Source organism: Mesorhizobium shonense (assembly GCF_040545255.1).
Classification (GTDB): domain Bacteria; phylum Pseudomonadota; class Alphaproteobacteria; order Rhizobiales; family Rhizobiaceae; genus Mesorhizobium; species Mesorhizobium shonense.
Map to the genome: position 1 here is coordinate 112,607 of NZ_JBEPLM010000005.1, position 228,327 is coordinate 340,933.

At 64.3% G+C, this 228,327-nt stretch carries 203 protein-coding genes and 1 other RNA gene (2 of these 204 only partly in view); 69 read left to right on the forward strand and 135 right to left on the reverse strand.

Annotated features, from left to right (window positions below; all coding sequences use genetic code 11):
• On the reverse strand, positions 1 to 644 hold the 5' end (the start) of the coding sequence (locus ABID26_RS15295) for an FAD-binding oxidoreductase (protein ID WP_354415932.1). It extends 772 nt beyond the left edge of the window; the window shows 644 of its 1,416 coding nt (coding positions 1–644); it begins with the start codon at positions 642 to 644; its stop codon lies beyond the left edge, outside the window.
• 166 nt (positions 645 to 810) lie between these two features.
• On the opposite strand from ABID26_RS15295, the gene ABID26_RS15300 reads away from it, so the two are divergent.
• Both ABID26_RS15300 and ABID26_RS15305 read left to right on the forward strand, forming a co-directional pair.
• The gene (locus ABID26_RS15300) at positions 811 to 1,296 is read left to right on the forward strand and encodes a thioesterase family protein (RefSeq protein WP_292298618.1); all 486 of its coding nucleotides are present in this window, start codon (positions 811 to 813) and stop codon (positions 1,294 to 1,296) included.
• A 145-nt stretch (positions 1,297 to 1,441) separates the two neighbouring features.
• Positions 1,442 to 1,657 (forward strand): hypothetical protein, encoded by a 216-nt coding sequence (locus ABID26_RS15305; protein WP_040970020.1) that lies wholly within the window; start codon positions 1,442 to 1,444, stop codon positions 1,655 to 1,657.
• On the opposite strand, the gene ABID26_RS15310 is transcribed toward ABID26_RS15305, so the two are convergent.
• Entirely contained in the window at positions 1,643 to 2,119 is a 477-nt protein-coding gene (locus ABID26_RS15310; RefSeq protein WP_292298616.1) for an Lrp/AsnC family transcriptional regulator, read from the reverse strand. The genes ABID26_RS15305 and ABID26_RS15310 overlap by 15 nt on opposite strands.
• 88 nt (positions 2,120 to 2,207) lie before the next feature.
• On the opposite strand from ABID26_RS15310, the gene ABID26_RS15315 reads away from it, so the two are divergent.
• The gene (locus tag ABID26_RS15315; RefSeq protein WP_292298614.1) at positions 2,208 to 3,122 is read left to right on the forward strand and encodes an EamA family transporter; all 915 of its coding nucleotides are present in this window, start codon (positions 2,208 to 2,210) and stop codon (positions 3,120 to 3,122) included.
• Between the two features lie 154 nt (positions 3,123 to 3,276).
• On the opposite strand, the gene ABID26_RS15320 is transcribed toward ABID26_RS15315, so the two are convergent.
• A complete protein-coding gene (locus ABID26_RS15320) occupies positions 3,277 to 4,164 on the reverse strand; it encodes a dienelactone hydrolase family protein (RefSeq protein WP_292298612.1) in 888 nt (295 codons plus the stop codon).
• Between the two features lie 237 nt (positions 4,165 to 4,401).
• Here ABID26_RS15320 and ABID26_RS15325 point away from each other — a divergent pair, with 237 nt between their 5' ends.
• Positions 4,402 to 4,839: a hypothetical protein gene (locus ABID26_RS15325; protein ID WP_126099457.1), complete on the forward strand. Its 438-nt coding sequence runs from the start codon at positions 4,402 to 4,404 to the stop codon at positions 4,837 to 4,839.
• Between the two features lie 19 nt (positions 4,840 to 4,858).
• Here ABID26_RS15325 and ABID26_RS15330 read toward each other — a convergent pair whose 3' ends face one another.
• A complete protein-coding gene (locus ABID26_RS15330; protein ID WP_292343424.1) occupies positions 4,859 to 7,177 on the reverse strand; it encodes a glucose/quinate/shikimate family membrane-bound PQQ-dependent dehydrogenase in 2,319 nt (772 codons plus the stop codon).
• A 181-nt stretch (positions 7,178 to 7,358) separates the two neighbouring features.
• Here ABID26_RS15330 and ABID26_RS15335 point away from each other — a divergent pair, with 181 nt between their 5' ends.
• Entirely contained in the window at positions 7,359 to 10,070 is a 2,712-nt protein-coding gene (locus tag ABID26_RS15335; RefSeq protein ID WP_354415933.1) for an ATP-dependent helicase, read from the forward strand.
• A gap of 9 nt (positions 10,071 to 10,079) precedes the next feature.
• Here ABID26_RS15335 and ABID26_RS15340 read toward each other — a convergent pair whose 3' ends face one another.
• The 5 genes from ABID26_RS15340 to ABID26_RS15360 all read right to left on the reverse strand — a co-directional run bounded on the left by ABID26_RS15340 (position 10,080) and on the right by ABID26_RS15360 (position 15,062).
• The gene (locus tag ABID26_RS15340) at positions 10,080 to 11,138 is read right to left on the reverse strand and encodes an ABC transporter permease (protein ID WP_292298606.1); all 1,059 of its coding nucleotides are present in this window, start codon (positions 11,136 to 11,138) and stop codon (positions 10,080 to 10,082) included.
• Positions 11,135 to 11,932 (reverse strand): ATP-binding cassette domain-containing protein, encoded by a 798-nt coding sequence (locus ABID26_RS15345; protein WP_292298604.1) that lies wholly within the window; start codon positions 11,930 to 11,932, stop codon positions 11,135 to 11,137. Before ABID26_RS15345 ends, ABID26_RS15340 begins: the two co-directional genes overlap by 4 nt.
• 80 nt (positions 11,933 to 12,012) lie before the next feature.
• Positions 12,013 to 13,026: a substrate-binding domain-containing protein gene (locus ABID26_RS15350; protein ID WP_292298603.1), complete on the reverse strand. Its 1,014-nt coding sequence runs from the start codon at positions 13,024 to 13,026 to the stop codon at positions 12,013 to 12,015.
• Positions 13,027 to 13,125: 99 nt separating this feature from the next.
• On the reverse strand, positions 13,126 to 14,034 hold the full coding sequence (locus ABID26_RS15355) for a sugar phosphate isomerase/epimerase family protein (protein WP_292298600.1): 909 nt from the start codon (positions 14,032 to 14,034) through the stop codon (positions 13,126 to 13,128).
• Positions 14,031 to 15,062: a Gfo/Idh/MocA family protein gene (locus tag ABID26_RS15360; RefSeq protein WP_292298598.1), complete on the reverse strand. Its 1,032-nt coding sequence runs from the start codon at positions 15,060 to 15,062 to the stop codon at positions 14,031 to 14,033. Before ABID26_RS15360 ends, ABID26_RS15355 begins: the two co-directional genes overlap by 4 nt.
• Before the next feature lie 196 nt (positions 15,063 to 15,258).
• Here ABID26_RS15360 and ABID26_RS15365 point away from each other — a divergent pair, with 196 nt between their 5' ends.
• The 3 genes from ABID26_RS15365 (at position 15,259) to ABID26_RS15375 (ending at position 19,663) form a co-directional block, all read left to right on the forward strand.
• On the forward strand, positions 15,259 to 16,284 hold the full coding sequence (locus ABID26_RS15365) for a LacI family DNA-binding transcriptional regulator (RefSeq protein ID WP_292298596.1): 1,026 nt from the start codon (positions 15,259 to 15,261) through the stop codon (positions 16,282 to 16,284).
• Between the two features lie 319 nt (positions 16,285 to 16,603).
• The gene (locus tag ABID26_RS15370) at positions 16,604 to 18,085 is read left to right on the forward strand and encodes an esterase-like activity of phytase family protein (protein ID WP_292298594.1); all 1,482 of its coding nucleotides are present in this window, start codon (positions 16,604 to 16,606) and stop codon (positions 18,083 to 18,085) included.
• A 105-nt stretch (positions 18,086 to 18,190) separates the two neighbouring features.
• Complete coding sequence (locus tag ABID26_RS15375; protein WP_292298592.1) at positions 18,191 to 19,663, forward strand: MATE family efflux transporter; 1,473 nt, start codon at positions 18,191 to 18,193, stop codon at positions 19,661 to 19,663.
• A 24-nt stretch (positions 19,664 to 19,687) separates the two neighbouring features.
• Here ABID26_RS15375 and ABID26_RS15380 read toward each other — a convergent pair whose 3' ends face one another.
• The gene (locus ABID26_RS15380) at positions 19,688 to 20,896 is read right to left on the reverse strand and encodes an MFS transporter (protein ID WP_126099447.1); all 1,209 of its coding nucleotides are present in this window, start codon (positions 20,894 to 20,896) and stop codon (positions 19,688 to 19,690) included.
• Positions 20,897 to 21,034: 138 nt separating this feature from the next.
• Between ABID26_RS15380 and ABID26_RS15385 the strand changes: the two genes are divergently transcribed.
• A complete protein-coding gene (locus ABID26_RS15385; RefSeq protein WP_126099446.1) occupies positions 21,035 to 21,610 on the forward strand; it encodes a TMEM175 family protein in 576 nt (191 codons plus the stop codon).
• Positions 21,611 to 21,616: 6 nt separating this feature from the next.
• Here ABID26_RS15385 and ABID26_RS15390 read toward each other — a convergent pair whose 3' ends face one another.
• Positions 21,617 to 21,898: a hypothetical protein gene (locus ABID26_RS15390; protein WP_126099445.1), complete on the reverse strand. Its 282-nt coding sequence runs from the start codon at positions 21,896 to 21,898 to the stop codon at positions 21,617 to 21,619.
• Between the two features lie 150 nt (positions 21,899 to 22,048).
• On the opposite strand from ABID26_RS15390, the gene ABID26_RS15395 reads away from it, so the two are divergent.
• Positions 22,049 to 22,915: an SDR family NAD(P)-dependent oxidoreductase gene (locus ABID26_RS15395; protein ID WP_126099444.1), complete on the forward strand. Its 867-nt coding sequence runs from the start codon at positions 22,049 to 22,051 to the stop codon at positions 22,913 to 22,915.
• Between the two features lie 74 nt (positions 22,916 to 22,989).
• Here the strand turns inward: ABID26_RS15395 and ABID26_RS15400 are convergent, their stop codons facing one another.
• The 3 genes from ABID26_RS15400 to ABID26_RS15410 form a co-directional block, all read right to left on the reverse strand.
• The gene (locus ABID26_RS15400) at positions 22,990 to 23,418 is read right to left on the reverse strand and encodes a low affinity iron permease family protein (protein WP_292298587.1); all 429 of its coding nucleotides are present in this window, start codon (positions 23,416 to 23,418) and stop codon (positions 22,990 to 22,992) included.
• A gap of 303 nt (positions 23,419 to 23,721) precedes the next feature.
• Positions 23,722 to 24,363, reverse strand: a complete 642-nt coding sequence (locus ABID26_RS15405; protein ID WP_126099443.1) for a DapH/DapD/GlmU-related protein — start codon at positions 24,361 to 24,363, stop codon at positions 23,722 to 23,724.
• Positions 24,364 to 24,435: 72 nt separating this feature from the next.
• Positions 24,436 to 24,912: a CreA family protein gene (locus ABID26_RS15410; protein ID WP_126099442.1), complete on the reverse strand. Its 477-nt coding sequence runs from the start codon at positions 24,910 to 24,912 to the stop codon at positions 24,436 to 24,438.
• A 242-nt stretch (positions 24,913 to 25,154) separates the two neighbouring features.
• Between ABID26_RS15410 and ABID26_RS15415 the strand changes: the two genes are divergently transcribed.
• The 3 genes from ABID26_RS15415 to ABID26_RS15425 all read left to right on the forward strand — a co-directional run bounded on the left by ABID26_RS15415 (position 25,155) and on the right by ABID26_RS15425 (position 28,628).
• A complete protein-coding gene (locus ABID26_RS15415) occupies positions 25,155 to 25,739 on the forward strand; it encodes an SCO family protein (protein ID WP_126099441.1) in 585 nt (194 codons plus the stop codon).
• Positions 25,740 to 25,815: 76 nt separating this feature from the next.
• A complete protein-coding gene (locus ABID26_RS15420; RefSeq protein ID WP_126099440.1) occupies positions 25,816 to 26,688 on the forward strand; it encodes a 50S ribosomal protein L11 methyltransferase in 873 nt (290 codons plus the stop codon).
• A gap of 95 nt (positions 26,689 to 26,783) precedes the next feature.
• The gene (locus tag ABID26_RS15425) at positions 26,784 to 28,628 is read left to right on the forward strand and encodes an aminopeptidase P family protein (protein WP_292298582.1); all 1,845 of its coding nucleotides are present in this window, start codon (positions 26,784 to 26,786) and stop codon (positions 28,626 to 28,628) included.
• 215 nt (positions 28,629 to 28,843) lie between these two features.
• Here the strand turns inward: ABID26_RS15425 and ABID26_RS15430 are convergent, their stop codons facing one another.
• The 23 genes from ABID26_RS15430 to mraZ all read right to left on the reverse strand — a co-directional run bounded on the left by ABID26_RS15430 (position 28,844) and on the right by mraZ (position 56,154).
• Complete coding sequence (locus ABID26_RS15430; protein WP_126099438.1) at positions 28,844 to 29,140, reverse strand: AzlD family protein; 297 nt, start codon at positions 29,138 to 29,140, stop codon at positions 28,844 to 28,846.
• Positions 29,137 to 29,865 carry an AzlC family ABC transporter permease gene (locus tag ABID26_RS15435; protein WP_126099437.1) on the reverse strand — a complete coding sequence of 243 codons (729 nt, stop codon included), beginning with the start codon at positions 29,863 to 29,865 and terminating at the stop codon, positions 29,137 to 29,139. Before ABID26_RS15435 ends, ABID26_RS15430 begins: the two co-directional genes overlap by 4 nt.
• A gap of 205 nt (positions 29,866 to 30,070) precedes the next feature.
• Positions 30,071 to 30,757, reverse strand: coding sequence for a DUF2461 domain-containing protein (locus ABID26_RS15440; RefSeq protein WP_292299634.1), 687 nt, complete (start codon positions 30,755 to 30,757; stop codon positions 30,071 to 30,073).
• Positions 30,757 to 32,964 carry an NAD-dependent DNA ligase LigA gene (gene ligA / locus ABID26_RS15445; protein ID WP_292299633.1) on the reverse strand — a complete coding sequence of 736 codons (2,208 nt, stop codon included), beginning with the start codon at positions 32,962 to 32,964 and terminating at the stop codon, positions 30,757 to 30,759. The genes ABID26_RS15440 and ligA overlap by 1 nt, the downstream gene beginning before the upstream one ends.
• 242 nt (positions 32,965 to 33,206) lie before the next feature.
• Entirely contained in the window at positions 33,207 to 34,880 is a 1,674-nt protein-coding gene (recN, locus tag ABID26_RS15450) for a DNA repair protein RecN (RefSeq protein WP_354415934.1), read from the reverse strand.
• 8 nt (positions 34,881 to 34,888) lie between these two features.
• Positions 34,889 to 35,758 carry an outer membrane protein assembly factor BamD gene (locus ABID26_RS15455; RefSeq protein ID WP_126099433.1) on the reverse strand — a complete coding sequence of 290 codons (870 nt, stop codon included), beginning with the start codon at positions 35,756 to 35,758 and terminating at the stop codon, positions 34,889 to 34,891.
• A 200-nt stretch (positions 35,759 to 35,958) separates the two neighbouring features.
• On the reverse strand, positions 35,959 to 36,906 hold the full coding sequence (gene lpxC / locus ABID26_RS15460; protein WP_292299631.1) for a UDP-3-O-acyl-N-acetylglucosamine deacetylase: 948 nt from the start codon (positions 36,904 to 36,906) through the stop codon (positions 35,959 to 35,961).
• A gap of 354 nt (positions 36,907 to 37,260) precedes the next feature.
• Positions 37,261 to 38,916: a cell division protein FtsZ gene (ftsZ, locus tag ABID26_RS15465; RefSeq protein WP_292339872.1), complete on the reverse strand. Its 1,656-nt coding sequence runs from the start codon at positions 38,914 to 38,916 to the stop codon at positions 37,261 to 37,263.
• A 68-nt stretch (positions 38,917 to 38,984) separates the two neighbouring features.
• Positions 38,985 to 40,292: a cell division protein FtsA gene (gene ftsA / locus ABID26_RS15470; RefSeq protein WP_126099430.1), complete on the reverse strand. Its 1,308-nt coding sequence runs from the start codon at positions 40,290 to 40,292 to the stop codon at positions 38,985 to 38,987.
• Complete coding sequence (locus ABID26_RS15475) at positions 40,289 to 41,230, reverse strand: cell division protein FtsQ/DivIB (RefSeq protein WP_292299629.1); 942 nt, start codon at positions 41,228 to 41,230, stop codon at positions 40,289 to 40,291. Before ABID26_RS15475 ends, ftsA begins: the two co-directional genes overlap by 4 nt.
• Positions 41,218 to 42,144 carry a D-alanine--D-alanine ligase gene (locus ABID26_RS15480; RefSeq protein ID WP_292299628.1) on the reverse strand — a complete coding sequence of 309 codons (927 nt, stop codon included), beginning with the start codon at positions 42,142 to 42,144 and terminating at the stop codon, positions 41,218 to 41,220. The genes ABID26_RS15475 and ABID26_RS15480 overlap by 13 nt, the downstream gene beginning before the upstream one ends.
• Before the next feature lie 310 nt (positions 42,145 to 42,454).
• Entirely contained in the window at positions 42,455 to 43,420 is a 966-nt protein-coding gene (gene murB / locus ABID26_RS15485; protein ID WP_292299627.1) for a UDP-N-acetylmuramate dehydrogenase, read from the reverse strand.
• Positions 43,417 to 44,823 carry a UDP-N-acetylmuramate--L-alanine ligase gene (murC, locus tag ABID26_RS15490; protein WP_292299626.1) on the reverse strand — a complete coding sequence of 469 codons (1,407 nt, stop codon included), beginning with the start codon at positions 44,821 to 44,823 and terminating at the stop codon, positions 43,417 to 43,419. Before murC ends, murB begins: the two co-directional genes overlap by 4 nt.
• Complete coding sequence (murG, locus tag ABID26_RS15495) at positions 44,820 to 45,944, reverse strand: undecaprenyldiphospho-muramoylpentapeptide beta-N-acetylglucosaminyltransferase (RefSeq protein ID WP_292299625.1); 1,125 nt, start codon at positions 45,942 to 45,944, stop codon at positions 44,820 to 44,822. The genes murC and murG overlap by 4 nt, the downstream gene beginning before the upstream one ends.
• Positions 45,945 to 45,950: 6 nt before the next feature.
• Positions 45,951 to 47,102 carry a putative lipid II flippase FtsW gene (ftsW, locus tag ABID26_RS15500; protein ID WP_126099425.1) on the reverse strand — a complete coding sequence of 384 codons (1,152 nt, stop codon included), beginning with the start codon at positions 47,100 to 47,102 and terminating at the stop codon, positions 45,951 to 45,953.
• Positions 47,102 to 48,502 carry a UDP-N-acetylmuramoyl-L-alanine--D-glutamate ligase gene (murD, locus tag ABID26_RS15505; RefSeq protein ID WP_292299624.1) on the reverse strand — a complete coding sequence of 467 codons (1,401 nt, stop codon included), beginning with the start codon at positions 48,500 to 48,502 and terminating at the stop codon, positions 47,102 to 47,104. The genes ftsW and murD overlap by 1 nt, the downstream gene beginning before the upstream one ends.
• An 8-nt stretch (positions 48,503 to 48,510) precedes the next feature.
• On the reverse strand, positions 48,511 to 49,593 hold the full coding sequence (gene mraY / locus ABID26_RS15510; protein WP_066990736.1) for a phospho-N-acetylmuramoyl-pentapeptide-transferase: 1,083 nt from the start codon (positions 49,591 to 49,593) through the stop codon (positions 48,511 to 48,513).
• A gap of 26 nt (positions 49,594 to 49,619) precedes the next feature.
• Positions 49,620 to 51,053, reverse strand: a complete 1,434-nt coding sequence (locus ABID26_RS15515) for a UDP-N-acetylmuramoylalanyl-D-glutamyl-2,6-diaminopimelate--D-alanyl-D-alanine ligase (RefSeq protein ID WP_292299623.1) — start codon at positions 51,051 to 51,053, stop codon at positions 49,620 to 49,622.
• Positions 51,050 to 52,504: a UDP-N-acetylmuramoyl-L-alanyl-D-glutamate--2,6-diaminopimelate ligase gene (locus tag ABID26_RS15520; protein ID WP_292299622.1), complete on the reverse strand. Its 1,455-nt coding sequence runs from the start codon at positions 52,502 to 52,504 to the stop codon at positions 51,050 to 51,052. Before ABID26_RS15520 ends, ABID26_RS15515 begins: the two co-directional genes overlap by 4 nt.
• A 54-nt stretch (positions 52,505 to 52,558) precedes the next feature.
• The gene (locus ABID26_RS15525; RefSeq protein ID WP_292299621.1) at positions 52,559 to 54,286 is read right to left on the reverse strand and encodes a peptidoglycan D,D-transpeptidase FtsI family protein; all 1,728 of its coding nucleotides are present in this window, start codon (positions 54,284 to 54,286) and stop codon (positions 52,559 to 52,561) included.
• Positions 54,283 to 54,678, reverse strand: a complete 396-nt coding sequence (ftsL, locus tag ABID26_RS15530; RefSeq protein WP_292299620.1) for a cell division protein FtsL — start codon at positions 54,676 to 54,678, stop codon at positions 54,283 to 54,285. Before ftsL ends, ABID26_RS15525 begins: the two co-directional genes overlap by 4 nt.
• 4 nt (positions 54,679 to 54,682) lie before the next feature.
• Positions 54,683 to 55,699 (reverse strand): 16S rRNA (cytosine(1402)-N(4))-methyltransferase RsmH, encoded by a 1,017-nt coding sequence (gene rsmH, locus ABID26_RS15535; protein WP_292371226.1) that lies wholly within the window; start codon positions 55,697 to 55,699, stop codon positions 54,683 to 54,685.
• On the reverse strand, positions 55,696 to 56,154 hold the full coding sequence (gene mraZ / locus ABID26_RS15540; protein WP_126099417.1) for a division/cell wall cluster transcriptional repressor MraZ: 459 nt from the start codon (positions 56,152 to 56,154) through the stop codon (positions 55,696 to 55,698). Before mraZ ends, rsmH begins: the two co-directional genes overlap by 4 nt.
• A gap of 393 nt (positions 56,155 to 56,547) precedes the next feature.
• Between mraZ and ABID26_RS15545 the strand changes: the two genes are divergently transcribed.
• Positions 56,548 to 57,663 carry a cystathionine gamma-lyase gene (locus tag ABID26_RS15545; RefSeq protein WP_292299617.1) on the forward strand — a complete coding sequence of 372 codons (1,116 nt, stop codon included), beginning with the start codon at positions 56,548 to 56,550 and terminating at the stop codon, positions 57,661 to 57,663.
• 163 nt (positions 57,664 to 57,826) lie between these two features.
• On the opposite strand, the gene ABID26_RS15550 is transcribed toward ABID26_RS15545, so the two are convergent.
• From ABID26_RS15550 to ABID26_RS15585, 8 genes are all read right to left on the reverse strand, one after another.
• A complete protein-coding gene (locus ABID26_RS15550) occupies positions 57,827 to 58,030 on the reverse strand; it encodes a type II toxin-antitoxin system RelE/ParE family toxin (protein ID WP_348628108.1) in 204 nt (67 codons plus the stop codon).
• Between the two features lie 96 nt (positions 58,031 to 58,126).
• The gene (locus tag ABID26_RS15555) at positions 58,127 to 58,402 is read right to left on the reverse strand and encodes a type II toxin-antitoxin system ParD family antitoxin (protein ID WP_126099253.1); all 276 of its coding nucleotides are present in this window, start codon (positions 58,400 to 58,402) and stop codon (positions 58,127 to 58,129) included.
• Between the two features lie 169 nt (positions 58,403 to 58,571).
• Positions 58,572 to 58,971: RNase P RNA component class A (rnpB, locus tag ABID26_RS15560), an RNA gene on the reverse strand.
• A 58-nt stretch (positions 58,972 to 59,029) separates the two neighbouring features.
• Positions 59,030 to 59,740 (reverse strand): lytic transglycosylase domain-containing protein, encoded by a 711-nt coding sequence (locus tag ABID26_RS15565; RefSeq protein ID WP_292299616.1) that lies wholly within the window; start codon positions 59,738 to 59,740, stop codon positions 59,030 to 59,032.
• A gap of 185 nt (positions 59,741 to 59,925) precedes the next feature.
• Positions 59,926 to 60,693: an N-acetylmuramoyl-L-alanine amidase gene (locus ABID26_RS15570; protein WP_292299615.1), complete on the reverse strand. Its 768-nt coding sequence runs from the start codon at positions 60,691 to 60,693 to the stop codon at positions 59,926 to 59,928.
• Complete coding sequence (locus ABID26_RS15575; RefSeq protein WP_292299614.1) at positions 60,690 to 61,409, reverse strand: J domain-containing protein; 720 nt, start codon at positions 61,407 to 61,409, stop codon at positions 60,690 to 60,692. The genes ABID26_RS15570 and ABID26_RS15575 overlap by 4 nt, the downstream gene beginning before the upstream one ends.
• Before the next feature lie 132 nt (positions 61,410 to 61,541).
• On the reverse strand, positions 61,542 to 61,742 hold the full coding sequence (locus ABID26_RS15580; protein WP_126099249.1) for a hypothetical protein: 201 nt from the start codon (positions 61,740 to 61,742) through the stop codon (positions 61,542 to 61,544).
• A 160-nt stretch (positions 61,743 to 61,902) separates the two neighbouring features.
• On the reverse strand, positions 61,903 to 62,418 hold the full coding sequence (locus tag ABID26_RS15585; RefSeq protein ID WP_292299613.1) for a winged helix DNA-binding protein: 516 nt from the start codon (positions 62,416 to 62,418) through the stop codon (positions 61,903 to 61,905).
• Between the two features lie 99 nt (positions 62,419 to 62,517).
• Here ABID26_RS15585 and ABID26_RS15590 point away from each other — a divergent pair, with 99 nt between their 5' ends.
• The 5 genes from ABID26_RS15590 (at position 62,518) to ABID26_RS15610 (ending at position 68,994) form a co-directional block, all read left to right on the forward strand.
• A complete protein-coding gene (locus ABID26_RS15590) occupies positions 62,518 to 66,249 on the forward strand; it encodes a hydantoinase B/oxoprolinase family protein (protein WP_292343396.1) in 3,732 nt (1,243 codons plus the stop codon).
• Between the two features lie 33 nt (positions 66,250 to 66,282).
• Positions 66,283 to 67,581, forward strand: a complete 1,299-nt coding sequence (locus ABID26_RS15595) for a BtaA family protein (RefSeq protein ID WP_292299610.1) — start codon at positions 66,283 to 66,285, stop codon at positions 67,579 to 67,581.
• Positions 67,578 to 68,255, forward strand: coding sequence for an SAM-dependent methyltransferase (locus tag ABID26_RS15600; protein ID WP_292299609.1), 678 nt, complete (start codon positions 67,578 to 67,580; stop codon positions 68,253 to 68,255). The genes ABID26_RS15595 and ABID26_RS15600 overlap by 4 nt, the downstream gene beginning before the upstream one ends.
• 125 nt (positions 68,256 to 68,380) lie before the next feature.
• A complete protein-coding gene (locus tag ABID26_RS15605; protein ID WP_292299608.1) occupies positions 68,381 to 68,677 on the forward strand; it encodes a type II toxin-antitoxin system RelE/ParE family toxin in 297 nt (98 codons plus the stop codon).
• 8 nt (positions 68,678 to 68,685) lie between these two features.
• Positions 68,686 to 68,994 (forward strand): HigA family addiction module antitoxin, encoded by a 309-nt coding sequence (locus ABID26_RS15610; protein WP_292299607.1) that lies wholly within the window; start codon positions 68,686 to 68,688, stop codon positions 68,992 to 68,994.
• 30 nt (positions 68,995 to 69,024) lie between these two features.
• Here the strand turns inward: ABID26_RS15610 and ABID26_RS15615 are convergent, their stop codons facing one another.
• Positions 69,025 to 70,401, reverse strand: coding sequence for a serine hydrolase domain-containing protein (locus ABID26_RS15615; protein WP_292299606.1), 1,377 nt, complete (start codon positions 70,399 to 70,401; stop codon positions 69,025 to 69,027).
• A 282-nt stretch (positions 70,402 to 70,683) separates the two neighbouring features.
• Between ABID26_RS15615 and ABID26_RS15620 the strand changes: the two genes are divergently transcribed.
• The gene (locus tag ABID26_RS15620) at positions 70,684 to 71,475 is read left to right on the forward strand and encodes a glycoside hydrolase family 25 protein (RefSeq protein ID WP_292299605.1); all 792 of its coding nucleotides are present in this window, start codon (positions 70,684 to 70,686) and stop codon (positions 71,473 to 71,475) included.
• Between the two features lie 182 nt (positions 71,476 to 71,657).
• Positions 71,658 to 72,836 (forward strand): lytic murein transglycosylase, encoded by a 1,179-nt coding sequence (locus ABID26_RS15625; RefSeq protein ID WP_292299604.1) that lies wholly within the window; start codon positions 71,658 to 71,660, stop codon positions 72,834 to 72,836.
• 42 nt (positions 72,837 to 72,878) lie between these two features.
• Here the strand turns inward: ABID26_RS15625 and ABID26_RS15630 are convergent, their stop codons facing one another.
• Positions 72,879 to 73,817 (reverse strand): LysR family transcriptional regulator, encoded by a 939-nt coding sequence (locus tag ABID26_RS15630; protein ID WP_354415935.1) that lies wholly within the window; start codon positions 73,815 to 73,817, stop codon positions 72,879 to 72,881.
• Positions 73,818 to 73,902: 85 nt separating this feature from the next.
• Between ABID26_RS15630 and ABID26_RS15635 the strand changes: the two genes are divergently transcribed.
• Positions 73,903 to 74,634: an SDR family oxidoreductase gene (locus ABID26_RS15635; protein ID WP_292299603.1), complete on the forward strand. Its 732-nt coding sequence runs from the start codon at positions 73,903 to 73,905 to the stop codon at positions 74,632 to 74,634.
• On the opposite strand, the gene ABID26_RS15640 is transcribed toward ABID26_RS15635, so the two are convergent.
• On the reverse strand, positions 74,631 to 75,851 hold the full coding sequence (locus ABID26_RS15640) for an alanine racemase (RefSeq protein ID WP_126099239.1): 1,221 nt from the start codon (positions 75,849 to 75,851) through the stop codon (positions 74,631 to 74,633). The genes ABID26_RS15635 and ABID26_RS15640 overlap by 4 nt on opposite strands.
• 211 nt (positions 75,852 to 76,062) lie before the next feature.
• On the opposite strand from ABID26_RS15640, the gene ABID26_RS15645 reads away from it, so the two are divergent.
• Positions 76,063 to 76,983, forward strand: coding sequence for a DMT family transporter (locus ABID26_RS15645; protein WP_292299602.1), 921 nt, complete (start codon positions 76,063 to 76,065; stop codon positions 76,981 to 76,983).
• A gap of 438 nt (positions 76,984 to 77,421) precedes the next feature.
• On the opposite strand, the gene metF is transcribed toward ABID26_RS15645, so the two are convergent.
• A complete protein-coding gene (gene metF / locus ABID26_RS15650) occupies positions 77,422 to 78,339 on the reverse strand; it encodes a methylenetetrahydrofolate reductase [NAD(P)H] (protein ID WP_292299601.1) in 918 nt (305 codons plus the stop codon).
• Positions 78,339 to 79,361, reverse strand: a complete 1,023-nt coding sequence (locus ABID26_RS15655) for an ArsR/SmtB family transcription factor (RefSeq protein WP_126099236.1) — start codon at positions 79,359 to 79,361, stop codon at positions 78,339 to 78,341. Before ABID26_RS15655 ends, metF begins: the two co-directional genes overlap by 1 nt.
• 149 nt (positions 79,362 to 79,510) lie before the next feature.
• Between ABID26_RS15655 and tsaA the strand changes: the two genes are divergently transcribed.
• From tsaA to ABID26_RS15670, 3 genes are all read left to right on the forward strand, one after another.
• Positions 79,511 to 80,017, forward strand: a complete 507-nt coding sequence (tsaA, locus tag ABID26_RS15660; RefSeq protein ID WP_354415999.1) for a tRNA (N6-threonylcarbamoyladenosine(37)-N6)-methyltransferase TrmO — start codon at positions 79,511 to 79,513, stop codon at positions 80,015 to 80,017.
• On the forward strand, positions 80,014 to 80,328 hold the full coding sequence (locus tag ABID26_RS15665; RefSeq protein WP_126099235.1) for a DUF2293 domain-containing protein: 315 nt from the start codon (positions 80,014 to 80,016) through the stop codon (positions 80,326 to 80,328). Before tsaA ends, ABID26_RS15665 begins: the two co-directional genes overlap by 4 nt.
• Before the next feature lie 126 nt (positions 80,329 to 80,454).
• Entirely contained in the window at positions 80,455 to 81,408 is a 954-nt protein-coding gene (locus tag ABID26_RS15670; RefSeq protein ID WP_292343383.1) for an aminotransferase class IV, read from the forward strand.
• Between the two features lie 223 nt (positions 81,409 to 81,631).
• Here the strand turns inward: ABID26_RS15670 and ABID26_RS15675 are convergent, their stop codons facing one another.
• Positions 81,632 to 82,249 carry an MOSC domain-containing protein gene (locus tag ABID26_RS15675; RefSeq protein ID WP_292299599.1) on the reverse strand — a complete coding sequence of 206 codons (618 nt, stop codon included), beginning with the start codon at positions 82,247 to 82,249 and terminating at the stop codon, positions 81,632 to 81,634.
• Positions 82,224 to 82,913 (reverse strand): TetR/AcrR family transcriptional regulator, encoded by a 690-nt coding sequence (locus ABID26_RS15680; protein WP_292299598.1) that lies wholly within the window; start codon positions 82,911 to 82,913, stop codon positions 82,224 to 82,226. Before ABID26_RS15680 ends, ABID26_RS15675 begins: the two co-directional genes overlap by 26 nt.
• A gap of 102 nt (positions 82,914 to 83,015) precedes the next feature.
• Between ABID26_RS15680 and ABID26_RS15685 the strand changes: the two genes are divergently transcribed.
• The 3 genes from ABID26_RS15685 to ABID26_RS15695 all read left to right on the forward strand — a co-directional run bounded on the left by ABID26_RS15685 (position 83,016) and on the right by ABID26_RS15695 (position 84,542).
• Positions 83,016 to 83,435: a tautomerase family protein gene (locus ABID26_RS15685; protein ID WP_292299597.1), complete on the forward strand. Its 420-nt coding sequence runs from the start codon at positions 83,016 to 83,018 to the stop codon at positions 83,433 to 83,435.
• A gap of 29 nt (positions 83,436 to 83,464) precedes the next feature.
• Positions 83,465 to 83,863 carry a glyoxalase/bleomycin resistance/extradiol dioxygenase family protein gene (locus ABID26_RS15690; RefSeq protein WP_292299637.1) on the forward strand — a complete coding sequence of 133 codons (399 nt, stop codon included), beginning with the start codon at positions 83,465 to 83,467 and terminating at the stop codon, positions 83,861 to 83,863.
• 112 nt (positions 83,864 to 83,975) lie between these two features.
• Positions 83,976 to 84,542, forward strand: a complete 567-nt coding sequence (locus ABID26_RS15695) for a methyltransferase family protein (protein WP_354415936.1) — start codon at positions 83,976 to 83,978, stop codon at positions 84,540 to 84,542.
• 6 nt (positions 84,543 to 84,548) lie between these two features.
• Here ABID26_RS15695 and ABID26_RS15700 read toward each other — a convergent pair whose 3' ends face one another.
• From ABID26_RS15700 to ABID26_RS15725, 6 genes are all read right to left on the reverse strand, one after another.
• Positions 84,549 to 85,670 carry a beta-ketoacyl-ACP synthase III gene (locus ABID26_RS15700; protein ID WP_126099229.1) on the reverse strand — a complete coding sequence of 374 codons (1,122 nt, stop codon included), beginning with the start codon at positions 85,668 to 85,670 and terminating at the stop codon, positions 84,549 to 84,551.
• Positions 85,671 to 85,800: 130 nt separating this feature from the next.
• Entirely contained in the window at positions 85,801 to 86,568 is a 768-nt protein-coding gene (tam, locus tag ABID26_RS15705; protein WP_292299595.1) for a trans-aconitate 2-methyltransferase, read from the reverse strand.
• 36 nt (positions 86,569 to 86,604) lie between these two features.
• On the reverse strand, positions 86,605 to 88,254 hold the full coding sequence (gene ettA, locus ABID26_RS15710; protein WP_126099227.1) for an energy-dependent translational throttle protein EttA: 1,650 nt from the start codon (positions 88,252 to 88,254) through the stop codon (positions 86,605 to 86,607).
• 150 nt (positions 88,255 to 88,404) lie between these two features.
• Complete coding sequence (locus tag ABID26_RS15715) at positions 88,405 to 89,415, reverse strand: ribonuclease T2 family protein (RefSeq protein ID WP_126099226.1); 1,011 nt, start codon at positions 89,413 to 89,415, stop codon at positions 88,405 to 88,407.
• A 122-nt stretch (positions 89,416 to 89,537) separates the two neighbouring features.
• Entirely contained in the window at positions 89,538 to 89,987 is a 450-nt protein-coding gene (locus tag ABID26_RS15720) for a MarR family winged helix-turn-helix transcriptional regulator (protein ID WP_126099225.1), read from the reverse strand.
• A complete protein-coding gene (locus tag ABID26_RS15725) occupies positions 89,984 to 90,697 on the reverse strand; it encodes an alpha/beta fold hydrolase (protein ID WP_189521104.1) in 714 nt (237 codons plus the stop codon). Before ABID26_RS15725 ends, ABID26_RS15720 begins: the two co-directional genes overlap by 4 nt.
• 194 nt (positions 90,698 to 90,891) lie before the next feature.
• On the opposite strand from ABID26_RS15725, the gene ABID26_RS15730 reads away from it, so the two are divergent.
• The 3 genes from ABID26_RS15730 (at position 90,892) to ABID26_RS15740 (ending at position 94,788) form a co-directional block, all read left to right on the forward strand.
• Positions 90,892 to 91,824: an alpha/beta fold hydrolase gene (locus tag ABID26_RS15730; RefSeq protein ID WP_126099223.1), complete on the forward strand. Its 933-nt coding sequence runs from the start codon at positions 90,892 to 90,894 to the stop codon at positions 91,822 to 91,824.
• A gap of 142 nt (positions 91,825 to 91,966) precedes the next feature.
• Positions 91,967 to 93,142: a CaiB/BaiF CoA transferase family protein gene (locus tag ABID26_RS15735; RefSeq protein ID WP_126099222.1), complete on the forward strand. Its 1,176-nt coding sequence runs from the start codon at positions 91,967 to 91,969 to the stop codon at positions 93,140 to 93,142.
• A complete protein-coding gene (locus ABID26_RS15740; protein WP_354415937.1) occupies positions 93,139 to 94,788 on the forward strand; it encodes a thiamine pyrophosphate-binding protein in 1,650 nt (549 codons plus the stop codon). The genes ABID26_RS15735 and ABID26_RS15740 overlap by 4 nt, the downstream gene beginning before the upstream one ends.
• A gap of 48 nt (positions 94,789 to 94,836) precedes the next feature.
• Here the strand turns inward: ABID26_RS15740 and ABID26_RS15745 are convergent, their stop codons facing one another.
• From ABID26_RS15745 to ABID26_RS15765, 5 genes are all read right to left on the reverse strand, one after another.
• Positions 94,837 to 95,283 carry a CHRD domain-containing protein gene (locus ABID26_RS15745; protein ID WP_126099220.1) on the reverse strand — a complete coding sequence of 149 codons (447 nt, stop codon included), beginning with the start codon at positions 95,281 to 95,283 and terminating at the stop codon, positions 94,837 to 94,839.
• 165 nt (positions 95,284 to 95,448) lie between these two features.
• Complete coding sequence (locus ABID26_RS15750) at positions 95,449 to 96,420, reverse strand: ABC transporter substrate-binding protein (protein ID WP_126099219.1); 972 nt, start codon at positions 96,418 to 96,420, stop codon at positions 95,449 to 95,451.
• Positions 96,421 to 96,459: 39 nt separating this feature from the next.
• A complete protein-coding gene (locus ABID26_RS15755) occupies positions 96,460 to 97,614 on the reverse strand; it encodes an ABC transporter permease (RefSeq protein ID WP_126099218.1) in 1,155 nt (384 codons plus the stop codon).
• Positions 97,611 to 98,489: an ABC transporter permease gene (locus tag ABID26_RS15760; RefSeq protein WP_126099217.1), complete on the reverse strand. Its 879-nt coding sequence runs from the start codon at positions 98,487 to 98,489 to the stop codon at positions 97,611 to 97,613. Before ABID26_RS15760 ends, ABID26_RS15755 begins: the two co-directional genes overlap by 4 nt.
• A 396-nt stretch (positions 98,490 to 98,885) precedes the next feature.
• Positions 98,886 to 99,677 carry an ABC transporter ATP-binding protein gene (locus tag ABID26_RS15765; RefSeq protein WP_126099216.1) on the reverse strand — a complete coding sequence of 264 codons (792 nt, stop codon included), beginning with the start codon at positions 99,675 to 99,677 and terminating at the stop codon, positions 98,886 to 98,888.
• Positions 99,678 to 99,771: 94 nt separating this feature from the next.
• On the opposite strand from ABID26_RS15765, the gene ABID26_RS15770 reads away from it, so the two are divergent.
• Positions 99,772 to 100,197 (forward strand): cupin domain-containing protein, encoded by a 426-nt coding sequence (locus ABID26_RS15770; protein ID WP_354416000.1) that lies wholly within the window; start codon positions 99,772 to 99,774, stop codon positions 100,195 to 100,197.
• A 23-nt stretch (positions 100,198 to 100,220) separates the two neighbouring features.
• Here ABID26_RS15770 and ABID26_RS15775 read toward each other — a convergent pair whose 3' ends face one another.
• The 4 genes from ABID26_RS15775 to aptA all read right to left on the reverse strand — a co-directional run bounded on the left by ABID26_RS15775 (position 100,221) and on the right by aptA (position 104,766).
• Positions 100,221 to 100,598 carry a hypothetical protein gene (locus ABID26_RS15775; RefSeq protein ID WP_126099214.1) on the reverse strand — a complete coding sequence of 126 codons (378 nt, stop codon included), beginning with the start codon at positions 100,596 to 100,598 and terminating at the stop codon, positions 100,221 to 100,223.
• Between the two features lie 2 nt (positions 100,599 to 100,600).
• A complete protein-coding gene (hydA, locus tag ABID26_RS15780) occupies positions 100,601 to 102,052 on the reverse strand; it encodes a dihydropyrimidinase (protein ID WP_126099213.1) in 1,452 nt (483 codons plus the stop codon).
• A gap of 68 nt (positions 102,053 to 102,120) precedes the next feature.
• On the reverse strand, positions 102,121 to 103,371 hold the full coding sequence (locus ABID26_RS15785; RefSeq protein WP_292299636.1) for a Zn-dependent hydrolase: 1,251 nt from the start codon (positions 103,369 to 103,371) through the stop codon (positions 102,121 to 102,123).
• A 66-nt stretch (positions 103,372 to 103,437) separates the two neighbouring features.
• Positions 103,438 to 104,766, reverse strand: coding sequence for an omega-aminotransferase AptA (gene aptA / locus ABID26_RS15790; RefSeq protein WP_292299594.1), 1,329 nt, complete (start codon positions 104,764 to 104,766; stop codon positions 103,438 to 103,440).
• Between the two features lie 254 nt (positions 104,767 to 105,020).
• On the opposite strand from aptA, the gene ABID26_RS15795 reads away from it, so the two are divergent.
• Complete coding sequence (locus ABID26_RS15795; RefSeq protein ID WP_292299635.1) at positions 105,021 to 105,650, forward strand: TetR family transcriptional regulator C-terminal domain-containing protein; 630 nt, start codon at positions 105,021 to 105,023, stop codon at positions 105,648 to 105,650.
• Between the two features lie 298 nt (positions 105,651 to 105,948).
• On the opposite strand, the gene ABID26_RS15800 is transcribed toward ABID26_RS15795, so the two are convergent.
• The gene (locus tag ABID26_RS15800) at positions 105,949 to 106,821 is read right to left on the reverse strand and encodes a helix-turn-helix transcriptional regulator (RefSeq protein ID WP_292299593.1); all 873 of its coding nucleotides are present in this window, start codon (positions 106,819 to 106,821) and stop codon (positions 105,949 to 105,951) included.
• Between the two features lie 103 nt (positions 106,822 to 106,924).
• Between ABID26_RS15800 and ABID26_RS15805 the strand changes: the two genes are divergently transcribed.
• Positions 106,925 to 107,770, forward strand: a complete 846-nt coding sequence (locus ABID26_RS15805; protein ID WP_292299592.1) for an SDR family NAD(P)-dependent oxidoreductase — start codon at positions 106,925 to 106,927, stop codon at positions 107,768 to 107,770.
• Positions 107,767 to 108,489 (forward strand): SDR family oxidoreductase, encoded by a 723-nt coding sequence (locus tag ABID26_RS15810; RefSeq protein WP_292299591.1) that lies wholly within the window; start codon positions 107,767 to 107,769, stop codon positions 108,487 to 108,489. Before ABID26_RS15805 ends, ABID26_RS15810 begins: the two co-directional genes overlap by 4 nt.
• A 12-nt stretch (positions 108,490 to 108,501) precedes the next feature.
• Here the strand turns inward: ABID26_RS15810 and ABID26_RS15815 are convergent, their stop codons facing one another.
• The 6 genes from ABID26_RS15815 to ABID26_RS15840 form a co-directional block, all read right to left on the reverse strand.
• Positions 108,502 to 108,996 (reverse strand): DUF3592 domain-containing protein, encoded by a 495-nt coding sequence (locus ABID26_RS15815; RefSeq protein WP_354415938.1) that lies wholly within the window; start codon positions 108,994 to 108,996, stop codon positions 108,502 to 108,504.
• A 99-nt stretch (positions 108,997 to 109,095) separates the two neighbouring features.
• Complete coding sequence (locus ABID26_RS15820) at positions 109,096 to 109,473, reverse strand: DoxX family protein (RefSeq protein ID WP_292299589.1); 378 nt, start codon at positions 109,471 to 109,473, stop codon at positions 109,096 to 109,098.
• Positions 109,474 to 109,536: 63 nt separating this feature from the next.
• The gene (locus ABID26_RS15825; protein ID WP_126099207.1) at positions 109,537 to 109,995 is read right to left on the reverse strand and encodes a carboxymuconolactone decarboxylase family protein; all 459 of its coding nucleotides are present in this window, start codon (positions 109,993 to 109,995) and stop codon (positions 109,537 to 109,539) included.
• 41 nt (positions 109,996 to 110,036) lie between these two features.
• Entirely contained in the window at positions 110,037 to 110,555 is a 519-nt protein-coding gene (locus ABID26_RS15830; RefSeq protein ID WP_292299587.1) for an RrF2 family transcriptional regulator, read from the reverse strand.
• A 383-nt stretch (positions 110,556 to 110,938) separates the two neighbouring features.
• Positions 110,939 to 112,252: an NAD-dependent dihydropyrimidine dehydrogenase subunit PreA gene (gene preA / locus ABID26_RS15835; protein ID WP_292299586.1), complete on the reverse strand. Its 1,314-nt coding sequence runs from the start codon at positions 112,250 to 112,252 to the stop codon at positions 110,939 to 110,941.
• A gap of 2 nt (positions 112,253 to 112,254) precedes the next feature.
• Complete coding sequence (locus ABID26_RS15840) at positions 112,255 to 113,619, reverse strand: NAD(P)-dependent oxidoreductase (protein ID WP_354415939.1); 1,365 nt, start codon at positions 113,617 to 113,619, stop codon at positions 112,255 to 112,257.
• A 338-nt stretch (positions 113,620 to 113,957) separates the two neighbouring features.
• Here ABID26_RS15840 and ABID26_RS15845 point away from each other — a divergent pair, with 338 nt between their 5' ends.
• Entirely contained in the window at positions 113,958 to 114,731 is a 774-nt protein-coding gene (locus tag ABID26_RS15845) for a VOC family protein (protein WP_292299584.1), read from the forward strand.
• A 37-nt stretch (positions 114,732 to 114,768) separates the two neighbouring features.
• On the opposite strand, the gene ABID26_RS15850 is transcribed toward ABID26_RS15845, so the two are convergent.
• Complete coding sequence (locus tag ABID26_RS15850; protein ID WP_292299583.1) at positions 114,769 to 115,257, reverse strand: hypothetical protein; 489 nt, start codon at positions 115,255 to 115,257, stop codon at positions 114,769 to 114,771.
• A gap of 202 nt (positions 115,258 to 115,459) precedes the next feature.
• Between ABID26_RS15850 and ABID26_RS15855 the strand changes: the two genes are divergently transcribed.
• Complete coding sequence (locus tag ABID26_RS15855) at positions 115,460 to 115,858, forward strand: DoxX family protein (RefSeq protein ID WP_126099201.1); 399 nt, start codon at positions 115,460 to 115,462, stop codon at positions 115,856 to 115,858.
• A gap of 81 nt (positions 115,859 to 115,939) precedes the next feature.
• Here ABID26_RS15855 and ABID26_RS15860 read toward each other — a convergent pair whose 3' ends face one another.
• Both ABID26_RS15860 and ABID26_RS15865 read right to left on the reverse strand, forming a co-directional pair.
• Positions 115,940 to 118,381 (reverse strand): GcvT family protein, encoded by a 2,442-nt coding sequence (locus ABID26_RS15860; protein WP_292299582.1) that lies wholly within the window; start codon positions 118,379 to 118,381, stop codon positions 115,940 to 115,942.
• A gap of 68 nt (positions 118,382 to 118,449) precedes the next feature.
• Positions 118,450 to 119,988 (reverse strand): trimethylamine methyltransferase family protein, encoded by a 1,539-nt coding sequence (locus tag ABID26_RS15865; protein WP_292299581.1) that lies wholly within the window; start codon positions 119,986 to 119,988, stop codon positions 118,450 to 118,452.
• A gap of 307 nt (positions 119,989 to 120,295) precedes the next feature.
• Here ABID26_RS15865 and ABID26_RS15870 point away from each other — a divergent pair, with 307 nt between their 5' ends.
• Positions 120,296 to 120,886 carry a transglycosylase SLT domain-containing protein gene (locus ABID26_RS15870; RefSeq protein ID WP_126099198.1) on the forward strand — a complete coding sequence of 197 codons (591 nt, stop codon included), beginning with the start codon at positions 120,296 to 120,298 and terminating at the stop codon, positions 120,884 to 120,886.
• A 34-nt stretch (positions 120,887 to 120,920) separates the two neighbouring features.
• On the opposite strand, the gene ABID26_RS15875 is transcribed toward ABID26_RS15870, so the two are convergent.
• From ABID26_RS15875 to ABID26_RS15900, 6 genes are all read right to left on the reverse strand, one after another.
• Positions 120,921 to 123,119 (reverse strand): dipeptide ABC transporter ATP-binding protein, encoded by a 2,199-nt coding sequence (locus ABID26_RS15875; protein WP_292299580.1) that lies wholly within the window; start codon positions 123,117 to 123,119, stop codon positions 120,921 to 120,923.
• A gap of 44 nt (positions 123,120 to 123,163) precedes the next feature.
• The gene (locus ABID26_RS15880; protein WP_126099196.1) at positions 123,164 to 124,321 is read right to left on the reverse strand and encodes an ABC transporter permease; all 1,158 of its coding nucleotides are present in this window, start codon (positions 124,319 to 124,321) and stop codon (positions 123,164 to 123,166) included.
• Positions 124,322 to 124,333: 12 nt separating this feature from the next.
• Positions 124,334 to 125,368, reverse strand: coding sequence for an ABC transporter permease (locus ABID26_RS15885; protein ID WP_126099195.1), 1,035 nt, complete (start codon positions 125,366 to 125,368; stop codon positions 124,334 to 124,336).
• 221 nt (positions 125,369 to 125,589) lie between these two features.
• Complete coding sequence (locus ABID26_RS15890; protein WP_292299579.1) at positions 125,590 to 127,242, reverse strand: ABC transporter substrate-binding protein; 1,653 nt, start codon at positions 127,240 to 127,242, stop codon at positions 125,590 to 125,592.
• Between the two features lie 276 nt (positions 127,243 to 127,518).
• A complete protein-coding gene (locus tag ABID26_RS15895; RefSeq protein WP_292343362.1) occupies positions 127,519 to 133,572 on the reverse strand; it encodes a translocation/assembly module TamB domain-containing protein in 6,054 nt (2,017 codons plus the stop codon).
• Positions 133,573 to 133,574: 2 nt separating this feature from the next.
• Positions 133,575 to 135,503 carry an autotransporter assembly complex protein TamA gene (locus ABID26_RS15900; RefSeq protein WP_292343359.1) on the reverse strand — a complete coding sequence of 643 codons (1,929 nt, stop codon included), beginning with the start codon at positions 135,501 to 135,503 and terminating at the stop codon, positions 133,575 to 133,577.
• A gap of 278 nt (positions 135,504 to 135,781) precedes the next feature.
• Between ABID26_RS15900 and ABID26_RS15905 the strand changes: the two genes are divergently transcribed.
• The 10 genes from ABID26_RS15905 (at position 135,782) to ABID26_RS15950 (ending at position 151,858) form a co-directional block, all read left to right on the forward strand.
• Positions 135,782 to 141,277, forward strand: a complete 5,496-nt coding sequence (locus ABID26_RS15905) for an alpha-2-macroglobulin family protein (protein WP_292343357.1) — start codon at positions 135,782 to 135,784, stop codon at positions 141,275 to 141,277.
• Positions 141,278 to 141,490: 213 nt separating this feature from the next.
• Positions 141,491 to 143,581 carry a penicillin-binding protein 1C gene (gene pbpC, locus ABID26_RS15910; protein WP_354415940.1) on the forward strand — a complete coding sequence of 697 codons (2,091 nt, stop codon included), beginning with the start codon at positions 141,491 to 141,493 and terminating at the stop codon, positions 143,579 to 143,581.
• A 205-nt stretch (positions 143,582 to 143,786) separates the two neighbouring features.
• Entirely contained in the window at positions 143,787 to 144,539 is a 753-nt protein-coding gene (locus ABID26_RS15915; protein ID WP_292371232.1) for a M15 family metallopeptidase, read from the forward strand.
• A gap of 201 nt (positions 144,540 to 144,740) precedes the next feature.
• A complete protein-coding gene (locus tag ABID26_RS15920) occupies positions 144,741 to 145,769 on the forward strand; it encodes a sulfate ABC transporter substrate-binding protein (protein ID WP_126099189.1) in 1,029 nt (342 codons plus the stop codon).
• 109 nt (positions 145,770 to 145,878) lie between these two features.
• On the forward strand, positions 145,879 to 146,730 hold the full coding sequence (gene cysT / locus ABID26_RS15925; RefSeq protein WP_292303742.1) for a sulfate ABC transporter permease subunit CysT: 852 nt from the start codon (positions 145,879 to 145,881) through the stop codon (positions 146,728 to 146,730).
• Positions 146,723 to 147,607: a sulfate ABC transporter permease subunit CysW gene (gene cysW / locus ABID26_RS15930; protein WP_292303744.1), complete on the forward strand. Its 885-nt coding sequence runs from the start codon at positions 146,723 to 146,725 to the stop codon at positions 147,605 to 147,607. The genes cysT and cysW overlap by 8 nt, the downstream gene beginning before the upstream one ends.
• 52 nt (positions 147,608 to 147,659) lie before the next feature.
• Entirely contained in the window at positions 147,660 to 148,703 is a 1,044-nt protein-coding gene (locus tag ABID26_RS15935; protein WP_126099186.1) for a sulfate/molybdate ABC transporter ATP-binding protein, read from the forward strand.
• A 202-nt stretch (positions 148,704 to 148,905) separates the two neighbouring features.
• Complete coding sequence (locus ABID26_RS15940) at positions 148,906 to 149,892, forward strand: sulfate ABC transporter substrate-binding protein (RefSeq protein WP_292303749.1); 987 nt, start codon at positions 148,906 to 148,908, stop codon at positions 149,890 to 149,892.
• Positions 149,893 to 150,141: 249 nt separating this feature from the next.
• Positions 150,142 to 150,591 carry an RrF2 family transcriptional regulator gene (locus ABID26_RS15945; RefSeq protein WP_292303751.1) on the forward strand — a complete coding sequence of 150 codons (450 nt, stop codon included), beginning with the start codon at positions 150,142 to 150,144 and terminating at the stop codon, positions 150,589 to 150,591.
• 94 nt (positions 150,592 to 150,685) lie between these two features.
• Positions 150,686 to 151,858 (forward strand): hypothetical protein, encoded by a 1,173-nt coding sequence (locus ABID26_RS15950; RefSeq protein ID WP_354415941.1) that lies wholly within the window; start codon positions 150,686 to 150,688, stop codon positions 151,856 to 151,858.
• An 85-nt stretch (positions 151,859 to 151,943) separates the two neighbouring features.
• Here the strand turns inward: ABID26_RS15950 and ABID26_RS15955 are convergent, their stop codons facing one another.
• From ABID26_RS15955 to ABID26_RS16000, 10 genes are all read right to left on the reverse strand, one after another.
• Positions 151,944 to 152,447 (reverse strand): gluconokinase, encoded by a 504-nt coding sequence (locus ABID26_RS15955; protein WP_292303755.1) that lies wholly within the window; start codon positions 152,445 to 152,447, stop codon positions 151,944 to 151,946.
• Positions 152,448 to 152,461: 14 nt separating this feature from the next.
• Complete coding sequence (locus ABID26_RS15960) at positions 152,462 to 153,448, reverse strand: ABC transporter permease (RefSeq protein WP_320225368.1); 987 nt, start codon at positions 153,446 to 153,448, stop codon at positions 152,462 to 152,464.
• Positions 153,445 to 154,425, reverse strand: a complete 981-nt coding sequence (locus ABID26_RS15965) for an ABC transporter permease (protein WP_292303757.1) — start codon at positions 154,423 to 154,425, stop codon at positions 153,445 to 153,447. The genes ABID26_RS15960 and ABID26_RS15965 overlap by 4 nt, the downstream gene beginning before the upstream one ends.
• Entirely contained in the window at positions 154,422 to 155,969 is a 1,548-nt protein-coding gene (locus tag ABID26_RS15970; protein WP_354415942.1) for a sugar ABC transporter ATP-binding protein, read from the reverse strand. The genes ABID26_RS15965 and ABID26_RS15970 overlap by 4 nt, the downstream gene beginning before the upstream one ends.
• Positions 155,970 to 156,047: 78 nt before the next feature.
• Complete coding sequence (locus ABID26_RS15975) at positions 156,048 to 157,172, reverse strand: sugar ABC transporter substrate-binding protein (protein ID WP_292345753.1); 1,125 nt, start codon at positions 157,170 to 157,172, stop codon at positions 156,048 to 156,050.
• Between the two features lie 293 nt (positions 157,173 to 157,465).
• Positions 157,466 to 158,494: an HTH-type transcriptional regulator GntR gene (gntR, locus tag ABID26_RS15980; protein WP_435528577.1), complete on the reverse strand. Its 1,029-nt coding sequence runs from the start codon at positions 158,492 to 158,494 to the stop codon at positions 157,466 to 157,468.
• Positions 158,495 to 158,685: 191 nt separating this feature from the next.
• Complete coding sequence (locus tag ABID26_RS15985; RefSeq protein WP_127425601.1) at positions 158,686 to 159,468, reverse strand: ATP-binding cassette domain-containing protein; 783 nt, start codon at positions 159,466 to 159,468, stop codon at positions 158,686 to 158,688.
• Entirely contained in the window at positions 159,461 to 161,710 is a 2,250-nt protein-coding gene (locus ABID26_RS15990) for an ABC transporter permease (protein ID WP_354415943.1), read from the reverse strand. The genes ABID26_RS15985 and ABID26_RS15990 overlap by 8 nt, the downstream gene beginning before the upstream one ends.
• Before the next feature lie 80 nt (positions 161,711 to 161,790).
• On the reverse strand, positions 161,791 to 162,873 hold the full coding sequence (locus tag ABID26_RS15995; protein ID WP_292345757.1) for a substrate-binding domain-containing protein: 1,083 nt from the start codon (positions 162,871 to 162,873) through the stop codon (positions 161,791 to 161,793).
• Between the two features lie 242 nt (positions 162,874 to 163,115).
• Positions 163,116 to 164,285: an MFS transporter gene (locus ABID26_RS16000; protein WP_354416001.1), complete on the reverse strand. Its 1,170-nt coding sequence runs from the start codon at positions 164,283 to 164,285 to the stop codon at positions 163,116 to 163,118.
• 218 nt (positions 164,286 to 164,503) lie between these two features.
• Between ABID26_RS16000 and ABID26_RS16005 the strand changes: the two genes are divergently transcribed.
• The gene (locus ABID26_RS16005; RefSeq protein ID WP_126099173.1) at positions 164,504 to 164,791 is read left to right on the forward strand and encodes a DUF3175 domain-containing protein; all 288 of its coding nucleotides are present in this window, start codon (positions 164,504 to 164,506) and stop codon (positions 164,789 to 164,791) included.
• 205 nt (positions 164,792 to 164,996) lie between these two features.
• Here ABID26_RS16005 and ABID26_RS16010 read toward each other — a convergent pair whose 3' ends face one another.
• Together ABID26_RS16010 and ABID26_RS16015 are read right to left on the reverse strand one after the other, a co-directional pair.
• Positions 164,997 to 165,773 (reverse strand): FadR/GntR family transcriptional regulator, encoded by a 777-nt coding sequence (locus ABID26_RS16010; protein ID WP_126099172.1) that lies wholly within the window; start codon positions 165,771 to 165,773, stop codon positions 164,997 to 164,999.
• 100 nt (positions 165,774 to 165,873) lie between these two features.
• Positions 165,874 to 166,770: an NAD-dependent epimerase/dehydratase family protein gene (locus tag ABID26_RS16015; protein ID WP_292339944.1), complete on the reverse strand. Its 897-nt coding sequence runs from the start codon at positions 166,768 to 166,770 to the stop codon at positions 165,874 to 165,876.
• A gap of 158 nt (positions 166,771 to 166,928) precedes the next feature.
• Here ABID26_RS16015 and ABID26_RS16020 point away from each other — a divergent pair, with 158 nt between their 5' ends.
• On the forward strand, positions 166,929 to 167,867 hold the full coding sequence (locus ABID26_RS16020; RefSeq protein WP_354415944.1) for an NAD(P)-dependent oxidoreductase: 939 nt from the start codon (positions 166,929 to 166,931) through the stop codon (positions 167,865 to 167,867).
• 24 nt (positions 167,868 to 167,891) lie between these two features.
• On the opposite strand, the gene ABID26_RS16025 is transcribed toward ABID26_RS16020, so the two are convergent.
• Both ABID26_RS16025 and ABID26_RS16030 read right to left on the reverse strand, forming a co-directional pair.
• The gene (locus ABID26_RS16025) at positions 167,892 to 168,656 is read right to left on the reverse strand and encodes a FadR/GntR family transcriptional regulator (protein WP_126099170.1); all 765 of its coding nucleotides are present in this window, start codon (positions 168,654 to 168,656) and stop codon (positions 167,892 to 167,894) included.
• Positions 168,657 to 168,824: 168 nt separating this feature from the next.
• A complete protein-coding gene (locus ABID26_RS16030; RefSeq protein WP_126099169.1) occupies positions 168,825 to 169,814 on the reverse strand; it encodes a sugar-binding protein in 990 nt (329 codons plus the stop codon).
• A 455-nt stretch (positions 169,815 to 170,269) separates the two neighbouring features.
• On the opposite strand from ABID26_RS16030, the gene ABID26_RS16035 reads away from it, so the two are divergent.
• The 11 genes from ABID26_RS16035 to ABID26_RS16085 all read left to right on the forward strand — a co-directional run bounded on the left by ABID26_RS16035 (position 170,270) and on the right by ABID26_RS16085 (position 180,771).
• Entirely contained in the window at positions 170,270 to 171,013 is a 744-nt protein-coding gene (locus ABID26_RS16035) for an ATP-binding cassette domain-containing protein (protein ID WP_126099168.1), read from the forward strand.
• A gap of 49 nt (positions 171,014 to 171,062) precedes the next feature.
• On the forward strand, positions 171,063 to 172,061 hold the full coding sequence (locus tag ABID26_RS16040) for an ABC transporter permease (protein ID WP_126099167.1): 999 nt from the start codon (positions 171,063 to 171,065) through the stop codon (positions 172,059 to 172,061).
• 309 nt (positions 172,062 to 172,370) lie between these two features.
• Positions 172,371 to 173,198, forward strand: coding sequence for a helix-turn-helix domain-containing protein (locus tag ABID26_RS16045; protein ID WP_354415945.1), 828 nt, complete (start codon positions 172,371 to 172,373; stop codon positions 173,196 to 173,198).
• Between the two features lie 258 nt (positions 173,199 to 173,456).
• Positions 173,457 to 173,900 carry an SRPBCC family protein gene (locus tag ABID26_RS16050; RefSeq protein ID WP_292371235.1) on the forward strand — a complete coding sequence of 148 codons (444 nt, stop codon included), beginning with the start codon at positions 173,457 to 173,459 and terminating at the stop codon, positions 173,898 to 173,900.
• 11 nt (positions 173,901 to 173,911) lie between these two features.
• Positions 173,912 to 174,706, forward strand: a complete 795-nt coding sequence (locus ABID26_RS16055) for an FAD binding domain-containing protein (protein WP_354415946.1) — start codon at positions 173,912 to 173,914, stop codon at positions 174,704 to 174,706.
• Between the two features lie 59 nt (positions 174,707 to 174,765).
• On the forward strand, positions 174,766 to 175,248 hold the full coding sequence (locus ABID26_RS16060; protein ID WP_354415947.1) for a (2Fe-2S)-binding protein: 483 nt from the start codon (positions 174,766 to 174,768) through the stop codon (positions 175,246 to 175,248).
• Positions 175,249 to 175,257: 9 nt separating this feature from the next.
• Positions 175,258 to 176,625, forward strand: coding sequence for a xanthine dehydrogenase family protein molybdopterin-binding subunit (locus ABID26_RS16065; RefSeq protein ID WP_354415948.1), 1,368 nt, complete (start codon positions 175,258 to 175,260; stop codon positions 176,623 to 176,625).
• Position 176,626: 1 nt separating this feature from the next.
• Entirely contained in the window at positions 176,627 to 177,631 is a 1,005-nt protein-coding gene (locus tag ABID26_RS16070; protein WP_126099161.1) for a xanthine dehydrogenase family protein molybdopterin-binding subunit, read from the forward strand.
• Positions 177,632 to 177,639: 8 nt separating this feature from the next.
• Positions 177,640 to 178,521 (forward strand): AAA family ATPase, encoded by an 882-nt coding sequence (locus tag ABID26_RS16075; protein ID WP_354415949.1) that lies wholly within the window; start codon positions 177,640 to 177,642, stop codon positions 178,519 to 178,521.
• 226 nt (positions 178,522 to 178,747) lie between these two features.
• Entirely contained in the window at positions 178,748 to 179,884 is a 1,137-nt protein-coding gene (locus tag ABID26_RS16080) for a vWA domain-containing protein (protein WP_354415950.1), read from the forward strand.
• Positions 179,884 to 180,771 (forward strand): amidohydrolase family protein, encoded by an 888-nt coding sequence (locus tag ABID26_RS16085; protein WP_354415951.1) that lies wholly within the window; start codon positions 179,884 to 179,886, stop codon positions 180,769 to 180,771. The genes ABID26_RS16080 and ABID26_RS16085 overlap by 1 nt, the downstream gene beginning before the upstream one ends.
• Positions 180,772 to 180,939: 168 nt before the next feature.
• On the opposite strand, the gene ABID26_RS16090 is transcribed toward ABID26_RS16085, so the two are convergent.
• The 7 genes from ABID26_RS16090 to ABID26_RS16120 all read right to left on the reverse strand — a co-directional run bounded on the left by ABID26_RS16090 (position 180,940) and on the right by ABID26_RS16120 (position 190,305).
• The gene (locus tag ABID26_RS16090; protein ID WP_354415952.1) at positions 180,940 to 181,347 is read right to left on the reverse strand and encodes a carboxymuconolactone decarboxylase family protein; all 408 of its coding nucleotides are present in this window, start codon (positions 181,345 to 181,347) and stop codon (positions 180,940 to 180,942) included.
• A 385-nt stretch (positions 181,348 to 181,732) separates the two neighbouring features.
• Positions 181,733 to 183,229, reverse strand: coding sequence for a sugar ABC transporter ATP-binding protein (locus ABID26_RS16095; protein WP_354415953.1), 1,497 nt, complete (start codon positions 183,227 to 183,229; stop codon positions 181,733 to 181,735).
• Positions 183,229 to 184,284, reverse strand: coding sequence for an SMP-30/gluconolactonase/LRE family protein (locus ABID26_RS16100; protein ID WP_354415954.1), 1,056 nt, complete (start codon positions 184,282 to 184,284; stop codon positions 183,229 to 183,231). Before ABID26_RS16100 ends, ABID26_RS16095 begins: the two co-directional genes overlap by 1 nt.
• A complete protein-coding gene (locus ABID26_RS16105) occupies positions 184,281 to 186,404 on the reverse strand; it encodes an ABC transporter permease (protein ID WP_354415955.1) in 2,124 nt (707 codons plus the stop codon). Before ABID26_RS16105 ends, ABID26_RS16100 begins: the two co-directional genes overlap by 4 nt.
• A gap of 76 nt (positions 186,405 to 186,480) precedes the next feature.
• The gene (locus tag ABID26_RS16110; protein ID WP_126099153.1) at positions 186,481 to 187,506 is read right to left on the reverse strand and encodes a sugar ABC transporter substrate-binding protein; all 1,026 of its coding nucleotides are present in this window, start codon (positions 187,504 to 187,506) and stop codon (positions 186,481 to 186,483) included.
• Positions 187,507 to 187,593: 87 nt separating this feature from the next.
• Positions 187,594 to 188,580 carry an ABC transporter permease gene (locus ABID26_RS16115; protein ID WP_292298563.1) on the reverse strand — a complete coding sequence of 329 codons (987 nt, stop codon included), beginning with the start codon at positions 188,578 to 188,580 and terminating at the stop codon, positions 187,594 to 187,596.
• 279 nt (positions 188,581 to 188,859) lie between these two features.
• The gene (locus ABID26_RS16120) at positions 188,860 to 190,305 is read right to left on the reverse strand and encodes a DHA2 family efflux MFS transporter permease subunit (protein WP_292298721.1); all 1,446 of its coding nucleotides are present in this window, start codon (positions 190,303 to 190,305) and stop codon (positions 188,860 to 188,862) included.
• 112 nt (positions 190,306 to 190,417) lie between these two features.
• On the opposite strand from ABID26_RS16120, the gene ABID26_RS16125 reads away from it, so the two are divergent.
• Positions 190,418 to 191,419, forward strand: a complete 1,002-nt coding sequence (locus ABID26_RS16125; protein WP_292298565.1) for an ornithine cyclodeaminase family protein — start codon at positions 190,418 to 190,420, stop codon at positions 191,417 to 191,419.
• Positions 191,416 to 192,921 carry an HAL/PAL/TAL family ammonia-lyase gene (locus ABID26_RS16130; RefSeq protein WP_292298567.1) on the forward strand — a complete coding sequence of 502 codons (1,506 nt, stop codon included), beginning with the start codon at positions 191,416 to 191,418 and terminating at the stop codon, positions 192,919 to 192,921. Before ABID26_RS16125 ends, ABID26_RS16130 begins: the two co-directional genes overlap by 4 nt.
• Positions 192,922 to 193,101: 180 nt before the next feature.
• Here ABID26_RS16130 and ABID26_RS16135 read toward each other — a convergent pair whose 3' ends face one another.
• From ABID26_RS16135 to ABID26_RS16200, 14 genes are all read right to left on the reverse strand, one after another.
• Positions 193,102 to 193,905, reverse strand: a complete 804-nt coding sequence (locus tag ABID26_RS16135) for a 3-methyl-2-oxobutanoate hydroxymethyltransferase (RefSeq protein ID WP_292298568.1) — start codon at positions 193,903 to 193,905, stop codon at positions 193,102 to 193,104.
• A gap of 38 nt (positions 193,906 to 193,943) precedes the next feature.
• Positions 193,944 to 194,258, reverse strand: coding sequence for a MocE family 2Fe-2S type ferredoxin (locus ABID26_RS16140; protein ID WP_126099148.1), 315 nt, complete (start codon positions 194,256 to 194,258; stop codon positions 193,944 to 193,946).
• Positions 194,259 to 194,286: 28 nt separating this feature from the next.
• Positions 194,287 to 195,372, reverse strand: a complete 1,086-nt coding sequence (locus ABID26_RS16145) for a fatty acid desaturase family protein (RefSeq protein WP_292298723.1) — start codon at positions 195,370 to 195,372, stop codon at positions 194,287 to 194,289.
• An 85-nt stretch (positions 195,373 to 195,457) separates the two neighbouring features.
• Complete coding sequence (locus ABID26_RS16150; RefSeq protein ID WP_292298571.1) at positions 195,458 to 196,639, reverse strand: aldose 1-epimerase family protein; 1,182 nt, start codon at positions 196,637 to 196,639, stop codon at positions 195,458 to 195,460.
• A 4-nt stretch (positions 196,640 to 196,643) separates the two neighbouring features.
• A complete protein-coding gene (locus ABID26_RS16155; RefSeq protein ID WP_292298573.1) occupies positions 196,644 to 197,420 on the reverse strand; it encodes an ATP-binding cassette domain-containing protein in 777 nt (258 codons plus the stop codon).
• Positions 197,421 to 197,422: 2 nt separating this feature from the next.
• Positions 197,423 to 198,373 (reverse strand): ABC transporter permease, encoded by a 951-nt coding sequence (locus ABID26_RS16160; RefSeq protein ID WP_292298725.1) that lies wholly within the window; start codon positions 198,371 to 198,373, stop codon positions 197,423 to 197,425.
• Between the two features lie 128 nt (positions 198,374 to 198,501).
• On the reverse strand, positions 198,502 to 199,446 hold the full coding sequence (locus tag ABID26_RS16165) for a sugar ABC transporter substrate-binding protein (RefSeq protein WP_126099144.1): 945 nt from the start codon (positions 199,444 to 199,446) through the stop codon (positions 198,502 to 198,504).
• 68 nt (positions 199,447 to 199,514) lie between these two features.
• A complete protein-coding gene (locus ABID26_RS16170) occupies positions 199,515 to 200,429 on the reverse strand; it encodes a sugar phosphate isomerase/epimerase family protein (RefSeq protein ID WP_292298576.1) in 915 nt (304 codons plus the stop codon).
• 58 nt (positions 200,430 to 200,487) lie between these two features.
• Positions 200,488 to 201,576 carry a Gfo/Idh/MocA family protein gene (locus ABID26_RS16175; protein ID WP_354415956.1) on the reverse strand — a complete coding sequence of 363 codons (1,089 nt, stop codon included), beginning with the start codon at positions 201,574 to 201,576 and terminating at the stop codon, positions 200,488 to 200,490.
• 35 nt (positions 201,577 to 201,611) lie between these two features.
• A complete protein-coding gene (locus ABID26_RS16180; RefSeq protein WP_354415957.1) occupies positions 201,612 to 202,682 on the reverse strand; it encodes an ABC transporter ATP-binding protein in 1,071 nt (356 codons plus the stop codon).
• Positions 202,683 to 202,879: 197 nt separating this feature from the next.
• Entirely contained in the window at positions 202,880 to 203,968 is a 1,089-nt protein-coding gene (locus tag ABID26_RS16185) for an ABC transporter ATP-binding protein (protein ID WP_354415958.1), read from the reverse strand.
• Positions 203,965 to 204,921, reverse strand: coding sequence for a carbohydrate ABC transporter permease (locus tag ABID26_RS16190; protein WP_354415959.1), 957 nt, complete (start codon positions 204,919 to 204,921; stop codon positions 203,965 to 203,967). Before ABID26_RS16190 ends, ABID26_RS16185 begins: the two co-directional genes overlap by 4 nt.
• The gene (locus ABID26_RS16195) at positions 204,918 to 205,778 is read right to left on the reverse strand and encodes a carbohydrate ABC transporter permease (protein WP_354415960.1); all 861 of its coding nucleotides are present in this window, start codon (positions 205,776 to 205,778) and stop codon (positions 204,918 to 204,920) included. Before ABID26_RS16195 ends, ABID26_RS16190 begins: the two co-directional genes overlap by 4 nt.
• Before the next feature lie 79 nt (positions 205,779 to 205,857).
• Positions 205,858 to 207,471 (reverse strand): extracellular solute-binding protein, encoded by a 1,614-nt coding sequence (locus ABID26_RS16200; RefSeq protein WP_354415961.1) that lies wholly within the window; start codon positions 207,469 to 207,471, stop codon positions 205,858 to 205,860.
• A gap of 354 nt (positions 207,472 to 207,825) precedes the next feature.
• On the opposite strand from ABID26_RS16200, the gene ABID26_RS16205 reads away from it, so the two are divergent.
• Positions 207,826 to 208,854, forward strand: coding sequence for a LacI family DNA-binding transcriptional regulator (locus tag ABID26_RS16205; RefSeq protein WP_354415962.1), 1,029 nt, complete (start codon positions 207,826 to 207,828; stop codon positions 208,852 to 208,854).
• 33 nt (positions 208,855 to 208,887) lie between these two features.
• Here the strand turns inward: ABID26_RS16205 and ABID26_RS16210 are convergent, their stop codons facing one another.
• The 7 genes from ABID26_RS16210 to ABID26_RS16240 are packed head-to-tail and all read right to left on the reverse strand — an operon-like array spanning position 208,888 to position 215,467.
• A complete protein-coding gene (locus tag ABID26_RS16210; RefSeq protein WP_292338332.1) occupies positions 208,888 to 209,952 on the reverse strand; it encodes an ABC transporter ATP-binding protein in 1,065 nt (354 codons plus the stop codon).
• A complete protein-coding gene (locus ABID26_RS16215) occupies positions 209,952 to 210,740 on the reverse strand; it encodes an ABC transporter permease (RefSeq protein ID WP_354415963.1) in 789 nt (262 codons plus the stop codon). Before ABID26_RS16215 ends, ABID26_RS16210 begins: the two co-directional genes overlap by 1 nt.
• A complete protein-coding gene (locus ABID26_RS16220) occupies positions 210,740 to 211,609 on the reverse strand; it encodes an ABC transporter permease (protein WP_354415964.1) in 870 nt (289 codons plus the stop codon). The genes ABID26_RS16215 and ABID26_RS16220 overlap by 1 nt, the downstream gene beginning before the upstream one ends.
• A gap of 28 nt (positions 211,610 to 211,637) precedes the next feature.
• Positions 211,638 to 212,696: an ABC transporter substrate-binding protein gene (locus tag ABID26_RS16225; protein ID WP_292304605.1), complete on the reverse strand. Its 1,059-nt coding sequence runs from the start codon at positions 212,694 to 212,696 to the stop codon at positions 211,638 to 211,640.
• Between the two features lie 40 nt (positions 212,697 to 212,736).
• Complete coding sequence (locus ABID26_RS16230; protein WP_292344667.1) at positions 212,737 to 213,711, reverse strand: PfkB family carbohydrate kinase; 975 nt, start codon at positions 213,709 to 213,711, stop codon at positions 212,737 to 212,739.
• Positions 213,708 to 214,739, reverse strand: coding sequence for an ADP-ribosylglycohydrolase family protein (locus tag ABID26_RS16235; protein WP_292344668.1), 1,032 nt, complete (start codon positions 214,737 to 214,739; stop codon positions 213,708 to 213,710). Before ABID26_RS16235 ends, ABID26_RS16230 begins: the two co-directional genes overlap by 4 nt.
• A gap of 2 nt (positions 214,740 to 214,741) precedes the next feature.
• The gene (locus ABID26_RS16240; RefSeq protein ID WP_126099128.1) at positions 214,742 to 215,467 is read right to left on the reverse strand and encodes a GntR family transcriptional regulator; all 726 of its coding nucleotides are present in this window, start codon (positions 215,465 to 215,467) and stop codon (positions 214,742 to 214,744) included.
• Between the two features lie 455 nt (positions 215,468 to 215,922).
• Between ABID26_RS16240 and ABID26_RS16245 the strand changes: the two genes are divergently transcribed.
• The 3 genes from ABID26_RS16245 to pcaF are packed head-to-tail and all read left to right on the forward strand — an operon-like array spanning position 215,923 to position 218,786.
• Complete coding sequence (locus ABID26_RS16245; protein WP_292298376.1) at positions 215,923 to 216,780, forward strand: CoA transferase subunit A; 858 nt, start codon at positions 215,923 to 215,925, stop codon at positions 216,778 to 216,780.
• Positions 216,777 to 217,580 carry a CoA-transferase subunit beta gene (locus ABID26_RS16250; RefSeq protein WP_292298374.1) on the forward strand — a complete coding sequence of 268 codons (804 nt, stop codon included), beginning with the start codon at positions 216,777 to 216,779 and terminating at the stop codon, positions 217,578 to 217,580. Before ABID26_RS16245 ends, ABID26_RS16250 begins: the two co-directional genes overlap by 4 nt.
• Positions 217,581 to 218,786 (forward strand): 3-oxoadipyl-CoA thiolase, encoded by a 1,206-nt coding sequence (gene pcaF, locus ABID26_RS16255; RefSeq protein ID WP_354415965.1) that lies wholly within the window; start codon positions 217,581 to 217,583, stop codon positions 218,784 to 218,786.
• Between the two features lie 13 nt (positions 218,787 to 218,799).
• On the opposite strand, the gene pobA is transcribed toward pcaF, so the two are convergent.
• The 6 genes from pobA to pcaD are packed head-to-tail and all read right to left on the reverse strand — an operon-like array spanning position 218,800 to position 223,602.
• Positions 218,800 to 219,972 carry a 4-hydroxybenzoate 3-monooxygenase gene (gene pobA / locus ABID26_RS16260; RefSeq protein ID WP_354415966.1) on the reverse strand — a complete coding sequence of 391 codons (1,173 nt, stop codon included), beginning with the start codon at positions 219,970 to 219,972 and terminating at the stop codon, positions 218,800 to 218,802.
• Positions 219,972 to 221,024, reverse strand: coding sequence for a 3-carboxy-cis,cis-muconate cycloisomerase (locus ABID26_RS16265; RefSeq protein ID WP_292298369.1), 1,053 nt, complete (start codon positions 221,022 to 221,024; stop codon positions 219,972 to 219,974). Before ABID26_RS16265 ends, pobA begins: the two co-directional genes overlap by 1 nt.
• A gap of 11 nt (positions 221,025 to 221,035) precedes the next feature.
• The gene (pcaG, locus tag ABID26_RS16270) at positions 221,036 to 221,650 is read right to left on the reverse strand and encodes a protocatechuate 3,4-dioxygenase subunit alpha (RefSeq protein WP_292298368.1); all 615 of its coding nucleotides are present in this window, start codon (positions 221,648 to 221,650) and stop codon (positions 221,036 to 221,038) included.
• Positions 221,650 to 222,402 carry a protocatechuate 3,4-dioxygenase subunit beta gene (pcaH, locus tag ABID26_RS16275; RefSeq protein ID WP_292298366.1) on the reverse strand — a complete coding sequence of 251 codons (753 nt, stop codon included), beginning with the start codon at positions 222,400 to 222,402 and terminating at the stop codon, positions 221,650 to 221,652. Before pcaH ends, pcaG begins: the two co-directional genes overlap by 1 nt.
• Positions 222,399 to 222,797, reverse strand: a complete 399-nt coding sequence (pcaC, locus tag ABID26_RS16280) for a 4-carboxymuconolactone decarboxylase (protein ID WP_292298364.1) — start codon at positions 222,795 to 222,797, stop codon at positions 222,399 to 222,401. Before pcaC ends, pcaH begins: the two co-directional genes overlap by 4 nt.
• A complete protein-coding gene (gene pcaD, locus ABID26_RS16285) occupies positions 222,790 to 223,602 on the reverse strand; it encodes a 3-oxoadipate enol-lactonase (protein ID WP_292298361.1) in 813 nt (270 codons plus the stop codon). Before pcaD ends, pcaC begins: the two co-directional genes overlap by 8 nt.
• Positions 223,603 to 223,721: 119 nt before the next feature.
• Between pcaD and ABID26_RS16290 the strand changes: the two genes are divergently transcribed.
• Positions 223,722 to 225,383: a sulfatase-like hydrolase/transferase gene (locus tag ABID26_RS16290; protein ID WP_292298359.1), complete on the forward strand. Its 1,662-nt coding sequence runs from the start codon at positions 223,722 to 223,724 to the stop codon at positions 225,381 to 225,383.
• Positions 225,384 to 225,391: 8 nt separating this feature from the next.
• On the opposite strand, the gene ABID26_RS16295 is transcribed toward ABID26_RS16290, so the two are convergent.
• From ABID26_RS16295 to ABID26_RS16310, 4 genes are all read right to left on the reverse strand, one after another.
• Complete coding sequence (locus ABID26_RS16295) at positions 225,392 to 226,246, reverse strand: sugar phosphate isomerase/epimerase family protein (protein ID WP_292298358.1); 855 nt, start codon at positions 226,244 to 226,246, stop codon at positions 225,392 to 225,394.
• 4 nt (positions 226,247 to 226,250) lie between these two features.
• Positions 226,251 to 227,027 carry an ATP-binding cassette domain-containing protein gene (locus ABID26_RS16300; RefSeq protein ID WP_126099116.1) on the reverse strand — a complete coding sequence of 259 codons (777 nt, stop codon included), beginning with the start codon at positions 227,025 to 227,027 and terminating at the stop codon, positions 226,251 to 226,253.
• A complete protein-coding gene (locus ABID26_RS16305; RefSeq protein ID WP_292298356.1) occupies positions 227,024 to 228,016 on the reverse strand; it encodes an ABC transporter permease in 993 nt (330 codons plus the stop codon). The genes ABID26_RS16300 and ABID26_RS16305 overlap by 4 nt, the downstream gene beginning before the upstream one ends.
• A gap of 209 nt (positions 228,017 to 228,225) precedes the next feature.
• Positions 228,226 to 228,327 carry the 3' portion of a sugar ABC transporter substrate-binding protein gene (locus tag ABID26_RS16310; protein ID WP_245460291.1) on the reverse strand. The gene runs 888 nt beyond the window's last position, so 102 of the gene's 990 nt are visible here — the last part of the coding sequence; its start codon lies beyond the right edge, outside the window; it ends in the stop codon at positions 228,226 to 228,228.

Genomic DNA, 228,327 nt, shown 5'->3' on the forward strand with positions numbered 1-228,327 from the left:
ATGCCGAGCGTGCCTTCCGAGCCGACCAAGAGCCGCGTCAGGTCGTAGCCGGCCGAGCTTTTCTTCGCCCGCTTGCCGGTCGTCACCGCCTCGCCGTCCGCCATCACCGCCGTCAGCGACAGCACGTTCTCGCGCATGGTGCCGTAGCGCACGGCGTTGGTGCCGGAGGCGCGCGTTGCCGCCATGCCGCCGAGCGAGGCGTTGGCGCCGGGATCGATCGGGAAGAACAGGCCGGTGTCGCGCAGGTGCCGATTGAGGTCCTCGCGCGTCACGCCGGGCTCGACCGTGCAATCGAGATCCTGCGGGTTGACCGAAAGGATGCGGTTCATCCGCGAGGTGTCGATCGAGATGCCGCCGCCCGGCGCATTGGTGTGGCCCTCGAGCGAGGAGCCGACGCCGAAGGCGATGACCGGCACGCGATGCGCCGCGCAGGCGCGCACGATCTCCTGAACCTCCGGAGTGGTTTCGGCGAAGACGACCCCGTCCGGCGCCTGTGTCGGGATATAGGTCGTGGTGTGCGCGTGCTGGCCGCGGATCGCCTCGCCGGTCTGAAAACGCTCGCCGAAGCGCTGCTTCAGGATGCCGAGCACCGTGGCGATGCCTTCCTCGTTGCGTTCGACGGGATTGAGGTCGCTCAAAGCCATGAATTCCTCCGCGAATGGACCAGCGGCCGCTCTTGCTATGGAGCTATGGATGATGCCTAAAGCAATTCCAGGAAAAATGCGAAGCGGTTTTCCGTCCGGAATTGCACCAGAACAACGAGAACCTCACCAGCCACGCCCCTGTCCAGCGACGATCGAGGAAAACCAGATGACGATGCCCGCGCCTATCATTTCCAAGCCGATGGCGATCGAGAAGGACTGGATCGACTATAACGGCCATCTCAACATGGCCTATTACAACGTGCTGTTCGACCGCTGCTCGGACGAGGCCTTCGAATTGATGGGCATGGGGCCGAACTACGCCCAGGAACGCCGCCTCACCATCTACACGGCCGAAGTCCACGTCTGCTATGTGCAGGAGCTCCATCTCGACCACAAGGTGAAGGTCTCGTTCCAGCTGATCGACCACGACGAGAAGCGGCTGAGGGCCTATCAGGAAATCCGCCATGTCGACGGCTGGCTGGCCGCGACGTCCGAGCAGCTTGCGCTGCATGTCGATATGGCCGGGCCGAAGGTCGCACCCTTCCCGGCCGATGTGATGGCGCGGGTTGAAGCCATGCGCGCGGCCCATGCGGCGCTGCCGATGCCGGAGCGCGCCGGCCGCTCGATCGGCATCAAACGCAAGAGCGCTTGAAACCCGACGCGCCCGCGTTAACCTTACCAAGGTTTTAACGTGAACAAGCCATTCGAGCCCGTTGAACGACTCAGTGGCGCGTTCGAAAACCGCCGCACCGGGTTTACGCGCGGGCGGCAGGCGGAATGCGGCGCGAGGACAGTGCATGAAAACCGACATCAAGATCGAAGTGGAGCGGTTGGCGGCCGATCCGCGCATCACCGATTATGATTTCTGGCGATCGCTGAAGAACGTCGACAACGAGATCTTCCACATCGCCAACAACAACGAGCCTATCCCCTTCGATATGATCCGCTGGCGCGCGATCCTGAGGCAGGCGCGCATGAAGCGCGGTCACACCGAGCCCTCAGCGCTGCCTTAAACTGCCAAGCAGCGAGCGCGGCTCGACCGGCGAAGACTGGATGATGGCGGTGTTGGTCATCGCATAGGGAATGATCTTGTCGATCACCCGCTCCAGTTCGGCCACCGAGCCGACATGCGCCAGCGCGATGAAGCAATCCTCACCGGTCACCCGGTCGCATTGCGCGATTTCCGGCAGGTCGCGGATGATCCCGGCCACGACGGCGAGTTGCCCGGGCACCGGCCTGATCCGCAGCCATGCCGACAGCTTCAGGCCGAGCGCCGCCGGATCGATCCTCACCGTGTAGGCCTCGATCACGCCGTTCTCCTGCAGCTTGCGGATGCGTTCGGCCACGCTCGGCGGCGAGAGCCCGACCGCGCGCGCCAGCTCCGCCGTGCTGGTGCGGGCATCCTTTTCCAGAAGCCGCAGGATCTTCAGGTCCGCAACATCCAGATCGGCATTTTCATTTCGAAGGCGTTTCAAGAGAATCCTCTTTCTTCAGAAAGTGACCGGCCGTCAAAGCCATTAATCGCCCATATAAATCGCTAAGTTTGCCTGCGATAATGATCCCATGAATTCTGAAGTGCAAGTTCGCACGACAAACCGAGCCGCTGGCGGCACCGACGCTGCGCGCCCTGCCTTCGCCGGACTGGCCAATGCGCTGCCGCCGCATGTCTGGTTCTGCGTCAGCGCGATTTTCCACTATCTTGGGCCGGCTTTCGCAGTGCTGCTGTTCGCTCAGATCGGCGTGCTCGGCATGGCCTGGCTGCGCATCGCCACTGCGGCGCTGATCTTCGCGCCGCTCACCCGGCCATGGACCGTCTTCGCCCGGGCCGACCGTTCGGCACGGCTCCTGCTGTTGGCCTTCGGCGCCTGCCTGGCGGTGATGAACTGCGCGTTCTATCTGGCTCTCGACCGCTTGCCGATTTCGCTGGTCGCCGCGATCGAATTCGTCGGCACCATCGGCGTGGCGCTGGTCGGCCTTAGAAGCCGGCGCAATTTCGCGGCGCTGGCCATCGCCGTCGCCGGCACCTTGCTGCTGATCGATATCAAATGGTCCAGCGATCCGATCGGCCTGTTCTGGGCGTTTTTGAACGGCGCCTTGTTTGTCGGCTACATCGTGCTGGGCCACCGCATCGCCCAGACCGGCATAGGCATTGCCGGCCTCGGCACCGCCATGGCGATTGCTTTCCTCGTCGTGCTGCCGATCGGCTTCGACCAAGCGCTGCCGGCCTTCTCGGCGCCACAGCTTTTGATCGCCGCCATCGGCGTCGGCGTTTGCTCCTCGGTCATCCCCTATATCTGCGACCAGCTCGCCATGGCGCGGCTGCCGCGCGCCAGCTTCGCGCTGATGCTCTCGCTCCTGCCGCTCACCGCGACGCTGATCGGCATCATCGTGCTCAGGCAGGTTCCCAGCCTCACCGACTGCCTCGGCATCGCACTGGTTGTGGCAGGCGTTGCCATGCACAAGCCGGCGCAGGAGTGATCCGGCGCCGTCGAGGTGTGTTGAGATTCAGGTCAGGCCGAGCCGAGAATGGTGGTTTCCGAGAACCGGAGCGGAGCGTACTTCAAGTACGTGAGCACCGGAAGCGCAGGAAGCCGCCATTCGCAGGCCGGGCTCACCTGAATATCAACACACCTCAGGCCAGCTTCTCTTTCAGAAACGCGACTGTCCGCCCCCAGGCGAGATCGGCCGCCTTCTTGTTATAGCGGGCGGCCGAGGTGTCGTTGTTGAAGGCGTGGTTGACGCCGTCATAGACATAGACCGTGTATTCGACATGCGCGGCGTCGAGCGCCTTCTTGTAGGCATCGATGCCGGCGTCGATGCGTTCGTCCAGCCCAGCATAGTGCAGAAGCAATGCGGCCTTGATCTTCGGCACGTCCTCGGCTTTCGGCTGCATGCCGTAATAGGCCACGCCGGCGCTGAGGTCCGGCGCATTGACGGCGAGCGTGTTCACAGTGCCGCCGCCCCAGCAGAAGCCGACCGCGCCGACCTTGCCGTTGCCGTCTTGGTAAGCCTTGAGGTACGCGACTGTAGCTACACCGTCGGCCGCGACCTGTTTGGCGTCGAGCTTGGTGAACATGTCGCGCGCCTTGTCCTCGTCGGCGGGCGTGCCGCCGAGAGGCGACAGGAAATCAGGCGCCAGCGCGACAAAACCTTCCAGCGCCACGCGCCGCGCGACATCGCGGATATGCGGGTTGAGCCCCCTGTTCTCATGGATGACGATGACCGCTCCCGCCTTGCCGGATTGACCTGCCGGGTTGACCAGATAGGCCTTCATTTCGCCGTTGCTGCCGGGATACGTGACGTCCCCGCCTTTCACGCGCGGGTCGTCCTCGGCAACGACCGCCGCCTTGGCCGAATTCGCTGCCAGCATCGGCACGATCGCCGCGGCCGCCGCGCCCGATCCGGCGAGGCTGGTCAGTTGCTCCATGAAGCGCCGTCGGTCGAGGGTCAGATGCGTGTACTCGTCATAGGCATCGATCATCGCCTGGGTGATGATGGGTTTGCTGGCACGTTTGGTCATGGCTCTCCTCGACGTCCACACAGGGTTGACGCGCAAGATAGGGTTGAGGCTTGCACGGTCCAGTCACGGACGGATGACGATTTGGTGCGCCCGAACGCATGCGTCGCAGCACGATGAGCACCTTGGGGGCGAGCCATCACATTTTGGTCATTTCCGAAAGCCTTGATGGAGCTGTCACATAAGCAAGGAAGGCTGCCGATGCTGCTCGCCAATCCATGCGACAAAAAGGGGAATGCCATGAACGTCCAGGACATCTTGAACACCGTCTCGCAAAAGGCAGGACTCGACCAGCCAACCACCGAGAAGGTCGTCGGCACCATTTTCTCCGTGCTTGAACACGAAGCGGAAGGCACCAGCATTTCTTCGTTCTTCGATAAGATCCCCGGCGCCGATGCGCTGGCACAGAAATATGATGTGATGGCCGCCGGCGCCGCGCCCGGTTCAGGCGGCGGCTTGCTGTCGTCGCTGCAGGGCGCGCTTGGCGGCGTGCTCGGCGAAAAGGCCGGCGCGCTGATCAACGGCGTCGCGGTGCTTAAGGAGTCCGGCCTCGACATGGCGCAGATCCGTCAGGCCGGCGAGACCCTGATCAAGCAGGCCGAGGCAGCCGCCGGCCCGGATCTCACCAACCAGGTGCTCGGCCAGGTGCCCAGCCTGAGGGGCCATCTGGGCCTCTGAACGGACGGGCGCAGCTTCACTACTTCGGCAGCGTGTAGGCCATCACATAGTCGCCCGGCTTGGTGCCGACCGAGCCGTGGCCGCCGGCAACGATGACCACGAACTGGCGGCCGTCGCCGACCGTGTAGGTCATCGGTGTCGACTGCCCGCCCGCCGGCAGCCTTGCCCGCCAGAGCTGTCGGCCGGTGGTGAGATCGTAGGCGCGTAGATAGTCGTCGACCGCCGCGCCCAGGAAGGCGACGCCGCCCGCCGTGATCATCGGCCCGCCGATGCCGGGAACGCCGACCTTGAACGGCAGGGGCAGCGGCGTCATGTCGTAGACCGTGCCGTTGCGATGCTTGTAGGCGATCTGACCGGTCCTGAGATCGACGCCGGCGACATAGCCCCAGGGCGGCGCCTGGCAAGGAATGCCGAGCGGCGACAGGAACGGTTTCAGCACCACCGCGTAAGGCGCGCCCTCGTTGCGGTTGAGCCCCTGCTCGCTGCCTTTGGTGTTGTCGCCCGGCGGCGGCACGTCCGCGCGCGGAATGAGCTTCGAAATGAAGGCGAGATAGGTCGGCATGCCGAACATCACCTGCCGCACCGGGTCGACCGCGACGCCGCCCCAGTTGAAGACGCCGAAATTGCCAGGATAGATCAACGAGCCCTGCAGCGAGGGCGGCGTGTAGCGTCCCTCGTAGCGCAGTTTCCTAAGCTCGATCCGGCACAGCAGCTGATCGAACATGGTGATGCCCCACATGTCGGCGCCGGTCAGCGGCTTGGGATTGAACGACAGGTCCGAGGCCGGCTGTGTCGGCGAAGCGTGGTCACCTTCGATCGCACCGCCCGGCGCCGGCATCTCCTTCACCGGAATGATCGGCTCGCCGCTGCGCCGGTCGAGCACATAGAGGTCGCCCTGCTTGGTCGGCCCGATCAGCGCCGGCACGATCGCGCCGCTGGCCGAGGTGATGTCGACCAGCGTCGGCTGGGCCGGCACATCCATGTCCCACAAGTCGTGATGCACCAGCTGGCGAACCCAGCGCAACTGCCCGGTGTTGAGGTCGAGCGCCGTGATCGAGGACGAGAATTTCTCGACGTTGGCGCTGCGGCCCATGCCGAGCTGGTCGGGCGTCTGGTTGCCGAGTGGCAGGTAGAGCAGGCCAAGCTTCTCGTCGGCGCTCGCTGTCGACCACATGTTGGGCGAGTTGTTGGTGTAGTTTTGCCCCGCCGGCAGCGGCGTCGTCTGGTCCGGATTGCCTGAATCCCAGTTCCACAGCAAAGCGCCGGTGCCCGCGTCGTAGGCGCGGATGACGCCCGACGGCTCCTCGGTCGAATAATTGTCGTTGACCGCCCCGCCGACGATGATCTTGCCGGCGACGATCAGCGGCGCCGAGGTCGAGTAATAATAGCCGGACTTCGGATAGGGCATGTTGGCAAGCAGATTGAGCGTCCCGCCTTCGGCAAAGGACGGACACACTTGGCCGTTGGCGGCATCGAGCGCAATCAGCCGCGCATCCGACGTCGGCAGATAGATGCGCGCGGCGCAAGGCTGTCCGGTCGCGACCTTGGCGTCGGCGTAGTAGGATACGCCGCGGCAGGTCTGGTGCTGGCGATTGCTGTCGACCTTGATCTTCGGGTCGTAGCGCCATTTCTCCTTGCCGGTTGCGGCATCGACGGCGATGGCGAAATTGTGCGGCGTGCAGATGAAGAGCGAATCGCCGATCTTTAGCGGCGTCACCTGGTAGGTTGTCTCCTCGATGTCGTCGGGACCTTTCACATCGCCGGTGCGGTAGGTCCAGGCCGGCTGCAGCCTGGCGACATTGTCGGGCGTGATCTGGTCGAGCGGCGAATAGCGCTGGCCGAACGGCGTGCGGCCGTAGAAGTACCATTCGCCGGCCGACATATCGGCGCCGAGATTGGCAGTCGGCGTCACCTTGTCGGTGTCGAGCGTGCCGCCGATGTCTTCCGGGTCGACGGTCATCGAATAACCGGCCACCGCGAGCGAGGCCAGCACCGCCAGGATCAACGGGGCGCGTCCGTCCGGGCCCTTGAGCGCTCGTCTGACCCATGGCGTCAGCAGCCAAAGTGCGACAAGCACAATGATGCCGCCGCGCGGGCCGAGCTGCCACCAGTCGAAGCCGATCTCCCACACCGCCCAGCATAGCGTGCCGAGCACAAACGCCGCGTAGAGCCAGAGCCCCGTCGACCTGCGGCGGAAGATAAGAAAGGCGGTGACCAGGAAAGCGAGACCCGCGATCGCATAGTACCAGCTGCCGCCCAGCGAAACCAACCAGATGCCGCCGCCGCCAAGCGCCAGGCCGATGAGGAGGAGGACGAGGGAGGTGATGGTGACAGCCAAGACGATACTCCTTCGACTGTTGCGCGGTTGCGGCGCCTCTCAGGCAACGGCATGCCGTCCCTGCCCTGTCGGCAGCTTTCCCTCACCGGCAGCGCCTGTCAAGCGAACCGGAGCAGCGCAAAAATGGAACAAAACGTAGACACTTCTGGCCTTTCGCCGCCGAATCACTACATTCGGGGCGATGTCCGGCTTTTCGGAAGACATGCCCTTCTTTGACGAACCGAATGCGCGGCCCGCTGCCCCGTCCGGCATTGCCGCGCGCGCCATGGCGGCCCGCAGCGCGCAGAACCGCGCGGCCGACTACCTCAACGGCCTCAATCCCGAGCAGCGGCTCGCTGTCGAAACAACTGAGGGTCCGGTCCTGGTGCTGGCCGGCGCCGGCACCGGCAAGACGCGGGTCTTGACCACGCGCATCGCCCACATCCTTGCCACCGGCAGGGCCTACCCTTCGCAGATCCTCGCCGTCACCTTCACCAACAAGGCCGCGCGCGAGATGAAGCAGCGCATCGGCATCCTGATTGGCGACGAGAATGTCGAGGGCATGCCCTGGCTCGGCACCTTCCACTCCATCGGCGTCAAGCTCTTGCGCCGCCACGCCGAGCTTGCCGGGCTGAAATCCGATTTCACCATCCTCGACACCGACGACGTGGTGCGGCTGATCAAGCAGCTGATCCAGGCCGAGAACCTGGACGACAAGCGCTGGCCGGCCAAGCAGTTCGCGCAGATGATCGACAACTGGAAGAACAAGGGCCTCGGCCCCGATGAGATTCCGGAAGGCGATGCGCGCAGCTTCGGCAACGGCAAGGGCCGCCAACTCTACAAGGCCTATCAGGAACGGCTGCAGACGCTGAATACCTGCGACTTCGGCGACCTGCTCTATCACCCGATCCGCATCTTCCGCGCCTATCCGGACGTGCTGAAGGACTATCACCGCAAGTTCAAATACATCCTGGTCGATGAGTATCAGGACACCAACACCGCGCAGTACATGTGGCTGCGACTGTTGGCGCAGCGGCCGCAATCCTCCCCCCTTGAGGGGGAGGTGCCCGCGAAGCGGGCGGAGGGGGTTGCCGCAGAAGGCACCGCCCAGTCATCAAACGCCAGGGCGTCGAGCACTGCCGCGAGGACCTCACCCGACCGGGCTTCGCCCGGCCACCCTCCCCTCAAGGGGGAGGGAAACCGGCGCCCGTCCCCCGTAAATATCTGCTGCGTCGGCGACGACGACCAGTCGATCTATGGCTGGCGCGGCGCCGAGGTCGACAACATCCTGCGCTTCGACAAGGATTTTCCGGGCGCCACCATCATCCGGCTGGAGCGCAACTACCGCTCGACGGCGCATATCCTTGGCGCGGCCTCGCATCTCATCGCCCACAATGAGGGCCGCTTTGGCAAGACGCTGTTTACCGACCGCGACGACCCCGAGGACGACAAGGTGCATGTCCATGCCGCCTGGGACTCGGAGGAAGAAGCGCGCGCCGTTGGCGAGGCGATCGAGGCCTATCAGCGCCCCGACAGACAAGGAAATCGGCACAATCTGAACGACATGGCGATTCTCGTCCGCGCGTCCTTCCAGATGCGCGCCTTCGAAGACCGCTTCATCACGCTCGGCCTCAACTACCGCGTCATCGGCGGTCCGCGCTTCTACGAGCGGCTGGAAATCCGCGACGCGCTCGCCTTCTTCCGCGTCGTCGCCAACGGCGGCGACGACCTCGCCTTCGAGCGCATCGTCAACGTGCCGAAGCGCGGCCTCGGCGAAGCCACCATCCGCCAGATCCACGATACGGCGCGCGCCATGCGTATCCCGATGCTGGAGGCAGCCGCGACGCTTGCCGAAAGCGACGAGCTGAAGCCGAAGCCGCGCGCGGCGCTGCGCGAGGTCGCGGCCAATTTCGAACGCTGGCAGAAGGCGCTGGAAACCACGCCGCACACCGAGCTTGCCGAGACCATCCTCGAGGAGAGCGGCTACACCGACATGTGGAAGAACGACCGTTCGGCGGAAGCGCCAGGGCGGCTGGAGAATCTCAAGGAGCTGATCCGCTCCATGGAGGAGTATGAATCGCTGCGTTCCTTCCTCGAGCATGTCGCGCTGGTCATGGAGGCCGAGCAAGGCGAGTCGCTCGATGCCGTCTCGATCATGACGCTGCATTCGGCCAAGGGCCTCGAATTCGAGACCGTCTTCCTCCCCGGCTGGGAAGAAGGCCTCTTCCCGCACCAGCGCGCGCTCGACGAAGGCGGCCGCTCCGGACTGGAGGAAGAGCGCCGCCTCGCCTATGTCGGCCTGACGAGGGCGAAAAAGAACCTGCACATCTGGTTCGTCTCTAATCGCCTCATCCATGGGCTGTGGCAATCGACGATCCCGTCGCGCTTCCTCGACGAATTGCCGGAGACCCATGTCGACGTCGCCGACGGCGGCAATTCCTATGGCGGCTACGGCAATCCCTATGGCGGCGGCTCATTCGCCTCAGGCCGTGGCGGCGGCCGGCAAAATCCCTATGGCGCCTCGCGCTTCGACAATATCGGCGCCAAGGATCAGGGCAGCTTCTCCAACATCTATGCGACGCCCGGCTGGCAGCGTGCGCAAGCGAACCGCACCGAGGCGACCGACCGCAACTGGGGCACTCGCTCCGGCCACCAGGTCGAGCGCATCGGCTATGGCGAGACCGACTCTGGCTACGGCGCCGGCCGCACCAGCGTGAAGGGCCGCACCATCGAGGGCGAGCTGGTCGCCAAATCCGTCGCCGACACCCCGTCCGCCTTCAAGCTCGGCGACCGCGTCTTCCACCAGAAATTCGGCAACGGCAACATCGCGGCAATCGACGGCAACAAGCTGACCATCGACTTCGACAAGGCCGGCCAGAAACGCGTGCTGGACGGATTCGTCACCGGCGTTTGAGCAGTCCCCTCAACGATACCGCGCCTGGTTCCATTTGTGGCCGAGCAGCGACAGGATGATGATCAGCCCGTTGAAGAACTGCACGTAGAAGCCGCTCAGGCCCGCCGCCACCACGCCGGTCTGGATGAACGACACGGTGACCGCGCCGATCGCGCCGCCGACCACCGTTCCGATGCCGCCCCAGGTCGGCGTGCCGCCGACGAACACCGAGGCCAGCACCGGCAGCAGATAGCCGTCGCCGGCTGTCGGCCACCAGGTGAAATTGATCATCACCGAGAAGGTGCCGGCGATCGCGGCGCCGATGCCGACGAAGACGAATACCTTGACCCGCACGCGCTTGACGTCGATGCCCATCTGCCTGGCGCTGTCCGGATTGTCGCCGACCACCTTCACCTGCGCGCCGAAGCGATGGCGATTGTAGAGCAGCGCGGAAAAGACGACGAAGGCGATGGCCCAGAAGATCTGCACCGGGATGCCCCAGAGCTGGCTGGAGAAGATCGCGTAGGCTGAGCTGTCGGCAAGGCTGGTCAGCGCCGTCGACTTGCCTTCATTGATGATCTGGATCAGGCCGCGCAGCAGGAAATTCATGCCGAGCGTGGCGATCAGCGACGACAGCCCGCCATAGACCACCAGCGATCCGACCAGGAAGCCGAGCAGCGTGCCGGTGACGAGCGCCGCCGCGATGCCGAGGAACGGATCGTAGCCGGCCTGCACCACCAGCGCGAAGACCCATGAGGCGAAACCCATCGTCGCCGGGAACGACAGGTCGATCTCGTCGCAGGTGACGACGAAGACCAGCGGCACGACCACGAACAGCGCCACGGGGAGCGTTGTGAGCACGGAGCTATAGAGATACCAAGTGGTGAAGACGGTGGGGTTGGCGATCATGAAGATCGCCATCATGACGATGAACACCGCGAGCGAGCCGAGCGCCGCGCGATTGTCGAGGACGAAGCCGCGCAGCCAGTGATCGGAGGGATGGCTCCACTCCTTGCTTGATTCCTTGGCTGTCGGGCCGCTTGCCCTTCCCAGAGGCGTTTGCAGATCGGGTTCCATGGCCTTGCTCATTGCGCTGTCTGCTCCGCTCCGTCTGCCTCGTGCAGCCCCGGCAAGCCGTCGGGATGCGCGATGTCTTCCATGAAGTCGATGAGGTCGTCGGCCGACTTGACCTCGCTGCGGTCGGCCGTCAGCGCCACCTTGCCGCGGTCGAGCACCACGAAGCGGTCGGCGATGTCGAAGACGTGGTGGATGTTGTGGCCAATGAAAAGGATTGAGCGGCCGCTTGCCCGCACCTGGCGCACGAAGTGGAAGACCTTGGCGGTCTCGGTCAAGGACAGCGCCGTCGTCGGCTCGTCGAGAATGATCAGCTCAGCCTGCTTGTAGATGGCACGCGCGATCGCCACGCCCTGGCGCTCCCCGCCCGAGAGCTGGCCGACGATTGACTGCGGCGTGAAGACTTTCGAGGTGAAGCCGATCTCGCGCATCAGCCGGCTCGCCTCCTTGATCTCCTTGCCGACCTTCAGCCAGCCGAGGAAGCCGGTGAGCTCGCGACCCATGAAGATGTTGCGCACGATCGTCTGCTGCACGGCCAAGGCCCGGTCCTGGAACACCGTCTCGATGCCGGCGTCGCGCGAGCGCGCCGCGCTCCATCCGGTGACCGGCTCGCCGCGCACCAAAATCTCGCCGCTGGTCGGCTTGACCACGCCGGACAGGATCTTGATCAACGTCGACTTGCCGGCGCCGTTGTCGCCGATCAGGCCGACCACTTCGCCCCGGTCGACGCTGAGGTTGACGCCGCCCAGCGCATAGACCTGGCCGTAGGATTTCTTGATGTCGCGCAATTCGATGATGCGTTCGGCCATGGCAATCCTCGCTTGGTTGTGCCGGCGCGTCACCGGCGGTCATGCCGGCCGGGACAGATTCCGGCCGGCAGCTCGGGAGGTCAGCGCAATGCCTGCTTGGCCAGCTCGGAGACGACCTGATAATTGTCCGGCGTGACGAAGCCGGCGCCGGTGTCGACATTCATCGGCGCCAGGCCGAGCACCACCTGCTGGCAGAGGCTCAAGATCGGCAGATAGCCTTGCAGGAACGGCTGCTGGTCGGCGGTGAGTTGCACCCAGCCGCCCTTGAAGCCTTCGACGATCTGCGGGCTGGTGTCGAAGCCGAAGTTGAAGATGTCGCCGGGCTTGCGTCCCGCCGCCTGCATGTAGGTGGCGACATTGCCGAGCATCTGTCCGCCGGGATAGCCGACCGCCTTGACGTCGGGATGGTTGAGCAGTGCGGCCGTGATCACCGGAATGGCGAGGTTGGGATCGGACGCCCATTCGCCGCTCGGCGGCGAGGAAAGCTGGATCACCTCGACGCCCGCTTCCTTCAACGCCGCGACTGTGCCGCGCTCGCGGGCGCCGCGGTTCTCGTTCTCGAACGGGCCGATCATGATCGCCTTGTCGCCGGCCTTGAGCTTGCCGAGCTTGAACGCCTCGGCGCCGAGCGCGCGGCCCTGCTGCTCCTGCTGCGCGCCGACATAACCGCCGCCGAACGCCGCCACTACCTTCGTCACCGGCACGTTCTGGTACATCATCTTGATGCCGTCCTTATGCGCCTGCTCGGCCAGCGGCATGATCGCGGCATCGCCCGGATGGCCCATCATGGCGATGCCGTTCGGCTTGACCGCCACTGCCTCGCGCAGTTGCTGCACCATCTTCTCCGCGTCCCACTGGGAGAATATGTAGTCGACCTTCGGTCCGAGATCGGCGGCCGCCTGCTTGGCGCCATTATAGACGATGGTGCCGAAAGCGTCGCCCTCGGCGCCGCCGACGAAGAAGCGGATATGGACGTCCTTGCACCATTGCGCGTCGAGCGCCTGGGCCGGCAAGGTCGAGATCGAGGCGCAGAGTGCCGCGGTAGCCGCCACGACGCTCGAGCGCAGAACAGTCCTTCTGGTCATGATGCTCATGCACGTTCCTCCCTTTTGTCCCTCGCACCGGAGGGTTTTCAACGATCGCTTCGGCGTGACGCTGCAGTCCTCGGCCGGCTCCTCCCGCCGGCCAGGTCCTCACACCGGGTTTGGCAGATAGGTGGCGCCTCCCCTGCATTGCTTCAGATACTCCAGCGCCCGCATCTGGCCGGTGATCTCGAGGTCGCCGCGATAGACTGGGTCGTGCCAGCCTTCGATGTCGATGGCGCCCCTGTAGCCGGCCAGTCGCAATTCGCCGATCACGCGCGTCCAGTCGCTGTCGCCGAAGCCCGGCGTGCGCATCTGCACGAATGGCAGGCGGCCGAATACGCCATGCTCGCGGATCACGTCCCAGCGCACCGTTGCGTCCTTGCCATGGACATGGAAGATGCGCGGCGCCCATTTGCGGATCTGCGGCATCGGGTCGATCAGGTAGACGAGCTGGTGGCAAGGCTCCCATTCCAGCCCGAGATTGTCGTTTGGCAACTCGTTGAACATCAGCTCCCAAGCATCCGGGTTATGCGCGATGTTCCAGTCGCCGCTCGCCCAGTTGCCGTCCATCGCGCAGTTCTCGAAGGCGATGCGCACCCCCTTGTCGGCGGCGCGTTTCGCCAGCGCTCCCCATACCTCGCGGAAGCGCGGCAGGCTGTCGGTCAGCGGCTTGCCGCGCAGGCGGCCGGTGAAGCCGCTGACCGTGGACGCGCCGAACAGATGCGCATGGTCGATGACGGTCTCCCAGGCCTTGAGCACGCCGCGATCGGTATCGCCGCTTTCCAGCGGATTGCCGAACACGCCGATCGAGGACACGGTGACGTCGGCATCGCCGATCGCTTCGCGGATCTCGCCGGCAAGCCGCGGCAGATCTTTGCCGCCCAGCGTCTGCCAGAAGAAGGGCTGGATGCTCTCGAAGCCGAGCGGCAGGATCTGCCTGATGTAGGCCGCCGGGTCGTCGAGGTTCGCCCGCACCATGGTGCCGATCCGGATGTCGAGAAGCGGGTTTGGCATCATTGTGCTTCCTTGGCGATTGCCACGCGCCGTCCGGTCTCCGCGCTTTCGATGGCGCCGAAGACCATGGCCAGGCTTTTGATGTTGTCGGTGCCGCGCGTCTCCGGCTCGGTGCCGGTCTCGATCGCGTGCATGAAATCCTTGATGATGCCGAAATGGCCATCGACCCGATCGGCGGGATCGAGCGGCGGCACCTCGATCGGCTGGGTCTTGTCGATGATACCGTCGCGGCCGGACGCAACCACCTCCGCCTTCAGCCCGTCATGGCCATCCCACAAAAGGCTGCCGCGCTGGGCGACGATGCGCCAGCTGCCTTCCCAGCTGGTGCGGAAGCCGTCGGCGCACCAGGATCCGGAATAGGTAAAGACCTTGCCGCTGCCAAGATCGAAGACGGCGCTGGCCGAGGATCCCTGCCGGTACCAGGAATTGGCCGGCTCCCACTCCTGGCAGTAGACGCTGGCCGGTTCGCCGCCGGCCATATAGCGGGCCGCATCGAAAGTGTGGATCGCCATGTCGAGCAACAAGACATGGGCCATCTCCTCGCGAAAACCGCCGAAATGCGGCGCGACGAAGAAGTCGGCATGGATGCTGGTCGGCGCCCCGATGGCGCCTGAGTCCAGGAACCGCCTGATCCGCCTGACATTGGCGACATAGCGGCGGTTCTGGACGACGGCGTGGACGCGTCCCGCGCGGCGCGCCGCATCGACAATGGTACGCGCGTTTTCAGGACTGTCGGCCAGCGGCTTTTCGGTCAGCAGATGGCAATTGTGGGCAAAGGCCGAAAGCGCGACCGCGCGCCGGGCGGCGGGAACCACGACATCGAACACGGCATCGGGCCTGGTTTGGTCGAGGACAGCATCGAGGCTGGTGCCGATGATAGCGTCGGAGAGCCCGTATTCGACCGCCCTCGCTTGCGCCCGCTCGGCGTCTAGATCGACAAGGCCGACAATGGCAAGCCCGTCGATCCGCCTTGCGGCGTCGAGCCAGTGCTTGCTCATGGCTCCGCACCCGACCAGGACGACATTCATCATCCAGCGCTCCTCCCGTCCGGTCCCTCCTGACCGGTCGTCACGGCATCCACGGTATGACCGTAAACGTTTTTCCGTAAACGTTTACGACAACACACCCGATGGCGTAGAATGTCAATCGCCCGCACGCGAAAAATCGTCATCGGCTGCTTGGCCTCAGCGGCAGCCGGTGCTAGCGAAGAAAGGGGGAGAACCGGCCTTGGCGTCCAGCATCCACGATCTCGCGCGTCACCTGAACATCTCGATCGGCACCGTGTCGCGCGCCTTGAACGGCCGTGCCGATGTCAATGCCGAGACGCGCCAGCGCGTGCTCGAAGCGGCGAGGAAGCTGAACTATTCGCCCAACCAGTCCGGCCGCAGCCTCAGACAGGGCGCCACCCGTTCGATCGCCTTCATGATGCAGCCGCATCCGGGCGACCAGCAATATGGCGAGCCCTTCTTCATTCCGTTCCTCACTGGCCTGCAGTCGCGGCTCGCCGAAAGCGGTCTCGACCTGATCGTGGTGATGGGCGCGCCCGGCGACTACCAGCAGGAGCGCCTGCGCCGCGTCGTCGAGACGCGCCGGGCCGACGCGGTCGTGCTGGCCTGGACGCGGCGCGATGACGAGCGCATCGACTACCTGACCGAGCGAGGCTTCCCCTTCGCCACGCTCGGCCGCAGCCGCTCGGGCGGCAAGTCCTACCCTTCCCTCGATCTCGATTTCGAGAAGGCCGGCGCCGACGCGGTCGACCGATTGGTCGCGCGCGGCCATCGCCGCATCGCCGCCATCCGCCCTTCCCTCGACCTGAATTTCGGTCACCTGTTCATGACCGGCTACCGCAAGGCGTTGCGTCGGCATGGCATCGAGGTCGATCCCGGTCTCGTCGCTGAGGACTTCATCAACGAAGCCGGCGGCTATCACGTGACGCCGCGCGTGATGCTCTCCAAGGACCGGCCCACGGCCATCATTTTCAACAATGACGCCATGGCGCTCGGCGGCTGCAAGGCGCTGGCCGAGATGGGCATCAGGCCCGGCCACGACATCGCGGTGATCGTCATCGTCGACACTCCGCTCTGCCGCTATTTCTCGCCGGCGCTGACCGGCTTCCGCCCAGCGCTGGAGCCGATGGGACAGCGGCTGGCCGAGATGCTGCTGGCCTCGCTGCCGGCCCATGCCGGTCCGGAGGGACCGCGCACCATCCGCGAAGTCTGGCCGCTGGAGCTGATCGCAAGGGAAAGCGATTGAGCACCCTCCTTCTCCCCTTGTGGGAGAAGGTGGCCTCGCGAAGCGAGGTCGGATGAGGGGCGCTGGACGGATCGCTGCGTCAAATGACTAAGCACTTATAATTCTTTGATTTTCTTACGCCTCATTTCTTCCAGCACCCCTCATCCGTCTCGGCGCTGACGCGCCGATCCACCTTCTCCCACAAGGGGAGAAGGGGAAGTGCGCCGCTCCTGTCACGCAACCATCACGTTCACGTCCTAGACCGTTCAACGGCCGCCGCATCGTCGATGCCGCGCCTTTTCAGCCATGGCCGTTCTGCTCGTCAAGAAGGGGATATTTCATGAAGCGTCTCAACCGAACCGTCGCGCTCGGCGCGGCGCTTGCTCTGTTCACCACCTTGACGCCGGCGCTCGCCGACGGCGTTGCCTATGTCAACAAGGGCCTTGTCGGCGTCGGCCGCATTCCGGCCAGCCAGAAGGACAAGTTCGGCGAGACCTTTGGCTCCGGCTCCGGCATGGCGATCGACACCAAGGGCTGGGCGCGTGACGGCGCCGGCTACAAGGGCTCGCTCTGGCTGCTGCCGGATCGCGGCTACAACGTCGCCGGCACCACCGACTACCGCCCGCGCCTCAACACCATCTCGATCGAGCTTGCCCCGACCGTTCCGGGCGCGGCGGCTGCCGCCGGACAGGAACAGTCGGGTGTCAAGGCGACGCTCGCCGACACCGTGCTCTTGACCGACGACAAGGGCGCCGACGCCACCGGCCTCGACCCGCTCAACGGCGTGCGGCCGGCCGCCGGCGACATGCCGATCCTGCCGCAGGCCGACAACGGCAAGCTGGCCCTCGACGACGAGGCCATCGTGCGCCTGCCCGACGGCACCATGTTCATCTCCGACGAATATGGTCCCAACATCTACCGCTTCTCGGCCGACGGTCGCCTGATGTCGGCCACCCAGCCGCCGGTGGCCCTGGTGCCGATGCGGCACGGCAAGCCGAACTTCGCTTCCGACAATCCCGGCCCGGGTGCGGCCGAGCCCGATCCGAAGGATCCCGAGACCGGCCGCCAGAACAACCAGGGCCTCGAGGGCATGTCGATGACGCCGGACGGCAAGTTCCTGATTGCCGTGCTGCAGTCGGCGCCGCGCCAGGATGGCGGCGATTCCGGCTCGACGCGCCAGAACACCCGCGCGCTCGTCTATGACGCCTCCGACCTCGCTCACCTGAAGCTCGCGCACGAATATGTCGTGCCGCTTCCCGTGTTCAAGGACGCCAAGGGCAAGACCAAGGTGGCCGCGCAGAGCGAGATCGTGGCGCTGTCCGACAAGAGCTTCCTGATGCTGGCGCGCGACAGCGGCAACGGCCAGGGCCTGAAGGGCGATGAGTCGCTCTACCGCAAGATCGAGATCGTCGATCTCTCGGCCGCGACCGATATCGCCAACGGCCCGTTCGACGCCGCCGACAAGCCGGTCGCGCCGAAGGGCGTGCTCGACCCGTCGGTGACGCCGGCCAAGCTCACTGCGTTCATCGACATCAACGACAAGGGCGAGCTCGGCCGCTTCGGCCTGCACAATGGCGCGCCGAACGACAGGAACAACCTCTCGGAGAAGTGGGAAGCGATGTCGCTGGCGAGCGTGCTCGATCCAAAACTGCCCGACGACTATTTCCTGTTCGTGGCCAACGACAACGATTTTCTCACCCAGGACGGCTTCCAGGTCGGCGCGCCCTACAAGGCCGAGGACGGAGCCGATGTCGACACCACCTTCCTCGTCTATCAGGTCACCTTGCCCGGCCTCCCTGGAACCACTGTCGCCGGCCAGTAGGCGGTGACGGGCGGCTGCCTGTCACCCAGTCCGATCCTGAAAGGATGCATCACCATCAGGCCTGCGATAGCATCGCGGGCCTGATTCCATTTTCGGGTGCCCACCATGGAAGACGACAAGCCCGTTCGCCGGCGGACACCCGACCTGACCAGCGGCCCGATTCCGCGCACGCTGCTTTTGTTCGCCTTGCCGGTGCTCGGCTCCAACGTGCTGCAGTCGCTCAACGGCTCGATCAACGCCGTCTGGGTAGGCCGCTTCCTTGGCGAGGCGGCGCTGACGGCGACCTCCAACGCCAATCTGGTGCTGTTCCTGATCCTGGGCACGGTGTTCGGTATCGGCATGGCGGCGACCATCCTGGTCGCGCAGTCCGTCGGCGCCCGCGACCTGCCCGAGGCGCGGCGCATCGTCGGCACCAGCGCCACTTTCTTCTTCCTGGTTTCCGTGGCGTTCGCGGTCTGCGGCTGGATCTGGGTCGACGCCGTCCTCACCGGGCTCGGCACGCCGGCGGACGCCTTGCCGCTGGCGCGCGCCTATCTGCGCATCATCTTCGTCGCCGTGCCGATGATGAACCTGTTATCCTTCGTCATGACGGTGCTGCGCGGCGCCGGCGACTCGCGCACGCCATTCTTTTTCATGGCGTTGGCGGTCGTGCTCGATGTCGTGTTGAACCCGCTCTTGATCCGCGGCATCGGCCCCTTCCCCGCGCTCGGCATCGCAGGTTCGGCCACCTCGACGCTTATAGGCCAGACGGTGAGCGTGATCGCCATCCTGATCGTGCTCTATGCGCGCAGGCATCCGCTGCGGCTGGCGGGCGGCGATCTCGCTCTGCTCAAACCGGACCCGACGCTTTTGCGCATCGTCGTTTTCAAGGGCATTCCGATGGGCCTGCAGATGATCGTCATCTCGGCCGCGGCGCTGACCGTTATGGGGATCGTCAACGCCTATGGCTCGCAGGTCGCCGCCGCCTACGGCATCGCGGCGCAACTCTGGACCTACATCCAGATGCCGGCTCTGGCCATCGGCGCCGCCGTCTCCTCGATGGCGGCGCAGAATGTCGGCGCCGGGCGCTGGGACCGCATCGGCAAGGTCGCCGCTTCGGGCGTCGGCTTCAACCTCGTGCTCACCGGCGTGCTGGTGGCGCTGCTTTTCCTCTTCGACCGCCCGGTGCTCAGCCTCTTCCTCAGCACCGACAGCGCCGCGATCGACATCGCCGCCCACATCAACAAGGTGGCATCCTGGTCCTTTATCCTGTTCGGCGTCACCATTGTGCTGTTCGCCACGGTACGCGCCACCGGCGCGGTGATGCCGCCGCTGGTCATCCTGATCATCTCGGTGCTGATCGTGCGCACCGGCTTTGCCTATTCCATGCGAAGCGTCATCGGTCAGGAAGCGCTGTGGTGGAGCTTTCCGGCGGGCTCGATCGCTTCGCTGGTGCTGGCCGCCGCCTACTACCGCTTCGGCCGCTGGCGCACCATGCATATGATCGAGGACCGGCCGGCCGCCGGCGAGCCGCCGGACACCGGCCTCGGCGTGCCGCGCCAGCGCGCGCAACTCCTGTCGGAGACGCCGACCGCCTGAAGGCGAGCTGTGCGCCGCTCGAGATCACCGCGCGTAGCGCGCGCCGAACCCCAGCGCCACCAGCGAGAAGATCGTGATCATGCCGGCGAAGGCGAGGCTTGCGACGGTCGCGCTCGCCCAGCTCGACAAGACGCCGATGCCGATGACCGGCAGCGCATTGCCGCAGAAGCAGCAGACGAAGAAGGCCGAGACCACTTCGGCGCGACGCTTCGCCGGCGCGATCTGGTTCACCACCTGCAGGCCGCCGCGATAGCCGAGCGCCGCCGCCGCGCCGCAGAGCGCGGTGGCAATGATCATGATCGCCATCGAAGCAAGGACCTGCGCCGCGACAACAACCGCCACTGTCGGGATCATCAGGACAAGCGCCGCCAGCATGACCGTGCGGCTGGCCAGACGCGCCGTTGCCAGGATCGTCGCGGCGGTCACCACCGACAGTTCGAAGAACAGCCCGCCGGCTTCGGCGTGATTGGTGACATGAAGCTGCTGCGCCAGAACGCTCGGCGCCAGCGCCGCATAGAAGCCGACGAGAGCCATTGCGCCGAATCCGGTGACCGCGGGCGCCACGAACCGCGCGCGGATGCTGTCGGGAACCGAAAGCCGCGGCCGCATCGGAACGTCGGAGAGCCGTCCCGGCTCGGACACCGTCTCGCGTGTACGCCAGATGAGCAACGTGACCAGCGCCAACAGGGCGAGATAGACGACGAATGTCAGCCTGAGCGGCAATGGCGCGTACTCGGCCAGCAACCCCGATATCAGGGCGCCAAGACCCAGGCCGAGAAAATTGGTGCTGGTGGCAACGATGGCGGCGCGCGACTTGTCCTCGCCTTCGATCAGTTCGGCAAGCCAGGCGGTGCCGGTTCCCGCGCCGATGCCGATGCCAAGTCCGCTCAAGATGCGGGCGATATCGAGCCAAGCCAGGTTTTCGGCGAACAGGAAAGACAACGCGCTGACCACGGCGACGGCCATCGCCGCCATTGCCGCCGGACGGCGGCCGATGACATCCGACAATCGGCCGAAGAACAGCAACGCCGCCAGATTGCCGACCACATAGACCGCGTAGACCAGCGTCAGCGTCACCTGCGAGAAGCCGAAGGCTTGCTTGTAGATCACGTAGAGCGGCGTCAAAGCCGTGCTGCCGGCAAAGAGCGCCGCAATCATGGCGGCAACCGCTGCCATGGCGACGCCGCCGCTGAGTTCATTGTCGCGCGTCATGGTCCGAGCGTAGCTGGTCATGGAGACCTCCGCTGGTTGTAAGCCCAACGGCTATGTAGTGGCGCTGTTCCGCTCTCCGAACGCGCTCCTGACAGTTCTGGCAGTATGGTCTTGCGCGAAATCCTACCGTAACGTCCGTCGACCGACGAGGGAGGAACCATGGGCAAGGGACGGGTCGAGGCATTCACCGATGGCGTCGTCGCCATCATCATCACCATCATGGTGCTGGAGCTGAAAGTGCCGCACGGCGAGGACTTTTCAGCGCTGGCGCCCTTGTGGCCGATCTTCTTCAGCTACGTGCTGTCCTTCATCAACGTCGGTATCTACTGGAACAACCTGCACAACATGTTCCACACCGTTCAGCGGGTCGATGGCCGCGTGCTATGGGCGAACTTGCACTTGCTGTTCTGGCTGTCGCTGATGCCGGTGACGACGGCCTTCATGGGCGAGAATCATTTCGCGCCGGTGCCCGTCGCCGTTTATGGCGTCGACCTCGCGCTCTGCGCGTTCGCCTACTACATTCTCGTCGTCGGGTTGCGCCATCTGCATGGCGCGGACACGACCTTTGCCAAGGCAGTGGGCCAAGACCGCAAAGGCAAGATCTCGCTGGCGATCTACATCGCGGGCGTGCTGCTCACCTCCGTCAACCAGTGGATCGGCGTCGCGCTCTATGTGGCTGTGGCGATGATATGGTTCGTGCCGGACAGGCGCTTCGAACGGCTCATCGAAAAGTAGCGGCGCTTACTTCCGCATCGCCTTCAGTTTCTCGGCCGCCGAGGCGGCAAGGTCGGCATAGCGTTCCTCGAGCCGCTCCGCGGCTTTGATGACAGGAAAGTCATGGCCGAACTTCTCCAGCGCCAGGCGCAGCTTTTCGGCGAAATCCGCCTGTTGTTCCAGCGCCGAAAACAGCGTCTTGACCTGCGTCTCGCTGATATCGGGGTCGGCGAGCATCTTCGGCACGTCTCGCCCCATCTGCTCGCCGGTGGCGGTCTGCTCTTTCAGGATTCCGATCCAGTCGGTCAATGCGAGCTCCTTTTTCCTTACAGCATGCGCGGGGGACGCTGTCGCGGTCAACCCGTTGCCGCTCTGCGGTCAATCTGTTGCGGCGATCGAGGCTTGTCTCGGCTCCGGCCGGCGTTAAGTTCGGCTCGACTCAGAACAAGGACATCGATCATGACCAGCGACGCCGAAATCCAGACCGCCCTGCCCGCCTTCGCCTCCGGCAATGTCGCCGTCATCACCGGCGGCGCCAGCGGCATCGGCCTTGCCGCCGCAAAACGGTTCGCGGCCATGGGCATGAAGACGGTGCTTGCCGATATTGGCGGCGTGCGCCTCGACCAGGCGCGGCAGGCGGTCGCCGCCATTGCCGGCGACGATGCCGTTCTCCCGGTCCCCACCGACGTTTCGAAGCCCGACGAAGTCGACCGGCTGGCGGAACTTGCCTACGGGGCATTCGGCGCGGTCTCGGTGCTGATGAACAATGCCGGCGTCGGCAACAACCCGGGCAAGCCCTGGGAAAACCGCGTAGCTTGGAGGCGGTTGCTCGACACCAATTTCTGGGGCGTCGTCCATGGCGTCGAGGCCTTCGCGCCGCGCATGCTGGCCGCGGGCAGGCCCGGCCTGATCATCAATACCGGCTCCAAGCAAGGTATCACCACGCCGCCCGGCAATCTCGCCTACAACGTCTCCAAGGCCGGCGTGAAGACATTCACCGAGGGGCTGGCGCATGCGCTGCGCAACGAGCCAGGAGCAAAGGTCTCGGCCCATCTGCTCATTCCTGGCTTCACCTATACCGGCCTGACCGAGGGCGCGACGGCAAAGCCGGCCGGCGCCTGGACGGGCGAGCAGGTGATCGATTTCATGCTGGCATCGCTCGAGCAGGATGACTTCTACATCCTGTGCCCGGACAACGAGGTCGCGCGGCCCACGGACGAAAAGCGCATGGCCTGGGCGATCGGCGACATCATCGAGAACCGCCCTGCCCTGTCACGCTGGCATCCGGACCACAAGGACGCGTTCGCGGCTTTCATGGACGGCTGAGCAATTCCAGGAGAAGTGCGTAACGGTTTTCCGTCCGGAATTGCGTAAAGACAATAGTTAGACCAGTTTGGTGTTCAGGCGGCATGCTTCTTTGATCCGTGCTTTTGCGCCGCGGCCTTCTTGACGGCCGCCTCGGCAACCTCCCGGTCATGCCGCCTTGCGGCCTTTTCGCATTTTTCGCGGATCTCCTCGACCTCGGATTCGGTTAAGTGCTCGATGCCGATGAAGGTGTTGTGCGCCCGGCTCGCCCGGATCAATTCGTCGAGCTTGGTCTGGAGGGCCGCGCTGTCACGATTTTGCGTGTTCTGGATGAGGAACACCATCAGGAAGGTGACGATGGTGGTGCCGGTGTTGATGACGAGTTGCCAAGTATCCGAAAAGCCGAAGACCGGTCCGCTCAGAGCCCAGGCGAGGATGACCAGGCAGCACAGGGCAAATGTCGGCGGCATGCCGGCGAGATGCGCTACGGCGTTGGCGATCCTGGTGAAAAACTTCTCGATCATCGAAAATCCCTGAATGGTCAAAGCGCTCTGGATTCGGCCAACGGCCGACTTCAGATCCTGGTCAAGAACAAGTGGCGGCCGCTCCCGGTTCCCTGGCGACAATATTTTCGCGATTGCATCCCTCTACAATTGAACACACGCCAGAAGGGCAGCTTCCGGAAAAACCACCTTATGGGTTTGTTGAGATAGTTGCCGGTGCAGGTGAAGACGCCTGCTCGCTTCACGGCGGTTTACCTCCAGCCCCTTCCGCCGCGCCACCCCCGCATGGCGGAAGGGGCACTGATTCCCAAAAATCGTGAAGAATCAGGGTGCTTTGTTTTCCCAGCGATCGAGGAAGGCCCCGATCGGCATGGACTGCATGTCCGGGACCGCCCTGGCGAGTTTCTCCGGCGTCCAGTCCCACCAGGCAAGGCTTTCGATGCGCGCCGCCGTGGCGGCGGCGAACCTCTGGCGCAGCGGTTTCGCCGGAACGCCGGCGACGATTGCGTAAGGCGGTACGTCATGCGTCACCACCGCATTGGCGCCGATGACAGCGCCGTTGCCGATCGTAACCCCTGGCATGACGACGGCGCCGTGGCCGATCCAGACATCGTGCCCGATGCTGACCTGCTTTGCCTGCCGCCGTTCGCGAAATGCCGCGTCGACGCCAAGCCAGCGGAAATACTCGTTCGGCCGGTAGCTGACCTTGTGCTGGGTCAACCGCTCGATCGGATGCTCGAGCGCATTGATGCGGCTGTTGGCGGCGATCGAGCAGAACTTGCCGATCGTTGTGTAGATCGCTTCCGAATGCCGCTCGAAATAGGAGAAGTCGCCGACCGTCACGTCGCGCAGGATCACCCGCTCGCCGATCGAGGCATAGCGGCCGAGCTTGCACCCCTTCAGCTCCGCGGTCGGATGGATGCGCGGCTCCGGATCCTTGAGGACGAGGTGTTCAGGGCGGTCCATGGCGCGGCTTTACGCCGGGCGCGACCGCCCCGCAAGGGCGTGACCAATCCAGGTCGCAACTGTCTCCAATGCCTACTGCGGCTTGCCCTTCGTCCACACGATGTTCTGGCCATAGAGCGGCACGGTGGTGACCGACATCTTCGCCGAGCCGTTCTGCACCTGGCGCGAATGCGAGAGGTAGATCAGCGTCTCGTTCTTCTTGTCGTAGATGCGGTTCACCACCTGCTTCTTCCAGATCAGGCTGAGGCCCTGCTTGAACACCTCTTCGCCGCCCTCGCTCATGTCGATGTCGCCGATTGTGATCGGGCCGGTCTGGCGGCAGGAGATCGAGGAATCGGACGGATCCTCGAACCAATTGCCCTTGTGCAGCCGATCGATGATGCTGCGATCGAAATAGGCGACATGGCAGGTGACGCCGTCGACTTTCGGATCCTTGATCGCATCGACCATGATGTCGTTGCCGACCCAGTCGACGCCGACCTTGCCGACCTCGTCGGCGGCCGCAGCGCCGGCGCTGAGCGCAAGACATGCGGCGAACAAGCCGATCATTTTTCGCAAGGAGGCCTCCTCAAGTTCGTTTTGGCCGATGTCAGGTGGGATAAGACCATGGCATTTGCAAGCCGCTCGACGACGGTGCGGCCACCAGGCTCGGCCTCGCTGACGGCCGGCGGATCATAATGGTTGCGGCAACGCGACATCTTTGCGCACGCGCCGCCGAACCGTTAAGACTGTCGCCAAAACGTGGTTCGTGCCCAACCCGGCGCGCCCCGACGATCGACGGATAGTTTCTGATGATGCGCTCAATTCTGGTCGGCATTCTCGTCCTGATGGCGGCGGGCATAGGCTGGCTCACCTTCGACTGGTACCGCGGCCATTATGGCGGCGAGCCCTACGGCGCCCCGTTCACGCTGATCGACCAGAAAAAAGCGCCGATCACCGAGGCTGCGTTCCGAGGCCACCCGAGCGTCGTCTTCTTCGGCTTCACCCATTGCCCGGAAGTGTGTCCGACCACGCTGTTCGAAATGGCCGGCTGGCTGAAGACGATGGGCGACAGCGGCAAGAACCTCAACGCCTACTTCGTCACGGTGGACCCTGAGCGCGACACGCCGGAGATCATCAATTCCTATGTCAGCAATTTTTCCGATCGCATCACCGGCATCACCGGCGATCCGGACAAGGTTCATGCCATGGCCAAGGCCTTCGGCATCTACTGGAAGAAGGTCGACACCGGCGATGGCGACTACACCATGGACCACACGGCCTCGGTGCTGCTGCTCAACGCCAGGGGCGAGTTCGCCGGCACGATCGCCTACGGCGAAAGCGCCGACACCGCCATTGCCAAGCTGAAGCGGCTGGCGGCTGGCGGCCAGGCATGATCGGAACCGAAGGTCGGCGTGGCACGAAGTGGAACCGGTTCTCGCAAATGATCATGCTTAGACAAGAGTCGCCTTGATGGGGCAGACCAGGCTCCATTTCACCGCCGGCAAGGCCGAGGCCGATCGCATCTTTGCGGCGCTCGATGCCGCCTTCGAGGACGAAGGCCTGCCGCTTGCCGTGCTGGAAGTCGACGAGGCCAACGACATCCACGAAGTCTCGCTCTATGCCGATGGCGATGTCGAAGCGATCGAGGCGCGGATCAACGACATCCTCGCGGGCCTAGCTTTGCCCAAGCCGGTTGAACGCGAAGCGCTTCCCGACATCGACTGGGTGGCGCGCTCGCTCGACGGGCTGAAGCCGGTCCGCGCCGGGCGTTTCTTCGTCCACGGCGCGCATGATCGCGGCAGGCGCCACAGCAGCGATCTCGCCATCGAGATCGAGGCTGGCCTCGCCTTCGGCACCGGCCATCACGGCACCACCGCAGGCTGCCTCGAAATGCTGGAACAGGTTGTACTGCGCGAGCGACCCCGCAATGCGCTCGATCTGGGCACCGGCAGCGCCGTGCTGGCGATAGCGCTGGCGAAGCTCGCGCATATCCCTGTGCTGGCGACCGACATCGACCCGATAGCGGTCAGGGTTGCCGCCGCCAATGCCCGCCTCAACCACGTGAAGGCGCTGGTCGAGACGGTTACGGCGCCGGGCTTCCACCACCCGATCTTCGCCAGGCGCGCGCCCTTCGACCTGATCGTCGCCAACATCCTGGCGCGGCCGCTGATGCGGCTGGCGCCGGAGATGGCAAAGCACATCAAGCTCGGCGGCTCGCTGGTGCTCTCCGGCATCCTCGACCGGCAGCGCGATGCGGTGATCTCGGCCTATGTCGGCCAGAGCTTCCGCCACGTCCGCACCTCGCATCGCGAGGGCTGGGTGACGATCCACCTCAAACGGTGAGCTTGGACCAATCCGCGCCGTCCCAGAGCATTCGAAAATCGATTCCGGTTTCCCGACCTATGCGCTACGGTCGCGCCGAAACAGAGGGAGCCCAAATGTTCCAGACCTTTGATTCCGCCGGCGATCCGGCCGTCGGCAAGCCGCGCGTGGCGATGCTGCGCCAATGGCTGGCGGAGAATGGCCTCGACGGTTTCATTGTTCCCCGCGCGGACGAGCATCAGGGCGAGTATGTCGCCGACCGCTCGGCGCGGCTGAAATGGCTGACCGGTTTTTCCGGCTCGGCCGGCGTCGCCATCATTCTGCGCGACCGCGCCTTCATCTTCGTCGACGGCCGCTACACGCTGCAGGTGCGGGGCGAAGTCGATCTCACGATCTTCACGATCGAGAGCCTCATCGACAATCCCCCGCCGTCCTGGATCAAGGACAATCTCGGCAAGGGCTCAAGGCTCGGCTTCGATCCCTGGCTGCACACGGTCGGCGAGATCAAGGCGCTGAAGGCATCGGCCGAGCAGTCCGGCGCGACGCTCGTGCCGCTCGACAAGAACCCGATCGACATCATCTGGAAGGACCAGCCGGAGCCGCCGCGCGCGCCGGTGGAGCTCCACCCGATCGCCTTTGCCGGCGAGCTCGCCAAGGACAAGCTGGCGCGGCTGGCGGGCGCGATCGAAAAGGACGGCGCGACCCATGCGGTGCTCACCGATCCCTCCTCGATCGCCTGGGCGTTCAACATTCGTGGCGGCGATGTGGCGCACACACCGCTGGCATTGGGCTTTGCCATCCTTGCCGCCGACGGCAAGCACCAACTCTTCATGGACCCGCGCAAATTCTCGCGCCAGGTCGCGGCCTATCTCACCCAACTTGCCGACCTGCACGATCCAGGCGAGTTCGAAGCAGCCATCGCTGGGCTTGCCGACGGTGGCGCAAAAATCGCGCTCGATCCGGTGCTGGCGGCGGAAAAGCTGAAGATGCTGGTCGAAGGCAATGGCGGTAAGGTCGTTTCGGCCGCCGACCCCGCGCGCATCCCGCGCGCCACCAAGAACCAGGCCGAGGTGAACGGCAGCCGCGCCGCGCATCGTCGCGACGGCGCAGCGGTCGCCAAGCTGCTCTGCTGGCTCGACCGGCAGAAGCCGGGCGCGCTCGACGAGATCGACGTCGTGACCAGGCTCGAAGAGGTGCGCCGGCAGACGGGCGAGGAAACGCAGATGCCGCTGCGCGACGTCTCCTTCGACACCATTTCCGGCGCCGGCCCGAACGGCGCCATCATGCATTACCGCGTTTCACGCGCCACCAGCCGCAAGCTTCAAAGCGGCGAGCTGTTCCTGCTCGATTCCGGCGGGCAATACCAGGATGGCACCACCGACATCACCCGCACCGTGCCGATCGGCCAGCCGAGCGAGGAGATGCGCGAGCGCTTCACGCTGGTGCTGAAGGGCATGATCGGCATTTCGACGCTGCGCTTTCCCGCCGGAACCCGCGGCTCTGAAATCGACGCCGTCGCCCGCATGGCGCTATGGAAGCATGGCTGCGATTTCGCCCATGGCACCGGCCATGGCGTCGGCTCCTACCTCGCCGTCCACGAAGGGCCGCAGCGCATCGCCCGCACCGGCACCGAAAAACTGCTCGCCGGCATGATGCTTTCCAACGAGCCGGGCTACTACAAGGAAGGCGCCTACGGCATCCGCATCGAGAACCTCGTTCTGGTGACGCCGGCGGAGCAGATCGACGGCGGCGACATCGCCATGCACGGTTTCGAGACGCTGACGCTGGCGCCGATCGACAAGCGCCTCATCCGCACCGATCTTCTGACGCGCGACGAACTCCATTGGCTCGACCAGTATCACGCGCGGGTGCTGGCCGAGATCGGTCCGATGGTGGACGGCGAAACGCTGGCCTGGCTGGAAAAAGCCACCGCGCCGCTGCCGCACGACGCCAAGATCTGATCCTTCGACAAGTCGGCGCCGCCCCTCATTGCCCTGCCGGGCATTTCTCCCCGTATAGTGACGGGGAGAAAGACGCTCTCGCTGACGGTTTCGCAAACTACCAGCGTCGCGGAATGGACGCCGGCGTTGCGGCCTGCCACCTTCTCCCCGTCACTATACGGGGAGAAGGTGCCGGCAGGCGGATGAGGGGCGGCGCCAGCGATTCAGGATAAAGGCTATCCGACAAACTGACGTGCGAGAATCAGCACCGCAGCGCCGGCCAAAAACATCGCCATCAGGCCGCCGCGCAGCGACACGATCGCCGTGACGACCAGGGCCGCCCATTCGGCCGGTCCGGCGCCCAGTGCTGCCGGCGCGACCAGTGTCGTCAGCACGGCGGCCGGCACGGCGTTCAAGCCCGCCTCGACGCGCGGATGGATGTTTTCGAAGCGCGAGATGACGAGGTGGCCCCCGACGCGCGTGAGATAGGTGGCGACGGCGCCGGCAAGAATGATCCAGAAGGTCGTGCTCATGGCCGCTTGCCCACGCCGCTGTGATGGGGCGGCAGGATCACCGCCAGAAGCACGCCGGCAATGGCGCCGATGGAGACGTGCCACGGCGAGCCGACCGTCTTATAGGCGATGATCGAGGCAGCCGCGCTTGCCACGACGACGGGTAGCCAGAGCGGCCGTTTGCGGAAACCAAGCACAAGGCCGAGGAAATAGATCGGCAGCAGGAAATCTATACCCAGCGCATGGGTGTCAGGGATCAGCTTGCCGAACACCGCGCCGAGCGCGCTTTCAGCCACCCAGAACACGTAGACCGGCAGGCCGAGCCCGAGATACCAGACGAACCCGACCGGTTGGCCTGAGGCAGCCTTCGCCTCGGCCACGGCATATTGCGGATCGGTCAGGATGAAGTAGCCGAGCGCCTGCTGCAGCACCGGCCAATGCGCGATGCGCCGGCCGATGCCGGCGGAATAGAGCACATGGCGGAAATTCACCGCGAAGATCGAGAGCACGACCAGCCACGGCGCGACATGCTGGCCGAACAGCTCGATGCCCACCATCTGGCTGGCGCCGCCATAGATCATGGCGCTCATCAGAAAGGCTTCGAGAACGGAAAAGCCATTGTCGACGGCTAAAGCGCCGAACAGCACCGCGAACGGCGCCGAGGCGACGACCACCGGCATCGACAGCCGCACACCGCCCCAGAAATCGCTCTGCGCACGGCCTTCGGAGATTGCTTCCGCTGACATCCAACTGCTCCCATATGCATGTCGCCCAGAAGTGCGCAGCGGTTCTGGGACAACGACATGCATCAAAACAAGAACCTAAAGCGCGTCGCCTGAATCCGTTTCGGGAGACGCGCTTTAGGCCGCCTGATGTAGGGAGCGTCGCCTTGCTTGTCACACCAATTCGCTTGAGCCGACGATCAGCGGAACTGATCGCCGGCAGTGCAAGCTATCTGGCCGTACCCTGGATCGCCCTGCCCCAATCGAGCAGCGGCCTGGCGCGCGAGGTGAAATCGACGAGATCGTCGACCAGCGCCGGCGAGTAGATCGTCGCCGGATCGATGTCATGCCGGACCACGAAATGCCGGTTGCGCACAGCCTGGGCGAGATCTTCTTCGGTGACGTCTTCGAAGCCGCGCGGCGCACGCTTCAGCCGGTCTTCCGAATCGAGCGCGAGACCGCCCTTCTTCAGCGCCGCCACCATGCCACGAAATGCCGCTGGCTTCGCAGCGATCGCCTTGCGCATCGCCTGCAGCAACTCCGGCCCCGGCTGCCACCAGGCGACGCCGGCAAAGCAGCGCTCCAGTCCGATATGCACGTAGAAAACGCCCTGCTCCATCTTGGTGCCGTCCGGCGACAGGATGGCCGACAGATGCCGGTTGTAGGGACGCTTGTCCTTTGAAAAGCGCACGTCGCGATTGATGCGGAACAGCGACCTTTTGCGATCACCGCGCAAGCCGAGCTTTGCCGCTTCGAAGCGTTCGCTCAGCGTCTCGACGAGATCGCAAAACGGCTCGTGAAGCTCGCTTGCGTAGAGGTCGCGGTTTTCCTGGAACCATTCGCGGCTCTGGTGGAAGTCGAGCGCCTTCAGGAACGGGATGGCCTTCTGCCCAAAACCGTTGAACGCGCCAGCCATCAGCCGCCCCTGCCGATGCGCTGCAGCCAGGTGTCCTCGTCGATCACCTCGATGCCGAGGTCGGTCGCTGTTTTAAGCTTGGAACCGGCTCCCGGGCCCGCCACGACCAGATCGGTCTTGGCAGAAACCGATCCAGCGACCTTGGCGCCGAGGCGCTCGGCCATCGCCTTGGCCTCGGATCGCGTCATCTTTTCCAGCGTGCCGGTGAACACCACCGTCTTGCCGGAGACGTCGCTGTCGGCCGATATCTCGACGACGTAAGGCTTGGGATGGACTTGCGCGAGCAGCGCATCGAGCACGTCGTCGTTGCGCTCGTTGCCGAAGAAATCGCGCAACGCGCCGATCACCGTGTCGCCGATGCCGTTGATCGATGGGAACACGGTGTGCGGGTCATCCGCTTTTGCCGTCTCCTTGCCGACGCGGATCAGCTCCTCGATGGTCGAGAACTGGCGGGCAAGCACCGCGGCCGTCGTCTCGCCGATATGGCGGATGCCGAGCGCGAAGATGAAGCGGTCCAGCTCCGGCTCGCGGCGCGCATCGATGGCCGCAAACAACTTGTCGAGCCCTTCGTAGTTGCGCTCCTCGACACTGCGCACATTCTTGCGCGTTTTGCCCGATGCTTCCTCGCGCAGCCTCGCCTGCTCCTCGCGCCGCTCGGCCAGCGCCTTGGTGACGGCGGGCCGGCGATCCTTGAGCGTAAAGATGTCGGCGGCTGTCTTGACCAATCCGGCATTGAAGAACAGGTCGATGTTTTCGGCGCCCAGGCCCTCGATATCGAGCGCGCCGCGCGACACGAAGTGGCGCAGCCCTTCCACCGCCTGCGCCGGGCAGATCAGTTCGCCGGTGCAACGGCGGCGCGAATCCTCCTTGCCGGTCTTCTCGTTGATCTCGCGCGTTGCCGGCGAGCCGCAAACCGGGCAGGTGTGCGGGAACTCGTAAGGCACTGCGTCTGCCGGCCGCTTACCGATGACGACGCTGACGATCTGCGGAATGACGTCCCCTGCCCGCTGGATGACCACCGTGTCGCCGATGCGGACATCGATGCCGTCGCGGATCGGTTGGCCGTTGCTGTCGAAGCCTTTGATGTAGTCCTCGTTGTGCAGCGTCACGTTCTCGACCACCACGCCGCCGACCGTCACCGGCGCCAGCCGTGCCACCGGCGCCAGCGTGCCGGTGCGGCCGACCTGGATGTCGATCCTCTCGACCGTCGTCATCGCCTGCTCGGCCGGGAATTTATGCGCGACAGCCCAGCGCGGTTCGCCGGTGACAAACCCCCAGCGGCGCTGCAATTCGAGCTGATCGACCTTGTAGACGACGCCGTCGATGTCATAGCCAAGCGAGGAGCGCTGCTCTTCGATCCGGTGATACTGCGCGATGAGTTCCGCGATCGACTTCGCCCGCACCATCAGCGGGCTGACCTTAAAACCCCATTCCGCGAATTTCTGCACCGAACCATACTGTGTCGGCGCGGGATCCGCCGTCGTATAACCCCAAGCATAGGCGAAGAATTTAAGGTTGCGGCTGGCGGTGACCGCAGGATCCTTCTGGCGCAGCGAGCCGGCCGCCGTGTTGCGCGGATTGACATAGTCCTGGCCGCCGATAGCCGCTGAGCGCTGCTTCAGCGCCTCGAATTCGGCATAGGTCATATAGACCTCGCCGCGGATCTCGATGACCTCGGGCCAGTCAGCGCCTTTCAGCTTCTTCGGTATATCGGCGATCGTCTTGAGATTGGCGGTGATGTCTTCGCCGACGGCGCCGTCGCCGCGCGTCGCACCCTGCACGAACACGCCGTTCACATAGCGCAGCGACGCCGACAGGCCGTCGATCTTGGGCTCGGCGGTGAAGGCGATGTCGAGATCCTTGTCGCGATCGAAGAAGCGCCGGCCGCGCTCGATGAAATCGGCGACGTCCTGGTCGGTATAGGCCTTGGCGAGGCTGAGCATCGGCACCGCGTGGCGCACCTTGGCAAAGCCTTCCGCAGGCGCCGCGCCGACCCGTCGTGATGGCGAATCCTCGCGCACGAGATCTGGAAAGCGCTCTTCAATGGCAAGGTTGCGCCGTGCCAGCGCATCATACTCGGCATCCGAGATCGTCGGCGCGTCCTCGGTGTGATAGCGCCGGTCGTGCTCGGCGATCTCAGCCGCCAGCCGCTTCAATTCCTCCGCGGCCTCGCTTTCGCTCAGCGATTCGATTGATTTTTCCGACATGAAGCGCGGTCCTCGAATTATGGCGGGCCACTATAAATCAGGATTCGCTGGCAGGGAGTCGGCTCGCATAAAAATCATTCCTGAACAGCAGGATGCAGCCATCTGCTGACTCATCCTCCAGGCGGGGGAGATCAGGCTCTAATGCATGTCGCCCAGAAGTGTGCCGAGGTTCTGGGACAACGACATGCATCAAAACAAAAGCTTAAAGCGCGTCGCCTGAATCCGTTTCAGCGCGACGCGCTTTAAGCGGCGGCCGTATTCTCGCGCAGCAGCCGCTCGGCTGCGGCGCGCGCTTCATCGGTGATGGTGGCGCCGGCCAGCATGCGCGCGATCTCTTCCTGGCGCGCGGCGCGATCCATCTCGGCAATGCCGGTGGCGACACGGTCCTTGCCGCCGGACTTTGAGATCAGGAAATGCGTGGCGGCACGCGCCGCCACTTGCGGCGCGTGGGTGACCGAAAGCACCTGCACCCGCTTCGACAGTCTCGCCAACCGCTGCCCGATGGCGTCGGCCACCGCGCCGCCGACGCCGGTGTCGATTTCGTCGAAGACCAGGGTCGGCGCCGAGCCGCGATCGGCCAGCGCCACCTTCAGCGCCAGGAGGAAACGCGACAGCTCGCCGCCGGAGGCGACCTTCATCATCGGCCCGGGCCGTGTGCCCGGATTGGTGCGCACCCAGAATTCGACCTGGTCGATGCCCTCTTCCACGCGGCCTTCGGCATCGCTCACGATATCGACGATGAACTCGGCCCGCTCGAGCTTGAGCGCCGGCAATTCGGCCATGACCGCCTTGGTCAGCCCGGCCGCCGCGGCGTGGCGGAGCGAAGAGAGCTGCGCCGCCGAAATGTCGTAAGCCTCGCGCGCCGCGGCGGCCTGCTTCTCCAGCCCGTGCAGCCGCTCCTCGCCGGCATCGAGGTCGGCGAGGTCGGCCGCCATCGTGTCGCGCAGCTGCGCCAGGTCGTCGACCGCGACATTGTGCTTGCGCGAGGCCGCGCGCAGTGAGAAGAGCCGTTCCTCCGCCTTTTCCAGGCGCTGCGGATCGTACTCGGTGGCGCGAAGCGCCAATTCCACGCCGGACTGCGCCGCGTCGAGTGAGATCATCGCCTCGTCCAGCGATTTCACCACGTCGTCGAGCAGGCCCGGAACTTCCCCTGATTTGCGCTGCAGCCGCCGCAGCAGGCTGGCGAGCTGCGGCAGCGGCGAGGACGGCCCCGACAGCACGTCCTGCGCATCGTGGATCTCGGAGGCGATCTTTTCGACGCGCATCATCTGGGCGCGCAGCTCGGCAAGCTCGGTCTCCTCGCCCGGCTGCGGATCGAGCTTCGCCAGCTCGGCGACGGAGGCGCGCAGATAATCGGCCTCGCGCGCCGCTGCCTCGACCTTGGCGCGGTGCCTGGAGAGTTCCTGCTCGCAGCTTCGCCAGTAGCGCCAGGCCTCGCCCGTGCCGCGTACGGCGCCGAGATGGCCGCCGAAACTGTCCAGCAACTCGCGGTGCGCGCCGGGATCGACGAGCGCGCGCTCGTCATGCTGACCGTGAATCTCCACCAGCGCGCGGCCGACGTCGCGCATCAGGGTCACGCTGGACGGCTGGTCGTTGACGAAGACGCGGGTGCGGCCGTCGGCCGTTTGCACCCGGCGCAGGATGATGTCGCCGTCGTCCTCGATGTCGTTGTCGGCAAGCAGCGCGCGCGCCGGATGGTTGCGCGACACGTCGAACACGGCGATGACCTGGCCCTGCGCCGCGCCATGGCGAACGAGCGAGGCGTCGCCGCGCGCGCCGAGCGCCAGCGACAACGCGTCGAGCAGGATGGATTTGCCGGCGCCGGTCTCGCCGGTCAGCACCGAAAGTCCAGGCAGGAAGTCGATGTCCAGCTTCTCGATCAGGACGATATCGCGGATCGACAGTCTGGACAGCATCAGGAGTGTCAGGCGCCGGTGATCAGCTTCCCGGCCTTGGAAATCCACGATCCGGCATTTTCACGCGGCTGAAGCCCGTTGCTCTGCAGGAGCTTGTAGGAATCCTTGTACCACTGGCTGTCCGGATAGTTGGTGCCGAGCACCGCCGCGGCCGTCTGCGCTTCCGAGGTCAGACCCATCGCATAGTAGCTCTCGGTCAGGCGCGCCAGCGCCTCCTCGACATGGCGGGTGTTGGAATAGTTCTCGACCACCGTGCGGAAGCGCTTGACGGCGGCGATGTACTCGCGGCGTTCGAGATAATAACGACCGATCTGCATCTCCTTGCCGGCGAGCTGGTCGGTGGCGAAGCGGATCTTGTCCTTGGCGTCGTCGACATATTCGGATGTCGGCCAGCGCGTCACCAGGTCCTGCATGGTCTGCACCGTCTGGCGCGCTTCCTTCTGGTCCTGGGTGACGTCCTTGATCTGCCGGTAGTAGCTCAAGCCGATGATGTACTGGGCATAGGGGGCATCGTCGGTCGACGGATAGAGCGTCAGGTAGCGCTTGGCGGAACCGATCGCCTCGTCGTAATTGCCGGCGCGATAGTCGGCGAAGGCGCCCATCACCATCGATTTGCGGGCGAATTCCGAATAGGGGTGCTGGCGGTCGACGGCATCGAACTTCTTGCTCGCCTCATCGAGGCGGCCGGCATTCATGTTGGCCAGGCCCTGGTTGTAAAGCACGTCAGCCGGCTCGGTCTGGTCGACATAGGTCGCCAGGTTGACATCCTTCTCGGACGACATACAGGCCGACAGCACGAGCGCGGGAGCAACCACCGACAGCGCCAGCAGGGCGGCCCGACGCGGCGCTACCGATTGACCAACTCGCGAAAAAAACATGTTTGGATCCCGCCCTTTCGGCGTCGTTTCGGTCCGGGCCGCAGCCATAAACCATTATCCCCTTGCCCGGCAACGCTATGTCCGGCCAATCGCACATTTTTGTGGCGGTTTGGCGCCGCCCTCACCTCTGCAAAATTTCAGGGACTCCTGATGCACTTGTGCAACACAAGCTTCGCTACAAGCCAGAAAATCGTTAAGAATCAGATCACCCAGGGCGCGTAGACCGGCCCGCTGACGGCGATCATTTCGGCAACCCGACCGCGCTCGCGGCGCCGCGTCTCCACGATCTCGAACGCCGTGCGATCGGACAGCAGCCGGCGGAGCGCCGCCGCATTCATCCGGTGACCGCCGCGATAGGAACGGAAGCAGCCGATGAAGCGCGCGCCGGCCAGCGCCAGATCGCCCATGGCGTCGAGCGTCTTGTGGCGCGCGAATTCGTTGGGATAGCGCAGCCCGCCGACATTGATGACGCGGTTGTCGTCGCCGATGACCAGCGAGTTCTCCAGCGACGAACCAAGCGCGTAGCCGGCGGCCCACAGCCGCTCGACATCCTTCATGAAGCCGAAGGTGCGGGCCCGCGCGATATCGCGGCGGAAGATGTCGGGGTTGATGTCGGACGCAAAGAGCTGGCGGCCGATGGCCGGGCTCTCGAAATCGATCTCGACCTCGAACCGCGTGCCGTCATAGGGGCGGAACTCCGCCCAGGAGGCGCCGGCTTCGATGCGGACCGGCTTGACCACGCGAATATAGCGGCGCTTGACCGCAAGCGTCTCGATGCCGGCCTGGTCGAAGGCCTCGACGAAGGCAACCGCGCTGCCGTCGAGAATGGGAACTTCCGAGCCGTCGATCTCGATGATGAGATTGTCGATACCAAGTCCGAACACCGTCGCCATCAGATGCTCGACGGTTCCGATGTGCTCGCCGGCCGGGTCGCCTAGCATGGTGCAAAGATCGGTGGCGCCGACCTCGGAGACCAGCGCGCGGAACTCGCGGTCCTCGCCGCCATTCGAAAGGTGGAACACGATGCCGGTGTCGGCGTCGGCCGGCAGGAAATGAACGGTGACGGGCCCGCCGCTGTGCACGCCCGTGCCGGTCAGCGTCGCGCGCGCCTTAACTGTCGTCTGATAGTCGTGCAAGACAAACCCCATAAGCCCTAGCTGCCTGCGTCCGCCTTGTCAGCCTCTTGAGCATTTTCAGCCAGATAGGTCACTGGCGTCCGCGAAAATGCGGCAAATGAACAAGGCAGCGGCTCTGAAATGATCGGCAGGCAGGGCCAACTCCCCGAATCCCGGCAAACCGACTTTAGTCCAAGCGGAAGATAATGGCCCGTCCGGGAGACTCCAAATCACGGTTTCTTTCCCTGTGTAACCGCGGCCTCGATCAAGAAAACGCTTATAACGTACTGTTTTAGAATGGTTTTTAACAAAAACAGGCAGGCGATCTCTCGCCTGCCTGTTAACAACCGTTATATATCGTTAACGATCAGTGCTCCGCCGCATCGATCAGTTGGCCTGGCGGCGCAGGAATGCCGGAATCTCCAGCTGATCGTCTTCCTGGACCGTGCGGCTCTGCGGCGTGAGGCGGCCCTGGTCGTCGAGCTGGCCGCGGCGCGGCGCGTAGAGCTGCGGGTCCTGGCTGGCGAGGCGGCGCATTTCCGGTGCCGCCTGGCGCAGTTTCGGTTCGCGCGGCTGCGCCGGCTGGAGCCGGGCCGGCTCTTCCTCGCGACGGGTCAATCCGTTCGTCAGCCGCTTGATCAGCCCCATCGGACCGCTGTTCTCATGGTCCGCGGGACGGCTCTTGGCTTCCACTTCTGCCCTCACGACCGGCGGAAAGTCCTCCACGCGCGGCATGCGCTGCGGCGCGGCGGCCATCGGCTGCGGCATCTCGCGCTGCGGCGCGGGCTGCGCAACCTGATGCTGCACCGCCGGCTGGGGCTGCGGCTGCGCCGGCGGAGCCTGGAAGATCTTGCTCTGCGGGCGGAAGTCGTCGACCGGTGCCGGGCGCGGCTGCGCCATCGCGGCGGCGTTGGCCTCGGCAAGCTGGATCGCTTCGGCGACCGGATCGACGGCGCGGGGTTCGTAAGCCTGCTGCTGAACCGGTGCGGGACGGCTTTCCTGAGCAGGCGGCACGGGACGGGCGACCGGCTTCTGCGGCGCGCGGATCGAGATCGGCGCCGCGGCGATTTCGGCAGCCGACTTGTCGATGCCGGTGGCGACCACCGAAACGCGGATAACGCCTTCCAGCTCCTCGTCGAAGGTGGCGCCGAGGATGATGTTGGCATCCTGGTCGACCTCCTCGCGGATGCGGGTCGCGGCCTCGTCGACCTCGAACAGGGTCAGGTCGCGGCCGCCGGTGATCGAGATCAGCAGACCCTTGGCGCCCTTCATCGAGGTCTCGTCGAGCAACGGGTTGGCGATGGCGGCTTCCGCCGCGGCCATTGCGCGGCCCTCGCCCGAAGCTTCGCCGGTGCCCATCATCGCCTTGCCCATTTCGCGCATCACCGAGCGGACGTCGGCGAAGTCGAGATTGATCAGGCCTTCCTTGACCATCAGGTCGGTGATGCAGGCGACGCCCGAATAGAGCACCTGGTCGGCCATGGCGAAGGCGTCGGCGAAGGTGGTCTTGTCATTGGCCAGCCGGAACAGGTTCTGGTTGGGGATGACGATCAGGGTGTCGACGCATTTCTGCAGTTCCTCGATGCCCATGTCGGCCGTCTTCATGCGGCGCTGGCCTTCGAAATGGAACGGCTTGGTGACGACGCCGACGGTGAGGATGCCCTTCTCGCGCGCCGCGCGGGCAACAACCGGAGCAGCGCCGGTGCCGGTGCCGCCGCCCATGCCGGCGGTGACGAAGCACATATGCGTGTTGGAGAGATGATCGATGATCTCGTCGATGCATTCTTCCGCCGCCGCGCGGCCGACTTCCGGCTGCGAGCCGGCGCCAAGACCCTCGGTGACATGCGCGCCGAGCTGGATCAGCCGCTCGGACTTCGACATGGTCAGCGCCTGCGCGTCGGTGTTGGCCACCACGAACTCGACGCCGCGCAGGCCGGCTGTGATCATGTTGTTGACCGCGTTGCCGCCGCCGCCGCCGACGCCGAAAACGGTGATGCGTGGCTTCAGCTCGGTGATGTCCGGCTTTTGCAGATTAATGGTCATTGTCTCCGTCCTTTTGCCTTTCCCGCCGCCTCGCCGCTGCGGCCGCCTATGGGGCTGTCCCCGTCAAATTAAAAACTGTCTCTCAACCACTGACTCATGCGATGCAGTTTTCCGCCCGTTCCGGTCATCCTGAAACCGGAAATTCCTTTCGCCGAATGGCTCTCGAAGCTCGCCATCTGCGGATAGATCAGAAGTCCGACCGGGGTCGAAAACGCCGGCCCCTTGGCCGCTTCCGGCAGGCCCGCCACGCCGAGCGGCCGGCCGATGCGCACATTGCGCCCGAGGATGCGGCGCGCCGCCTCCGGCAGGCCGGCCAACTGGCTGGCGCCGCCGGTGAGAACGACGCGCTTGCCGACGGCGTTGCCGTAGCCGGACTTGTTCAGCCGGTCGCGCAAGAGCTCCAGCGTCTCGTCGATGCGCGCGCGGATGATGCGCGTCATCACCGAGCGCGGTATCTGCAACGGCAACTCGCCTTCCTCGCCGATCGGCTGGATGGAGACCAGGTCGCGGTCGTCGGCGCTGCCGGGCAGCGCCGAGCCATGCATCACCTTCAGGCGTTCGGCGGCATCGAGCGAGGTCGACAGACCCTTGGCCATGTCGAGCGTCACATGGTTGCCGCCGATGGCGATGGCGTCGCCATGCACGAACTTGCCTTCCGAGAACACGGAGATCGTCGTGGTACCGCCGCCCATGTCGATGCAGGCGGCACCCATTTCGAGCTCGTCGTCGACCAGCGCCGCAAGGCCGCTGGCATAAGGCGTCGCCACCATGCGCTCAACCGACAGGTGCGAGCGATTGATGCAGAGCTCCAGATTGCGCATCGGCGCGGCATCGCCGGTCAGCACGTGCATGTCGACGCCGAGCGCGTCGCCGACCATGCCGCGCGGATCGCGCATGCCGCGTTCGGCATCGAGCGAGAAGCCGACGGGAAGCGAATGAACCACCTCCCGCTCGGCCCGCAGCGCCTGCTTGGCGCCGGCGGCAAGCACGCGCTTGATGTCGGCTTCCTCGACCTGATGCCCGCCGAGATTGATGGTTGCCGAGAAGGCTTCGCTCTTCAGCCGGCCGGCCGTCATGTTGACGATGAGGGAATCGACGGTAAGCCCGGCCATGCGCTCGGCCGCGTCGACAGCCAGGCGAATGGCATGCTCGGCGCGGTCGAGATCGATCACCACGCCCGACTTCACGCCCTGCGATTTCTGATGGCCGATGCCGATCACCTGGATGCGATGCGAGCGCCCGCGCAGAAGTTTGCCGTCGTCGCGCGGCTTCAGCTTCGCCACCACGCAGCAAACCTTGCTCGAGCCGACATCGAGCACCGTAAGCGTGCCCGACCGGCGCGAAGAAGCATCGCCGCTGCCGCCAAGCCAGCTCATATCTTCGTCTCCGGCTTGCGCTTCGTCAGGTTCTTCGGCTTTTCGCTGAGCGCGGCCTCGCGCTGCGTCGCGGCCTCCGGCGACAGCTCCACCACCAGCCGATCGGTGAGCCGCATGTCGACGGCGGCGATGTCGCGCGTCAGAAGCCCGTTGTCTTGGTCGAGCTTGACGAGTTCGGCGATCGCCTGATCCTCATCGTCTTCCGGCAGCTTCACCGTGATGCCGTTCTCGAGCTTGATATCCCAGCGCCGCTCGCCGACGCGGATATAGCCTTTGACCCGCGCCGCGAGCTCGGGATAACGCTTGATCTTCTCCAGGAACTCCGGCGCCTCGGCCGGCGCGCCCGTGCCGATGATCAGCGGCAGCAGCGCTTCCTTGCCGCCCGAGAACGGCGCGATCACCTTGCCCGACCGCTCGATCACCGAAAGCGAATTGCCCTGCTGCCAAAGCGCGAAGGGCTCGCGCTCCTCGACGCGCACCTCCAGCGTATGCGGGTAGATCTTGCGCACCGCCGCAACCTCGACCCAGGGCAACGTCGCGATGCGCTCGCGCGCGGCCTCGGCGTCGAAACCGATCAGCGAAGTCCAGCCGTCGAGGCCGAGCCGGTCCAGTATGTCGATCTCGGACGTCTGGCGGTTGCCGACGACCTTGATCTGGTCGACGGCAAAACCGGTTCGGGCCGTCACGCCCTGCACGATGCTGTCGCTATAACCGCCGAGATAGGCGCCATAGGCACCGGATGAAGCCAACAACGCAGCCGAAAGGATCGCGGCGGAAAAGCGCGGCGCCTCGCACTCGCCGCCGCAGAGACGGGCAAGCACACGCACCGGCCGGCGAAGCTGGCGCGGCAAAACGAAATGGTCGAACGACAGCGGCACACCGAACAGCGCGGGTCCAGCCCCGCCGGCCTTGCCCTGTCCCCACCTCAACGCAGACACGAAGCGTCCTCCACCATCCAACTCAACAGATCGCCGAACGAGTGTCCCGCTTGCGCGGCGATTTCAGGCACCAGAGACGTCGGCGTCATGCCCGGCTGGGTGTTGATCTCGAGCCAGACAACCTCGCCGTTTTCGGAGTGACGATCGTCGTAACGGAAGTCCGACCGGGAGACGCCCCGGCAACCGATAGCAAGATGAGCCTTGAGGGCCAGTGTCTGTATTTTTTGGTAAATATTCGGTGAAATTTTTGCAGGGGTTTCGTGTTTTGATCCGCCAGGCACGTACTTTGAATCGTAGTCGTAGAAGGAATGCCCGGTCGGAATGATCTCGCAGACGCCGAGCGCCACGTCGCCCATCACCGCGCAGGTCAGTTCGCGCCCATGGATGTAACGCTCGACCATGACGATCTCGCCATACTGCCACTCGGACGAGCCGATGACCTGCGGCGGATGCGACTGCCCCTCATGCACGATGACGACGCCGAAGCTCGAGCCCTCGTTGACCGGCTTCACCACGTAGGGCGGCTTCATCGGATGCTTGTTCTGGACCGCGAAGCGGTTGACCACCTTCGATTCCGCGACCGGAATGCCGGACGCCCTGGCGACCTTCTTGGCCTGCTCCTTGTTCATAGCCAGAGCCGAAGCGAGCACACCCGAATGGGTGTAGGGAATTCCGAGATATTCGAGAATTCCCTGGATGGTGCCGTCCTCGCCGAACGGGCCGTGCAGCGCATTGAAGGCGACATCGGGCTTGAGCTCGGCAAGCACAGACCCGACATCGCGCGAAACATCGACCCGGGTGACCTGATAGCCTTCATTCTCGAGCGCATCCGCACATGCCTTCCCCGAGGACAGAGACACGGGCCGTTCCGAGGAAAATCCCCCCAGGAGAACAGCCACATGCTTTTTCTTCATCCCGTCATCCCCTCTCACGCCGGGCCCGCAACCGATATTTCCGCACGCAACATTCCCGCATAGTGAGTCCGAGTCTTCCGGCAGGTTGCCCCCCAGACGGAAAACGCGGGTAACGCGTCAAACGACTCAAATCAGGAAACGCTTTAGGGCAGAGAATCAGAGAGTTGATTCCCTGGCAAGTGCCTATGATTCCGAGAGATTCACTTTCCGCGAAAACAGGTCAGAAAAGTGTGTTGTTGAGTCTTTGCAGCAACGCTTGACGGCTTCGCCGACCATGCAAGTTCAAGCACTACTTGAACACCGCAGCGGGCTAAAGAAGCTGCCCCAGAAACTCCTGCACCTCATGACCCGGCCGGAAGTTGCCCAGCCGCCTGATCTCCCAGTGCAGCCGGATGCCCGAATTCTCGAGCACCCGCGCCCGCACCGTCTCGCCGAGATATTCGAGGTCGTAGCCGGTCGCGGTGCCGGTGTTGATCATGAAGTTGCAATGCATCGGCGACATCTGCGCGCCGCCGATCATCAGCCCGCGGCAGCCGGCCTTGTCGATCTCCTTCCAGGCCGAGGTGCCTTCGGGATTCTTGAAGGTCGAGCCGCCGGTCTTCTCGCGGATCGGCTGCACCGTCTCGCGATGGTTCTGCACGGCGTCCATCGCCGCCTTGATCGCCGCCTTGTCTTCCGGAACGCCTTCGAAGGTGGCCGAGGTGAAGATCAGTCCGCCCGGCGCCGACGAATGACGATAGGCATAGCCCATATCGGCATTGCTGAGCGTATGGACATTGCCCGTACGGTCGAGCGCCCGCACCTCGACCACGCGCTCGCGCGTCTCGACGCCATTGGCGCCCGCATTCATCCGCAGCGCCCCGCCGACGGCGCCCGGAATCCCATGGTAGAAATGGAGCCCGCCGATGCCGGCCTCATACGCGACCGCTGCGACACGCTTGTCCGGCGTCGCCGCGCCCGCCTTGATCGTGGTCGGCCCGGTGGCTTCGGCTTCGCCAAAGCCCTTGGCCGAAAGCCTCACCACGAAACCGGAAATGCCGCCGTCGCGTACCAGAAGGTTCGAGCCGACGCCGACCACGGTGAGCGGGATTTCCTCCGGCACGCCGCGCAGGAAGGCCGCGAGGTCCTCCTCGTCGGCCGGCTGGAACAGCGCCTCAGCCAGGCCGCCGGCGCGGAACCAGGTGATCTTGTCCATCTCGGCATTGGGGGTGATGCGGCCGCGCAGGCCGGCTAGCTTGTCACCGAGTTTGTCGATCAGGGCTTGGCCGCGCATCATGAGGGTGTTCCCCCAAGTTCCTTGGGTAGGGCGTAGGCCCACTGCGTGATGTTGCCGGCGCCAAGGAAGATGACGAAGTCACCGGGCTTGGCAAGGTCGCGGATGGCCGGAGCGACCGCCGCCGGACCTTCGATATAGCGCGCGTCGCGGTGACCGCCGGCGCGGATGCGCGACACCAGCGCGTCCGATGAAACGCCTTCGATCGGCTCCTCGCCGGCCGGATAGACCGGCGCCACCATCACCGTGTCGGCATCATTGAAGCAGACGGAGAACTCTTCGAACAGATCGTGCAGCCGGGTGAAGCGGTGCGGCTGGGCTATAGCGATGACGCGGCCCTTGGTTGCCCCCCGCGCGGCCTTTAGCACCGCTGCGATCTCAACCGGATGGTGGCCATAGTCGTCGAACACTTCGACCCCATTCCAGGAGCCGGTGTGGGTGAAGCGCCGCTTGACGCCGGCGAAGGACGAAAGGCCCTTCTTGATCGCTTCGTCCGACAGGCCGAGCTCATGCGCGACCGCGATCGCCGCCGTCGCGTTGGAGACATTGTGCCGTCCCGGCATCGGCAGCCGCAGGTCCTTAATCGTCGTCGAGCCACGTCCCTTGCGGTCGCGGATCACCACGTCGAACTCCGATACTGCCCCGTCCATGCGATGATTGGCGAAGCGCACGTCGGCCTGCGCGTTTTCGCCATAGGTGATGACGCGCCGGTCCTCGATGCGGCCGACGAGCGCCTGCACCTCGGGATGGTCGGTGCACATCACGCCGAAGCCGTAGAACGGCACGTTCTCGACGAACTGACGGAAGGCTTCGCGCACCTTGTCGAAGCTGCCATAGTGGTCAAGATGCTCGGGATCGATATTGGTGACGACCGCGATATCGGCCGGCAGCTTGAGGAAGGTGCCGTCGCTCTCGTCCGCTTCGACCACCATCCACTCGCCGTCGCCCATGCGGGCATTGGTGCCATAGGCGTTGATGATGCCGCCATTGATGACGGTCGGGTCCAGCCCGCCGGCTTCGAGCAAAGTCGCCACCATCGAAGTGGTCGTCGTCTTGCCATGCGTGCCGCCGATGGCGACCGCCTGGCGGAAGCGCATCAGCTCGGCGAGCATTTCGGCGCGCCGCACGATCGGCAGTAGTTTCTCCCGCGCGGCCTTGAGTTCGGGGTTGGATTTCTTGATCGCCGTCGACACCACCACGACTTCGGCGTCGCCGATATTCTCGGCCTTGTGGCCGACGAAGCACTCGATGCCATTATCGCGCAGCCGCTGCACATTGGCGCCGTCCGCCTGGTCCGAACCCTGCACTTTGTAGCCGAGATTGTGCAGCACTTCGGCAATGCCGCTCATGCCGATGCCGCCGATGCCGATGAAATGCACGAGGCCGATCGTCTGCGGCATCTTCATGCGCGCGTCCTCCTGTAGTCCGAAACCGTTTTGCCGGACGCAATAGCCTCTGTCAGATCGGCGAGCAACCGTGCCGCGTTGGGTTTTCCGGCCGAGCGGGCGGCCGTGGCCATCGCCGTCAACCTGTCGGGGTTGCCCAACAGCCCGTCAAGGAGCGCAGCGATGCCCTCGGGCGAAAGCGTGGATTGTGGGTGCACCTCAGCCCCGCCGGCGGCGGCAAGTGCCGCGGCGTTGGCCGCTTGGTCATGGTCGAGCGCATGCGGATAAGGCACCAGCAGCGCGGGGCGGCCGATGACGGCAATCTCCGATACGGTCGAGGCGCCGGAGCGCGACATCACCAGATGCGCCGACGCCATGCGCGCCGCCATGTCGGTGAAGAAGGGCGAGACCTGCGCGTCGACGCCAAGATTGGCGTAGGCGGCCTTGACCCGCGCCACGTCTTCCGCGCGCGCCTGCTGCGTGATCGCCAGTCGTTTGCGTTGCGCTTCGGGCAGAAGCGCGATCGCCGCCGGCACGGCGTCGGAGAAGAACTGCGCGCCCTGGCTGCCGCCGAACACCAGGAGGCGGAACGGCTCACCGTCTGTGGGTGCTGTGTAAGAGATTTTCGCCGCTTCCAGCACCTGCGGCCTGACCGGATTGCCGGTCGTCACGGTCTTGGCACCGGCAGCGCTTTCACTCTCCGCCAGGAAGCCGCCGGCAATGGCATCGACGCGGCTGGCGAGCGCCTTGTTGGCGCGGCCCATCACGGCGTTCTGCTCATGGATCAGCGTCGGCACCTTGCGTCGGGTTGCCGCGTAGAGCGGCGGCAGCGTCGGGTAGCCGCCGAAGCCGACGACGGCATCGGGCTTGATTCTGGCTATTACCCGACCGGCCTGCCGCACGCCTTGCCAGATCGTCCAGAAGGCCGAAAGCATAGCGATCGGATTCTTCGAGCCAAGCGTGGCCGAAGGGATCGAGTGAATGTCGGCAGCGGGAAAGTGGCCGGAGTAGCGCTCGGCGCGGCGGTCGGTGGCAAGATGCACCTCCCAGCCGCGCTCGATCAGCTCATGTGCGAGCGCCTCTGCCGGGAACAGATGTCCACCCGTTCCGCCGGCCGCAAGCAGGATGACACCTCTCGACATCCCGCCTCATTCCGCCGGAAGGGTGCGCTGCGAGAAGGCATAGCCTATCTGCTTGCGCTTTTCGGGGTGCCTGCGCGTCAACGCCAGCATCATGCCCATCGAGATGGCGATAGCGATCTGCGAGGAGCCGCCATAGGAGATGAAGGGCAGCGTCATGCCCTTGGCAGGCATCAGTTGCAGGTTCACGCACATGTTGATGGCAGACTGCAAGCCGAAAATGGTGACGAGCCCGCCGACGGAATAACGCGTGAAATCGTCGTGCTCCTTCAGCGCGATGCTCAATCCGCGCAGCACGATGAAGGCGAAGATCGACATGATGAAGAAGCACATGATCAGCCCGAACTCCTCGCCTGCGACAGAGAACACAAAGTCGGCGTGGCTGTCCGGGATGACCCGCTTCACCGTCCCCTCGCCCGGGCCGACGCCGAACCAGCCACCGTTGATCAGGGCCTCGCGGCCCATGTCGACCTGGAAGGTGTCGCCTTCGCCGGTGAGGAACTTGTCGATGCGGGCGGCGACGTGCGGAAACACCGTATAGGCCGCGAACACGCCGCCAATGCCGGCAGCCCCCAGCGCGACGATCCAGAACCAGGGCAGGCCGGCCATGAAGAACATCACGCCCCAGGTGCCCAGCACGAGCATCGTCTGGCCGAGGTCGGGCTGCGCCACAAGCAGCGAGATCACCAGAGCGAGCAGCAGCATGGCGAAGAGATTGCCGGGAATATCGGGCTGTCGCTTATGCTCGGCAAAAAGCCAGGCGCAGATGATGACGAAGGCCGGCTTGAGGAATTCGGACGGCTGGATGGAGAGGCCGGCGAGCGACACCCAGCGCCGCGCGCCCTTCACTTCGACGCCGACGTAGAGCACCACCACCATCAGCACCAGCATGATGCAGAGCATCACCAGCGACATCCGCCTTATTTGCCGGGCCTCCAGGAAAGAAACCGCCAGCATCACGATAAGCGCCGGGATGGTGAAGATGATTTGCCGCGTGGCGAAATGGAAGCTGCTGAGGCCGATCCTCTCGGCGACCGCTGGGCTTGCCGCGAAGGACAGAATGATGCCCAACCCCATCAGCGACAGGAATGCCGCGAGGAACCAGCGATCGATCGTCCACCACCAGGTTGCGACTGGACTTTTGTCGAGACGGCTTTGCATCAACGTGGCCCTCCGATGGGTTTCACTCCATCAATAGCAGTCGCAGCTTGCCTGAAGGCTTCGCCGCGAACCTCGAAATTCTTGAACTGGTCGAAACTGGCGCAGGCCGGCGAAAGCAACACCACCGCCTCGCCGCCGGTGTCGCTCGCGGCGTCATAGGCGGCATGCTCGACCGCGGCTGCCAGCGTTCCGGAAATCTCGTAAGGCACGGCCTCGCCGAGCGTGGCGGAGAAAGCGGGCGCCGCCTCGCCGATCAGATAGGCCTTGGCGATGCGAGGGAAGAAGCCGCGCAGCGGCTCGATGCCGCCTTCCTTGGGCAGGCCGCCGGCGATCCAGTAGATGCGGTTGAAGCTCGACAGCGCGGGTGCCGCCGCGTCGGCGTTGGTCGCCTTGGAATCGTTGACGAACAGCACATGGTCCTTGCGGCCGACCTGCTCCATGCGGTGCGCCAGCCCCGGGAAGCTTTCAAGCCCGGCCTGGATCTCGCCAAGCTCGAGGCCGATCCTGAGGCAGGCCGCGACAGCGGCAAGCGCGTTCTGCGCATTGTGCTGGCCGCGCAGCGAGCCGATGCCTTCGAGAAAGGCGATACGGCTGTAGCGGCCGTTCACCGCTTCCATCAGGTTGGTGCCGTCGGCGAAATAGCCGTCGGTCAGCGGCAGGCGCTTGGAGATGCGTATCACTTGCTTGCCGGCACGCTCCAGCCGGTCGGCGATCTGGGCGCACCAGGAATCGTCGACGCCGATGATCGCGGTGTCGCTGCCGGCGACCAGCCTTTCCTTGATCGAGGCGTAATGCGCCATCGTGCCGTGCCGGTCGAGATGATCGGGCGTCAGGTTGAGCAGGATGCCGGCGGTCGGGTTGATCGAGGGCGCAAGATCGATCTGGTAGGAGGAGCATTCCACCACATAGTGCCGCTTGGGCTCGGGCGGATCGAGCGTCATGACGGCGCGACCGATATTGCCGCCCATTTGGGTATCGCGTCCGGCCGATTTCAGTATGTGCGCCGTGAGCGCCGTCGTCGTCGATTTGCCGTTGGTGCCAGTGATTGCGATGAAGGGTGCCGTCGGCGCGCGCTGAATGCGCTCGCGGCAGAACAGCTCAACGTCGCCGATCACCTCGACGCCGGCTCCGCGTGCCAGCTCCACCGCCCAATGCGGCTTCGGGTGCGTGAGCGGCACGCCGGGCGACAGGACGAAGGCCGCGAAGCGCGGCCAGTCGGCGGCGCGCAGGTCGCCGGTCGCGATCCCGGCGGCGGCCGCCTTGGCGACGCTGTCCGGATTGTCGTCCCAGGCGAGGATCTCGGCGCCGCCCGCGATCAGCGCGTGCGCGGTCGCGATCCCCGAACCGCCGAGCCCGAAGAGCGAAACGCGTTTGCCAGCGAAGGAAGCGGCGGGAACCAAGCGGTGTCCTATCTAAGCTTGAGGGTGGAGAGGCCGACCAGCGCCAGGATGACGGCGATGATCCAGAAGCGGATCACCACCTGGCTCTCGGTCCAGCCGAGCTTTTCGAAATGGTGATGGATCGGCGCCATCAGGAACACGCGCTTGCCGGTCATCTTGAAGTAGCCGACCTGGATGATGACCGACAGTATCTCGACCACGAACAGGCCGCCGACGATGACCAGCACGATCTCGTGCTTGGTGGCGACGGCGATGGTGCCGATCAGGCCGCCCATCGCCAGCGAGCCGGTGTCGCCCATGAAGATCGCGGCCGGCGGCGCGTTGAACCACAGGAAGCCGAGGCCGGCGCCGATGACCGCGCCGAGCACGACCGCGAGCTCACCGGTGCCGGGCACGAAATGGATCTGCAGATATTCGGCGAAGACCGCGTTGCCGGATAGATAGGCGATGACGCCGAAGGACGCGGCCGCGATCATGATCGGCACGATCGCCAGCCCGTCGAGACCGTCGGTCAGGTTCACCGCATTGCCGGCGCCGACGATGACGAAGCAGGAGAACGGCACGAAGAACCAGCCGAGATTGATGAGGAATTCCTTGGCGAAGGGAAAGGTCAGCGAAGACGAGAACGGCGCCTGGCCGTTGTGCATGATCACCCAGGCGGCGATGCCGGCGACGACGAATTCGATCGCCAGCCGCGCCTTGCCGGAAAAGCCCAGGTGCGACTGCTTGGTGACCTTGAGATAGTCGTCGTAGAAGCCGATCGACCCGAAGCCGACGGTGACCAGGAGCACCACCCAGACATAGATGCTGGAAAGGTTCGCCCATAAAAGCGAGGAGCCGATGATCCCGGACAGGATCATCAGCCCGCCCATGGTCGGCGTGCCCGCCTTCTTGAAATGCGTCTGCGGTCCGTCGGCGCGGATCGGCTGGCCCTTGCCTTGGCGAAGCCGCAGCGAGTTGATGATGGTCGGTCCGAAGATGAAGACGATCAGCGCCGACGTGATCAGCGCGCCGCCCGTGCGGAAGGTGATGTAGCGGAAGACATTGAAGGCCGAGATCTTGTCCGCGAAATCAACGAGTAAAGTGAGCATGCGTTTCCGTCCCCCGGAGCTCGACCTCAGGTCGGTTCGATGGTTGTGGCTTCCGCCGGAAATTTGCCGAGCAATGCCTCGACCAGCTTTGAAAATCCAATGCCTTTCGACGACTTGACCATGACCACGTCGCCGGGCCTGATTGCCGACATTACGACCGGCTTCAGCTCTTCCGCGCCTGACCGGTATTCGGTTTCGACATCGGATGGCAGAACATCGGCCAGCGCCCGCATCTCCGGACCGCCGAGAAAGACGTTGCGCGTCCCGGTGCCGACGATGAGATCGGCAAGCGCCGCATGGAGTTTCGCCGAATGGCTGCCGAGCTCCAGCATGTCGCCGAGCACGGCGATGCGCCTGCCCCCACCCGAGACGGGCGTGGCGTTGAGCAGCGCCATGGCCGCCGCCATCGAAGCCGGATTGGCGTTGTAACTTTCGTCGATCAGCGTGATCGGGCCGTTCGGATGATGCAATATGTGGCGCCTGCCGCGGCCGCGCTCGGCCGAAAGGTCACCAAGCGCCGCCGCCACCTTGTCGAGGTCGGCGCCGACCAGTTGCGCGGCGCCCAGCACGGCCAGCACGTTCTGCACGATGTGTCGACCGGGCGCCCCGACACGGGCCGTCACGTCCTTTTTGCCGATCTTGACAGCGATGTCGGAATGGTCGGCATAGAGCTCGCAGCCGGCAAGGCGGAAGGCCGAGCGGGCGTTTTCGCCGAAGCCGAAGACATGCTCGACACCAGCCTCTTTCGCCATTTTCCCGAGCAGCTTCCAGCGCGAATCGTCGCGGTTGAGCAGCGCGGCGCCGCCGGGCTCGATCGCCTCGAAAATCTCGGCCTTGGCCATGGCGATCTCGTCGAGGCTCTTGAAGAAGCCGAGATGGGCGGCGGCAATCAGCGTGACGATCGCGACATGCGGCCTCACCATCTTGACCAGCGGCCTGATCTCGCCCGGATGGTTCATGCCGATCTCGAAGACCGCGTAGTCGCAGTCTTGCGGCATGCGCGCGAGCGTCAGCGGCACACCCCAATGATTGTTGAACGACTGCGCGGAAGCGTGCACCTTGCCGACCGCCGATAGCACATGGCGCAGCGCTTCCTTGGTCGTCGTCTTGCCCGCGGAGCCGGTCACCGCGATGATCTTCGCCCGTGAGCGGACACGCGCGGCGACGCCGAGCTTTTCCAATGCCGCAAGCACGTCCTGCACGACGATCATCGGCGCCGTCAGCCGGCCGAGCGACGGCAGCTTGCCCTCGGCGACGACCAGCACGGCGGCGCCTGCTTTCACCGCCGCGGTCGCGAAATCGTGGCCGTCCATCGTCTCGCCCTTGATGGCGAAGAAGGCATTGCCGGGCTCGAGGCTGCGGCTGTCGATGGAAATGCCGGTGATGCCTTCCGGCAGCGAGCCGATCGGCCTGCCGCCCATGGCCTCGACAAGCGCCTCCGATGTCCAGAGCAGGTTCATGCGGCGCGCTCCTGGAGCGCCTCGCGCACTTCCTCATGGTCGGAGAAGTGGAAGGTTTCGGTGCCGATGGTCTGGCCTTCCTCATGCCCCTTGCCGGCAACGATCAGCGTGTCGCCGGCATGAAGCATGGCGACCGCCTCATGGATCGCCTTGCGGCGGTCGCCGATCTCGATGGCGCCGGGCGCCGCGGCAAGGATGGCCGCGCGGATGGTTTCCGGAATTTCCGTGCGCGGATTGTCGTCGGTGACGATGACGACATCGGCGAGCCGGGTGGCGATCTCGCCCATGATCGGCCGCTTGCCGCGATCGCGGTCACCGCCGCAGCCGAACACCACAACGACGCGGCCCGTGGTGAACGGACGAACCGAAGAGAGCACGTTCTCCAGCGCGTCGGGCTTGTGCGCATAGTCGACATAGACCGGAGCGCCGGCCGCCGTCGTGCCGACGAGGTCGAGCCGGCCCGGCGCGCCTTTCAATTTTTCCAATGCCGCCAAGGCTTTGCCGGCCGATGTTCCAGTCGAGATGGCGAGGCCGGCCGAAACCAGCGCATTGGCGATCTGGAAATCGCCGGCGAGCGGCAGGTCGATCTCGTAAAGCACGCCGTCGGCCTCGACCTCGGCACGCTGGCGCCGCCGCTCATGCTCGACGCGCTTCAGCGTGAGGAATTCGCCGTGGCGGCCGACCGTCAGCACGTCGAGACCCGTTGCCCTCGCGGCATGGACCGTCGGCTCGGACCAGGGATCGTCGGCGAAAATCACAGCCGGCGCGCCCTTCGGCAGCAGCGTGTCGAACAGGCGCAGCTTGGCGCGGTGATAGTCCTCGACCGTCGGGTGGTAGTCCATATGGTCGCGGCCGAGATTGGTGAAGCCGGCGGCCGCCAGCCTGACACCGTCGAGGCGGCGCTGGTCGAGGCCGTGGCTGGAGGCCTCCATCGAGGCGTGGGTGACGCCGGCATCGGCCAGCTCTTTCAGCAGCTTGTGCAACGCCACCGGATCCGGCGTTGTCAGCGAGCCATACTCATTGCGGCCGGGCGCCACGACACCCGTCGTGCCGATCGAAGCGGCGGCAAGGCCCGCCTGCTCCCAGATCTGGCGTGTGAAGGCGGCGACCGACGTCTTGCCGCTGGTACCGGTGACGGCGACCATTGTTTCAGGCTGCTTGCCGAAGAAGCGCGCCGCGCTCAGCGCCAATGCCAGACGCGGATCATCGACGGCAAGAACCGGGATCGACAGTCCGGAAATGGCATTCCCCTTGGCGGCAACGATCACAGCGGCGCCTTTTGCCGCAGCGTCGGCTGCGTAGGCCGAGCCGTCGGCCTTGCTGCCGGCCAGCGCAAAGAAGACGACGCCCGCCCTTACCTGGCGGGAATCGGATGAGAGACCGGTAACCTCCAGATCGGGGGAAACTGTTCCCTCGATAGGCAGGACACCGGCTAGATCTTTCAGATGCATTGAGTCCCGTTCACCGCAACAAAATAGCGCGCAGTTGCCGGCGCGCCCCAAGAATCACTGATAGGAAACCAGCGTTGCACCATTTTCATGGCTGAAATCTGGCTTCACGCCAAGCATGGCCGCCGAACGCCTGATGATATTGCCAGCTATAACCCCCGCATTAGCGGCCGCGACGTCTGTCATGCCAGGCTTTTCCGGATGCGGGGCGTCGGCAATCGTGAACACGAGATATTGCGGATCGTCCATCGGGAAGGCGGCCACAAAGGTATTGAAATTCAAGTCTTTCGAGTATCGGCCATTGATGACCTTCTCGGCTGTTCCGGTCTTGCCACCAACGCGATAACCGGGAACTCTAGCGTTTCTGGCAGAGCCCTTCTCGGCGTTGAGCGTATAAAGGTAGCGCATGCCTTCGACCGTCTTTTCGCTGACCACTTTCTTAGCCACCGTCATTGCCTGCTCCACGGTACGTGGCAGGAAGGTCGGTTCGATCAGATAGCCGCCATTCATCAGGGCCGCGCAGCCGACAGCAGCTTGCAGCGGCGTCGTCGACACACCATGGCCGAAGGCGATGGTAAACGAATTGACCTGTTTCCAGACCTTCGGTTCAGTCGGGCGGGCGACTTCCGGCAGTTCGGTCTGCATCTTGTCCAAAATTCCAAGGCGATGCAGGAATTCCCGGTGCCCCTCGATGCCGACCAGCTCGGCCTCCCTGGCCGACCCGATGTTGGACGAATAGAGGAACACCTCCGGCAACGACAGCACACGGTTCTTGCCGTGGAAATCGTGAATGGCCTGATGGCCGACCCGGATTGGATGCGAAGCGTCGAAGCGGCTCGCCATCGTCGCTTTGCCGGAATCGAGCGCCATGGCCGAGGTGAAGCTCTTGAAGGTCGAACCCATCTCATAGAGGCCCGCGGACATACGGTTCAGCCGGTCCTTTTCCTGTGCATTGTAAGGATTGTTCGGATCGAAATCCGGCACCGAGGCCATGGCCACCACCTCGCCCGTTTTGACGTTGAGCACAACGGCGCCAGCGCCAATGGCGCGATAACGCTCCAGGGCGGCGGCGACCTCGTCGCGCACGACATGCTGGACGCGAAGGTCGATCGACAGCTTCACCGGCTTCAGGTCCCTGGCCACCGCCAGCCCCGACTCCTGCAGGTCGGTCAGCCCCTGGTCGTCGATGTATTTCTCCATGCCGGAGATGCCTTGGTTGTCGATGTTGGTCAACCCGACAATGTAGGAGGACGTCTCGCCGCTCGGATAAAAGCGGCGCTTTTCGGTGCGGAAGCCGAGGCCGGGGATGCCCAGTGCCAGGATGTCGGCCTGCTGCTTCGGCGTCAGCTGACGCTGCAGCCAGACAAAGCCGGCGCCGCTCTTGAGCTTGCGATAGGTCTGCTCGTAATCGATCTCGGGAAGCACGGTCGACAATCTCTCGATCGCCTCGTCGGCGTCGACGATACGGCGCGGCTCGGCAAACAGCGATGCCGTCTTGATGTCGGTCGCCAGCACCTCGCCGTTGCGATCGACGATATCTGGCCGCGAGGCGGTGACGCGGCTTTGCGGACCGCCCGACATGTCGGGGTTCTGCAGGCCAAGATAGACGAGCCGGCCGGCAATCGTCGAATAGATGGTGAAGAACACCGCCATCGTCATGATGATGCGGGTCTTGGCCTTGCCGCCGGTCGCCTTGCGGGCGGCGTCGACGACGATCGAGCCGTCCGGGGCCACCTTCTTGCGACGCCTCAGCAGCTCACCGATCCTTGGAAGCCTGCCGATCATTGCACGGTGCTCCCGGTGACCACCGGATCCTTGTCGCCCGAGGGCTCTTTGCCGGAATTGTCGGCCATCCCGCCAAGCCGCTGCGACGACAGGTCCTCGATGTTGACCGGTTTCATCGGCACGTCGTCGAGACCGCCGATCTGGCGGGCGTTGAGCGGCTCGAGCCCGAGCTGCGACTTGTAGATTTCGGCAAGCTTCTGCAGCCGCGCCGGCTGGGTGAGCAGGCTCCAGTCGGCCTTCAGAAGGTCGATCGTGTCTTCCTCGTAGCGGATCTGCGCCTGCAGCTTCTGCACCGCCGCCAGCTGGTCCTCGGCTTCGCGCTTGGTCTTGTAGGTCAACGCCGCCGCCGAGACCATGACGGCGATCAGGACTATGTCGCTGGTACGAAACACGTGCTTACCTCTCCCCCGGCCGCTCGACGGCGGGAAGCTTTGGAAGGCCGAAAATCGAAAAGTCGCCACTGCGCGCCGGCACGTCGGTGCGGATTGCCGCGCGCAGCCTGGCCGAGCGCGCCCGCGGGTTGGCCGCGATCTCGCCCTCGCCCGGCGTCACCCCGCCGCCGGACTTGCGGAAGGTCGCCAGCCGCGCCGGCGCATCCGGCATGTGGCGGGAGCCGCTGGCCGCATCTGCGCGATCGGCGATGAAGCGCTTGACGATGCGATCCTCCAGCGAATGGAAGGTCACGACCGCCAACCGGCCGCCGGGCTTGAGCACCCGCTCGGCGGCGAACAGCGCACTCGCCAGCTCGCCGAGCTCGTCATTGACGAAGATCCGCAGCGCCTGGAAGACACGCGTGGCCGGATGGATCTTGTCCTTCGGCGCGCGGCCAATATGGGTGGCGATGGCGTCGGCCAGATCGAGCGTCCGCTCGAAGGGCCGTTTCTCGCGCCGCGCCTCGATCATGCGGGCGATGCGGCCGGCATGCCGCTCTTCGCCGAGGAAGCCGAAAATGCGGGCAAGGTCGCCCGCCTTGAAGGTGTTGACGACGTCGGCGGCGCTCAGGCCCGCCTGCGCCATGCGCATGTCGAGCGGCCCGTCGGCGCGAAAGGAAAAGCCGCGCTCGGCCTGGTCGAGCTGCATGGAAGAGACGCCGATGTCGAGCACGACGCCGTCGGCGCTCTCGACCTGTTCGTCCAGCGTCGAGAACGGCGCCTGTACGAGCTTCAGCCTGCCGCCAGCCTGCTGCTCCAGAGCCCGGCCCGCGGCGATCGCATCCGGATCGCGGTCGATGGCCACGACCGATGCGCCTCGCTCGAGGATGGCGCCGGTGTAGCCGCCGGCGCCGAACGTCCCGTCGACGATTGTCTCGCCGGCCCTTGGCGCAAGCGCCTCCAGCACCTCGGCAAGGAGGACCGGAATGTGACGGACCAGTCCGCCAACGGCGTGAGGATCATCGCCGTGGCCAGCCATCATTCCGGCCGCTCCCCAGGCTTCGTCCCCTGCCGAAGCTGCAAGAGCCTGGCCCGCGCCTGTGCCCCATAGGCGGCAAGCCGGCCCGGTTCCCAAATTTGAAAGAAATTGCCGCGTCCGACAAAGGCCACCTCCGTGGAAATGCCCGTATGCTCGCGGATGAAATCGGTCATCGTGATGCGACCGTCCTGGTCGAGTTTCAGGAACGTCCCGTCGCCATGACAGAAGAACGACATGTCGTCCGCTGTCTGCAGGAAGGGATCCTCGAGCGCGATCCGCTGCTCGTAACGGTCGAGCAGATCGAGCCCGCCGACGTCCATCGCCGGAAGGTCCAGGCAACGTAGCGCATAGAGCTCGCCATAGCCACGTTTCTGCACGACCGCGCGGAAATGCGCTGGAACGGACACCCGCCCCTTCGCATCGATCCTGTTCACCGCGTTTGACAGAAATCGGTCCACTACGCGTTACAGCCGCTGTCGCCGCCGCACCCCTTCTCATGTTTTTCTCCGCGCCGCCGCGCATCGCCTCGCGACAAATCGCTTCATTCACCAAGGCAAAAACCGGCAAACGCGCAGCCGCCGCGACTGCCCGATTGGCGTACGCTTCACCCTGACGCGGAACGAAGGCTTGATGATGCGAATGGGATATCATGGGGTACTATGGGCGTCAACGGGAGCAGGCATCACAAACGCGCGCGCCACAACCAGAAAGAGCAGGCTGACGCCACGTCCCGTCTTTATCGTCTATTAAGCCTAACGAAGCGTTTAGAACGGTCTGGCCCAAAAAGAGGCGGCTTGCTGCGAACGGCCGGCGCGCCTAGCGTCGAACCTGTTCAGCGAAGGAATGAGCCCATGCCTGAAACCGCGAAGTCACGCGCCGCGACACTTGCCCATCTGCGCAGCGGCGATTTCGCCAAGGGCGACCCGATCCCCTTGCCGCTGACCATGGCCTCGATCTTTCATTCCCCGGGCGACGCGACGGGCTACGATCAATACGGCCGGTTCAGCAATCCGACATGGCACGCCGTCGAGCATATGCTTGGCCATCTGGAAGATGCCCAGTGCGTCGCCTTTCCGTCGGGAATGGCGGCGATTTCGGCGGCATTTTTTTCGCTCCTCAAATCGGGCGACCGCATTCTCTTGCCTTCGGACGGCTATCACACGACACGCGCCCTGGCGGAGCGCTTCCTGAAACCGCTCGGCGTCGCCTATGACGTCAGGGCGACATCGAGCATGCTCGATGGCGGTTTCGCCGGCTATCGAATGATCTTCGTGGAAACTCCGTCGAACCCGCGGCTGGATATCTGCGACATCGCCGCCGTCGCCAAGGCGGCTCACGAGCAAGGTGCGGTCCTTGTCGTCGATAACACGACGATGACGCCCTTTGGCCAGCGGCCGCTCGACCTCGGCGCCGACATCGTCGTGTCGGCCGACACCAAGGCGATCAACGGGCACTCGGACGTGCTGTTCGGCCATGTCGCCAGCCGCAATCCGGACATTGTCGCCAGGGTCAGAGACTGGCGCGAAACGGCCGGCGGCATTCCCGGACCGTTCGAGGCCTGGCTCGTGCATCGCGGCCTCGAAACGCTTGAGGTGCGCTTCGACCGCATGTGCACTTCGGCGGAAACGATCGCCCGCCGGCTCAAGGCGCATCGCGCCGTGAGCGGCTTGCGCTTTCCAGGCCTTGAGAGCGACCCCTCGCACAATCTGGCGCGGTCTCAGATGGATCGCTTCGGCTTCCTCATCTCCTTCGAACTGGCGTCGGAAGAGAAGGCCGAGGATTTCATCAACAATTGCCCGCTGATTGAATCGGCCACGTCATTCGGCGGCGTGCACAGCTCGGCCGAGCGGCGCTCGAAGCGTGGCGACGCCGTGCCCCCGGGCTTCGTGCGGCTAGCCATCGGCTGCGAGCCGGTCGAGGAGCTCTGGCAGGCGATCGAGGCGTCGTTGGATAAGATCGGCAGCTAGCGCAATTCCAGGAAAATGCTTTGGCGGTTTTCGTCCGGAATTGCGTTGAAGCATGTCTGCCGAAAGTGGAACCGGTTTCGGGACAAAGACATGCGTAAAATCAAAAACCTAAAGCGCACGGAGCGAATGTGAAGGATCGCGACGCGCTTTAGACAAACGCCGATCACGGCGCAAAGTCGTCCGCCTCGATCTTCCGCCGGCCGTGCAGCACACGGACGACTTCGATCGCGTCCCCGCCGACCCGATAGAAGGTGAGGTATTCGCCGACGATCAGATGACGGATTCCGGGTGCGATGTCGTCGCGCGGAGGGCCCGAATACGGATAGGTCGCGAGCTGTTGACACCGGGGCTCGATTCGATCGAGCAATCTATCCGCTGCAGCTTCGTTATCACGCGCGATGTGGAGCCAAAATCGCTATCAAATCGCCTTCAGCGTGCGCCGTACGAATGATCGGCAGCACCTTCATGCCGCGTCGTCGGATCTCAATCGCTTACGGGCTTCGGCCTTTATTTCATCCATCGACGAGAACCGTCCAGGCCCGCTGTCGATCCCCTCTTGCACCAGCTTGCGTAGTTCCTCGACTGTGTAGCCGAGTAGGTCGCGCCGGTCCTTCCATTGCCTGAGCGCGTCCCGGATCACCTCGCTCGCCGAAGCGTATTCGCCGGCGGCGACGACATCGTCGACCGCCCGCGCCAGCTCGGGCGAAAGCGTTATGCTGCGTTTGTCGACCTGGCCCATGATGTGCTCCGACGGCTTTCTTTGCGACAAGGTACGATTTAATCGTACCGGTTTCAAGGAAACGCATCGATAGAGCGGTGGAACCGGGCACAGCTCCACGCGCTTGAATCAACAGGCACGCCCATGGCTGCAACCTGTTGATATCAAGCGTTTTGTCGGTATCGGGAAAAATGCCAGCTGGCCTGTAAGCCGGGTTCTGTATGGCCCCGCGCCTTGCGGCGCGGGAACGTGGCGGCCATTCATCTTGGGCGCATGTCGCCATGCGCCTCACGCAACCTACCCGGACGGTGGGCCGGAAACAGCCCTCGAAGGTTTCCCTTCGCACCGCCCCTATTCGGTCTTGCTCCCGGTGGGGTTTGCCGTGCCGCTCCTGTTGCCAGTCGCGCGGTGGGCTCTTACCCCACCCTTTCACCCTTGCCGCGGCTGATGCCGCGGCGGTTTGCTTTCTGTGGCACTTTCCCTGGGGTTACCCCCGCCGGCCGTTAGCCGGCACCGTGTCTCCATGGAGCCCGGACTTTCCTCACCCGCAGCCTTTCGGCTCTTGCAGGCGCGGCCGCCCAGCCAGCTGGCAAGCGCGTATAAAGGGATTCCCGCCTGAAAACGCAAACGAAAAAGGCGAACTTGCCTCTAGGCGGGTGAGCCGAGCGCCGCCATCTGCACCTTCACCTTGCTGCAATAGGCGGCCGAAACCGGATTCATCCGCCTTGCGCCATGACCGGCATTGTATTTGAGGATCGTGCCGCAAGTGGTGCCGCCGCCGAGGCCTTGCGCCATGGCGAGGTACTTCATGCCGTATTTGATGTTGGTGTCGGGATCGAACAGTCCCTTGACCGAACCCGTATAGCCCATCATCCGCGCCGTCGCCGGCTTGATCTGCATCAGGCCGATCTCGCCGGCGCCCCCGACCATGTTCGGCCGGTAGTTGCTTTCGATCTTGATAACGGCCTTGGCGAGCGACACCGGCACGCCATAGCTTGCAGCATAGCGAGCGATGATCGCCGAATATTGGCCGCCGCCGGTGGCCGAAGACGACAATGCAGGCTTTTCGGGGTGAATGGACGCTGTCGTCGTCAGATCGACAGTCTGCCTGCCGCGCTTCCTACCGCGTTTGACCGTTGATTTTGCCGACTTCAATGCGGCGGTCTTCTGCACTTTCGCCGCAGCGGTTTTCTTGGTTTTTGCGGGTTTGAGGGCCGGAGCCGCCTTCGGCGTCACGGGGGTCGCTGCGAACCCATTGTCTGCCGCCCGCATGCTCAACGGCGCGCTGTTAGCCGGGCTGAAGGCAAAAGTCATCACTCCGGCAGCAACGGCTGCCGCTACAACGGTCAATCTTTGCATGTAGTCCTGTTCTGTTTGAACCGAGCGAAGAACTTCGCGCGGGTGGGCCAACTCAATATCGGAACATCTTGGGAGGCTAGACGTCCGACAACTTGCGGGAGATGCCTTTGAAGAGCGATTTGGCGCCAATGAAGGCGAGGCAATTCACTTTGTATGACAAATTGTAATTTAGGTAGCTTGGCAGATTATTCTGGCGAGGCGGCCTTTACGGAAGCCAGCAGCCTTTGCAGTGTGCGGATCGTCGAGCTGTCCGCCACGCCGTCGACGAGCCGCCGCCGGAAATGCCGCTGAAACGCCGCCACCACGATTTCTGTTTGGCGATCGAAGACGCCCGATATCTCGACGCCATAACCGTAGAGTGCCAGCATCGACTGCAGCGCCTCGACGTCGGCGCCGGTGTCGCACGCCTTCAACGTCGCGCCCTGCCTGATCGGGGCCGCGGGAACGAGATGGCCGACGCCGGCCGCGAAGAGCGCCTTCCAGGGAAATCTCTCGCCCGGATCGACTTTGCGCCCCGGCGCCACGTCGGAATGCGCAAGCACCCTTTGCGGTGGAATGGAATGCCGGCCGGCGATCCCCGCGCACAATCCGATCACCGCATCGATCTGCCGCTTCGGGAAGGCCTTGTAGCCGAGCGAATGCCCGGGATTGACGATCTCGATCCCGACCGAGCAGGAGTTAATGTCCGTGCGCCCGAACCACGAGCTCTTGCCGGCATGCCAGGCGCGGTCGCCCTCACGCACCATCTGCACGATCCAGCCGTTCTCATGGACAAGATAATGCGCGGACACCTCGCTTGCCGGATCGCACAGCCACGCCTCGGCGCCGGCGCCCGTCGCCATGCCGGTATAGTGCAACACGATCATGTCAGGCCCGAGCATCTCGCGTCGCGGGCCAAAATTCGGCGACACCCTGACCTCGGCACCCGGCTGGTCGGGCAAAAAACCGCTCATGCGTGCCTGAGACCCCGTTCGATCATCTCATAGGCAGCATTGATCGCAGCGACCCTTGTCGTAGCGATCTTGATGAACTCCTGCGGCAGGCCACGCGCGATCAGCCTGTCGGGGTGATTGTCGGAGATCAGCTTGCGGTAGCGCTTCCTGACCTCCTCGAACGGCTTTCCGCGCTCGATGCCCAGAACAACATAGGGATCGGCGGCGCCCAGATTGACGTGACGCGACAGGATCGCCTGGTAATGCGCCTCGTCGATCCGGAAAATCTCGGCAATGCGATGCAGGAATTGCCCTTCCCGCTCGTGGATCAGGCCGTCGGCCTTGGCGATGTGGAACAGCCCATCGAGTATGTCTTCCAGCATCATGCAATTCGCATGGCCGGAACCGCAAAGCTGCGCCATGCGCAGGGCATAGATCTCGAAACCGGCAACATCGCGCTTGGCGAGGTCGTAGAGGCGCGCCACGTTGCGCGTTTCACTCGGCGGCACCTCGAAGATTTCCTGGAAGGCGCGCACTTCGTCCTGAGTGACGATGCCGTCGGCCTTGGCCATCTTGGCAGAGAGCGCGATCATCGCCACTGAGAAGGCAACGCGCCGGCGCAAATCCGGGTCGCCGGAAAAGACGGTACGCACGGCCTCGACGACGTCGGCGACGCCCGAGGACGCCGACGACGAAACACGAGCGATGAAGTCGCCGAGGCGGTCCCAAATCGACATGCCGGCTTCTTAGTGCGAACCGGGCACCGCTATCAAGCCGGGACGATGCCGCAGGTCCAATGGTCGCTGACCGCAGCCCCGACAAAAAGAAGGCCGGCAGAAGCCGGCCTTCCCGAATCGTCAGATCGACTTCTACTGCGCAGGCGCAGCAGGAGGTGTTGCCGGAGCCGGTTCGGCAGGCTTCGAAGCGTCAGGCGTAGCTGGCTTCATCGGCTGCTCGTTGGCCGGCGGGTTGGTGCTTTGAGTGGTCGTGTTGTCCGTGCCGCTGTTGCTGCAAGCCGCGACCCCCAGCAGGGCAAGCGCCGAAACAGACGCCAGAATGAGCTTCTTCATGATATCACTCCTTCAACAAACGTTCACGTTTCGGTGAACAGTCGCAGGAGAAATGCATCAGGCGGCTCGGGAGTTTCGTAACGTTGCGTTTCTGCGTGTAACATCGCGATAACTGCTAACGCCCCGGTATTACAGGCAATTTGGCGAGATGGTGCGCCCGCTACAGGCTGACGGCGCCGCGGGCAGCCTGGTCGTACTGGCCAGAGACCGCGCGCATCAGCGCCGCAAGCCTGCTGAGCGCCTCTTCATCCAGTCCGAGGGTCTTGATGCTCGAAATCAGCAACCCTTCGCGCAACTCCCGGTAGCGTTCGCACGCGCGCGCGCCGGCCTCGGTGACCCACACGGTCTTTTCCTTGCCGCGCCTGCCGGTTCGGACAAGGCCCATTCCGGCGAGTTTCTTGATCGAATAGGTCGCAAGATGGGTGTCCTCGATGTTGAACATGGTGCAGAGATCGGCCTGCGTCTTCTCGCGCCCTCGATGGTTGGTGGCATGCAGCAGAAGGACGTCGAGATGGGTAAGGCTGGGGTAGCCGGCGGCCGCCATGCACCTCACCGTCCAGCGCTGAAAGGCGTTGCCGGTGACCGTCAGGGCGAATTCCAGTTCCGACATCGACGGCATGGCCCCAACCGACAGATGCGATGCCGAAACGATCGGTCCCCATTCTTCGCGCTGCATGCGATGCCTTTCCGATGATTTATCGATAATATATTGACGTATTGGCATCGATAAGGCAATGAAAAACCTAGATCCGCACCGACCGCAAAGGGAAGCAACGTGACCTCGAGATGGGATTTCTGGATCGACCGGGGCGGCACCTTCACCGACATCATCGGCCGCGATCCGCAGGGCCAGTTGCACCCGCGCAAGCTCTTGTCCGAGAACCCTGAAGCCTATGCCGATGCCGCCATCCAGGGCATACGCGACCTGCTTGGGCTAAAAACCGGCGCGGCCATTCCCGCCGAGCGGATCGGCGACATCAAGATGGGCACCACAGTCGCCACCAATGCGCTGCTCGAGCGCAAGGGCGACCGGGTGCTCCTGCTCATCACCAAGGGTTTTCGCGACGCGCTGCGCATCGCATATCAGGCGCGGCCGGATATCTTCGCCAAGGAAATCATCCTGCCGGAGCAGCTCTACGAGCGGGTGATCGAGATCGACGAACGCGTGCGCGCCGACGGTCGCGTCGAGCGTCTGCTCGACATCGCCGCCTGCCGCCCCGCGATCGAGCAGGCCAAGGCGGACGGCATCGACGCGGTCGCCGTCGTCTTCATGCATGCCTGGAAATATCCGGACCACGAAAAGGCGGTGGCCAAGGTCTGCCGCAAGATCGGCTTCAGCCAGATCTCGGTCAGCCACGAGGTCTCGCCGCTGATCAAGCTGGTCGGCCGCGGCGACACCACCGTGGTCGACGCCTATCTGTCGCCGATCCTGTCGCGCTACGTGCAAAGGGTGGCGGGAGAGTTGGGTGCCGGCCCCCGCCTGATGTTCATGATGTCGTCGGGCGGGCTGACAGCCGCCGACATGTTCCAGGGCAAGGACGCGCTGCTGTCGGGCCCGGCCGGCGGTGTCGTCGGCATGGTCGAGACGGCGAAGCTCGCTGGATTCGACAAGGTCATCGGTTTCGACATGGGTGGCACCTCGACCGACGTCGCCCACTATGACGGCGAGTACGAGCGCGCCTTCGACACCGAAGTCGCCGGCGTGCGCATTCGAGCGCCGATGATGCGCATCCACACGGTCGCGGCCGGCGGCGGCTCGATCCTGCATTACGAGGCCGGCCGCTTCCGCGTCGGCCCGGACTCGGCCGGCGCCAATCCTGGCCCAGCCGCTTACCGGCGCGGCGGCCCGCTTGCCGTCACCGACGCCAATGTCATGCTCGGCAAGCTGCAGCCCGATGTCTTCCCGGCGATCTTCGGTCCCGGCCAGGACCAGCCGCTCGATGTCGCCACCGTGCGCGAAAAATTCGCGGCCTTGGCCGCCGAGATCGGCGATGGACGCTCACCGGAAGCGGTAGCCGAGGGTTTCGTCACCATCGCCGTCGAGAATATGGCCAACGCCATCAAGAAGATTTCGGTGCAGCGCGGCTACGACGTCACCGAATATCTCTTGAACTGTTTCGGCGGCGCCGGCGGCCAGCATGCCTGCCTCGTCGCCGATGCGCTCGGCATGGAAGCGGTGCTCATCCACCCCTTCTCGGGCCTGCTCTCGGCTTACGGTATCGGGCTGTCGACGGTTTTCGCCTCGCGCCAGCAGGCATTGCTCGAACCTCTCGCCGAAGAATCGCGCTCGTCGATCGAGGACCTGATTTCGGCATTGCGCCAAGGCGTGGTCGCCGAGCTTGCCGCGCAAGGCATTGCGGAAGCCGCCATCGCGTCCAGGCCGGTCCTGCAAATTCGCTATGACGGCACCGACACGGCGCTGCCGGTCAATTTCGATGATGGCTCGATCTTCCGCGCCAGAAGCGATTTCGAGGCCGCCCACAAGGCGCAGTTCGGCTTCGTCTATGAAAACAAGCCGATGATCGTGGAGGCAGTCGGCGTCGAAGGCAGCGATGTCGGGACCGGAGCGCGCGACGAAAATGAATCAAGTCTCGAAGACAAGGCGGCAAGCCCTTGGCAGACGCGGCAATTCTTCGCCGATGGCGGCTGGCGCGATGCCGGCATCTTCCGGCGGGAGGATCTGAAGCCCGGCTACAAGGTGGCCGGCCCGGCCCTCATTATCGAGCCGAACCAGACCATCGTCGTCGAGCCCGGCTGGCAGGCCGAGATCACCGCCAGAAATCACGTGCTCCTGCGCCGCATCGAAAAGAAGCGCCGGCAGGCGGCGCTTGGCACCGAGGCCGATCCGGTGATGCTGGAGGTCTTCAACAACCTCTTCATGTCGATCGCCGAGCAGATGGGCGTGACGCTGCAGAACACGGCCTATTCGGTCAACATCAAGGAACGGCTGGACTTTTCCTGCGCGGTGTTCGACCGCCACGGCGCTCTGGTCGCCAACGCGCCGCACATGCCGGTGCATCTCGGCTCCATGGACCGCTCGGTCGAAACCGTCATCCGCCTGAATTCGGGCGATATCCATCCGGGCGACGTCTTCGCGCTCAACGCGCCTTACAATGGCGGCACGCATCTCCCCGACATCACCGTCGTGACGCCGGTTTTTTCCCTCCCCCTTGAGGGGAGGGTGGCCGCGAAGCGGCCGGGTGGGGTCGCCTCAGAAGGCACAGCCAAAGCGTCGAGCACTGCCGCAACGACCCCCTCCGCCGCCTTCGGCGGCACCTCCCCCTCGAGGGGGGAGGAGATATTGTTCTACGTCGCCTCGCGCGGCCACCATGCCGATGTCGGCGGCACGGCGCCCGGCTCGATGACGCCTTTAGCCACCACGGTCGACGAGGAAGGCGTGCTGTTCGACAATTTCCGCATCGTCGATCGCGGCCGCTTTCGCGAGAAGGAGCTCGAGACCCTCCTTACTGACCATCCCTATCCTGCCCGCAATCCCGTCCAGAACATCGCCGACCTCAAGGCGCAGATCGCCGCCAACGAAAAGGGCGTGGCGGAACTCCGCAAGATGGTCGCGCATTTCGGCCTCGATGTCGTCGAGGCCTATATGGGCCATGTCCAGGACAATGCCGCCGAGAGCGTGCGCCGCGTGCTGGAGCGCTTGCCGGACAGTTCGGACTACGAATATCCCACCGACACCGGTCAGGTGATCAAGGTCAGGATCAGCGTCGACCGGGAAAAGCGCGAGGCGACGGTCGATTTCACCGGCACCTCGCGGGTCATGAAGAACAATTTCAATGCGCCGGAGCCGGTGGCGCGAGCCGCCGTGCTCTATGCCTTCCGCGTCATGGTCGAGGATATGATCCCGATGAACGCCGGCTGCCTCCGACCGATCAACATCATTATCCCCGACGGCTGCATGCTCAAGCCTGCCTATCCCGCCGCCGTCGTCGCCGGCAATGTCGAGACCTCGCAGCACGTCACCAACGCGCTGTTCGGCGCCATGGGCGCGCTGGCCAACGCGCAAGGCACCATGAACAACCTGACCTTTGGCAACCGGCAGTATCAGTATTACGAGACGATCTGCTCCGGCTCGCCGGCCGGCCGGATGAATTCGGGCCGCGGCTTTGCCGGCACCTCCGGCGTCCACACGCACATGACCAATTCGCGGCTTACCGATCCGGAGGTGCTGGAATTGCGCTTCCCCGTCGTGCTGGAGGATTTCCGCATCCGCGAAGGTTCCGGCGGCAAGGGCAAGTGGAACGCCGGCGACGGCACCAAGCGCACCATCCGCTTCCTGGAAGCGATGGAATGCGCCATCCTCTCCTCGCACCGCAACCGCCCGCCCCAGGGTCTGAACGGCGGCGGCGATGGCGAGGCCGGCTCGACCAAGGTCAGGCGCAACGACGGCTCGATCGATGTGCTGAAGGCCTGCGACCAGACCACGCTCGACGCCGGCGAGGCCGTCATCGTCATCACGCCGACACCCGGCGGGTTCGGCAAGGCGTAAATAACAGCGTCAACAGCCTGTCACCTGCCTGTCATGACGCTGCGCTACCCGCTTGCGCCAACGCAACCGGGGAATCACCTTGCCATGTCGGATGTTTCGGGAGAACTCGTTTATCGCCGAGGCAAGGAAGTCGGAAAGGCGGTCTACCAAAACCGGGCATTGTCGAAGGATGGCATTTCCGAACGTCTCTTCGCCTTCCTGTTTTCCGGCCTTGTCTATCCGCAGATCTGGGAGGACCCGGATGTCGACATGGAGGCCATGCAGCTTGGCGCCGGCCATCGCATCGTCACAATCGCGTCAGGCGGCTGCAACATCCTGGCTTACCTCACCCGCTCGCCGGCCCGGATCGACGCCGTCGACCTCAATGCCGCGCACATCGCGCTGAACCGCATGAAGCTGGAAGCGGTTCGTCATCTGCCGTCGCAGGGCGACCTGTTCCGCTTCTTCGGCGCCGCCGACACCAGCCACAATTCGGAAGCCTACGACCGCTTCATCGCGCCGCATCTCGATCCGGTCAGCCGCCACTATTGGGAGCGCCGGAACTGGCGCGGCCGCCGCCGCATCTCGGTCTTCGACCGCAACTTCTACCAGACCGGCCTGCTCGGCCTCTTCATCGCCATGGGCCATCGCGTCGGCAAGCTGTTCGGCGTCGATCCGGCCGGCATCATGAAGGCGAATAACATTGGCGAGCAGCGCCGCTTCTTCAATGAGGAGCTGGCGCCGGTCTTCGACAAGAAGCTCCTGCGCTGGGCGACGTCGCGCAAGGCGTCGCTGTTCGGCCTCGGCATCCCGCCGGCGCAATACGACTCTCTGATCACCTCCGGCGACGGCTCGATGGCGAGCGTCTTGAAGGCGCGGCTGGAAAAGCTCGCCTGCGATTTTCCGCTGAAGAACAATTATTTCGCCTGGCAGGCCTTTGCCCGCCGCTACCCGGAGCCAGGCGAAGCTGCGCTCCCCGCCTATCTGGAAAAGCGCAATTACGAGACGATCCGCGCCAACATCGATCGCGTCGCCATCCATCATGCCAACCTGATCAAATTCCTCGCCGCCAAGGATGCGGGCTCGGTCGACCGCTTCGTCCTGCTCGACGCGCAGGACTGGATGACCGACGACCTGCTCAACGATTTGTGGACCGAGATCACCCGCACGGCCTCGGTTGGCGCCCGCGTGATCTTCCGCACCGCGGCCGAGCCCAGCCTGCTGCCGGGCCGCGTCTCCAACTCCCTGCTCGACCAATGGCACTATGAGACCGAGGCCTCGCGCGAATTCTCCGCCAGGGACCGTTCGGCCATCTATGGCGGCTTCCACCTCTATGTGAAGCGCGCCGCATGAGCGCGACCGAGTTGCCGGCCAGCCATGCCGAGCTGATGGACGGCGTCTATCGCTGGCAGCGCCACATCTACGATCTCACCCGCAAATACTACCTGCTCGGCCGCGACCGGCTGATCGCAGGGCTCGACGTGCCGCAAGGCGGCACCGTGCTCGAGCTCGGCTGCGGCACCGGGCGCAACATCGTGCTTGCTGCCCGCCGCTATCCGAACGCCCGCTTTTTCGGCCTCGATATCTCGGCCGAGATGCTGGAAACGGCGAACGCCGCTATGGCCCGCGAAGGTCTCGCCGCTCGGGTCACCCTGGCTCGCGGCGACGCCACTGACTTCGATGCTAAGGCGCTTTTCGGCACCGCGCGCTTCGACCGCGTCTTCGTTTCCTATTCGCTGTCGATGATCCCTGGGTGGGAAAAGACCGTCTCGGCGGCGCTCGCCGCGCTTGCTCTAGGCGGCTCGCTGCATGTCGTCGATTTCGGCCAGCAGGAAGGCCTGCCGCGCTGGTTCCGGGCGTTGCTGCGCGGCTGGCTGCGGAAATTCCATGTCGAGCCGCGCGCCTCGCTGCGCGACGTCCTTGAATCGGAATCCGAGCGGACCGGCGCAACCTTCCATTTCAGAACGCTTTATCGCGGCTATGCCTGGCTGGCGGTGATAAGATCGCCGTCCAATCCGATATTCTGAGTTTTGCGATCGGGAGGCCTATGGTTCCAACCCGCCATGGGCTGGCGCAATGATGACTCCGTTACGCTGCGCATTGTCATATGCCCCAAGGAGTGGTACATTACCTCTATCCTGGAAAGCATGCGATGGTCGTCGGATTTAGAGATGGATGGCTGCGGGCCTTCTTTGTAGACGACACCCACTCTCGCAATGTCCCGCCCGATCTCGAAAGCCGTTTGTTCCGCAAGCTCCAGATGATTGACGATGCGACGATTGATCAGGACTTGCGTGTGCCGCCCAGCAATCATCTCGAGAAGTTGCGCGGCAATCTCGAAGGTTTCCATTCAATCCGTGTCAACAAGAAATGGCGGCTGGTCTTCCGCTGGGACAGCGGCCGAGGCGAGGCGTCAGAAATCTATCTGGACGACCACAGCTATAAGTGAGGTGAGACATGTTGATGACCGCACGCAAGCCCGCAACGGTTGGCGAAATCCTCACGGAAGAATTCATGCAGCCGCTCGGCCTGACACAGGCGGCGTTGGCCGAGGCAATGGGAGTTCAGCGCAAACACGTGAACGAATTGTGCAATGACCGCCGCAACGTGACCGCAGCGACCGCGCTCATTCTGGCGCGAGTGTTTGGTAACAGCCCGGATTTCTGGCTGAACGTCCAACGCCGCAGCGATCTTTGGCAAGTCATGAACTCGCCTGACGAGCGGGCGCGCGTCAATCGCGCCAAACCTTTGCCGACCGCAGCATAGAGAGGAGTTGCGGCGATTGGCCATCAGAGTTCAGTGTAGTGCCTTCACCAGCGCCGCCACCATGATCTGTGGCCGGTAGCCGAGCTTGGCGGGCGTCAGCCCGAGACGCACCACCACCAGTTGCTCCGACGGAATGATGGCCACCGTCTGGCCGTCATGGCCTTCCATCCAATAGATATCCTTGGGCAGGCCGGCAGCGGCGCCAGCGCCGGGGCTTTCCTCGTCGCCCGGCCCCTCGATCCATACTTGGCCCTTGCCGTAGACCTTCGAGGCCGGTGCCGGCTCCCGCATCCAGTCGACGAAGCCGGCGGGCAGGATCTGCGCGCCGTTCCAGACGCCGCCCTGCAGCAGGAACTGGCCGAAGCGGGCCCAGTCGTGCGCCGTGGCATAGAGATAGGACGAGCCGACGAACGTGCCCTGCTCGTCCGTTTCGAGCACCGCGCTGTGCATGCCGAGCGGGCCGAACAGCGTGGCCCGCGGCCATGCCAGCGCCTTTGCCTTCTCACCGACCGCGTCCTGCCACAGCCGCGACAGCATGACGGCCGTGCCGCTCGAATAGGAAAACACCTTGCCCACCTCGCCGGTGAGCGGCTTGGCCTCGCCAAAGCCCGCCATGTCCGGCTCGAGATAGAGCATGCGGGTCACGTCGGCGACATCGCCGTAATCCTCGTTGAACTCCAGCCCGCTCGACATCGCCATCATGTCGGCGAGGCTGATGGCGGCCCGCCCGTCGGCCTTCCACGGCGCGAACAGGTCCTTGCCGTCGAGCGCTATCTTGCCGTCCTTCACCAGCGTGCCGACGATCGCGGCATTCACCGTCTTGGTCATCGACCAGCCGAGCAGCGGTGTCTTGGCCGAAAAACCATCGCCATAGCGCTCCGCGACGATACGGCCGTTCTTCACCACGACGAGCGCGCGCATGCCGGTCCCGGCCATGGCGGCATCGTCGATGATCTTCGACACTTGCGGGTTTTGCGAGGCATCCACCCGTTCACCTTCGGGCCAGAGCGCGTCCTGCGCCGCCAGAGTCTCGACATGCACGGATGTCTGCCTCGCCCGTCCGGTGTCACCGTTGGGAACCGAGGCGCAGCCGAGCCCGTCGCGCGCGACCGCGACGCTTTTGCCCAGCACGCCGAACAGGCCCGCCGAAACAAGCCCCCTCTCCTTGTCGACAGATACCTTCATCAGGCGGAGCAGCGGATGACCCGGCGCCTGCACGTCGACGGCGAGCACCTCGTTCGGGTCCCGGCCGGCGATGAACACGTTCGAGCAGACGATCTTGGCCGAATAGCCGGAGCCGACGCGGATCAACTCGGGCGGCGCAAAGTAGAGCCAGGCGAAGAGCCCGACCACCGCCAGCATGACGAGGCCCAGCAGCCATTTGATGAACTTCACGACAGCCCGCATCTTTTTCCCGCCCTTTGGATTTCCCGGCTCGATTTATGTCATCGATTTGCCGCCTTTGCTTCCGCAAAATCATGTCGGATGTCGAGCGCCGTCAACGGATTATCAACCATGTTCGGCGATCACGGAGGGATGTGATCCGAAAGTGCCAAGCTGCTTTGGGACAACGACATGCATGAAGAGCGGGCGGCCCAGTGGGGCGGCCGTCCGGAGGGGGCCCGCGTAAGCGACCACCATCGGTGAAGGACCCATCAGCGGCCGGCTGATCCCGGCTCGGGGGATATCATGCGCCGTCTTGCGGCCATCCTGATGCTTACGCTGTTGGGCGCCTGCTCGACCGTCGAGGATCTTTCGCCGCTGGCGCCGTCATCGCAGACTGTCGCGGTGCGCGCGCCGCGTTTCGAGGATTCCAAGCCGCATGAATGGGACAGCGGCACGCCGTGGAATTATGCCATCCATGGCACCGATGTCTCCAAATACCAAACCTCGGTCGACTGGCCGACGGCCAAGGCCAGCGGCATATCCTTCGCCTTCATCAAGGCAACGGAAGGCGGCGACCGGTTCGATGACTATTTCAACGAACACTGGGCCCGCACCAAAACCGCCGGAATCCCGCGCGCGGCTTATCATTTCTTCTATTTCTGCACGCCGGCCGCCACCCAGGCGCGCTGGTTCATCGCCAATGTGCCAAGAGACCCGTCGGCAATGCCGCCGGTGCTCGACATGGAATGGAACCCGAAGTCGCCGACCTGCAGGCTGCGCCCCGATCCCGCGACGGTGCGCGCAGAGATGACCACCTTCCTCGAAATCGTCGAGCGCCATTACGGCAAGAAGCCGATCATCTATACTTCGCTCGACTTCTTCGACGACAATCAACTGGCGACCTTCCGCGGCTATCCCTACTGGCTGCGCTCGGTCGCGGGCCATCCGCGTCAGAAATACGGCAGCCACCCCTTCGCGTTCTGGCAATACACCGGCACCGGCATCGTGCCCGGTATGACCGGCAAGTCCGACATCAATGTTTTCAACGGCTCGGAAGCCGCCTGGAACAAGTGGCTGCGGCAGAACACCCGTTGACATCGGCCCCCGTGCCTGCTTTTCGACACGGCGGGCGGCGATGGTTGCAACCGCTGGTGATGCGGAGCGGCGCACCCTACCCGGGTGCCGAACGGCGCTCTTGAACTTTGAAATCTACGCATGATCCTGTCCACACCCGGCCGGGTTTCACGGATCAATGCGGCGGTCTCGAAAGGGAAGCGATGCGATTGCGCGTTGAAATTTTGGCGGCGCTGGTCCTCGGTGCTTTCGCCTGGCCGGCGGCGGCACAGGAATGCGGCGGCGATTTCGAAGCCTGGAAACAGGGCGTCGCGGCCGAAGCCAAGGCGGCCGGCGTCGGCGCCGTCGGGCTGGACGCGCTGGAAGCCGCCACCATCGACGAGAAGGTGCTGGCACGCGACCGCGCTCAAGGAGTGTTCACACAGACCTTCACCCAATTCTCGAACCGCATGATCTCGGCATATCGCCTCAAACAAGGCGCGGCCAACCTCCAGAAATATGCCGATGTCTTCGCGCGCGCCGACAAGGAATTCGGCGTGCAGCCGGCGGTCATCACCGCATTCTGGGGACTGGAAACCGATTTCGGCGCCGTGCAGGGCGATTTCCATACGCTGGACGCGCTGGTCACGCTCTCGCATGACTGCCGCCGCCCTCAGCTCTTTCGGCCGCAGCTTGTGCCGCTGCTGACCTTGATCGACCGCGGCGTGCTGCCTGCCGACGTCAAGGGCGCCTGGGCCGGCGAGATCGGCCAGACCCAGATCCTGCCGACCGACTACCTCGCCCGCGGTGTCGACGGCGACGGTGACGGTACGGTCGATCTCAGGAACAGCGTGCCGGACGTGATCATGACCACGGCCGACAAGATCCTGTCACGCGGCTGGAAGCGCGACCAGCCCTGGGTCGAGGAAGTGCGCGCTCCCGACGATATGCCTTGGGACCAGACCGGCCGCACCAACAAGTTGCCGATCTCGCAATGGGCTCAGTGGGGCGTGACCAATCCGAACGGCACGCCGCTCGTCGACAATGGCCTGAAGGCCGGGCTCGCATTGCCCATGGGTCGCAAGGGTCCTGCCTTCCTGACCTACGACAATTTCGACGTTTACCTGGAGTGGAACCAGTCGTTCACCTATGCGCTGACCGCCGCGGTGCTCGCCACGCGGTTTGCCGGCGCCCCGCAATTCGACCCGCGCTCGCCGGAGCAAGGTCTTAGCGGCGACCAGATGAAGGCGCTGCAGACCAAGCTCGAAGCCAAAGGCTATGACGTCGGCACGGTGGACGGCATCCTTGGAACCAACACGCGTGAAGCGATCCGCAAGGAACAGATGCGGCTTGGCCTTCCCGTGGATGGCTGGCCGACGCCGGAGCTGTTGGCGAAATTGTGATTCCTGTAATGGACGGAGGTTGGTCCTTCCAGCTCCGTGCCTCTACTCTCGATTCGTCCGAATGAAATCGATGAATACACGCAGTGCCGGCGGCACATGCCGTCGACTTGGATGATATAGATAAAAGCCTGGAAAACTGGGCGACCAGTTTTCGAGAAACCGAACCAGCTTGCCGGTCTCGATCGATGGCTGGACTTGATAATCAAGCATGTAAGCCACGCCTGCTCCGTCCAGCGCCGCATTGAGCATCAGCTCTGTATCGTTGACGATGAGACTTCCCTCGACTGCGATTTCCAGCGACCGCTTACCGCGCGAGAACTCCCATCGGTAGATGTTGCCTCCGCCGGGCCATTGAAAGTTGATGCAGCGGTGCTGGTGTAGATCCTGCGGGAAGCGCGGAATCGCGCGACCCTTGAGGTAGGCCGGAGCAGCCACAGCGGCCATTTGCAAATCATCGCTCAGCTTGACAGCAACCATGTCCCTCTCCAGCCGTTCGCCAAGACGGATTCCGGCATCGAAACGCCCCTCGACAATATCTGTCAGCAGGTCGTCGACGATGATCGTCAGTACGATATCGGGATAGGCGCGCTGGAAGTCGCCGAGGATCGGCGCGATGAACCGCATTGCGGCAATGCGCGGAACATTGATACGCAGCGAACCGGTCGGGCTGTCACGCGCGGCCTGAACGTCCGCGACAGCGCCTTCCAGTTCACCGAACACCACCGCAAGGCGGGCGAACAGCGTCTCGCCGGCCGCGGTCGGCGCGACGCTGCGTGTCGTCCGGTTCAGCAGGCGGACGCCGAGGCGAGCTTCCAATTGCCGTATCGTCTGGCTGAGAGCCGGGGGTGAAATCCTGAGCCTGGCAGAAGCGCGGATGAAACTGCCCTCCTCCACGATCGCCGCAAAGGCCCTGAGTTCGGTGAATTCAGACCCTCTCATTATGTATCTCAGGATTAACAAGCCAGTCAGATAATAGGCCATTATCTGACCAATTGCATACCGCTATTTCTCAATTACCAGCCCGTCGCGCAACCGACGCGGCAAGGAGTAATTGAAGGAACTGAACATGCCTCATGCGCTTCAGGGCAAAACCGCAATCGTCACAGGCGGTTCGCGCGGCATTGGTCGCGCCATCGCGGAAGGACTCGCAGCCAACGGCGCCGCTGTCGTCGTCAACTATGTCAGCAACAGCAAAGCCGCGGACGAGGTGGTGGCCGCCATCACGAGCAAGGGCGGAAAGGCGATCGCCATTCAGGCGGACATATCCAGCGTGCCGGACGTTCGGCGCCTGTTCGACGAGACCGAGAGCCAGTTGGGCGCAATCGACATCGTCGTCGCCAATGTCGGCGTCGCCGTCATCAAACCGTTGGTCGAGGCCAGCGAAGCCGATTTCGACCTTGTCTTCGGCACCAACGCCAAAGGCACTTTCTTCACGCTCCAGGAAGCGGCACGCCGGGTACGTGACGGCGGCCGCATCATTGCAGTCTCCACTGGCGGGACAAAGATGTACTTCACGCACACCGCCCTCTATCTCGGCAGCAAGGGCGCCGTCGAACAGTTCGTGCGCGTGCTGTCGCGCGAACTCGGGCCACGCGGCGTCACCGTCAACGCCCTGTCGCCCGGCTTCACCGACACGGATCTGCTGCCCGAGCGTGACCGTGCCGTTGCTGCCGGCATGTCGCCCTTCGGCAGGATCGGCGCGCCGCGCGACGTCGCCGACGTCGCCGTCTTCCTGGCCAGCAATGAGGCCCGCTGGCTGACCGGCGAGAACATCCAGGCCGGCGGCGGGGTCGCCTAGTCTGCCATCGTCTCCAGGCTCGCGAACCCTTCCGGCGCGTCACCCTCGTCGAACGGCGTCGCCAATTCGACGAATGTATCGGGAAAAAAGCCGTTGAAGCGCGTCCTCAGCGACAGCGAGTAGGCTCCGATATGGCCGATCTCGATCCAGTCGCCGGTGTCGACCGTTTCCGGCAGCCAGAACGGCCTGGACAGGATGTCGACGGAATCGCAGGTCGCGCCGCAGACCTTGAACGGCACGATGTTTTTCTCGGCGCCGTTGCGTGTGCGGATCGCGGGATCGGGAATGAAGCGCGCCGGCAGCGTGATCTTGCCGGTCCATGAATCCGAGAGCGACGCCCAGATACCGTCATTGATGTAGAGCCGCTTGCCCTTGCGCAAGAGCACGCGCACGATCAGCGACAGACAGCGCGCCACGATCACGCGGCCGGGTTCCGCCACCAGCGGCATCTGGTCGAACTGATACTCCTTCAGATCGCCCGCCAACCGCGACATGAGCTGGCCGAGTGACGGCATCTCGATGTGCCTGCGATTGGGGTCGTGGCCGTACTCGGCCGGAAACCCGCCGCCGACATCCAGCCCGGCAATGTCGAAGGTCAGCCGGTTGCGCACCCAGTCGGCCGAGGCCAACGCCCGCTCATAGGTGTCGGGATCCTCGATCTGGCTGCCGACATGGAAGCACAGCCCGACCTTGTAGCCGGTCCGGTTCAGTCGCTCGGCGAGCTCCACCGCATTGGCCGGACCGGCGCCGAATTTCTTAGACAGTTCATAGGCCGCGTGGCCTTTGGTCTGGATGCGTACGAACACCGTCACCGCGCCCGGGTCGATATCGAGCGCGCGCACCACGCGCGTCAGCTTGGTGATCTCGTCCTCATGATCGAGCGAAATCACCCGGATGCCGTATTTCTCCAGCGCCAGCTTGATGTCCGACTGCGCCTTGACCGGGTGCATGTAAAGCATTTCGGCATCCGGCGAGACGGCGCGCACGGCGGCGAACTCACCGGGCGAGGCGACGTCGAAGGCGCTGACGCCGGCCTCCACCAGCGTCTTCAGCACGATCTGCTCGCCATTGGTCTTGACCGCATAGGCGGTCTTGCCCGGGAACATGCCCATGAACTGCAAGGCATCGGCCTTCAGCACCTGCGGACGGAAGCAGTAGACCGGATCGTCCGGGCGAAGCGCCAGTGCCGCCTCGCGGGCATTTTCGAATCGCTGCATGGACGAATCCTTGATCTGGGCGCGCACAATTAATCCTAGCTAGCCGCCAAAGAAAACAGTTCTGTGTCTCGCCTTCCCAAGCGGTCCGTTGCACTCTTTTTTGCGAACGCTAAACCACCGGTCAGGTTTCGGGTGGCCCTTGCCGCCAGACCGGATATCGGTTGGAGCTGTTCGGCGGCTGAGATTGCGACCGGCCTGGGAGGGTGACGACATGACGATGACGGCTGGCGCCGCGGTGACGCGCGGACCGATGACGCTCAAGGACTGGGCGCAACTGCTGCTGCTCGGCGCGATCTGGGGCGGCTCGTTCTTCTTTGCCCGCGTTGCGGTGTCGGAGATCCATCCGCTGGCGCTGGTGCTGTTTCGTGTCGCTATCGCGGCGGCCGCGCTTCAGCTTTATCTGGCGATGCGGGGCCCATCCTTCCGCCTCGCCTTTCCACGTGCTGGCCTCTTCTTCCTGCTGGCGCTCACCAACAACGTCGTTCCCTTCTCGCTGATCTTCGCCGGCCAGACCGAGCTCGGCGCCGGCGTCGCCTCGGTGCTCAACGCCACGACGCCGTTCTGGACGCTGGTCCTCGCCAATGCGCTCACCACGGACGAGAAGCTGTCGTGGAATAAGCTCGCCGGTATCGCGCTCGGCGTCGCCGGAACGGCTGTCATGATCGGTCCGGGCCTGCTCGCGGGGCTTGGCGGCCCGGTCTGGGCGAAGTTCGCGCTGATCGGCGCGTCACTCTCCTACGCGGTCGCCCTGATGATCGCGCGCCGCTTCAAGGGCGTGCCGTCGCCGGCCATCGCCACCGGGCAACTGACCGCATCGACCATCATCATGATCCCCGTCGTGCTCATTGCCCATGGCCCGGCCGGGCTGTTTTCGGCCTCGCCGCCGGTCTGGGCCGCGGTACTGGGACTGGCGCTGCTGTCCACGGCCTTTGCCTACATCCTCTATTTCAACCTCGTCGCCTCGGCCGGCGCAACCAATGCCTCGCTGGTCACCTTGATCGTGCCGGTCAGCGCCGTGCTGCTCGGTTTCCTGTTCCTCGGCGAACGGTTGGCGGTCTTTGAAATCGGCGGCATGGCGCTGATCGGACTCGGGCTGGTCACCATCGACGGGCGCCTGTTCGGCCGATGGTAGCGGTGTCATGCCACAGCGCCGCCACAATTTATTCACAACTCTTGGATCGATTTTTGCCGAAGAGTTTCAACGGCTAACGGCAAATCGGAAGCCGCAAATTCCACAATCACGTCGCAATGCAGCATATTTTCCGCTTGCCTGTGACCCAAATGACTCTAGATTCCGGCCATAGCTCTGAAGAGGAGGCTATGGCATGGGACTGACGAGGCCAATCAACGCTTTGATGATTTGTGCCGCATTCGCATTCATCGGTGCCCTTATCATAGGCGTTCTTCCCTGACCCGCCAAAGCCGGGAAGATCAGTACCGAGAGTAGTCCAAACAGTTCGAAAAGGCCGGGTTCCACCCGGCCTTTTCCATTTCAGTCTTTGTCATTTCAGTCTTTGTTTTGATGCATGTCGTATTCCCAAAACAGCTGCACACTTTTGGGCGACGTGCATCAGGCCGCGGCCGATCCCGCCGCCTCCGATTCATGCGAGCGGATGCCGATCATGTGGCAGACGGCAAACACCAGGTCGGCGCGGTTCATCGTATAGAAGTGGAAATCGCCGACGCCGCGCTCGACCAGATCGTGAACCTGCTCGGCCGCGACCGCCGACGCGACCAGCGCATGCGTCTGCGGATCGTTCTCCAGCCCTTCGAAGCGCTCGGCCAGCCATGCCGGCACCAGCGCGCCGCAACGCGAGGAGAAATTGGCGACCTGGGTGAAATTGTGCACAGGCAGGATGCCAGGCACGATGGGGATATAGATGCCGGCGCGGCGCGCCCGCTCGACATAGCGCTCGTAGAGATCATTGTCGAAGAAGAACTGGGTGATCGCCCGCGTCGCGCCATTGTCGACCTTGCGCTTCAGCATGTCGATGTCGGTGGCGAAATCCGGGCTTTCCGGATGCTTTTCCGGATAGGCCGAGACAGAGATGTCGAAATCGCCGGCGCTCTTCAGCGCGCCGACCAGTTCGGCGCCGTTGGCATAGCCTTCGGGATGCGGACGGTAGGCAGTTCCGACACCAGCGGCCGGGTCTCCGCGCAAGGCGACGAAACGGGTGACTCCCATCTCCGCAAATTCACTTATGACGGCGTCGACCTGATGGCGGGCCGCGTCGACGCAGGTCATGTGCGCCGCCGGCGTCAGCGTCGTCTCGTTCAAGATGCGTCTGACCGTGCGAGCGGTGCGCTCGCGCGTCGAGCCGCCGGCGCCGTAGGTCACCGACACGAATCTCGGCTTGAGCGGCTCCAGCCGGGTGACGGTATCCCACAGCCTTACCTCCATTTCGTCCGTCTTCGGCGGGAAGAACTCGAACGAAACCCGGACCTTGTCGCCAATGTCGGGGCGGCGGGAAAAGCGGAACTGGTTCATCAGGCTGTTTCCCCCATTGGATATGCTTTGGCTGGAAGCGTGTCGTTGGATGGGTCGGCGATCAGCAGCCGGCGGTCGCGGCCGAGCCAGAGCTTGACGGTGAGCCTTGCCTCATTGCCGCCGCGCGGCTCGAATTCCTGGCTGTCCTCGAGGTCGAGCTCGGCCTCCGCGAACCAGTCGGCGATCTGCCGGTCGGAGAAGCCAAGCCGCATATGGGCGTGCTGGTCGCGCAGGAACTCCAGATTATGGGGCGCGAAGTCGACGATGACCAGTCTGCCCGCTGGACGCAACAACCTCGCCGCCTCGCCGATAGCGCGCGCCGGATCGTCGAGATAGTGCAGCACCTGGTGGATGGTGACGAGATCGAAGGCGTTGCGCTCGACCGGCGGCGAAAAAATGTCGCCCTGGCGCACCTGCGCATTGGCGACGCCCGCCCTGTCGAGATTGGCGCGCGCCACCGTCAACATCTCGCGCGACATGTCGATGCCGACGCCGCGCCGGTAGAGCGGTGCAAAAATCTCCAGCAGCCTGCCGGTGCCGGTGCCGAGGTCGAGCATCGACTGGAACGGCCGCTTGCCGACGAGCTTGAGCAGTGCCGCTTCCACCGCGCGGTCCGGCACATGCAGCGAGCGGATGCGGTCCCAGCTTGCGGCGTTCTCGGAAAAATATTCAGCAGCCCGGTCCTGCCGCTTGCGCTTGACCGCCGCCAGCCGCTCCAGATCGCGCACCACCTGCGGATCGGCCTCACGCACGCCAGAGACCAGGCGCTGCACGAAATCGCGCGAGGCGTCCGTGTCCGACAGCCTGAAGAAGGCCCAGGACCCTTCCTGGTAGCGGCCGATCAGCCCGGCATCGAGCAGGAGCTTCAGATGCCGCGACACGCGCGGCTGCGACTGGCCGAGGATTTCGGTAAGGTCGGAGACCGTGAGATCGCCGCGCGACAGCAGCACGAGGATGCGCAGGCGGCTGGATTCGGCCGCCGCCTTCAATGTATCTACCATCGTGTCGAGCGTGACATGCATGAGCGGGTTCTCACTGAAAGATATAAAGATATGTTTATGTCGATTTTGAAACCATGGCAAGCGCTATGTCGCTTCCGGACAAGAAAATGGCGCAGCCGCAATCGGCATGCGCTTCGCCGCTCTTCCGCGGACTGACAGGGACCAAGCCGATGTTCGAGATGCGCGAGGGTGAGAAGCTTCTGGAGACCGACCCGGCTGATCTGCCGCCGGACGGCCATGTCGTCTTCATCGGCCATATCGTCTCGCCCTGGACCAGTCGCGAGGATTGTCCCAAGAACATGCGCACCGCCCGCGACACCGGACGGACGGCAACCATCCTGATCGACGAGAACTACCGCCCGGGGCTGCAAAATCTTGACCGCGCCAGCCACCTCGTCGTCCTGTCCTGGCTCGATCATGCGCCGCGGAATCTGATCGTGCAGAAACCGCGTCATGCGGCTGAACCGAAAGGCGTTTTCTCGCTGCGCTCCCCTGCCCGGCCGAACCCTGTAGGGCTGCATGTCGCGAAGCTTGTCACACTCGATATCGAGGCTGGCCGGATCGAGATCGACGCCATCGACGTGCTCGACGGCACGCCGGTCATCGACATCAAGCCCTATTACGCCTCGACCGATGCGTTCCCTGAAGCGGTCATTGCGGGGCGCGACGAGGAATGAGCGCGCCGACCGGCCGCCGCCGCGCCATTGCCAAGGCGCTGACCGCGCTCCTGCCGCTCGCCCCGTATGCCGACATGGAAAAGATCCGCGCCGACGCCGGTTCAGTGCATATGAAGACCTTGCCGCCGACGATCGCGGTCTGGCTGGCAACCATCGCCCATGTCCGCCACGCCCATACCGACTACGAGAGATTGCTCGCCGAAGGCTACGACCGGGACTCGGCGCGCTTCTTCGTCATCGGAAAGACCAATGAGGTGCTCACCCGCTGGCGGGCGACTCGCCTGTTGGAGGAGGACGACGAGGACGAGTGAGGCCGATGGGGAACCGCCTGGACCGCGCAACCGCCTCACAGGCCAAGCAACGCCGGCGGCCTGGCTCTACTTCATTTGGGACCGGACGCTAGCCTGCCCTTGCCGCAACGACGAGGGAGAGACGAGATGAGCCTAGCCGCCAAACCCGCCGGGCCGCTCCCCTTGCTTTCGGACCGTCACGTCGACCCGCACGCTTATCCGGACGGGGTGGCTTACCTGGATGGACAATATCTGCCGATGTCGCAGGCCAAGGTCTCATTACTCGACTGGGGCTTTCTGCATTCCGACGCCACCTACGACACGGTCCATGTCTGGGATGGCCACTTTTTCCGTCTCGACCTGCATCTCGAGCGTTTCTTCGGCGGGTTGGAAAAGCTCCGCATGACGATCCCGTTCGACCGCGACGGCGTCGCCGAAATCCTTCACAACTGCGTTGCGCTGTCCGGCCATCGAGCAGCCTATGTCGAGATGCTGTGCACGCGCGGCGCCTCGCCGACCTTCAGCCGCGATCCACGTCAGGCGATCAACCGGTTTATGGCTTTCGCCGTCCCGTTCGGCTCGGTTGCCAATGCCGAGCAGTTGCGAAGCGGCCTCCATGTCGCGATCAGCGACAAGGTCCGCATCCCGCCTGCCTCGATCGATCCCTCGATCAAGAACTACCATTGGCTGGACCTGGTGCGTGGGCTCTACGACGCCTATGACCGCGGCGCCGACACCGCGCTGATCCTCGACTTCAACGGCAACGTCGCCGAAGGTCCAGGCTTCAACGTGTTCTGCGTCAAGGCGGGCAAACTGTCGACGCCCGCCGTCGGCGTTCTGCCTGGCATCACGCGCCGCACCGTGTTTGACCTATGCGCCGAGGCGGGGCTCTCTGCGGTGGCGGCGGATGTCAGCGTGGCCGCGCTCAAGACAGCCGACGAAGTCTTCATCACCTCGACTGCCGGCGGCATCATGCCCGTCACGACGATCGACGGCGCGCCGGTGGCCGACGGCAAGGTCGGCGTGATCACCGAGCGTCTGATGGCGCTTTATTGGAAAAGGCACGACGATCCGGCCTGGTCGAGCCCGGTGCGCTACTAAAGCATGTCTCCCGAAAGTGGGAACCGGTTTCGGGACAAAGACATGCGTAAAAGTACCTAAAGCGCAGGGAGCGAATCTGAAAGATCGCGACGCGCTTTTAGAGCAATTCCAGGAAAAGTGTGAAACGGTTGGGCTCGGCGACTTCGCCGAAGCCTTCCGTCCGGAATTGCGCCAAAACAAAGAAATAGAGCGGTTTGCCGTTTCCGCGAAACGGTGAACCGCTCTAAGCGCGATAGATCCACTGCTCCGGCACCCGCACGGAGATCTCCTCGCCTGCCCTGATGATGCCTGGCTTCTCGACCCAGGCGATGAGGCCTCGCAGGCGCTTGGCTGCCTTCGGAAACAGCAATGCTCCATCCTCATGATCGGCCATGCCGGCATGCTCGGCCACCGAGCGACCGGAGAAGCGGCAGGGCCCGTTCTGCGCATCGACCTTGATGGTCACGCCGCCCTTGAAGAACAGCAGCGATCCCGCCGGCAGCATGGAAAGATGCGGCACACCTTCGATCAGCAGGTTAGCCCCGATCCACTCCGGCTTGATCTCCGCGATGCCCATCCGCTCGGCGACGATGGCCAGTTCGTCGGCAGCGACCAGTGACACTTGCCTTTCGTTGCGCATCTCGGTACCGCGAGGATACCAAGGCTCGCGCCCGCCGGAACGCCGTGTCGCGCCGGCATGGAAATCGCCCTCGATGCCATCGAAGCCGAGCCGCAGTTCCTCCACCCGCCTTGTCTCGAAGTGATCGGAAGGCGCCATGTAAAGCGCCGCGGCCATCGCCGCGAGCTTGCGGCCCGGCACGGTCTCGATGGGCGTTTCAATCGTGGAGAACAGGTCCTGCATCGGTTTCGTCAATTGAGTCGGCCGCTTTTCGCACTTCGGCTGCCCAGGCGGCAAGAGCGATCTCGGCCAAAGCCCTGAGGTCTTGCGCCGAAGCGCCATCGCGCGCCTGGATCGACATTCCGTGCATGACGCCGGTCAGGTATTTGGCCAATCGCTCGACGGACAGATCCGCCGGCAATTCGCCGGCCTCTTGGCCCTTGACCAGCCGCGCCGCGATCGCCGCTTCGGTCGCCTTGCGATATGTCTTGAGCTCGTCCGCGATGCCTTGCGCCTGCGGCGAGGCCGCCAGCGCACCGCTGATGAAAAGGCAGCCGCCAGGCTTGCCCGGCCGGGTGTAGGCCTCAGCCGCGCCCATCAGCAGCAAACGGATCGCCTCCTTGACCTGCACCGGCGCGCCGAGCGCGTCGAGCGCAAACCCGATCTCCCTTTCGTGGTAGCGCGCCAGCGCCCGACGGAACAGCGTCTCCTTGTCGGTGAAGGCGTTGTAGATCTGCGGCGGCGTCAGGCCCATGGCCTCGCGCAGCATGGCAAGCGAGGTCGCTTCATAACCATGCTCCCAGAACAGATGCATCGCGGCGTCGAGCGCAACCTCCGGGTCGAATGCGCGCGGCCTGCCGCCGCGTGACTTCTCGAAATTTTCCATAGTGATCGATACGAAACCCATTGACTTGTCGATTTTGGATAACGTAACAATCAATACGTAACCTGGCAAGCGCAAGGCATCAGAGCTGTCAGGGCCATCCACAGCAGATAAGGGAGAACCACTATGCCGATCACCGTGACCGCACCCGAAGGCGTGCTGACAACAGCTGGGGAGCGCGAAATCATTCCCCGCCTGAGCGCCGCGCTCGTCGAGGCCTCCGGAGCCACCGGGAACTCGTTTTTCACTGCAATCGTCGGCGGAACGGTCCATGTCCTGCCGGGCCATCGCATCTATGCGGGCGGCGCCAACCGGCCCGTCGTCATGGTGGAACTGAAACTGCCGAACATCGGCCTTGCCTCCATCGAGGCGCGAGAGGCATTCATTACGGCCGCCGCAAGGATCGTCACCAACCTTTGCGTGCCGGGCCACAGGCCCGAAAACACCTGGATCAACATCCTCAATGCGCCCGACGGCGGCTGGGGCATCGGCGGCCGGCAATATTCAGGCGAGGCGCTGGTCGCGGCGGCGATGGCCACCGCATGACGACCACGGTTCAGAAGCAAGGGCACGGGATGCGGTTTTCTCCCTCGCTGTTTTTCACGACCAACTGCGAGGAGGCTCTCGCCTTCTACGAACGGTGTGGCCTCGGCCGGGGAACGGTCCTGCTGCGTTGGGGCGAAAACAATATGCCCGTGCGAACCGAGGCCATGCGAGGGAAAGTGTTGCATGCCCGATTCGAGGGGCCTGGCATTCTTTTTCACGCATCTGACAATGACGACGCCGAGCCCATGAAAGGCTCGGCGCTGATGTTGGAGTTCGACGAAATCATCACGATGCGGGCGCTGTTCGGCAACATGGCCGAGGGCGGCCGGATCACCGTGCCTCTGGCGCGTCGGTATTGGGGGACAAGCTTCGGGATGCTCGTCGATGCTTTTGGCGTACAGTGGATGTTTAGCTGTTCGAGCGAATAGGAGCGGTGTCTGCTCGCCGCTCGCCTTGCGATCACAACGTTCTTACTGGCCGCCACTATCTTTCGCCCCGCGGCGTCGCTTTGATGGCGGCGCCAAGACGAAAGGGTTGATCATGCATCCAGGACCCGCAATCGCTGCCTTGTGGCTGGCTTGGATCGTATCCTGGGCTTTGGCCGCCTTCTGGGCCGACCCCGCGCAAAAGCGCGCAGGCTTCAGGGCTGAGGCCCAGTATCGGGCACTGTGGCTCGCTGGCACCATCCTGCTGTTCGTGCCGGCGCACGGCTATGTCGGCCGGCTTCGGCTCTGGATGCCGACGCTGGCGGAGGCCTGGATCTGCGTTGCCCTTATCGCCGTCGGCATCGCCTTCGCCTGGTGGGCGCGCCTGCATCTCGGCAAGCTGTGGTCCGGCACCATTACCGCCAAGGCCGATCACCGGGTGGTCGACACCGGCCCCTATCGGCTAGTCCGCCACCCGATCTACACCGGCCTGCTTTTATCGATCCTCGCCACCATGGCGGCGAAAGGCACGGTCTGGGGCATCGCCGGCGCCGCCCTCCTGCTTATAGGCATCGTCGTCAAGGCCAAGCTGGAAGAAAGCTTCCTGCGCGGCGAGTTGGGCCCCGCCTATGACGACTACGCCAGGCGCGTGCCGATGCTGGTGCCCTTCGCGCCAGCCTGACCCGCTTTACAACATCCTGAGCAGCGCGCCGCCGATCGAATAACCGGCGCCGAAGGCGCAGAGCAGGCCGAAATCGCCGGCCTTCATGTCGGCATGGTTTTCCGACAGCGCGACGATCGCGCCGGCGCCCGCCGTGTTGCCGAGCCGTTCCAGCACCATCGGCGCGCGGTCGTGGTCGACGTCGTGACCGAAGGCGAGTTTCAGGATCATCGCGTTCATGCGCGCATTGGCCTGATGCAGCCAGAAGCGGCGGATGCCTTGCGGCGTCAGCCCGTGCTCGGCCAGGAACTCGACGATGAATTTGTGGCCGGCGACGGTGACTTCCTTGAACACCTTGTTGCCGACCTGCTTGATCAGATTGCCCTCGAGCTTGATCTGGTAGGGATCGTCCTGGGCGGTGCGGGTGTGGTAGCCGAGATTGGTGCGGATGTTGTTCGACAATTGCGTCCAGGTGCGTGTGTCGAGCACCTCGAAGCGTCCCGGCCGCTTTTCGCCCTGGTTGAGCCCTTCGACGACCATCGCGACCGAGGCGTCGCCGAAGATGAAATGCGTCTGCCGGTCGCGGAAGTTGAGATGGCCGGTGATGATTTCGGGCGTCGACACCAGGATGCGCTTATGCGCCCCGGCCCTGACCAGATTGACCGCGATGTGCAGCGCGGCCGCGGCGGAAGAGCAGCCCAGCCCCATGTCGAAGCCGGCGCCCTTGGTGCCCAGCGCCTCCTGCATCTCGATGGCGATCGCCGGATAGGGCCGCTGGTGATGCGAGGCCGAGCATATCACCAGGTCGATATCCGACGCTTCCACGCCGGCATGGGCAATCGCCTTTCTGGCTGAGGCAATGCCGAACTCCGCCTGGAGCGACAGCGCGTCGTCCGGCCGTGCCGGAATCCGTGGCGCCATGCGGGTCGGGTCGAGAATGCCTTCGCGCTCGATCACATGGCGGGTCTGCACGCCCGACGCATGCACGATGAAGTCGCTGTCCGATTTCTGCAGCGGCGTCTCGCCGGTGACGGCGCGGCGCGCATTTTCGGTATCGACCCAGCTGTTGAAGCTTTCAACCAGCTCTTCATTGGTGATGACGGGCTCGGGGATTTCGGCGCCGATGCCGCTGATGATGACGCGATGCATGTCCAATCCGTCCGAGGCGCAACCTTCTGGTGCCGAAGCGGGCCGGGCCACCCTTGTCGCATTTGGCCGGTTTATGCCAGCTTAAATCTCTGTTTGCGCGCGGCTATCGCGATGAGTTGACCGGAAGCGGTCAGGCGCGCTTGGCGATGATGAAGATGCGCGGGAAGCGCAGCAGCACCTTGCCGTTCGCCGTCTTGGGATAGGCCTTTGCGATCTTCGCGGTATAGCTTTCGAGAAACAGCTTTTTCTCATCCGCGTCGAGCGGATCGAGGAACGGCTTCAGCCCCGTCGCCTTGACCCATTCGACGACCGCTTCGGCATCGGCCAGCGGATGGTTGTAGATCGTGTGCCAGATATCCACCCAGTCCGCGAGCGGCGACAGGAGATCGTAGTAGAACGAAACCGGCGGCAGCGGCGCGCGCGCCGCGCCCTTGAGCTTGGCGGAGAACGGCATCTCGGCCGCGGTGTCGCGCATCAGCTGATGCGAAGGCTCGGCGAGATTGTCGGGCATCTGAATGGCCAAGGCGCCGCCGGGCGCGAGCAATCCCATCAGCCGCTGGAACACCGCCGGATGCTCCGGCAGCCACTGGAAGACGGCGTTGGCGAAGATCACGTCGACCGGGTTCTCCGGCTGCCATTTGGCAGCATCGGCGAGCGCGAAGGTGACATTGGGCAGCCGTACCCTCGCCTTCTCGATCATGTCGGGCGAGGTGTCGAAGCCGCTGACCTCGGCATCCGGCCAGCGCTCGACCAGAAGCTGCGTCGAGTTGCCCGGACCGCAGCCGATGTCGACGACGCGGCGCGGGAAGTCGACCGGCACCTGTGTCGCCAAGTCCCGCGCGGGCCGCGTACGCTCGTCCTCGAATTTCAGATATTGGGCGGCGGACCAGTCAGCCATTTCAGAACCTCTTTGTTCGCCGCCGCTTGGTTGATCCTACCTTGTCAGCCGCTTGTGCGTCATGCGGTGCGGAGTGGCCGCTTCCGCGCCCAGGCGGCGCAGCTTGTCCTTCTCGTATTCCTCGAAATTGCCCTCGAACCATTCGACATGCGCGTCGCCCTCGAAGGCGAGCATGTGGGTCGCCATGCGGTCGAGGAACATGCGGTCGTGGCTGATGATGACCGCGCAGCCGGCATAGGCTTCCAGCGCATCTTCAAGCGCGCCCAGCGTTTCGGTGTCGAGGTCGTTGGTCGGTTCGTCGAGCAGCAGCACATTGCCGCCGCCCTTCAGCATCTTTGCCAGATGCACGCGATTGCGCTGGCCGCCTGAAAGGTTGCCGACCTTCTGCTGCTGGTCGCCGCCGCGGAAGTTGAAGGACGAGCAATAGGCGCGGCTGTTGACCTCGTGCTTGCCGAGCTTGATGACCTCGGCGCCGCCGGAGATCTCTTCCCACACGGTCTTGTTCGGGTCGAGCGCGTCGCGGCTCTGGTCGACATAGCCGAGCCTCACCGTCTCGCCCTTGCGGATCGAGCCGGCATCAGGTGTTTCCTGGCCGGTGATCATCTTGAACAGCGTCGTCTTGCCGGCGCCGTTCGGGCCAATGACGCCGACGATGCCGCCTGGCGGCAGCTTGAAGGAAAGGTCTTCGATCAGCAGTTCGTCGGCGAAGCCCTTGTTGAGGCCTTCGATCTCGATGACGACGTTGCCGAGGCGCTCGCTCGACGGGATGACGATCTGTGTATCGGTCGGCTTGCGGCTCTGCGACTGCTCGACCAGTTCCTCATAGGCCTTGATACGGGCCTTGGACTTGGTCTGGCGCGCCTTCGGCGAAGACTGGATCCACTCGCGCTCGCGCCAGATCGCCTTCTGACGGGCGTCGTCCTCGCGGCCTTCCTGGATCAGGCGCTTGGCCTTGGCGTCGAGATACCTGGTGTAGTTGCCCTCGTAGGGGATGCCGCGGCCGCGGTCGAGCTCGAGGATCCAGCCGGTGACGTTATCGAGGAAGTAGCGGTCGTGGGTAATGATCAGCACCGAGCCCGGATAGTCGCGCAGATGCTTTTCCAGCCATTGCGTGGTCTCGGCATCGAGATGGTTGGTCGGCTCGTCGAGCAGCAAAAGGTCGGGCTGCTCGAGCAGCAGCCGGCAGAGCGCCACGCGGCGACGCTCGCCGCCCGACAGGTTGGTCACCTCGGAATCGGCCGGCGGGCACTGCAGCGCGTCCATCGCCATCTCGACCTGCTGCTCGAGGTCCCACAGGTTGAGGCGATCCATCTCGTCCTGCAGCTTGGCGGACTCGTCGGCCGTCTCGTCGGAATAGTTCATCATCAGCTCGTTGTAGCGATCGATGATGGCCGTCTTCCTGGCGACGCCGTCCATGACGTTTTCGCGTACGGTCTTGTTGGGGTCGAGCTGCGGCTCCTGCGCGAGGTAGCCCACGGTCGCGCCCTCGGCCAGCCACGCCTCGCCCTGATACTCCTTGTCGAGCCCGGCCATGATGCGCAGGATGGTCGACTTACCCGAGCCGTTGGGGCCGAGGATGCCGATCTTGGCGTCCGGATAGAAGGACAGGTGGATGTTGTCGAGCACCTTCTTGGTGCCATAGGCCTTCGACAGGCCGGACATGTGATAGATGAATTGGCGAGCCACGCGCGCTTTCCCTGAAACTGAACTGTCGAGTTGGATGGGGGTTGCGCGCTATGTAGGCGATGAAGCGCCGAACGGCAATCGCTTTCGGCATGCCGCGATCTTTCGGCAAGCCGCAGGACTGCCGGTCCGGCGGCTTAACCCGCGCAGCCCCTACTGGAAGCCGATCGCGTCGACCGTGCCCTTCGGGCAACCGGCCTTGCCCGTCGGCGTCGAGGCCATGAGCAGGTCGGCGAGCTTGCTGTCAGGACCGATCGGACCGGAGAGGCCGAGCGTCAGCTCGCCGATCAGCCGCCGGCCGCTCGACGGATCGACAAGGCAGGAGACGCGTACCCGGTCGCCGGCGCCAGCGCCGAAGGCCTGGTCGAAGGCGCTGCGGACCTGGTCCGACGTCAGCTGCTTGCCGATGTTCTTGGTGAAGAGATCGCGCACCGGCGAGGCGTTCACCGCGCGCATCAGATTGAGCGCGTCGGAGAAATACTCCTGCTGGCTCTTGCCGTAGCAGGTGCCGTGCTTGATCCACTCGTGGCGTTCGAGCTTGGAGGCAGTACCCGGCATCACCTCGTCGAGCTCGGCGCGCGTATTGGCATCGAGGTCGACCGCTGGCAGATCCCCCCAATGCGCGGGATTGTCGTTGGTCTTGTCGCCAGCCGACACTTGGCAATAGAAATTACCGTTCGGCTGCGGCCACAGCCCGTGCAAGGTGAAGTGCGAAGCGTCGAACTCGTTGGGATTCTGCGCCTTGCATTCGGGCTTGTTGGCCTTGGTCTCGCAGAAGGCGGGCTGCCAGCTCAATGCGAAGACATATTCAGGCTTGCCGGAAGCCGGCTGCGACGGTCTGGCCTGGTCGGCGGGCGCCTGGGTGGCCGGCGCGCTGCCGCCGGTGACATGACCGCAGTTGATCTTCACCCAGCGTCGTTCCGGATCGGCGCCCGGGACCTGGATGAGGTAGTGGGTGGGCGCGTCCTTGTTGCCGGCCAGAAGCTGATAGCTTTGTCCTGCCTCGATGGAGATGTTGCCCGGGTTCTTGCCACTCTTGATGGCTTGCGTCGCCGGACAGGCGCTGTCGGCCACGAATGTGCCGCTCATCTTCACATCGGCATTCGCCGTGCTGGCGCCAACCAGGGCCAGAACAACCGAACCCCATAGTGCCCAAACCCGCATTCCCGCTCTCCCGGCGATCATTGAACCGTATTGGATTCGTCACACTAGAACAGGCGACGTGTCAGAATTGCGATCTTTTTCGCCAGGCGAAAATAATCCCCAGATGAAGGCTTTTGGCCTGGTCAGCTCTCGGCCTGCTCCACCCGCAGCGCCAGCACCCGCAGCAGCGCCAGCGCACCCTTGAGCTCTCGAGGGTCGAGGCCCTCGGAGACAGAGTTCGCCCATGCGTGTTGACGTCTGGCGATGTGGCGGATTGCCGTCCAGCCGGCTTCGGTCACCGACAAAAGCTTGGCGCGGCGATGCGCCGGATTGTCGGCATAGGCGGCAAGCCCGTCCTCGGCCAGTATGTCGGCCAGGCGCTGCACGCTCTGGCGGGCAAGCCCCATGTCGCGTCCGATCTCCGCGACGGATTTCGGCTCTCTAAGAACGGCTCCCAGCACCTGCCAGCGCGCCGCGGTCAGCCCCGCCGGAGCGGCCAGCCGATCTGCCGCTTCGAGGAAGCGGCCATTCAGCCTGAACACAGCAAGAACGAGATCGGTAAGCGTGTCTGCGGCCTCGGTCCCGGTCGTCATTCGTGGGCCTCGATGGTCGCGATGAATGTGTTGACGGCTTCCGCCACCACCTCGGGCTTGTCAAGCATGACCCAATGGCCGGTGCCCGCCACGACTTGATGCGGAATGCCGGCTCGCAGGTGATAAAGCGCGGATGGATTGTTGCTGGGCTCGGTCGCCAGCACCAGCAGCGGCCCATGATAGGCATCGAGCGCCGGTTCCGGATTCCACTCGGCGAGCGCCTTGCCGACACCCGCCACCGCCGCCGGATCGACGACCGACGCGTCGGCAAGCACCCGCTCGCGGACGGCAGGATTGGAGCCGGCGATGGACGTGTAATACGCCTTCAACACATCGGATGCATTGGGGCCGGCCAGATCACGGATGAACCCTTCGCGCACGTCCTTCGGCAAGGCACGCGGATCGGTCGCCGGATCAACCAGCAGGATGCCGGCGACACGGTTCGCATGGCTGGCGGCGTAGGCGAGCGCCGTCCCCGCCGCGCCGCTATGGGCAACAATGAGAAACCTTTTCAGGCTGAACGCATCGGCGATCGCTTCGACGTCGGCCGCACGCCCGTCATAGCCATAGTCGCCATCCGCGGCTGGCGCCGAGATGCCGTGACCGCGAAAGTCGAAGGCAACCGCCCGCCGGTCATCGGCCGTGGCTTGCATCACCTGCTGCCACGCCGATGCACGGCTGCAATCGCCGTGCAGGAACAGGATCGGCAAGCCGTTGCCGGTTCCGATACTGTAAATCGCAAGCCGACCCTGCGGGCCGTCGATGGTCGACGTCTTCATAACTTTCTCCCTGGCTTCCAAGTTGACAGCATACTGTCATATAACTCATTGACAGCATGCTGTCAATGCTGCGCTCTCTTGACGTCGCCGAAACCCTCGCCCATCAGTCGCGGAGGGAGCGAGACATGCCATTCGACAGAAAGACTAGGCTGGCCTCACCAACCGGGGCCGACCTTAACCTTTATGTGAAAGACGCTGAGACGGCTCCGCGCGCCGTGATCCAGATCAATCACGGCCTCGCCGAACACGCGGCGCGCTATGCCCGATTTGCCGATTTCCTCGCCCCGCGCGGCTTTCATGTCTATGCCCATGACCATCGCGGCCACGGCGCGACAAAGGCGCCCGACGCGCCGCTCGGCAGGTTCGCTCACGCCGACGGCGTCGCCAAGGTGATCGCCGATGTCGGCGCGGTCCACGACCTGATCGCCGCCGAGCATCCGGGGTTGCCGGTCATCGTCTTCGGCCACTCGCTCGGCGCTTCGATCGCGTTGAATTTCGTGCTCCGCCGTTCCGGTCGCGTCCGTGCCGCCGCCATTTGGAACGGCAATTTCTCGCAAGGTCTGCTCGGCCAGCTCGCGCTGGGCATCCTAGGCTGGGAACGCATGCGGTTGGGCTCCGACGTGCCGTCGCGCCTGTTGCCGAAGCTGACCTTCCAGGCCTGGGGCAAGGCGGTGCCCAACCACCGGACCCTGTTCGACTGGCTGTCGCGCGATCCGATCGAGGTCGACAAATACATCGCCGACCCGCTCTGTGGCTGGGACGCCTCGATCTCGATGTGGCGCGATGTCGTCAGCATGGCGCTTCATGCCGGCAAGGATTCCAGCTTTGCCGGCGTACGCCGCGACCTCCACGTCAACCTGGCCGGCGGCGAGAAGGACCCGGCGTCGGACTATGGCAAGGCGGTCAGCCACCTCGGCCGGCGCATGGATAGAATGGGCTTTTCGAATCTGGTTTCAAAGGTTTACGCCGAGACTCGCCACGAAAGCTTGAACGAGATCAATCGCGACGCCGTCATGAACGATTTCGCCGCCTGGGCCGACAGCGTGCTCAAATCCTGATCCGGCGTGGCCCACTGCAAGAGCCGTGACAGGGACGGCTGCTATTGATAGTGCATGTCGCCCAAAAGTGCGCAGCGGTTTTGGGATAGCGACATGCACGACGCAGGATTCGAGGCTGCGCTTCATTGAACCACGGTGATCCATGACAGAGCCTCCGCTGAAAGGCATCCGCGTTATCGAGCTCGCCCGCATCCTGGCGGGGCCTTGGGCCGGGCAGCTGCTCGCCGATCTCGGCGCCGATGTCATCAAGGTCGAAAGCCCGGATGGCGGCGACGATACCCGCAAATGGGGTCCGCCCTTCGTCATGAGCCATGACGGCGAGAACCTTTCGGCCGCCTATTATCACTCCTGCAATCGCGGCAAGCGCTCGATCGCCATCGATTTCTCCAAGCCCGAGGGCGCCGACACGCTGCGGCGCCTCGTCGCCACTGCCGACGTGCTGATCGAGAACTTCAAGCTCGGCGGCCTGAAGAAATATGGCCTCGACTACGAAAGCCTGAAGAAGATCAATCCGCGCCTCGTCTATTGCTCGATCACCGGCTTCGGCCAGGACGGCCCTTACGCACCGCGCGCGGGCTACGATTTTATCATCCAGGCGATGGCCGGCATGATGTCGATCACCGGCGAGGCAGGTCGGGAGCCGCAGAAGGCGGGCGTCGCGATCTCCGACCTTTTCACCGGTCTCTATTCGGTGATCGCCATCCAGGCGGCGCTGCGCCATGCCGAAAAGACCGGCGAAGGCCAGCACATCGACATGGCTCTGTTCGACAGCCAGGTCTCGGCGCTCGGCAACCAGAACCTCAATTATCTGGTCTCCGGCAAGTCGCCGGTGCAGATGGGCAACGCCCATATGAACATTGCGCCTTACGAGGTGCTGCCGGTGAGGGACGGCCACATCATCCTTGCCGTCGGCAATGACGGCCAGTTCGGCAAGTTCTGCGCTGTGGTCGGTCTCACCGACTTGCCCGCCAATCCTGACTTCGCCACCAACCCCGCCCGAGTGGCCAATCGCGCCAAGCTGCGCGAGCTGATTGTCGAGACGCTGAGCACGTGGGATCGCGATCCGCTTTTGGCTAAGCTCGAGGCAGCAAGCGTGCCGGCGAGCCCGATCAACACGATCGGCCAGATGTTCGCCGACCCGCAGACGATCGCGCGCGGCATGCGACTCGACCTCGACGACGGCCATGGCAATCTTCTGCCTTCGGTGCGGGCGCCGATGGTGATGTCCGGCACGCCGCTCGTTTATGAGCGCCCCTCGCCGCGCCTCGGCGAGCACACGCAGGAAATCCTTGCCGAACTGGAGAGATCAGCAAAATGAAGACCGGCGGACAACTGATCGTCGAGGCGCTCGAAGCGAACGGCACCGACCGCATCTTCTGCGTTCCGGGCGAATCCTATCTGGCGGTGCTCGATGCGCTGCATGATTCATCGATCCGCACCATCGTCTGCCGCCAGGAAGGCGGCGCGGCGATGATGGCCGACTGCCAGGGCCGCCTGACCGGCAAGCCCGGCATCTGCTTCGTCACCCGCGGTCCAGGCGCCACCAACGCCTCGGCCGGCATCCACATCGCCATGCAGGATTCGGTGCCACTCATCCTGTTCATCGGCCAGGTCGCAAGCCATGCCAAGGAGCGCGAGGCCTTCCAGGAGGTCGACTACAAGCGTTTCTTCGGCGACATCGCCAAATGGGTGGTCGAGATCGACGACGCCTCGCGCATTCCGGAATTCGTCACCCGCGCCTTCGCGGTGGCGACCTCGGGCCGGCCGGGCCCCGTGGTCATCTCGCTGCCCGAGGACATGCTGACCGGCCAGGTCGAGGCGCCGGAAGCGCTTCCGCACACGCCGGTCGAGACGCGTCCCGGCGAGGCCGAGCTCGACGCGCTCGAAATGCTGCTTGCCGGCGCAAAGCGACCGTTCGTCATTCTCGGCGGCACGCGCTGGGATGACCAAGCGGTGGCGCAGATGCGCACGATCGCCGAGGCATGGTCGCTGCCGGTGGGCTGCTCATTCCGTCGCCAGATGCTGTTCGACCATCTTCACCCGAACTATGCCGGCGACGTCGGCATCGGCATCAATCCGAAGCTGGCGGCGCAGATCAAGGCGGCCGACGTCGTGCTGCTGATCGGCGGGCGCATGGGCGAGATGCCTTCCTCCGACTACACGCTGCTGAAGAGCCCCTATCCCGACCAGGCGCTGGTGCATGTCCATGCCGATGCCGGCGAGCTCGGCCGCGTCTACCGCCCGACGCTGGCGATCAACGCCTCGCCGTCGGCTTTCGTCACGGCGTTCGCCAAGCGCAGGCCGGCCGCCACGCCTTCATGGGCGCAGGAGACGGAAAAGGCACATGCCGCCTATCTCGAATGGTCGACGCCGCCGCAGACCGGCCCAGGCGCGGTCCAGATGGGGCCGATCATGGAGTATCTGAACAAGACGCTCCCTGAGGACGCCATCCTGACCAACGGCGCCGGCAACTATGCCACCTGGGTGCATCGCTTCTACCGCACCCGCCGCTTCGGTACGCAGGCAGCACCCACTTCCGGCTCGATGGGCTACGGCACGCCTGCGGCCGTTGCCGCCAAGTCACTGTACCCTGATCGCACCGTGGTTGCCTTCGCCGGCGACGGCTGCTTCCTGATGAACGGCCAGGAATTCGCGACCGCTGTCCAATATGACCTGCCGATCATCGTAGTGGTCGTCAACAACGGCATCTACGGCACCATCCGCATGCATCAGGAACGGGAATATCCAAACCGCGTCGTCGCAACCGATCTGAAGAACCCGGACTTCGCCGCCCTTGCCCGCGCTTATGGCGGCCATGGCGAGACGGTCGAAAAGACCGAAGACTTCGCGCCTGCGTTCGAACGTGCGCGCGCCAGCGGTAAGCCGGCAATCGTCGAGATCAGGCTCGATCCCGAAGCGATCACGCCGACCCGCACGCTGACCCAGATCCGCGACAAGTCGTGACTCGAACGAGGCGGTTTTGCCGCCTCGTTCCTGCCTGCGGAAAGTCCGCTACATCGATGCGCCAGCCTTTTCGATCTGCCCGCGTATCTCGCCGTCCGGATTAGCCTTCGTGTGGACATTGACGTAATACTTGCCGGCCTCAAGATCGGCCGCTTGCGCGTCGGTCAGCGTCGCCGATCCCTTGATCGGGCTCTTTAGCTTCTTGAACGGGATTACCGGATCCGCGCTTTGACCCATTGCGGCCGGGCCGTGAATGTGAGCGGCCGCCGCCGGCCCGCTGAGGCCGGAATATTTGACGTTCCAGCTGAGCTTCTTGCTGGTGGTGTTGAAGGTGAATGTAGCAGTTCCCTTGCCCTTGGTGGTGACGGGCGGGGTTTGCTGGCCACCATCGAGCGTCGCCTTGAACTTCATCGTCTCGGCCATGGCCGGCGATGCGAGCAGGAAAGCGGTCGAGACGGCTAGCGCCGAAAGCAGCGGCAAGGCTTGGATGCGCATTGAAGGACCTCCGTTTGGCTAATGCGTCCGCCACCGCTCCCCGGCGCGCGGACTCTACTGCAACGGTTGGCAGGCGCTTTGTATCCGGACACACGCATATTTTACCAGCGCCAACAAAAAGGGGCGGTCGCCCGCCCCTTTCGATGCCGCCATCAAGGCCCGATCTTACTTGATCGCCTTGTCGGTGATCGCCGTCGTGTAGGCGCCCGAGGGCTCCTTGGCGATGATCTTCTGGTCGAGCAGCGCCTTGGCGGTGCGCTCATAGGTCGCCGGATCGAGCTTGCCGTCGGCATTGTCGATCAGCTTGGCGACTTCGCCCATCATGCGCTTCTGGTGGTTCTCGTCCTGGCCGCCATTGTCCATGACGATGCCGGCCGCCTCGTCCGAATTGTCGACGGCGTATTTCCAGCCCTTCATCGAGGCGCGCACGAAGCGCACCATCTTGTCCTCGAAGGCCGGATCCTTGAGCTTGTCTTCCAGCGCATAGAGCCCGTCCTCGAGCAGGTCGTTGCCCATGGCCGAGTAGTTGAAGACGGTGAGTTGCTCCGGCTTGTAGCCGGCGTCGATCAGCTGCCAGTACTCGTTGTAGGTCATGACCGAGATGCAGTCAGCTTGCTTCTGGATCAGCGGCTGCACGTCGAAGCTCTGCTTCAGCACCGTGACTCCGTCCGGACCGCCCTCGGTCTTGAGGCCGAGCTTGTTCATCCAGGCATAGAACGGATATTCGTTGCCGAAGAACCAGACGCCCAGCGTATGGCCCTTGAAGTCCGCTTCGGTCTTGATCGGGCCGTCCTTCGGGCAGACCAGCTCCATGCCGGCCTTCTTGAAAGGCTGGGCGATGTTGACCAGCGGCACGCCCTTCTCGCGCGCGGCGAGCGCGCCGCCCATCCAGTCGACGATCACGTCGGCGCCGCCGCCGGCGATCACCTGCTCCGGCGCGATGTCCGGACCGCCCGGCTTGATGTCGACGTCGAGGCCCTCGGCGTCATAGAAACCCTTGGCCTTGGCGACATAGTAGCCGGCGAACTGGGCCTGCGTGACCCATTTCAGCTGCAGCGTCACCTTGTCGGCGGCCATCGCCTGGAAAGCGGCCAGCGACATCGCCCCGGCCAAAGCAGAAATTACCAGTCTTTTCATGTTTTTACCCTCTGAAGTTATCACCCAAACCCACCGCCCCTATCCACCACGGACAGAGGGATGCCAAAACGTGACGGCTCTCTCGACGAGAGCGACCACGCCATAAAAGACCGAACCCGCCAGTGCTGCAACTGCGATTTCGGCCCAAACCATGTCGATGTTCATCCGCCCGACTTCGGTCGAAATGCGGAATCCCATGCCCACCACCGGCGTGCCGAAGAACTCCGCGACGATGGCGCCGATCAGCGCCAGCGTCGAATTGATCTTCAGCGCATTGAAGATGAACGGCATTGCCGCCGGCAGCCTGAGTTTCAAGAGCGTCGGCCAGTAGCCCGACGCATAGGTGCGCATCAAATCGCGCTCCATATGGCCGGAGGCGGCGAGCCCGGCCACCGTGTTCACCAGCATCGGGAAGAAGGTCATGATGATGACGACCGCCGCCTTGGACGGCCAGTCGAAGCCGAACCACATGACCATGATCGGGGCGACGCCGATGATCGGCAGCGCCGACACCATGTTGCCGATCGGCAGCAGCCCACGCCTGAGGAACGGCACGCGATCGGCGAGGATGGCGACGACGAAGCCGGCGAGATTGCCGACGATGTAGCCGATCAGCACCGCCTTGAAGATCGTCTGCCGCACATCCGATCCCAGGATCGGCAACGAGTTGGCGATGCGCGCGCCGATGGCGCTCGGCGGCGGCAAAAGGATGAACGGGATTCCGGCGCCGCGCGTCACCGCTTCCCAGATGATCAGTATCCAGGCGCCGAAGATCGCCGGGATGATCAGGCGCAGGGCAGTCTTCGCCCCATTGGCTGCGGGCCTTAGCGAAGACAAGAGGGCGACGCAGCGCCAGGCCAGCAGCCAGGCGGCGGCGAGAGCCAGGAAATAGGGCGCCAGCGCCGTGCCCTCGAAGCCGGCGATGCCCTTGATCAGCAGCCAGGCCGCGATATGCGCGCCGATGAACAGCACGGCCGCCTCGACGACAGGCGCGAGCCTGACCGCCGAGACCAATGCCGCGATCAGCAGCAATCCGAGGATCAGCCCCTTCGTGCCCATATACGGGTAGATGGTCGTCGCCGTGGGTTGCGCGAGCGCAGCCGCTTCCGGCTTCGACATCGCACCGAGCGCCAATGCGACGAGGCAAAAGAGGATCGCCAGCACAGCTTGCCAGGACGGTTTCAGCCAGGTCATGCCGGCCTCCCGCCCATGGCGCGGTCGACGAGCCGGCCGGCGATGCCGACCACCATGACCAGCAGCGCCGCGACCACGGAGCCTGCGACCAGCGCCGACCAGATATCGATGGTCTGGCTGTAATAGGCGCCGGACAAAAGCTTGGCGCCGATGCCGGCGACCGCGCCCGTCGGCAGTTCGCCGACGATCGCGCCGACGAGGCTCGCCGCCACCGCAACCTTCATCGAGGTGAACAGGAACGGCACCGAGGCCGGTACCCTGAGCTTCCAGAAGGTCTGCGAGCGGCTGGCATTATAGGTGTGCATCAGGTCGAGATGCATGATCTCGGGCGAGCGCAGCCCCTTCACCATGCCCACTGCAACCGGGAAGAACGACAGATAGGTCGAGATCAGCGCCTTCGGGATCAGCCCGGTGATGCCGACCGCGGCCAGCACCACGATGATCATCGGCGCCACCGCCAGGATCGGAATGGTCTGCGAGGCGATGATCCACGGCATCAAGCTGCGGTCGAGCGTCGTCACATGCACGATGCCGACCGCAATCACGATGCCGAGTGCGGTGCCGAAGGCAAAGCCGAGCAGCGTCGAGGACAGCGTCACCCAGGCATTGTAGACCAGGCTGCGGTTCGAGGTGACGCTGCGCAGAAAAGTGTTCTCGAAGAAGTTCACCGCCACCTGATGCGGCGCCGGCAGCGTCGGCTTCGGCTGCGACAAAGTCTTGCCGATGAATTCGACTGTGCCGGGTGTTTCGTTGGCCCTCTGGTCGAGGTCGCGCTGGAACGGCGCGTTGAGGATGACGGCGAAGACATACCAGAGGACGACCACGCCAGCGAGGATCGTGGTTACCGGGATGATCCTGGAACGGAAGGAGTCCATCAGCGGCTCCCTCCTCCTCTCCCCACCGGGGAGAGGGTGGCCGGAGCGAAGCGAAGGCCGGGTGCCTTCGCTTTCTGTGCCGCGGCGTTCGTTCTTTTCGTCATCCTAGGGCGAAGCAAGGAGCGAAGCGACGCGGCGCAGACCCTAGGATCCATGCCGTTACCTGGACGTTCCACAGCGGTGCCGAACATGATTCCCAGCGCTGCGCCTCGGGCGCATTTTCTCCGCCGTTTTGACCCTTCCGCCGAGGTCACGGCATGGATCCTAGGGTCTGCGCTCCGCTTCGCGTCGCTCCGCCCTAGGATGACGAAATCGCGATTGGCCGCCCCCTCACCCGGCCGCTGCGCGGCCACCCTCTCCCCGACGGGGAGAGGAGGGCGCGTATCCGCCACCCCCTCAATCCTCATAGCTGTGCCCCGCCCTCAACCCATCGCGCACGCGGGCGGCGATCGCCAGGAATTCCGGCGTCTCGCGGATGTCGAGCGGCCGGCGCCTCGGCAGCGTCGATTCGATGACGTCGGTGACGCGGCCGGGCCGCGGCGACATCACCACGATGCGTGTCGAGAGATAGACCGCCTCGGGGATCGAATGGGTTACGAAGCAGATCGTCTTGTTGGTCCGGCCCCAGAGAGAAAGAAGCTGTTCGTTCAAATGGTCGCGCACGATCTCGTCGAGCGCGCCGAACGGCTCGTCCATCAGAAGCAGGTCGGCGTCGAAGGCGAGCGCGCGCGCGATCGAGGCGCGCTGCTGCATGCCGCCGGAAAGCTGCCAGGGATACTTCTTCTCGAAGCCGGAGAGGTTGACGAGCTCCATGGTGCGCTTGATGCGCTCAGCCTGCTCGGCCTGGCTGAGGCCGATGATCTCCAGCGGCAGCGCCACGTTGCGTTCGATCGTGCGCCAGGGAAAAAGCGCCGCCGCCTGGAAGACGTAGCCGTAGGCGCGTTTCTCGCGCGCCTGCTCCGGCGAAATTCCGTTGACGGAGATCGCTCCCGAGGTCGGCTTCTCCAGGTCCGCGATGACGCGCAGCAAGGTCGTCTTGCCGCAGCCGGAGGGGCCGATGAAGGAGACGAACTCGCCCTTGCCGATGGTGAGATCGACATTGGACAGCGCCTGCACCGGACCGTCACTGGTCTGAAAGGTGAGGCCAAGCTTGCTTGCCGAAACGACGGCTGGCGACTGTCCGCTCATTGGCAGAAACCTGCCTTTCGCAGCCGCTGCCGTGCAGGATGAAATCCCGTTGCTTTTGCGTTGATGTTGCTTTCCACTCGTCCAGTCCCACTCGATCGACGCCCGGAGCCTTGCCGATGCGCCTAAACCCGCTTGTCATCTTATTCGCCCTGAAAGCACTTATGAAGGCAAGCAGGGGCTGAGCTATTTCGCCGGCATTGCCGCCGAAACGGTCGGTTCCTCCGGCATCTGCATGCATCTCCTGACCATGCCGCCCGGCGCCCGCGCCAAGGCGCACATGCATGAGAACCACGAGACGGCGATCTACGTGCTCTCCGGCGAAGTGCACACCTGGTATGGCGGCCGGCTCGAGCACCACATCGTCGTCAAGGCCGGCGACCTCTTCTACATTCCGGCCGGCGTGCCGCACCTGCCCGCCAATCTGAGCGGCGCGCCATCTTCGGCCGTCATTGCCCGCACCGATCCCAACGAGCAGGAAAGCGTCGTCCTGCTGCCGGAATTGGATGCGCTGGTTGCCTGAAGCTGAAGGATGGGCTCTCGCCGTTATTTGCACCGGGAGACTTCGCCCATCACATTGCCGCCTTCGTCGGTCACCACCAGCTTCTTCGCATTCTTTTTGCTGCGCTTGATGGTGAACTTGATCGGCGCCTGCCCCTCTTCGCCTTCCGCCTCGCATTGTGCTTGCACCACAAGTGATCCGTCGGCCTGAGTCTGCTTGTCGCTGAAGGTGCAGGCGCTGGCGGCCGTGATCAGTTCCTTGTCGGTCAAAAGCAGCATCCGATCGGCGGCGACTTCCTGGCCGTTTCTGTTGATGCAGCCATACTTGTCGCCATAGGGCTTGCTGAGATCAATGCCCGCGGCGAATGCCTGGCCGGCAGCCAGCAGCGCGGCGGCCGTGACTACGAGATAAATGGCGCGCACGCTTAAACTCCCGTCGCCGGAATGCCGGACCGCTCCACCTTGCGCGGTGCGGAAATCTCCTTCCAGGTCGACAGCGCCCGGTTGACCGCTGCGTTCGGCTCGCGGGCGACGAACTCGCCATGGCCGATCTTGGCCTTGACGTCCGCCTCCTCGATCGACAGCTCGCCGCGCGAGAAGACGAAGCGCGGCAGGCCGGTCACCTCGAAACCTTCGAAGACGTTGTAGTCGATCACGGACTGCTGCTTCTTGGCCGTGATCGTCTTCTTGCGCTTCGGATCCCAGACCACGATGTCGGCATCAGCACCTTCGACGATCGCGCCCTTCTTCGGATACATGTTGAGGATCTTGGCGATGTTGGTCGAGGTCACCGCGACGAACTCGTTCATCGTCAGCCGACCAGTGTTGACGCCAGTGGTCCACAGGATGGGCAAGCGGTCCTCGAGGCCGCCGGTGCCGTTCGGGATCTTGGTGAAGTCGCCGATGCCGTTGCGCTTCTGCTTGGTGGTGAAGGAGCAATGGTCGGTCGCCACCACCTGCAGCGAGCCGGCCTGCAGGCCAGCCCACAGCGAATCCTGGTGCCACTTGCTGCGGAAAGGCGGGCTCATCACACGGCGCGCCGCATGGTCCCAGTCCTTGTTGAAATATTCGGTTTCGTCGAGCGTCAGGTGCTGGATCAGCGGCTCGCCGAACACCCGCATGCCCTTCTGGCGGGCGCGGCGGATGGCCTCGTGGCTCTGCTCGCAGGAGACATGCACGACATAGAGCGGCACGCCGGCCATGTCGGCGATCATGATGGCGCGGTTTGTCGCCTCGCCCTCCACTTCCGGCGGACGCGAATAGGCATGACCTTCGGGGCCGTTGTTGCCGGCGGCAAGCAGCTTCTGCGAAAGCGCCGCGACCACGTCGCCGTTCTCGGCGTGCACCAGCGGTAGCGCGCCGAGGTCGGCGCAGCGCTGGAACGACGCATACATCTCGTCGTCGTCGACCATCAGCGCGCCCTTATAGGCCATGAAGTGCTTGAACGAGGTGATGCCCCTGTCGACGACGGTCGCCATCTCGTCGAACACCTGCTTGCCCCACCAGGTGATAGCCATGTGGAAGGAATAGTCGCAAGCCGCCTTCGAGGTCTTGTTGTCCCACATCTGCAGCGCTTCGAGCAGCGACTGCTGCGGCGCCGGCAGGCAGAAATCGACCACCATGGTCGTGCCGCCGGAGAGCGCGGCGCGCGTGCCGGACTCGAAATCGTCGGCCGAATAGGTGCCCATGAAAGGCATTTCGAGATGGGTGTGCGGATCGATGCCGCCCGGCATGACATAGCAGCCGGTGGCGTCGAACTCGTGATCGCCATGCAGACCCGAGCCGATGGCGATGATCTTGCCGTGGCTGAACACCACGTCCGCCTTCCAGGTGCGGTCGGCCGTGACGATGGTGCCGTTCTTGATGACTTTGGTCATTCTCTTGTTCCCCTGATCTTTCGCGCTTCTTTGCGAGCGGTGTTTTGGGAGGTGATTGGTCTAGCCGATCATTCGACGATTCCCGCCGTTTCGACCACCGCGTGGAACAGCACGTCGGCGCCCGCCGCCGCCCATTCCTTGGAGATGTCCTCGGCCTCGTTGTGGCTTAGCCCGCCGACGCAGGGGCACATGACCATCGTCGCCGGCGCCACCTTGGCCGCCCAGCAGGCGTCGTGACCGGCGCCGGAAATGAGATTCATGTGGCTGTAGCCCAGCTTCTCCGCCGCCGTGCGCACGCGGCCGACCAGCGTCGGATCGAACGTCACCGGATCGAAATGGCCGACCGCCTCGACCGAGCATTTCACCCCGAGCGGCTCGCAGATCTTCGGCGCTTCCTTCTCGATGCGGGCGCGCATGCCGTCGAGCTTCGCCTGGTCCGGCGAGCGGATGTCGACGGTGAAGATCACCGTGCCCGGCAGCACGTTGCGCGAATTCGGCGAGAACTTCACCTGGCCGACACCGCCGACGGCGCCGGGCTGGTTCTCCATGGCGACCGTCTGCACCATCTCCAGGATGCGCGCCATGGCGAGCCCCGCATTGACGCGCATGTTCATGGGCGTCGAGCCGGTATGCGCTTCCCTGCCGGTCAGCGTGAATTCCAGCCACCACAGCCCCTGGCAGTGGGTCACCACGCCGATCTGCTTGTTCTCGGTCTCCAGGATCGGCCCCTGCTCGATATGGTATTCGAAATAGGCGTGCATCTTGCGCGCGCCGACCTTCTCGTCGCCCACCCAGCCGATCCGCTTCAACTCGTCGCCGAAGGTCAGGCCGTCGAGATCCTTGCGAGCATAGGCGTAGTCTTGGCTGTGCACGCCGGCGAACACGCCGGAGGCAAGCATGGCCGGCGCGAAGCGCGCGCCCTCTTCGTTCGTCCAGTTGGTGACGACGATCGGATGCTTGGTCTTGATGCCGAGATCGTTGAGCGAGCGCACGACTTCCAGGCCAGAGAGCACACCGAGCACGCCGTCATATTTGCCGCCGGTCGGCTGGGTATCGAGGTGGGAGCCGACATAGACCGGCAGCGCGTCCGGATCGGTGCCGGCCCGCGTCATGAACATGGTGCCCATCTGGTCCACGCCCATGGCGAGCCCGGCCTGGTCGCACCAGGACTTGAACAGCTCGCGGCCCTGCTTGTCGGAATCGGTCAGCGTCTGGCGATTGTTGCCGCCGGCAATGCCGGGACCAATCTTCGCCATCTCCATGATGGAGTCCCACAAACGGTCTGAATTCACTCGCAGATTCTCGCCGGGGGCGGCCATTGAAAGTCCTCTCATTCACGTCTCCGGCCGGGCGGCAGTTCCCGACGCCGCCCGGCCGGAAGCAGTTTAGTCTATCGAGCGCAGAACGTCCCTGACATGGTCGATCAGTTCGTTGATCTGGCCCTTGGTGATGATCAGCGGAGGCGACAGCGCGATGATGTCACCGGTGGTGCGGATCAGCGCGCCGCGCTCGAACGCCTTGACGAAGGCCGAGAAGGCCCGCTTGGTCGGGCTTCCGGCGATCGGCGCCAGCTCGATCGCGCCGATCAGGCCGATGTTGCGGATGTCGATGACATGCGGCTCGCCCTTCAGCGAGTGCAGCGCGTCTTCCCAGTAGGACGAGAGCTCCTCGCCGCGGGTCAGCAGGCCCTCTTCCTTGTAGGTGTCTAAAGTGCCCAGCGCCGCGGCACAGGCGATCGGGTTACCCGAATAGGTGTAGCCGTGAAAGAACTCGATCATGTGCTCGGGGCCGGTCATGAAGGCGTCGTGGATCTCCTTCTTGACGAACACCGCGCCCATCGGGATGACGCCGTTGGAGACACCCTTTGCCGTGGTCATGATATCGGGCGTGACGCCGAAATAATCCGCCGCGAACGGCGCGCCAAGACGGCCGAAACCAGTGATCACTTCATCAAAAATCAACAATATGCCGTGCTTGGTGCAGATTTCCCGAAGTTTCTGCAGATAACCCTTCGGCGGCAGGATGACGCCGGTCGAGCCCGCGACCGGCTCGACGATGACGGCCGCGATGGTCGAAGCGTCATGCAAGGTGACGAGGCGCTCGAGATCGTTCGCCAGCTCGGCGCCATGCTCCGGCACGCCCTTCGAGAAGGCGTTCTGCTCCGGCAGATGCGTGTGCGGCAGATGATCGACGCCGCCGAGCAGCGTGCCGAACATCTTGCGGTTGCTGACGATGCCGCCGACGGAGATGCCGCCGAAATTGACGCCGTGATAGCCGCGCTCGCGGCCAATGAGGCGAGTGCGCGAGCCCTCGCCCCTGACGCGGTGGTACGCGATCGCCATCTTCAGCGCGGTTTCGACCGATTCCGAACCGGAATTGGTGAAAAAGACGTGGTCCATGCCCTTCGGCGCGATATCGACCAGGCGGTTCGCCAGCTCGAACACGATCGGGTGGCCCATCTGGAAGGCCGGCGCATAGTCGAGTTCGGCGGCCTGCTGCTGAATGGCCTCAGTGATCTTCGGCCGGCAGTGGCCGGCGTTGACGCACCAGAGGCCGGCGGTGCCGTCGAGCACCTTGCGGCCGTCGCTCGTCGTGTAGTGCATGTCCTTGGCGGACACGAACATGCGCGGCGCCTGCTTGAACTGCCGGTTTGCCGTGAACGGCATCCAGAATGCGCTGAGATCGTTCGGCGTGACTTTCAGCCGGTTGGACATGACCAAGAATTCCCCTTGTAGCCTGTTTCGGTGCGCTAACGCTTGGTCTTCCCAAGGCTTGGTCTTCGTTGCGTTTTCGTGCTACGCAAAATTTTGACCGGTTGGACAAACGTTAGCACCGCCCTGTCGGCGGTCAAGGGACTACTAACGGAAATGCGGCATCAAAAGCGCGCTCCACGGCCCGAAGAAAAACTGGTCCAGAGAATTGGTCCAGAGAGGCCGAACGGCGACGACTGGCAAGGATGACGGACACGATGGAAGGCTCAGCTCCCCGCCGCACCCGCATCCAGCAGGAAAAGCGCGAACTCATCCTCGAGGCCGCGCTCGAAGTCTTCTCCACCAACGGCTTTCGTGGCTCGACCATCGACCAAATCGCCGAAGCCGCCGGCATGTCGAAGCCGAACCTTCTCTATTATTTCCGCCGCAAGGAAGACATTCACGAGACGTTGATGCAGCGGCTGCTCGACACCTGGCTGGCGCCGCTCCGCGAGCTGGACGACATCGGCGATCCGATGACCGAGCTCAGGAGCTACATCCGCCGCAAGCTCGAAATGGCGCGCGATTTTCCGCGCGAAAGCCGGCTCTTCGCCAACGAGATTCTGCAAGGCGCGCCGCGCATCATGCCGATGCTGGAGGGCGAGCTGAAGACGCTGGTCGACGAGAAGGCCGCCGTCATCAAGGGCTGGATGCGCGCCGGCAAGATCGCCCGCACCGATCCGTGGCACCTCATCTTCTCGATCTGGGCAACAACCCAGCACTACGCCGATTTCGACGTCCAGGTGCGCGCCGTGCTCGGTCCCGACCGCGGCGGCGACGGCCGCTTCGAGGACGCTGCAAGGTTCCTCGAGCAGTTGTTCCTCGATGGCTTGAAGCCGAAGGGCTAGCGTCTCGTCATACCAGCTCAGCGGGCCGGAACAACTTGCGAGCCGTTTGGTTGTTGCTGCCCTTGGAGATTGGCCGAAGCCACTCAGCTTCGTCATCCACGGGCGGAGCAAGGAGCGTAGCGACGCAGCGCAGACCCGAGGATCCATTCCGTGACCTCGGAGCGCCGCTACCGTCCAGAATTCTGCACCGCTGCACCCCACGGCAAAGGTAACGGAATGGATCCTCGGGTCTCCGCGTCCGCTTCGCTCCCGCTCCGCCCGTGGATGACGAAGCCGATGGGCCTGCGACCAACCAACCTCAAGCGCTGCGCCGCTCGGCCGGAAGCCCCTCAAGCAATTTCTGCAATTTCGCAACCGAGTTCTGCTCAGGCAACGGCGTGTAGACGATCAGCCGCATGTCCGAGCCGTCGTCGATCGACAGGCTCATATGCTCGAAGGCCATCGCGCCGGCGGTGGGGTGGCGGACATGCTTCACCCCGGTCAGCCGTCGCGCCACGTCTCGCCGCGGCCACCAGTCGCGGAACTCCGGGCTGGAGCGCATCATCAGCGCGATAAGCCGTTCGAAATCCGGATCGCCGACATATTTGGCGCTCTCGGCGCGAAACGAAGCGAGCACCACTCTGGCAAGCTCTTCCCAGTCGACCAGCAGCCGGCGGTGGTGCGGGCTGGTGAACACCAGATGCACGATGTTGCGGGCATCGCCCTCCAGCAGGCCGTAGTCGCCGAACACGGCAACCGCCGCATCGTTCCAGGCCAGCACGTCCCAGCGCCGGCCAACCACATAGGCCGGCTGCAGGACGAGGCTTTGCAACATATGCAGCAGCGTCCCATCGACCCCTTCGGGCACCGCCACCCGACGCTCGGGCTGCTGGCGGCCGGCGAGAATGAACAGATGCCGCTTCTCGACGGCATCGAGGCGCAGCGCCTCTGAGAGCGCCGTCAGCACTTCCACCGACGGCCGCACGTCCCTGCCCTGCTCCAGCCAGGTGTACCAGGTGGTGCCGACGCCGGCGATCATCGCCACTTCCTCGCGCCTCAGTCCGGGCGTGCGCCGCCTGGCGCCGGTCGCGATGCCAATGTCGGCGGGCGACAGCCTCTCACGGCGTGAACGCAGGAAAGCGCCAAGCTCGCGGCGGCGGCTGTCCTCGGGGGAATGGGTCACGGCATCCATGAAGCTATTATAACAGTACTGATACCAGGATAAAGTTTGAACTGTTTGGGATGCGCGCCGCGCCCCATCTTCTCGTTCAGAGCAGCATAAGGAGGCTCTGAACATGGAACTGAAGAACAAAACCGTTCTCGTCACCGGCTCCACCGACGGCGTCGGCCGTGTGGTCGCCGAAAGGCTCGGCGCCGCCGGCGCCCGCGTGCTGGTGCATGGCCGCGACGAAGGCCGCGGCAAGGCGACAGTCGCCGCCATCGAAGCCAAGGGCGGCAGGGCCGAATTTCTCGTCGCCGATCTCGCGTCGCTCGCCGAGGCGCGCCGCCTCGCCGAAGCCGTGCGCGCCAGCACCGACCGGCTCGACATTTTGATCAACAATGCCGGCGTCGGCACCGGCGGCCAGGGTGCGAAACGGCAGGTGAGCGCCGACGGCTATGAGCTGCGCTTCGCCGTCAACTATCTCGCCGGCTTCCTGCTGACGTCGGAGTTGCTGCCCCTGCTCAAGAAAAGCGCGCCGGCGCGCATCGTCAATGTCGCGTCGGCCGGCCAGCAGGCGATCGACTTCGACGATGTCATGTTGACCCACGGCTACAGCGGCGTGCGCGCCTATTGCCAGAGCAAGCTGGCGCAGATCCTGTTCACCATCGATCTGGCCGAACAGCTCAAAGGCAGCGGCGTCACCGTCAATGCCCTTCACCCGGCGAGCTACATGGACACCACCATGGTCCGGCAGGCCGGCGTCACGCCGTGGAGTTCCGTCGAGACCGGCGCCGGCGCCATCCTCAACCTCGCGTCGTCATCGGCGCTCGAAGGACGCAGCGGCCTCTATTTCGACGGCCAGCGGGAATCGCGCGCCGACGCGCAAGCCTATGACGAAAGAGCCCGCCGCCTGTTGCGAACGTTGAGCCTCGAACTGACCGGGCAACCCTCCTCGACATCCAGGGAACAGCATTCATGAGCGAGAACATCGCACACACCGTGATCATCGGCGGCTCGTCCGGCATCGGCCTCGCCACGGCCAAACGGCTGGTCAGCCCCACGATGAAAGTGACGATCACCGGCCGCAATGAGGAGAAGCTCAAAAGCGCCTGGGCCAGCCTTGGCGGCACCGTTGGCAAGGCCGCTTTCGATGCGACCAAGCCGGACGAGGTCCGGAATTTCTTCGATAACCTCGGTCCGTTCGATCATCTCGTTCTCGCCGCCAGCGGCGGCAAGGGGCTTGGGCCGTTCGCGACGCTAGACCTTGCCGACATCGGCAGCGGCGTCGACGAGAAGATCCGACCGCAGCTGGCCTGTCTGCAGGCGGCCCTGCCGACCTTGAACAAGGCCGGATCGGTCACCTTCATTTCGGCCGTCTCGGCGCAGCTCGCCGCACCCGGCGTCGCCGGCATCGGCGCCATCAACGGCATGCTTTTGACCGTGGCGCCGATCCTGGCGGTCGAGCTGAAGCCGCTGCGTGTCAATGTCGTGGCGCCCGGCGTCATCGACACGCCCTGGTGGGACTTTTTGCCTGACGAGCAGCGGCAGGCGGTCTTTGCCGAATATGCCGGCAAGACCCCCGTCGGCCGCATCGGCCGCGCCGAGGACGTCGCCGCGGCAATAGCCTTCCTGGTCTCCAACAGCTTCATGACCGGCCAGGTGCTGACCTGCGACGGCGGCCTGCGCTTTGCCGCGTGAGCGGCGAATTGATCAACTTGAAATGAGGCCGGGCAAGAAGGCGAGCGCCATCAGCCCGCCGACGACGGCATACCAGACTATAAGGTGGACCACCTTCATCAGTGGGCGGCCCACTTCGCGTGCCCGCTTTGGGTGAAGGGGATCATACATCACCCCGACCGGTGCGCCGACGTTCCTGGTCGTTTTATTGACGGGCAGATGCGACTCAAAGCGCCAAACCTTGCCCAGCCGGTCTGCAAATTCGATGATAGGCGTATCTGGTCCGTCGCTCGACTTGTCGATGCGGACCACCTTGCCGGTGGCAAGGACGCCGCGTCGCCTGAGCACGATGTCGCCATAGGTCTGGATGGCGACAAGCGCCAGGAAGAAGACGCCGCACAGGAAGCACCATATCTGAATGTCGCTTGGATGCCCGCCAAGGGCTTCGGCGACGGCCCGAAACGGAAACAACGTCTGATGGAAGGCTTCCGAAACGCGTGCCCAGAATGCAGTCCAGCTCTGCTCCATGAACGCTCCGAGTGGCGAACCTGCATTTGCTAATACAGGATGATCGCGGCGGAGCGATTAACGCAGCGGCATCAATTGCACCGAATCCACCGACCGCGATCAAACAGAATGCGCAATTAGCGCCAGGAACCCGCCAGCCAAGGCAACATTGCCGACGAAGCCGTTGACGCGAGAGGCGCGATCCGGACCCTGATGATCCCAGAAATTGTGGAACATCGGTGTCGCGGCAATCAGGAACAGGACAAGGCTTGCCGCCGCCAGCGCGGTCCAAAGGCCGGCGATCACCAGCGCGCCGGCGGCAACCTGAAGCACGATTCCCAGCCACAATGCATGGCCCGCCCGCGGCACGCCGCGCGCCGCCATCATCGGGATGAGCAGGTTCCTGTTCTGAATGTTGCGCAGTCCGGCAAAGGCGAAGGCGCCGCCAAGCAGCAGGCGTGCGACAAACAGAATCTCGTTCTGAAAAGTCTCGAACATGTCATTGATCTCGCAAATGAAAGCGCGCGAGCACGCGATGGACCCGCGCGCCGGTCTAAACCCTCAGGCGGCCTTCGCGGCCGGCATCGGATGGATGGCGTGGAAGGACACACAGAGCCGGTTCCAGGTGTTGATCATGCCGACCGCCACCGTCAGCTTGACCAGTTCCTCCTCCGAGAAATGCTCCAGCGTGCTCGCGTAGAGATCGTCCGGAACGCCGTTGCCGGAAATGTTCGTCACCTTCTCGGTCCAGGCGAGCGCGGCGCGCTCGCGCTCGGAAAACAGCGGCGATTCCTTCCAGGCCGCGACCAGATAGAGCCGGGTCTCGGTCTCGCCGTCGCGCCGGGCCTCGCGGCTGTGCATCTCGACGCAATAGGAGCAGCCATTGATCTGCGACGCCCTGAGCTTGACGAGGTGCATCAGGCTTGCCTCGAGCCCGCACTCCTCCACGGCCTTGTTGAGCGCCATCACCGCCTTCATGATCTCCGGTGCCTTGGCGAAGAACTGCAGCCTCTGTTTCATCGTCTTTCCTTCCAGGTTTTTGGGTAGGTTTAGAGGTGGGTCTAGATCTGCTTGGATGAAGCGGATTTCTGCGGCCGCTGGTAACGCTCGACGAAGGCGCAGCTTGCGGCAAACGCGCGGGGATCACCCTCTGCCGCGTACTCCGCCACGATGTCGGACAGCTTCACTTCGGCGAGTGCGGCCCGATAGGCGCGCTCGGCCTTGAGCATCGCAGCATTGATGCCGCAGGGTTTGACATAGGCCGAGGCGTCGATCTTGACCGGGCCACGCTGGCGGATTTCGCTGCAACGAAAAGCAGGCTCCCGTCCCTCGACGGCCAAAACGATGTCCAGCAGCGTGATGCGCTCGGCCGCTCGCGCCAGCCGATAGCCGCCGGCCGGACCCGGCACCGATTCCAGGATTCGCGCCGTCGTGAGCTGGTTGAGATGTTTCAGCAGATAGCTTGGCGACAGCCCGAAGCACTCCGCGAGCGCCGCACCCGGCATGGTGCTGTTGCCGTCGACGCTGGCCAGCGTCGACGCGCAGTGGATGGCCGCCTCAACGCCCTCGCCCAGCTTCATGGCTTGCATCTCCAATTCATGGATAATCTTTATCATGGATATTTTTTATCTGCAATAGCCGTTGCTCAGCTTCAATCCGAAGATCGGCGCCGCCCCCCTCAGCTGCCTGCCCGTCCTCCGCAGCAGCTGCGGAGGGTGGACCGGCATCCTCTCCCCGTATAGTGACGGGGGAGAGGAGCGCTCTCATCGTCGGTTTCGCCAATCACCAGCGTTGCAGGAAGCGCGCCGAGGCTGCGGCCAGCCCTTTCTTCCCGTCACTATACGGGGAGAAATGCCCGGCAGGGCAATGAGGGGCGACGCCAACCTCAGTTGGATTGGTTCAATACGAAGTCGCCCCGCACGAATACGGGGCGACTGATTCAGAAAACTTACGTGAAAGGGCCCTACTCCGCGGCCACCTTGGCCATCGGGTTGTTCGGGTGCGTCGTCCAGTTGGCGTAGATCGGCGACACCGGCTTGCCCGTGCGCTGGTCCATCGCACCGGCCGCCAGCGGCTCCATGGTGATGCAGCCTTCCACCGGGCAGACGTTGACGCAGAGGTTGCAGCCGACGCATTCGGCCTCGATCACCTCGAAATGCCTCAAGCCATCGACCATTGCGGTGATCGCCTGGTGCGAGGTGTCCTCGCAGGCGATGTGGCAGCGGCCGCATTTGATGCAGGCATCCTGGTCGATATGCGCCTTGGCGACATAGTTGAGGTTGAGATACTGCCAGTCGGTGACGTTGGGCGTGGCGCGGCCGACGATGTCGGAGAGCGAGGCATGGCCTTTCTCGTCCATCCAGTTCTCCAGGCCCGCGATCATCTCCTGCACGATCTTGAAGCCGTAGGTCATGGCCGCCGTGCAGACCTGCACGTTGCCGGCGCCGAGGGCCATGAATTCGGCGGCATCGCGCCAGGTGGTAATGCCGCCAATGCCGGAGATCGGCAGGCCATGCGTTTCCGGATCGCGCGCGATCTCGGCCACCATGTTCATGGCGATCGGTTTCACCGCCGGGCCGCAATAGCCGCCATGCGAGCCCTTGCCGTCGATGGTCGGCTGCGGCGCGAAACTGTCGAGATCGACGCCGGTGATCGAATTGATGGTGTTGATCAGCGACACCGCGTCGGTGCCGCCGGCTTTCGCCGCCCTCGCCGGCTTGCGGATGTCGGTGATGTTGGGCGTCAGCTTGGTGATGACCGGCATGCGCGTGTACTGCTTGCACCAGCGCACCACCATCTCGATATATTCCGGCACCTGGCCGACGGCCGAGCCCATGCCGCGCTCGCTCATGCCGTGCGGGCAGCCGAAATTGAGCTCGATGCCGTCGGCGCCGGTCTCCTCGACCAACGGCAGGATCGCCTTCCAACTCTCCTCCTCGCAAGGCACCATGATCGAGGCGACCAGCGCCCGATCCGGCCAATTCATCTTGACCTGCTTCATCTCGCGCAAATTGGTCTGCAGGTCGCGGTCGGTGATCAGCTCGATGTTGTTCAGGCCGAGCAGCCGGCGGTCGGCGCCCCAGATCGCGCCGTAGCGGGGACCGTTGACGTTGACGACAGGCGGCCCCTCTTCGCCGAGTGTCTTCCAGACCACGCCGCCCCAGCCGGCCTTGAAGGCGCGCTCGACATTATAGGCCTTGTCGGTCGGTGGCGCGGAAGCCAGCCAGAACGGATTGGGCGACTTGATGCCGACGAAAGTGTTGCGGATGTCTGCCATGCTCATGCCCTCCCGTTAGAGGTCAGTGCCCGGTGGATGCTCTCGGCGGCGTCGCGCCCTTGAGCCACGGCCGAGACCGTCAGGTCGTCGCCGCCGAAGATGCAGTCGCCGCCCGCCCAGACCTTCGCCAGCGAGGTGCGGCCTTCAGCATCGACCTTGATGCGGCCGCCTTCGAGTTCGATCTGTTCGCCACTGCCGTTGAGATGAGCCGGCACGAAGCTCTGGCCGATCGCCTTGAACACCTGGTCGGCGGCGAGCGTAAGCCGTTCATCGGTGCCGGCGAGCTTGTCGCCATTCATTGCGGTGTATTCGAGCTCGATGGCCGACACCTTGCCGTTCTCGGCAATGACGCGCTTCGGCTGCAGCCAATGGCGGATGGTGACGCCGTTGGCCGCGGCGAGATCCTGCTCGAAGCCGGAGGCGTTCATGTGCTCCTGGCCTCGGCGGTAGCAGACCGTCACCTCTTCAGCGCCGAGCAGCTTCGACTGCACGGCGGCGTCGATCGCCGTCATGCCGCCGCCGATGACGACGACGCGCCGGCCGACCGGCAGGCCGGAAAGGTCGCTTGCCTGCCTGAGCTCGGCGATGAACTCGACGGCGTTGGCGACACCGTCCGCATCCTCGCCGTCGGCGCGGAGCGCATTGACGCCGCCAAGGCCGAGACCGAGGAAGACTGCATCGTAGTTGCGGATCAGGTCGGATAGCTGGAAGTCTCGGCCGAGCGCCTTGCCGTTCTGGATGTCGATGCCGCCGATCGATGTCACATAGTCGACCTCTGCCTGGGCGAAATCGTCGACGCTCTTATAGGCGGCGATGCCGTATTCGTTGAGGCCGCCGGCCTTCGGGCGGGCCTCGAGAATGGTGACGTCGTGGCCATGGCGAGCCAGACGATGCGCGGCCGCGAGACCTGACGGCCCGGCGCCGACCACGGCGACCGTCTTTCCGGTCGCTTCGGCGCGCTGATAAAACTGTTTGTTTTCGTCCATCGCGACATCGGTCGCGTAGCGCTGCAGCCGGCCTATCTGCACCGGCTTGCCCTCCGCCACTTCGCGCACGCAGACCTCTTCGCAGAGCGTCTCGGTCGGGCAGACGCGGGCGCACATGCCGCCGAGTATGTTCTGGTCGAAAATGGTCTTGGCCGAGCCCAGCGGATTGCCGGTCGCGATCTGCCGGATGAACATCGGGATGTCGATCGAGGTCGGGCATGCATTCATGCACGGAGCGTCGTAGCAGAAATAGCAGCGGTCGGCCTCGACCAGCGCCTCGTGATGATCGAGCGGTGGGTGCAGGTCGGAAAAATTGTCGGCATATTGCTCGGCCGACAGCCGGCCGCCGGCAATGCCTTCGATGAAATGACCAGTCGCCATTCCAATTCCCCTTGTTTTGCTTTGTTTTGGGGAAGGCTAGCACGTTTTATTTTTTTATCAATTGGTCAATTTTCGGCCAAGCCACTGTAATGGCTGGATAAAACATGATAATTGCAGTCATGTTATATTGGTAAGATCCGGCGTGAGCGATATCCGGCGCATGGATCGACAACCCCTCGTCGACGGCAAGGAAGTCGAAAACGACAAAGCGCGCAGGAATGCGGACGAAAGTGCCTTGCCGCCGTCGATTTGCGGCCCATGTCGGATTTCTGTCGCCAAGATCGTCCTAGGATGGATCGAACCGCGATCGCTGCCCTGAACCGGTGAGGAGACCGACCATGCCGAATTCCCAACCTTTCTTCTGGTACGAACTGATGACCACCGACCTCGATGCCGCCGAGGCTTTTTACACCGCCGTCGTCGGTTGGAGGGCCGAGCCCTTCGACAAGGCGCCGGGCATGCCCCGCTACATCGTGATGAATTCCAGCGTGCGCGGCGTCGGCGGGCTGATGACGATACCGGAAGATGCCGCCAAGATGGGCATGCCGCCGGCTTGGCTCGGCTATATCTACACCAAGGAGGTCGACGCCTCGACGAAGGCGCTTGAGCAGGCAGGCGGCTCCGTCCACCGCGCGCCGGACGACATCCCTGGCGTCGGCCGCTTCGCCGTCGTCGCCGACCCGCAGGGCGCGACCTTCATGTTCCTGCAGCCCAACCAGCCCGAGCAGCCGCCGGTGCCGGCCACCACGCCCGGCCATGTCGGCTGGCACGAGCTCTACACCTCGGACTGGAAGGCCGCCTTCGACTTCTATTCGAGCCAGTTCGGCTGGGAGAGCGCCGGCGAGTTCGACATGGGCGAGATGGGCATTTACAAGACCTTCGGCGCCGGCCCTGAATCCGGCGGCGGCATGATGAACAAGCCGCCCCAGATTCCGGTGCCGGTCTGGCTGTTCTATTTCAACGTCGATGCCATCGACGCCGCTGCCAAACGCGTCACCGACAATGGCGGCAAGATCCTGATGGGCCCGATGGAAGTGCCGAGCGCGCAATGGGTGGTCCAATGCCAGGATCCGCAAGGCGCGCATTTCGCGCTGCTGGCCCCGGTTAGATAGTCGGTTTTGAAGTATTGCCTCATCGACTGGCGCCGGATCACTCCGGCGCCAGCACCGCGACCTTGAGGGTCTCTTTCTTCGCGCCGCTGAGCTGAATGGTAGCCGGCCCGGCGGACAGCTTGAAACGCACGCTCTTGCGAATTCCAGGGCAGGTTTTCACGCCGCTGAAGCCCGTCGACTTTACGGCATGGCCGTCCTGCACGACATCGATCCAGGCTTCATCAGACAGGCTGAACTGGAGCTCGCCTTCAGGTGGTACGGTCACGTTTGCCGTCGCGCCGAACGTGCCGGCTGCCGGTGCGCGTTCCGGCGGGATTTCAAAGCTGATCGTGTCGACAGCCACGAGTGCGAAATCCATCGCTTGCCCGACTGTCAGGTCAGCGCCGGATTGCGCGGCGGGCGCCGCCGGAAACAGCGCCTGCTCGCGTGTGACCGGCCATTTGAAGGCATCACAGCCGGCGCCGGCGGCCATGGCGGAGCAGGTGCCTGCAAGGATTGCGAAGAGGCTGATGACGAAAGTTTTCATGATGCGCGGACCTATTCGGCTTGGAGCGTCGACGCTTTGATACAACCATGGCGATATTTATGCAACCATGGAGAGAAAATTCGCAGGTCATCCAGGGAACCGTTTCCAATCACCAATTGTTGATAGCAGGCCTCAGGAAGTGAATGGTCCACCGCCGGGCGATAATCTATGGCCGATCCGGGCGGGTAAAATGGAGTTTTATATGAAGCTTTTCGAAAGCCTTGCCCAATACCGGCCGCAGGCGCTGGGCGTGCTCCGCATCATGACGGCGCTGCAGTTCATCGAGCACGGCACGCAGAAACTGTTCAACTTTCCGGTTGGCGAGCATGCCGGCCCCTTGAGCGGACTGCCTCTCACGGCCGCGCTCCTGGAATTCATCGGCGGCATCCTGCTGGCGCTGGGGCTCTTGACCCGCCCGGTGGCGTTCCTGCTCTGCGGCGAAATGGCGATCGCTTACTTCATGGCGCACGCGCCGCGCGACTTCTTCCCCGTCAACAATGGCGGCGACTCGGCAATCTCCTTCTGCTTCATCTTCCTCTATCTGATCTTTGCCGGGCCCGGCGCTTTCGCGCTGGACAATCGCGACAGCGCAAACGCCTGACAGCTGGGATGCGGGCCTGGAGGCTTTTTGTTTGACGCAATTCCGGACAGAATACCGTTTCACACTTTTCCTGGAATTGCTCTAGGCGCGCATCCGCTCGAAATTGGCGTCGAACAGCGGCGCCGCCTGAATGCGCGCCGCATGACGCTTGCCGAGGATTTCGATCTCGAAGCCGTCCGGCCTGTCGGCGATCTCCTTCGGCACATAACCCATCGCCACCGATTTCTTCGAATGATGCGCGTAGCCGCCCGAGGTGACCCAGCCGCGCACAACGCCATCATGCCAGATCGCCTCGTCGCCGATGACATCGGCATCATCGGCCTCGACTATGAAGGCGCGCAGCCTGAGCTTGCCGCCCTGCTTGCGCTCGGCGACCGCTGCTTCCTTGCCGATGAAATCGGCCTCCTTGCCATAGGCGACGAAACGGTCGAGCCCCGCCTCCAGCGGCCCATAGATCGGCCGGTATTCGCGTGCCCATGAGCCGTAATTCTTTTCGAGCCTGAGCGCATTGAGCGCGCGCGAGCCGAACAGGCCTATGCCAAATTCCTGGCCAGCGGTCAGCAGCGCCTGGAACGCGGCGCGCTGATATTCCGGCGCCACCCAGATCTCGTAACCGAGGTCGCCGGTGTAGCTGACGCGGCCGACGAGACAAGGCGCCATGCCGATATCCATCCTGGCCACCGCCATGAAGGGGAAGGCTGTGTTGGAGGTATCGGCGCGGGTGACTTTAGCCAGCACCTCTCTCGCCTTCGGCCCCGCGATGGCGAGACCCGCAAGCTTCTGCCCCAGCGCTTCGATGCGGACCGAGCCGTCCTTGGGCTCATGCGCTTCGAACCAGCGCATGTGGTACTGCTCGGCGACGCCTGAGCCGGCGATGAACCATTCGCTATCCCTGGCACCGGGGGCGCCGACATTGGCAAGCGTGAAATCGCCGATCAGCTTACCGTCTTCCTTCAGCATCGGCGCCAGCGTCATGCGGCCGGGCTTGGGCAGCCTGCAGGCCAGCATACGGTCGAGCCAGGCCGCGGCGCCCTCGCCCATGACCCTGTATTTGGCGAAGCTCGAAATCTCCGACAGGCCGACGCCGCCACGAACGGCAGCGACCTCCTTGGCGACATGGTCGAAGTCGCTCGAACGCCGCCACGAGAACTCGTCCTTGACGCCTTCCGGCGCGTACCACAGCGGCACTTCCAGCCCGTAAGCCACGCCCCATTGCGCGCCTCTGGCCGACAAGATGTCGTAGACCGGTGTCGTCTTGAGCGGACGTCCGGCGGGCAGTTCCTCATTCGGGAAGCGGATCGAGAAACGGCGCGAATAATTCTCGCGCACCTTGGCGTTGGTATAGGCCATCGTCGCCCAGTCGCCGTAGCGCGCCACGTCCATCGCCCAGATGTCGGCGCCGGGGTCGCCCTCGATCATCCAGTTGGAGAGCGCGAGACCAACGCCGCCGCCTTGCGAAAAGCCCGCCATGACGCCGCAGGCGACCCAGAAGCCCGGCAGTCCGCGCACCGGACCGACCAGCGGGTTGCCGTCCGGCGCGAAGGTGAAGGGACCGTTGATGATCTGCTTGATGCCGGTCTTCTGGAAGGCCGGGAAATGGCGGAAGCCGACCTCCAGCGACGGCGCGATGCGGTCGATGTCCGGCTCCAGCAGCTCATGGCCGAAGTTCCACGGAGTCTGGAACTCGGACCAGACCTTGTTGGCCTTCTCATAGGTGCCCATCAGCATGCCGCCGCGCTCCTGGCGGAGGTAGAGCTCGCCGTCGAAATCGACGGCGTGGATGATCTCGGTGCCGGTCTTCTTGTTCCAGTCGGCAACCTCCGGCATGTCCTCGGTGATAAGGTACATGTGCTCCATCGCGAGCACCGGCAACTCCAGCCCGACCATGCGGCCGACCTCGCGCGCCCACAAGCCGCCGGCATTGACCACATGTTCGGCCACCACCTCGCCCTTGTTGGTGATGACGCGCCACAGCCCGTCGGGTCGACGCACGATGTCCTCGACCTTGGTGAAGCGCTCGACCTCGGCGCCCAGTTTCCGCGCGGCCTTGGCGTAAGCATGCGTCACGCCCGACGGGTCGAGGTGGCCATCCTCCTTGTTGCGCACCGCGCCGACGAATTGCTTTGGGTCGAGCAGCGGCATCAGTTCAGCCGCCTCCTTCGCCGAGATCACCTCAAGATCGATGCCGAGATAGCGGCCCTTGGAGACGACACCGCGCAGCCAGTCGAGCCGCGCCTCGGTCGCCGCCAAAAGCACGCCGCCGGTGAGATGGACACCCGTCGCCTGGCCGGAAAGCTCCTCGATCTCCTTATAGAGCGAGATCGTGTATTTCTGCAGCTTGGCGACATTGGGGTCGCCGTTGATGGTGTGCATGCCGCCCGCCGCATGCCAGGTCGAGCCGGAGGTCAGCTCATCGCGCTCCAGAAGCACGACGTCGGTCCAGCCGTGGCGGGCGAGATGGAACAGCACCGAGCATCCGACGACACCGCCGCCGATGACCACGACCTTTGCATGAGACTTCATGGGCTTTTTCTCGTTATTTCAGTGAGTTGGGAAAGTGAACTGAATCGGAAAGGGAGGAGCCAAGGAACTCACGGCTCGCCCTGCCCGATCGCTTCCTTGCGCCGCGCGATATAGGCTTCGAGCGCCTCTCGCACGGCGGGATCCATGGCCGGCTGAACGTATTCTTCCAGAGCCTTCTTCCAGAGCCGCGTCGCACGTGCCGTGGTGTCAAGCGCGCCGGCTTCCTGCCAGGCCTCGTAATTCTGCCAGTTGGAGAGCATCGGCTGGTAGAAGGCGGTGGCGTAGCGCTCCAGCGTGTGCGGTTCGCCGAAGAAATGGCCGCCGGTCGGCACGGCGCCCAGCGCCTCCACCGCCAATTCGCCTTCATCGACCACGATCGGCCGCAGGAATTCCATCATGTGCTGCATCATCTCGACGTCGATGATGAGCTTCTCGAACGACGCCGTCAGCCCACCCTCCTGCCAGCCGGCGGCATGATAGACGAGGTTGCCGTGGCCGAGCACCGCGCCCCACAACGCCATCAATGTCTCATAGGCGCCTTGCGCGTCGGCGGCATTGGAGGCAGAGCCCGGCGTCGTGCGGTAGGGCAGATTGTAGCGCCGCGCCAGTTGGCCGGAGGCAATGTTGGCCTTTGTGTTTTCAGGCGTGCCGAAGGCCGGCGCGCCCGACTTCATGTCGACATTGGAGGTGAAGGCGCCATACATCACCGGCGCGCCAAGGCGCACGAGCTGCGTCAACACGATTCCGAACAGCGCCTCGGCATTCTGTTGCGCCAGCGCGCCGGCCAGCGTCACCGGACTCATCGCCCCCATCAGCGTGAACGGCGTCACCGCCACCGACTGGCCGAACTCGGCCATGGTCATCAGCCCCTCGGCCATCATCTCGTCGAAGCGGCGCGGCGAGTTGACGGAAATAATGGTGGTGACGCCGGGATCCTCGGCCATCTGCTCCAGCGTCAGTCCGCGCGAGATCGCCATCATCTCGATGCCGTCCAGCGCCCTGCCCCGGCCGATCGCCGAGACATGGAAGCATTTGTCGGTCAGCGTCAGATTGGCGAAATAGGTGTCGAGATGGCGCGAGTTCGCCGGCAGCTCGATCGGCGCGCAGACCTGGTTGCCGAGCATGTGGATACAGTTGAAATGCTGCGCCAGCCGCACGAGGTCCGAGTAGTCGGCGAGATTGCCGGCGCGGCGGCCGCGTTCCATGTCGTGCACATTGGGCGGTCCGGCGACCAGCGTGAAGTTGATGGTGTTGCCGCCGAGATGAATGGCGCGGGCTGGATTGCGTGAGGTCAGCGTGTAGGAAGAGCGCGTCGTCTTCAGCGCCTCCTCGACCATGCCGCGGTCGACGCGCACATTCATCGATGAGTGATCGACCTTGGCGCCGGCGCGTTCGAACAGGGCGAGCGCCCTCTTGCTCATCACCTCGATGCCGAAATTTTCTAGGATATGCATCGAGGCCTGGTGAATGGCCTCGATCTGGTCGGCCGAAAGCACCGCCATCGGCGGGTAGGGATTGACCACGCGCCGCGGCGGCAATTGGGGAATGGCGGCAGGCCCCCGGTTGCTGGTCCGCTCGGCGCCGCGTTTTCGTCTTGGTTCGGTCATGCGCGCATCAGAGCGTCAACGTGCCGCCATAGCTGTCAGGAATTCGTCATTTGCCGGCGCGATTTTAGCCACGGCGGCATTCTTTCAAGTCGATGAGAAGAAACACGACGCATTTGGTCGAAATATTGATACGGCCAGGATGGGCGCGCCTAATGCATGTCGCCCAGAAGTGTGCATCGGTTCTGGGGCAACGACATGCATCAAAACAAAGACTTGAAGCGCGTCGCCGTCTCAACGCGACGCGCTTTAGCCGGCGTTAAGGAAGCTCGAAAGACTCCTTTTATGATTTCCGCCTATTCGTTGCCCAATGCGTAGGTCGAGTTTTAGTAAAATTGTCGCTGTCTCTGTGCTGCTGGCGCTTTCGGCCTGCGCGACGGCGCCCAGCCATATCAACAATGTCTGCGCCGTCTTCGACCAGAACGACGGCTGGTTCGACAACTGGCAGTCGGCCGCCGAGCGCACCGAGCAGAAATACGGCATTCCCGTTCCGGTGCTGATGGCGACGGTGCGCAAGGAATCCGGTTTCAAGAGCAATGCCCGACCGCCGCGCACCAAGCTGCTCGGTTTCATTCCGTGGAAGCATGTCTCCAGCGCTGCCGGCTACTCGCAGGCGCTCGACGGCACCTGGTCGCAATATCAGATGGAGACCGGCAACTGGGCGGCGCGCCGCAGCCGTTTTGCCGACGCCGTCGATTTCGTCGGCTGGTATCATTCCAAGACCGTCGACACCTTCGGCGTCGCCCGCAACGACACCTACAACCTCTATCTTGCCTATTATCTCGGCTGGACCGCCTACGGCCGCGGCAATCGCGGCGACGCCGGCGTGCAGAACTACGCGCGCGCCACCGACCAGATGGCCCGCGACTATGCCGCGCAGCTGCGGCAGTGCGGCAGCTAATGGCGGCGCGGAAGCGACGTTAGCGCCGCCTTTCTTAGTTCGGCTTCGGCTTCTTGCCGCGCGGACGCTTGGGCGGAATACCGGTAAAGCCCGGCCCTTCGCTGTGCGGCGCGTCGTCCGGCACGCCCTCATGCGCGGCGTGCTCCTTGTCGAACTTGATGACCGGTTCCATCTTCGCCAGCACGTCGTCGGCCAGCCAGCACAGGCTCATGTGGCCGTCGCCAAGATTCTTGTGCGGCGGCACCTTGGTCTCGCACAGATTGTCCGGCACCAGCTTTTTATAGCCGCAGCGCGTCTGGAAGGGGCAACCGGTCGGCGGGTTCATCGCCGACGGGATGTCGCCCTCGAGCACGACATGCTTCTTGACCACGCTGGTGTCGGCGATCGGGATCGCCGACAGAAGCGCCTCCGTATAGGGATGGTAGGGCGGCGAGAAAATCTGGTCCGTCGTGCCCTGCTCGACGATATAGCCGAGATACATGACGACGACGCGGTCGGCGATGTAGCGCACCACGGACAGGTCGTGGCTGATGAACAGCATCGTCGTCTTGTTCTTGCGCTGAATGTCCATCAAGAGCTCGGTCACCGCCGCCTGCACCGAGACGTCGAGCGCCGAGACCGGTTCGTCGGCCACAACCACCTTGGCATCGCCGGCAAAGGCGCGCGCCACGCCGATGCGCTGCTTCTGGCCGCCGGAGAGCTGGCGCGGCTTGCGGCTTTCGAAGGCCCGCGGCAGCTTCACCAGATCGAGCAGTTCCAGCATGCGCTTGCGCCGCTCGGCGACCGTCTTGCCGACATTGAACTTCTCCAGCGTGCGGATGATCTGCGAGCCGACCGTGTGGCTGGGGTTCAGCGTGTCGAATGGATTCTGGAACACCATCTGGATCGAAGACACGGTTTCGACATTGCGGCTCTCGATGCCGGTCGACTGGATCTCCTTGTTGCCCAGCGTCACCGTGCCGGAGCTTGCGGTCTCGAGCCCCAGAAGCACCTTGGCGAGCGTCGACTTCCCGCAGCCCGATTCGCCGACGATCGCGACCGTTTCCGATTCACGCGCGGTGAACGAGATCGTCTCGTTGGCCTTGACGACACGGCCCTCGCTGGAGCCGAACACCTCGCTGCCGCCGACCTTGTAGTACTTCTTGAGATCGTCGATCTTGAGCACCGGTGCGCCGGGCTCGACCTTTTCGTTGACCTTCTTGGCGCCGGGCGGCAGCGCTTCCCAGTCGATCTCGTTGAAGCGCACGCAGCGCGAGAAATGGCCCTCGTGCCCCTCGACCGGGATCATCGGAATTTCGGCGGCGTTGCAGACGCCCTCGACGAAATGGTGGCAGCGCGGTCCGAAATTGCACCCCCTCGGCCGTTCATGCGGCAACGGCAATTGCCCCGGAATGGAGATCAGCGGCCGCGAATTCTTGTCGGCGCCGGGCAGCGGGATCGAGCGGAACAGCCCTTGCGTATAGGGATGGCGCATCCGGTCGAAGACGTCCTCGATCTTGCCGGTCTCGACCGCCTCGCCGGAATACATCACCGTGATACGGTCGCAGGTCTCGAGGATGAGGCCGAGATTGTGCGACACGAAGATCATCGAGGTGCCGAACTTCTCGCCGAGCCCCTTGACCAGTTCGACGATGCCGGCCTCGACGGTGACGTCGAGCGCCGTCGTCGGCTCGTCGAGCAGGAGCAGCGCAGGCTTCGACAGCAGCGCCATGGCAATGACGATGCGCTGCTGCTGGCCGCCTGAAAGCTGGTGCGGATAGGAGCGCATCATTCGCTCCGGATCGGGCAGCTTCACCGCGCGCACCATATCGAGCGCCCGTTTGTAAGCCTCGTCCTTCGAGACCTTGTCGTGGATCAGCGGCACTTCCATCAATTGCTGGCCGATCTTCATCGCCGGATTGAGGCTCGCCATCGGCTCCTGGTAGATCATGGCGATCTTGTTGCCGCGGATGGCGCGAAGCTCCTCCTCGGACAACTCGCCCATGTCCTTGCCCTGGAACTTGATCCGCCCGCCGACGATCTTTCCGATGTTGGAGAGGTCGCGCATGATGCCGAGCGACACGGTGGACTTGCCGCAGCCGGATTCACCGACGATGCCCATCGCCTCTCCGGGCATGACCGTGCAGGAAAAGTCCATCACCGCCGGGATCTCGCCCTTGCGGGTGAAGAAGGAGATCGAGAGGTTCTCGATCTCGATGATTGGTTGAGCTGGATCTCGAACTGCCTCGTTCATGGGTCGCTCCAATCCTTATTATAGTAGGGTCTGGGACCCCGCCATCAATCCTTCATTGACTGTTCGCGCAGCGAATCCGCCAAAAGATTCAGTCCCAGCACGAACGACATCAGCGCGATCGTCGGCGGCAGCGCCGGATGGATGAAGGAGCGCAGCAGGCGGCTGGCATCCTTGATCGCGGTGCCCCAGTCGGGACTTTCGGGCGCCAGGCCGAGGCCGAAATAGCCGAGCGTGCCGAGCAGGATGGTCGTGTAGCCGATGCGCAGGCAGGCATCGACGATCAGCGGTCCACGCGCATTGGGCAGGATTTCCCACAGCATGATGTACCAGGGCGATTCACCGCGCGTCTGCGCCGCCGCCACATAGTCGCGCGTCTTGATGTCCATGGTCAGCCCGCGCACGATGCGGAACACGCCCGGGCTGGAAGCGAACACCACAGCCACGAAGATGTTGAGCTGGTTGGGATCGATGTGCACGATGTGCAGCGGGTCCCTATCGAACACTAGGCCGATATAGATCCAGCCGCCGACGACGAGCGTCACGCCGAGCAGGATGTAGAGGCGGTCCGGCCGGTTCTTGAAGCGGGTCCAGAACAGCACGCTGAAGAAGATGATCGGGAACAGGAAGAACAGCCCGGCCATCGCATAAGGGATCGGCGTATCCATGATGCCTGGCGTTACCAGGAGGTAGAACAACAGGATCACGGGGAAGGCCAGCACCAGATTGGCGAGGAACGAAAGCAAAGTGTCGATCTTGCCGCCGTAGTAGCCTGCCGGCAGGCCAAGCGTGATGCCGACCATCAGGGCAAAGCCGGTCGCGGCCGGCGCGATGATCAGTACGATCTGGCTGCCGTAGACCATGCGCGAGAACACGTCGCGCGCAAGCTTGTCGCCGCCGAAGTAATAGATGAGCTTCGAGGTCGGTTCGATCGCGCCGGGCAGTGAGTCCTTCATGATCGAAACCTGCGCCAGCGGATCGAAAGGCGAGATGGTCGAGGCGAAGATTGCCGTGAACAGCCAGAACAGGCAGATGCCGACACCGGCAATGCCGACGCCGCTGTCGAAAAGCTGTCCGTAGAGGCCGAGCCGCTTCTTGTAGGCGAAGCTCACGCCCATCACCAGGATGAGTGCGACCCATACCGGCCAGAAGCGCCAGACTACGCCAACCACAACGTCGAAGGCGTTGATATATTCGATCTGCATCCGCCTTGCCCCCTACTGAACTCTGATACGCGGATTGAGAAACGCGTAGCCGACATCGGAGATGAGCTGTGTGATCAGCACGATGAACACCGAGACCAGCGAGCAGCCAAGCAGAAGGTCGATGTCGTTGTTGCCCGCGGCCTCGACCAGCGTATAACCGAAGCCCTGGTAGCGGAACATCACCTCGACGATGACGACGCCGGTAAGCAGCCACGGGAACTGCAGCATGATGACGGTGAACGGCGCGATCAGCGCGTTGCGAAGCGCATGCTTGACCACAACGCTACCGAAGGAGAGGCCCTTCAGCCGGGCGGTGCGGATATATTGCTGCGTCATCACCTCGACCATCGAGGCGCGCGTCATGCGCGCAATGTAGCCGGTGCCGTAAATCGCCAGCGTCATCACCGGAAGCGTGAAATTGTAGAAGGTAAGGCCCTGGCTTGCCGAGGCCGCCGAGCCGTTCAGCCAGCCGAGCCACGAGGCGAAGATGACGGTGAAGATGACGCCCGACACATACTCGGGCGTCGCCGTCGAGGCGATAGAGGCGACCGAGAGCGTGCGATCGGTGCGCGAGCCCTCGCGCATGCCGGCGAGTATCCCGACAAGCAGCGAGATCGGCACCATCACCGCCAGCACCCAGAACATCAGCAGCCCCGTAGCGCCGAGCGCCGGAAACAGCTTGGCCGCGACCGTCGTCTTGAACTTAGTCGAACAGCCGAAATCACCCTGCAGGACACCTGAGAATTTCGGCTCGACCGGGTCGTTGCAGAAAGAGAAGCGCTGCGCCGGCTTGCCCGTCGCCGGATCGGTCGCCGGCTGCTTGGGCAGCAGGCCCAGCCACTGCCCGTAGCGAACGAAGAAGTTCTGCCGGTAGCCATGGTTGACCAGCCAGTCCTCCAGCTGCTCGGCCGACGTATGCATTTCAGTCTGGCTGATCGCCAGCTTCTTCAGGTTCGGGTTGAGATTGATCAGAAAGAAGACGACCAACGTCAGGCACAGCATCGTCAATGCCATCGTGCCAAGACGCCTGAGGATGAAAGAAAGCATGGCGGCCCCTGCCGGTCTGGTTGGGGTTGGAGCCTGTCTTGAAACCAATCCGGCCGCCAGCGACCAGGTTGCCTGTCAAACGGACCCTCGAATGCGATCAACCCTGTTTTTCGTTGTATGCCGTTGCCGAAAAAGCCCACGCCCTTTGCGGCGTCGGCTTCCGGTTCCAGCATTGTGCGGGGATTGAGGGGAAGGGGCAAGGCCCTTCCCCGACGGTTTGATCACGCCTGGTCGAGCCAGACCTTGCCGTAATCGCGTTCGAAGGTCGGATGCATCTTGTAGTTCTGCACCGCCTTGACGGAGTGGCTGTAGAGCTTGCGCCAGTAAGGCTGGATGATGATGCCGGAATCCTGCAGGATCTGCTCGATGTCCTTCATCATGTCCTTGCGCTTGGCGGCGTCGGCGACGGCGAGCGCGGCATTGAGCTTGGCGTCCCAATCGGGATTCGACCAAGCCGTCTCGTTCCAGGCTTCGCCGGTGCGATAGCCGATCGCCAGCACCTGTACACCCAGCGGCCGCATGTTCCAGTTGGTCATCGACAGCGGATACTTGGTCCAGTCGTTCCAGAAGGTCGAGCCCGGCAGCACCGTGCGCTTCACCTTGATGCCGGCGTCGCGCATCTGCGCGGCGATCGCGTCGCCGGTGTTCTTGTGCCAGTCCTCGTCGACCGTGATCAGCTCATGCTCGAAGTCGGCCTGGCCAGCTTCCGCCAGCAGCGCCTTTGCCTTGGCCGGGTCGCGAGCGACCTTCGCCAGTTCGTAGTATTCCGGGTGGATCTGGCAGACGTGGTGATTTTCGGCGACCGTGCCGGCATTACCGTAGCCGAGCTGGAGAACGACGTTGTTGTCGACCGCAAGCTGCAGCGCGTTGCGGACCTTCTGGTTGTCGTAGGGCTTGTTGTTGACGTTGGTGCGGCACACGATCGTCGAGGCCGTCACCACTTCCGACTTCACCAAGTCCATGCCGTCGAGAATCGACACATAGTCGGCCGAGGTCTCGAAATTGGTGTGCACTTCACCCGCCTCGAAGGCGCTGACCGTGGCACCCGGATCGGTGCCGTAGTCGATGAATTCGATGCCGTCGAGGAAGACTTCGCCATCCCACCACTTGTTGTCGGCGCGGCGCTTGTAGACCACTTTCTGGCCGACATCGTAGGAGACGAGCTCGAACGGACCGGTGCCGATCGGGCAGGCTTTGAAGTCTCCGCCCTTCTCGTCGAAGCTCTTGTGGACGATCAGGCCCGGATAGTCGCACATGTTCGGGATCAGCGCGATGTCTGGCTTGCCGAGTTTCAGCTTGATAGTCATGTCGTCGACCTTGGTCACGGCGCTCTCGTCGAGCTTGTCGTCCTTGACCAGGGTGCCGAGGCGGCCGGGCATCGAATTGCCCTCGGCCTTCTTGTCGCCCCAGCGCTTCAGGTTGAAGATGACGTCATCAGCGGTGAAAGCATCGCCGTTCGACCAGGTCACGCCCTTGCGCACATGCAGCGTGTATTCGGTGGCGTCGTCGTTCACATCCCAGCTTTCCAGCAGATAGGGGCGGAAGGTGTATTCGGTGGTGTACTTGACCAGCGGCTCGAGCGCCTGGCGCTCGGCATTGGCGATTTCCGACCAGTCGGCCTTGCGCGGGTCCTTCGGATCCTTGATCCACTGCGCGACCTTCAGCGTGCCGCCCTTCTTGCCCTGGACATCTTCCGCCCGCGCCGGCGTCGGATCGGCGAGACCGATCAGCCCATAGGCCATCGCCGTGGACGCGCCGAAGACGCTGGCAAGGGCCAGGAATTCGCGGCGGTCAACGTTTCCTGCCTTGGCTTCTTCGGCCATGGCCAGGATGTGATCCGGAACGCGATCGCCATTACTCTTATAGATTGCCATGACTTATCTCCCATTGTTGGCTTTCTGCCTTTTAACATTCCGCATCCAGACCGTGATGTCAAAAGACGGTGTGGAGTGGGAACATGTTGGGGAAATGTGCAACTTTGGAATGAGACCGGTTGGCGTGATAGCGACAGTCTTGACGCAAATTTGTTAGTGCACGCACATTTCTCGAAAAATCGACGGGGCGATTAAATCAAGACATTTTAGGCGGATAAGCGCCTCATGCGCTCGGCGGAAGCCCTCTTGGGCCGGCCGCAGGCGAGCGTCATGTCGTCAATATTCGCGCTCGTAAAAGACGCCGCCCTTGGCTTCGCCGGCATCGTTGGCCTCGCCGCGCAGCTTCACGCCGCGCCCGACGTTGAGGTCGATTGTCGCCTTGCCGGAGCCCGGCTTGTCGCCCTTCTGGATCGTCACATAGGTGCGGTCGTTGAGGTACTTGCCGGCCGAAACGGCGGTGCCGCCCTTTTCGTCGGTCGTCACGTCGAGATCGTCGACGCCGATGGCGCTGCGCAGATTGTCGAGCAGCGAGGTCGAGCCGCCGACACCCGCCAATTGCGCGGCCGCATCGGCGAGCTGAGCGATTTGCAATGGCGACAGATTCGACATCGAACGGCCGAAGATCAGTTGCGCCAGCACCTCGTCCTCGGGCAGCGCCGGCACGGAAGAGAAGGTGAACTTCGGATTGGTCGCCTCGCCGGAAACGACAATCGTGACAGTGGCGCTGCTGGTCGTCGTGGTCGCCGTCATGTTGAGGTAAGGCACCAGCGAACCCTGGAACCCGACCGTGCCCTCGGTAAAGGTCAGCCGCTTGGCAAGGATCGTCAGCCGGCCGCGTTGCAGGGTGAAGGTGCCGACCGCCTGCGGCGACGACGCCGGTCCGGTCAGCTTGAGCGAGCCGCCCAGTTCGGCATCAAGGCCCCTGCCCTGGATGAAGATCTGGTTCGGTGCGTTGACCGTCACGTCGAGGACAAGACCGCCGCCGCCGTTGCTGTTGCCGCTGGATGTCGGCGGGTTCAGCGCCCTGTCCTGCGCGCGCACCGCGCGCGGCGCATTCTTGTGCTTGACGTCGAGCGCCGACAGCGAGCCCGGCAGCTTTTCCGGCACGGTGATGACCGTCTTCGCCAGATTGATGGTGCCCGCGATAACCGGCGCCGAGACGAGCGGTCCTTTGATGGTCAGATCGCCGCCGAGATTGGCGGTCACCACCCTGCCGTCCGTGTAGCGGCCGTCGGTGAGTTTGATCGACAGGTCGGTCGGAAAGCCTTGCGCCGGGGTGATGCCGACCGTGCCGCTGGCCGAAAGGCTGCCGCGCGTCGACAATGTGCCGGTCAAGCGGTTGATCCTGGCAACGCCGCTGCCGATAGACACGTCGGCCGCGATGTCGTTGACCGCAAGCCCGGAACGCGCGTCGATAAGGCGTGCGCCGGATGTCGTGACTTTGCCGCTGATCACCGGCGACGATGCGGGACCGCGCACCTGCACGTCGACATTGGCGGTGCCGTTAAGCGCCAGGCCTTGAGCAGCTAGCTTGGCGGCAAGGAAGGAAAAAGGCACCTTGCCGTTGAAGTCGAGCGCCAATATCGGCCCACCTGCTGTCGTCACCGTGCCGCCGCCCTTCAGGCCAAGCCCGGCGCCGTCGCTGATATTGGCGTCGAAAGCGAGCTTGTTGCCGGCAAATGTGCCCGACGACGACACGTTCATGCCGCCGAGCCCGGCGCCGCGCGTCTGCGAGGTCTGCACGGCGGAAGCATCGACCTTAAAGGTGACCGCCGGAGCGGCCGGCGCGCCGGACACCTTGACGGTGCCCGAGATCGAGCCGGCCGCGTCGAGACCCGGCGAAAAACTGTTGGCGAGCGAGACCGGCACCCTGGCCAGGTTGGCGTTGATGTCGAGCGTCTGTGCGACCTTGCCCGTCACCGTGGCGGTGCCGCCGCCGAGATTGAGCACCAGCCGGTCGAGCGTGGTCGCGCCGTTGGCGATGGTCACGGTCGAGGGCTGCGCGATCGCAGCCTTGATCCCCTGGACCGTCGCCTGACCCGAAGCCAGCTCGACGGTCGTCGTGCCGTTCGCCACTTTCACCCGGCCGGCCGCCCTGGCCGGAATGTTCTTGACGGTGGCGCCGCCGGAAAAGCCGGTCCAGTCGCCGTCACGCTTCAGGTCGACATCGATGCCGGTGACGGTGGTGCCGCCCGAGATCACGCTGCCGGCGCGCACCTTGCCGGAGATGACAGGGGCCGCAAGGTAGTTGGCGATCTGTGCATCGATGGCGACGTTTTTGGCCGATAGATCTCCGCGCCTGATCGCCGCCGTGCTTGCCTTGACGACGACGTTTGGCCCGTCGGCCGCTTTCGAGAAAGCGATCGTGCCGCGCACATCGCCCTCCGCCTTTTCCAGCGCAAGCGCCGCCAGCGGTCCGATGTCGGGCAGGTCGAGCGACACGGTTCCCTCCGGCACGAAGGCCTCGTCGAGAGCAAGATCGCCGGAAATCTTATTCGACCCCAACGACAGCAAAAGCCCGTTGATCGCGCTCTTGCCGTTGGTGGTGGCAAGCACGGCATTGCCCTGCAGCGGCTGCCCGGCGACATTGCCGGTCAATTGCACATTGGCGGCCGGATTGGCGGCATCCGCCTTGCCTGTCGCGGTGAGCTTCAGCCCGGTGATCTCGCGCGCCGCCACCGAAAGCCGGTCGCTGTTCACCGTCAGCGACAGATCGGGCCCCATGATCGGACCTTGCGCGTTCAGGGCAAAAGCGATGGCGCCCCTGGCGTCCTTCGACAGCAGCGAAACGTCGCTCAAGGCACCCTTTATGTCGGCGGCAAGCTTGCTGTCGGCAAGGCTCGCCTGCCCGTCGGCGCTCAGCGCGCCCGAGTTGAGCTTCAAGCCGTCGACATGGACGTTGCCATTGGCATCACGCTTCAGCGCGGCGCTCAACTGCGCGCTCTCGCCCAGCATGCCGCGCACCGCCGCCGGCAAGGCGGAAGAAGCAACATTGGCTTTCATATTGAGGTCGATGGCGCCGTCGCGCAGCGATATCAGGCCGGCGATCTGGCTGTTGAGCGCATCGCTCTTGAGCGCGCCGCTGTCGACGGCAACGGCATCGGTCGTCAAACGGCCGTTGACCTCGGCCGTGACCTTCCCGGCAACCAGCGGCGCGATCATCGGATTGTCGAGACCGACCCTATTCACCGACACCGTGCCGGAAACCGGACCTGCCCGCCCCTTGAGATCGAACGCATCCGAATGCAGCGCCAACGCAAGGCCGTCCACATTCACCTGGCTGGCGGCAACGGAAGGCAGGATCGCGGAAACATCCAGTCGGGCTTGGGTGCTTTCGCCCTCCATCTTTGCCGACAAGGACTGGACCGCGATCTTGACCGGGCTCTCGGCGCTGCCGATCGTCAGCGGCAGGCTGGGTCCGGATGATGTGAGGTCGAGGGAAAAATCGCTGGCGCCGTTCGGATTTAATGTGCCGGCGGCGTTGCCGGAAATCTTGTCGCCCGAAAGCGTTGCGTGGTCCAGGGCTACGCCGCCCGCCAGGCTGTAGCTGCCTGTTGCGTCTAGATCGAGCGGCCCAAGCCCGGCCTGGCGGGTTTGGCTGGTCTCAGCACCGGCGAGTTGCGCGCTGAACTGGACCTCAGGGTTGGTCGACGCACCCGTGACATGCGCCGTGCCGTTCAATGTTCCGGCAGCATCGAGGCCAGGCACGAAGTCGTTGGCAAGTGCCGCCGGCAGGCTGGCAAGGTTGGCGGTCAGGTCGAGTGTCTGGCCGGCGCTGCCGGAAATCGTCGCCGAGCCGCCGCCGAGATTGAGCGCGAGCTTTTCGATGCTGGTGACGCCATTGGCGATCGCAAGGCTCGACGGCTCGGCGATCGCCGCTTTGATGCCGCGCACGGTCGCCTCGCCCGATGCGATCTCGACACTTGTCCTGCCGTCGGCGATCTTCACGCGCCCGGTTGCCTTGGCCGGAATACCGGACACCGTCGCGCCGCCGGCAAAATTGGTCCAGTCGCCGTCGCGCTTCAAATCGATGCCGATGCCGCTGACCACGGTAGCGCCGGAGGTCACGCTGTCGGCCTTGATCGTGCCCGAGATTGCCGGGCCCTTGAGATAGTTGGCGATCAGCGCGTTGACGGTGATCGTCTTTGCCGCCAGCTCGCCGCGCGCGATCGAGGTGCTTGCCGCATTGATGGTGACGGTCGGGACCGCGCCGTCCTTGGCGAAGGCGATGATGCCGTTGATGTCGCCGGTCGCCGACTGGCCGCCGAGCGCGGCAAGTGGCGCGATGTCCGGCACTGCCAGCGTCAGCGTGCCGAGCGGCAGGAGCTGATCGTCGAGCGCGAGATCGCCCGAAACCTTGTTGTCGCCGAGCGCAAGGCTGAGCCCCCTGATCGAGCGCTTGCCGGCGGCGGTCACCAACGAGGCCCTGATATCGAGCGGCTGCTCTTCGGCGCTGCCCGTCAGCGAAACATCGGCCGAAGGATTGGCGACGTCGGCCTTGCCCTTCGCCGAGAGCTTGATGTCCTTCACCGTGCGGCCGGCCGCCGTCAGGCTGGCGCTGTCGGCCGAAACCGAGAAGTCCGGCGCCCAGCGCGGACCGCTCGCGCTCAGCGCGAAATTGATCCCGCCGGCAAGCGGCGTGCCGGCCAGAGAAGACAGCGCCGAGACGTCGCCCAGCGTTCCCTTGACGTTGGCCTGGATGTCCGAGCCCTGCGCGCTGGCCGTGCCGCTTGCGCTCAGCGAGCCGGAGGTGAGTTCCAGCTCGTTGGCCGCGAACGCGCCTTCCGGGTCGCGGGTCGCGGTGGCCGAGAATTTCACCCGTTCGCCGAGCAGCGAGCTGATCTGCGGCGGCAGCGCCTTCGACACGGCGTCAGCATTCATCTTCAGCGTCATCGACAGATCGGCGAGCGAGACGCCGGCCGTCAGCGCGGCATTGAGCGCATCGCTGCGCAGCGTACCCTTGTCGATGGCCACGTTATCGCGGCTGATCGTGCCGGAAAGATCGGCCGCGAGCTTGCCCGTGACGAGCGGCGCCAGCGTCGCCACGTCGGTCTTCAGGCCGGTGGCGGCGAGCTTGACGCTGACCGGGCCGCTGCGGTTTTCGACATCGAAGCCGTCTGAATGGATTTCTCCCGTCACAGTGTTGAGCTGCGTGCCGCCGACGGCGACCGAGGCCAGCGAGGTACCGATATCGACCATCGGCGCGTTGCCGTCGCCAAAGGCGCGCGCCGTCGCCTTCTCGATCGCGACCAGGATCGGCACCGCGCTGGTGCCGACATCGATCGTGACGGGCTTTTCCTTGGCGGAGAGCTCGACGGCAAGGTCGCTGGCGCCTTTCGGGTCGACATTGCCCGTGGCCGTGCCATGCACGGCGTCGCTTTCTATGGTGGCGCGCTCGATATCGACCCCGCCTGCCGTCGTCGCCGTCCCGGCGACGTCGAAGTTCGTCTTACCGGCAAAGAGCGATTTGAACTTTTCCGGCAGGAAGCGCTCGAATTCGCCGTCGCCCTTGGCCTCGATATAGTGGCCCTTGTCGCTGAGCTGGTGGCGCCCGATGAGCTGGGTGACGATCTGACGGTCGACGACGAAGGTGCCGATGCCGCTCCAATTGGCGAGCGGCCCAGTGCCGGTGACGACGATGTCTACAGGCGGCGCATCCGGCAGCTTGAGCAAATTGGCGATGATGCCGCCCGCCGGCTCCGATGCCTTGAGATCGAGGTCGAGCTTGTTGTCGGCCGGCGCGAAATGGACCTTGGCGTCGACATTGCCCTCTCTGCCGTCGTGACGGGCGACGTTGAGCACCGTCTCGATCGCCAGCGGCGATGGATCGGCCTTGAGCGAACCCTTGGCGGCAAGCTCGGCAATGCCGCTGCCGGCAAGCTGCTGCCCGAGCGCGATCTCCGGCAACTCGATCTTTCTGACATCGATCGAGACCGGCAGGCTGGTCGATCCGCCTTGCGACGGCTGTTGGCTGGCTTGCGGCAATCGCGCCAGCTCGATGCGCTCGGCGGCGATGCGGTCGGCGTTGAAATTGCGCGACAAGAGCGCCGTCGGCGACCAGTCGAGCGCCACCTTGCGTGCCACCAGCCAGGGCCCGGCGCGGTCCTCCAGCACGACGTGATCCAGCCGCAAGGCGCCGGACCAGATGCCTTCGATGCCGCTGACGGTGATCTTGCGGTCCTCGGTCGAAGCCATCTTCGAAATCAGACCAGCGAGATTTTGCCGGCCGCCTTCGGTGCCGGTGAGCACGACGAGCGCGCCGATCGCCACCACCAGCAGCAGGAGCAGCGCGTAAAGGCAGATGCGAAGGATGCGCCAGAAGATCCTCATCGTCAGAACGCCTGACCGATGCCGGCATAGATGCCGAAATGCGGATCGCTCGGATCGCGGTTGAGCGGCACGGCGGCATCGATGCGCAGCGGCCCGAAAGGCGTAAGATAGCGCAAACCGACGCCGGCGCCGACCTTGACGTCCGAGAAATCGGGGAAGGATTTCGTCGAGACCGTGCCCGCATCGACAAAGGGCACGACGCCGATCGTGTCTGTGATGGCGATGCGCATCTCGACCGAGGTCTCGAAAAAGGACAGGCCGCCGATCGGCTGGCCGTCGATGTCCTTCGGGCCGATGCCCTGATAGGCGTAGCCGCGCACCGAGCCGCCGCCGCCCGAATAGAAACGCCGGTCTGCGGGCACGTTCTGCAGGCCGGTGCCGACGATCGAACCGAGCACGGCGCGCTCGGCAAGCACGAATTTGCTCGCCGTGTCCAGCGACTGATAGGCGGAGCCTTCTCCCTTCAGCTTGAGGAAGGTCGCGCCGTTCAGGATGTCGTAGCTCGGCTCGGCATAGGCGAGCGCCCGGAAACCCCTGGTCGGATTGAGCTTGTCGTCGCGGCTGTCATAGACATATTGCAGCGGAACGCTGGCGATCAGATAGGTGTGCTTGCCGAACGTGTCGGTGATCCTCGAATAGTCGAGCGCGAATTCGGCCGAAACCCTCTGCTGCTTGTCGAGATCGTACGACACACCGACGTTGCCCTTGACCGAGAAATGGTCATAGGCATCGGGGTGCTCGAACACCGTCTTGATGCCGGTGAAGAACTTCGATGTCGGCCCGAGCACGCCAGGCTTCTCGAACATGATGCCGGCATTGTAGTTGAGGGCGGAAATGCTGTTGCTGCCGATGCCGCTGATGGAACCGTCGATGCGCAGCTTCTCCGCCTGGCCGAACAGGTTGCGGTGGCCCCAATAGCCTTCGAGCCCTAGCCCTTCCGTATTCGAAAACGTGCCGCCGATGCCGAAAAAGCGCGGCTTGCGCTCGCTCACCTGTACGTCGATCGGGATGTTGCCCTGGGCGTCGAGGCTGTCGCCTTCCTTGATGGTCACGCTGTTGAAGACTTCGAGCCCGAGCAGCCGATCGCGGGCATCGTCAATCTCTTGCGGCGAATATCGTTGGCCGCGCTTCAGCCCGGTCATGTATTCGGTGAAGTCGCGATCGACCTTCTCGGTGCCCTCCACGGTGGTGCCGCCATAGGCGGCGACCGGGCCGGCCGCCACCGTCAGCGTGACGTCGAGCGTCGAGGTGGCGTGGTCGGCGACGATCTCGCGGTCCGTCACCTTGGCGAGCGGCCTGCCCTCTTCCTTCAGCGCGCGTACGATCGCCGCTTCGGCCTTGAGAACGGCGCCGGACCCGGCATCGCCGCCGGCGATCAGGCCGAAATCGGCGCTCGCCAGCCCGGCCGCGTCGCCTTTCAGCCTGATGTCTCCCAGCGTGAATTTCGGCCCGGCGGCAATGCTGACGACCACCGGGATGGGCTGCGGCCCCTTGAATTCGGCGTCCGGCGGCAGTTCGTCGATAGACTTCCCCTGGATGGTGATGGTCACCACGCCTTCGTAGCGGGCGTCGGCATAAAGGGCGGCAACGAGCTGTTCCCGGTCGCTGCGCGCCTTGGCCATCAGGCCGAGCGACCCCGAAACCGGATGCTCCTCGTCGTTCTTGAGCGCCGAGGCATTCTCCAGCCTCTCGACCAGATCCTTGTCGGCGTCCGGCGCGTCGATGGTTACGGAATAGCGCAGCGGATCGACGATGTCGGCATCCTCGTCCTTGGACGAACCCCAAAGCTTGATGCCGAAAATCTCGAAGGCAGCCGCCGGACGCGCTTCGCCGGCAAGCATGATAGAGCAGACAAGCGCGAAAAGCAGGGCGCGCGGAAGCCCGCGCCCTGGCGCGATCCCTCCTGACATCTGCGTTTCATACGCCGGCATTAACACAACCTAGTCGACAAAACTAAAATTGGAATGAAGTTCTGAAACGCTCGTAAAGGGGCCACAATCCAATTGTCTGAAATAGACCGGGCTTGGAATTCACACCTTTTGCACCTTCGCAAGAATGTGTGATCCATCTCATAGAGGTTCTGTCGAAATACCGGCCTTTGGCCGGCAAGGAAACCGTTGGCGGGTTGAAAAACCTGTCGCGTTCCGGCGTTGACAAGCCCGCTCGATGCTTGATCATGCCCGGACGCTGGCAATGTCTGGAGGGTGATATGGCAATGCGCGCGGCTCGTGGTCTCTCTTTCCTTCTCCTTATCTTTTTCGTCCCTGTCTTCCTCGCCTTGAGCGGCGCGGCACTTGCGGCCGAAGCCCGGCGAATCGTGACGACGGACAATTCCGACTATTTCGGTTTCGACCTCAGGTCGGATCAGAATGTCAGCCTCGACCAGTGCAAGACCACATGCCTCGGCGACCCCGCCTGCCGCGCCTTCACCTACAACACCAAGGCCAAATGGTGCTTTCTCAAATCCGACTATAACCAGCTGAAACCCTTCAGCGGCGCCATAGCCGGCAAAGTCGCCAATGTCGATGGCGACCCCGATATCGGCGCTCCGCCGGCGCTTGCCTTTTTCCCCAACTGGATGGCCGATCAAGCCCAGCAGTTCCGCAACAAGCTGACCGACCCGGCCTATGACAAGCCGACCGAAGGGCTGGCCGCGCTTCAGGCCGCAGCCGAGCAGGCCGCGCTCACCGGCGACCATCGCCTCGCCATGCAGAAATACCAGGCGGCGCTGTCCGTCCTGCCGGACGACGGCGCGCTCTGGCTGGCGCTGGCGCGCGAGACGCTTGGCGTGCAGCCGGCTTCCAACACCACCGAACCCTCGACCTTGCCGGCAAATGTCACCTCGGCCGCCTTCAACGCCTACAAGCTGGTGCGCACCGCAAAGACCCGCGCCGAGGCGCTGGCGCTGCTTGCCGCCGGCCTCGACAAGCGCGACCTCTTCCGGCCGGCCATTCAGGCCTATGAGGCGAGCCTTGCGCTGGTGAGCTCGCCCGCTGTCCAGGCCGACTATGCCGACCTCAAGGCGCGCAAGGGTTTCCGCGTTATCGAGCACACTGTCGATGCCGATTCCTCTTCGCCGCGCATCTGCGCCCAGTTCTCCGATGAATTGGTCAAGACCGGTGTCGACTATTCGCAGTTCGTCACCGTCGACAACGCCGCACCCAAGGCCGTCGAGGCCAAGGACAAGCAGATCTGCGTCGAGGGGCTGGAACACGGCCAGCACTACGACGTGACGTTCCGCGCCGGCCTGCCGGCGGCAATAGGCGAGACGATCGCCGCCCCGGTCGTGCTTTCGATCTATGTCCAGGACCGCGCCTCGTCCGCCCGCTTCACCGGCGACAGCTTCGTGCTGCCGGCCGGCGCCCGCCGCGGCATTCCGGTCGTCACCGTCAACATGAACGCCGCCAAGATGAAGCTCTTCCGCATCGGCGATCGTTCGCTGGCGCAGCTTCTGTCCGGCTATCAGTTCCTGCACCAGCTTGACGGCTATGACATTTCCACCATTTCCGACCAGATGGGCGAGCCCGTCTGGGAAGGCACGCTCGACATCGCCAACGACCTCAACAAGGAGGTCACCACCTCCTTCCCGGTCGACGAGGCGATCCCGCAGCGCAAGCCCGGCGTCTATGTGCTGACGGCGCAGCCGATCGACGACAAGGGCGACGACTACGGTTCGCGCGCCACCCAGTGGTTCGTCGTTTCCGACATCGGCTTGTCCACCTATACGGGCCAGGATGGGCTCAATGTCTTTGCCCGCTCGCTCGGCTCCGCCAAGCCGATCGCCGGCGCCGAACTGACGCTGCTTGCCAGGAACAATGAGATCCTCGGCAGGGCGACATCCGACGCCGAAGGCCACGCCGTCTTCAACCCGGGCCTGACGCGCGGCGAAGGCGGCATGGTGCCGGCCGTGCTGATGGCCAAGCAGGGCGACAATGACTTCGTCTTCCTCGACATGGGCCGTGCCGGCTTCGATCTGTCGGACCGCGGCGTTGCCGGGCGCGCCGCGCCCGGCGCGCTCGACGTCTATGCCTGGACCGAGCGCGGCATCTACCGCGCCGGCGAGGATGTCCATGTCGCAGCCCTTGCCCGCGACGGCTCCGCCAAGGCGGTCGAGAACCTGCCGCTCACCTTCATCTTCACCCGTCCCGACGGCGTCGAGAGCCGCCGCATCGTCAGCGACGGCGTGTCCGCCGGCGGCCATGCCGTCGACCTGCCGCTCGAATCCAACGCCATGCGCGGCACCTGGACGGTGTCGATGTATACCGACCCGAAACAGTCGCCGGTGGCGAGCCAGATGTTCCTGGTCGAGGACTTCGTGCCCGATCGCATCGAGTTCGACCTGACTTCCGACAAGAAGGAGATCGCCCAGGGCGAGACCGCCAATGTCAGCGTCGACGGGCGCTTCCTTTACGGCGCGCCGGCCGCCGGCCTCGCGCTCGAAGGCGAGATGACGCTGTCGACCACCAGCAGCTGGGACCGGTTCAAGGACTTCACCTTCGGCCTCGCCGACGAGCAGTCGGCCGAGCCTTCGGTGACGCCTCTGGCCAACCTTCCCGTCGTCGGCAATGACGGCAAGGCCACCTTCCCGGTTTCGATCGACCAGTTGCCTTCGACCACCAAGCTGGTCAACGCCAAGGTCACTGTGCGCATGCGGGAGGCCGGCGGCCGCGCCGTCGAGCGCTCGCTCGACATCGCGGCGCATCCGGAAAAAGAGATGATCGGCATCCGCCCGGATTTCGAAGGCGATGAGGTGCCTCAGGGCGGAACGGCGAAGTTCAGCATCATCGCCGTCGACCCGAACGGCAAGCGCGAGGATCTGAAAGGCGCCCAGTGGTCGCTGGTCAAGGTCGAGCGCAATTACCAATGGTACCATTCCAACAATTCCTGGAACTATGAAGCGGTGAACCTCACCAAGGCCGTCGCCAACGGCCAGATTGACCTCAACGCCGACGGCGAGGCGACCGTATCGCTGCCGGTCGACTGGGGCCGCTACCGGCTGGAAGTCGAGACGGCCGATCCGGACGGCCCGGCGACCAGCTACGAGTTCGATGCCGGCTGGTATGTCGCCTCGACCACCACCGAAACCCCGGACGGCCTGGAAATTGCCCTCGACAAGGACACTTATGCCGCCGGCGAAGTCGCCAAGCTGAAGGTCTCGCCGCATTTTGCCGGCGAACTGCTGGTCACCATCGGCGCCGAGAAGCTGCTGAAAACCGTCACCGCCTCGGTGCCGGCAGGCGGCAGCACCGTGGACATCCCGGTCGGCGACGATTGGGGCGCCGGCGCCTATGTCACGGCGACTTTGTTCCGGCCGGGCGATGCTGAGCAATCGCGCATGCCGGCCCGCGCCATCGGCGTCAAATGGCTGACCGTCGATCCGGGCTCGAAGAAGCTCGCAGTCGCGCTGACGCCGCCCGAAAAGACCGCACCGCGCCAGCAACTGTCGATCCCGGTCGCCGTCAACGGCGCACAACCCGGCAGCAATGCCTATGTGATAGTCGCGGCGGTCGATGTCGGCATCCTCAACCTCACCAACTACACGGCGCCCGATCCGGAGGACTGGTTCTTCGGCCAGCGCATGCTGGGCCTGGATATCCGCGACCTCTACGGACGCCTGATCGACGGCTCGCTCGGCACCACCGGCAAATTGCGGACCGGCGGCGACGGCGCCAACATGCAGTCGCAAGGCAGCCCGCCGACCGAAAAGCTGGTTGCCTTCTTCTCCGGCCCGGTCGAACTCGACGCCAATGGGAATGCGCGGGTCGACTTCGACATCCCGCAGTTCAACGGCACCGTGCGCATCATGGCTGTCGCCTGGACCAAGGAAGCCGTCGGCCATGCCCAAACCGACGTCATCGTGCGCGATCCGGTGGTGATCACCGCCGGCCTACCACGTTTCCTGGCGCCTGGCGATGCCGCCACCATGCGCCTCGACATCGCCGACACCGACGGACCTGCCGGCGATTACAAGCTCTCGGTCACCACGACCGGCGATCTTTCGACCGGCGACAAGCCCCTGCCCGAGAAGCTGACGCTGACCCAGGGCAAGCGGCAGTCGCTCTCCTTCCCGCTGGTTGCGCGGACGGCGGGCGATGCGTCGATCACTGTCAAGCTCGCGCATGACAGCGGCGCCGAGGTCGAGCAGACGCTCTACCTGCCGGTTCGCCCGGCCCAGCTTCCGGTCACCAACCGCATGGTGGTCGACCTGAAGCCGAATGGCGGCGCGCTTCGCGTCGACAAGGAACTGCTCGCCGCAAGCGTGCTCGACGGCGCTTCGGTGAGCGTCGGCGTCTCGCAGGCGTCCGCCTTCGACGTGCCCTCGTTGCTGATGAGCCTCGACCACTACCCCTATGGCTGCGCCGAGCAGACCACCAGCCGCGCCATGCCGCTGCTCTATGTCAACGATATGGCCACCAGCATCGGCATGGGGAGCGATCCCGAGCTGCATGGCCGCATCCAGGACGCCATCTACAAGGTGCTGAGCTACCAGTCATCGAGCGGCAGCTTCGGCCTCTGGGGTCCGGGCTCCGGCGATCTGTGGCTCGACGCCTATGTCACCGAGTTCCTGACCCGGGCGCGCGAGCAGAAATACGACGTGCCGGCGCAGGCGATGAACCAGGCGCTGAACAACCTGCAGAACTCGCTCGGCTACGACCAGGACGTCCAGGATCGCGGCAGCGAGATCGCCTATGCGCTCTATGTTCTGGCCCGCAACAAGAAGGCCTCGATCGGCGATCTGCGCTACTATGTGGACACGCAGCTCGAAGCCTTCTCCAGCCCGATGGCCGTCGCGCAACTGGCGGCGAGCCTTGCACTTTATGGGGACACGCAGCGTTCGGAAGCCACCTTCCAGACGGCGCTGCGGTTGGCCCAGGCGAGCACCGAGTACGACTACTATCGCTCGGACTACGGCTCGCCGCTTCGCGATGGCGCGGCGATCCTGGCGATGGCCGCGGAATCCAAGCCGGTGCCGAGCATCGTGCCGCAACTGATCAGGCTGGTGGCGCGGGAACGCGCCGACGCCCGCTGGACGAGCACCCAGGACGAATCCTGGATGCTGCTGGCGGCGCGGGCGCTGAAGGAAGGCAATGATTCCATCACGCTTTCCGTCAACGGCGCGCCGCATTCGGGCGGCTACTCCGACCAGGTCGCCGGCAATGAGCTCGAGGGCAGCCCGCTCACCATCGCCAACACCGGCAAGACGCCGCTGCAGGCGGTGGTCACCGCGGTGGCCGCGCCTGTCGAGCCGCTGCCGGCCGGCGGCGACGGCTTCACCATCGATCGCACCTACTACAGGCTCGACGGCACCGAGGCCAATATCACCGAGGCCAGGCAGAACGAACGCTATGTGGTCGTGCTCAAGATCTATGAGCAGAACAACTGGCCGTCGCGTCTCCTGGTCACCGACCTGCTGCCGGCCGGTTTCGAGATCGACAATCCGAGCCTGGTTTCAAGCGCGCAATTGTCGAACTTCTCCTGGCTGGCGCAGACCGACGCCGCGCATCTGGAGTTTCGCGACGACCGTTTCGTCGCCGCCTTCAACCCCAATGAAGGCGACGGCGACCGCAACATCACGCTGGCCTATGTCGTGCGCGCGGTGACGCCGGGCACCTATGCCCATCCGGCGGCGACGGTGGAGGACATGTACCGGCCGCAATATTCGGCCCGCACGTTCACCGGCATGATGGAGGTCAAGGCGGAATAAAGTGCTGCTGACGGACATGAACGGAACGATGGCGCTGCCCCTCATCCGCCTGCCGGCACCTTCTCCCCGTATAGAGACGAGGAGAAGGGGCCCGTCGCGATCGCCGGCCCGTTTTCTGCAGCGTTGGAAATTGGCGAAAGCCTCTGCGCAGGCTCCTTTCTCCCCGTCTCTATACGGGGAGAAATGCCCGGCAGGGCAATGAGGGGCGGCGCCATGCTCTCCAGGAAATTTCTGCGTCGCGCTGCCATAACCGCAGCCTCCTGTGCCGCGGTCTTCGCCCTCTCCATCGCCGCTCTCAGGGAGCTCGATCGCGCCTTTCCGCCGCCTTTACCGGCAACGCTGACGGTCTCGACCGAGGTGCAGGACCGCGACGGCCAGCTCTTGCGCACCTTTGCGACACCGGACGGCTACTGGCGGCTGGAAACCCGGCTCGACCAGGTCGACAGAGAGTTCGTCGACATGCTCGTCGCCTATGAGGACAAGCGCTTCTGGGATCACGGTGGTGTCGACGTGCTGGCGCTTTGCCGCGCCGCGGGCCAGTTCGCCACCAGCGGCCATATCGTGTCGGGCGGCTCGACCTTGTCGATGCAGCTTGCCCGGCTGATCGAGCCGCGCGACAGCCGCAGCCTCGGCTCCAAGCTCAAGCAGATCCTGCGCGCCGTCCAGATCGAGCGGCGGCTGTCCAAGCAGGAAATCCTCGAACGCTACCTGACGCTGGCGCCCTATGGCGGCAATCTCGAAGGCGTGCGCGCCGCCTCGCTCGCTTATTTCGGCAAGGAGCCGAAGCGGCTGACCGTCTCCGAATCCGCCCTTCTCGTCGCCCTGCCGCAACTGCCCGAAAAACGCCGGCCCGACCGCAACCTCGACATCGCGCATGCCGCGCGCGACCGCGTGCTCAACCGCATGGTCTCGGCCGGCCTGCTCGGCGAAAGAGAGGCTGCCCGCGCAGCCCTCGATGACGTCTCCGGCCTGCGCCGCAAGCTGCCGGCGCTGGCCGCGCATGCCTCCTACGCCATGCTGCCCAAGGCCGAGCCGGGCAAGCCGCTGCGGCTGACGATCCGCCGAAGCGTCCAGCAGGGGCTGGAGCAGGTGGCCAGGGAAGCCGCCAGGAAGCTCGGCCCGAAACTTTCCGTCGCCATGGTGATGGCGGATGCGCGCACAGGCGACATTCTTGGCGAAGTCGGCTCGGCCGACTTCTTCGACGCCAGCCGCTCCGGCTGGATCGACATGACCAAGGTCGTGCGCTCGCCCGGATCGACGCTGAAGCCCTTCATCTACGGGCTCGCCTTCGAGCAGGGCCTGGTGGCGCAGGAAACCATCATCGAGGACAGCCCAGCCGATTTCGGCGGCTACCGGCCGAAGAATTTCGACATGGGCTATCAGGGCGACGTCAGCATCCGGCAGGCGCTGCAGCTGTCGCTCAACGTGCCGGCGATCCGGGTGCTCGACGCCGTCGGCCCCACACGGCTCACCGCGCGCTTCCGCCAGGCTGGCGTCAACCCAACGCTGCCGCTTAACGAGGCGCCGGGCCTGGCGATCGGCCTTGGCGGCGTTGGCGTAACTTTGCGCGATCTGGTGCAGCTCTATACAGGGCTCGCCAATGGCGGCAAGATGCACACGCTGCATGACGGCACCGAGCCGGCCAATGCCGAGCGCACCACCGCCACCATCCTCGACGAACACGCCGCCTGGCAAATCAACGACATCCTGTCCGGCGTGAAGCCGCCGGAAGGAGCCATGCAGCGAGGCATCGCCTACAAGACCGGCACCTCCTATGGCTATCGCGATGCCTGGTCGGTCGGTTTCGACGGCCGCTATGTGCTGGGTGTCTGGGTCGGTCGCGCCGACGCCGGTCCGATCCCGGGCCTCTCGGGCTATGTTTCGGCCGCGCCCATCCTGTTCGAAGGCTTCGTCCGCTCGGGTCTGGCCAGCGTGCCGCTGCCCAGCCGGCCGCCGGGCGTCTTCAATCCAAAACGCGAGGATCTGCCGGTAACGCTCGCCCGCTTCGGCGCCGGCTCGGACGGGCTGGTGCAGGCGACGCCGACGGAGCCGGCGCCCACGATCGTCTTCCCGCCGGATGGCGCCCGCGTCGATCTTGGCACCAATTCTGCCGACGCCACGCCGCTGGTGCTGAAGCTGCAGGGCGGCCGCGCGCCGTTCCGCTGGCTGGCCAACGGCAAGCCCCTCGCCGGCATCGACCGTCGCCGCACCGCGACCTGGCAGCCGGACGGCACCGGCTATTCGACGCTGACCGTCATCGACGCCGCCGGACGCGCGGCCAGCGTGAAGGTTTTCGTTGAATAGAATGCCGCAAGCGATTCACGGGATTGCGTTTCTTGGGGGTCGAAAGATTCCTTGCCTGACGTTTGGCGCGAGGCACCCCCCTCTGGCCTGCCGGCCATCTCCCCCTCAAGGGGGGAGATTATTCGCTTCGCTGCCTTCGCCAGTCTCCAACGTTAGAAAGATGGAGGCGGCGCCGAAGCTGCCAATCTCCCCCCTTGAGGGGGAGATGCCCGGCAGGGCAGAGGGGGGTGCCTCGCACCAACCTTCGCTGAGAGCGACTGCGATCCTCGCAGCTCTCCTGACCGCAATCGCCTCCCCCGCCCGCGCCGATCCCCTCCCCGCCGGCTTCGTCAGGCTAACCGATGTCGACCCCACCATCCGCCAGGACATCCGCTATGCCGGCGCCAAAAACTTCCTGCACCGCAAGGTGAGTGGCTACGAAGCACCTGTCTGCATCCTGACCGAAGAGGCGGCGAAGGCGCTTTCCAGCGTCCAGAAAGCGATCGCCGCCAAGGGGCTGACGCTGGTCGTCTTCGACTGCTATCGCCCGGCGCGCGCCGTCGCAGATATGGGGAAATGGACCCGACAAGGCGGTCCGCCCGATCCGCGATGGTATCCGAAGGTCGAGCGCGGCGATCTCATCGCCAAGGGCTATGTCGGTGAGCTCTCCAGCCATTCGCGCGGCTCGACGGTCGATCTTGCGGTCGCAGAGGCGGACAAGAAAAGCGCGGCGCACCCGGCCTGCGGAGCGCCCGATGCCGGCACGCTCGATTTCGGCACCGGCTTCGACTGTTTCGACCCCTCTAGTGAAACAGCCCACCACCCTCTCCCCGCCGAAGCGGCGGCGAGCCGCAAGATGCTGCTGGCGGCCATGCGCGCCGCCGGCTTCCGCAACTATGCGCGCGAATGGTGGCATTTCACGCTTGCCGACGAGCCTTTCGCAAAACAGCGCTTCGATTTTCCGGTGACCGCAAACTGAGCCGCAGGACTTGCCTGAAGGCGGCCCGCTTCTAATTAGGCCGGCTGATGAGGAGCCCCAGCGACGCAAGTTGAGGAAGTTATTTCCCCGATCGGCCATTGCTCGGCGAAAAATTGCTGCAAGGAGGTGAAAAAGGCAACATTCAATGCATCTAATTTCTATAAACTCGCTAGAGTTCGGCCGTCATCAACGGAGGCGGAAATGACCAATCCTCATTTCAGGAAACTGCTCGGCGCGCTGGTCGCCACATCTGTCCAGTTCGGCACGCTCGGTTTCGCGTTTGCCGATACGACCATTCTGAATGTGTCCTACGACCCGACACGTGAGCTCTACAAGGCCTATGACGAGGCCTTCGCCGCGCACTGGAAGGCCGAGACCGGCGAAACCGTCACCATCCAGCAATCGCATGGCGGATCGGGCGCGCAAGCCCGCGCAGTGATCGACGGCCTCGACGCCGATGTCGTGACGCTCGCGCTCGAAGGCGACATCAACGCCATTGCCTCGAAGACGAAGAAGATCAATCCGGACTGGCGCACGAAATTCGAAAACAATTCGGCGCCCTACACCTCGACCATCATCTTCCTGGTGCGCAAGGGCAACCCCAAGGGCATCCACGACTGGAACGATCTCGTGAAGGACGGCGTCCAGGTGATCACGCCGAACCCGAAGACCTCCGGAGGCGCGCGCTGGAATTATCTCGCCGCCTGGGCCTATGCCAACGCCAATGACGGCAATGACGAAGCCAAGACCAAGGAATTCGTCGGCAAGCTCTATGCCAATGTCCCTGTGCTCGACACCGGCGCGCGCGGCTCGACGGTGACCTTCGCGCAGAAGGGCCTCGGCGACGTGCTGATCGCCTGGGAGAACGAGGCGTATCTCGCGCTCGACGAATTCGGCGCCGACAATTTCGACATCGTCTACCCGCCGACCTCGATCCTGGCCGAGCCGCCGGTCGCCGTCGTCGACGCCAATGTCGACGCCAAGGGCACGCGCAAGATAGCCGAGGCCTATCTGAGCTGGCTCTATTCCAAGGAGGCCCAGACCATCATCGCCAAGAACCACTATCGTCCGGCCAAGCCCGACCTGGTGCCTGCAGAGGACCTCGCCAAGCTGCCGGCAATCAAACTGGTCACCATCGACGATCCGCAATTCGGCGGCTGGAAGAAGGCGCAGCCTTATCATTTCGGCGATGGCGGTATATTCGACCAGATTTACAAGCCCGCCCAATGAGGCATGGTGGCCACCGGCCGGATGAAACCTGATTGGGTCTATTGTACGACTGCCCAAGGCGATGCAGCGGGCGGACTGGTCTGAATAAGAAGGGACGATCCAGAACAGCATGAACACAGCACCCGCCAAGGCGGGGGGGCGATTCAGACAGCCGAGCGTCATTCCGGGCTTCGGATTGACGCTCGGCTTCTCGCTTGCCTACCTCACGCTCATCATCCTCATCCCGCTGTCGGGACTGATCTGGCGTTCGGCCGCGCTCGGCTGGACCGATTTTTGGGCGATCGCCGTCGACCGGCGCACCCTCAACGCGCTGAAGGTCAGCTTCGGCACCGCCTTCCTGGCCGCTGCCGTCAACGTCGTGTTCGGCACCATCGTCGCCTGGGTGCTGGTCCGCTATCGCTTCCCCGGGCGCCGCATCGCCGATGCGATGGTCGACCTGCCCTTCGCCTTGCCCACCGCGGTCGCCGGCATCGCGCTCACCACGCTCTACGCGCCGAACGGCTGGATCGGCCACCTGTTGGCACCGCTCGGCATCAAGGTCGCCTACACGCCGCTTGGCATTGTCGTGGCGCTCGTCTTCATCGGCCTGCCTTTCGTCGTGCGCACTGTCCAACCGATCATGGAAGAGATCGACAAGGAGGTCGAGGAGGCAGCCGCCACATTGGGTGCCAGTCGCCTCCAGACCATCACCCGCGTGCTCTTCCCGGGACTGGCGCCGGCCATCATCACCGGCTTCTCGCTCGCTTTCGCGCGCGGCGTCGGCGAATACGGCTCCGTCATCTTCATCGCCGGCAACCTGCCGTTCAAATCGGAGATCGCACCGCTGCTGATCGTGATCAGGCTCGAGGAATACAATTACGAGGCGGCGACCGCGATCGCCGCGATCATGCTGGCGCTGTCCTTCGTGATGCTCCTGGTCGTCAACCTCGTCCAGACATGGAGCCGCAAGCGCTATGGCTGATCCCGAGGTCAAATCTTTCGAGCCGCATCGCGTGAGCCAATCGGCGGCGGTGACAGAAAGCCGGCCCGTGAGGGCGGTGCTTTTGGCGATCGCTTTCGCCTTCCTCGCCGTCTTCCTGCTTCTGCCGCTGATCGTCGTTTTCCACGAGGCGCTTGCCAAGGGCATCGGCGCCTACACGGAAGCCCTTTCCAGCCCCGACACCCGCTCGGCGATCCGCCTGACGCTGCTGGTGGCGGCGATCTCGGTGCCGCTCAACGTGATTTTCGGCATCTCGGCCGCCTGGGCGATCGCCAAGTTCGAATTCAAGGGCAAGGCGTTCCTGACCACGCTTATCGACCTGCCCTTCTCGGTGTCGCCCGTCATTTCCGGCCTGGTCTATGTGCTGCTCTTCGGCGCGCAAGGGCTGCTCGGCGAATGGCTGAAGGCGCATGGCATCGTCATTCTCTTCGCCGTGCCCGGCATCGTGCTGGCGACCATCTTCGTCACCTTCCCATTCGTCGCCCGCGAATTGATCCCGCTGATGCAGGAACAGGGCAACGGCGACGAGGAAGCCGCCCTTTCGCTCGGCGCCAATGGCTGGCAGACTTTCTGGTATGTGACGCTGCCCAACGTCAAATGGGGACTGCTCTACGGCGTACTTTTATGCAACGCGCGCGCCATGGGCGAGTTCGGCGCGGTGTCGGTGGTGTCGGGTCATATTCGCGGCCTCACCAACACCATGCCGCTGCACGTCGAAATCCTCTACAATGAGTATAACGCCGTCGGCGCCTTCGCGGTCGCTTCGCTGCTTGCCGGCCTGGCGCTGGTGACGCTGGTCTTGAAAACACTTCTCGAGATGCGCTACGGCGCCGAGATCGCCGCGGCGCGCGGACATTAGATGCATGCCGCCCAAAACTGCATTGCATGCGTCAACTGACTGAGGGATCTGTATGGAAGTTCGCGTTGTCAACGTGCGCAAGGAGTTCGAGCGGTTTCCGGCGCTCCATGACGTCTCGCTCGACATCAGGTCGGGCGAGCTCATTGCGCTGCTCGGGCCGTCCGGCTCCGGTAAGACGACGCTGCTCAGGTTGATCGCCGGGCTCGAGCGGCCAACCAAGGGCGCTGTCTTCTTCGGCGAGGAGGACGCCTCGCAGAAGTCGATCCAGGAACGCAATGTCGGCTTCGTCTTCCAGCACTACGCGCTGTTCCGCCATATGACGGTTGCCGACAATATCGGCTTCGGCCTTAAGGTCCGGCACGGCGCCGCGCGCCCCTCGGCGAAGGAGATCCGCCGCCGCGCCTCCGAGCTCCTCGACCTCGTCCAGCTGTCGGGGCTGGAAAAGCGCTATCCGGCACAACTCTCCGGCGGCCAGCGCCAGCGCGTGGCGCTTGCCCGCGCCATGGCGATCGAACCCAAGGTGCTGCTGCTCGACGAGCCGTTCGGCGCCCTCGACGCTCAGGTGCGTCGCGAGCTGCGGCGCTGGCTGCGCGAGATCCATGACGCCACCGGCCACACCACCGTCTTCGTCACCCATGACCAGGAAGAGGCTTTGGAGCTTGCCGACCGCGTCGTCGTCATGAGCCAGGGCCGCATCGAGCAGGTCGGCTCAGCCGACGAGATCTACGACATCCCAAACTCGCCGTTCGTCTATAGCTTCGTCGGCGAATCGAGCTCGCTGCCGGTCAAGGTCGAGGGCGGTGAACTGTGGATCGCCGACCGGCCGATCGGGCTATCGGCACCGCAGGGAGCGCCTTCGGGCGAAGCGTTGCTCTATTTCCGTCCGCACGATGTCGAGCTGCTCGACGGCTGCAGCGGCTGCATCGCCGGCACCGTCGCCGCCAGCCGGCGCGTCGCCGGCACCAGGCGGGTCGAGCTCGAGGTGGGCGGCGAGCGCCAGCGCGTCGAGATCGAGCTGCCGGTCGACCATCCGGCGGCACAGAAGAGCCGGGTGGCCTTCAGGCCGCGGCGCTGGAAACTTTTTCCGGTGTCCTGACGCTTCATTACGCCTAGCGTTGCCGGAGTCCGCCGCGGTCCCGCGATGAATCGGCTTGGAAGAAAATCCTATTAGGCGGCTGTTTGGGCGACGCTTTTTCCCGGCGTCCCCACTCCTCCCGCTGCGTGTGCCTCGTCGGGCCAGGCCTTCCCCATTAAGGTCGTGCTATAGTCTCAATCCATTCTCAAGGGAGCCAATTGTCGTGAAGCGCTTATTGCTTGGCATCGCCACTTTCGCCGGCCTCGTCCTCGCCTCCTCCCAAGCCTGGTCGGCCGACAGGCTGTTGAATGCCTCCTATGACGTCGGCCGGGAATTGTTCGCCGAGGTCAACAAGGCCTTCATCGCCGGGCACCCCGGCGTGACTGTCGATCAGTCCCACGCCGGAACCTCGGCGCAGGCACGCGCCATTGCCGAAGGCCTGGCCGCCGACGTCGTCACCTTCAACCAGGTCACCGATGTCGACTTCCTGGTCAAGAAGGGGTTGGTCTCAGCCGATTGGCAGAAGGATTTCCCGGACAACGCCTCGCCCTTCTATTCGCTGCCGTCCTTCCTGGTGCGCGCCGGCAATCCCAAGCACATCAAGGACTGGAGCGATCTGGTGCGCGACGATGTGCAGGTGATCTTCCCCAACCCGAAAACCTCGGGCAATGCGCGCTATACCTACCTGGCGGCCAGCGCCTATGCCAAGGAAGCCTTCAAGGGCGACGATGCCAAGGTGAAGGAGTTCATCGCCAAGCTGTTCGCCAACGTGCCGATCTTCGACACCGGCGGCCGCGCCGCCACCACCACTTTCGTGCAGCGCGAGATCGGCGACGTGCTGATCACCTTCGAGTCGGAAACGCGCGGTATCCGCAAGGAATATGGTGACGACAAGTTCGAGCAGGTCACGCCTTCGGTCAGCCTGTTGGCCGAGTTCCCGGTGGCGATCGTCGACAAGGTTGCCGACGAGCACGGCAGCCGCGATCTCGCCAAGACCTATCTCGACTTCCTCTATTCAGCGGAAGGACAGGACATTGCCGCCCGCAACGGCCTGCGGGCCCGCGACGCCGCAGTCGCCGCCAAATACAAGGCCGATTTTCCCGACGTCCGCCTGTTGACGGTGGACGAGGTCTTCGGCGGCTGGGACAAGGTGCAGAAAGAGCATTTCGCAGCCGGCGGCCTGCTCGACCAGGCCTACGGCAGCCGGTAGGCTGCCTTATCGGAAAAGTGCAGGAAGGCCGGCTTTTGCCGGCTTTCTTCATATCTGGCGCCGGCATCGGCTTGACGCCGAAATGATGGCAGCCAATGTGAAAAACGTTACGAAGAATCAACGCGTTTGTGCCTAACCTGTATTGGCGAATTGTTGGGCCAAACGGCGTTCTGCGGCCAAACTGTCATGATTTGCACACAAACAACCGCCAGATGCAGGGCGATTGGGGTTTGATGAACTGAATCGGGCATGCTGACCAAAAAAGGCAAATACGGCCTCAAGGCCCTCGTGCATCTTTCCGGCCTGCCGGCCGGCCAGCTTGCATTCGTCAACGACATAGCGGTCGCCAACAACATCCCGAAGAAGTTCCTGGATGCCATCCTGGGCGAATTGCGAAATGCCGGTTTCGTGCAGAGCCGCAAGGGCAAGGAAGGCGGCTACCGCCTTGCCAGGCCCGCTTCCGAGATCAAGATCGGCCATGTCGTGCGCGTGCTCGACGGACCGCTGGCGCCAATCCCTTGCGCCAGTCGCACGCAATATCAGCGCTGCGAGGATTGCGACGAGGCGACGTGCCAGGTTCGCCACATGATGCTGGAGGTGCGCCAGGCGATCGCCGAGGTTCTCGACAATCGCAGCCTCGCCGCGATGCGCGACGCCGCCAACGACGATTTCCCGGCCGAACTGACCTCGCAGATCTGATCGCCAACCCGCAGCGCCATGCCGTAGTTGTCTATCCGCGACAAACGCAGTAAAGCGGCTGGCGGATGGGAACGAGGTCTGGGGTATCCGACGCATGAGGCTGCCTTGGCTTGGCAAGTCCCGCAGGGCCAAACGGCAACCGTCATCCGCCAACATCTATCATACCGAGATCATCGCCGACGTGCTGGTGCCGGAGCGCGGCGAAACCGTCCGCTTCTTCAGCCGCAAGCTTGTCCGCCCCGGCAAATTGCGCCGCATCTCCAACAAGGATCTGCGCGAGGGCCTGCTGTCCTTGTTCTATCTCGGCGTGGCGGCGCTGCTGCCCGTCGCCTGGTGGGCGCCAATTTGCGATCGGGTCTCGACGCTTCGGCGCAAGCGCCATTTCCGCAAGGAATTCGCGCGCTATGACGTCGCGATCAAAGCGGTGCTTGGCGATGACGTCAACACGCAAAGCCTTTTCAGGAGCCATCTCGCCGCCGCGCATCGCCGCCGCGTGATGCTTGCCGCCCATCTCGTTCCCCGCCGCTGGTCGCCGGCAATCCGGCTCGAAGGCGTCGACGGCGTGCGCGAGGCGTTGCGACGCGGCCGCGGCGCCATTGTCTGGTGCGATCAGTTCGTCGCCCAGACCATCATGGGCAAGCGCGCCCTCTTCGAGGCCGGCATCGAAGCGCATCAGGTGAGCGTCAACTTCCATGGCTTCTCGGAAAGCAAATTCGGCCTGCACGTGATCAACAGGCCGCTGGTCGAGGTCGAGAACCGCTTCCTGAAGAGCCGCATCGTCTTCGAGCGCGCCGACGCCTACCAGGTCACCGCGCGCATCCAGAAGACGCTGAAGGAGAACGGCGTGGTGCTGATGACCAACACCATCCACGCGGGCTCCACCTTCACCGAAATCGCCATGGGCGAGCACGGCTGGACCCACCTCGCCTCGGCGCCGGCAAATTTCGCGGCGCGCGCAGGCGCTGCGCTGTTTGCCATGTCGACCCTGGAGACCGTGCCCTTCCGCGAATACTGGGCGATCGTCAGCCCTGAACTGAAGCCCGTCGCTGCCCAGCCGGCGTCCCCGCCGGCAAAGGACGTGGCGGCAAAGAACCTCGTCCTGCAGGCGGGCTACATCCTGCTCAAGCGCGACCGTCTGCTGGAAGCTGTCAAATTATGTCCGGAGCAGATGATGGTCTGGTCCGGTGCCAATCGGCTCACCGGGCAACAGGATCAACCCACGATCGGTAGCGACACCGCCGAGAGCAATTCCAGGAAAAGTGTGTAACGGTTTTCCGTCCGGAATTGCGTAGAAACAAATAGTTAGAGCAGTTCGGCGTTTCCGAGCCGTTTCCGTGAAACGATGAACTGCTCTAGCCGAGTAATTCGTTGACGATCGCGGCGACGGTCCACGTTGCATCCACTGTCACGGCCAGCTCGTCTGGGTCCGGCTCTTCCAGGGTCGCGAACTGGCTGTCGACCAGGCTCGCCGGCATGAAATGGCCTTTGCGGCCCGCGACCCGCCGCCAGGCGGTCTCGCGATCGATCTTGAGGTAGAGGAAGACGATGTCGGGGCAAAAGCCGCGCAGACGGTCGCGGTAGCTGCGCTTCAGCGCCGAGCAGGCCGCCACCGCCTTCTGTCCGTCGGCGATGGAGGCGGCGATGCGCTCGCCGATGGCGTCGAGCCAGCCTTCGCGCAAAGCATCCGTCAGCGGCTCTCCGCGCGCCATGCGCGCCACGTTTTCCGGCGGATGCAGGCGGTCGCCTTCGATGAAGATCGCGCCCAGCTCTTTGGCCAGCGCCTCGCCGACGACCGTCTTGCCGCAGCCGGCCACTCCCATCGCGACGATGGCCGGCGCTGACCGGATGTCGTTCATTCTTTCATCCACGATCAGCGACTTGCCGGCGCGCGGCCGTAAAGCAGAAGCATAGCGACGATCACGACGCCGTAGATGATCTGCCGCCCCGCCTCCGGCATCTGCATGACCGAGAGGATCGATTGCAGCAGCGTGATCAGGATCACGCCGGCGACGGTTCCGAGGTAGGAGCCGCGTCCGCCGAGGATCGAGGTGCCGCCCAGCACCACCGCGGCGATCGACGGCAGGAGATAGGCGTCGCCCATCGACTGTGCGGCCTTCGATGCGTAGCCCGCAAGCAGGACACCGCCAAAGGCCGAGAGCCCGCCGGACACGGCAAAGGCGATCATCACCACACGGCGCGTGTCGATGCCGGACAGATAGGCGGCGCGCTCGCGATTGCCGATGCCGTAGACGGCGCGGCCGAAGCTGGTGCGTGTCAGCACGAAGACCATAGCAGCCCCTATCAGCGCCCAGATGATCACGGCGTTCGGCACTCCAGGAATGGTAAAACCGGTAGCGAGGTAGCGCATCGCCGCCGTCGCCGAATCCTGCGGCGAGAACCCGCCCGTATAAACCACCATCAAACCTTGCGCGACGGCATTGGTGGCCAAAGTGATGATCATCGAGGGAATGCGCAGGTAAGCGACGCCGATGCCATTGACGATGCCGATCGCTACCCCGCAGAGGATGCCGAACGGGATGGCAAGCGCGACGCCGACCGGACCATAGGCCGCGGCCGCGCAGGCCATCATGGCGCCGGTCGCCACGGCCCACGGCACGGACAGGTCGATCTGGCCGAGCAGGATCACCAGCATCATGCCGGTGGCGATCACGCCGAGGAACGAGGCGACCTTCAGCTGCTGCAGGAGATATTCCGGCGACAGGAAGCTGCGCGAATAGAGGCTGCCGACCAGAAGCAGGAGCACGATGCAGGCAAAGGCGGTGACCACCGCCGGATCGGCGCGGCGGATGAATTTCGGCATGCGGCCGGCGATGCCGCCAAGCGTCGTTTCGCTCACAGGAACCACTCCAGCCGGTTGCGCACCCTGAACAGCGCGAAAGCGCCGAGGCTGACCGCGATCAACAGGATAACGCCCTGGAACAGCGGCTGCCAGAGCGGATCGAAATCGAAGACGAACAGGAGATCGCCGATGGTGCGGAAGGCGAGCGCGCCGAAGATCGCGCCGATGGCGCTGCCCTTGCCGCCGAACAGCGACACGCCGCCAAGCACGACGGCCGCGATGGAAAACAGCGTGTAGGCATTGCCGCTCGCATAAGCCGCCTCCCCCGTATAGGTAAAGAATGTGAGGAACAGGCCGCCGATCGCCGCAAGCAGCCCGGCAAGCGTATATGCAAGGAACTTGCCCCTGCGGATCGGCACGCCCGACATATAGGCCGCCGTCTCCGACGAGCCTGCGGCATAGGCCGCACGGCCGAGCTCCGAGCGGCTGAACGGCACCCAGACAACGAGCACGACGACGAACAGCGCCACGAAGCTCGCTGGCACGACGCCGAAGAAGCGCCCGGTCAGGAAATCGGCGAGGTCTTCGTTGACCGATCCGCCGGGCACCGGCCGCAAAAGCAGCGCGAGCCCGAAATAAACAGCGCCCGTAGCGATGGTCGCCACGATCGGCTGCAGGCGGCCATAGATCACGATGGCGCCATTGACCGCCCCGCTGATGAGCCCGGTGCCGAGCACGGCCACCACGCCGAATGCGGTTTCGAGGCCGGTGCCGATCACCAGCCAGGAAGCCATGCAGTTGGTGAGCGTGAAGATCATGCCGACCGACAGGTCGATGCCGGCGGTGATCACAACGAGCGTCTGCGCCATGGCGACGAACGCCAGCAGCACGCCCTTGTTGGCGGCGGTCTGCACGACATTGGCGGTGAAGCCTGCCGGATGGTTCGCGCTGTAGATAGCGAACATGACGATGAAGATGGCGAAGGCCAGCAGCGTCCCGCGCTGTTCGGCCAGCCAGTAGCGCCAGTCCTTCATGCGCCCTCTCCTTGCCTTGGAGCGGAACCTTCGCCGTGGATGTTGAGCGCGCTGGCGATCAGCGCATGCTCGGTGATCTCGGCGCCGACGAGCTCGCGCTTGATGGCGCCGTCATAGAGCACAAGCACGCGATCGCAGCAGCCGATCAGTTCGTCATAATCGGTCGAGTAGAACAGGATCGCGGCGCCTGCATCCGCAAGCTTGCGCATCAGTTGGTAGAGCTCCTGCTTGGTGCCGACATCGATGCCGCGCGTCGGATCGTTGAGCAGGATGATGCGCGGCTGCCGCATCAGCCATTTGGCGATCACCACCTTCTGCTGGTTGCCGCCGGAAAGCGCGCCGACCGGAATGTCGAGGCCCGCAGTCTTGATGGCCAGCAGCCCGACCATGTCGTCGATCAGCCGCTGCTCGGCGCCGCGGTCGATGACGCCGGCCTTCGACAGCCTGTCGAGCGCCGCGAAGGACAGATTCTCGCGCACCGTCATCGGCAGCATCAGCCCTTCCGTCTTGCGGTCTTCCGGAATCAGCGCCATGCCCACGCGGTCTTCGCTCGCGGCTGTGGGGCTTGCGATCGAAACCGGCTTGCCGTCGACCAGGATCTGCCCGGAAAGGCCGCGCAGCACGCCGAAAAACGCAAGCAGCAGCTCGCGCTGGCCCTGGCCGTCGAGACCGCCGAGCCCGACAACCTCGCCGGCTCCGATCGACATCGAGATATTATCCAGCCGGCCGCTCCATGAGAGGTTGCGCGCCTCCAGAACCGGAACTGCGCCGGACTGGTGACGGACCGGCTTTGGCGGGAAGATGTGGCTGTATTCGCGGCCGATCATCAGTTCGACGACTTCGTTGTCGCTCTTCGAACCCGCCGCATAGCTGGCGACATTGCGGCCGTTGCGGAATACCGTGCACTGGTCGGCCAGCTCGGCGATCTCGTTCATGCGATGTGAGATGTAGAGCAACGCCAGCCCTTCCCCGCGCAGCCGCTTCAGCACGCCGAATATCTTGGCGACATCTGCCGCCGTCAGCGCCGAGGTTGCTTCGTCGAGGATCAGGATGCGCGGCTTCCTGGCCAGCGCCTTGGCGATCTCGACCATCTGCCGGCGCGACAGCGGCAGATCCTTGACCAGTGCCAGTGGATGGATGTCGGAGGCGCCGGCGCGGGCAAGAGCCTCTTCCGCGATGCGCCGCTGCGCCTTGCGGTCGATCATGCCGAAGCGCTTGGGCGGGTCGGAAATGACGATGTTGTCGGCGACGCTGAGCTCCGGGATGAGCGACAGTTCCTGGAAGATGCAGACGATGCCGGCCTGGTTCGCGGCGGCCGGTGAGGCGAAGGTCACCTCGCGCCCATCCAGCGTCATGCGGCCTTCGTCCGGCGCGACGACACCGGCCATGACCTTGATCAGGGTTGATTTGCCGGCGCCATTTTCGCCGAGGATGGCGTGGATGCTACCGGCCGTGACCGTGAGGTCGGCCTTTTCCAAGGCCCGTACGCCGCCATAGCGCTTGGATATGCCTTCCATATGGAAAAGCGAAGCCGCGCCGTCCATCAGCCCTCCCAAGGCCAGTTCGCGATTGGCATCAAGCGGCCGGCGCCACGGCTTTCCCGCGGCGCCGGTTGGATCAGGCTACTTGTTTTCCTTGGACTGGCCCATGATTTCCTGCGCGGTGAAATTGATGCCGCAGGTCGGGAAGGAATTGCCTACGAAGAAATTGTCGGACTGGTCGGGGAAGAAATCCTGGCCCGCCTTGAAGTTCGGATCCTCGACGATGGCCAGCGGCAACTTGACCGACTGCGGCACGACATTGCCTTCGAGCGCGGCGATCGCCGTTTTGATGGCGACCGCGACCTGGGCCGGTCCGGTGCCTGCCGAAGAGCATTTCAGCCCGTCGCCGGCATGCGCGGCGCAGAATTTGCGGAAGCCGTTTTCCGTCTCGCCGCCGAACGGCACGAACGGATGCTTGGCGTCGATCATCGCCTGCACGATGCCGGTGTCGCCGCCCTGTCCCGTGATGCCGTCGAACGGCCCGCTGGTGGCGATCGCATCGGCCGTTGCCTTCTGCGCCACGCCGTCATCCCACTTGCCGACGACCTCGGTGACATCCCACTTCTTGCCGGACCCATCGAGCACCTCATGGATGCCGTTGTGGCGGTCGGTGTCGACGGAGGTACCGGCCACGCCGCGCACCTCGAGCACCTTGCCGCCATTCGGCACATGCGAGACCAGCCATTTGCCCCACAACTCGCCGAGGCCCTTCTGATCGACATTGACGTTGATGGCGTCCTTGGTGTCGAGGATGTTATCGAAGGCGACGAGAATGACGCCGGCTTCCTTGGCGCGCTTGATCACCGGCCCGAACGCGGTCGGGTTCTGGGCATTGACGACGATCGCGTCAAAGCCGGAATCGATGAAGTTATTGATCGCCGAAATCTGTGCCGGCACATCCTCGCCGGTCGATACCACCTTGAATTCCTTCAGCTTCTTAGCCACGTCCGGCTGCGCGGCATAGGCCTTGGCGGTCTGGATCATCTGGATGCGCCAGGTGTTGGCGATATAGCCATTGGCGAGCGCGATGCGGTACGGCCCATCCTTCTTCGGATATTTGAAGAACTGTGTGTCGGCCGCCCAGGGCGCGAAACAGTCCGGCTCGGCGGCCGGCCCCTTGACGATTTCCGGATCGGCGATCGCCGAAGAACTCAGCATGACGAATGCAGTGGCGGCAATGACGCCGCCAACGAGTGACTTGATCATCGGTATTCCTCCCAGTTGCAGTTCTGCTTGTCGATGGATCCGCGCTGTCGGCCGGCTTCCTCACGCCAGTCCAATACGCTTCCGAGGTGACTTGCGCCGTCCCTCTTTCCTCCCCCTCCCGCCCCTCCAGGCGGCTTACAAAACTATCATATTATACATAATAAACAAGCATGAGCTGTCGCTTATGTATAATAAACAGCCTTGTTGCCCCCAATCGCATACTTGGCGGGAAATATGGTAGCGCTACCATCTTATAGTGTAAACCGGCATTCGCACAGTCGCCGCTGCGTGTTTCAACGTGCGGTGCTCTCGCGGCGTATGAGCTCGAAACCGAGGTCGACAACCCGCTGCTGCGGCCTCTGGCCTGTGATCGCGGCAAGCGCCATCGCCACCGCCCGGCGGCCGATTTCGTAGCGATGCGTGCGGACGCTGGTGACCGACGGAAACGCCGCCTGCATCATGTCGAGATCGTTGAAGCCGACGATGCCGATTGTCTTCGGCACCGTGATCGCGGCACGGCGGCATTCGAACAGAACGCCAAGCGCGATATCGTCATTGTTGCAGAAGACGCCGTCGAGCGACGGCATCTTGGCCAGCGCATCGCGCAAAAGCTCGCGGCCGAGGCTCACGCTGGACAAGAGCGGCGTGGTTGTGACCAAGCGCGGATCGAACAAGCCGGCCGCCTCCATCGCCGCGCGATAGCCGGCAAGGCGCCGCTGCGAACGCGGATCCATGCGCGCACCGATGAAGGCGATCCGCCGGTAGCCCATTTCGATCAGGTGCCCGGTGGCCGTCCGGCCGCCGTCGAAATGCGAGAAACCGATCAGCATGTCGACCGGATCGGGTCCGGTTTCCATCACTTGCACCACCGGGCAGCCGGCCGTCTCCAGCAGCTTTCGCGACAGCGGCGTCTGGTCGATCCCGGCCACGATCAGCGCCGCCGGGCGCTGCAGGGCAAATACCTGCAGCAGCCGCTCTTCCTCCAGGCCCGAGTAATGCGTGTTGCCGAGCTGGATGCGGAACGGGCTGTCCGACAGGCTGTCATAGATGCCGCGCACCACCTCTGCAAAGACGTTGTTGGTGAGAGAAGGCACCAGCACGCCGAAGACCTCCGCGCGCGCCGAGGCCAGCGCGCGCGCGTTGGGGTCCGGCACATAGCCGAGCTCGTCGACGGCGGCCTGTATCTGCCGGCGCAGATCTTCCGAAACCCGCCCGGGCTCGCGCAAGGCGCGGGAAACGGTGATTGCGCCGACGCCGGCCTTGCGCGCCACGTCGGCGATTGTGGGGCGGCCGCCGCCGCGCCGCGAGCGCGGCCTGGTCACGGTCCAGCCCTTCTTATGCGAAGGGAACACAGCGGCGAGCCGACCGCCAGCATCTTAGCCACAGCAATCATATTCGCAGCCCGTCCCATTCCGGTCTGGGTCGCGCAGGCCATGGCCATTGTCAAGCCAACGAATATTGGTTCAGCCCACCCCGGTAGAGGCGATAAGCCCTCAAGCCAACGCCGCGGTGGTCAGACCGCCCTCGCCTGATCGGCCGTAAGCGCCTGCTCCCGGGTGCCGGAGACTATGATCTCAAGGACCTCGTGCTCGTCGGTGTTCCTGACGTGACGGTCGCCGACATTCTCGCCACGCTTGAGCACCATGACACGGTCGCCTACGGCGAAAATGTCGACCAGCCGATGCGAGATGATAATCTGGGCAACACCCTGCCTTTTCAGCTCCAGCATGGTCTCGAGGAGCCGCTCGGTCGCCATCACCGAGAGGTTGGCGGTCGGTTCGTCAAGGATCACGACGCGTGGCTCGAACGAAATCGCGCGGGCAATCGCCACGGATTGCTGGCGACCGCCCGACAAGCTCTCGACCTTCTGAAAAACGGAGTTCACGTCCACCTTGAGCCGCTTCAGCACGCTGTCGGCTTCCGCGTACATCTTGCGGCGATTGACAAAAGGGCCTTTGCGCGGCCAGCGGCCGAGAAAGATGTTCTGGCCGACATCCATGTTCCCGCAAAGAGCGAAATCCTGGTAGATCATCTCGATACCGGCATCGCGGCTCTCATGCGGACTCTTGAAGTGCACAGGTTGACCGGCGACGAGGATTTCGCCGGCGTCGCGCTGATAAGCGCCGGTCAGGATCTTCATGAGCGTCGACTTGCCGGCCGAGTTGTCGCCGACCAGTCCAAGGATCTCTCCGGGATAGAGCACCAGATCGACTTTCCGAAGCGCCTGGACAGCGCCGAAGGCTTTTTCGATGCCTCGCATTTCCACGATCGGTTGAGGCAACGCAGCATCAGGCATGAATGGTTTCCTGGGTTCGTGCGCGTCGCGCGAGGCGGGCTCGCAGGCGACCGAAGATGTTGGCTTGGCGCACCCAGATGTCGATCAGCACCGCGACGATGAGGATGACGCCGATGAAGACGTTGATCCAATGCTGCGGCATGCTGAAGCCCTGGACATTGAGCTGCAGGAGCGACCGAACGAGAGTGATCACGGCTGCACCGGCTAAAGAGCCCAGCATGGTGCCGTAGCCGCCGAAGATCGACCCGCCGCCGATGATCACGGATGCGATGGCATCGAGTTCGCGGAACTGGCCTGCAACGGGATTGAAGCTTCGGAAATAGGCGACGTTGATGATCCCTGCCATCGTCGCGCAGAACGCCGCCAGCATGAGCGAGATGAAGCGCGCCCGGTTGGTGTTGATGCCGGCATAGGCGGCGGCGCGTATGTTGCCGCCGGTTGCGTAGACCTTTTGCCCGAACGGCGTATAGGCGAGCACGATGCCGGCAATCAGGGCGACGAAGATCATCCAGACCGTCTGCACGCTGACCACCTCGGCCAGTGTTTTGAGGATGCCATCCGCAAGCACGATGCCGAAGTGAAGGAGGATGTCGTTCACCTTGCGGCCAAGCAGGTTGTAGCCCTCCGGCCAGCCGGTTAGCTGCTGGCCGGCGACGAACCATGCGGCGAGACCGCGGGCGATGTAGAACATCCCAAGCGTGGCGATGAAGGCCGGGAGCTTCAGGCCGACCGCAACGATGGCGTTGACGAGGCCGGCGAGCATTCCCGCCAGCAGGCCCATCGCGATGGCGGTGACGGGATCGGCGCCCAGGACCTTCAGGAAATAGGCCGCCGCGCTGCCGGCGAGCGCCAGGACGGCTCCGACGGAGAGGTCGATATCGCCGGCAGCGATGACGTAGGTAAGCCCGACCGTGATCAGCGCCAGCTCGGTATAGTTGAGCAGGATCGCGAAAGTGTTGGACAGGTTCCACCAATAATCCGGCCTCAGCAAAAGACCCGTGAGCCACAGCACCACGGTCAGGATGACGGCGAGGGCATCGCGCCGGGCGAGGAACTTGCCGAACCCGGTCGCCGACAGCGCCATGTCGGTCGCCATTGCGCCCTTGGTCACCACGCCCTCGAGCGCGACGCCGCCGATCTCGAAGGCCGGCGGCGGCGGCCTGCCGCGCAGCCATGCCCAGAGGCGCGCCGCGACCTGGCGGCGGATGAGGTGAGGTTCAATCAGCACGGCAATGACGAGCAACAGCCCGAGAAAAACCGGCACCGCGCCGACCGGCAGGGAATAGACGGCGTTGACCGTCACCTCCTCCTCGCCGATCTTGATGGTGCGCGTGATCGGCAAACCCTCGCGCAACACCTTGTCGAGCAGAACGACCAGCGTGGCGCCGAGGCAGGACCCGGCGACGCGGCCGCGACCGCCGAGAATGGAAGCGCCGCCGATGATCACCGCGGCGATGACGGTTAGTTCGCCGCTGACGCCGTAAAGCGGGGTCACACCCTTGTCCTGAGCGGCCGACAGGAGGCCGGCAACGGTGGCGCAGAGCGACGAGAGCAGATAGGCGCGGATGCGTACCCAGTTCGTCGGTATGCCGGCATAGACTGCTGCCTGCTCGTTGCCGCCCGTCGCAAAGGTCTCGTAGCCCCAGCGGGTGTTGGCGAGCACGTAGGCGCCGATCACGGCAACGACCGCGAAGATCGCGATCTGGTTGTTGAAGCCGAAGACGTTCGTCTCGCCGAGATGAAAGAAGAGCGGGGCCTCCTTCGCTTTGCCTGGATAGTAGATCGCCTGACCGTGAGTCAGGGCGAGGACGAAGCCGCGGCCGATCAAAAGCGTGGTCAAGGTGGCGATGAACGCCGGCACTTTTAGGATGGTAACGAGCACGCCGTTGACGAGGCCGATCGCCATGCCAAGAAGGACGCAGACGATCACCGACGTGACGATGTCGAGATCGGCGAAGCTTGGCGCGAACAACCTGGCAAAAACGACGGCCACAAGGCCGTAGATGGAGCCGACCGAAAGGTCGAGGTCCTTGTTGATGATGACGAAGGTCATTCCGACGGCGATGATGGCGACCCGCGAGGTATCGCGAAGCACTGCATGGAACGCCTCTGGTGAGCCGAAGAACGTCGGATTGACGGCAGCGCCGCTGAGATAGATCAGCGCCAGCAGGGCAAGCAATCCCATTTCCCAGCCGCCGACGAGCTGGGACGGAAGGCGACGGGCGAGAGCTTCAGCGGGCATTTTTGATGAAGGGTTCCGAAGGCCAAAATGCGCGGGAGGATACCAGCCCTCCCGCGCTGGGTTCAGTATCGCTTTGACATTCAGTTCTCGAAACGCTTGCCGACCTTTCCAACGGTCTCCTGCGTCACGAGTTGGGCACGCGTGTCGAGATTGGCGGCCGCGATGCCACGATCGATCTGCAGATAGAGCTGCATGACCGGATAGAAGCCCTGCAGGAAGGGCTGCTGTCCGAGCGCGCCCGTCAAGTCGCCGCTCTTCAACGCATCCTGCTGCGCCGGACCGAGGTCGAAGCCATAGGCACAGATTTTTCCGGTCTTTCCCGTCTGCGCGACGGCCTTGACCAGCGCCGGCGTGAACACGTTGTTGCCGGCGAAGGCGCCGACGACATCACCGCGCGATTCGAACAGCGTCACGATGCCGTTCACTGGATCGTTCGGATTGGTGTCGATGCCGGTGTTCTCGGGACCTGCGTCGACCTTGAAGGCCTCGAGCTTGCCGGCAGCCTTCAGGCTTTTGACGACCGCGTTGAAGGCCGAGGTGACGCGATTGTTGACCTCGATGTTGCCCATTGCGGTCGAAGACGGGAAGACGATCGAGCCCTTCTCGATACCCTTGTCGACCAGGCACTTGACGAGCGCCTCGCCCGCGATTGCCGCGGCGGAGGCGTCCTGACCAGTGTGGCTGATGCCGCTGCGGTCGAGGATCGTGCCGTCGAAGGAATTGGTCGTTGCTACCGGTATGCCCTTGGCCTCGGCGGCCTTGACGATGTCGTTATAGGCACCGACCTGGGGCGTTGTCATGATCAGCCCGTCGATAGTCGGATCCTGCACGATCTGATTCAGGATTTCGATCTCGCGGGCCGGGTCGTCGGTCGGAGATTCCGAGCCGAGCAGCAGTATCTTGGCGCCGATCAGATTGCCGGCGGCAGTCGCACCGACATAGACCGGATCGAAGAAGCCGTTGCCGGCTGTGTGAGTCACGATCGCGAAGGTGAGATGACCATCGGCGGAATGGAAGTCCTTGGTGGTGGGAGCCTCCTTGGCGGCTTCCTCGAAGCTGTAGCCGCCGACTGCTTTCTGGACGCCGCCGGACTGAGCGAAGGCGGAGGGCACGCCGAGCAACAACGCCGCGGCGCATGCCGCGAGCGGGAAAATACGTCTCATGATTTTCCTCCCTTGCATTCAACGGGCGGAAGCCGTTCGAGCGCATTTATTCAGGAGATTTTCCGAGTGCTTCCTCCCACTTCGCAATATTCCGCCCAAAGCCTGTCCAAGTAAATAGCCTGCTGCGTCCAGTATTCGGGCGCGACGTCATGCGAAAGAGCACGGACGAGTGCGGCCGCCCCACCTAGCCCATCCCTTTGCGCGGGTAGACAAGCTTGCAATGACCAGGTTGCCGGCGGACTTCAGGCCAGCGCTTCCACGCCCCGCCTCGCCTTCCACATAAGCAGCAAAATGGCCGTGAGATTGACCAGGTTCCAGGCGATGCCGTTGAGGAACGCGGCGGCGTAGGAGCCTGTGAGATCGTAGATCCAGCCCGACATCCAGCCGCCGACTGCCATGCCGAAGATGGTCGCCATCAAGACGATGCCGACGCGCTGGCCGGCTTCCTTGGCCGGCATGTAGTCGCGCACGATGATCGCATAGCAGGGCACGATGCCGCCTTGCGAGAGACCGAAGATGAGCGAGACGACATAGAGCGAGGCAAGCCCGTCGAAGGGGATATAGAAGAGCAACGACACGCATTGCAGCGCCGAGCCGATGAGCAGCGTCTTCACCGCGCCGATGCGATCGGCGAGAAAACCCGATCCGATGCGGCTGACGACGCCCGCCGCCAGCATGATCGACAGCATGTCGGCGCCGCGCGCGACGCCGTAGCCGAGATCCATGCAATAGGCGACGATGTGCACCTGCGGCATCGACATCGCCATGCAGCAGCCGAAGCCGGCGACGACCAGCAGCATCTGCAGCGCTGACGGCGACAATGAGATCGGCTGAACCGGGCGGCTGCCGGATGAGCCAGCGGCCTCGCGCGGCGCGCCGCGCCGCAGCATCAGCACCAGCGGCACCATGGTCGCAAGGCAGAACACACCGATCGCCGCATAGGCGAAACGCCAGCCTTCACCTGCCATGATGTAGGGAATCACGATCGGCCAGACCGCACCGGCCAGATAGCTGCCGGAGGCGGCAGCCGTCACGGCGACCCCGCGGCGGCGGTTGAACCAATGCGAAATATCCGCAATCAGCGGCCCGAAGATCGCCGAGGTGCCGAGGCCGATCAACAGCCCCTGGGCAAGGGTGAAGCCGAGGATCGAGGTGGTGAGCGAAGCGAGAAGAAAGCCCGCGCTCAGCGCCGCCGCGGAGGCGAGTGCCGGTATCCAATAACCCACGCGATCGATGGCGCGCCCGACCAGCACATTGCCTGCGGCGAAGCCGACCATGGTCGCGGTATAGGGCATCGACGCGGCGGCCCGGTCGACACCGAACTCGGCCTGAACGGCGGGCAGAACCACGACCACCGCCCACATGCCGGCGCCGCCTATCGTCGCCAGCAGCAAGGAAATGCCGAGCCGCATCCACGCATAGAAGCTGTCGATGCCGGCGTCGTTTGCCGCGTTTCCGGGGATTGTCGTCAAGGCGTTTCCCTGTTCGCGATTCTTCGAGACCGGGCGGTTTCACCCCAGTATCGGCGCATTTCTGCTGCCGAGCAGCGCCACGACGGACAAATGCGTGGCTCCAGCAACCGGGAACCGGCCCTGCCGCCCGGAGTTGTGCCCATGGAAGGAGCTTCACCATGACCGCTAAAAAGAAATGGTCGGCCGAGGTGACCGAGCACAGCGACGCGCTGGATCTCGAAGAGCACGTCTTCGAATCCGACGATGCCAAGAAGATCGCCGCTTCGCTCAAGCGCTCGGCCGAGCACAGCCACCGCCGCAAGGCGGAGCCGTTCCGGTCCGCGATGTCGATGCTGAATTTCTACATCAACCGCGCCGGCAGGAACCTGCCGGAGCAGCGCAAGCGGGTGCTGGAAAAGGCGAAGGACGAATTGCGCGTCGCCTTCGGGCGCGAGAAGCAGGACTAAGGCCTGCTCAGATTCAGGTCAGGCCGAGTCGAGAATGGTGGCTTCCGAGAACCGGCCTACGCCGGCCGTAGCCTTCATAGAGCGGAGACACTTATGACGGCTTTGGCCGGCGAAGGCCGGAGCGGAGCGTACTTTAAGTACGTGAGCACCGGAAGCGCAGGAAGGCGCCGTTCGCAGGCCGGCCTCACCTGAATGTCAGCAGGCCTTAGCGCGAGCGGATGACGTCGTCGGTATTGGCAAGCAGCTTGCGCACGGCATTGCGCGCCGCATCCGGCCGCTGCAGCCGGATGTTCTTCTCGATCGCTTCGTGCAGTTTCTGGGCGTGCTGCAGATCGTCCAATTCGCGTGTCGTGTAGGCGAAGAGATGGTCGAAGGCGGATTCGATGAGGACGCCGAGCGGCACCAGCAGGTCGTTGCCCGAGGCCCTAAGGATGGCGAGATGGAAGCGCGTGTCGGCGCGGGTGCGCTCCTGCAGGTTGGTCGCCTCGCCCATTTCGCGGCAGGCCTGGCTGATCTCGGCCATCTGCTCATCGGTGCGCCGCATTGCGGCAAAAGCCGTCGCTTCCGGTTCGATGATGTGGCGGAACTCCTGCACCGTCCGCAGGAAGACTTCACGATCCGGCGACGTCGCGTACCAGGCGAGCACATCGCGGTCGAGCAGGTTCCAGCGCTCTTTCGGCTCCACCCAGCTGCCGATCTTGGGTCGCGACGCCAGAAGGCTCTTGGCCATCAGCATCTTGATCGCCTCGCGCACCGCCGAGCGGCTGACGTCGAAGGTTTCCGACCATTTCGCCTCGTTGGGCAGGATGGTACCCGGCGGATAGTCGCCGCGCACGATCCGAAGGCCGATTTCGCTGGCTAAAGAGGTATGCACGCTGGCGCCAGGGATGCGCGGCGCATTGGGCCGGCGAGTACCGGCCGGGCGCTCGGCGGATGCCGCTGTCGTTGGCCTATTTTCGTTGTTCGGCTTCGCGTTCCGCATATATCCACAAAGTCCGGTTTTCAGAAGCTGTCAAGCACGGCAAACCAGCTTTACCGCAAAGCGCGCGGATGTGCACAGCTCAGCCAGCGTTTGTCTCCTCTCATGCCGTCTTGACGTATTTGCGCCAGCTATGCTCGGGCCGGAAGCCCAGCACCTCCCTCGCCTTGCGGTTCGACAGCAGCGTCTCGAATTCGCCGAGCTCGGCTTTCACAGGCACGCCGGGATAAAACCGCTTCAGGAGCTCGGCCGTCGGCAGGTCGGACGAGGTGTCGTCATTGGCCGCGTTGAACACCTGGTAGCCGAGCCCGTCCTTCTCGATCGCGCGCAAGGTGATCTGGCCGAGATCGCGGGCGTCGATGTAGCTCCAGGCGATACGCTTGCGGAAACCCGGATCGGCGAACCATTTCGGGAACAGCGCATATTCATGCGGCTCGATGACGTTACCGATGCGCAGCGCATAGACGTCGAAGCCGCTGCGCAGCGCGAAGGCGCGCGCGGTCTTCTCGTTGACGATCTTCGACAGCGCATAGCTGTCCATCGGGTCGACGTCATAATCCTCATCGAGAGGGAAATGGGTCGGATTGCGCGGCTCGTTGGCAAAGACCAGGCCGTAGGTCGTTTCGCTGGAAGCGACGATCACCTTGCGGATGCCGAGCTTCACCGCCGCTTCGATGACGTTGTAGGTCCCCATCGCGTTGATGCGGAACACCTCGTTGTCGGGCGTGATCATGATGCGCGGGATGGCGGCGAAATGCACCACGGCATCGACCGGCTGCGCCCGCAGCGACGGGTCGAACTCGTGCAGCCCCGCATAGCTCGACAGCGCGTTGAACACCTGGCCGCTGTCGGTAATGTCGGTGATTAAAGTGCGCACCTTCGGGTTGTCGAGCGGCCTGGTGTCGATGTTGAGCACCTGGCAGCCATGTTCGACCAGATACTGCACGACATGACGGCCGGCCTTGCCGCTGCCGCCGGTGAACATGATCCGCTTCGTCATTTTACTCTCCACATTGCTCGGGAATTCTGTGTATTGTCAGACAATATGGCGCTCCGCAATCGCCTGCCAACGGCGATCCGCGAAAACCTTCTCCAGCAATCGCTCGCCGGCCGGCCGCGCCGGCCCCGATCATCAGACAAAGACAGGGACGAAACGACATGACCACCACCGCTGCCCGCGAGAACATCGGTTTCATCGGTCTCGGGCTGATGGGGCACGGCATCGCCAAGAACATCGTCGACAAAGGTTATCCGCTCACCTTTCTCGGCCGCAAGAACCGCAAGCCGGCGGAGGATCTGCTTGGCCGCGGTGCCAAGGAAGCGGCGACCTCGCGCGAGGTGGCGGCGGCGTCCGACATCGTCTTCATTTGCGTCACCGGCTCACGCGAGGTGGAAGCGATCATCCGTGGAGCCGGCGGCCTCAAGGAAGGCTTGAAGAAGGGCTCGGTCGTCATCGACTGCTCGACATCAGACCCGACGTCGACCATGGCTTTAGCCGCCGAACTCAACGCGCTTGGTATTGATTATGTTGACGCTCCCCTCAGCCGCACGCCGAAGGAGGCCTGGGAAGGCACGCTCGACGCCATGGTCGGCGCGCCCGATGCGGTGTTCGCACGTGTGAAGCCTGTTATCGAGACCTGGGCCGGGCGCATCGTCCATATCGGCGACACCGGCGACGGCCACCGCATGAAATTGCTCAACAACTTCATTTCGCTGGGCTACGCGGCGATCTACTCCGAAGCTCTCGCCCTGGCGCAGAAGGTCGGCATCTCGCCGCCGCGCTTCGACAGCGTGATCCGCAACGGCCGCATGGATTGCGGCTTCTACCAGACCTTCATGCGCTGGACGCTGGACGGCGACCGCGACGCGCACAAATTCTCCATCGCCAATGCCTTCAAGGATCTGACCTATCTGGAATCGATGGCGGGCGCCGCCGGCATTGCCAATCCGCTCGGCAACGCTACCAAGAACTCGTTCGCGACCGCCTTTGCCGCTGGGCCGGCCGAGCAGTATGTGCCGATGCTGGCCACGCATATCGGCAAGCTCAACGGTGTCGACCTGATGCCGTCGAAGGACGGGGTTAAGCAGAAGATTTGACAGCCATCGGCGCGAGTTCCCTTCTCAGCGCCGCGACAGCTCGATCACCTCGTCGGTGTTGGCGAGCAGCTTGTGCACCGCGCTCCTGGTGGCCGCCGGGCGCCGCAGGCGGATGTTCCGCTCGATCGCCTCGTGCAGGGATTGGGCCCGCCGCTGGTCGCTGTGCTCGCGCGTGACGAAGACGAAGAGATGGTCGAGCGCTGATTCGATCAGCACGCCGAGCGGCACCAGCAGCTCGTTGCCGGAAGCCCGCAGGATGGCGAGGTGAAACCGTGTGTCGGCGCGCGTGCGCTCCTGGATATGCGTCGCTTCGCCCATCTCGCGGCAGGCCTGGCTGATCTCGACCATCTGCTCGTCAGAGCGCCGCATCGCCGCGAAGGCGGCCGCCTCCGGTTCGATGATGTGGCGGAACTCCTGCACCGTCCTCAGGAACACCTCGCGGTCGGGCGAGGTCGCGTACCAGGCGAGCACGTCCCGGTCGAGCAGGTTCCAGCGCTCTCGCGGCTCGACCCAACTGCCGATCTTCGGCCGCGACGCCAGCAGGCTCTTGGCCATCAGCATCTTGATGGCCTCGCGCACCGCCGATCGGCTGACGTTGAAGGTTTGCGACCACTTGGCTTCATTGGGCAGGATGGTGCCGGGCGGATAGTCGCCGCGTACGATCCTGAGGCCGATCTCGCCGGCGAGCGATGCATGCACGCTGAGACCGGAGATCCGCGTCGCCTCAGGCCCGCGTATGACGACCGCCGCTGGCTCGGCTAAGCGCTTCGCTGACTTTTCCCGTGGCATCCGCGTTCGGTGCCTCCTGTCGCGAGCTCCAAGACGCCCGCAAAACTCTGCCGGACAAGAAAATTCTGGGCGCGGAAAAGTCTTGGCCCGCCACCCCGGCAAGGCCGCGTCCATGATCCTGGCGAAAAGTGGAGGGGCGCCCTTCGAAGGGCGCCCCGGGATGGAAGCCTACTTCTGGATGCAGGTGTCGACCGTGTCCTTGGTGCATTCGTCGAGACCGGTGAAGACCGGATCGTCGACCTTCTTGCCTTCGATCAGGTCGATCATCACTGACGGCGCCTTGTAGCCCATCTCGAACGGGCGCTGGCCGACCAGAGCCGTCACCAGGCCATCCTTGGCGATAGCCACTTCGTCGCCGATCGTGTCGGCGGCGCCGATGACGAATTCGTTCTTGGCGATCTTGTCTGCCATCGGCTTGAACAGGTCGCGGTAAGGCTGCGGCGCGCCGAACAGCGGCCAGCCACCCTCGATTGCGAAAGCATCGAGCTTGGGATTGGCGGCAAGGATGTCGGTCATCGCCTGCACGCCCTTGGCGCCGTCGTCATTGGTGAACACCGGGCATCCCGCCACCTCGGTCCAGCCGCCCTCGCCGGCAAGCGCCGCAAGGCCTTCCTTGCCGCTGAGCGCATCGCGCGTGCCCTGGGCGCGGCGCAGGATGTTGTCGGCTGCGGGGTTGCCTTCGATCAGGCAGACCGTGCCGCCGTTCGGCTTGGCCTTCTTGATGTACTCACCGATCTTGTGACCCATCAGATAGTTGTCGGTGCCGAGATAGGTCTTGCGCAGCGCTGCGTCTTCCTTGGCAAGGTCGGCGTCAACGGTCATGATCGGGATCGACGGATTGGCGCTCTTGATCGTCTGCGCGATCAGCGGCGCGTTGGATGGCGAGATCGCCATTGCCACTGTGTCGGGCTTGCTCAGCATGTCCTGGACGATCTGGGCTTCGCCCGCCTCGTCGGAGGTCGACGCCGGGCCCGTATAGAAGCATTCATATTCCGAGCTGGCGTTTTCCTTGTTCCACTTCTCGCAGCCCTGATGGATGGCTTCGAAGAACGGGTTGTCGAGACCCTTGACGACAATGACGAGCTGTTTCTTGGCCAAAGCCGGCCCGGCGCTCAACGCCATGGCGGCGACGGCGGCGAGCAAAAGTGATTTCCTCATATCAGTCCTCCCTTGAAAACAGACGGACACGACGTGCCCGCCACACCAACCGACCTGGACGCAAGGACACGGGAATTGCCTCGAACGTTCGTGTCTTAAGCCGGGCCGATAAGCATTTGCCGATCCGTTCCAGGCCGAATGAACACTGGCATCGCCGGATCTTAACCGATCCTTGCCCACCGCCTCCGCCGAGCAGCGATTTGCGAGGGCAAGTTCTTCCTCCGACGCTAGCTAATATCGGCTCGGCGCCAACGTCAATTCCTATTTGTCCTACAAAACGGATTTTTCGACGAGTTCCGAAATTAATCGTCCGACAGTTGATTGACGCCCATGCGGGTTTTGCCTAAATGAACCGATCGCACCCGCTCGGGAGGAGTTGGAGGTGCGAGGCCCAGGCGGCGCCGGCATCGATGATGGCGGCACTCGCGGGACGCAAACGGGGAGGCTTAAGGCTGGTGTCGGTTCTCGAACTCGCCAACATTTCGAAGCATTTCGGCGCCATCCAGGCGGTGAACGACGTTTCGATCACGCTGGAAGCTGGCGAGGTCGTCGGCCTGATGGGCGACAACGGCGCCGGCAAGTCGACGCTGGTCAAGATGATCGCCGGCAACTTCCGCCCGAGCCACGGCACGATGCGCATGGACGACAAGGAGCTGATCCTGCACAAGCCGGCGGAAGCCCGCCAGCACGGCATCGAGATCGTCCACCAGGACCTGGCGCTCTGCAACAATCTGACGGCCGCCGCCAATGTCTATCTCGGCCGGGAACTCCGCCGCGGCGTCGGCCCATTCCGCATCCTCGACTATGCCGCGATGTACAAGCGCGCCGGCCAGCTCTTCGCCGAGTTGAAATCCGAGACGCGGCCGCGCGACCTCGTCAAGCAGATGTCGGGCGGCCAGCGCCAGGCCGTGGCCATCGCTCGCACCATGCTGTCGCAGGCCAAGATCGTGCTGATGGACGAGCCGACGGCGGCGATCTCGGTCAGGCAGGTCGCCGAAGTGCTGAACCTGATCCGCCATCTGCGTGATCAGGGTATCGCCGTCGTGCTGATCAGCCACCGCATGCCCGACGTCTTCGACGTCGCCGACCGCGTCATCGTCATGCGGCGCGGCAGGAAGGTCGCAGACAAGAAAATCGCCTCGAGTTCGCCGGAGGAGGTCACCGGGCTGATCACTGGCGCCATCGAGCAGCTAGCATAACGGCGCCTGTGGCACCTAAGCGTTTCACCGCCGGCAAGAAAGGTCGATAATGGCAGTCACCCTTGACCAGACGATCGCGCAGAAGCAGCACACTTTTCTATCGCGGCTTTTTGCCAGCCAGACCTTCTGGGTGGTGATCGCGGTCATCCTCGCCTGCCTGTTCCTGTCCTTTGCCACCGACGCCTTCGCCACGCAGAAGAACCTCTACAACATCACCCGCAACATTACCTTCGTCGCCATCGTGGCGCTCGGCATGACCTTCGTCATCATCACCGGCGGCATCGACCTTTCGGTCGGCTCGGTGCTCTGCCTGTGCTCGATGGTGCTGGCCGTTACAATGCATGCCGGCTATTCGATCGAGGTCGGCATCCTGGCCACGATCGTCACCGCGCTCGCCATCGGCGCTTTCAACGGTGTCCTCATCGCCTATCTCGACTTCCCGCCCTTCGTGGTGACGCTCGGCATGCTGTCGGTCGCCCGCAGCCTCGCCATGGTCGCCTCCAATAACACCGTCGTCTTCCAGTTCGGACCGGACCACGACAAGCTGCTCGCGCTGGGCGGCGGCGCCTGGCTGTTCGGCATCGCCAACCCGGTTCTCTACATGATCCTTCTGGCGCTGATCACCGGCTTCATCCTGCGCTGGACCAAGTTCGGCCGGCACATCTTCGCCATCGGCGGCAATGAGCATGCGGCGACGCTGACCGGCGTGCCTGTGCGCCAGATCAAGGTCGCCGTCTACATGATCTCGGCGCTTTCGGCGGGTCTCGCCGGCATCATTGAGACCGGCTGGCTGGGCGCGGTCACCACCAACATCGGCACCGGAATGGAGCTGCAGGTGATCGCCGCCACCGTCATCGGCGGCGCCAACCTCGCAGGCGGCGTCGGCACGGCCTTCGGCGCCATCGTCGGCGCCGCGCTGATCGAGGTGATCCGCAACAGCCTCGGCCTGCTCGGCATCAACGCCTTCTGGCAAGGCACCTTCATCGGCGGCGCCATCCTGCTCGCCGTGCTGTTCGATCGCATCCGCAACTTCCGGCGCAGCGACTGAGACGCAACCTTCCCTTCTCCCCTTGTGGGAGAAGGTGGATCGGCGCGATAGCGCCGAGACGGATGAGGGGTGTTCCAGCGGAGTGAGACGCTGGTGTTCCCTGGAGCACCCCTCATCCGTCGCCTTCGGCGACACCTTCTCCCACAAGGGGAGAAGGGGGCGCTCCTATCGCCAAGTCTGAAAATCCGCCCGGGCGGGGCGATGCGAAGCGACCATCATTCCGCCATGCCTTGACGCGGGCCGGAGGCCGGTCGCACAATCCCCTGGCAGGCGAAGGGAGGCCAGTCGCCTGCGGGAGGAACTATACCCATGACGGACGCGATCAGGCTCTATTGGGGCCGGTTCGGACATGTCTCTGTCCTGAATGTCGCCAACGACTTCGTCACCCACGCCCATGGCGAGGCGCATCTCATCATCTGGCTGGAAGGCACCGCCGGGGAAATGACCATCGGCCGCGAGACTGTGCGGCTCGGGCCTGCCACTGCCGCCGGCATCAACTCCTTCCAGCCGCACAGCCACGCGCTTTCCCGCGACGGCAAGCCCGGCCTTTTCCTCGCCTTCTACATCGATCCCGACTGGGCACGCCGGCGCCGCGACCTACCCTCGTCGGCGCCGCTGTTTACGCAGGCGGCAATCGTCCTGGAGCCGTGGCTGCATCAGGCAGCGGCGAACCTGCTCGATCACTTGGCCGACAATGAGAGCATCGACGACGTTGCAAACTACGAGATCGAGCGCTTTATCGACAGCGTGCTCGACGCCGCCGATGCCTCGGCGCCCCAGGCGGCACGCGCTCGCATCAACACGATGCTCGATTTCCGCGTCCGCAAGGCGATCCAGCTGATGAAGGCCAATGTCTGCGAGCGCATTTCCTTCGACGACGTGGCCCGCTCCGTGGGCCTCTCCCGGCCGCATTTCTTCGCGCTGTTCAAGGAACAGACCAACCTGACTCCGAATGTTTACTGGAACACGCTGCGGATGGAGGAAGCCGTGCGCCAGCTGCAGTGGTCGCAGGAGCCGCTGATCTCGGTCGCCTGCAATCTCGGCTTCACCACCCAGGGCAATTTCTCGCGCTTCTTCCGCGATCATGTCGGCGTGCCGCCGACGCTCTACCGCGAGGCGGCGAGGGCGATGTCCTGAGCCGGCGCCCGGCTTATCTTGCAAGGCTATTTTCAGACTGCCTGAGCGGCCTAAAGCGCGTCGCGATCTTTCAGATTCGCTCCGTGCGCTTTAGGTATTGAATTTACGCATGTCTTTGTCCCGAAACCGGTCCCACTTTCGGGACATGCTTTGAGGCCGCTCTTTTTCAGACTGATTGATACGCGCTCAAGACGCATTGATAAGCGCCGGCGCACCGACCGCCCTAGCCTCTTGTCATCTTTGCAAGGGAACGAGCTTATGGCGAAAGTCACCATTTCCAGCGTCATCGACGCGCCGGTCGAGCAGGTCTGGGCCCGCATCCGCGACTTCAACGGTCTGCCGAGCTGGCACCCGCGCATGGTGGAAAGCCACATCGAGGACGGCAAGGACGCCGCCGCGATCGGCTGCGTGCGCAACTTCCAATTGGTCAGCGGCGCGCGGCTGCGCGAAAAACTGCTCGACTTCTCGGACGAGAATTTCCTGGTCAGCTACTCGATCCTCGAAACCCCGCAGCCGCTCACCAACCACAAGGCGACGCTGCAATTGCGTCGCGTCACCGACGGCAACCGCACCTATGCCGAATGGAGCGCGAGCTTCGACGCCGCGCCCGAGGAAGCCGATAAGCTGGCCGAAGGCATGGGCGCCAATGTCTTCCAGGGCGGCTTCAACGCCCTGAAGGGCCATTTCGCCGGCCAGGGCTAAGGGAGCAGGCCATGTCGCTTGCGCTGCAGACCTTCTCGACCGTGAAAGACGCCAATACCGCGCTGCACGCATCGGGCACGCGTTACCTTGGAGGCGGCACGCTGGTCGTCCGTGCCGCCAATGAGGGCGACATCTCTGTCTCCAGCCTCGTGCGCGTCACCGAGCCAAGCCTGTCGCAAATCACCGTTTCCGGCGGCAGGGCCCGGCTCGGCGCTTCCGTCACCATGGCGGCGATCGCCCGTCATCCCGAGCTTGCCGCGCTCGCGCCGGCGGCGCGCGCGGTCGGTGGGCCGGCGATCCGCAACATGGCGACCGTCGGCGGCAATCTGTTCGCGCCCGCCCCTTACGGCGACTTCGCCGTGGCGCTGCTGGCGCTGGACGCCGCGGTTGCCACCGAGGCCGGCGAGATGCCGATCGAGACCTTCCTGGCCGGCCGCGACACCAGCAGCGCCATCGTCACCGCCGTCGGCTTTTCGCCGCCAAAGGCGGAAAGCTTCCGCTTCCTCAAAGTGTCGCGGGTCAAACCGAAGGGTGTCTCGGTGCTGAGCATCGCGGCGTTCTTGCAGAGCGCGGCCGACGGTACGGTAACCTCCGCGCGTATCACGCTGGGCTGCATGGCCGATCGCCCGATGCGCGCCCACGCCGCCGAGAAGGCGTTGCTTGGCTGCAAGCTCAGGGCTGACGAGATCGCACCGGCGCTGGCTGCCGCTGGCGAAGGTATTGCGCCGATCACCGATCCGATCGCCAGCGCCTGGTATCGCACCGAGGTCCTGCCGGTCCATCTCGGTCGGCTGCTGCTGAGTTAACCACCGTTGGGGGATGCGCGTCTGTCCGGTCATCCGGGCAGGCGCGCTGGGAGGAAAAAATGGCAAAGGTCCCGGTTCAGTTCACGCTCAACGGCTCGGAAAAGGCTGAATTCGTCGAAAGCGGCACCACGCTGCTCCACGCGCTGCGCGACAAGATCGGTGACACCTCGCCGAAAGGTGGCTGCCACCAGGGCACCTGCGGCGCCTGCTCCGTCGTCATCGATGGCGAACTGAGGCTCTCCTGTCTGACGCTGGCCGAGACCTGCAATGGCGCCGATATCAAGACCACCGCCGGCCTTGCCGAGGGCGGCGTGCTGCATCCGCTGCAGCGCGCCTTCCTCGATGCCTTCGCCACGCAATGCGGCTTCTGCACGCCCGGAATGATCATGGCCGCGAAGGTGCTGCTCGACCGCACGCCGAACCCGAGCCGCGAGGATGTGGTCGAGGCGCTGTCCGGCAACATCTGCCGCTGCACCGGCTACGAGCCGATCATCCAGGCGGTGCTGACCGCCGCGCGCGCCAACTCGCAGAACGCCGCCTGAGGAACAGCCATGGAACTGCGCAAGGACTATTTCGCCGACATCCGCAAGGACGGCCTCCACGAGATCGGCCAGCCGCGGCCTCGGCTCGATTCCCCCGGGCACGTCACCGGGAAGACCGCCTATTTCGCCGACCGCAATTTTCCCGGTATGCTGCATCTGAAAATGGTGCGCAGCCCGCACCACCACGCCCGCATCCGCTCGATCGACACTTCCGAAGCGGAAAGGCATCCGGGCGTTGTGCGCGTGCTGACCGCCAAGGACGTGCCGCACAACGTCTACACCATCCTGATCCTGATCCAGATCGGTCCCGAGGACGAAACGGTGCTTGCCGACGGCAAGGTGCGCTGGAAGGGCGAGGCCGTGGTGGCGGTGCTGGCCGAAACCGAACGCGCGGCGCAGGAGGCAGCCGCCAAGGTCAAGGTCGACTACGAGGTGCTGCCGGCCGTCTTTGACATGGAGGAAGCGCTGAAGCCCGGCGCACCGCTCGTGAACGAATATCACGGCCAAAACTACTATCTCTACGACAGCGGCGAGTGCCGCAAGGTGCGCTTCGGCGATGTCGAGGCCGGTTTCGCTCAGGCCGACCATATCCTGGAGCAAAGCTACCAGTCCTCGCCGATCGAGCATGCGCCGACCGAAACGACCGGCTGCGTGGTGGCGCCCGAGGGCAACGACCGCTTCACCTGCTACACCAACACGCAGGCGATGTTCTTCACCCTCGACAACACCTCGATCATCCTGCAGATGCCGGGCTCGAAGCTGCATTTCGTCGGCGGCACGGTCGGCGGCGGCTTCGGCGGCAAGGTCGACGTCATCGTCGAGCCGATCGCCATCCTCGGGGCCAAGCTAACCGGACGCCCGGTCTGTTTTATCTACAGCCGCGAGGAAGAGATGCAGATCTCCTCGCCACGCGCGGCCGAAAAAGTCGTCATCAAGGACGGCGTGATGAAGGACGGCCGCATCGTCGCGCGCAAGGTGACCGGCTACACCGATGCCGGCGCCTATTCGCGCCATTCGCCCTATGGCGCGCAGAAGGGCGCCGCGCACTATCCCGGCCCCTACACGATCCCCAATGTCTGGATCGACACCTACTGCGTCTACACCAACCGCACCCCTTCGTCGGCCATGCGCGGCTTCGGCGTCACCATCGGCGATTTCGCGCTGGAGGTGCAGATGGACAAGCTGGCGCGGCTGATCGGCATGGACCCACTCGAGTTCCGCTTCATCAATGCCTACCGCGACGGCGACATGAAGGCGCATCGCCAGCCGACCGAGGGCGCAGCGCTGATCGAGTGCATGCAGGAAGCCTCGCGCGCCGCCAACTGGCCGGTGGCGGAAAAATACATGGCGATGTCCTCCTACAGGAAAGGAGCCTGAGATGGCGATCCGGCGTGGACGCGGCGTCGCCGCGATCAACTATCCGACCGGCATGAATCTCGGCGGAGACCCGACCCAGGCGCTGGTCCATTCGACGCCGACCGGCAATTTCATGGTCACGCTTTCCAGCGTCGATCTAGGCCAGGGCATGAAGCAGATCATGGCGCAGATCTGCGCCGAAACCATCGGCGTGCCGACCGACCGCGTCATCATCGACACCGCCGACACCGACACCGGCCCCCACTGCATGGGCACCTTCGCCTCGCGCGGCACGCACCGCGCCGGCAATGCCGTCATCCAAGCGGCCAAGGAAGCCCGCCAGGTGATGCTGGAAGTTGCGGCCGAGGAGCTGGAGGTAGACGCCTCCGACCTTGAGACCGATGGTGAGGGCAACATAGTGGTGAAGGGCGCGCCGCAGAAGTCGATCTCGATCTTCGATGTCGCGCTGTCGGCGCATTTCAAGCGCGGCCGGTCGATCTCCGGCCGCGGCATGTTCTTGATCCCGCGCTCTTATCCGGAGAAAGAGACCGGCGCGATGAAGCCCTCCACATGCTACGCCCATGCCTGCACGGTGGCCGAGGTCGAGGTCGACGACGAGACCGGCGAGGTGACGGTGCTCACCGTGAAGAACGTCTTCGAGATCGGCCGCGCGCTCAACCCGAAGATGGTCGAGCAGCAGCTTGTCGGCGGCTCCTGGATGGGCATCAGCCACGCGCTCTACGAGACCACTGAGCCCTATTATCCGAGCCGCGACCATGGCGGCACCGACTTCAACCAGTATCTGATGCCGGGGCCTGGCGACCTTGCCGAGACCGAGATCATCGTGCTGGAGCGGCCCTCGGCCGACGGGCCGTTCGGCGCCAAGGGCCCGGGCGAGATGTGCGCCAACCCGCAGATCCCGGCCGTCGCCAACGCCGTCTTCGACGCCGTCGGCGTGCGCATCGACACGTTGCCGATCACGCCCGAACGCATCCTGCGCGCGCTGAAGGCGCAGGCCACGGGCTGAGCAAGAAGATGACTGGCGCCGATGCAGAGCAGGTTGCGGCTTCGCCGGAGGCGGTCGCGGCGCGCCTCGCCGCTTCGCGCTACCTGGCCGACGACAGCCTTGCGACCGCGATCTTCCTGGCGATCCGCTTGGGCAAGCCGCTGTTGCTCGAAGGCGCGCCCGGTGTCGGCAAGACCGAAGCGGCCAAGGCGGTCGCCGAACTGCTCGGCCGCGAGCTGGTGCGCCTGCAATGCTATGAAGGCATCGATGCCGCGCATGCGCTCTACGAATGGAACTACCAGCGCCAGTTGCTCGCCATCCGCCACGCCGGCGAGCACGAGATCGACATTTATGACGACCGCTTCCTGGTCGCGCGGCCGCTGCTGCAGGTGCTGCGCGCACCGGAGCAACGCGTACTGCTGGTCGACGAGATCGACCGTTCGGATCACGAGTTCGAGGCGCTGCTGCTCGAATTCCTCTCCGATTTCCAGATCAGCATTCCCGAGCGCGGCACGATCCGGGCTGCGACCCAGCCGATCGTCATCCTGACCTCCAACCGCACCCGCGAACTCGCCGAGGCGCTGCGCCGGCGCTGCGTCTACCACTGGATCGGCTATCCCGACGTCGCGCGCGAGGCCGAGATCATCATGCTGCGCTCAGGTGACGTCGCCGAGGCGACCGCGCGCGCGGTGGCGAAGGCCGTGCAGCAGATCCGCGCCCGTCCGCTGGCCAAGCCGCCAGGGATCGCCGAGGCCGTCGAATGGGCAAATGCCGCGACCATTCTCGAAAAAGGCGGCAGCCCGTGGCCGGAAGCCTTCCGCCGCGCCATTGGGGTGCTGATCAAGGACGAGGAGGATTTGTCGGCGATCGTGCCGGAGCTGGGGAGGATTGTCGAGGAGGCGCTGGCGTGATGAGCAATCGCAACGCGCTAGCGCGATACCCCAGGGTTAATGCGCGACGCTGGCGGGACAGCACCCCCCTCTGTCCTGCCGGACATCTCCCCCTCAAGGGGGGAGATCAGACGTCCTGCCGGCTTTCGCCAATCTTCAACGTCGCAGGATTGAGCGGAGCGCCCAAGCTGCCAATCTCCCCCCTAGAGGGGGAGATGTCCGGCAGGACAGAGGGGGGCGCGAAGGAATGATGCGTGGGGAAAGCTTGCCTCGTCCCACCATGCCCTTCCTCGGCTTTGCCCGGCTGCTGCGCCGTCACGCCTTCGCCATCGCGCCGGAACAGGTCATTGCCTTCATGCAGGCGGTTATGCTGCTTGGGCCACGCTCGATGAACGATATCCGCGAGGCGGCACTTGCGACGCTCGCACCCTCGCCTGACCGCCGCGGCGAATTCGAGGCGCATTTCCGCGCCTATTTCTACGGCGATGCCAAGCCTTCGGTCGCAGGCGATGAAGCCGACGAAACCCGCATCAAGGATGATCGCGGCACGCGCGAAGAAGAAAGCCAGGCCTTGCGCCAGGAGAAAGGCGGCGAACTATCCTCGGGGCTCGAGCAGTTGAGCAGCCGCGATTTTCCGCGCGATCCCGACGGCCTCGGCTCGTTCCGTCGCCGGCTCGCCTCCGCCCTCCCCGCCCGCCGTTCCTTCCGCACCGCGCGCACCCGCTCGCGCGGCACGCTCGACCTCAGGCGCTCGCTGAGCGAAATCGTCAGCGCCGATGGCGACATTCCCTCGCCGCTGCTGCGCCGCCGGCAGATCGTGCCGCGCAAGCTCTTGCTGCTCATCGATGTATCCGGCTCGATGAAGCTGCACACGGCCGACTACCTCAAGCTGGCGCACGCGGCGGTGCAAGGCGCTGACCGCGCCGAAGTCTTCACCTTCGGCACGCGGCTCACCCGCATCACCTCGGCGCTGCGCATCCGCGATTGCGGCCAGGCGCTGGCGCGCGCGGCAGCGCTGGTCGACGATTGGGACGGCGGCACCCGCATGGGGCCGACATTGCTTGCCTTCCTCTCGGTGCCGCGCTTCTCCGCCTTCGCGCGCGGCGCTGCGGTGGTGATCCTGTCGGACGCGCTGGAGCGCGGCGACCATTCCGATCTCGAAACCGCGATGCGGCGGCTCAGCGCCCGCGCCTTCCGGCTGTCGCTGGCGAGCCCGCTCGCCGGCGATCCGCGCTTCCGACCGGCCACCGCAGCGCTCCGCGCCATGCTGCCGGTGCTCGACGACCTGATCGACGGCTCGTCGCTGAAGAGCCTGACTGATTTCATCCTGTCGCTCGCCCGCCCTGCCCCGGCGGCCGAGACCATCTGGAAAAGGGTATCGTGATGCAGAAGGCCATCGACGCGCATTTCCACATCTGGCGCCAAAAGGACCAGCCCTGGCTGGTCGGGCCGATGGTGCCGCGCATCTTCGGTCCTTACGAGCCGATCCGCCGAGATTATCCGATCACGGAATTTCTCGACGACCAGAAAGGCTCCGGCGTCGAGAAGGCCGTCTACGTCCAGACCAACTGGGCCAAGGAGGATTTCGAGAAGGAGGTCGCCTTCCTGCAGAAAACCGCGGAGGAGACCGGCTGGCCGCATGCGATTGTCGGGTATGCCGACATGACGGTCGACGACGTTCGGCCGCAGATCGACCGGCTGATGAAATACAAGCTGCTGCGCGGCGTGCGCATGCAGCTCCACTGGCACGAGACGCCAGCCTTCCGCTTCGCCGCCTCGGCAGACCAGGTGATCGATCCCAAAGTGCGCGCCAATGTCGCGCGGCTGAAGGATTATGGCCTCTCCTTCGACCTGCAGCTTTTCCCGGCGCAGATGAAGGACGGGCTGACGCTGGTCGGCGAGAACCCGGAAACAAACTTCGTCCTCACCCATGCCGGCATGCTGACCGGCATGGAGCCGGAAACCGCTGAGGCCTGGAAGGCAGGCTTGCGCACGCTCTCGGCTGCGCCCAATTTTTACGCCAAGCTGTCGGGGCTCGGCACTTTCGTGCACCGCAACGATCCGGAACTGATCAGCTACATCGTCGACAACGCGATCGAAATCCTCGGCAGCGGCCGGCTGATGTTCGGCTCGAATTTCCCCATCGAGAAGCTCTGGACCACTCATGCCGAGTTGATCAAGGCGCATCGCGCGGCGGTGGCAAGACATGGCTCGAAGGCTGAGGCGGACATCTTCTGGAATACAGCCGAAAAGGTTTACCGGCCGGTGTAGGGCAGACCTCTCCTTCTCCCCTTGTGGGAGAAGGTGGATCGGCGCGCAGTGCCGAGACGGATGAGGGGTGCTCCAGGGGACGCCAGCGCCTCACTCCGCTGGAACACCCCTCATCCGTCGCCTTCGGCGACACCTTCTCCCGCAAGGGGAGAAGGGGGCGCCCGCTCCTCACTTCACCTCGAACTGCGGGTCGAGCGGGACCTGCATCGCCGTGACCAGATGATTGGTCTGCCCCGCCAGCCCGATTATCGAAACCAGCTCGCCGTACTGCGCATCGGTCATGCCCTTGGCGCGGGCGGCGGCTGTGTGCGAGTGGATGCAATAGGAACAGCCATTGGCGGTCGAGACGGCGATATAGATCATCTCCTTGGTCAGCGGATCGATTGCGCTGTCGGAGACCATAACCGCCTTGAGCTGTTCCCATACCCGCTTCAGCGCCGCCGGATCATTGGCAAGCCCGCGCCAGAAATTGTTGACGAAGTCGGACTTCCGGGTCGCGCGGATATCGTCGAACACGGCCTTCACCGCCGGGATTTTTTCGACCTCGGCATCGGTCAGAAGCTTTGTGGTGGCCATGGGCGTTTTCCTTTCAGTGAATTGATGGCGCCGGTCGTTGAACCAGACCTTCCAGAAATGGCGCTAACTGCCTTGGATGGCTTGGCAATTGATGCGCTGGCAAGAAATCGTGGAGCCGCCCCTCAGCTTCGTCATCCTAGGGCGGAGCAGCCGCGAAGCGGCGTCGCGAAGACCCTAGGATCCATTCCGTGACCTCAGCCACGGAGTGCGGCGGAGCAAAAATTCTGCACCGTTGCGGCACTCGAAAGTCTCGGCATGGATCCTCGGGTCTGCGCTGCGTCGCTACGCTCCTTGCTCCGCCCGTGGATGACGAAATGACAGGCGCCTCGGCTAGTCTCCGCAATGTTCGATCCAACGGTGCGATCATCTGCCGTCGCCTCGCCATCTAATGCACCGCCGCGTACATTATCTTCTCCTCCGTCGCCTCCGCCGGCGAGAACTCTTCCACTATGCGGCCCTGGCGGCAGACGAGAATGCGGTCGGAAAGGTTCATGATCTCAGGCAGGTAGGACGAGATGACGACGACAGCGAGCCCTTCATCGGCCAGCCGGTTGATGATCTGGTGGATCTCGGCGATGGCGCCGACATCGACGCCGCGCGTCGGCTCGTCGAGGATGACGATGCGCGGTTTCTGTACCAGCCCCTTGCCGATCACTACTTTCTGCTGGTTGCCGCCCGAAAGCTCGACCACGCGGGCATTATCGTTGATCGCCCGGATGTTGAGCGTCTTCGTCCACTCGGCCGAAAGCTGCCGCATCTCCTGCTGGTTGATCACCCAGGCCTTTTCGCGCCCGGCCGCCAGCAGTCCGCCGAACAGGTTGTCGGCGATGCCCATCGTCTCGAAAATGCCTTCGCTCTTGCGGTCCTCGGTGACATAGACGATGCCGTCGGCCACCGCCTCGGCCGGCACCAGGTAGCGCACCGGCCTGTCGTCGAGCTCGATCGCGCCGCCGCGCAGGAAATCGCGCTTGTAGATGCCCGACACGATCTTGAACGTCTCGGTGCGGCCGGAGCCGATCAATCCGAACACGCCGGTGATCTGCCCCTCGAAGATCGAGAAGGAATTGTTGCGCACGATGTTGCTCATCGAGATGTCTTGCACCGAGAGCACTTTCCGGCCCGCCTTGCGCAGCTTCGCCTCGTCGCGCTGGCGGTAGATCTGCCCCGACAGCGAGCGGCCGACCATGGCGGCGACGATCCTGTCGCGGTCGAAGCTTGACGTGTCGTCGGTGATCACCAGCTCGCCGTCGCGCAGGATGGTGATGCGGTCGGCGATCATCAGCGCTTCTTCCAACGCGTGGCTGATGAAGACGATCGAGACGCCGCGCGCCTTCAGCCGGCGGATCAGCGCGAAGAAATGGCGCTTCTCCTCCGGCGTCAGCGTCGCGGTCGGTTCGTCGAAGATGATGATCTCGGCATTGTGGTGAACGGCGCGCGCGATCTCGACCATCTGCCGCTTGGCGGCGCCAAGTGTGGCCACCATCGCGTTCGGATCGACGGGGAAATTCAAGGACTGGAGGAATTGCTGCGCCGAGATGTAGGTGCCGCGCAGTCGGTTGAGGAATTTTTCCGTGCCGAGATAGAGGTTCTGCGCCACCGTCATCGACGGCACCAGGCTGGTCTCCTGGAACACCATGGCGATGCCGGCTTCGAGCGCGGCATGCGGCGAGGCGTAAGTCCTCTCGACGCCCTTGTGGAACATCTTGCCCGAAGTCGCGTCGACGACGCCGGCGATGATCTTGGTCAGCGTCGACTTGCCGGCGCCATTCTCGCCGAGCAGCGCGTGGATCTCACCCTTCCTCAGATCGAACGTGACGTTCTTCACCGCCGGCACGCCGCGATAGGTTTTCGTCACGTTCTCCAGCCGCACGATCGGGTCCATCAGAAACCTCCCGCGATCGCATCGAGCGCCAGCACACAGTCGCCGCCCTTCGAGGCGACGAACAGGCGGCCGCCCTTTTCGGCCACGCTGCAGATGCCGTGGCGCGTCCCGTTGGCGCGGCTGTGCAGGCTGAACAGCGGCTGCATGTTTTTATCGAGCCTGGCCACCAGCCCGTAGGAGCGGCTGGGCGACCACGGCTTGTGGATGCCCATGGTGCGGATGCCGCCGCATTGCAGCGGTTCGAGGAAGCTGCGGTTGGAAGCGAGCGCCGGCGCGATCCAGTAGGCCGGCGGCACCTGGCCGATCATGTCCTCGCGGTAGCGCTTCTCCTGCAGAACGAATTCGATCAGCCGGTTGCGCGGCGCGAACAACGCCAGCCATGCCCCGCCATCGCCGGACGGCGACAGCCGCGCAGGATAGCCGGGCAGATGCGTCAATACCGTGGAACGATTGCCGGTCGCGCCATCGAAGCGGACGAGTTGATGGCGCCAGCTTTCACTGACCAGCACATCGCCGCCGATCGGACGGAGCCCGTACGGGAAGGCAATGTCGCCGGCGATCATTTCGAAGCCAATGCCTCCCGGTCCGCACCGCCACAGCGAGCCCGACGCGCCCTTCTTCATCAGGTCGGCGGCCCATTGGGACGGCGCATGTTCGTCCGAGCCGTTGGCCAGCCACAGGGTGCCGTCGTCTGCATAGGCAAGCGCCGTGATGCAGCGCACATCGGCCGGAAGCGAAACCTCCCGGCCTGCGAGCAGCAGCTTGCCGCTTTCCAGCCCGATCGTAAGCTCGCCTGACGGCGAAAGCGCAAGCGCTGTCACCGGCGATTGAAAATGCTCGACCACAGCAGGTTCGGCCGTTGAGCCTATCGAATAGATCGCATTGCCGCTCGATGCGAGCAGCCTTTCGCCGTCGACGAGCAGGTTGTCGGGCTCCGAAAGCGTGGCGAATACCGGCTCGTCATCGAGCTTCGTGTTGGGCCGGAAAGCGCCGTCGAGCGGCGGGATCGTCACAGCCTTGCCGCGGAAGACATCAAGCACCCGATCGAGGATCATGGTTTTGCCCCCCAATAGGAGTCAGGGCTGGTCCAGTTAGGGTCGGCGCCCTCGATCCTGTAGCGGCCGACGCGGTTGTTGAGGATGCCGCCGACGAAGAGATATCCCTTGTGCTCGCGCATCGAGGTGACCATCGGATGCGCGGCGCCGGAGAGATCGCCGAGCGTCTCGACGATGCCGCCCTTCTCGTTGAACTTCACCACGCCGCCGGTGTTGATGTTTGGAAACAGCCATTCGTCCTGCGGCAGGCGCCGCGTCATGCGCTTGCGCATGTCGGGATGGCGCAGCGACAGGTCGAAGCTCGGCGTGCGCATGCCGAGCCAGGCCATCCAGTAATTGCCGTCCGAGGCCCTGTTGATGTTGTCGGGATAGCCCGGCATGTCGCGGATGACGCATTCGGCGGTGCCGGCCTTCGGCCCCTCCAGCCAGTAGCGGTGCACGCGGCAGGCCCAGCTTTCGGCGAAGAACAGCGACTTGCCGTCATGCGCCATGCACACGCCGTTGGTGTAGCGATAGCCGTCGAGCAGCGTCTTCGTCGAGCCGTCCTTCGGATCGAAGACCAGCAGGCGGCCTGTGGCGCGGTTCTCGATCGAGTCCAGCGCCCAATCGTGGGCGTCGTAGCGCTTGGTCGAGTCCGTGAAATAGATGCGGCCGTCCGGCGCGATGTCGCAATCGTTGGGATCGCGCAGCCGCGCGTCGTCGACGATCGATGTCCAGGAGCGCGCCGTCTCCGCCGACAGCCGCTTCACCTCGCGCTCGGGCGAGACCGAGTAAAGCCCCATCGCGCCGACGCAGCTGATCAGATTGCCTTCTCTGTCGAAGGCGAGCCCGAGCGGGAAGCCGCCGATATGCGCAAAAACCTCGGAACGCTTGTAGTCCGGCGCGAAGAAGCGGACGATCTCGCCGTGGCGGGTGCCGCAATAGAGATGGTCGTCGTAGTCGAGGATGACGTCTTCCGGCCCTTCCAGCTCGCCAAGCCCGATGTGGTCGGCCTCGGACAGGCGGTTGTCGAGCTCGTAGAGCGTGCCGGAGCCGGGTGCGGCCGACTGCGTCTCACCCATGCTGAGGTAGACCGGCGCGACATAGACCTCGTTCAGCACCTTGTGGCGGTTCTTCAGCCAGCGGATGTCGATGGTGACGGCGGCCGCCAGCAGGATGCCCAGCACCATCTGGTTGGTGCCGGTGCCGTAGCCCAGCCGGATCAGTCCGTTGGTCATGGTGAGCACGATGATCGCGCCCATCAGGCCCTTGACCACCGAGCCGCGGCCGCCGCCGAGGCTGACGCCGCCGACCACCGCCGCCGTCAGCGCCATGATTTCCAGGTTGAGGCCGGTGCCGGGTCCGGCGCCGCTCAGGCGGCAGGCGATGAGGAAGCCGCCGATCGAGCAGCAGAAACCCGAAAAGACATAGGTCATGAAGACCGTGCGGCGCACGCGGATGCCGGCATTGTGGGCCGAGCGGCGTGAGCCACCCACCGCCAGCACGTGCCATCCGGGCCGCGAGCGTGTCAGTGCGATATGGGTGACGATCGCCAGGATGATCGCCAGCCACACCGAGACCGAGAGCCCCCAGAATGTGCCGTCGCCGATGAAGTCGAGCACATCGGAGGAGGCCTGAGACAACTGCACGTCGGCGGCGTAGGTGCTGACCAGGATGTCGAACAGCGCTCGCCCGAAGATGAAGGTGACCAGCGTGGTCAGGAAGGCGCGCAGCCTCAGATAGCCGACGAGGTAACCGTTGATGGCGCCGAAGACGAGGCCTGTGGCCAATGCAGCGACCAGCGCCAGCCAGACCGACTGTTCGAGGATGAAGAAGACATAGACGGCCGAGAAGCAGGACAGCGCGAAGATCGAGCCGACCGAAAGATCGATGCCGCCGCCCAGCATCACCATGGTCATGCCGACGACGACAAGGGAGAACTCGCCGAGCTGGCGGGTCGATCCCTGCAGCGAGGTGAGCTTGAAGAAACCCGGAATGATCGAACCGAAGACGCCGAGCGTCGCCACCAGCGCCAGAAAGGGAATGGCGTTGTCGGTCCAGCGCTTGGTCAGGATCTCGCCGACCAGATGGTCGGGCACGAGATTGTAGCGCCAGGCCTGGAGGCGTTCACGAAAAGTCATCGGCTGCTGCTGTCAATCAAGAGTAAAGAGGTGGCCGGAATGTCCGGCCACCTCGCGGATGCTTTGGTCAGCGGCCTTACTTTGCCGCCGCTTCGGCCTGCAGCGCCTTCAGGTCCCAGCAGCTGTCGGGCTTGAGGTCGGCCTTGGTCGTCGCCTTCTCCAGCGTGTAGATGTAGGTATGCGAGGTGCCGGCCGGTTGGCCGCTCTGCAGCAGGAATTTGATGATGGCGTTCATGTCGCCCGACTGGCGGGCAAGATCGGTCATCACCACGGCGCCGTAGGTGCCATCCACGAGCTTGTCGCAGTCGGCGGCCTTTTCGCCGCCGCCTGTGGTCACCAGGAACACCTTGCCGTCGAGCTTGGCGTCGCGGATCGCGGCGGACGCGCCGGTGGCGTCGCCGTCCCAGAAGTCGATGATCGAGCAGATGTCGGGATGCTGCTGCAGCATCGTCGTCGTCACGTCGCGCGAAGTGGTCGCATTCCAGTTCGAATCCGGCTTGGCGACGACCTGGAAGTCGGGATGTTTCTCCAGCACCTTCATGATGCCGGCATACTGGTAAAGGCTCGAGGAATTCGCCTGGTCGCCCTGCACCAGCCCGATCTTCTTGGAAGAATTCTCGCCGCAGCCCTTGACCGCCGCTTCCGCCTCGAGCTGGCCGAGCTTGTCCCAGTCGCTGCCGACGAAGGCGTCGGCGGGGAAGTTCGCCGGATTGTCGACCAGCAGCACATAGGTGCCGGCAGCCTGCGCCTTCTTCATCAGCTTCGAGTAGGAGTTCAGGTCCGGCGCGTGGATAATCAGCACGTCCGGCCGCGTGTCCGAAGCGATGGCGTCGGTGATCGCCTGCGCGCCGGCGTCGACAACCCAGTTCGGGTCGCGCGTCTCGAAAGTACCGCCCCAGGCCTCCACCTCCTTCTTGAGATAATGCGCCCAGCCCTGCGCCAGGTCGAAGCCCATCGCCAGCGGCACCAGCATGACGCGCTTGCCGTTGAGCGCCTTGCTATAGGTGGCCGGGCCCGGGTCGTCCGCGGCGAAAGTGGGAGCAACGAAGGCCGAAACGGCAAGCGCCGTGGCCGCCGCCATCAATGTCCTGAACAATTTCATGTCACATCCTCTGGTTTCGATTGTTGCCGGCCGATCAGAATGGATCGAACCGGGTACCCGAGAGCAAGATGGGCTAGCCCATCTGCTCTAAATGTCGCCTTGCTGCGCGGTCTGCTCGTCGCGTGGATTGATGATGCCGTCGACGATGGTGGCGCCGAGCAGGATCGCCGCCTTGATCAGGTTCTGGCAGAGCAGCGGGATGTCGATGATGGTCATCGCGTTGAGCAGGATGCCGATCAGCGCGGCACCGACCAGCACGTTGCGCACCCCTCCCCGTCCGCCGGAAAGCCCGATGCCGCCGATCACCGCCACCAGCACGATGTCGTAGAGCAGCGTCGAATTGACGACGCGCGTATTGATCGAATGCAGGCTGGCGGCCGTGAGCAGGCCGGCGATCAGCGCCACCACCGCCGAAAGCACGTAGCGCAGCACCAGCATCGGCCGCACCGGAATGCCGATGTTGCGCGCGGCAACCGGGTTGTCGCCGGCCAAATAGATGAAGCGGCCCCATTTGGTATAGCGCAGGAACAGGAAGACCAGGAACGCCAGCCCGGCAAAGACGAAGACCTCGACCGGAATGTCGAGAAAGCGCGTGCCGCCAAGCAGCTCCACCCAATGGCCCTGGGGCACCGGAACGGCATCCTGCGTGATCAGTTGCGAGCGGACATAGCCGAAGACGAAGGAGCCGGTCGCCAGCGTCACGAAGATCGCCGGAACGTCGGCATAGGCGACGAGGAAGCCATTGAGCAGGCCGATGGCGAGCACGCCGGCAAGCACATAAGCGAAGGCAAGGCCGTCCGCGGTGCCGGTGTTGAGCAGCTGGAGATACCAGGCGACCGACATCGCCATGATTGCCACCGCCGACAGATCGATGCCTCGGCCGATGATGACCACAGCCATGCCGAGCGCCAGGATGCCCAGCACCGAGACCGAGCGGACGATGGCGACCAGATTGTCGGCGGTCAGAAAGCCCGGCAGGCCGATGGCGGCCGCGGCGAACAGCAGGATGGCGATCGCAAAGACAATGCCTTCCTGATTAAGGCGCCTCCAGTCCGGCCAGCCGATCGCGTTCATCGCTATGTCTTCGCCCCGATGGAAAGGCCCTGATGGGCCTCCGTCCCGCACGAAAGCTAATCGGCCCAACAGCGGCTCGTCAAATGAATCCGCGTTCAAGAGCCGCGCCTCTCCGACTATTTGCCGAGTGGACGCATTGATTGCCGTAACTGGCGCAATAAGCGGAAACTCTTGGGCTTTTGGCAATTCGCTGCCTCGATTGTGCGGCTCGTGAAAGAGCGCGTTCGAAGCCTGCGAGGCCGGCGGAATTTACATCTGCAAAACGCGGCAAGCGCGATGTCAATTGTCCGCTGAGTGACCCGAGACCTCGGCTCCGGCGGATGGCGGCAGGACCATGAACCGGAACGACGCCACGAGCCCGATCAGCCCGATCGCGATGAATGCGATTCTGAAGTCGGCGAGATCGGGCGCCGCTTCGCCTCTGGCGATCTGCGACAGGTTGAGGACCGCCGCCGCGACGGCCACGCCGAACAGCATCGATATCTGCTGCAGCATGCTGGAAAGCGTCGCCGCCGAGCTACGCTGCGCCCCGCCGATATCGGCGAAGGCCAGCGTGTTGAGCGCCGTGAACTGCATCGAGCGAGACAGCCCGGCGACCAGCATCAGAGCCACCACCAGCGCCAGCGGCGTTTGCGGCGAGATCGCCCCGCAGGCGATGATCGCCAGCGAGGCGATCAGTCCGTTGACGATCAGCACGCGGCGGAAGCCGAAGCGCCTCAGCGTCGGCGTGGTCACCGCCTTCATGCCGAGATTGCCGAGAAAGTAGGCCAGGATCAGCAAGCCGGCATCGACCGGCCGCATCCCGAAGCCCACCTGGAAGAGCAGCGGCAAAAGGAAGGGCGTGGCATTGATCGCTACGCGGAAGATCGTGCCTGCCGACAGCGTCGAGACGGCGAAGGTCAGCACCTTGAAGGCGGAAAGATCGAGCAACGGATGCGGCGCACGCCGCAAATGCCGAACCGCGAGCCAGCCGACCGCGATGCCGGCGACGATCAGGCCGACTGTCGGCAGCATGCCGTTTTCGGGATGCGCAAGGCGCTCCAGGCCGTAGAGCATCACCGCGAGGCCGAGCGAGGTTACGAAGAAGCCCGGCCAATCGAGCGGCCTTGCCTCGGAGTCGCGATCTCCCGGAACGAAGCGCGCGACCAAGAGCAGTCCGGCCAGTCCCAGCGGGACGTTGATGAAGAAGTTCCAGTGCCAGGAGAGATAGGTGGTGATGAAACCGCCGAGCACAGGCCCCACAACCGGAGCGAACAGAGCCGGCCAGGTGATCAGCGCCGTGGCGTTGAGCAATTCCGATTTGGCGGCGTTGCGCAGCACCAGGATACGGCCGACCGGCGTCATCAGCGCGCTGCCCAGGCCCTGCACGATGCGGGCGGCGACGAACTGCGCCAAGCTCTGGGAAAAGCCGCAGCCGATCGCCGCCAGTGTGAACAGCGCTATCGCCCCTAGGAAGATGTTGCGCGCGCCGAACCGGTCGGCGAGCCAGGCCGACAGCGGCACGAACACCGCCATGGTCAGCATGTAGGCGGTGATGCCGATGCTCATCGCCACCGCCGACACGCCGAAGGATTGACCCATCTGCGGCAGCGATGTCGAGATGATCGTCGAATCAAGCAGCTGCATGAAGAAGGCGACAGCGACGATCAGCGCCACGCGCCGCCCCTGGCGCGTCGCCATCGGCATGGGCTGGGACACGGCCTCGTTGTCGGGAATGCTGGTCATGACGCGCAGGTTGAACAGCAAAAGGCTGAGCCGGTCCAGAGATTAACCAACAAACTTTCGTGTCGCCTCGCCGCCTGTTATTGAGAGGTGGGCTTGGGAGGGGAAAAACGGGATGAAACCCATCTATATCGACTATCTCAACGCCCTCGACATCCAGGCGCTGGCGATGACCGATGCCGAGATCATCGGCGCCGTCGAAGCCGGGCTCGTCGCCCAGGGCAACGGCCAGACGGTGATCGAGCCGCGCGTCCATCTCGAGCCGGATCCGTCCTTTCATGGCCATTTCAACGTGCTGCGCGGCTATGTGGCGCCGCTCGATGCGGCTGGCGTGAAGATCGTCGGCGACTATGTCGACAACTACCTGCAGGGGCTGCCGTCCGAATTCGGTATCCTCAACCTCTTCGATCCGCGCACCGGCACGCCGCGCGCCATCCTCGACGCCACCGTCATCACCGACATGCGCACCGGCGCCGTCACAGCCATCGGCGCCAAGCATCTGGCGAAGAAGTCATCAAAAGTGCTCGGCCATATCGGCGCGCGCGGCACCGCCTACTGGAACGTGCGGCTGCTCGATCATCTCTTCGACTTCGATGAGATCCGCGTCCATTCGCGCCGGCCGGAAAGCCGCGACGCCTTTGTTGCGAAACTTGCCGCCGATCTCGGCAAGCCGGTCATGGCCGCGGCTGACTGGAAAAGCTGCGTCGAAGGCGCCGACATCGTGGTCGAGGCCTCGCGCTTGCCGGAACCGCAGCCGCTGCTCAAGACGGACTGGATTAAGCGCGGCGCGCTGGTCGTGCCCTATGGCACGATGAGCGCGGTCGAACTGTCGCTCACCGACATCATGCAAAAGATCGTCGTCGACGACTGGGGCCAGTGCAAGACCGGCAAGTTCGGCTCGCTGCGCGCCCATGTCGAGACGGGGCGGTTGAGCGAGGCGACGCTCCATGCCGAACTCGGCCAGATCGCGGCCGGCCTCAAGCCGGGCCGACAAAGCGATGGCGAGACGATCCTGTTCTGGCACCGCGGCCTGTCGCTCTCCGATATCGCGCTCGGCAAGGCGATGCTGGCCAAGGCCGCAGATAAGGGCATCGGCCAGAGGCTGCGCTTCGCATGACCCCGCTCGTTCTCACCGGCGCCGGCGTCAGCATCGAGGATGTGGCGGCTGTCGCGCGCAATGCGGGCAAGATCGAGGTCACGCCGACGGTCATCGAGAAGCTCGGCAAGGCGCGCAAGGCGCTCGATGAGGCCGCCGCCGGCGGCCAGCAGATCTACGGGCTGAACACCGGGCTTGGCGCCAATCTCGGCACGGCCGTTGAAGGCGACGCCGGCGCCTTCCAGCGCCAGCTTCTCGACGGGCGCGGCGCAGCGGTCGGCGATGCCTTGCCGATCCAGATCGTGCGGGCGGCGATGTTTGCCCGCATCGCAATGCTTGCGGCGGGTGGTTCCGGCCTGTCGCCGCATGTCTTCACCGCGCTCGTCGATGCGCTCAACGCCGGTGTCCATCCGGCGATGCCCTCGCTCGGCTCGATAGGCGCCGGCGACCTGGTGCTGATGACGGCGATCGCCCACACGCTCATCGGCGAAGGCGATGCCGACTACCAGGGCCGGCGCATGCCGTCGGCCAAGGCGCTGATGATGGCGCGGCTTGCCCCGGTCAGCCTGGCGCCGAAGGACGGCCTGTCGCTGATCAACGCCTCTGCAGTCTCCACCGGCGCCGCCGCGCTGGCGCTTGTCGACGCGTTGTCGGCGCTCGAACAGCAGCAGCAGGCCGGCGCGCTGACCATGGAGGCGCTCGGCGCCAACCGCACCATCCTCGATCCGCGCCTCCACGCCGCGCGGCCCGCGGCGTGCCAGCAAGCGGCGGCAAAGGCGCTGCGCGACCTGCTCGCCCGCGACGACGCACCGGCGCCGACCACCATTCAGGATCCGCTGTCGATCCGCTGCATGCCCTCTACCCATGGCGCGCTGATCCAGGCGATCGATCACGCCAGGCTGGCGGTCGAGATCGAGCTCAACGCTGCAGCCGACAACCCGCTGGTGCTCGTCGACGATGCGCTGGTGCTGTCGACGGGCAATTTCCACACCGCCTCGCTCGCGCTGGCTTTCGAGACTTTGGGGCTGGCGATCGCTCAGTGCGCGGCGGCTACTGCCGCCCGTTTCGTCCAGCTCACCGGTTCAGGCCGTAACGGCCTGCCGAAATACCTCTCGCCGGTCGGCGGTGCGTCCGCCGGCTTCGTGCCACTGCAGAAGACGGTGACGGCGATCCTGGCCGCGATCCGCCACAAGGCCAATCCGGTGATGCTCGACTTCCTGCCCGTATCCGAAGGCGTCGAGGATCATGCGACGCAGACTCCCCTCGCCGTGGCGAAATGCGCCGACATGATCGTGCTGTGGCGGCGCCTGATCGCCTTCGAGCTGATGGCGGCGGCGCAGGCGATCGACCTGCGCGAAGGGCTGACGCTGGCGTCCGCCACCGGAGCGATCCACGCGGCTGTCCGCGCCCACGTGCCGACGCTCAAGGAAGACAGGCCGCTCGGCCCCAATGCCGATGCGCTGCACTCGGTGCTCGCCGACGGGTATTGGCACCCTGCGGTGCACCAAACGCTGCGCGTTTAAAGCATGTCTCCCGAAAGCGGAAACCGGTTCCGGGACAAAGACATGCGTAAAAATCAAAAACCTAAAACACTCACAGCTTAAAGAATGTCTCCCAAAATTGGGCCAGGTTTTGGGACGAAGACATGCTTAAAATCAAGAACCTAAAGCAGGTCGCGTGAATCCTTTTTCACGCGACCTGCTTTAGGCTTTCTCGTCCACCTTCTTTATGAAGAGGCTGAATTCGTTCGGGTCCATATGCACGATATGCCTGTCTTCCGGATAGGCGCCGCTGTTGACGTCGGCGACGTACTCGGAAAACGCTGCAATGCGCTCCGCCTGCAGCCGGTCGTACTCGGCGGCGAAGTTGCGGTAGACCTTCGAGTGGCGCGGCATGTGACCGCGATTGGTGCCGAGAATGTCTTCGGCAAACAGGTATTGCGCATCGCAGCCCGTGCCCGCTCCCATCGACAGCATGATGAGCGAGGTGCGCTCGGAGATCGCCTTCGCCACTTCGGCCGGCACCACCTCGATCTCGGCGCCGATCGCGCCGGCGACTTCCAACTGCTTCACCGCCTCGAACACCTGCATCGCGGTGTCGGCGGTCTTGCCAACGGCCTTGAAGCCGCCGGTCCAGGTCGCGCGGGAAGGAATGAGGCCGACATGTCCGATCACGGGAATAGCGTCGTCGGCCATGCGCTTGATGGTCGCGTAGCCGGCGCTGCAATAGACGGCATCGGCGCCGGCCTTGTAGAGCCTGAACGACCAACGCACAAAATCATCGGCGATGCCGATCTCGTAGAAATTGTCGCCCGGCATGGTGAAGAGGCTGGGCGCCGCGTCGCGGTACTGCGGATTGAGCACCAGTTCCGGCGGCACCGAGACGATGTCGACACCGGCGCGCTCGGCGGCCTCCGCTTCTTCCAATGTCAGCACACGCAACATGGTCAACTGCCGTTTGCCCTTCATGGCGCGCAGATCGGCAACGGTCGGTCTCTTTCGGCTCATCGATTTCTGTTCCTTCGTAGCTTGGCTGGTGCGGCCGATCAGTCGATTCCGATCAAGACTTTACCGGCCTCGATCTTGACCGGATAGGTCTTGAGGTTGACGCAGACCGGCGCGCCCTTGGCCTGGCCGGTCTTGTAGTTGAAGCGGCCGTTGTGCTTCGGGCATTCGATGATGTCGTCCATCACCAGCCCGTCGGCGAGATGCGTCTTCTCGTGCGTGCAGAAGCCGTCTGTAGCGAAGAACTCGTCGTCCGGCGAGCGGTAGATCGCAAAGCTGCGGCCGCCATGGTCGAAGCGGATCACGTCCTCCTCGTCCACGTCATCCACAGCGCAAGCTTCGACCCAGTCCGCCATCGTCTCTCCCCGGATTGTTACGTGCCGCCTATTCGGCCGCGGCCGCCGTTATATCCAGGTCGTGGAACTCGCCGCGATAAGGCTTGGCCGTCGGCGGCAGTTCGCGCTTGAGGTAGTAGTCCTCATATTTCAGCTGCCTGAGCAGCACCGGCCAGACCTCGCGATATGCGTGCCACATCGAGGGATTCGGCTCCGGCAGGTCGTGCTTGATCAGCTCGTGCAGCTTCGGCAGCGCGTGATAGGGCACCATCGGGAACATGTGGTGCTCCACATGGTAGTTCATGTTCCAGTAGATGAACCGGCTGATCGGGTTCATATAGACGGTGCGCGAGTTGAGCCGGTGGTCGGTGACATTGTCGGCAAGGCCGATATGCTGCAGCAGGCCGGTCATCACCATGTGCCAGGTGCCGTAGAGGCGCGGCAGGCCGATCAGCACCAGCGGTATCCATGATCTAAGCGCGATCGCGACAGCGATCGTCGCGGCATACACGACCATGTGCCAGCGCGCCGCGACCACCGCCTTATGCCGCTCCATCTCCGGGATGTAGCTCTTCTCGTCATCCGACAGCTTGCCGAAGGCCTGGCGCACCAGCGTCGGCAACGAATAGCGGAAGTCGAGGATGCCGGTGAAGGCGAGCGCCGCCTTCAGGAGGTCCGGCGGCCGCATCACGGCGATCTCGGCATCGCGGCCGACGATGATGGTGTCGGTGTGATGGCGGGCATGGCTCCAGCGCCACTGCACCGGATTGCGCATCAGCATGAAGCTGGCGATGTGATAGACGACATCGTTCATCCAGCGTGTGCGGAAGGCGGTGCCGTGGCCGCATTCATGCCAGCGCGAATCGCTCGACGAGCCGTAGAGCACGCCGTAGACGAACAGGAACGGCACCACCCACCAGGTGCCCCAGAACCAGACGATGCCTGCGGCCGAGCCCAGGATCAACACGATCCAGATGACGGTGTCGCGGATCGCCGGCCCGTCCGAGCGCTGCATCAGCTCCTTCATGGTCTTGCGTGCCACGTCGGTGTGGTACCACTGGGCCGAGGCGAGCCCGGTCTCGATCGCAAGCCGAGTGCTTTCGCCGACAAGGCTGTAGTCGCGCTTTTTTGCCATCGTCGTCACATTTGCCTCCAATCTTCGCGCACCGCTGGCAATCCGGTCCGCCGGCCGGAAGGCTTGCTATGGATATTTGTCGCGCTCATGCCCTGTCCGCCAGTTTTGGAAACTTGCCGGAGGGCCGAGGATAATCCTGCTCGGGCTGGCGCGCGATGACCGCGATCCTGTCTTCGGCTTCCGCGATCGCGTCCTTGCCGTCAAGGACGCGCAACACCGCCTCATAGGCACGCACGTCGCCATGCTCCAGCCAGATCATCTCGCCGCGCTCGCGCGCCGCAAGGTTGCCGAGCACATGGTGGGTCGACGGCTCGATGCCGAGCGCGTACTGCCCGGCCTGGAAATTCTGCCACTGATAGCAGCAGGGCAACTGGTCCTTGCGGGTGACCATCTCGAAGCCGAGGCCGATGCGGTCGTTGACGACGGCCACCGGCACCTCGCCCTTGCCGTCGGCGCCGAGCTCGTGCTGCCAGACCTGCTCGCTGAATCCGAGCCGCGGCGCCGGCACGCTGCGGTAGCCGACCTTCTGGGCCTCGTAGCGCTCGCCGGCATGCGCGGCCCAGACCACGTCGCGGATCGGCGCCAGGTAGCGCGAACCCTCGTCGAGCAGCGGATGCCCGACATTGACGTGGTAGAAATACATGTGCGGCGTGCGGTGGAAGCCGTGGTTGACGACGCGGTCTGAAATCCGGATCTCGCCGCCGCCGACATCGGCTTCGATCCGGCGGATCAGATGGAGGTCCTCGCCGAACACGGTTGCCTGCTGGACGATGCCTTCGGCCCACAGCACACAGCGATCGCCGTCCCAGCTTTCACCATAGCCGGTCAGCCGCGCCGGAATGGTGCCGATGCGCCCGTGCAGTGAATGGGTCACCGTCTTGCGGCCCGGATAGTTGTAATTCTCGGCCGGCACCTCGTTGCGGCCGAGTATGTGGTCGAGGCCGCAGGTAACGAGCAAGCCGGAGAAGGACCGCCCCCAGGCAAAGCCGTTCTCGCCTTCATAGTCGTGCAAGGCGGGATGGCGGAAGCCACTCGGCGAATGCCAGCCGATCGCCTGGCCCTTGTACTCGCAATCGGCGATGTCGAGCGCGCGGTCGACGAGCGCGGTGAAGCGCAGGCCCGAGCCGGTGCGGAATTCCAGCATGCGGATGCCGCGCTCCACGCCGTCGCCGAGCGTCATCAGCCGCACGCCGGCGAACTGCGACAGCATGCCGGAGCGTTCGGCGACCTGCCGGCGCGATAGCGTCTGTCCGTAAAGCTTCACCATGCCGTCACTGCGCCCTTTTCATCAGCGCCGACATGTCGGCTCCGGTTATCAGGCTTTCCACGGTCAGAAGGTCGGTGCCGGCGACGGTCTGCTCGGCGACGACTTCGCCGCGCCGCATGACCACGATGCGGTCGGCGACCTCGAACACGTGGTGGATGTTGTGGGTGATCAAAAGCACCGAATGGCCGGCCTCGCGCATCTCCTTGACGAAGCGCAGCACGCCATGCGTCTCCTCGACGCCGAGATTGTTGGTCGGCTCGTCGAGGATGATCACCTTGGCGGCGAACTGCATGGCGCGAGAGATCGCGATCGACTGGCGCTCGCCGCCGGACAACGTGCTGACCAGCGCATCGGCGTCGAGCTTCTTCGAGATGCCGACGCGCTTCAGCAGCGCCGATGCCGCATCGCGCAGCTTGGCAAGGTCGAGCGGCGCGAAGACACCGAGCCATTTGAGATTGACCGGCTCGCGGCCGAGAAACAGGTTGCGCGCGATGCTGAGGTCCGGCGCCAGCGAGGTGTCCTGGTGGATGGTCTCGATGCCGAGATCCATCGCCTCGCGCGTCGAACGGATCGAGACCTTCTCGCCGCGCACATAGATGTCGCCGCGATCGATCGGGAAGACGCCGGAGATCGCCTTGATCAGCGTCGACTTGCCGGCGCCGTTGTCGCCGAGCAGGGCCACCACCTCGCCTTCCCTCAGCGTCAGCGAGGCGCTCTTCAGCGCGCGCACGCTGCCGAAGGATTTTTGCAGATTCTGCAGCCGGAGCACTTCCTGCATCATGGTCAGCTCCTTGCGGCGTTTTTCTGCAGCAGAGCGTGCAGGATGAGCATGGCGAGGATGATGACGCCGACGAAGATGTTGTAGGCCAGCCCCGGCACGCCGACCAGCACGATGCCGTTGCGGATGGTACGCAGCATCAGCGCGCCGACGACGGTGCCGAGGATCGTGCCGCGGCCGCCGGTCAGCGCCGTGCCGCCAACCACCACCATGGCGATCACTTCGAGCTCGTATCCCGTGCCCGCCACCGGCGAAGCCGCCGAGATGCGGAAGGCGCTGATCATGCCGGCAAGCCCGGCAAGCACCGAGGTCAGGATGAACAGCCAGATCTTGACGGCGTCGGCCGGCACGCCGCGCGCCACCGCGGCGTTGCGGTTGGAGCCGATGGCGCTGATCCAGTTGCCGAGCTTGGCGTAGCGCAGCACATAGACCGCAAGCAGCGACAGGCCGATGAACCACCAGAGCGAGGTGTAGAAACGGAATGAACCGACGTTGAAGCTGCCGGCGAGCAGCGTCACGAAGAACCCCGGTTCATTCCAGGATTTCAGCGGAAAACCCTGCGTGATGTAGAGCGCCGCGCCGCGCACGATCAGCAGCATCGACAGCGTCACCAGAAAGGAGGAGATGCCGATCTTGGTGACGATCACGCCGTTGATCGCGCCGATCGCGATGCAGAGCAGAAGCCCGGCAAGCAGTGCCACGCCGATATCGATCCCGGCGTTCTGCACCAGAAGCATGACCACCACCGGCGCCAGCGCGAACACCGCGCCGACCGACAGGTCGAATTCGCCGGCGGTGAGTAACAGCGTCATACCGAGCGCGATGATGCCAAGCTCGGGCAGGAAAGCCATCATGTTGGAGATGTTGAGCGGCGACAGGAAATTGCCGTCGGCGACCGCGAACACCGCGAGCAGCACGACGAGAATGACGAAGGAGGAGAATTGCGGCGAGCGCATCAGGCTCGACCTGCCCTTCGCGCTTCGTGCGCCGTCTTCCGCGGTGATTGCCCCGGCTTGCTGAACCATGACTTGCTGAACCATGCTTTCTGCGTGGCGCCCGCCGCGCGCGGCGGACGCCAGTTCTCTCACTTCTTGTCGTAAAGCTTCAGGATCGGCTCGACGCTCGAGGCGTCGTAGAGCCCGAAAGTGTGGATGTCGTAGCCGATCGGCTCGCCGGAAGCCGCGAGACCGAGCAGCGCGACCGGCATGAACCCTTGCGCGGAAGGATATTGCCAGGCGGCGGCGTTGACGAACCCGTCCTTGACCGCGTCGGCCGTCTCCTTCGAATTGCCCCAGCCGACCACCGGGATCTTGCCGGCCGGAATGCCGGCGCCGTCGAACACCCGCTTCACGCTGGCCGCAACGGAATCGCCCAGCGCGATGATAGCGGGCGGATTGTTGGCGACCATGTAGTCGGTCATCTTGGCGATGATGCCAGCAGGGTCGGTGCCGCAATCGACCACGTCATATTTGATGCCGAGCGGATCGAAGACGCCGGCGATGCCCTCGGTCTCGAGCTGCTGATAGCTGGCGCCGGGGACCTCGACCGGCAGGAACACCTTGTCGCCCTGCTTCACCATCTTGTGGTCGACGAGATACTTCGCCCAGATGGCGCCGGCTTCCTTGAGGTCGGCGCCGACATAGGCCTGGCGTCCGGTCGCCGGATCGTCCGTGTTGAAGAACACGATCGGGATGCCGGCCGCCTTGGCGGCCTTCACCTCCTCGGTCCACAGGCCGGGCTGCGCCGAGGTGGTGGCAATGCCGTCAGGCTTGGCTGCAAGCGCCGAATTGAAGGCCTCCTTCTGCGCCGCCATGTCGCCGCCGCTAAAGGAGATCTTGCAGGTCACCTTGAGCTGATCGCAGGCCTTGGTGGCGCCGGCGTTCCAGTCGATCCAGAACGCGTCCGACGGACCGCCATGCGACAAAAGGTAGAACGTCTTCTGGCCGTCCTGCGCCTGCGCCGCCGATCCGAGCGCAACCCCGGCAAGCAAAGTCGCTGCGGCCGCCAGCTTCAATCCAAACTTCAACATCTCGCTTCCTCCACTCTCATGTCTGGCAAAGGTACCGGCGCCGCCCCGAAAGGCGGGGCCGTGCAGCCTCACAGGCCGTTCTCGCGGAATTTTCCGTCGAGGAACTTCTTGGCGCGCGGCACATCGTCTTCCGACAGATGCTCGATGATGACCGGGATGTTCGGGTGCTTCTCGGCGAGACGCTTGAGGTAGAGGTCGTAGTTCAGCGAGCCGAGGCCCGGCGCCGGCAGCTCGATCTCACCGACGCCGCGGAAGGTGTGGCTTTCCATCGCGTCGGCGTCGCCGATATCGGCATGCTTTTCCGACTTGTCGCTGCCCGAGCGCTTGACGTCCTTGGCGTGGGCAATTTTGATCTTGTCGGTCAGCGTGTCGAAGACCTGGTTCAGGATCTGGTCCATCCGGTCGATGTTGTGGGTCTCGAAATAGTTGGTCGGGTCCATCAGCAGGCCGAGGCCGGGGTGGTCGACCTGCGCGAACATCTTCACCGTCTCTTCGACCGAGCCGACGACGTTGTTGACATAGGTCTCGAGCAGAAAGACCGCGCCGTGGTCGTAGGCCGTCTGGGCAAGGTCCGCGATCACCTTGCGGCACTCCTCAAAACCTTCTTCGGTCTTGTTCTTCGGGTGATGTACCCAGTCGGACTCGGTGTTGTAGGTGCCGGTCTCCGAAATCACGTAAGGCGAGCCGAAATGGCGGGCGTTGCGGATGATCTCCTTGAGATAGCCGACGCGCTTCTCGCGCTCCGCCTTGTCCGGATGGATGATGTTGGTGTAGCCCGACACGCAGCAGACCGGCAGGTTGTGGTCGCGGAACACGTCGCGCACCTTCTTCGCCTTGTCCTTGGTGATCTGGCCGGCCGAGAGATCGACGTCCTTGAAATGCAGGTCGAGCTGCACCGTGTTGAAACCGAGGCCGCGGATCTTTTGCGCCGTCTCTTCGAGGCCGTACGGGAAATACCCCGTGAAAATGCCTGCCTGCATCATGATGTGAATTCCTCCCTGTAAGCGATTCAGTTGGTTGCGATTTCAGTTGCCGGTGTTTTCAGGTCATCGAGATTTCGGAGAGCTTGACCGTCCGGCCCGACGCGATCGAGCGATAGCCCGCCTCCACCAGCGCCATCGTCTTGACGTTGTCGGCGACGGAAAGCGCCGGCGGCGTGCCCGTCTTCACCGCGTGCTGCAGCTGCTCCATCACGCCGATGAAGGCATGCGGGAACCACATCGTCTCCCAGCTCGGGCTCACCCATTCGCCGTTGGTCGTCTCGGCCGAAGCGTAGGTCAGCGTCGAGGCCGCGCCCGTCGGCCAGCCGATCGTGCCCTTGGCGACGCCCTTGGTGCCGTCGACGCGCCAGTTGATATGCTGGTCGTCCTTGTAACCCTCCTGGCGCGGGCCGGACCAAACGTCCTCGAGCGATACGGCAAGCACGCCCGACGGGAAGCGCAGCGTCGACACGGTGATGCCGTCGGAATGATCGAAGCGCGTGCGCGGGTCCTTTCGCGTCAGCGTCGTGATCTCGTCGGGATCGCCGAACAGGAAACGCAGCACGTCGAGATGGTGCACGCTCATGTTGGCGAGCGTCAGCCGGTCATAGTCCTCGAGGAAGGTCTGCCAGTGCGGGATCGCGTGCATGTCGATCTGCGCGAAGACGATGTCGCCGAGTTCGCCATTATCGATGATCTGTTTCAACACGCGCATCGACTGGTCGTAGCGCATGTTCTGGTTGACCGAGAGGATCTTGCCGGATTTGGCCGCCTCGTCGCGCAGCTTGACTGCTTCCTCGAGCGTCAGCGCCAGCGGCTTCTGCGCCAGGATCCCCCTGATGTGCTTCTGCTTCAGCGCGTGGCGGATCAGCGCCGGCTGTTGGTCGGGCGGGAAAGCAAGATCGATGATCTCGACATTAGGATCCTCGATCAGCTGTTCCGGCGTGTCGTGCACGGTCGGAATACCCCAGCGCGTCGCGACCTTCTCAGCATTCGCCTTGATGCGCGAGGCGATCGCCACCACCGGAAAGCCTGCTTCCTTGTAAGCAGCCAGATGGCACTCGGCCATGATCATGCCGGCGCCGACGCAGCCGATCCGGTATTCCTTGGTGCGAACCTTGACGTCCGGCTCGAAGCCTTTGCTTGCCATCTCTTCCTCCCGAAATTCTCTTCTCGCGGCCGCCGTCACAACGCGCCTCCGTCCCGGCCGAAATAATGCACGCGGGCCGGCTCGCAGGATATCGCCACCATTGCGTCGGGCCTGATGTCGGGCTGACCGCGCAGCAGTGCCCTCACCCGCGCCTGCCCGGCGGCAAGTGTCACCACGGTGTAGCCGCCGAGCGGCTCGACCTCGAACACTCGCGCCGGGCGGCCCTTGCCCCCGTCCGCCGTCTCTTTGTCCGTCCAAGGCCGGACCTTGATGTCTTCGGGCCGCAGTCCGATCTCGATCGCCTCGGCCGGGGCCTTGGCATCGGCGATGCGGATTGCGCCATCGGCCGCCTCGACACCCTCGGCCTCGTGCACCGACGGCAGGATGTTCATCACCGGCGAGCCGAGCATGCGCGCCACATAGGCGCTTGCCGGACGATCGTAGATCTCGGCCGGTGCGCCGATCTGCCTGATGCGGCCGTTCTCCAGGATGGCCATCCGGTCGGCGACCGACATCGCCTCTTCCTGGTCGTGCGTGACATAGATCAGCGTCTTGCCGAGCTCGCGCTGGATGCGCTTCAGCTCGACGCGCGTCTCCTCGCGCAGCCGCGCATCGAGCGCCGAGATCGGATCGTCCATCAGATAGGCGGCCGGATCGCGCACCAGGGCGCGTGCGATCGCCACGCGCTGCCGCTCGCCGCCGGAGAGCTGCGCCGGCGGCTTGTGCAGGATATGGCCGATATGCAGCTTGGCGGCGACGTCGGCGAGGCGCTTGTCGATCTCAGCCTCCGCAACCTTCCGCTCGACCAGCGGGAAGCGGACATTGTCGCGCGCGCTCATATGTGGGAACAGCGCGAGGTTCTGGAACACCATGGCGACGTTGCGTTTCGCCGGCGAGACGCTGTTGACCGGCTTGCCGCCGATCAGGATCTCGCCCTCGTCCGGCACTTCCAACCCGAGCACCAGGCGCAGGATGGTCGACTTGCCCGACAGCGGCGGGCCGAAGAAGCAGAAGAACTCGTTGTCGTTGACGGTGAACGAGGCGTCGTCGACGGCGAGCGTCGTGCCGTAGCGTTTCGTGACATTGCGGAAAACGATATCGGCCATGCTAGTGCGCTCCGCAGATTTCGATCAGCCTGCCGGCCTTGGCGCCGCCCCACATCCGCCTACCGGCACCTTCTCCCCGTATAGTGACGGGGAGAAGGGAGCTGGCCGCAACGCCGGCGACCCCCTCTCCCCGTTCTTCACGGGGAGAGGGTAAGGGTGAGGGGCGGCGCAGACCTGGGGGTACTTGCATGAGCATCTCAACCCCCGACCTTGATGGCGCGACCCGTAGCGGCGTCGAAGACGCGCACCGACGAGGCCGGCGGCGCGACGACCGCCGCCTGCCCGATCGAGAGCCCGACATCGTTCTCGAACACCGCCTTCACGGCGCTCTCGCCCTCGCCCAGATGCACGATGGTGCGCGCGCCGATCCGCTCGACGAATGTCACCGGCATCGACAGCCCGCGCTCGGCAAGCGTCACCTGCTCCGGCCGGAAGCCGTAGAGCACCTCTCCGCGCACCGCGCGCACCGCCGGAGCGAGCTCGTCGGGCAAGGGCGGCGTGACGCCGAGCGGCCCGAGATCGATCACCAGCCCGCGATCGCTTTCCGCCGGCCCGCCCTTGATGAGGTTCATGCCCGGCGCGCCGATGAAGCGGGCGACGAAGACGTTGGCCGGATTGTTGTAGACCTCGAGCGGCGTGCCGACCTGCTGCAGCACGCCATGGTCCATCACGGCGATACGGTCGGCCATGGTCATGGCTTCAAGCTGGTCGTGCGTGACATAGACCATGGTCTGCTTGAACTGGCGCTGCAGCTGCTTGAGTTCGGTGCGCATCACCGCGCGGAAGGCCGCGTCGACATTGGACAGCGGCTCGTCGAGCAGGAAGATCGCCGGCTCCATGATCGCCGAGCGGCCAATCGCGACGCGCTGCAGGATGTTGACGGAGAGCCGGTCCGCCTTGCGGTCGAGCAGCGGCGAAAGCTGCAGCATCTCGGCGATGGCGCCGACGCGGCGGTCGATCTCGACCTTGGCGGCGCCGCGCATCTTCGGCCCGTAAGCGAGGTTCTGCCGCACCGTCATATGGGTGAAAATAGCGTAGTTCTGGAAGACGAAGCCGACGCCGCGCCGCCCCATCGGCACACCGGCCATGTCGCGCTCGCCGAACAGGATTTTTCCGCTGGTCGGCTCTTCCATGCCGGCGATCATGTTCATCGTCGTCGACTTGCCGCAGCCGGAAGGCCCAAGCAGCGCCATGAACTCGCCGTCGGCGATCTCGAGATCCATCGTCTTCAGCGCGGTGAAGTCGCCGAATTTCTTGACCAGGTTCTTGAGGTGGATCGCGCTCATGCCGCCAACTCCCGGGCCTTCGCCATGCGCTTCATGGCATAGACCGCGACGATCGAGAGCACGACCAGGATGGCCAGAGCGATGGCCGCCACATAGCCCCAGATCAGATCCTGGGTGGTAACCTTGTAGATGTAGACGGAGATCGTCTCGGTGGCGACGCCGGGGCCGCCGCCGGTCATGATGTAGAGCGTGTCGAAGATCTTGAAGTTCTCGATCACCCGGATCGCCAGCGCGATGATGATGATCGTCTTCATCTTCGGCAGCACGATGGTGACGAAGCGCTGCCACGGATTGGCGCCGAGCAGCGTCGCCGCCTTCATCTGGTCCTCCGGCACGCCGACAAGGCCGGCAAGCAGGATGAGGAACATCAACGGCGTCCACTGCCAGATGTCGGCGATCATCACCGCGATCAGCGCCAGCGTCGGATCGGAAAGCCAGGCGATAGTGACGGGCGTTCCGACGATCTTCGACAGGATGTCGTTCACCGGTCCGCCCGACTGGAACAGCATGAAGAACATATAGCCGGCGACCGCCGGCACCACCATCATCGGCATCAAGAGGATCGAATAGAAGATGCGCTTGCCCGGAAAGTCGTCGGCAAACAGCGTCGCCAGCGCCAGGCCCAGCAGGAACTCCGCCGGCACGCAGACGACCATGACGATCGCCGTGCGCTGCAAGGCGCTCCAGAACCGGGTGTCGGCCGCAAGGTCGGTGTAGTTGGCAAAGCTGTTCCACATCTCCCAGGCGTTCCACCAGCCGATGCCGGAAAGCGGCGACCAGTCGGTGACGCTGATGTAGAGCTGCATCAGGAGCGGGAAGGCCGAGATGAACAGCACCAGGATCTGCGCCGGGAGGGTCAGCCGGAAGCCAAGCCGCGCGCCCTCGTCGGGCGTGGCGGGCTTTGTCCGCGCGGCCATCTCGTCCTCCGAAATCGTAGCGATCACCGCGCTCATTGCTTGAGCGCTCCGAAGGTCAGGCCGCGCACCAGATGGCGCTGGATGGCGATGCCCATGATGACCGGCGGCACCGCCGCGATCAGGCCGAGCGCCGCCTTGGCGCCATAGAGCTGTCCGGTCATCGAAGACGACAGCGACGCCATGTAGACGGGGATCGTCACCCATTCGCGCGTCGTCAGAAGCAGCGCGATCAGATAGTCCGACCAGTTGAGGATGAAGACGAAGAGCGCAGCACTTGCCAGCGGTGCGCGCATCATCGGCAGCGTGATGCGGGTGAAGACGCGCAGCCGCGAGCAGCCCTCGACGAGCGCTGCCTCCTCGATCTCGCGCGGCATGTCGTCGAAGAAGGTCTTCATCAGCCAGAAGGCGAAGGGCAGCGTCACGATGCCGTAGATCAACGCCAGGCCCCACCAGCTGTCGGTGAAGTTGAGAAACGACCACATGATCATCACGGGAATCATGACGGCCATCGGCGGAAACAGCCTGAGCTGGATCAGCGCCAGCGGCAGGTTCTGGCCGGAGCCGAAACGCGACAGGCCGTAAGCGGCCGCGGCGCCCGCCGACATGGCGATCGCGGTCCCGAACACCGCCGAGAGCAGCGACGACAGGATCGGCTTCAGCGCCGTGCGGTCGAGCGCCACGATCAGGCTATTGGTGGATTCGCCGAATACGAACTGGAAATTGGCAAGCGTCGGGTGCTTCGGCCACCAGGTCAGGTCGGCACCTGTGGCCGACCATTCGCCGATCGGCTTGAAGGCCATCGACGCCATCCACAGGATCGGCACCAGCGTCACCGCGATCGCCACGAAGATCGCGGCGTAGCGGAATGTCTCGAAAGGAACGGAACGCTTCATCTGGCTGCTTTGCTGGTGGCGTTGTTTCGAAGGGGAGGAACAGTGCCCCTCCCCTCCTTTTCTGATCCAGGGAGACGGATCAGGCGATCGAGTCGAGAACCGTAGGCCAGGCCTCCTTGTTGGTCTTGATGGCTTCGAGCAGTTTGTCCTCACCGGTGCGCCGCGCGATCTTCTTCCACTCGGCCTGGGTATCGGCCATGGCCTGCTCGGGCGTCTTGGCCTTGGTCAGCGCGGCGACGAGATTCTCGTCGAGCGCATTGTGGAAGGCCGTAGCACCTGGATAGTTGATGGTCGGGACCGTGCGCGCCACCGTCTCGCGCACCACGTCCATGTGGTAGGCGTGATAGGTTTGGCGGACCAGCGGATCGGAGAAGTCCGAGAGGCGGAACGGATCGAAATAGCCGCCCGGGTTGGCCGTCATCCAGGCATAGATGCGGCTCGATCCCAGCCACTGCAGGAAGAGATAGCAGGCTTCCGGATTCTTGGACTGCGCCGAGACCGAAGCCGACAGGTTGAGCCACAGCACCGAGCGGCTGACCAGCTTGCCGTCGATCTCGCGGCCGGGCGGCAGCATCGAGCCGATCTTGCCGGTGACGGCGGAATCCTTGTTGCCGGCATTGTCGAGGAATTTCGGCAGGTTGGAGAAGGCGCAGGTCATCGCCGCGCCGCCCTTGGCGAAGTTGCCATACTGCTCCGGCCAGCCCCACGAGATCGCGTCCGGTGAATGATGCGCCAGCGAATCGACGTATTCCTTCGTCGCCGCGATGCCCTGCTCGGAATTGATCAGCGGCTTGCCTGCGTCATCGAACAGGTATTGGTTGGGCGAAGCCATCGAGACGTAGCGCTGGTACCAGTTGGTGTAGCCCCAGCCCTGGTTGCGCAGGTCGGTCGAGCCGAACAGGCCCTTGTCCGGGCGATGGAAGAAGGCGGCGATGTCGCCATGCTGCTTCCAGGTCCTGGGCGGCGCGAGATCGTAGCCGTACTTATCCTTGAAGGCCTTCTTCTCGGCCCCGTCGCCGAACAGGTCGGTACGGTAGACCCAGGTCTGGAAGTCGCCGTCGAGCGACACGCCATAGGTCGAGCCGCGATACTGGTTGAGCAGCGATACGCCCTTGGCGCCGTTGACGTAACCGCGCTCCGGATCGTCCCATTCCGGCTTGTGCTGGGCGACGAAGTCGTCGAGCTTGATGATCCCGCCGGTTTCGGCGAGGTCGCCGAGGCGGTTCCATTCCACCGCATAGATGTCATAGGCCCCACCCTTGGTGGAGATGTCCTGCATCGTCTTGGTGAATTCCTGGCCGTTCGGCACACCGACGATTTCGAGCGGAATGCCGGTTTCCTTTTCCCACAGATCCTTGATCGACGGCGCTCCTGCGGGGAACGGCTGCGTCAGCTGGCCGATCGAGCCGTCCGAGAGGCCGAGCACGATCTTGGCCGGCGCCTTGCCGGCGCCCTTCATCGCCTTGATCGCCTCGATGGCGCGCCCTTCCGGCGTATCTGGCCCATACTGGTAGCGCTCGGCGCCGTCGAAGCCTGTCGGCCCGCCGATCATGCCTGGCGCCAGTGCATCGGCCGCCAGGGCGCGGCCGGGACGAATGAATTGCGGCGCGATTCCAGTCGCGGCGACAAACACAGCCGCCTTTCCTCCGGACGCCAAAAGACGGCGCCGCGAGACGCGGATCAAATCAGTCATTGGAACTCCTCCCTCAAGGGCCTGTTCCTCCATGGCCCTTATGAGGGATATTGACGGAACCATATCGAGCCTGTCAACATCATAAATACTCAAAACACGTCATAAGATCGCAAATGAGGGAGAGAATGCAGTTCGCCGAGCCAGTCACATCGCACCCATTGCGTGGTTTTGAGGGATTCTTGCGCCGATCCGGCCGGCTTTGCCGGGCCTTCGCTGTCTTGTGTAACGCGTCGGCTTGCGTGCGGGCCAAGGCCGGTTACATCATTTCACATCAGAATCGCGGCTGCGGCTGAGCGGTTTTCCGGAACGGATTGGCAGCTGCGTGATTTTGATGCTTGCGATGAGGTGCTCGACGTGCGGTCAACCCTGACAGACATAGCCCGGGAAGCCGGCGTTTCTCCCGCCACGGTCGACCGTGTGCTCAACAACCGTCCCGGTGTGCGGGCGCGCACGCGCGAGATCGTCATCGAAATGGCGCAGCGCCTTGGCTACATTGCCGAGACCCCGAACGGGGCGCAGCAACGAGCCGTGCCGGGTCAGACAATAAGGCTCGACTTCGCGCTGCCCGCCGGCACCAACAGCTTCATCAAGCTGCTGCATCGCCACATCGAGGCCCAGGCGCAGACGCGGCCCGATCTCGACGTACGCGTGACGACGATCGAAGGTTTCAATCCCGACCGGCTTGCCCGCCTGCTGCAGGATTTGCACGGCCAGACGCAAGGGGTCGGCGTGATCGCGCTCGACCACCCGACGGTGCGCGAGGCGATCCGCTCGCTGTCGGCCAGCGACGTCAAGGTGGTCACCATTGCCTCCGACATCCTGCATGTGCCAAGGGTCGCCTATATCGGCATCGACAACCGCGCCGCCGGGCGGCTGGCCGGCTACCTGCTCAACCGCTTCATCGGCGCCCACCGTCCAGGCAAGGTCGCGCTGTTCGCGGGTTCGCTCGCCTATCGCGGCCATGAGGAGCGCGAGATGGGTTTTCGCCATATCCTCGCGGAGGAATCCCCCAACCTCGAAATCGTCGAGATGCGCGAAATGCTGGACGATCGCGAGAAGGCCTATTCGGAGGCCTCGGCTTTGCTCGAGCGCCATCCCGACCTCGCCGCCATCTACAATGTCGGCGCCGGCAATACGGGCATCGCGCGCGCGCTCAAGGAGCGCGGACGCGCGAAGGAGATCCTCTTCCTCGGCCATGAGGTGACCGACGGCACCAAGGAGCTTCTGCTCGACGGCACGCTCGATGCGGTGATCGACCAGAACCCGCGCGTCGAAGCGCGCGAGGCGCTCAACATCCTGTCCCACGCCGTCAGGGGATTGCCTTACGAGCTACACCAGCCGCGGCTTCAGGTGATTTTTCGGGAGAGCATTCCGGAAATTTGAGCGATCCCAACCAGGCCCAGAAGATCGGCAGTCTCAGGCCGCGATCAGCACAGTGCTCTCTGGCGACCAACTGAGCACAACTGGCTGACCTTCGGACAGCCTTTCTGCGCCGGTGTTCTGGACGACCACCTTCAGCGTCTGACCCTCGCGATCGACGAAGTACGTGCTGTTGTTGCCGGCGAAGATGCGTTTTGAGACCTGCCCCTTAAGCATGTTCGCGTTGCCCGAACCCGGCTTTCCCGCGCCCGTCGAAATCTGGATGCGCTCCGGGCGCACGGCGCAGCTCGCCTTGGCGCCGGCTGGCACCGATGCACCCGAGGAAGCGCTGATCGTCGTGCCGTCCGGAAGCTTGATCCCGCCACCAATCGCGTCGCCGCGAAAGATGTTGGCGTCGCCAAGAAAAGTCGCGGCGAACTCGCTTTGCGGCCTGTCGTAGATTTCTTCCGGCGGTCCCTCCTGCACCAGCCTGCCGTCGCGCAATATGCCGATGCGGTCGCTCATCGTCAGCGCCTCTTCCTGGTCGTGGGTGACGAAGATGGTGGTGATGCCGATCTCGCGCTGGATGCGCTTCAGCTCGATCTGCATGTCGACGCGAAGCGCCTTGTCGAGCGCGCCGAGCGGCTCGTCGAGGAGGAGCACGCGCGGCTTAGTGACGATGGCCCGCGCGAGCGCCACGCGCTGGCGCTGGCCGCCGGAAAGCTGGTGCGGCCGGCGGCCACCCAGCTTGCCGAGCTGCACGAGGTCGAGCGCGCGCTGCACCTCGGCCGTGATCGTCGCCCTCGGCTCGCCGCGCACCGACAGGCCGAAGGCGATATTGTCGGCCACGCTCATATTGGGAAACAGCGCATAGTTCTGGAACACCATACCGATGCGCCGCTTCTCCACCGGCACGCGCTCGACGCTTTCGCCGCCGATGGCGATGCGGCCCGAGTCCGGAAAATCGAAGCCGGCGATCTGGCGCAGCAGTGTGGTCTTGCCGCTGCCCGACGGTCCGAGCAGCGCATAGAAGCCGCCGTCCGGAAAATCGATCGAGACGTCGTCGAGCGCCTTGTGCGCGCCAAAACTGCGGGAGACGTTCGCTACCTGGACGCCTGCCATTATTTCTCTCCGCCGAATTTGAAGAAGCGCGCCGTGAGCAGCATCAGGGCCATCGACACGACGATGATGATCGTCGACACCGCGTTGATCTCGGGCGTGAAGCCCTTGCGGATAGCGGCGTAGATTTCGACCGGCAGCGTCGTCTGGCCGGGCGTCGACAAGAAGTAGGAAACCACGAACTGGTCGAAAGACACGGCGAAGGCAAACAGCCCACCGGCAATCACGCCGGGCATGATCCAGGGCAAGGTGACGCGCGCAGTCACCTGCCACTGATTGGCGCCGAGCGAGCGCGCCGCCTCCTCGAGCTCCGGGGCGAAGGTCTGCAGCCGGGCCGAAACGACGACGATGACGTAGGGCAGCGCCAGCGCGACATGGCCGAGCAGGATGGCGACCAGCCCGCGGCCGATACCGATGCCGAAGAAGAAGATCAGCATCGCCGTGCCGGTGATCAGCCAGGGAATGGCGATCGGCGGAAAGAGCAACGCCTGCAGGATTTTTTTGCCACGAAACTCGTAGCGGTAGAGCGCCAGCGATGCCATCGAACCAAGCACCGTTGAGATGATGGTGGTGATGACGGCGATCTCGATGCTGTTCCAGGTCGCCGCGATCAGCTGGTCGTTCTGCCAGAGCGAGGCATACCAGTCCGTCGTCCATTCAAGCGGCAACTGATAGAAAGGCGAGGCGTTGAACGACATCAGCGCCATGATGATGATCGGCAGATAAAGGAAGGCAAGCAGCAGGACGATGTAGAAGCGCCCGAGCCATTCGAGGACGCGCGTCGTCGCCATCAGGCGGCCCTCCGCAGCACCGGTGCCGCCAGCGCCAGGATAACCAGCACGACGGCGAGCAGGATGAAGGAGAGTGCAGCGCCCAGCGGCCAGTTGAAGACGGCGACGAACTGATCCTCGATGATGGTGCCGTAGAAGGTACCGGTGCGGCCGCCGAGGATGCGCGGCTCCATGAAGGAGCCGACCACCGGCACGAAGATCAGCGCGGCGCCCGCGATCAGGCCCGGCATCGACAGCGGGATGATCACCCGCTTGAGCACCTGCAGCCGCGAGGCCCCGAGCGAGCGCCCGGCCTCGATCAGCGAGTCGTCGATCGCCTGCAGCGTCAGATAGCAGGTCAGCACCATGTAGGGCACATAGGAATGCACCAGGCCGATGATGACGGCCGGATAGGAATACATCAGATCGATGTTGATCTTGAACGGCAGCACGGCGTTGAGCGTCGTGTCGAGGATGCCGCCTTCGCGCAGCACCATCGCCCACGAGAAGATGCGCACCAGTCCGTTCGACCAGAACGGCAGGATGACGAGCAGGAAGATCGCCTCGCGGCTGCGCCCTTTCAGCACCTTTGCCAGTACATAGGCCGCGGGATAACCGATGACGATGCACCACAGCGTGACCTCGAGGCCAAGCCGCAGCGAAGCGAACAGCAGTGTGGAATAGAGGCTCTGCGAGAAGAAGGCCGCGTAATTGCCGAGCGTGAACGCCCATTCCTTCCCGGCGAGCGGCAGGTCGGTCATGAAGGAGAAGAACACCATGGCCGAGAGCGGCAGGAAGATCGCCACTGTCAGCCACAGATAGGCGGGAAGGAGAAGCGGCAGGGCCGGCCGCAGTCCGCGGCGCGAACCGGTCGCAAGCTGGTCAGCCATCTTGCCTCTCCTCCCCGAAAGACGCCGGTTACTTCACGTTGACCTTCAGCTCCTGCCAGAGCGCCAGGTACTTCTCGCGCTGCTCATCGGTGACCGGCGCCTGGAACTGGATGCGCTTGGCGACCTCGGGGCTGCCCATGACCTTACGGTTGAAGGCGTCCTCGGGCAGCGCCTCGACCGCTTTGGTGTTGGCCGAGACCGGCGCGCCGACCTTGGTGACCCATTCGACGTAGAATTTTGGGTCGATCATGTAGTTGATGAAGGCCTCGGCGCCGGCGACGTTCTTGGAGCCGACGGGGATCGAGAAGGCGTCAAGCCAGGCGACCGCGCCTTCCTGCGGGATGACCAGCGAGACCGGCAGCTTGAAATGCGTCTTGGCGCGGTCGGCCGAGCCGCTCCAATAGGTGCCGATGTCGATCTGGTTGGAGGCGACCATCTGGTTCCAGTCGTTCTCCGAGCTCCAGAAGGTCTTGATCTGCGGCATCAGCGAGGTGAGCTTCGCCTTGACCGCGTCCATATCCTTGATGTCGTTGATGTTCTGGCCGCTGGCGATGGCCCCGAACTGCACCGCCTCGACGGCGTCGTCGCGGATGATGACGCGGCCCTTATGCGCCGGATCCCACATCTCGGCGATGCTGGTCGGCGGCTTATCGAAGGATTTTTCGTTGATGGCAAGAGCGGTCAGGCCCCAGACCCACGGCACGCCATAGACCTTGCCGTCATGGTTCAGCATCGGCGAGCCGGCCTTGTCCTTGGCGATATCGGCATAGTTGGAGAGCTTCGGCGTGTCGATCGGCTGGATCAGCTTGCCGGCCATCGCCTGGTCGTTGAAGGCGGCGTTGATCATGACGACGTCGTAGAGGCCCGGGTTTGTCCTCAGCTTGGTCAGCATCTCCTGCTCTGAGTTGAAGAAGTCGTTGACGACCTTGAAACCGGTCGCCTTCTCGAAATTGGCGACCGCCCACGGCTCGTCGGCGCCGTAGCCCTTCCAGTTGAGGACATGCACTTCTTCGGCGGCTTGGGCGGCCAGGGCCGAAACGAAAACGGCGGTCGCCGTCAGAAAAGCGGTCAGTCTGGGCATGCGCATGTTTTCTTCCTCTCATTGTTTTGCCCGATTGACGGGCTTGTTAAGTTGCAGTCGCGTCCTCCCGGCCATGCGCGGTCGTTTCTTGATCGCGATGGCTCAGGAATTCCTGGATCTCTGCATCCGTCGGCGCCGAAGAACCGCCATGACGCGTGACGGAGAGGGCCGCGCCGGCGTTCGCGTAGCGCGCCGCCTCGCAAGGCGGCATCCCGCGCGACAATGCGCTGACGAAGGCGCCGATATGCGCATCGCCGGCGCCGTTGGTGTCGACGGCTGAGACCTCGAAACCGGGGATCGCCCGCGTGCCGCCGTCGGCGATCCGCACCAGGCAGCCATGCGCCCCGGCGCGGATGACGACGCCTTCAGCCTTGAGGCAATGTTCCGCGAGCAACCGGATCGCGACAGTCTGGGCATCACCGGCGCCGGCTATCTCGGCGGCTTCATTCGTGTTGCAGCTCAGCCAGGTCGTGCGGGCGAGCACCCGGTCCAGAATCGTCCGAGGAATGTCCGCAATCACTGGCGTCGGATCGAACACGAAAGGAATGTCGGCCGGCAGCGCCTCGATCCAGTCGGCAAGCACATCGCGGCTGCCAGGATAGCTCAGCGTGTAGCCGGAAGTGAAAACCCAGTCGCCCGCAACGACTTGGACCGGTGCCATCATGTCCAGCGTTAGCCGGCTCTCGGCACCCGGCCAGGAAACGAATGTGCGCTCGGCATCGCCGCTGATCATGGCGACGCAATTGCCGCTGTCCATCAAAGGCGATGGCGGTGTCAGCGTCTCGATGCCTTCAGCTTCGAAAGCGGCCCTCAGGAAGTCGCCGTCCGGCCCGGTACCGAGCTGGCCGCCGAACGCGACCTTCATGCCGGTGCGGCTCGCCGCGACCATCATGTTGAAGCCGCCGCCGGCGACCCGGGCGTAGCTTGTCGCGGTCTTTTCGGTGCCGGGTGCCGGCAGAGCGTCTATGCGATAGACATAGTCGACCACAGCGCTGCCGACATGGACGAGCCGCGCGCTCATCGGGCAACCTCCTCGCCGGAGCCAGCCTTTGCGGCGCGTGCTGCCACGAGATCGTCGGTCAGCGTGCGAACCTCCGCGAGGTGAATACCCTTCAGCCTTGCGATGCGATCCTGCGGCAAGCGCGACACACCCGAGCAGGCGCCCGCCATGCCGGCGGCAATGGCGCCGATCGTGTCGGTGTCGCCGCCGAGATTGGCGCTGATGACGGCCGCTCGCCAGGCATCGCCGTCCGCGACCTCCAGCACGGCGAATGCCGCCGGAACCGATTCCTGACTGGCGACGCCCGTGCCGATCAGGTCGACGATCAGCCGGATCGCCTCCTTCTCCGGCTTGCCACGGACGAGTTCCTGCGCCCATAGGATACGCGCCGCGATGTCGCCGCCGGTGACCCAATGGCCGAGCGCGGCACCTAGCCTTGCCGCTGCGACGGCATGGCCGGAAGCTGCGCGCCAGTCGCCGCCCGAAACACCGAGGCTGACCGCGGCGGCGACCGCGGCAGCGGAGGCAATGGCAATCGACGTGTTGTGCGTGGCCCGGCAGGTTTCCGCCACTTTAGCGACCAGCGCGTCAAGCGGCTCGGGCGGTATCATGATGCCGACGGGTGCGATGCGCATCGCTGCCCCATTGGTGTCGCCGCTTCGCCCCGCCTCTTCCGCCGGGACGCCGCTATTGATCGCGTCGATGGCGCGCTTGGTCGACGGTCCAAGCAGGTCGTAGCTGCCGCGTGCCTTCACGTCCCGCTCCCAGTCGAGCAGCGCGTTGACCCAGCGCGCATGGTCGAAGCGACCGCCGGAGCTGATCAGGATGCGGCCGAGCAGCAACGCCTGTTCGGTGTCGTCGGTAATAGCGCCGGCGGGCAGGCCTTTCGAGACCGGATGGTCGGCGGCCGGCGCGACAAAATCCTCGATATGGCCGTAGAGCTCGGCGATGCGAGCGGGCGACAGAAGCTGCGTCGGCATGCCCAGCGCGTCGCCCAGCGCCCCGCCGATCAACGCGCCCATTGCCCGGTCAAGCGCGTCAACCGCCATGCTCAGAACTCCAGATGCAGCGCGAAATGCGCCGGGTTGAGCAGGCTGGTGACGAATTCGATGGCGCGGCCGTCGGCGGCGCGCGTCAGGCGCCGCGTCCTGAGGAACGGCGTGCCCGGCGCGCAGTCAAGGATGGCGGCATCGGCAGCGCTGAGCATCTCGATATCGACCCATTCCTCGCCGTGGTCGGGAACGAGCCCTGCCCCGCGCAGCGTCTGGTGCAGCGAGCCCTCGCGCAGGCCGCGCAACGGCACGTCTTCGAGCTCGGGCGACAGCGGCAGGCGGCTGCGCTCGATCGAAATGGCATGGCCATCATCGGCGTTGGTGCGCACACGGTCGACGGCAATGAAGGACGGGTTCTCGACGCCGAGTTTTGCCGCGAGCTCGGCGTCCTCGATGATCTCGAGCCTCAACGTGCGGGTCTCGGCATTGGCGCCCGCATTGGCAAGCGCGCGAGACCAGCCGATCGCGTCATCAACCGGCATGCCGTCGAAAGTGACGAAGGAGCCGATGCCGACCTTGGTGGTGATGAGCCCGCGATTCGACAGTTCTTCCAGACCTTTGCGGACCGTATTGCGGCTGACGGAAAAGCGCTGGACGAGCTCGTTCTCGCTTTGCAGACGATCGCCGAAGCCGAGCATGCCGGAGCGGATTTCACGCTCCAAAACCGTCGCAATCTGCTCGGGCTTGCCCGTGCCGGGAGTGAGTTGCATCGCGCGACGAGCCATATCAATACCTGTTCAATGAACCTGTATAATCCTGTTCAATATTAGATAAAGTAGGTGGAGTCAACGAGTGCGTAGTGAGCGAACCTGGCGGCCGCCTAACGTTAATTTCAAGCGTGGCCCTGCCCCTCACCTGCCTGCCGGCGTTCGTTGTTCGAAAAGCCAAGCAGTTGGCTTTCGTCCGCTGCGCGGACCACGCCTCACCTCCCCGTATAGTGACGGGGAGAGGCGCTGTCGCTGGCGGTTTCGCCAATCGCAAACGTTGCAGAATTGGCGCCGAGGACGCGGCCAGCCCCTTCTCCCCGTCTCTATACGGGAAGAAGTGCCCGGCAGGGCGATGAGGGGCAGCGCCGATTTTCGGCGGTTTGGGTGGCCGGTCAAACAAAGAAAAATTGCTCGACGCGCTGCTTGGCCACATAACACATGTTCGCAATACGAACTTCTTCGGAGCGTGCTCGATGGTCAAGTTCCTGCCGCTGAAACAGGCCGTCGCGGAGAACCTCCATGACGGCGATACGGTCGCCTTCGAAGGCTTCACCCATCTGATCCCGACCGCCGCAGCGCATGAGGCGATCCGCCAGGGCTTTCGCGACCTGACGCTGATCCGCATGACGCCCGACCTGATCTACGATCAGATGATCGGCATGGGCATGGCGAGGAAGATCGTCTTCTCCTATCTCGGCAACCCGGGCGTCGGGCTGCTCAGGCGCGTCCGTGACGCCATCGAGAACGGCTTTCCGCGCGCGATCGAGGTCGAGGAGCACAGCCACGCCGGCATGGCCAATGCCTATGAGGCGGGTGCCGCCGGACTGCCCTGCGGGGTGTTCCGCGGCTACCGCGGCGCCGGTCTCGCCGCGGTCAATCCGAACATCAAGTCGGTCACCTGTCCGTTCACCGGCGAGGAGCTTGCCGCCGTTCCGGCGATCAAGCCCGACGTCACCTTCGTCCACGCGCAGAAAGCCGACCGCAAAGGCAATGTGCTGGTCGAAGGCATCATCGGCATCCAGAAGGAAGCGGTGCTCGCGGCAAAGCGGGCCGTGGTCACGGTCGAGGAAGTGGTCGACAATTTCGACGATCTCCACCCCAACCTCACCGTGCTGCCGGGCTGGACCATCGCCGCGGTCGCGGTCGTGCCGGGCGGCTCCCACCCTTCCTATACTCATGGCTATTACGAACGCGACAACGCCGCCTATCTCGAATGGGACGAGATCGCCGCCGACCGCGACAGGTTCCAGACCTGGATGCAGCAGAACGTCATCGAAAGCACGGCGGACGATTTTGCCGCCCGCGTCGAGCATCTGAGGAAGGCCGCATGAGCGACACGCCGGATCTGGGCTTCACGCCCAACGAGATGATGACGATCGCCGCCAGCCGCGCGTTGAAGAACGACGATGTCTGCTTCGTCGGCATCGGCGCGCCGTCGGCCGCCTGCAATGTCGCGCGGCTGACCCATGCGCCGGGCATCACGCTGATCTACGAAAGCGGCACCATCGGCACCGCACCCGACGTTTTGCCGTTGTCGATCGGCGACGGCGAATTGTGCGAGACCGCGGTGACCACGGTCGCGGTGCCGGAGATGTTCCGCTACTGGCTGCAGGGCGGCCGCATCTCGATCGGCTTCCTGGGTGCGGCCCAGTTGGACAAGTACGGCAACATCAACACCACCGTCATTGGCGACTATGCGCACCCGAAGACGCGGCTGCCCGGTGGCGGCGGCGCGCCGGAAATCGCCACCTCGTCGAGAGAGGTCTACATCACCATGGTGCAGTCGAAGCGCGGCATGGTCGAGACAATCGACTTCTTCACCTCCTTCGGCCACGGCGAAGGCGGCGACCACCGCAAGCGCCTCGGCATCGGCACCGCCGGCCCGACGCTTTTGATCACCGATCTCGCAATCTGGAAGCCTGATCCCATCACCAAGGAATTCACCGTCGTGTCGCTGCATCCTGGCGTCACCCGTGGGCAGGTGCAGGCGACCTGTGGCTGGGTGGTAAAATTCGCCGAGGCCCTTGACGAGACGCCGGCGCCGACGGAACTCGAGCTGAAGACATTGCGCGACCTGCAGGCCCGCACCAAGGCGGCGCATCAAGGGATCACCAAAGGGAAAGCAGCATAAATGGCTGAAGCCTTCATCTGCGATTACATCCGCACGCCGATTGGCCGCTTCGGCGGCGCGCTGTCCTCCGTCCGCGCCGACGACCTCGGCGCCATTCCTCTCAAGGCCCTGGTCGAGCGTAATGCCGGCGTCGACTGGTCGGCCGTCGACGACGTCATTTATGGCTGCGCCAACCAGGCCGGCGAGGACAACCGAAACGTGGCGCGCATGGCGCTGCTGCTGGCCGGCCTGCCCCAGGACATTCCGGGTTCCACCGTCAACCGTCTATGCGGCTCGGGCATGGATGCCGTCACCATCGCCGCGCGCGCCATCAAGGCCGGCGAAGCGGAGTTGATGATTGCCGGCGGCGTGGAGTCGATGAGCCGCGCGCCCTTCGTCATGCCGAAAGCGGACACCGCCTTTTCGCGCAACGCCGAGATATACGACACCACCATCGGCTGGCGCTTCATCAACCCGCTGATGAAGAAGCAATACGGCGTCGAGTCCATGCCGGAGACCGGCGAGAACGTCGCCGAGGATTTTTCCATCTCCCGCGCCGACCAGGACGCCTTTGCCGTGCGCAGCCAGGACAAGGCGGTCGCGGCGCAAGCCAATGGCCGGCTGGCGAAAGAGATCACGCCGGTAAGCATCCCGCAGAAAAAGGGCGAAGCCATCGTCGTTTCGAAGGATGAACATCCCCGCGCCGGCACGACCATCGAGGCGCTGGCGAAACTGCCGACGCCGTTCCGGCAGGGCGGCACGGTGACCGCCGGCAACGCTTCCGGCGTCAATGACGGCGCCGCCGCCCTCATCATCGCATCCGAGGCAGCGGCGAAGAAGCATGGGCTGACGCCAATCGCCCGTATCCTCGGGGGTGCCGTCGCCGGCGTTGCCCCGCGCATCATGGGCATCGGCCCGGCGCCGGCCACGAAGAAGCTCTGCGCCCGCCTCGGCCTGACACCCGATCAGTTCGATGTGGTTGAACTCAACGAGGCCTTCGCCTCACAGGGCATTGCCGTGCTGCGCCAACTCGGCATCGCCGAGGATGCCGCCCACGTCAATCCGAATGGCGGTGCAATCGCGCTCGGTCATCCGCTCGGTATGTCGGGCGCCCGCATCACCGGCACCGCGGGGCTCGAGCTGCGCGAACACGGCGGCCGCTATGCGCTAGCCACCATGTGCATCGGCGTCGGCCAGGGCATTGCGATCGCGCTGGAGCGGGTGTGACGGCTTCCGCCGATCAGTATGGAAGGCCGACATAGTTTTCGGCTAGTGCGGTCGAGGCCGCCTTTGAATGCACGAGATAGTCGAGCTCGGCTTCCTGGATGCGCTGGCCGAACTCGCCGGTCTCGGGAAAGCGGTGCAGGATCGTCGTCATCCACCAGGAGAAGCGCGCCGCTTTCCAGACTCGCGCCAGCGCTTTTGCTGAGTAGGCGTCGAGCCCGGCTTCCGACTTGTCGGAAAAGAATTCGCGAAGCCCGGCAAAGAGATAGCGCACGTCGCTGGCAGCGAGGTTGAGGCCCTTGGCGCCGGTCGGCGGCACGATATGGGCGGCGTCGCCGGCCAGGAACAGCCGGCCGAAGCGCATCGGCTCGGCGACGAAGGAGCGCAGCGGCGCGATCGATTTTTCGAAGGACGGCCCGGTGGTGACGGCCGCAGCCGTCCGCGCCGGCAGGCGGCGTCGAAGCTCATCCCAAAAACGGTCGTCCGACCAGGCCTCGACGCGTTCGTCGGCGGGGACCTGAACATAGTAGCGGCTGCGGCGCGGCGACCGCATCGAGCACAGCGCAAATCCGCGCCCGTGATTGGCGTAGATCAGCTCATGATCGGCCGGTGGCACCTCCGCCAGCACGCCCAGCCAGCCGAACGGATAGTGCCGCTCGAAGGTCTTCAGCGCGCCTTCCGGCACCGATCGACGGATGACGCCGTGATAGCCGTCGCAGCCGGCGATGACGTCGCAGTCAATGCGATGGCCGACGCCATCCTTGTCGTAGGTGACGAACGGCGCTCGCCCGTCAAAATCATGCGGCGCGACGCTCGCCGCTTCGTAAACGGTGATGAGCCCCGCCGCCTCCCGCTTGTCCATCAGATCATGCGTCACCTCGGTTTGCCCGTAGACGGTGACGTGCTTGCCGCCGGTGAGCGCCGTGAGGTCGATGCGATGCAGGCGTCCGTCGAAGGCGAGCGAAATGCCGGCATGCGGCAGGCCTTCAGCATGAAGCCTGTCAGCAGCGCCTGCCTCGCCGAGCAAGTCGACTGTGCCCTGCTCCAACACGCCGGCGCGCACCCGGCCAAGCACATGCTCGCGGCTCGACCGCTCGAGGATGACGGTCTCGATGCCGATGGTGGCGAGCAACTGGCCGAGCAGCAGGCCGGACGGTCCCGACCCGATGATGACGACCTGGGTGCGCATCAGTGGCCGAGGCTTTCGATCTGCGCTGCAAGCTCGGCCGCAAGCCTGAGCGCGGCTGCCGTCGCCACCACCATCTGCGGCAGGATGAGCCACTCCAGCGTCCAGGCGGCACCGGAGCGCTCCTGTTCATGCACCAACGCCTGGTGCATGCCGGCGAGTTGGACGGCATTGAAGCGCGCGAGTGCGACCAGCGCTTCCGCCTTCACCGGGTTCTGCTTGTGCGGCATGGCCGACGAACCGCCGCTGTCGGACAACTTGATGTCCGTGCTGGCCTGCGCCATCAGCGCGATGTCCTGGCCGAACTTGCCGAGGCTGCCGGTGGTAAGCGACAGCCAGCCGGCGAACTCGGCCAGCGCGTCGCGCTGGCTATGCCATTGCGGCGCGTCGCCAAGGCCAAGCCTGGCGGCAAATGCCGCGCGCACGGCCGGCGCTTTGTCGCCGAGTTTTTCCAGCGTGCCTGCAGCGCCGCCGAACTGCACCACGAACAGCCGGCCGGATTGTTCGTTCAAGCGCTGCTGGTGCCGCTTGAGCGGCGCGCGCCAGGAAGCGATCCGGTCCCCTGCCCTGATCGGGATCGCCGGCTGCATGCGAGTCATCGCCATCAGCGCCCTGCCCCCGAACTCCTGTTCAAGGTTGGCAAGGCGAACGATGTTTTCGCTGAGCAGCAGGCCGATATGCTCGACAGCCTGGCGCAGGCGCAGCACCAGCGAGGAGTCGATGACATCCTGGCTGGTCGCGCCGAAATGAACGAATTCGCCATGTGGTTCGCCGACGGCCGCCGTGAGTTGGCGGACCAGTTCCGGCACCACGACGCCATCCTTGGCGACGCCGGAGCGCAGCTTTGCGGTATCCGGCCGGAACGAGACCAGCGCTTTGACGATGGCAGCCCCGGCTTCGCGCGAAATCACGCCGCATTCGGCCTCCGCCTCGGCCAGCCCGCGCTCGAAACTGAGCATCGCGGCGATGTCGGCTTCCACCGAAAAATGTCTCGCCGCCTCTTCGTCGCCGAGCAGGCCGGAAAGCAGCGGATGGTCGAAGGGCGATACCGTCATGTCGGCCTCGGTCAGCTGTCGAAGAAGACCGTCTCCTTCTCGCCTTGCAGGTGGATATCGAAGACGTAGGTGTCGCCCTGGCGCTCGGCGATCAGCGTCGGCACCCGAACGCGATGCTCGATGCGGGCCAGGATCGGATCCTCGGCGTTCGCCTTGTCCTCGTCGGCAAAATAGAGTCGCGTGTTGAGGCCGATATTGATGCCGCGCGCCACGATCCACAGGCTGATATGCGGCGCCATCAGCCGGCCGTCGCGGAACGGCACACGTCCTGGCTTGATCGTCCGGAACAGGCAGATGCCGGTTTCCATGTCGGTCGGCTGGCGGCCCCAGCCTAAAAAATCGGGATCGGCCGCACCGCGCAATTCGCTGGGCGAGTTGTAAAGCCCGTCGGCATCCGCCTGCCAGATCTCGACCAGCGCATCCTTGAGCGGCGTGCCGGTGCCGTCGAGCACACGGATGCGCAGCTCGATGCGCTCGCCCTTGGTCTGGTCGTTGACCATGGTCGAGCCGAGATCGCTCTGATAGACGCCGCCGATGCCGCAGAAATTGGGCGTCAGCCCGATATGCACATAGGGCCCGGCGGTCTGCGAAGGGCTTTCCTTCAGCCGGTCGAGCGACTGTGCCATCAATTGCGCTCCGGTCTGTTCTCGAACAATGTCGAGCGCCGCCCGCGCAGCACGATGTCGAACTTGTAGGCGAGCGCATCCATCGGAATCGCCGACTGCATGTCGAGCGCGGCAATCAGCGCTTCGATGGCGGCCTTGTTCGAAATACCGCCGACGATCGGGCAGCGCCAGATCAGCGGATCGCCCTCGAAATACATCTGCGTGATCAGCCGCTGCGCGAAGCCGTGGCCGAACACCGAAAAATGGATATGCGCCGGCCGCCAGTCGTTCGGGCCGTTTGGCCACGGATACGGCCCCGGCCTGACCGTGCGAAACGCGTAGCCGCCGTCCTCGCCGGTGATGGTGCGGCCGCAGCCGCCGAAATTCGGATCGAGCGGCGCGAGATACCCGTCCTTCTTGTGGCGGTAGCGGCCGCCGGCATTGGCCTGCCAGAATTCCAGCAGCATGCCGGACACGCCCTTGCCCCGCTCGTCGAGCACCCGTCCATGGACGATGATGCGCTCGCCGATTGCGCTCTCGCCAGGCCTGGCGAAATTGTGGATCAGGTCGTTGTCGAGCTCGCCGACCAGGGCATGTCCGAACACCGGGCCGGCGAGTTCCGACAGCGTGTTGTCGAAGGCGACCAGCGCCTTTTGCGGCGAGCGCAGCACCGAGCTTTTGTAGCCCGGCGTGAAGGCCGGCGGGTGCCATTGGCGGTCACGCTGGAAGAAGGCGCCGGTTTCCGGCGTCCGGTTGGAGCCGGGCTCAGTCATGGGGCTCCGTCCATTTGCGCAAACACTTCCTTGGCGATCTTGAAGGCGCGGTTGGCCGCCGGCACGCCGGCATAGATAGCGACATGCAGGAAGGCTTCGCAGATGTCCTCGCGCGAGGCGCCGGTGCTGGCGGTGGCGCGCACATGCATGGCCACCTCCTCATCATGGCCAAGCGCCGCCAGCAGCGCCAGCGTCACGATCGAGCGCTCGCGCTTCGACAGGCCAGGGCGTGCCCACACCGTTCCCCAGGCAGCCTCGGTGATCAGCTGCTGGAACGGGCGGTCGAAATCGGTCGCGGCATCCTCGGCGCGGTCGACATGTGCTCCGCCAAGCACGGAGCGGCGGACCTCGAGCCCGGTCCGGTATCTGGCGGTGTTCTTTGAGTCGTCATCCATGGGCGTGCTTTCCCTCAGGCAACGAGGCGACGAAATCGCGGATCAGTCTAACAAGCGCGTCGGGCTGCTCGATGCAGGGAATGTGTGCGGCACCGCGGATCACTTCGAAGCGCGCGCCGGGGATCAGGTCGGCAAGCGCGCGGACAAGATCGGGCGGCGTCGAGCCGTCCTGGTCGCCGACGATGCAGAGCGTCGGCACCGCGATGCGGCGCGCGCTGTCGGTGAAATCGGCATCACGCACCGCCATGCAGGTGCCGATATAGCCGGGCAGCGCCTGCCTGGTCAGCATGTTGCGGCAGCCGGCAAGCTCGGCCGCGCGGTTGGCATGGAAATCCGGCGTGAACCACACTTTGAGCACACCGTCGGCAATCGCTTCGATGCCGTCGCGGTCGATCGTCGCGATGCGGCTATTCCAGCTTTCGGCGGTGCCGATTTTGTGCGCGGTGTCGCTGAGGATCAGCCCCTCGACGAGGTCGGGCCGCCGTGCATAGAGCCCCTGCGCGACCATGCCGCCGACCGATAGGCCGCAGATCACCACCTTGTCGAAACCGAAGTGATCTATGAGCGCGCTCAGATCATCGACATGATCGTCGATCGAACGCACGCCGTCGCCATTGTCGGAAAGCCCGTGACCACGCTTGTCGTAGACCAGCATCGGCATTTCGCCGGCAAGCCGCGCGACAACGTGGTCCCAGATCCGGAAGTCGGTGCCGAGCGAATTGATGAAGACGATCGGACACGCGGTGCCCGTCGCTTCGAAGGTGCGGTAGTGAAGCGTGACGCCGCCTATGCTGACGAATGGCACGGTTTCAATCCTCCACGGTGACATTGCACCAGTTGGCGGTTCAAGAAAATGATATTTGGCCGCGTTTCATTCACTTCGCCGTTCTGGCATTACCGTTCGTCCGAGAGCCACGGATAGCAATGACTTCAAAACGCAACGTCCTTTTCATCATGTGCGACCAGCTGCGGTTCGACTATCTGAGCTGCGCCGGACACAAGAGCCTGCAGACGCCGAACATCGATAGGCTCGCCAGCCGCGGCGTGCGCTTCACCAATGCCTATGTGCAGTCGACGGTGTGCGGTCCCTCGCGCATGAGCGCCTACACCGGCCGCTACGTCCGCTCGCACGGCTCGACCCACAACGGCGTGCCGCTGAGGGTCGGCGAGCCGACCTTGGGCGATCACTTGCGCGAGGTCGGCGTGCGCTGCGCGCTAATCGGCAAGACGCATATGAGAGCCGACGAGGAAGGCATGGAGCGCCTTGGCATCGCCCGGGATTCGGTTATCGGCGTGCGCGTCGCCGAATGCGGCTTCGAGCCGTTCGAACGCGACGACGGCCTGCATCCTTCGACCAGCTACGATCCCGATCCGGCCTACGACACCTATCTGCGCGAGCATGGCTTCGACGCGGCCAACCCATGGGAGCATTGGGCGAATTCCGGCGAAGGCGAGAACGGCGAGAATTTCAACGGCTGGCTGCTCGTCCATGCCGACAAGCCGGCGCGCATTCCGGACGAGCATTCCGAGACGCCCTACATGACGCGCCGCGCCATGCGCTTCATCGAGGAGGCCGAAGCCAAGGGCGAGGCCTGGTGCGCGCATCTTTCCTACATCAAGCCGCACTGGCCCTATATCGTGCCGGCGCCCTATCACGATCTATACGGCAAGGCGGACATCCAGCCGCCGATCCGCAGCGAGGCCGAGCGCGTCTCGCCCAATCCGATTTTCGAGGCTTTCCAGCAGGAGCGCTACTCGAAGAACTTCTCGCGCGACAAGGTCCGCGAGACGGTCATCCCCTGCTACATGGGCCTGATCAAGCAGATCGACGATCAGCTCGGCCAGCTGTTCGACTTCATGGAGCAGCGCGGCCTGTTCGAGAACACGCTGATCGCCTTTACGTCGGACCACGGCGACTATCTTGGCGACCATTGGCTCGGCGAAAAATACCTGTTCCACGATGTTGCGGTGAAGGTGCCGATGATCGTCTACGATCCGCGCTCCGAGGCCGATGCGACGCGCGGAACGACCTCGGACGCGCTGGTCGAGATGATCGACCTTGCGCCGACCTTCCTCGATTATTTCGGCGGCAAGGCCAAGCCACATATCCTCGAGGGTCGCTCGCTGCTGCCGCTCACTTCCGGCGAACGGCAAAGCCTGCGCAACTATGCGATCAGCGAATACGATTACAGCGGCGATGCGGCGCGGCTGAAGCTCGCCATGCCGGTGTCGGACTGCAAGCTCTACATGGTGACCGACGGCCGCTTCAAGCTCGTCTATGGCGAGGGCGTGCCGCCGCTGCTCTTCGATCTGCGCGACGATCCCGGCGAGTTGTGCGACCTCGGCCGCGCGCCGTCGGCGGCCGCCGACATCGAGAGGCTGCGGAAGGTGCTGATGCGCTGGCTGGCGCTGCCCAACAACCGCATCACCGTAGCAGACGAGTGGCTGACCGAGATCGACGACAAGGTCGGGCATTTCGACCCGATCGTCGGCTCAGGCGTGCTCATCGGCTACTGGGACGAGGCCGAGCTTGCCGAACAGCAGGAGGCGCACCGCCGCTGGCTGGCGCGCCAGGCCGGCAAGTAGACCTCCACCTATCCGAGGGTCAGCCCGGCCTTGCGCGCTTCCTCGCGCAGGAAGGGCAAGCCCACCTCTATGACGTCGCGCGGGTCTTCCGCCACCGGACGCCACACGGCGAGCCCGCCGGCGATGTCGACATCGACATGGTTCATGCTTTCAAGCGTGATCGCGCCCTCGTAGCCAATGTCGGCGATCGCCTTCATGCAGGCCGCCCAATTGAGCATGCCGCGCCCCGGCACGCCGCGATTGGCCTCCGACACATGCACATAGCCGAGGAAGGGCGCCGCCGCCTCGAAACCGGAAGCAAAGCTCTCTTCCTCGATATGCATATGGTAGGTGTCGAGGTGGATGAAGATGTTGTCGGCGCCGACGCGCTCGATGATCCGCGCCGCGTCGATGCCGCGGTTGATGAGATGCGTCTCGTAGCGATTGCACGGCTCGATGCCGAGCTTCAGGCTGCGCGACTTGGCGGATTTCGCCGCACGCTCGAGGAAACGGCACATGCCGTCGATCTCCCTTTGCGTCGGCGCCCGCCCGGTGGTCTTGCCGATCGTGCCGTAGGTAACGCCGCCGAGCGCCTCGGCGCCCACTTCGTTGCAGACCTTGAAGGCCGGCTGCAGGAAGTCGAGCGCTTCCTCCGGCCGCTCGACGACATCGAGCGCGCGCGGCAGGCCGAGCGACGGCATGAGCTGCACGCCGTAATGACTGGCGAAGCCGCGTGTGCGCTTGGTGTCGATCTCCTCGGGGCGCAGCAGCGGGATCTCCATCAGGCCGATGCCGTGCTCCTTCAGCCGGTCCATCTGCGGCTCGATGCGGGCAAGGTCCCAGACCGGCGCGATGGCGAAAGTGTGCAGTCCAAAGGTATTCATAAGCTCAGCCTCGTTGTTCATGCTCCGCCGCGGCGGCTGTATCGCCGCCGCCGACGATGCGGCTGACGACTTCGTTCATATTGGTTTTGGTCGTGACGAGATCGGCATCCGCCCTGCCATGCCTCAGCACGACGATGCGATCGGTGACCGACAGCACGTCGTTCAGCCGGTGCGAGATCAGGATCACGGCGATGCCTTCCGACTTCAGCCGCCGGATCAGGTCGAGCACGCTCTGCACCTCGCGCACGGCAAGTGCGGCCGTCGGCTCGTCCATGATGACGAGCTTCGGATTGAAGGTGAGCGCACGCGCGATCGCCACCGTCTGCTGCTGGCCGCCGGAGAAGGAGCCGACGGAGCGGCTGATCGACGGCAGGTGCGCGCCGAGCCGGTCGATCATCCGCGCCGCCTGGCGGTCCATTTCAGCCTTGTCGACGAAGCCGGGGAACAGACCGAGCAGCCTTTTCGTCGGCTCACGGCCAAGGAAGATGTTCGACGCCACGTCCTGTTGCTTGGCTAAAGAAAGATCCTGGTAGATCATCTCGATGCCGAGGCGGCGCCGCTGGCCGGGATCGAGCGCCAGGATGTCCTTGCCGTCGAATTCGATCGAGCCGGTGTCGGCCCGGTAGATGCCGGTGATGGTCTTCATCAGCGTCGACTTGCCGGCGCCGTTGTCACCGACCAGCCCGACCACCTCGCCGGCCGCCACCGACAGGTCGACGCCATGCAGCACGTCGACCGCGCCGAAGCTTTTGCGGATCCCATGGAGCGAGAGCAGTGTCATACCCGCGACTCCTTCCGCACCTGGTACTGATCGATGAAGACCGCAAGGATCAGCACCGCGCCGATCGCCATCTGCTGGTAGTAGGATTGCACCGCAAGCAGCGTCAGCCCGTTCTGCAGCACGCCCATGATCAGCGCGCCGATCATCGTACCGAGGATCGAGGCGCGGCCGCCGAACAGATTGGTGCCGCCGATGATCGCCGCCGTGATGGCGGTGAGCTCGTAGTTGATGCCGGCGGTCGGGTCACCCGCATTGACGCGGGCGGTGAAGAGCAGGCCGGCAAGGCCGGCGAGCGCCCCGGAGAGCGTGTAGATGATGCGGCGGTGATGCTCGACGCGGATGCCGGCGGCGCGCGCCGCACCCTCGCTGTCGCCGAGCGCCAGCGTGTGGCGGCCGAAGCGCGTATAGGCGAGCACGCAATGCGCGACGATCGCGGTCAGCACGAAGATGATGACCGGCATCGGAACGCCGAGCGGCCTCCCTTGCCCGATATAGACGATCTCGGGCGGCAGGCCGTAGATCGCCCTGCCCTGCGAGATGACGAGCGCCAGCCCGCGCGCCAGGCCCAGCATGCCGAGCGTGACGATGAACGCCGGCACGAAGGCACGGGTGACGAGTTGTCCGTTGATGTAGCCGGCAATGGCGCCGGCGAGGATGCAGGCAATCACCGCGAAGATAGACGGCCAACCGAGATTGACGGCGACAAAGGCGCCCGCCACGCCGGCAAGGCCCATGACCGAGCCCAGCGAAAGGTCGAGCCCACCCGAGCCGATGACGAAGGTGGCGGCGATCGCCAGCACGCCGATCGTCGATGTCGCGAGCAGGATGTTGAGGAAATTGCTGAGCGACAGGAAGAAGGGCGACAGCAGCGCCATCGCCGCGCTCAGCAGGACAAGCACCAGCAGCGACTCCAGCCTGATGTGGAGCCTCTCGACGGATGCGCGCTGCACCCGAGCCCAGAAACCGGGCTGCGCCGTTTCGGAAGCCATTTTTTCACCCTTCGGGTAGGCAGTAGGGATTAGGCAATAGGCAATAGGTGAATAGCGATTCGGTCTGAGGGCCAGGACATAGCTAGTCCCTACTGCCTACTGCCTACTGCCTACTGCCTACTGCCTACTGCCTACTGCCTACTGCCCACTGCCCACTGCCTACTGCCCACTGCCCACTGCCCACTGCCCACTGCCTACTGCCCATTCCCTCACTTCACATATTGCAGCATCGGCTCCTTGCCGGCGTCGAGCATGTCCTTGGTCAGCACCAGGGTGGGCACGGCGATGCTTTCCTCGACCTTGTCGCCGGC

Bases quoted from the DNA above. Each gene is read 5' to 3' on its own strand.
- ABID26_RS15300 (WP_292298618.1), top strand. From the start codon at position 811: ATGACGATGCCCGCGCCTATCATTTCCAAGCCGATGGCGATCGAGAAG.
- ABID26_RS15305 (WP_040970020.1), top strand. From the start codon at position 1,442: ATGAAAACCGACATCAAGATCGAAGTGGAGCGGTTGGCGGCCGATCCG.
- ABID26_RS15315 (WP_292298614.1), top strand. From the start codon at position 2,208: ATGAATTCTGAAGTGCAAGTTCGCACGACAAACCGAGCCGCTGGCGGC.
- ABID26_RS15320 (WP_292298612.1), bottom strand. From the start codon at position 4,164: ATGACCAAACGTGCCAGCAAACCCATCATCACCCAGGCGATGATCGAT.
- ABID26_RS15325 (WP_126099457.1), top strand. From the start codon at position 4,402: ATGAACGTCCAGGACATCTTGAACACCGTCTCGCAAAAGGCAGGACTC.
- ABID26_RS15335 (WP_354415933.1), top strand. From the start codon at position 7,359: ATGTCCGGCTTTTCGGAAGACATGCCCTTCTTTGACGAACCGAATGCG.
- ABID26_RS15340 (WP_292298606.1), bottom strand. From the start codon at position 11,138: ATGAGCAAGGCCATGGAACCCGATCTGCAAACGCCTCTGGGAAGGGCA.
- ABID26_RS15345 (WP_292298604.1), bottom strand. From the start codon at position 11,932: ATGGCCGAACGCATCATCGAATTGCGCGACATCAAGAAATCCTACGGC.
- ABID26_RS15350 (WP_292298603.1), bottom strand. From the start codon at position 13,026: ATGAGCATCATGACCAGAAGGACTGTTCTGCGCTCGAGCGTCGTGGCG.
- ABID26_RS15355 (WP_292298600.1), bottom strand. From the start codon at position 14,034: ATGATGCCAAACCCGCTTCTCGACATCCGGATCGGCACCATGGTGCGG.
- ABID26_RS15360 (WP_292298598.1), bottom strand. From the start codon at position 15,062: ATGATGAATGTCGTCCTGGTCGGGTGCGGAGCCATGAGCAAGCACTGG.
- ABID26_RS15370 (WP_292298594.1), top strand. From the start codon at position 16,604: ATGAAGCGTCTCAACCGAACCGTCGCGCTCGGCGCGGCGCTTGCTCTG.
- ABID26_RS15375 (WP_292298592.1), top strand. From the start codon at position 18,191: ATGGAAGACGACAAGCCCGTTCGCCGGCGGACACCCGACCTGACCAGC.
- ABID26_RS15380 (WP_126099447.1), bottom strand. From the start codon at position 20,896: ATGACCAGCTACGCTCGGACCATGACGCGCGACAATGAACTCAGCGGC.
- ABID26_RS15385 (WP_126099446.1), top strand. From the start codon at position 21,035: ATGGGCAAGGGACGGGTCGAGGCATTCACCGATGGCGTCGTCGCCATC.
- ABID26_RS15395 (WP_126099444.1), top strand. From the start codon at position 22,049: ATGACCAGCGACGCCGAAATCCAGACCGCCCTGCCCGCCTTCGCCTCC.
- ABID26_RS15400 (WP_292298587.1), bottom strand. From the start codon at position 23,418: ATGATCGAGAAGTTTTTCACCAGGATCGCCAACGCCGTAGCGCATCTC.
- ABID26_RS15405 (WP_126099443.1), bottom strand. From the start codon at position 24,363: ATGGACCGCCCTGAACACCTCGTCCTCAAGGATCCGGAGCCGCGCATC.
- ABID26_RS15410 (WP_126099442.1), bottom strand. From the start codon at position 24,912: ATGATCGGCTTGTTCGCCGCATGTCTTGCGCTCAGCGCCGGCGCTGCG.
- ABID26_RS15415 (WP_126099441.1), top strand. From the start codon at position 25,155: ATGATGCGCTCAATTCTGGTCGGCATTCTCGTCCTGATGGCGGCGGGC.
- ABID26_RS15420 (WP_126099440.1), top strand. From the start codon at position 25,816: ATGGGGCAGACCAGGCTCCATTTCACCGCCGGCAAGGCCGAGGCCGAT.
- ABID26_RS15425 (WP_292298582.1), top strand. From the start codon at position 26,784: ATGTTCCAGACCTTTGATTCCGCCGGCGATCCGGCCGTCGGCAAGCCG.
- ABID26_RS15430 (WP_126099438.1), bottom strand. From the start codon at position 29,140: ATGAGCACGACCTTCTGGATCATTCTTGCCGGCGCCGTCGCCACCTAT.
- ABID26_RS15435 (WP_126099437.1), bottom strand. From the start codon at position 29,865: ATGTCAGCGGAAGCAATCTCCGAAGGCCGTGCGCAGAGCGATTTCTGG.
- ABID26_RS15440 (WP_292299634.1), bottom strand. From the start codon at position 30,757: ATGGCTGGCGCGTTCAACGGTTTTGGGCAGAAGGCCATCCCGTTCCTG.
- ligA (WP_292299633.1), bottom strand. From the start codon at position 32,964: ATGTCGGAAAAATCAATCGAATCGCTGAGCGAAAGCGAGGCCGCGGAG.
- recN (WP_354415934.1), bottom strand. From the start codon at position 34,880: ATGCTGTCCAGACTGTCGATCCGCGATATCGTCCTGATCGAGAAGCTG.
- ABID26_RS15455 (WP_126099433.1), bottom strand. From the start codon at position 35,758: ATGTTTTTTTCGCGAGTTGGTCAATCGGTAGCGCCGCGTCGGGCCGCC.
- lpxC (WP_292299631.1), bottom strand. From the start codon at position 36,906: ATGGGGTTTGTCTTGCACGACTATCAGACGACAGTTAAGGCGCGCGCG.
- ftsZ (WP_292339872.1), bottom strand. From the start codon at position 38,916: ATGACCATTAATCTGCAAAAGCCGGACATCACCGAGCTGAAGCCACGC.
- ftsA (WP_126099430.1), bottom strand. From the start codon at position 40,292: ATGAGCTGGCTTGGCGGCAGCGGCGATGCTTCTTCGCGCCGGTCGGGC.
- ABID26_RS15480 (WP_292299628.1), bottom strand. From the start codon at position 42,144: ATGAAGAAAAAGCATGTGGCTGTTCTCCTGGGGGGATTTTCCTCGGAA.
- murB (WP_292299627.1), bottom strand. From the start codon at position 43,420: ATGATGCGCGGCCAAGCCCTGATCGACAAACTCGGTGACAAGCTAGCC.
- murC (WP_292299626.1), bottom strand. From the start codon at position 44,823: ATGAAGATGCCGCAGACGATCGGCCTCGTGCATTTCATCGGCATCGGC.
- murG (WP_292299625.1), bottom strand. From the start codon at position 45,944: ATGTCGAGAGGTGTCATCCTGCTTGCGGCCGGCGGAACGGGTGGACAT.
- ftsW (WP_126099425.1), bottom strand. From the start codon at position 47,102: ATGCAAAGCCGTCTCGACAAAAGTCCAGTCGCAACCTGGTGGTGGACG.
- mraY (WP_066990736.1), bottom strand. From the start codon at position 49,593: ATGCTCACTTTACTCGTTGATTTCGCGGACAAGATCTCGGCCTTCAAT.
- ABID26_RS15515 (WP_292299623.1), bottom strand. From the start codon at position 51,053: ATGAACCTGCTCTGGACATCGGAGGCGCTTGTCGAGGCCATGGGCGGC.
- ABID26_RS15520 (WP_292299622.1), bottom strand. From the start codon at position 52,504: ATGCATCTGAAAGATCTAGCCGGTGTCCTGCCTATCGAGGGAACAGTT.
- ABID26_RS15525 (WP_292299621.1), bottom strand. From the start codon at position 54,286: ATGATCGGCAGGCTTCCAAGGATCGGTGAGCTGCTGAGGCGTCGCAAG.
- rsmH (WP_292371226.1), bottom strand. From the start codon at position 55,699: ATGATGGCTGGCCACGGCGATGATCCTCACGCCGTTGGCGGACTGGTC.
- ABID26_RS15545 (WP_292299617.1), top strand. From the start codon at position 56,548: ATGCCTGAAACCGCGAAGTCACGCGCCGCGACACTTGCCCATCTGCGC.
- ABID26_RS15555 (WP_126099253.1), bottom strand. From the start codon at position 58,402: ATGGGCCAGGTCGACAAACGCAGCATAACGCTTTCGCCCGAGCTGGCG.
- ABID26_RS15565 (WP_292299616.1), bottom strand. From the start codon at position 59,740: ATGCAAAGATTGACCGTTGTAGCGGCAGCCGTTGCTGCCGGAGTGATG.
- ABID26_RS15570 (WP_292299615.1), bottom strand. From the start codon at position 60,693: ATGAGCGGTTTTTTGCCCGACCAGCCGGGTGCCGAGGTCAGGGTGTCG.
- ABID26_RS15575 (WP_292299614.1), bottom strand. From the start codon at position 61,409: ATGTCGATTTGGGACCGCCTCGGCGACTTCATCGCTCGTGTTTCGTCG.
- ABID26_RS15580 (WP_126099249.1), bottom strand. From the start codon at position 61,742: ATGAAGAAGCTCATTCTGGCGTCTGTTTCGGCGCTTGCCCTGCTGGGG.
- ABID26_RS15585 (WP_292299613.1), bottom strand. From the start codon at position 62,418: ATGCAGCGCGAAGAATGGGGACCGATCGTTTCGGCATCGCATCTGTCG.
- ABID26_RS15595 (WP_292299610.1), top strand. From the start codon at position 66,283: ATGACGCTGCGCTACCCGCTTGCGCCAACGCAACCGGGGAATCACCTT.
- ABID26_RS15600 (WP_292299609.1), top strand. From the start codon at position 67,578: ATGAGCGCGACCGAGTTGCCGGCCAGCCATGCCGAGCTGATGGACGGC.
- ABID26_RS15605 (WP_292299608.1), top strand. From the start codon at position 68,381: ATGGTCGTCGGATTTAGAGATGGATGGCTGCGGGCCTTCTTTGTAGAC.
- ABID26_RS15610 (WP_292299607.1), top strand. From the start codon at position 68,686: ATGTTGATGACCGCACGCAAGCCCGCAACGGTTGGCGAAATCCTCACG.
- ABID26_RS15615 (WP_292299606.1), bottom strand. From the start codon at position 70,401: ATGCGGGCTGTCGTGAAGTTCATCAAATGGCTGCTGGGCCTCGTCATG.
- ABID26_RS15620 (WP_292299605.1), top strand. From the start codon at position 70,684: ATGCGCCGTCTTGCGGCCATCCTGATGCTTACGCTGTTGGGCGCCTGC.
- ABID26_RS15625 (WP_292299604.1), top strand. From the start codon at position 71,658: ATGCGATTGCGCGTTGAAATTTTGGCGGCGCTGGTCCTCGGTGCTTTC.
- ABID26_RS15630 (WP_354415935.1), bottom strand. From the start codon at position 73,817: ATGGCCTATTATCTGACTGGCTTGTTAATCCTGAGATACATAATGAGA.
- ABID26_RS15635 (WP_292299603.1), top strand. From the start codon at position 73,903: ATGCCTCATGCGCTTCAGGGCAAAACCGCAATCGTCACAGGCGGTTCG.
- ABID26_RS15640 (WP_126099239.1), bottom strand. From the start codon at position 75,851: ATGCAGCGATTCGAAAATGCCCGCGAGGCGGCACTGGCGCTTCGCCCG.
- ABID26_RS15645 (WP_292299602.1), top strand. From the start codon at position 76,063: ATGACGATGACGGCTGGCGCCGCGGTGACGCGCGGACCGATGACGCTC.
- metF (WP_292299601.1), bottom strand. From the start codon at position 78,339: ATGAACCAGTTCCGCTTTTCCCGCCGCCCCGACATTGGCGACAAGGTC.
- ABID26_RS15655 (WP_126099236.1), bottom strand. From the start codon at position 79,361: ATGCATGTCACGCTCGACACGATGGTAGATACATTGAAGGCGGCGGCC.
- tsaA (WP_354415999.1), top strand. From the start codon at position 79,511: ATGTTCGAGATGCGCGAGGGTGAGAAGCTTCTGGAGACCGACCCGGCT.
- ABID26_RS15665 (WP_126099235.1), top strand. From the start codon at position 80,014: ATGAGCGCGCCGACCGGCCGCCGCCGCGCCATTGCCAAGGCGCTGACC.
- ABID26_RS15670 (WP_292343383.1), top strand. From the start codon at position 80,455: ATGAGCCTAGCCGCCAAACCCGCCGGGCCGCTCCCCTTGCTTTCGGAC.
- ABID26_RS15675 (WP_292299599.1), bottom strand. From the start codon at position 82,249: ATGCAGGACCTGTTCTCCACGATTGAAACGCCCATCGAGACCGTGCCG.
- ABID26_RS15680 (WP_292299598.1), bottom strand. From the start codon at position 82,913: ATGGGTTTCGTATCGATCACTATGGAAAATTTCGAGAAGTCACGCGGC.
- ABID26_RS15685 (WP_292299597.1), top strand. From the start codon at position 83,016: ATGCCGATCACCGTGACCGCACCCGAAGGCGTGCTGACAACAGCTGGG.
- ABID26_RS15690 (WP_292299637.1), top strand. From the start codon at position 83,465: ATGCGGTTTTCTCCCTCGCTGTTTTTCACGACCAACTGCGAGGAGGCT.
- ABID26_RS15695 (WP_354415936.1), top strand. From the start codon at position 83,976: ATGCATCCAGGACCCGCAATCGCTGCCTTGTGGCTGGCTTGGATCGTA.
- ABID26_RS15700 (WP_126099229.1), bottom strand. From the start codon at position 85,670: ATGCATCGCGTCATCATCAGCGGCATCGGCGCCGAAATCCCCGAGCCC.
- tam (WP_292299595.1), bottom strand. From the start codon at position 86,568: ATGGCTGACTGGTCCGCCGCCCAATATCTGAAATTCGAGGACGAGCGT.
- ABID26_RS15715 (WP_126099226.1), bottom strand. From the start codon at position 89,415: ATGCGGGTTTGGGCACTATGGGGTTCGGTTGTTCTGGCCCTGGTTGGC.
- ABID26_RS15720 (WP_126099225.1), bottom strand. From the start codon at position 89,987: ATGACGACCGGGACCGAGGCCGCAGACACGCTTACCGATCTCGTTCTT.
- ABID26_RS15730 (WP_126099223.1), top strand. From the start codon at position 90,892: ATGCCATTCGACAGAAAGACTAGGCTGGCCTCACCAACCGGGGCCGAC.
- ABID26_RS15735 (WP_126099222.1), top strand. From the start codon at position 91,967: ATGACAGAGCCTCCGCTGAAAGGCATCCGCGTTATCGAGCTCGCCCGC.
- ABID26_RS15740 (WP_354415937.1), top strand. From the start codon at position 93,139: ATGAAGACCGGCGGACAACTGATCGTCGAGGCGCTCGAAGCGAACGGC.
- ABID26_RS15745 (WP_126099220.1), bottom strand. From the start codon at position 95,283: ATGCGCATCCAAGCCTTGCCGCTGCTTTCGGCGCTAGCCGTCTCGACC.
- ABID26_RS15750 (WP_126099219.1), bottom strand. From the start codon at position 96,420: ATGAAAAGACTGGTAATTTCTGCTTTGGCCGGGGCGATGTCGCTGGCC.
- ABID26_RS15755 (WP_126099218.1), bottom strand. From the start codon at position 97,614: ATGACCTGGCTGAAACCGTCCTGGCAAGCTGTGCTGGCGATCCTCTTT.
- ABID26_RS15760 (WP_126099217.1), bottom strand. From the start codon at position 98,489: ATGGACTCCTTCCGTTCCAGGATCATCCCGGTAACCACGATCCTCGCT.
- ABID26_RS15765 (WP_126099216.1), bottom strand. From the start codon at position 99,677: ATGAGCGGACAGTCGCCAGCCGTCGTTTCGGCAAGCAAGCTTGGCCTC.
- hydA (WP_126099213.1), bottom strand. From the start codon at position 102,052: ATGACCAAAGTCATCAAGAACGGCACCATCGTCACGGCCGACCGCACC.
- ABID26_RS15785 (WP_292299636.1), bottom strand. From the start codon at position 103,371: ATGGCCGCCCCCGGCGAGAATCTGCGAGTGAATTCAGACCGTTTGTGG.
- aptA (WP_292299594.1), bottom strand. From the start codon at position 104,766: ATGTCCAACCGGCTGAAAGTCACGCCGAACGATCTCAGCGCATTCTGG.
- ABID26_RS15795 (WP_292299635.1), top strand. From the start codon at position 105,021: ATGGAAGGCTCAGCTCCCCGCCGCACCCGCATCCAGCAGGAAAAGCGC.
- ABID26_RS15800 (WP_292299593.1), bottom strand. From the start codon at position 106,821: ATGGATGCCGTGACCCATTCCCCCGAGGACAGCCGCCGCCGCGAGCTT.
- ABID26_RS15805 (WP_292299592.1), top strand. From the start codon at position 106,925: ATGGAACTGAAGAACAAAACCGTTCTCGTCACCGGCTCCACCGACGGC.
- ABID26_RS15810 (WP_292299591.1), top strand. From the start codon at position 107,767: ATGAGCGAGAACATCGCACACACCGTGATCATCGGCGGCTCGTCCGGC.
- ABID26_RS15815 (WP_354415938.1), bottom strand. From the start codon at position 108,996: ATGGAGCAGAGCTGGACTGCATTCTGGGCACGCGTTTCGGAAGCCTTC.
- ABID26_RS15820 (WP_292299589.1), bottom strand. From the start codon at position 109,473: ATGTTCGAGACTTTTCAGAACGAGATTCTGTTTGTCGCACGCCTGCTG.
- ABID26_RS15825 (WP_126099207.1), bottom strand. From the start codon at position 109,995: ATGAAACAGAGGCTGCAGTTCTTCGCCAAGGCACCGGAGATCATGAAG.
- ABID26_RS15830 (WP_292299587.1), bottom strand. From the start codon at position 110,555: ATGAAGCTGGGCGAGGGCGTTGAGGCGGCCATCCACTGCGCGTCGACG.
- preA (WP_292299586.1), bottom strand. From the start codon at position 112,252: ATGGCAGACATCCGCAACACTTTCGTCGGCATCAAGTCGCCCAATCCG.
- ABID26_RS15840 (WP_354415939.1), bottom strand. From the start codon at position 113,619: ATGGCGACTGGTCATTTCATCGAAGGCATTGCCGGCGGCCGGCTGTCG.
- ABID26_RS15845 (WP_292299584.1), top strand. From the start codon at position 113,958: ATGCCGAATTCCCAACCTTTCTTCTGGTACGAACTGATGACCACCGAC.
- ABID26_RS15850 (WP_292299583.1), bottom strand. From the start codon at position 115,257: ATGAAAACTTTCGTCATCAGCCTCTTCGCAATCCTTGCAGGCACCTGC.
- ABID26_RS15855 (WP_126099201.1), top strand. From the start codon at position 115,460: ATGAAGCTTTTCGAAAGCCTTGCCCAATACCGGCCGCAGGCGCTGGGC.
- ABID26_RS15860 (WP_292299582.1), bottom strand. From the start codon at position 118,381: ATGAAGTCTCATGCAAAGGTCGTGGTCATCGGCGGCGGTGTCGTCGGA.
- ABID26_RS15865 (WP_292299581.1), bottom strand. From the start codon at position 119,988: ATGACCGAACCAAGACGAAAACGCGGCGCCGAGCGGACCAGCAACCGG.
- ABID26_RS15870 (WP_126099198.1), top strand. From the start codon at position 120,296: ATGCGTAGGTCGAGTTTTAGTAAAATTGTCGCTGTCTCTGTGCTGCTG.
- ABID26_RS15875 (WP_292299580.1), bottom strand. From the start codon at position 123,119: ATGAACGAGGCAGTTCGAGATCCAGCTCAACCAATCATCGAGATCGAG.
- ABID26_RS15880 (WP_126099196.1), bottom strand. From the start codon at position 124,321: ATGCAGATCGAATATATCAACGCCTTCGACGTTGTGGTTGGCGTAGTC.
- ABID26_RS15885 (WP_126099195.1), bottom strand. From the start codon at position 125,368: ATGCTTTCTTTCATCCTCAGGCGTCTTGGCACGATGGCATTGACGATG.
- ABID26_RS15890 (WP_292299579.1), bottom strand. From the start codon at position 127,242: ATGGCAATCTATAAGAGTAATGGCGATCGCGTTCCGGATCACATCCTG.
- ABID26_RS15895 (WP_292343362.1), bottom strand. From the start codon at position 133,572: ATGAGGATCTTCTGGCGCATCCTTCGCATCTGCCTTTACGCGCTGCTC.
- ABID26_RS15900 (WP_292343359.1), bottom strand. From the start codon at position 135,503: ATGCCGGCGTATGAAACGCAGATGTCAGGAGGGATCGCGCCAGGGCGC.
- ABID26_RS15905 (WP_292343357.1), top strand. From the start codon at position 135,782: ATGGCAATGCGCGCGGCTCGTGGTCTCTCTTTCCTTCTCCTTATCTTT.
- pbpC (WP_354415940.1), top strand. From the start codon at position 141,491: ATGCTCTCCAGGAAATTTCTGCGTCGCGCTGCCATAACCGCAGCCTCC.
- ABID26_RS15915 (WP_292371232.1), top strand. From the start codon at position 143,787: ATGCCCGGCAGGGCAGAGGGGGGTGCCTCGCACCAACCTTCGCTGAGA.
- ABID26_RS15920 (WP_126099189.1), top strand. From the start codon at position 144,741: ATGACCAATCCTCATTTCAGGAAACTGCTCGGCGCGCTGGTCGCCACA.
- cysT (WP_292303742.1), top strand. From the start codon at position 145,879: ATGAACACAGCACCCGCCAAGGCGGGGGGGCGATTCAGACAGCCGAGC.
- cysW (WP_292303744.1), top strand. From the start codon at position 146,723: ATGGCTGATCCCGAGGTCAAATCTTTCGAGCCGCATCGCGTGAGCCAA.
- ABID26_RS15935 (WP_126099186.1), top strand. From the start codon at position 147,660: ATGGAAGTTCGCGTTGTCAACGTGCGCAAGGAGTTCGAGCGGTTTCCG.
- ABID26_RS15945 (WP_292303751.1), top strand. From the start codon at position 150,142: ATGCTGACCAAAAAAGGCAAATACGGCCTCAAGGCCCTCGTGCATCTT.
- ABID26_RS15950 (WP_354415941.1), top strand. From the start codon at position 150,686: ATGAGGCTGCCTTGGCTTGGCAAGTCCCGCAGGGCCAAACGGCAACCG.
- ABID26_RS15955 (WP_292303755.1), bottom strand. From the start codon at position 152,447: ATGAACGACATCCGGTCAGCGCCGGCCATCGTCGCGATGGGAGTGGCC.
- ABID26_RS15965 (WP_292303757.1), bottom strand. From the start codon at position 154,425: ATGAAGGACTGGCGCTACTGGCTGGCCGAACAGCGCGGGACGCTGCTG.
- ABID26_RS15970 (WP_354415942.1), bottom strand. From the start codon at position 155,969: ATGGACGGCGCGGCTTCGCTTTTCCATATGGAAGGCATATCCAAGCGC.
- ABID26_RS15975 (WP_292345753.1), bottom strand. From the start codon at position 157,172: ATGATCAAGTCACTCGTTGGCGGCGTCATTGCCGCCACTGCATTCGTC.
- ABID26_RS15985 (WP_127425601.1), bottom strand. From the start codon at position 159,468: ATGCCTGATGCTGCGTTGCCTCAACCGATCGTGGAAATGCGAGGCATC.
- ABID26_RS15990 (WP_354415943.1), bottom strand. From the start codon at position 161,710: ATGCCCGCTGAAGCTCTCGCCCGTCGCCTTCCGTCCCAGCTCGTCGGC.
- ABID26_RS15995 (WP_292345757.1), bottom strand. From the start codon at position 162,873: ATGAGACGTATTTTCCCGCTCGCGGCATGCGCCGCGGCGTTGTTGCTC.
- ABID26_RS16000 (WP_354416001.1), bottom strand. From the start codon at position 164,285: ATGCGGCTCGGCATTTCCTTGCTGCTGGCGACGATAGGCGGCGCCGGC.
- ABID26_RS16005 (WP_126099173.1), top strand. From the start codon at position 164,504: ATGACCGCTAAAAAGAAATGGTCGGCCGAGGTGACCGAGCACAGCGAC.
- ABID26_RS16010 (WP_126099172.1), bottom strand. From the start codon at position 165,773: ATGCGGAACGCGAAGCCGAACAACGAAAATAGGCCAACGACAGCGGCA.
- ABID26_RS16015 (WP_292339944.1), bottom strand. From the start codon at position 166,770: ATGACGAAGCGGATCATGTTCACCGGCGGCAGCGGCAAGGCCGGCCGT.
- ABID26_RS16020 (WP_354415944.1), top strand. From the start codon at position 166,929: ATGACCACCACCGCTGCCCGCGAGAACATCGGTTTCATCGGTCTCGGG.
- ABID26_RS16025 (WP_126099170.1), bottom strand. From the start codon at position 168,656: ATGCCACGGGAAAAGTCAGCGAAGCGCTTAGCCGAGCCAGCGGCGGTC.
- ABID26_RS16030 (WP_126099169.1), bottom strand. From the start codon at position 169,814: ATGAGGAAATCACTTTTGCTCGCCGCCGTCGCCGCCATGGCGTTGAGC.
- ABID26_RS16040 (WP_126099167.1), top strand. From the start codon at position 171,063: ATGGCAGTCACCCTTGACCAGACGATCGCGCAGAAGCAGCACACTTTT.
- ABID26_RS16045 (WP_354415945.1), top strand. From the start codon at position 172,371: ATGACGGACGCGATCAGGCTCTATTGGGGCCGGTTCGGACATGTCTCT.
- ABID26_RS16050 (WP_292371235.1), top strand. From the start codon at position 173,457: ATGGCGAAAGTCACCATTTCCAGCGTCATCGACGCGCCGGTCGAGCAG.
- ABID26_RS16055 (WP_354415946.1), top strand. From the start codon at position 173,912: ATGTCGCTTGCGCTGCAGACCTTCTCGACCGTGAAAGACGCCAATACC.
- ABID26_RS16060 (WP_354415947.1), top strand. From the start codon at position 174,766: ATGGCAAAGGTCCCGGTTCAGTTCACGCTCAACGGCTCGGAAAAGGCT.
- ABID26_RS16065 (WP_354415948.1), top strand. From the start codon at position 175,258: ATGGAACTGCGCAAGGACTATTTCGCCGACATCCGCAAGGACGGCCTC.
- ABID26_RS16070 (WP_126099161.1), top strand. From the start codon at position 176,627: ATGGCGATCCGGCGTGGACGCGGCGTCGCCGCGATCAACTATCCGACC.
- ABID26_RS16075 (WP_354415949.1), top strand. From the start codon at position 177,640: ATGACTGGCGCCGATGCAGAGCAGGTTGCGGCTTCGCCGGAGGCGGTC.
- ABID26_RS16080 (WP_354415950.1), top strand. From the start codon at position 178,748: ATGATGCGTGGGGAAAGCTTGCCTCGTCCCACCATGCCCTTCCTCGGC.
- ABID26_RS16085 (WP_354415951.1), top strand. From the start codon at position 179,884: ATGCAGAAGGCCATCGACGCGCATTTCCACATCTGGCGCCAAAAGGAC.
- ABID26_RS16090 (WP_354415952.1), bottom strand. From the start codon at position 181,347: ATGGCCACCACAAAGCTTCTGACCGATGCCGAGGTCGAAAAAATCCCG.
- ABID26_RS16095 (WP_354415953.1), bottom strand. From the start codon at position 183,229: ATGGACCCGATCGTGCGGCTGGAGAACGTGACGAAAACCTATCGCGGC.
- ABID26_RS16100 (WP_354415954.1), bottom strand. From the start codon at position 184,284: ATGATCCTCGATCGGGTGCTTGATGTCTTCCGCGGCAAGGCTGTGACG.
- ABID26_RS16105 (WP_354415955.1), bottom strand. From the start codon at position 186,404: ATGACTTTTCGTGAACGCCTCCAGGCCTGGCGCTACAATCTCGTGCCC.
- ABID26_RS16110 (WP_126099153.1), bottom strand. From the start codon at position 187,506: ATGAAATTGTTCAGGACATTGATGGCGGCGGCCACGGCGCTTGCCGTT.
- ABID26_RS16115 (WP_292298563.1), bottom strand. From the start codon at position 188,580: ATGAACGCGATCGGCTGGCCGGACTGGAGGCGCCTTAATCAGGAAGGC.
- ABID26_RS16120 (WP_292298721.1), bottom strand. From the start codon at position 190,305: ATGACCAGCATTCCCGACAACGAGGCCGTGTCCCAGCCCATGCCGATG.
- ABID26_RS16125 (WP_292298565.1), top strand. From the start codon at position 190,418: ATGAAACCCATCTATATCGACTATCTCAACGCCCTCGACATCCAGGCG.
- ABID26_RS16130 (WP_292298567.1), top strand. From the start codon at position 191,416: ATGACCCCGCTCGTTCTCACCGGCGCCGGCGTCAGCATCGAGGATGTG.
- ABID26_RS16135 (WP_292298568.1), bottom strand. From the start codon at position 193,905: ATGAGCCGAAAGAGACCGACCGTTGCCGATCTGCGCGCCATGAAGGGC.
- ABID26_RS16140 (WP_126099148.1), bottom strand. From the start codon at position 194,258: ATGGCGGACTGGGTCGAAGCTTGCGCTGTGGATGACGTGGACGAGGAG.
- ABID26_RS16145 (WP_292298723.1), bottom strand. From the start codon at position 195,372: ATGGCAAAAAAGCGCGACTACAGCCTTGTCGGCGAAAGCACTCGGCTT.
- ABID26_RS16150 (WP_292298571.1), bottom strand. From the start codon at position 196,639: ATGGTGAAGCTTTACGGACAGACGCTATCGCGCCGGCAGGTCGCCGAA.
- ABID26_RS16155 (WP_292298573.1), bottom strand. From the start codon at position 197,420: ATGATGCAGGAAGTGCTCCGGCTGCAGAATCTGCAAAAATCCTTCGGC.
- ABID26_RS16160 (WP_292298725.1), bottom strand. From the start codon at position 198,373: ATGCGCTCGCCGCAATTCTCCTCCTTCGTCATTCTCGTCGTGCTGCTC.
- ABID26_RS16165 (WP_126099144.1), bottom strand. From the start codon at position 199,446: ATGTTGAAGTTTGGATTGAAGCTGGCGGCCGCAGCGACTTTGCTTGCC.
- ABID26_RS16170 (WP_292298576.1), bottom strand. From the start codon at position 200,429: ATGATGCAGGCAGGCATTTTCACGGGGTATTTCCCGTACGGCCTCGAA.
- ABID26_RS16175 (WP_354415956.1), bottom strand. From the start codon at position 201,576: ATGGCAAGCAAAGGCTTCGAGCCGGACGTCAAGGTTCGCACCAAGGAA.
- ABID26_RS16180 (WP_354415957.1), bottom strand. From the start codon at position 202,682: ATGGCCGATATCGTTTTCCGCAATGTCACGAAACGCTACGGCACGACG.
- ABID26_RS16185 (WP_354415958.1), bottom strand. From the start codon at position 203,968: ATGAGCGCGATCCACCTCAAGAACCTGGTCAAGAAATTCGGCGACTTC.
- ABID26_RS16190 (WP_354415959.1), bottom strand. From the start codon at position 204,921: ATGAGCGCGGTGATCGCTACGATTTCGGAGGACGAGATGGCCGCGCGG.
- ABID26_RS16195 (WP_354415960.1), bottom strand. From the start codon at position 205,778: ATGAAGCGTTCCGTTCCTTTCGAGACATTCCGCTACGCCGCGATCTTC.
- ABID26_RS16200 (WP_354415961.1), bottom strand. From the start codon at position 207,471: ATGACTGATTTGATCCGCGTCTCGCGGCGCCGTCTTTTGGCGTCCGGA.
- ABID26_RS16210 (WP_292338332.1), bottom strand. From the start codon at position 209,952: ATGGCAGGCGTCCAGGTAGCGAACGTCTCCCGCAGTTTTGGCGCGCAC.
- ABID26_RS16215 (WP_354415963.1), bottom strand. From the start codon at position 210,740: ATGGCGACGACGCGCGTCCTCGAATGGCTCGGGCGCTTCTACATCGTC.
- ABID26_RS16220 (WP_354415964.1), bottom strand. From the start codon at position 211,609: ATGGCTGACCAGCTTGCGACCGGTTCGCGCCGCGGACTGCGGCCGGCC.
- ABID26_RS16225 (WP_292304605.1), bottom strand. From the start codon at position 212,696: ATGCGCATGCCCAGACTGACCGCTTTTCTGACGGCGACCGCCGTTTTC.
- ABID26_RS16230 (WP_292344667.1), bottom strand. From the start codon at position 213,711: ATGAGCGCGCGGCTCGTCCATGTCGGCAGCGCTGTGGTCGACTATGTC.
- ABID26_RS16235 (WP_292344668.1), bottom strand. From the start codon at position 214,739: ATGGCGGTTGACGCGCTTGACCGGGCAATGGGCGCGTTGATCGGCGGG.
- ABID26_RS16240 (WP_126099128.1), bottom strand. From the start codon at position 215,467: ATGGCTCGTCGCGCGATGCAACTCACTCCCGGCACGGGCAAGCCCGAG.
- ABID26_RS16245 (WP_292298376.1), top strand. From the start codon at position 215,923: ATGGTCAAGTTCCTGCCGCTGAAACAGGCCGTCGCGGAGAACCTCCAT.
- ABID26_RS16250 (WP_292298374.1), top strand. From the start codon at position 216,777: ATGAGCGACACGCCGGATCTGGGCTTCACGCCCAACGAGATGATGACG.
- pcaF (WP_354415965.1), top strand. From the start codon at position 217,581: ATGGCTGAAGCCTTCATCTGCGATTACATCCGCACGCCGATTGGCCGC.
- pobA (WP_354415966.1), bottom strand. From the start codon at position 219,972: ATGCGCACCCAGGTCGTCATCATCGGGTCGGGACCGTCCGGCCTGCTG.
- ABID26_RS16265 (WP_292298369.1), bottom strand. From the start codon at position 221,024: ATGACGGTATCGCCCTTCGACCATCCGCTGCTTTCCGGCCTGCTCGGC.
- pcaG (WP_292298368.1), bottom strand. From the start codon at position 221,650: ATGGCACAGTCGCTCGACCGGCTGAAGGAAAGCCCTTCGCAGACCGCC.
- pcaH (WP_292298366.1), bottom strand. From the start codon at position 222,402: ATGACTGAGCCCGGCTCCAACCGGACGCCGGAAACCGGCGCCTTCTTC.
- pcaC (WP_292298364.1), bottom strand. From the start codon at position 222,797: ATGGATGACGACTCAAAGAACACCGCCAGATACCGGACCGGGCTCGAG.
- ABID26_RS16290 (WP_292298359.1), top strand. From the start codon at position 223,722: ATGACTTCAAAACGCAACGTCCTTTTCATCATGTGCGACCAGCTGCGG.
- ABID26_RS16295 (WP_292298358.1), bottom strand. From the start codon at position 226,246: ATGAATACCTTTGGACTGCACACTTTCGCCATCGCGCCGGTCTGGGAC.
- ABID26_RS16300 (WP_126099116.1), bottom strand. From the start codon at position 227,027: ATGACACTGCTCTCGCTCCATGGGATCCGCAAAAGCTTCGGCGCGGTC.
- ABID26_RS16305 (WP_292298356.1), bottom strand. From the start codon at position 228,016: ATGGCTTCCGAAACGGCGCAGCCCGGTTTCTGGGCTCGGGTGCAGCGC.